The sequence below is a fragment of the Enterococcus sp. DIV0210g genome, from assembly GCF_050559705.1.
Classification (GTDB): Bacteria; Bacillota; Bacilli; order Lactobacillales; family Enterococcaceae; genus Enterococcus_B; species Enterococcus_B faecalis_A.
On record NZ_CP187903.1, the window covers coordinates 690,001 to 920,686 of the forward strand.

A 230,686-nucleotide genomic window follows, 5' to 3' on the forward strand; every position below is an offset into this window, starting at 1 on the left:
GCGGTGCATTTTCGAAAAAAGTTTCCAAGTCGACATTGTTATTTATTTGTTCATCAAGTCCTGACTGATCATATCCCGTCAACCAAAAAATAATTTCATCAACTTCTTCTTTGGTTCGATTTTTTCTTTCTGCTTTTTGGATATATAACGGGTAAACACTGGCAAAACTAGTAGTATAAATACGTGGTTTAGACATTTTTTATCCTTTCTTTATAAGAACACAAGTATTTTAAATGAAAAATGTTCAGCAAAATTATATTTTTCAATGGTTATCAAATAATTCAAAAACCCCGACAGTACCGTTTGGACGGAAATAAATATGGTATTTACCATAAGTCAGTCCGTTCTCGTATGTTTTCGCATAGACACGAATCGCATCTTCCAACGCATTTTTGGTAATTCCTAAAAATTCTGCACATTCCCAGACCGTATTGAAACGTTCTTTATAGCAAGCAACGATATCAGCAGGAGTAACGACCAGTGTTGCTCCCACGTCTCGTGCTTTTTGTTCTTGTTTTCTCTGCTCATTTGTATCTTGTTTGACGATGTCTCCAGCACTCGTCAAGTAATGGCCGATTTCTTCAGCGACTGTACTGATTAGCTCTTTTTTTGATTGAAAAGGATTCAAATAAACATGTCCATCTATATATAAACCTTTTTGACCAATTGGCATATTCGTGTCAAAGACATAATTGAGTTCTTGATAAGAGGACATCATTTGTTCTAATTTGTCCAAAAAACATCAGTCCTTCTTAGCGTGTTTTTGTTTGATAAAGTCGATATAATTCAGAATATCTTCCATCTGTTCTTCAGACACATCATCATCAATGTGAGCAGCGACAGTCATTTGTTTATCTGAAAGTGCAGATTCTTCTTTTCCTTCCCGCCCATGTAAATAATCTAAAGTAACACTGAAGTAATCAGCAATTTTATTTTGAAGTTCAATATCAGGCGTGCGTCTGCCTTGCTCATAAGAAGAATAAGTCGTTCTTGCTATTCCTAAGACTTTAGCTATATCATTCTGCGTCAATTTTTTCTTTTTTCGTAATTCAGTCAAGCGTATGCCAAACATACAAATCACCTCCACATGATACTTTATGACATAAGTATACTACGCAAAACGCGTCCATGGAAGCTATTTATCTTTAATGAGTCAATACGAGTATAAAAATATTGACTGTACACTAAATGACGTAGTAATATAAAAGTACGCGAAATGACATCATAAATAACGATTAAGTCTTTCTTAAACTAATTATTTCTGATCAAAGATCTTAAATTAATTTTTTTTGCAAATGAATGACGCATATTGACGTACAAGGAGTGAACTCATGTTTACAAGAAAAGAAGCTGAAGCGTTTGATAGATGGCTATTAAATCTAGCTGAAGAAAACAAACCAGCAGATCCAGAGAACGGTGTAAAAGTTACAGATTTCAAGGGAGATCTGATTTTTGATGAAGATTATGTCTTCGAAGTATTCTTTCAGCATCAAGAATTTGATCAAGAAAAGAAAAAAACATATGTCAAAAAAATTTCCAAGGTTTCAAATCAAGATAATTTAGCTGCTGCTTTAGATTATTGGAAGGCAGCAAATGTTAAAGAAATCAAACTTCTAGGGACAGGCAAACAATACTTTAAAGAGAGAGGCGGAAAAAATGGCTAGACCAATGAAAGAAGGATTAGACTATTTCCCTCTGGACGTGCATATTTTTGAAGATGAAAAAATAGAAGCGATTGCTGGTGAGTTTGGCATAAAAGGGGAACTTGCAGTTATCAAACTGTTATGTGCGATATATGAGAAGGGTTATTTTATACAATGGGATGAATTAACGAAAGCAAAATTGTTGAAAAGAATTCCAGGTGCAAATAAAAAATTATTAGAAGAAGTGGTCGAACGTTTAGTGACATGGGGGTTTTTTCATCAAGGTTTCTTTGATTCAGCTAAGGTATTGACCAGTTTGACTATCCAAGCCACTTATTTTGAAGCAACTAAGAGAAGAAAAGGTTCTAGAGCTGTAGATTATGTAATCCAAGATACTTACTCAATTTCTGAAAAAGAAATAAATGTAAACATTAATCCTCAAAGTAAAAGAAAAGAAAGTGAAGTAAAAAAAAGAAAAGATAATCCAATAGAACAAGAGCTAACGTCTATTTTTAATTATCTGGAAAAAAATGGCTTTGGAAATCCAAAGGGAAATCGTGTTGAAAAAAAAATCTTTTTCTGGATGGATGCGTTGGCACATGAGGGATTTACAGCACAGCAAGCCGCTAATTGGTTAATACATGGTGTGAATACCGCTATTGAGAATAACAGTCGGCGCTGGTCTTATATCGAAGGGATTCTTAACAATCGTTTTGATAAAAAGATTTTCACAGAAAAACAAATCAATGAAGAAAAAAGTAAACATAAACAAAGTCGATCTATTAAAAATACACAGAAGACCCGACATGAAAAATTGCCGGATTGGTTAGAGCATCCGCAGAATGAATTAGAACTCTCCTCAGAAGAAAAAGCAGAGGTATCTGCTCGTTTTAAACTCTACCAGCAAAAAATGAAAGTAGGAAAGACAAATGAAAAATAACGATATTATAAAGCAAATTGCTTATTTGACTCATCAACCGGAATGGGTCAATGATCCAAAACTGGTCAAAAAAGTACAATATCTTGGCAAAAAAATTATGGGCGAAAACCGTAAAGGCCGCACTAAGAAAATAATGCTGGTTTGATTGTTGCTAATGGGGCGGTGGTATCGTGATTTATAAAATGAATGAATCCATCATTGTTATTCAAGCAGAAGCTATCAATCCTATTCGGACTGGTGTTGTGTTTTGGTCCCATGATCGTGGAACGGCAAAGCTGCGATTTAAATTGCAGAAAGATGGAGTTAATCAAAACTTGCCAGAAGGGACAACTGTTCCTATTCGCCTAGTTTTTAAATCTTCTACAGCACAAGGCGGCTATGGTAAACATGACTATTTGGCCACAATCGAAGATCGCCTCAATGGGATTGTTTCTATTATATTAGAAGACAATATTTTGGGTTATCAGGGAAACGTGGAAGGAAGTATTTATATTGATTTTCCCAACGACCAATCGTTAGACACGGCTGGTCGTTTTTCTTTTAATATTAAACGAAGTCCAATCGATGACAGCACACCAGAATTGGAAGATTATTACTTCAACGGATTTAGTCAGACCATCAACAAAATCGAAAAAATGATTGCTGATGCCAAAACAGAAATCGATGAGAAAATTGTTGCTTCTAGCACCGAAATTGACGGAAAACTGAAAGACACCAACGATAAAATCACAAAAGCAAATCAAGATGTTGCGACAATAAATAGCAATATCGATAAAGCAAATGATCGCATCAACCAAACCAGCCAGCAAATCGGCGATCTCGGCAAGCTGAAAAAGATGTATGCCAACAGCATAGATTTTGGTGATTATGATTATTCGGGGAATCCCAACGTGTTACCAGTATATAGTCGAGCTAATGTTGCTAACTTAATGTCTTCGAGCGCTACAGTTACAGACGGAGGAACCTATTTAAAAATTGAAAAAACGCAAAATACGGAGGCCGCTTCTATAGGCTTTGGAATTGTTGGTTCTAAATACATCACACCTATGTTAAACGAACAGACACAATATACTTTGACGTTTAAGCTCAAGGCTGAAAGTGGATTTGTTGGTACTGGTAAAAACGTGACGCTTAGATACCGTTATCAAAACGAGCAAAATACGGTTGTGGTACCTGTTGGTGGTTCACTTCCGAATGATAACTTTTTAACTGATTGGACTGAATATAAGTTCACAGGTACGACAGCAAGCACAAGTAAAGGTGCAACACCCTATATTCATTTATGGTTAGAAGCTTCTGCGCAAGGTACGTTGTTAGTTGATTATCAAATTAAGATTGAGCGTGGTGCTAACTCTACACCGTTTCAGCCTAATCTACTAGAAGAACCATACTATTTGAGTAAAGTGCCATTGAGAGAAAATATTGCCAATAAATCTGTAGTGTTTCCTATTGTAACTTCTGATTACAAAATCTACGGCGCTTCACTCCAAGAAAATTGGCAAGCTGGTCAAAGTTATACGCTAACCATGAAAGCCGCTAAGCCTTCTACTCAAAGTTTCAATGTTTTTATGAACAGCGGCACTATGGGTGTAGGTCCAATGGTGCCAGTTGAAGGGAAGACAGATGTGTGGCAAAAGACTTTTACCATTTCTCAATCGAACATAGATGCTGGTGTAACAAACGTAATGGCTGTTTATCAAGTACCTAGCTCGACTGCAGGGGCATGCAAAATTGAATGGCTCAAACTGGAAAAAGGCGATACAGCGACACCAAACGTTAACATGTTCAAATACTTCGGTGAAGGATTGAAAGAAAGCAATAATCCATCCGATTACAGCTGGGATATTACACCGGAATATGCTGAAAAGACGATGGGGAATGCTGTGGACTTGACATACCCGCAATCCGTTGAAGGTTTGAAAAATTTCAAAGATGGTATTCAAGTGGGTGGTAAAAATGTGGCCACAATTGATGACTTAGATAAAGCAGCTACCACAACTATTTATAATGGCGATGGAGAAGTTTCCAATCTTCCGTACAATGGCACTACTTTTGGATTTGGGTCTCAAGTCAATACAAATGGAACATTGCCTGCTTTTACTGTAAATGGAAATCGGGAAGCTGTCTGTGAAATTGCTGGGACTTATAGTGTAACAGCCCAAATAAGAATGCAGTTTGGCGCTACACTTGATGGATATCTGTACATTGATTTAATGAAAAACGGAACAGTAATAAACGCTAATAGCGGCATGTTTTCTTTAGGTGGAACTGGATTACGTAATAGACATGCACATGCAGGACATAATGTAATTACAGTGGCCAAAGGGGATAAATTATCTTGGAAAACGAGTTCCAATTTAACTGGAAACTTTTCTTTTGCAGGATGTTTTTCTTTTGAAGCTACTCGATTAGGGGTCTAAAAATTTTTGATTATAAAAGGAGGAAAACAAATGAAAGATATTTGGGAATATGGTAGACCAGGCGGGAAGTACGCAGGTCAAGTTGTAGACGATATGGTTATGACTGTCCCATATACAGATGTACCGCCGCTTGAAGGGATTCGCTCGGATGGGAATCCTTTAACGATTGATGACCAGCTGTTTGATCCAAAAGAAAATCGATGGATCGTTTTAATGAACGTCTTGGACCACAATCAATTAAACAATCTTGAAGCCATGCACGAAGTTTTGAAACAAGAGAATACCGCTCTTAAATTGTTGCATGCGAAAACGATGCTTAACGAGATTGCTATCAAACAGGAAAATATAGCGCTGAAAGAGAAAGCTGACACACTAGCGCAAATCAATTCTAAAACAATGCTAGCAGCTGTTCAAAACAGTAAGGACATCGCAACGATCAACGAGCAATTAAATCCAGTTGAAGAGGGGGCAGAGTAGTATGTTTAGTTACGAAGATATTAAACAGATGTATGATTGGGGTTGTTTTACCGATGAACAAGTTGGAGAGTTTGTCCCGTTATGTATTACGGCAGAAGAAGCGGAACAAATCATTAATAAGGAAATCTAGCATGCTCAAACGAGTGTGCTTTTTTATTTGGAGGAAAATATGATTATTAACAATACTTTATTACTAGACGAATTTAGAAACCTTTTGACAAACGGGTATGTACAAATCTTTTTGTGGTTTGTTATCGGAGACATCATTACAGGAATCTGCAAAGGGATTTTTGTAAAAGATGCAAATAGCACGAAGGGATTAGGCGGAATCGTTAAGCATATGCTTGTCGTTTGTTTGGTGGTTATTGCTTATCCTTATTTGAAAATTCTAGGGTTAGAAACGATCGCTACTGGTTTTGTGTGGTTCTATCTGGCAGTCTATGGGATTTCTATCACGGAAAATCTAGGGCAGTTGGGTGTACCAGTGCCGAAATGGGTAAAAGAGCGGTTATCTAAACTACAAGATACAGCAGAAGAAGAACCTAAGAGAGGGAAAAATAATGGTTAAAATCATCAATAAATCTGTTTGCCGCGGTGTAGCCGGCAGACATTCAGGAAAAGTAAAGGGTGTGGTAATCCACAATACTTGGACCGATACAACAGCAGAACAAGAAATGAATCGCTTAGCAGGGATGTCTGATAAACAATTGGAAGCAGGTTTTGCCCATTACTATTGCGATGAGAATACAATTATCCGAACAGAAGACACGTTCAATCGTGCGTGGCACGTTGCCAATTCCGATGGCAATAATAGCTATTTAGGCTATGAGGTGCGCGGTAATCGAGAAACGCCGAAAGCTGCATTTTTACAAGCAGAGCAAAATGCTTTCTGGCAAGCAGCGATTGACTTGCGTTTTTATGGATTGCCAGTGAACCGTGATACAGTCAAATGTCATCATCAATTTTCAGCAACAGAATGTCCAAAACGTTCGCTAATGGAACATTGCGGCTACGATTCAACTTTAGCAGTTCCTGCAGCAATCACTACAAAAATGCAAGACTACTTCATTTCACAAATCAAAAAATACTATGATGAGCCAAGTTTGCTGCCAGATGAAGAGCCGTCTGCAGGTGATAAAACACAAGATCAAATCGTCATAGACAGCAAACCAACACATCAAGGGAACGCCTACGCTAAACTAGACAAATTCAATGTAGTTTCAAAAGGTACAGCTCGTGTCGCAGGCTGGCTTGTTCCAGATACCCCGCAAGGACCAATCGGAACCTATGCTTATGTGTTAGTAATGGAATACGGAACAAACAAGGAGCTGACACGTATCCAGTCACAAGGGATTTCTCGTCCAGATGTGAAAAAAGCCTATGGTTACCAAGGTGGTGATGCGTTAGGTTTTGATGTTACCTTTGATACAAACTGGCTGAAAGGTAAAAAAATCGACATCATTCTGCGCCGATGCAGTCAATCGAACGGAGAAGAGTCGATAAATGATGTACGTATTTCTGATATTTATTTAACACTGTAAAAACAAGGTCTTGCTAAAGCTGTAATGGTATCTTATCCAATCTTAAAATGGATTCCCATATGCATCCGTCAGTATAATAGCTCCTTGTGGCGATACCCGATAAAACCCTACAGTTCCAGATCCGCCTTGTTCCAAAATAGATTTGCTGTAAGCAGCGAATAAATAATCAGAACCAACCATTTTATAAAATTTCATGACAATATCTTCATTTTGTAATTCAGGTGTATTATTTATTAATAACTGCAACGCTTCTTCTTGGGTAGATACTTCAGGGATGTTAGACGATGCTATTGGAGTTGATGAAGCAGTTGTCTCAGCACCCGCTTGAGAGGTCTCAGTAGAAAGAGTAGATTCTTGAAGTTGTGAGCTTTGTGTACTAGACGATTCTTCTGCAACGGAGGAACTGGAAGTTTTGTTCGTTGTGGAAGAATCTTTTTCGCTAGTAGAAGTACTACTAGCAGCAATACTTGATGATGACATATTTGTTGAGAAGGAAGTTCCGCAAGCAGATAGTAAAAATAGGCTACCTAATACAGTGATAAAACCAACTTTTTTCATTTTATTAACTCCTTATAGTCTTAATTATTATTTATGATAAACCTTATATAGTAAGAATCAAAGTGATGAGTTATCTCTTGAGGATTTTAAATAATGACAAATAAAAAAACACGCCAATAAATGACGTGTTTCAACGAATTTTTCTTAAAGTAAGCCACCTGCCGGGCTTGAACCGGCGACCCCCACCTTACCATGGTGGTGCTCTACCAGCTGAGCTAAGGCGGCATGGCAGAAATGATCAATACAAGATATAGAATACCGAATCTAAAAGGTTTTGTCAATAATCCTTAGAGAAAAAGATGAACTCTCGGTGTTATCTAAAGAGAGAGAAGTATAGTTCTTAAAAAATGTGAAAATAGTTATTTTATAAATATTTAAATAGAAATAAATTCGTTATTTCTAATAAAGATAAATTTTAAATCAAAAAACGAAAATATCGACTGAATGAGGAAACGTTACCAATAAAAGAAATAATATGTCGTATCAAAAACTAATAATCTGTTATCTTTTGATGATAATATTCATAAAAAGACCGATTAAAAAAACTTTCAAAAAAAATAAAAAAAGTGTTGCGTTATTTCAAAGTTGTTGGTATTATATTCATGTACTTGATTCCGGCATAGCTCAGTTGGTAGTAGCGCATGACTGTTAATCATGATGTCGTAGGTTCGAGTCCTACTGCCGGAGTACTTTAAAACACAGCTGTTTGTCAGCTGTGTTTTTTTATTGTCCAGAAAAGCGAAATTGAATTGAGTGAAAGGCTTAAGATAAACGAAAGGTATTCTTTTGATTTAAGTGTTTTGTTTGTTGGTTTTTTCAGCAGCGGCTATACTTTTAATCAGGAGGTGTCGCTTTTGGTACAAAAGACAAGAGATGTGTATTTTGATAATGCAAAATTTCTTCTGATGGTTTTAGTGGTATTTGGCCATTTTCTGCAGCCGTTCATCAGCGATCAGCCGATTTATAAGGATCTTTACTATTTCATTTTTATTTTCCACATGCCGGCATTTATTTTGATTGCTGGATACTTTTCAAAAAACATCGGCAAACAAGGTAGTTTGAAGAAAATAGTGAAGAAGCTGATTCTTCCGTATTTGTTTTTTCAGTTTGTTTATTCTGTCTATTATTACTTGATTGGACTGCAATCGTCATTCAATTGGGATTTTTTAGTGCCGCAATGGTCCTTATGGTTTCTGATTAGTTTGTCGCTCTGGCAGCTTTCCCTTTATTTTTTCAGGAAAATAACGCCATTTTTGAGTATTTTTCTAAGTATTTCAATCAGTTTGTTGGCAGGATATCTGCCCTTTTTCGATCAATTGCTGACATTGCAGCGAACGTTGACTTTCCTGCCCTTTTTTATTGCTGGTTATTATCTTTCTTCTCAGCAGATCGATTGGTTTAAGCATTCTTCTTTCAAGTATTGGTCCGTTTTATTCCTGTCTGTTGTCTATCTGTTTCTTCACTACGATCAGATAATGAACAAATATTGGGTATTTGGTTCCCAGCCATATGAAGACTTCCTGATGGTCCCTGAATTTGGCGCAGCCATCCGCTGTCTTATTTTGTTTTTAAGTATCTTGGGCATCACTGGTTTTCTTGGTATTGTTCCAGATCGTGAAATGTTTTTCTCGAAGTGGGGGAAGAATACCATGGTCGTGTACTTGATGCAAGGCTTTTTTGTCAAAGGCGTGCGTGCGCTGGGTATTGATGAATTGAGTCTGTCTTTGTTAGGATTTGTGATATTATTTGCGGGTAGTTTGTTCTTGACGATCCTTTTAGCTAGCGAGCCGTTTCAGCGAGTAAAAACTTGGATGCGAGAAAGAGCTGAGGAGGCCAAACAACGCTTTACTGAACCAGATCGTTCGTAGTTTCAGTGATTGTAATTCGAAAATGTTAAGGGTAAAATAAGACGTATATTATGGATTTGGAAGGATGATTGGATGACAGCTATTACACCGGAAATGATCAAAAATTCTCGCAAGCAATTTCAAGCAAACCGCAAAAACCAAGCATTGCAAAGAGCAGTTGTGAAAAATGGGATCTCAGCTTCTGCAGAAGATACTGCAGGACAAGTAGAAAATACACCTATTTTCTCTATTGATTTAGCCACTGGCAAAGTTTCAAACCAAAAACAATCCGGCAGATGCTGGATGTTTGCTGCACTGAATACATTTCGCCACAAATTATTGAATAATTTTCATTTAAAAGAATTCGAATTATCTCAAAACCATACTTTTTTCTGGGACAAATACGAAAAAGCAAATTATTTCTATGAAAACATCCTTGCAACTGGCAAAGAGCCTTTAGAAAGCCGTAAAGTCGCCTTTTTATTAACAACACCGCAACAAGATGGCGGACAATGGGATATGATCGTTTCTTTATTCCAAAAATATGGTGTCGTACCGAAATCTGTGATGCCGGAAAGCGCAAATAGTTCAAATTCTCGCGACTTGAATAAATACTTGAATAAATTATTGCGAAAACATGCTGTTATTCTGCGTACGATGGTCGAAGAAGATGCAGGGACGGACGCGATCCAGTCGAAAAAAGAAGAACTTTTAGCAGAAGTTTACGATTTTCTTGCTATTTCATTAGGCACGCCGCCTCAAGTATTCGATTTTGAATACCGTGACGAAAACAACGACTACCATATCGACAGAGAATTGACACCGCAAATGTTTTACGATAAATATATCGGGGTAGATTTAGATGATTACGTAAGCATCATCAACGCCCCAACGAAAGACAAACCTTACAACAAATCATATACAGTAGAGATGCTAGGGAATGTTGTTGGCGGAAAAGAAGTCAAATACTTGAATGTAGATATGGAAACATTCAAAAAACTAACGATTGCTCAATTGGAACAGGGAGAATCTGTTTGGTTTGGTTGTGATGTTGGGCAATCATCTACACGAGACAGCGGTATTATGGCAACAAATATCTACAACATGAATGAATTATATGACGTCGATTTCACGATGACTAAAGCAGAACGTTTAGATTATGGCGAAAGCTTGATGACACACGCTATGGTTCTGACTGGTGTTGATCTGGTAGACGGAAAATCAACAAAATGGAAAGTTGAAAACAGCTGGGGAGAAAAAGTCGGCGATAAAGGATTTTTCGTGATGAGTAACGAGTGGATGGACGAGTACACATACCAAGTCGTCATCAGAAAAGATTTATTGACGAAAGAACAGCTTGATGCCTTTAATGCAGAACCAACTGTTTTAGCACCATGGGATCCGATGGGGGCTTTAGCTTAAAAAATATGTGATTTAAGAATCAGATAACTGTTTCTAATTTATTCATTTTATCAGTAAAAAAGATGTACGCTCAGTCGGCAGACGAGGTACATCTTTTTTTGTACTAAAGCTGGTTCCGCTTTTTTTCGCGAGGCTGTGCTATAATTTGTCTAGAAAAGGCTTTCGTTGTTGGAGGAGTGCAGCAAAGGAGTGGAGAAAATGGATATCCAAAGTGTACTAGAGGAAATCAAGTTAAATGGTAAAGTGATTCCAGTAGCTGGCGGGGACGTCAATCAAACCTACCGAATCGAAGAAGAACAGATGTCTTACTTTTTAAAAATCCATCCGCATATGCCAAAAGAATTTTTCGAAGCGGAAGTCAATGGACTGAAACGGCTGGCAGAGTATGTCCGTGTCCCTGAAACTTTTTTGTTGGGAGAAAATAAAGAAGGGGCTTATCTGCTGATGGAATGGATCGAACCTGGAAAAGGAGATCAAAGAGAACTTGCCCAAAAACTCGCAAGGATCCATCAAGTGACAGGACCGAATTTTGGTTTTTATGAAAATAATTATTTAGGTACGCTGAAACAAGAAAATACATTTGATGACAGCTGGTGGCCTTTTTTCTTTCGTAAACGAATCGAGCCGCAGATTGCGCTTGCAAAAGAAAAGAATCTTTGGACAGCTAAGCGGGAAACTGCCTATGTTATTTTCCAAGAGAAAGTTCTTTCTCGTTTTAAAGGGCAGATTGAGCCTTCGCTATTGCACGGAGACTTTTGGAGTGGTAATGTGTTCTTTGACCAACAAGGACAACCAGTCTTTATCGACCCAGCAGTTTCGTATGGAAGCCGAGAACAAGATATTGCGATGAGTCAATTATTTGGCGGTTTCAGACCAGAATTCTTAACAGCATATCAGGAGTTTTTTCCTTTAGAAGACGGTTGGGAACAACGGCTGCCAATCTACCAATTATATTATTTGCTCGCGCATCTGAATATGTTTGGCGAAAGCTACGGCAGACAGGTTGATCAAATATTAGCGATGGAATAAGAGGAGGCGTTTTTTTGGCGAAGAAATATACCAAAAAACACGAAGTTGCATATTATGAATGTGATATCAACAGAACAATGACTTTTCCGGCAATGCTTGGCGTGGTGATCAAGACTTCAGAAGATCAAAGCGACGAGTTGGGCCTCGGCAGTGCATTTGTGAACAGTTTTGGATTAACATGGGTCATTACAAATTATTCGATGGAAATAACCAGATTACCAAAAGTTGGTGAAACTATCACTATCACGACTCAAGCAATGGAATACAATAAATATTTTTGTTATAGAAATTTCTGGCTTCATGATGAAGAAGGAACAGAATTAGTGAAGATCGAGTCTGTCTTTGTTTTGATGGATTTCGTCAATCGGAAAATGAGCAGTGTAAATGAAGAAATCATTGCCCCATTCGAAAGTGAAAAAATCAGAAAAATCAAGCGCCAGCCTAAAATCGAAAACATCGAAGCTGGCGAAATGCTGCCTTATCGCGTACGTTTTTATGATATCGACAGCAATCAGCACGTAAATAATGCCATGTATTTCAACTGGATCATCGATGTGCTAGGTTATGAATTCTTGACTACTCATACGCCAAAGACGGTAAATATCCGTTTTGATAAAGAAGTAGAATATGGATTGCAGATCGAAAGCCATTATGAATGTCTGAAAGAAGAGGATACGGTCAAAACAAGACATGAAATCCGTCTGGAAGACCAATTATTTTGTGAAGCGAATATTATCTGGGAAGAAAAAGAAACAACAAGCAAATAAAAGAAAAGAAGACGGGCAGCTGAAAAGCCCGTCCTCTTTTTTAATTTTGGATGAAAGAAACCAATTCTTGACCAGAAAGGCCATGATTTAAGGCAATCAATAGTTTAAGCCGGGCTTTTTGACTATTGATGCTGTTGCAGAAAATAATACCCATATCGGCCAATTCTTTGCCGCCTCCAGCATAATCGTAGACAGGCTCTGCTAATCCATTAAAACAGCGGGAAACCAAGACGATTGGTACTTTTTGGCTCAAGAGCTTTTTCAGCGCACCAATTGTTTGAGGCGGCAGGTTGCCAGCACCCAATGCTTCAATGATCAGACCATCGACTTTTGTATGAGCAAATGCTTCCAGTAAATCACCATGCATGCCAGCGTAAGCTTTAACGATCGGAATAAGCCCGTCTGCGGAAGAAATGTCAAGATATTGAGTAGCCAATAATTCTTGCATAAATAAGATCCGAGATTTTGTCACCAAACCAATTGGACCTAATGTAGGTGTTCGGAAAGTGGCGACATTTGTCGTGTGGGTTTTCGTGACATAACGCGCAGCATGGATTTCGTCATTCATAACCACAAGCACGCCTTTTTGTTTGGCTTCCTCACAGCTCGCTACACGAATCGCGCTTTCAAAATTATAAAGCCCATCGCTGCCAAGTTCATTGCTGGAACGCATGGCACCAGTCAAAACAACAGGCAGTAAATAACCAATCGTCGTATCAAGGAAAAAGGCTGTTTCTTCTAATGTATCTGTTCCGTGAGTAATCACGACACCGCTGATATCTTCTTTAGCCGCTTTTTTGATCCGCTGTTTTAGTTCAAGCATGTGCGAAGGCATGATATGCGGGGAGGGGATGTTAAAGATATCTTCTACTAATAATTCAACATTTTCCGGTAAATGGATCGTAGCGTCTAACAAAGGATTTGCTACATCTGGACTCACTCCGCCAGTCAATGCGTCTTCTTTCATGGCGATTGTTCCGCCTGTGTGTAATACAAGGATTTTTTTCATTTCGCAGCCTTCCTTACTAATAATTTTGCATAGTCTTCATAGCATATTGTATACTATACAAATGAGAAAAAAAACCGGAGGCGGAAAATGATTCGGATTGGATTAACCTCTTTTAAAGAGCATGAAAAATTAACAGGTAAGAAGAGCAGTACGTTATTTGAATATGCTGGTTTCTTGCCTCTTGTAGAATTGGATACAGCTTATTATGGGATTCCGCGAAAAAGTTCAGTAGAAAATTGGCTAAAAGAAGTGCCCCACGATTTCCGATTTGTTATGAAAGCTTACCAAGGAATCAGCGGACAGGGAAAATGGCAAGATTATTATACTTCTCAAGAAGAAATGATCGAGCGTTTTTTAGATGCAATGGCGCCTTTGATCGAGTCTGGGAAACTCTTTTGTTTTTTGATCCAATTTCCTTCATCATTCAAATGTACAAAAGAGAATGTCAACTATTTACGGCAAGTACATCAGTGGTTTAAAGGATTACCTGTTGCGATAGAGTTAAGAGATTACTCTTGGTACAGCGAGAAGTATCTTGAAAGAACCAGAAGTTTTATGGAACGAGCAGCCTTTTCGCTCGCAGTTATCGACGAACCGCAAGTTTTGAACGCAACGATCCCTTTTGATCCTTATGTCACGAATCCAGACTTTACTTTACTTCGTTTTCATGGAAGAAATGCACAAGGCTGGCAGGCAAATGATCAAGATTGGCGAAAAAAACGGACACTCTACAGATATTCAGATGAAGAGCTGCGTCAATTAGCAAGTGAAATCAAAACGATTGAAAAAGAGACCAAAGAAGTGGGAATTATCTTCAATAATAATTCTGGCGGAGATGCGGCAGAAAACGCACTGGCTCTTCAAGAAATCTTAGGAGCTAAATTCCAAGGATTGAATCCTGCTCAAATCGACTTATTTTAGAAAGGCGTCGAAAAGATGATAAAAGCTGTTTTTTTTGATATAGACGGTACACTCGTAACAAATAGCTCAAAAGCAAGGGAATCGACCAAGACAGCTATTGCGCAAGCTCGTGAAAAAGGGATTCTTTGCGGCGTAGCAACAGGAAGAAGCCCTGTCCGAATCAAGCATCTGATTGACGAGCTTGAGTTGGATATGTTCGTTGTTTACAATGGACAATTAGTTTTTACACCAAATGAAACGATCACCGACGAGCCGTTTGAACCGGAAGTATTACAAGAAATCGTCGACTTTGCAGATGAAAATCACCGGCAAATCATTTTCGGCGGACGTGACCAGCTTGCTGGCTCAACGACGATGCTTTTAGGACAGTCTGTTTTTGTCAAAAAAATCGTCAGTTTGCTGCCAAAAAATTTTCCTGTTCGTTTGATGAAAAGAGTTCTGCAGCTTTACAGCCCGCATCGGCAGAGAAATCGGTATGAAAGTTTGCCGATCTTAAATGAGCCAGTATATCAATGTATTTTACTGAGTGCTGAATCAGAACAAGAGAAGTTGACACAATTATTACAGGATTGTACATTCCAACGTTCCAATTCTTATACCGTCGACCTCATTCCTAAAGGCGGTTCGAAATTAAAAGGAATCCAAACTTTTGCAAAAGCAAATCAGCTTGAGATGTCTGAAATCATGACATTTGGTGATCATTTAAATGACATTGAAATGTTGAAAGGAACCGGGATAGGCGTAGCCATGGGCAATGCGCAGCAAATCGTCAAAGATTCTGCTGATTTTGTCACAGATACCAATGAAAAAGACGGGATTTACGAAGCATTCAAGCACTTTGGGATAATTTGAAGCAAGGGGAAACAAAAATGACCGAAAAAAAGACACCTTTTGAACAAGCAGAAGAATTTCATCAAACATTTGACCCTCGGCGGCCAGCTGTTCCTACGCCGTTTACCGTGGATGAAGCAACATTTCGCGCAGCGTTTAAAATCGAAGAGTTAGTGGAATTGACAGCGGCAGCAACTGGCGGTGATTTAGATAAATTGCATGAAAAAGTCCAAATGCTGCATCAAGCACTGGATCAAGCAGAAGCAAAGATGAGCCAAAAACAAGGCTGGGGAGAAAATCCTCTGACAGAACAAGTGGATGCTTTAACTGATATCTTGTATTTTACTTATGGTTCGTTCTCGCTGATGGGGGTAGATCCTACCCGCATTTTTGATATCGTCCACCAAGCCAATATGGGAAAACTTTTTCCAGATGGTCAACCGCATTATGATCCTGTGACTAATAAAGTGTTGAAACCAGAAAATTGGGAAGCTGACCATGCACCAGAGCCAAAAATCCAAAAAGAACTCGAGCGGCAATACCGAGAAGCACAGCAAAACCAGCAGTGATTTTTTTCAAAAAAATTGTTATTTCTGCAAAGAGAAAAAATAAAAGATTTTATGGGAAGATAGTGAATGCGCAAAAAGAGTATGCTATAATCTATAATAGATGTCTTTTGCATAAAAGGACTTATTCGTAACGATAAGTAGTTAAAATGTGCGGAGCAGATCAAATATCTGTGTGCGAAAAGATGCATAGTGAAAACGGAGGAACCATAAATGGGAAGTAATGTTATCATCGGAATCGTCATTGCGATCATTATTGTAGCCATTGTTCTTTACTTAGTGGCCTATTTTATGAAAAAACAGAACCAAGATCGGTTAGATGCCTTGGAGAAACGCAAGGAAGAACTGTTTGACTTGCCAGTGATCGAGGAAGTTGATGATGTCAAAAAAATGCATCTGGTTGGACAAAGCCAAAATACTTTTCGTGAATGGAGTCAAAAGTGGAATGACATATCTACCTCTTCTTTTGCAGAGTTAGAAAGCCAAATCTTTGAAGTAGAGAATATGAATGAGACCTTTCGATTTCTAAAAGGCAAAAAAGCCGTCGTCGAAGCAGAAGCAATGATATCAGAGATGGAGAAAAAAGTCGCTGAGATCCGTGACGGCCTAAAAGAATTACGTGAAACAGAAGAACGTAATTCCCTTGAAGTCCAACAAGCATTGGACGTTTATGAGGAATTGAAAAAGAAAGTCAAAGAAGACGCGGACGAATATGGACCTGCACTTTCTGAATTGGAAAAACAGGTCAAAAACATCGAGATCGACTTCACCCAGTTTGTGACGCTGAATACTTCTGGCGACCCAGTAGAAGCCCGTGAAGTATTGGATAAAGCAGAGAAACATACGTACGAAGTCGAAACATTGATGAAAAAGATCCCACCGTTATTTAAAGACTTAGATTCAACTTTCCCTGAACAGCTGCAAGAAATCAAAGACGGCTATGCACAACTGCAAGAAGCACAATATGTATTTCCGGAAGAAAACTTTGCTGGAGAAATCGAACACGTCGAGAAAAGGATCGAGAACTCATTAGCTGATCTTGAAAAAACAGAAGTAGCTACAGTTGAGGTCTCAAACCGCGAAACAGCAGATTTGATCGACGGACTTTACGATACATTGGAACGCGAGATCGAAGCACAGAAATATGTGAAAGAAAATCAACCGCTGATTGAAGAATATATTTCTCACGCATCGAAGAATAATCGCCAATTGATGATCGAACTTGATCATACATCACAAAGCTATGCGCTGAATCACAATGAAATCGGACGAGTTCGCGGATTCCAAACAGAAGTGGATGAATTGGAACGCCAAAATGATCAAATGACACCGCAGCTTGAGCAGCATGAGATCCCTTATTCAGAAGCCCAAGTGTTCTACAAAAATGCCTTCAAGATCCTCGATGATATCGAAAGACAGCAAGTGGAGATCGATGACTCGCTGCACGAATTGCGAAAAGGCGAAAAAGAAGCGCAAGACAAAATCGATACGTTCGAATTCAAATTGCGTAATCTTAAACGTTTTGTTGAAAAACAACGTTTACCTGGTTTACCAAACGATTATTTGGAATTTTTCTTTGTTGTAACTGATCGTGTCGAAGAATTAAGCGCAGCCTTAAATAAAATCCGGATCGATATGGAAGAAATCAATCGCTTAGTTGGACTTTGCGAAGAGGATATCGAAATCTTGGATAAAAAGACACATGACCTAGTAGATGCTGCTGCACTAACAGAACAAATGATGCAATATGCAAACCGCTACCGTCATACCCACGAAGAAATCAAAGAATCAATTGAAAAAAGCTACCACTTGTTCAATAAAGAATACCGCTATCAAGAAGCACTTGATGAGATCGGCACAGCTTTAGAACGAGTAGAACCAGGCGCATTCAAACGAATCGAAGACTTCTATTTCAATAACCCAGATCTGATTTGATAGAATCAGCAAAAATGTTCCAAAAACCAAGCTTTACGATGCCAATCATCGATTGCTTGGTTTTTGGTTTTTTCAACGTAGAAAATCGATCCATAATCAGCTGTTTTTGTTTTCTTTGTAAAGAAAGAATGGTTGAAAGCTGATAAGACAACAGTTATAATAAACAAGAATTTCAAAAAAGAGGGGTTTTTATGATTTATTTTGACAATAGTGCGACAACCCCGATCTTCCCGCAAAGCTTGGATACGTACGTTAAAACCAGCCAGCGGATCATTGGGAATCCTTCCAGTCTTCACGACTTGGGGAATCAAGCAAACCGTTTGCTGCAGCAAGCAAGAAAGCAAATCGCGGAACAAATCGGGAAAGATCCAGAAGAAGTTTACTTTACTTCTGGCGGAACTGAAGGAAACAACTGGATTTTAAAAGGAACGATGATTGAGAAAAAAGAATATGGCAACCATATGATCATTTCCGGCATCGAACATCCATCGGTCAGCGAGACGGCCAAACAACTAGAAAGTTTGGGCATCGATGTCAGTGTAGCACCTGTCGATCAAAAAGGTTTCGTCAAAGTTGATGAGCTGGAAAAGTTGATCCGCAAAGAAACAGTCCTCATCTCTGTCATGGCCGTCAATAATGAAGTGGGCTCCATCCAGCCAATCAAAGCCATCAGCGAGTTGCTTGAGGCGTATCCAAAAGTCCATTTTCATGTCGATGCTGTCCAAGCAATCGGCAAAGTAGCACAACAAGAGTGGCTGACAGATCGTGTTGATTTTGCGACATTTTCTGCCCATAAATTCCACGGACCACGCGGAACTGGATTTATTTATTGGAAAAAAGGCCGTCGTTTAGCACCATTATTAACAGGCGGAGGTCAAGAAAAGAACCAGCGCAGCGGTACAGAAAACGTTCCAGGAATTGTTGCGATGGCGCGTTCTTTACGTTTGGCACTGGATCAAAAAGAAGCCAAGCCTAACCATACCAAACACTTGAAACAAGCATTGGTCAATGCTTTAAGCAGTTATGATAAGGTAACGATTTTTTCAGAAGGCGAAGAATATGCACCGCATATCTTATGTTTTTCCTTAAAAGGGATTCGCGGAGAAGTGCTGGTCCATGCATTGGAAGAAAAACAAATCTTTATCTCTACAACAAGTGCCTGCTCTTCTAGAAAACATCTTGCCAGCAGCACGCTTCATGTCATGCATGTTTCGAATGACTTGGCAACTTCAGCGGTTCGGATCAGTTTAGATGAAAGTAATACATCCGCAGAAGTAGAACAATTCATGATCATTTTCAAACAGCTTTATAAAAAGTTCTCTGCTATCAACTAAAGAAAGAGGTAATCCTGTGAATTACAGTGAAATCATGGTTCGTTACGGTGAGTTATCTACTAAAGGAAAAAACCGTAAATCATTTATCATGCAGCTTGCGCAAAATGTACGCCAAGCATTAAGCGATTTTCCAGAAATAAAAATCCATGCTGACCGTGACCGCATGCACTTGTTATTGAATGGTGCAGACAGTCAGCTTGTTTTTCCGAAATTATCAAAGATTTTTGGGATCCAAAATTTTTCTCCAAGTATCCGTGTTGAAAAAGACACTGAAGTACTAAAGAAAACTGTTCAAGATGTGATGAAAGAAATCTATACAGGAAAAGAAACCTTTAAAATCATTGCAAAACGAAGTGATCATCATTTTGAACTGAACAGTAATGAATTGAATCAAACATTAGGAAATGCTGTATTCGATATTTTTCCTGAGATCCAAGTCCAAATGCGCAACCCAGATATTCCATTGCGCGTAGAGATTCGCCAAGATGGTGCGTATATCTCTTATGAAACGATCAAAGGAGCTGGCGGCCTTCCAGTTGGTACAAGCGGTAAAGGTATGTTGATGTTATCTGGAGGAATCGATTCACCAGTTGCTGGTTATTTTGCCATGAAACGCGGTGTGGAAATCGAAGCAGTCCATTTTGCCAGCCCGCCTTATACAAGCGAACAAGCTTTGCAAAAAGCAAAAGATCTAACGGCAAAATTAGCACCTTATGTAGGAACGATCCAGTTTATCGAAGTACCGTTTACTGAAGTACAAGAAGAAATCAAGAAATCTGTTCCTCAAGGCTATTGGATGACCTTGACCCGCAGAATGATGCTGCGTTTAACAGATGAGATCCGAAAAATGCGTCATGGTTTGATTATTTTGAACGGCGAATCATTAGGCCAAGTCGCTTCTCAAACATTGCAAAGCATGGTAGCCATCAATGAAGTCACAAATACACCAATTGTCCGCCCAGTAGCAACAATGGATAAATTGGAAATCATCGAAGTAGCAGAAAAAATCGACACCTTTGAACTAGCGATCCAGCCATTTGAAGACTGCTGTACGATTTTCGCACCACCGCAGCCAAAAACAAGACCGCGTTTGGATAAAGTCCATCAATACGAAGAACGTTTGGATATCGAAGGAATGATCCAGCGAGCGCTTGAAGGACTGAAATTTAGTGAGATCCAAGCAGAAATGAAACAAGAAGCAGAAGAGTTTTCTGATTTGTTATAAAGAGGTTATTTTCTCAGTGTCCTGGTCCGAGCGTTAAGACTCTTTTCAACGGGGAAACAGCTTCTCATGTTTTTCCGTTGAAAAGCTTAACGCCTAGGAGCAACTGAGAAAATACCGTTTAAATAGAGGTCGTGAAAGAGCTGTTCAGCTCCAAGTAATAAGCTGCTAGCTTCTCATATTTTTCAGAGAAGCAGCTTATTACCGAAGAAGTTAGATCGCGAACACCGTTTGGATAGAGGTTGTGAGCAAAGCGTTATGACTTGAGTATTAAGACTCTTCTCAGCAAAATAGCTTCCTATATTTTGCTGAGAAGAAGCTTAATACCGAAAGTCAGCTTTGCGAGCACCGTTTAAGTAGAGGTCGTGAAAACGATGTTCTGCTTCAAGAAATAAGGAAAAAAAGACAGAAATGGCTTCTCACATTTTTGTCTTTTTTGATTTATTTCCGCAGAAGCAATCGTTTGAACACCGTTTGATTAGAGGTTGTGAAAAAAACGTTCAGCTCCAAGCAATAACGAAGAAAACCACAAAACAGCTTTACATGTTTTGTGGTTTTTTGAGTTATTGCCGAAGGAGTTGGTTCTTGAACACCGTTTAAAAGAGATTGTTTTCTCAGTGCTTTGATCCGAGCACCAAGTAGATACTGTTCGACATCGAATCACTTCGTTCTTCGTGTTTTACAGTATTAAGAATCTTTCCAAGAAAATACTGTAACGCCCAGATGCGTATACGCATCTGGGCGTTATTTCTATTTCTGAAATAGAAATTTTTTGTGAAAAAAGTGGAATAGAACCGTCTTTTATAAGTTAAGTATTTAAAATTTAAATGTGTAATAAAAGCAGCAGTCATCGTCTATCCAAAGATCCCTTGATAGGAAAGCGCAATCATGATACACTTATTATATATTGTGAAATTACAAACAAGGAGGTTGGATATGCAAGAATTACGAAGATACGACTTACTGCCAAAAGCAACAGCGAAAAGGCTACCGCTTTATTTGAGATACTTGAAGATGCTGGATGATTCAGGTGTCAGCCGAATAAAATCAAAAGAATTCAGTGATATCACGCAGGTCCCATCTGCAACTATCCGCAGAGATTTTTCTCATCTAGGCGAATTAGGCAGAAGCGGATACGGATACGATGTCCCATTTTTGATTGAAGTTTTTGATAGTATTTTAAATACTCAGGAAGAAAAACGGATTGCTTTGATTGGTTACGGCAATTTAGGAAAAGCATTGTGGCATAATAATTTTCGCCGAAATGCCAATTTGAATATCGTATGTATCTTTGACAACGATCCTGATTTAGTCAATAAAGAGATCGATGGACAAATGATTTATCCTATCGAGCGCTTCGCAGAGATTGCTGAAGAAAAAAATCTGTCTGTAGCTATTTCCACAGTTCCAAGCAAATATTCACAAAGAGCCATTGATGAAGTCGTAAAAAGCGATGTAACAGCTATCTTGAATTTTGCACCAGATCGTGTAGTAGTGCCAGAAGGTGTGAATGTGCAATACATAGATTTGACGACCGAATTACAAACGTTGATTTATTTTGATGAAAATTATTCTTCCGTCTTTTCATAAACAATCATATTTGAATTTAAATAAACTCAAGCAGAGAAAACTTTTTTTCCTGTTTGGGTTTTTTTAGTTCTTTAAAATAACGAAGTTATATTAGTTTTTAGATTGTTTTTATTTATTTTTTACCTTTATAATAATTTAATATATGTGCGCGTGATTTTATAAAATAACGTTTATTTTTATTGGGGTGTGGAAAATTGAAATTAGTTAATATTTAGAAAAGGAGGTACAGAAATGAACAATGAGGAATACAAAAGGCCTAAGGAAAAGATATTTGAAGTGATGGATAGCGTTCCAGATAAAAACAATAACTACTATAAGCAAGTAATGGAAACATTGAAAAAAAGAGAGGAATGGAAACGGTTAGATGGTGAAGAGCTAGCAGCGCGTAGAAAACAGAAAATGCTAACGATGGATGAAGTCGTCGAAGCTTGTCACTCTTTTCAACATATTACAGATAATGCTGATGTAGGCAAGGTATTGTTCAACTATCTGTCAGAGCCAATCACTAATAAAAAATTTTGGTTAAAAACAATTATACAAACTAAGAATGGGAAACATAGTGAGGACGTTATTGAGTGGGCAAAAGAAGAGCATGAAAAGTTAACAGTTGAAATACAATCCGGATGTCTGGATTTACAAGATAAGTTAACGTCCATGGAAACGAAAAACTATATTTTTTCAATGACATCGGATTTATTTCATAGTGGGACACACAGATCATTCAATTACAGAGAATTGACGAATGGCGAAGCTGCCGAAAAAGGTTACAGAAAAATAGCCATTGATAGTTTTTTTGGAACAAAGGAAGAAGAGCAAGGAATATTCGAATTATTTTATGATTATTTGAAGCATGTGTTTCCTGTCGCAGCAGAGCTCGTTCGGGTTGAAATGAACAATAAACAAATGCCGCATAGTACGCCCCATGAACGAAAAAAAGTATTAGACTTATTGAAAAATACTGAAAGAGAAAAAGAGCTTGTTGGATCAATCACAAAAAAACTTCAAAGTAATGAATTTCAACCTTCAGAAGACCAAGTGAATAGATGGATAAATCGTTATTTAAAGATGGATGCAGAAGAGATAGAAGCGGAGAAGAGAAAGATTGTATTAGCTATAGAAAAACTTATCTCTAAAAAAACAAAGGAGAAGGACACAGCACTAACTAATTTTCGTAAGGACTTAGTGCATACAGAACAAAATATAGAAGGTATTATGAGAACTGCTTTTCTAGCGGAAATAAATCATAATTTTTATAGAACAGACAAAGAAGAAAAATTTGCTGATTGTATTTATCGAAGTGAAGAGATCCGTCATTGGATGAAACAAAATCCTGCATTAAAAGAAGTTTTTTATGAATGTCAAAAACGAGTACCATTTAACGAATTTAGTACGTGGAATAATAGTAAAGAAAACGAGCAAGTGAAGCCGAATATAAGAGATTTATTTGATTGCGAAAGAAGTGAATGTAGACGCTGCGATAGAGTTGGATGAGATGTACGGATGTGGTATATGCATTATTAAAAGACTCAGCAGGTGTGTATATGAATCTGCAAACTGAGTATGTAGGGGATTTTAATGAGGCAGGAAACCAAAATCGAAAAAGAGCTCAAAAGGTAATGAACAGGTATGAAAGTTTAAAAGAATATAATACAAGGCAAGAAAAGAGAACAGACACTGTGCCGAAGACGAACCCAACAGTAGTTGCTTTTGACACGCTTAAAGGACAAGGGATGAAAGAAGCATCAGTAAATAATCAACAGAAAAAGAGAAATGAATCAATTGTTCAAGAGAAAAAGAAAGCATTTGAAAAATAACTAATGATAAAAAAACAATCTGCCAGTTTCTTTAACCGACCTTTTATTGACTTTGAAAAAAAAGCATTGTAGAATGAGACAAGACGTTGAACAAGAGGAGTAGCTAGCGAATGTTTCTAGAGAGAAAGCGGATAGGTGGAACGCTTTTAACGGCAGCTGGTGAAGGTAGCTTGGGAGTTTTTATCTTGAAGGCTTAATGTAGAGATAAACGAGTCGTGACCGTTAACTCACGCTTAAAGCGGCAGTAGTTCTCATTTTTCTACTGCAAATTAGGTGGTACCGCGTAATTTACGTCCTAAAATACGAAAGTATTTTAGGACTTTTTTTAGTTATAAAGGAGGAAAACAGATATGACGGAAGAAATGTCAACCAAATACAATCCGCAAGAAGTAGAAGCGGGCCGTTATCATGAATGGCTTGAAAAAGATCTCTTCAAACCAAGCGGCGATCAAGAAGCAAAACCTTATTCAATCGTAATCCCGCCGCCAAATGTTACAGGAAAACTGCATTTAGGACATGCATGGGATACAACACTGCAAGATATGATCATTCGCCAAAAAAGAATGCAAGGTTTCGATACGTTGTGGCTGCCTGGAATGGACCACGCGGGTATCGCAACACAAGCAAAAGTAGAAGAAAAACTTCGTCAACAAGGCATTTCACGTTATGATCTTGGCCGTGAAAAATTCATCGACCAAGTATGGGACTGGAAAGAAGAATACGCTGGACATATCCGCGAACAATGGTCAAAACTAGGATTATCTCTTGATTACAGTAGAGAACGTTTTACTTTAGATGACGGTTTATCCGAAGCAGTTCGCAAAGTATTTGTGACATTGTATGAAAAAGAATTAATCTATCGCGGCGAATATATCATCAACTGGGACCCTCAAGCACGTACTGCATTATCAGATATCGAAGTAATCCACAAAGATATCGAAGGTGCATTTTATCATATGAGCTATGAATTAGCTGATGGTTCAGGTGTCGTAGAAATCGCAACAACACGTCCTGAAACCATGTTGGGAGATACAGCTGTAGCCGTTCACCCAGACGACGAACGTTATCAAGCTTTGATTGGTAAAAAAGTGATCTTGCCTTTGATGGATAAAGAAATCCCAATCATCGCTGACACATATGTTGATATGGAATTTGGAACGGGTGTCGTAAAAATCACTCCTGCCCATGATCCAAATGACTTCGAGGTTGGTAATCGTCATGACTTGCCTCGCATCAATGTAATGAATGAAGACGGATCAATGAACGATCTTGCAGGAAAATATGCAGGAATGGATCGTTTTGAAGCCCGTAAAGCAATCGTTGCTGATTTGAAAGAAATCGGACGCTTGATCAAAATCGAAAAAATGACCCACAGCGTTGGCCATTCTGAACGTACAGGTGTTGTCGTAGAACCACGCCTTTCTACACAATGGTTCGTTAAAATGGAACCTTTAGCAAAACAAGCGATGGATAATCAAGACACACCAGATGCTGTAGAATTTTATCCTCCTCGTTTCAATCAAACATTCTTACGCTGGATGGATAACGTCCATGACTGGGTTATTTCTCGCCAATTATGGTGGGGACATCAGATTCCAGCATGGTATCACAAAGAAACTGGCAAAATGTACGTAGGTATGGAAGCGCCAGAAGACAGCGACAACTGGGTACAAGATCCAGATGTTTTGGATACTTGGTTCAGTTCTGCTTTGTGGCCATTTTCAACAATGGGCTGGCCTGATACAGATAGTGAAGATTTCAAACGCTACTTCCCAACAAGTACATTGGTAACAGGATATGACATCATTTTCTTCTGGGTTAGCCGAATGATTTTCCAAAGTTTGGAATTTACAGGGGAACGTCCTTTTGAAAACGTCTTGATCCATGGATTGATCCGTGATGAACAAGGAAGAAAAATGAGTAAATCTCTTGGAAACGGGATCGACCCGATGGAAGTAATCGATCAATATGGTGCTGACGCATTGCGCTGGTTCTTATCTACTGGATCTGCTCCTGGACAAGATGTTCGTTTCAGCTATGAAAAAATGGATGCCGCTTGGAACTTCATCAACAAAATCTGGAATGCTTCTCGTTTCGTTATGATGAATACAGAAGGCATGACGATCGAAGACATTGATTTGTCCGGTGAAAAAACAGTAGCAGACCGCTGGATCTTGACACGCTTGAACCAAACAGTCGAAAAAGTAACAGACTTATCTGAACACTTTGAATTTGGTGAAGCAGGACGTCAATTGTATAATTTCATTTGGGATGATTTCTGTGACTGGTATATCGAAATGAGTAAAGAAGTCTTGTATGGAAATGATGCTGTTTCGAAACAAACGACTCGCAGCATCCTGGTTTACACACTTGACCAAATCTTACGTTTACTGCACCCAATCATGCCATTTGTAACTGAAGAAATCTGGCAGCATATTCCGCATACTGGTACGTCACTAGTTGTAGCAGAATATCCAGTTGTTCATCCGGAATATAACGATGAAACAGCTTCTGAAGGTATGGAAGTCTTGAAAGAATTGATTCGTGCCGTACGTAATATCCGTTCAGAAGTAAATACACCAATCTCTAAACCAATCACATTGCTGATCAAAACAAATGATAAGAAAATCGATCAATTCTTGGTTGAGAACACAAGCTATATCGAACGTTTCTGTAATCCAGAAGAATTGACGATCTCAAGCAAAATCATTGCGCCAGATTTAGCAATGTCAGCAGTGTTAACAGGGGCAGAAATCTACTTGCCGCTTGCAGGATTGATCAATATTGAAGAAGAAATCAAACGTTTAGAAAAAGAATTAGCTAAATGGGACGGCGAAGTCAAACGCGTTGAAGGAAAATTAAGCAATGAACGATTCGTTTCAAACGCCCCAGAAGCAGTAGTTGAAGCAGAAAAAGCAAAACAAAAAGACTACTTAGAAAAACAAACAGCAGTCAAAGAACGTATCGAAAGTCTGCGTACGATTCTTTAAGAAGCAAGAACAAAGAGTATGAAGAGAAAACCCGTAAAACCAAAAATGTTTTGCGGGTTTTTCTTTTATTTGAAAGAATTTTTTCGGCTGTCGTCTGCCTTTTGTTATAATGGAAGAGAAATGGAGGGATTGCCGATGACGATTGAAGACGCTATTGCTTGGATCCACAGCCGTTTACCTTTTGGCTCACGCCCAGGCTTGGAACGAGTAGAGGCTTTATTAGAAAAAGTAGATCATCCAGAAAGAAAAGTAAAAACGATCCATATTGCCGGCACGAACGGAAAAGGTTCAACAGTGACATATCTGCGCTGTTTGCTGGAAGAAGCTGGTTTGACTGTAGGGACATTTACTTCTCCTTATATCGAAAGCTTCAATGAGCGGATCTCTATCAATGGAAAAGGAATACCAGATCAAGACTTAGTGGAACTGGTTGAAAAATATCAGCTTTTAGTAACTGAATTAGACACTATTGAAGCCGTGGCTGGTGTAACAGAATTTGAAACGTTGACAGCAATGGCATTTGATTATTTTTGGCAGAAAAAAGTAGATGTGGCCATTTTTGAAGTAGGATTAGGCGGTCTGTTGGACTCTACAAATGTTGCTGTACCAATGTTGACAGGAATCACAACGATTGGCTATGACCATATGGATATCCTTGGAAATACAATCGAGGAAATCGCTGCCCAAAAAGCTGGAATCATCAAACAAGGTGTTCCTGTTGTTTTAGGAAATATTGCCGAAAAAGCTCAAAAAGTTATTGAAAAGACAGCTGCTGAAAAGCAAGCCCCAACCTTTGTCTATGGGAAAGAATATGAAGCTGTCTATCAGCATCCAGCTGCTGAGTGGGGCGAAGTCTTTACTTTTATCGGAAAAAATGGGAAGCTTGCTTCTTTGACCACTGGAATGATTGGTCGACACCAAATTGAAAATGCCAGTGTGGCACTAGAACTATATGCACTTTATTGTGAAGAAGAAAATCTTCCTTTCAGAGAAAAAGAGATTCGCCGCGGTCTGAAAAAAGCATATTGGCCAGGACGAATGGAAAAAATGAGTGAGGAGCCTTTAGTTATTTTGGATGGTGCCCATAACACCCATGCGATGGAAAGACTGATCCAAAATATGACAACAGAGTTCAAAGATTATCATATCAATATCCTGTTTTCTGCCTTAAAGACCAAAGATGTCCATGAGATGCTGGAACAATTGAAAAAAATCCCGAATGCTCATATTTATTTGACGACTTTCGAATATCCGAAAGCAATCGATTTAAGCAGTATCGGGGAAGTTGAAGATGAGAAAGTATCGATTGTTTCACTTTGGCAGTTTGGCTTAGGCGATATTTTAGAGAAAATGACAAGTGAGGACTTGCTTTTGGTGACGGGATCTCTTTATTTCGTCTCAGAAGTACGGAATCTATTATTGGAATTAGGAGGCGAAAAAGATGAGATTTGATGCAGTGATTTTTGACATGGACGGGTTATTGTTTGATACAGAAATGGTTTACTACCAAGCAACACAAATCGTAGCAGACAAAATGGCATTTCCTTATGACAAAGAACTTTATCTGCGTTTCTTAGGCGTTTCAGACGAGGAAGTCTGTGCCAATTATCACCAGATTTTTGCACCTTTTGGGAAAGAGAATGTCCAACGTTTTATTGATGCTTCTTACCAGAAAACGGTAGAAATGTTTGCTTCGGGAAGTGTCCAATTAAAACCTGGTGTCGGTGAATTATTGGATTTTTTGGATGAACATCAGATTCCGCGCGTGGTTGCTTCTAGCAATAAACGAGAAGTGATCGACTTGCTGCTGGAAAAAAATCAGCTTCATCATCGTTTCCAAGATATTGTCTCTGTGGAAAATGTGAAGCGGGCAAAACCTGATCCAGAGATTTTTCTGTTGGCTCATCAAGCACTGGGTACACAGAAACAACGAACATTGGTGCTGGAAGACTCACATAACGGGATTTTGGCTGCTTTAGGTGCAGAGATCCCAGTGGTCATGGTACCTGATTTATTAAAACCCACAGATGAATTAAAAGAAAAAACACTTGCTGTGGTTCCTTCGCTGCACCACATTCCGCAAATCATCAAATAAAATGGCCTCCTCTCTGCGTATGTATTGATAAAGAGAGGGGGATTTTTTTATGGGAAATAAATTGATGGAGGAACTTCCCGCAAGTTCACTTCCTCGCGAGCGTATGCTGATCCATGGTGTAAAGGCATTGTCTGACCAAGAATTGTTAGCGATCTTGATACGAACAGGACAACATCCTTATCATGTGATGGAGGTGGCAGCGAATCTTCTGAAAGCATTTGGCGACTTGGTGATGCTCCGTCAGGCAACGTTGAATGAGTTAGAGAAGGTCAGAGGGATAGGGAAGGTCAAAGCAATTGAAATCAAAGCACTGATTGAATTAGGCCAAAGAATCCAAGACGCTCAGCCAGAAGAATGTCCGACGATTCGAGCAAGTTTTGAATTAGCACAGCAGCTGATTGCGGAAATGAAAGATCATAAACAGGAACATCTCGTCTGCATTTATCTGGATACGAAGAATAAAGTGCTGATCAAAAAAACGTTATTTGTTGGGTCGCTGAATCAGTCGATCGCACACCCGCGAGAGATTTTTCATTTTGCTGTCCGCTATTCAGCAGCGAGGATCATTTTGGCGCATAATCATCCCAGCGGAAACGTGATCCCATCACAGCAAGATCTGCTGTTTACCAAACGGGTGCTGCGATGCGGCGAATTGATGGGGATCGAGATCTTGGATCATTTGGTTATCGGACGAGAAGAGTATTTCAGCATGAGAGAAGAAGGAGTATTGGAAGAAGGTTGATTAGCTTTCTTGCAAAAAAATGGGAGCAAGTGTACAATTATAGTGTAATTTTGTTTGGGAATAGAAGTTGAAACATTTGTTGCACCTCTATCGTACACGAGCAATGTTACAATCAAATAAGTGCTTACGCACGAGGAGGTTTTTTACACATGGAACAAGGTACAGTAAAATGGTTTAACGCAGAAAAAGGATTTGGATTTATCTCTCGCGAAGATGGAACAGATGTATTCGTACATTTCTCAGCTATCCAAGGCGACGGATTCAAAACTTTAGAAGAAGGTCAAGCAGTGACTTTTGACGTGGAAGAATCAGACCGCGGACCACAAGCTACAAACGTTCAAAAAGCGTAATCAAACAATAAGAGATTGGGTAGCATCTGTTACCCAATCTCTTGTTTTTATATGTATGAAAGAAAGCTTGGATAATAGACAAAATCGGTGTGCAGCAGGCAGAAGAAGTTCTTCCAGCCATGTGCAGATTTGATTTTGTCTGTCCCAAGCTTTTTTTGTTTTTGCGAAGACGCAATTGATTAGGCACTTTCATCAAATAAACAATTATTGCTAATCAATGTTGCTTTTCCTAAGGTCGTGAACCAAAAAGTATCGAAATCGCTTGCAAGACTTGTGTCGGGATTCTCGGCTGCAGAAAGTTCTTCGAAATACGATGAAAATTGTTTTTTCAGCATTTGGTAGCATAATGATTCAGTCAAAAAGAAGTGCTGAAATGCTTTTGGATTTTTTTGGGCAAATAAAAAGATCCGTTTTTGAAGATCCGATAGATTCGAGATGCTCTGCTTGAACAAAAAGCGGTTCATGGTTTGGACGACATATTGGCAAACAGCTTCTTTGAAATCATCGATTGTTTCAAACTCGCGATAAATAGGCTGCGTCGAACAGTTGATCTTCGCGGCGATTTTCCGTGCTTTGAATTGACTGAACCCTTCAGTGACTACGACTTCATATGCACCTTTCAACAAGTCTTCTCGATGAAATTTTTGTGTGCGAACGATAAAAATCTCCCCCTTTAGTTGTATCATATTTAAAATAACACAAAACAAAGCGGTAAAATAGTCAATTTACGTAAAAAAAATCATTTTTTGTGCGCAAATTTTATTTTTACTGCGAAATTTTTATAAAATAAAAAATAGAACAACTGTTTTTTTAAAACAGTCGTTCTATTTGAGTTATGCTTCATCTGGTGTCATGATCATCGATAAGATCATTGGATGTCTTTCCGTACGTTCGAACAAGAATGGTTGAAGAGCGCTAGACATTGCTTCCTTCATTTTATGTTCAGAACAATCTGGCGCATTCAAAACTTCACGCAATGCATGGAAAAGAATGCGTTGTGCTTCATTGATCATTTCGCCGGATTCACGCATATAAACGAAGCCGCGAGACAAGATATCTGGTCCAGCAAGAACTTCTTTCTTTTTGATGTCGACAGTTGCAACTGCTAAGACCAAACCTTCTTCTGAAAGAACGTGGCGGTCACGTAAGACTACATTGCCGATATCACCAACACCGCTGCCGTCTACGTAAACGTCGCCAGCAGTAAAATGTCCGGCATTTCTAGCAGAATCAGCAGTTAAGGCAAGCATATCGCCGTTTTCTAAAATAAAGCAGTTTTCAGCTGGTACGCCTGTATCTTGTGCCAGAGAAGCATGGATTTTCAACATTCTGAATTCTCCATGGACTGGCATGAAATATTTTGGCTTCATCAAACGGAGCATCAATTTTTGTTCTTCTTGGCCGCCATGACCAGAAGTATGGATATTGTTGATTTTTCCGTGGATGACATCTGCACCGGCTTCTGATAAAAGATTGATCAAGTGGTTCACGCTTGTTGTATTCCCAGGAATAGGCGAACTTGAAAAGATCACTGTATCATCAGGCTGGATCTGGATTTGACGGTGGTTGCCGTTTGCGATCCGACTCAATGCTGCCATCGGTTCTCCTTGTGATCCTGTACATAAAATCATCGTTTCATTTGCAGGCAAACGATTGATTTCATGAGCGTCAACAAATGTGCCATCTGGAACTTTGATATAGCCGAGGCGTTGACCATTGACGATCGCATTTTCCATGCTTCGGCCAAAGACGGCGATTTTTCGTCCAGTTGCTACTGCGGCATCTGCTGCTTGCTGCAAACGGAAGATGTTTGAGGCAAAGCTGGCAAAGATGACACGGCCTTCTATTTTTTCAAAGATTTTTAGGATAGAAGTACCGATTGTTTTTTCTGATTTTGTAAATGTAGGAATCTCGGCATTCGTACTGTCTGATAATAGACATAACACGCCTTCTTCACCGATTCTCGCCATTTTATGAAGATTTGCTGGTTCGCCCACAGGTGTGAAATCAAATTTGAAATCTCCTGTAGCTACGATATTTCCAGAAGGTGTTTTGACAACGACACCTAAAGCATCTGGGATACTGTGAGTCGTTCTGAAAAAGCTGACAGAAGTTTTTCGGAAACGAATGATCGTATCTTCGTAGATTTCGTGAAGTTCTGCATCACGGAGCAAACCATGCTCATCTAATTTATTTGTGATCAGTGCTAAAGCAAGCGGCCCAGCATAAATAGGGATATTTGCTTGTTTCAGCAAGAATGGGATCCCGCCGATATGGTCTTCGTGACCATGGGTGATGACTAGAGCTTTTACTTTATGCAAGTTTTGAATGATATAGCTGTAGTCAGGAATTACATAGTCAATCCCAAGAAGTTCGTCTTCCGGAAATTTGATTCCGGCATCGATCAGGATGATCTCATCTTGGAATTGTACCCCATACGTATTTTTCCCGATTTCACCTAATCCACCAATTGCGAAGACGCCTGTCTCATTATTTTTGATGGAAAGTTTCATCTTAAAACTCCGCTAATTTGAATTCGGCATTTTCTTTTTCGTATTCTAGATGGCTTCCTTCTAGAAGTTGAACGAATTCGATATTGTATGGGGTATTTTCTTCAACACGTTGACGTGCGTCTACATCTGAATTAGCTTCGATGTAAAGAGAATGTGTTTCTTCACGTTTTGGGTTGCGTACTTTTGTATCTTGGTAATAAACTTTATAAATCATGCTGATTTCTCCTTTATCTGCTTAATATGCAGGAAATTAACTAGTTGATCATTTAGACATCACAAAACGAGGGGGCATGCCACCTGATAATCGGTATGCTTTGATAAGAATCAAGGATTCGCATCAAAGAGATAAGCCTCGTTTGCTTATCCGTCTGGTGTTTTTTTCAACCGTCCGTTGTGTGTATAAAGATATACAACAATTATTTTTTATTCTAGCACAGAATGGCTCATAAGTATAGAAATCAAGTAAAGGAGGCATGAAATTTCTTAAATAAAAAGGAAATAGAACTTTTTGTCAATAGCTATTCTAATCCCAAATTGGTTGTGCTATGATTTTTAGTAATGGGTAATTTTAGGGAAAAAAGGAGATGAAAAAATGAAATTAATGTGGCATTACACGATGAAATACAAAACATTACTGTTTTTCGATTTTATTTGTGTATTCGGGTTTATTTTGATCGAGATCGGGCTGCCGACGATTTTGGCGCGAATGATCGACTATGGTATTCGACACAATGATACCGATTATATCAGACAGCAGGGGATCTTGATGATTGTGATTACGGTGGTCGGGATCATTATGAATATTCTTTTGGGTTATTTTGGTTCACGGATCACGACAAATATTGTCGCAGATATCCGGGATGATCTTTTTGAAAAAGTCCAAAGTTATTCACATCAAGAATATGAAACGCTGGGTGTTTCTTCCTTGATTACACGGACGACTAATGATGCCTATCAGATCATGCTGTTTTTACAAAACATCTTACGGATCGGTTTTATGGCGCCAATGATGTTTATCGTTAGTTTATATATGGTTATGCGGACAAGCCCGTTTCTTAGTTTGTACGTATTAGGTGCATTGCCGGTTTTACTGTTATCAGTAGTAGCAATTGCAAAAATATCCGAACCTTTATCAACGAAACAGCAGAAAAATTTAGATAAGATCAATAGTATTTTACGCGAAAATTTGTCTGGATTGCGTGTCATCCGCGCATTCGTCAATGAAAAATTTGAAGAATCACGATTTAAAAAAGTCAATGAAAACTATGCGGAAAGCTCTAAAAGCTTATTCCGTTTGATGGCTATCGCGCAACCTGGGTTTTATTTCTTATTCAATATCGTGATGGTCTTGATCATTTGGAGCGGAACCGTCCAAATCGACCACGGAACATTACAAGTCGGAAACTTGATTGCTTTTATTGAATATATTTTCCATGCATTATTCTCATTCATGTTATTTGCGAGTGTGTTTATGATGTATCCTCGTGCAGCAGTATCAGCAGGACGTATCCAAGAAGCATTGGATGCACAACCTGCCATCAAAGAAGACGAGAATGGCGTGACAAAAACTGCAACAAAAGGGTATATCGAATTCAAAAATGTGACATTTGCTTATCCTGGACATGCCCAAGAACCAGTGATCCGCAATGTCAGTTTTACCGCTTCTCCAGGAGAAACAGTGGCTTTCATCGGTAGTACTGGTAGCGGGAAGTCTACACTGATCCAATTGATTCCGCGTTTTTATGATGTAAGCGACGGAGAGATTTTGATTGATGGTGTCGATGTACGAGATTATAAACTAAGCAGTTTGAGAAATAAAATCGGGTTTATTCCGCAGAAAGCGTTACTTTTCACAGGGACAATCGCTGAAAACTTGCGTTATGGTAAAGAAGATGCGACGCAGGAAGAATTAGAGCGTGCGGTTGAAATCGCGCAAGCAGCAGAATTCATTTCCCGTAAACCAGAAGGATTCAACGAGCCGCTTTCAGAAGGCGGATCGAACTTCTCTGGCGGACAAAAACAACGCTTGGCGATTGCCCGTGCAATCATCCGCCAACCAGAAATCTACATTTTTGATGACAGCTTCTCTGCACTTGATTATCAGACAGATGCCAAATTACGTGCACGTCTGAAAAAAGAAACGACAGAATCTACTGTCTTGATCGTTGCTCAACGTGTAGGAACAATCATGCATGCAGATAAAATCGTTGTTCTAAATGAAGGAGAAGTTATCGGCATGGGGACGCACAAAGAATTGTTAGCAAATTGTCCAATTTATTATGATATTGCCGCTTCTCAATTATCGAAGGAGGAATTAGCATGAAAAAAAGATTCTCTTCTTTCGCAAGATTAGCACATTATTTGAATCCTTATAAGCTTACCTTTTTCTTAGTCCTGTTATTCACTGTTCTGACAGTAATGTTCAATGCTGCTTGGCCGTATGTCACAGGTTTACCGACGACGGAAATCTCAAAAAATATCGCAAATGGCGAAGCAATCAACTTTTCTTATGTTATCAAATGTTTGATTTGGATTGCAGCAGTTGGTGCAGGCTATTGTGTTTCGCAGCTGCTGGCGGGTGTATTGATGACCAATGTGGTGCAAAATGCGATGAAAGACCTGCGAAGAGATATCGAAGAAAAAATCAATCGCTTGCCTGTTTCGTATTTTGATAAAAACCAGCAAGGAAATATCCTTTCACGGGTAACCAATGACGTTGATGCTGTCAGCGGTGCGCTGCAGCAAGCGTTTATCGGCATCGTCAATGCGATTTTAGGGATTACGATGGCTGTGGCTATGATGTTTTATATCCAGCCGATGATGGCACTGATTTCTTTGATCATGATTCCTGCGTCGATCTTGATTTCCAAAACAATCGTCAATCTTTCTCAAAAATATTTCCAAGGCATGCAAAATTCTTTGGGAGAACTGAATGGCTATGTTCAAGAAAATATGACCGGATTCAGCGTTTTGAAAGTCTATGGTCGTGAAAAAGAAACATTGGATGGTTTCAAAAAAGTCAATCACACATTGAAACATTATGGTTTTCGTGCAGCATTCATCTCCGGCTTGATGATGCCGTTAGTCCAGTTGACTGCTTATGCCACGTATATCGGAATGGCTGTCATGGGAAGTCTCTACGTGATTTCTGGTGCGATCGTTGTCGGGCAATTGCAAGCATTTATCCAATATATTTGGCAAGTTAGTCAGCCAATGGGAAATATCACCCAATTGTCTTCTGTTTTGCAAAGTGCTTCCGCAGCGACAAAACGTGTATTTGAGATTTTAGACGAGCCGGAAGAAAAAGAAAACTTAGTCGATGTTCCTTTGCCAGAAACCTTCTTAGGAAATGTCACGTTTGAAAATGTCGATTTTGCGTATGATCCAAAGAAACCATTGATCCAAGACTTGAATTTTAAAGTCAAAGCAGGTCAAACTGTAGCGATCGTTGGACCAACTGGGGCAGGGAAAACGACTCTGATCAACTTGCTGATGCGTTTTTACGATGTGACCAGCGGAGCGATAAAAATCGACGGCGTAGACACAAAAATGATGAATCGAAGCGATGTTCGTTCATTATTTGGGATGGTCTTGCAAGACGCTTGGCTTTACGAAGGAACGATTGCTGAAAATATCCGCTTTGGTAAATTGGATGCGACAGATTACGAAATCGTGGATGCTGCAAAAACAGCAAATGTCGATCACTTTATCCGAACGATGCCAAATGGCTATGAGATGATGATCAATTCTGAAGGCGACAATGTTTCCTTAGGTCAAAAACAGCTGTTGACGATTGCCCGTGCAATCATCTCTGATCCGAAAATCCTGATTTTAGATGAAGCAACGAGTTCTGTCGATACTCGTTTAGAAGCATTGATCCAAAAAGCTATGGATCGTGTCATGAAAGGCAGAACAAGTTTTGTGATCGCGCATCGATTGTCAACGATTCGCGATGCTGATTTGATCTTGGTGATGGACCAAGGACAAATCATTGAAAAAGGAACACATGAAAGTTTGCTGGCAAAAGGCGGTTTTTATGAAAAATTGTATAACAGCCAATTTGCAGAAGCAGCAGAATAAGCTGTTTTTTGGAGGGGAAAAAATGGACAAACTCTTTATTGCACCAAATGCCACAGTCGTTGGAGATGTGACTTTAGCAAAAGATGTAACGATTTGGTTCCAAGCAGTAGTAAGAGGTGACAGCAACTGGGTCTCGATCGGAAGCAGAACGAATATCCAAGATGGAACAGTGATCCATGTTGACCATGATGCACCTGTAACGATTGGCGAAAACGTAACAGTCGGCCATCAATGTATGATCCATGGTTGCAAGATCGAAAATGGCGCATTGATCGGCATGAGTTCTACGATTTTGAACCATGCAGTGATTGGTGAAAACAGTTTGATTGGTGCAGGATCGCTCGTGACGGAAGGAAAAGTGATTCCGCCAAACGTCTTAGCTTTTGGTCGTCCAGCCAAAGTCATCCGTCCCTTGACTGAAGAAGAAATCGAAAAAAATCGGCAAAATGCAACCCATTATGTTGAATTGGGCGAAAAATATCTAGCCGGTGAATTTCAACCTTATCCAAATGAAAACTAAAACAGAGCCGACGATCAAGAAAGATCGTCGGCTCTGTTGTTTTATAGCAGAGGATGCAGTTTTTAGTTCAATGAAGAACTGTTTTCCATTACTTCATCGATCAAACCATACGCTTTTGCTTGTTCAGCAGTCATGAAGTTGTCACGGTCTGTGTCTTTTTCGATGACTTCAAGCGGTTGGCCTGTACGTTCCGCTAAGATTTTATTCAAACGGTCGCGTGTTTGCAAGATGTGGCGTGCAGCGATTTCGATTTCAGTTGCTTGACCTTGTGCACCGCCAAGAGGTTGATGGATCATGATTTCAGCATTTGGCAAAGCAAAACGTTTGCCTTTTGCACCTGCAGTCAATAAGAAGCTTCCCATTGATGCAGCCATACCCATAACGATTGTTTGTACATCCGCTTTGACGAAGTTCATTGTATCGTAAATCGCCATACCAGCTGTTACAGATCCGCCAGGTGAATTGATGTAAAGATAAATATCTTTTTCAGAATCCTGTGCGTCTAAAAATAACAACTGTGCAATGATAGAATTTGCTAAATCATCTGTTACTTGACCGCTTAACATGATGATGCGGTCTTTCAATAAGCGTGAGTAAATATCATAGGCTCTTTCGCCGCGAGATGATTGTTCAATAACTGTAGGAATTAAGTTCATAGTAAATTTCCTCCTTAAATATCTTTCAGAAATAGTTTAACATAAAGTCAGTTCAATACCTAAAAAGAAGTATACATTTTTGGTCAGAAAAGGTCAAATAAAAAACTCTCGCAAAATGGTCGTGAATTTAGAGTTTATGTTATGATAAATGAGAAGAAAGTATAGAGGAGGAACCAATATTGATGGTCGGCATCATAGGACTTACTGGAGTTTTGGTCGGAGCATTGCTCGTATATATCGGCTTTATGATCCAAATGCGTTATTTTGAAAAAAAAGAACAACGGCGGCGCGAACTAGAACTAAAAGTCAAAGAAATCGAAACATTGAATCAATTGAACAAAAAAATCAATCAGATCTTGCAAAAACGTACAACATTGATGGAAGAGTACGTGAGTTTTGATGCGTTTGATGATTGTTACATCACAATCGATGATTTTGCGTATCTGCAATCATTCGCCACACAAAACAATTTTTATTTGCCAAACCATATCTTAGATGAATTATTCAAGGCAATCGCTCATCGAAAAGTGATCCTGTCACCAGATGAAACGATGAAAATCGGCGGCTATGCTTATAAAGGTGGTCGAGTGATCTTGGAGAACTTTACGGATAATCTGACGGAAATGACAAATGAGAAAAAAGCACAATTGAAAAAAATCACGAAACAGCCAGTCGGTTTTTTTACTAAAGATAGTGTCTGGTATTAAATGTACGTATACAGAAAACTCCGCAAAACATCACGATGGTTTTGCGGAGTTTTCACTATTAGGAAAGTTTAAGACCGCTGGATTTTTTTAGGTGGAAAAGCAAGCTGAAACGAGAAAAGCCAGCGTTCTTGCAAATGTTTTTTCAGCTTATGCTGTGGTACAATAAACAAGACTGGAGTGGGGAAAATGATACAAATCTACGCACACCGAGGAAGCAGCGGGACGCACCCGGAAAATACATTGCCCGCTTTTGCGGAAGCCGTAAGAGTTGGAGCGGATGCAGTGGAACTGGACGTCCATTTAAGCAAGGATCAGGAATTGATCGTCATGCATGATGAAGAAGTTGACCGAACGACTAACGGCAAAGGATTGATCCGCGAAAAAACATTAGCGGAAATCAAGCAGCTGAATGCTGGCAGCTGGTTTGACAAAAACTCTTCGGCAAGAGTACCGACACTGAAAGAAACATTTGATTTGTTCCTTCAGAAAAATTACCGCGGTATGGTTATGATCGAATTGAAAACCGATAAATTCCAGTATCCGCAAATCGAAGAAAAAGTAGCAGAATTAGCTGCCAGCAGAGATTGGCCTTTTCAGCACAGTTATTGCAGTTTTAACCAAGCATCTTTAGAGAAAATGGCTGAACTTGAACCAGGTATCCAGCTTGATCTTTTGATGCGCGACTCAAAGAAAAAACCAGCAATTGCTCAAGAACTTTCTTATATTGAAGGATTACATCCGCACTATCAATGGGTCTTAGATAATCCAGATGCAGCAAAAGATTTTTCTAAAGCCCTTCGCGTATGGACAGTGGATGATGAGGCGCTTCTCAAAGAAGTCTTAGGCTGGGCTATCAATGGAGTTATCACAGATTACCCCGAAAAAGCATTACGTATTCGGCAATCTATAAAAAGTAGGTAAATGATGAAAAAAGTATTAGTGATCGCAGGACCGACTGCTGTCGGGAAAACTGCATTAAGTATTGAGCTTGCGAAAAAATTCAATGGCGAAGTTATCAGCGGGGATTCTCTGCAAGTCTATAAAAAATTAGACATCGGTACAGCGAAAGTTACCAAGGAAGAAATGCAGGGAATCACTCATCATCTGATTGATATCGTTGAACCAGATGGCATGTATTCTGCGGCTGATTTTCAAAACATGGGGCGCCAGCTGATCGAAGAGATAACCGCACGAGGGCATTTGCCAATCGTCGCTGGAGGAACCGGATTATATATCCAATCCTTACTTTATGATTTTCGTTTAGGCGGCGAAGAAAATGAAGAAGAATCAGCGATGATCCGAGAAAAATATGAGCAGTTTGCCACGCAATACGGAAAAGAAGCGCTGTGGGAAAAATTAAACCAAACAGATCCTGCCGCAGCTGAAAAAATCCACTGGAACAACCAGCGGAAAGTCATTCGTGCATTGGAAGTCTTTGAACGCACGGGCGAAAGCATCACTGCGCCAAAAGAACAGCCAGCTAAGCTTTATGACTATTTGATGATTGGGCTGGATACAGAGAGGGAGCTGCTGTATCAAAGAATCAATCAGCGTGTGGACATGATGCTGGATAACGGGCTGGAAGCAGAAGCTGAATTTGTTTACTCGTTAAAAGAAGCCCAAGGTGCACAAGGAATCGGATATAAAGAATTCTTTCCTTATTTTGAAGGAAGAGAAACTTTACCTGAAGTGGTTGAGACTATCAAACAAAATTCTCGCCGCTACGCAAAAAGGCAGCTGACTTGGTTTCGAAATCGGATGTCTGTCCAATGGTTCGATTTGATCCAGCATCCAGAAGAACAAAAGCAGATCGAAGAATTAGTCCAACAATGGATGGAGGCAGAAAAATAATGGAGAAAAAAGAAAAAGCGGTCCTTGTCGGCGTAGAAACCGAAAATAATTATGCGAATTTTGAAGAATCAATGGAAGAATTGAAAAATTTGACGCAGACTGCCTCAGGTGAAGTCGTCTATACATTGACACAAAAACGTCCGCAAGTCGATCGTCAGACACTTGTTGGTAAAGGGAAATTAGCCGAATTAGCGCAGCAGGCAGAAGCAAATGAAGCGGATATCGTGATCTTCAACCATGAATTAAGTCCGCGTCAAAGTCAGCTGATTGGTGAAGCAATCGGTCTGCCTGTCATTGATAGAGTGCAGCTGATCCTGGATATTTTTGCTATGCGTGCTCGTTCGAAGGAAGGAAAACTGCAAGTAGAATTAGCCCAATTAAACTATTTGCTGCCGCGTTTAGCTGGACAAGGAAAATCGTTGTCTCGTCTTGGCGGAGGGATCGGTACAAGAGGGCCAGGGGAAACAAAGCTTGAAACAGACCGCCGGCACATCCGCAACAAAATCCTTGCAGTAAAAAAAGAATTGAAGACGATTGAAGCACATCGCGAACGAAGCCGCCAAAAAAGAAAATCAAGTGCGGTCTTTCAAGTCGGATTGATTGGTTATACCAATGCAGGGAAATCAACGATCTTGAATCTTTTGACACAGGCTGATACGTATTCAGAAAACCAGCTTTTTGCTACCTTAGATCCATTGACGAAAAAATGGCGTTTAGATGAAGGTTTTGAGATGACGATCACCGACACAGTAGGATTTATCCAGGATTTGCCGACGCAATTAGTGAATGCTTTTCATTCCACGCTGGAAGAAAGCCAAAATATGGATCTGCTTTTGCATGTGATCGATGCCAGTTCACCTGACCGCATCCAGCAGGAAAAAACTGTATTGGACCTGATGGCAGAATTATCGATGGAAAATATTCCAGTATTATCTGTTTATAATAAAGCAGATTTGATCGATCCAGCTTCCTTTACGCCGACTTTATTTCCAAATGTACTGATTTCTGCTAAAAGCAAGACAGGGAAAAAAGATTTGCTGCAGGCGGTAAAATATCAGCTGATGGAAATCATGACACCTTATACTTTAGAAGTTCCCAGCAGCGATGGCCAGAAGTTAAGCGAACTCAAAAGAAAAACACTTCTTTTGAGTCAAGAATTCGATGAAGAAAGAGAAAGTTATATCGTCAAAGGATTTGCCCAAGAAGAACGATTGAATAGTGCTGAAAAAGAAGAACATTAATCTGCAAAAAATAGTGTGATATTTAAATTTTGCTTGATCGAAGAGGTATCTTTTGATTCAAAACCAGCAGAATGTTAAGTTTAAATTGTTTAGAATTATTTTAAACAAATGACTTAGGAGGTTTTATCAATGGAAAAAATCAAAGTTGTGATCGTCGGTGCATCTCATGGAGGACACCAATCAATTTTAGAACTCTTGACACGATATGGCGAAAACGTAGATATCACACTGTTTGAAGCAGGAGATTATGTTTCCTTTATGTCATGCGGGATGGAGCTTTACCTAGAAGATAAAGTCACAGATGTAAATGATGTACGAAATTTCAGACCAGAAAACTTTCCGCAATCCAATGTTCATATTCTAAATAATCATGAAGTAAAAACAATCAATGCCGATAACAAAACAGTCACAGTTGCGAATACTTCGGATAATGAAACAAAAGAGTATTCTTACGATAAATTGATTTTAAGCTCTGGTGTAAAACCAAACAATCTGCCAGTACCTGGGACAGATTTGGAAAATGTCTACTTGATGCGCGGCTACAACTGGGCAACGAAAATCAAAGAAAAATTAAATGATCCAGCGATTAAAAAAATCGCTGTTATAGGCGCAGGCTACATTGGGATCGAAGCAGCAGAAGCCAGTCGAAATGCTGGAAAAGATGTTGTTTTGCTTGATGTGATCGATCGACCTCTAGGCACGTATCTAGATGCAGAAATGACTGATATCTTAGAAAAACATCTCAATGAAAAAGGCGTCGAAGTTTTAACAAATGTGAAAATCGAAGCTTTTACTGGTGAGGGAAAAGTAGAAGCAGTCAAAACAAGCGAAAAAGAAATCTCAGCAGATTTAGTGATCCAAGCTGCTGGTGTGAAGGCAAATACAGAATGGCTCAAAGGTATCGTCGACTTAGATGAACGCGGCTGGATCCAAACCAATGAATATTTGCAGACGAATCTTCCTGATGTTTACGCAGTAGGAGATGCAACACTAGCTTATTCTATTCCAGCACGCAAAAAAATGCCGATTGCTTTAGCAACTGTGGCACGTCGAGAAGCGCGTTATGTTGTGCAGCACTTATTTGAAGATGTACCAAATAAACCGTTTGGCGGAGTCGTCGGTTCTTCTGCGCTAAGTGTGTTTGATTACCATTTTGCTGCCAGCGGACTGAATAGTTTTACTGCAGAAAAAGCAGGTGTTGACGTCCGTGTTTCTTATTACGAAGATACATTGCGTCCAAAATATGTACCAGAAGAACAAGGCAATCCGAAAGTTTCCATCCAATTGTTCTCAGATCCAATGACTCATCAGCTGTTAGGCGGAGCAGTATTGTCTACGTATGATGTGACAGGGCAAGGAAATGTACTAGCTCTAGCGATCCAAAACAAACTGACGTTAGAACAGCTGGCAGAAGCGGACTTCTTTTTCCAACCAGGATTTGACCGTCAATGGAGCATGTTGAATTTGGCGGCGCAACAAGCATTAGGTGAAGAACCTTTTGTCGAATAAAAATAGATAAAGTACTAAAGACAGATTCCTTTCATTGGAGAGGTATCTGTTTTTTTTATAAATGAAGGAATTGAAATTTTTTCTAAAAAATATTTTTATTTTTAGCTGTAAAAAACATTGGTATACCGCTGTTTTTGATAAATAGAAGTTTATTTTATAAAAAAATCGTTATTCCATGTTAGAAAACCTGACATATGCGGTTGACAATCAAAATTAACATTGGTACACTTTAGCCAAGTCAAAGAGAGGAAAGGTGGTATCTGATGAGAGAAAAGGAATTACGACGCTCGATGTCAGTCTTTCCGATTGGTACAGTTATGAAATTGACAGACCTCTCGGCACGCCAAATTCGGTATTACGAAGAACAAGAACTTGTCCATCCCGAACGCAGCGAAGGCAATCGGCGGATGTATTCTCTGAATGATATAGACACATTACTCGAAATCAAAGATTATCTTTCGGATGGTTTGAATATGGCTGGAATCAAACATGTATACGAAATGGCTCGCGCAGAACAGCAAGAAGCGAAAAGTAAGAAGCCGCTGACAGACAACGACGTACGGCAGATTTTTCGCGATGAGATGCTTGCGCAGGGCGGATTGAACCAAACAGGGCATTATCAGTCACAGGGTCTTCAACGACAATATTTTGACTGAATAAACATAATACAAGAAAGAGGGATACCATGGTAAAGAAACAAATCACTGGCGATGAGATCAAACGAATTATCGAAGAGGAAAACGTACGCTTTTTGCGTCTGATGTTTACGGATATTCTAGGAACAATCAAAAACGTTGAAGTACCTGTCAGCCAGATCGACAAAGTATTAGACAACAAAATGATGTTTGACGGTTCTTCTATTGAAGGTTTTGTAAGAATCGAAGAAAGTGATATGTACTTGTATCCAGATCTTTCTACTTGGATGATTTTTCCATGGGAAAGCGACCATGGAAAAGTAGCGCGCTTGATTTGCGATATTTATAACCCAGACGGCACACCATTTGCCGGCGATCCGCGCGGGAACTTAAAACGAGCATTGAAAGATATGCGCGACTTAGGATTTACCTCTTTCAACTTAGGACCAGAGCCTGAATTTTTCTTATTTAAATTAGATGAAGACGGCGGGATCACAACGAATTTGAACGATAAAGGCGGCTACTTTGATTTTGCACCTACTGATTTGGGTGAAAACTGCCGCAGAGATATCGTTTTGGAATTAGAGAGCTTAGGTTTTGAAGTAGAAGCTTCTCACCATGAAGTAGCGCCAGGACAACACGAAATCGACTTTAAATATGCAGATGTCGTAGATGCTTGCGACAATATCCAAACTTTTAAATTAGTCGTAAAAACAATTGCACGCAAACATGGTCTGCACGCAACATTTATGCCAAAACCTTTATATGGAATCAATGGTTCTGGTATGCACTGCAACATGTCATTGTTCAACGAAGAAGGAAATGTCTTCTATGATAAAGACGGTGAATTGGAATTGAGCCAAACAGCCTATCATTTCTTAGGCGGATTGTTGAAACATGCAAGAGCCTATACTGCTGTATGTAATCCAACCGTCAACTCATACAAACGTCTAGTGCCTGGTTATGAAGCGCCAGTATATGTGGCTTGGAGCGGACACAACCGTTCACCGCTTGTCCGTGTACCGGAATCTCGCGGCATCTCTACACGTTTGGAATTGCGTTCAGTTGATCCGTCTGCAAATCCATATTTAGCAATGGCTGTTCTTTTACAAGCTGGGTTAGACGGCGTACGCAACAAATTGACACCACCACCAGCTGTCGACAGAAACATCTATGTGATGAATGAAGAAGAACGGGAAGAAGCGCAAATCAAAGATCTTCCATCAACGATCCACAATGCAATCAAAGAATTGCGCAAAGACGAAGTGATGATCGAAGCATTGGGCAACCATATCTTCTCAAACTTTGTCGAAGCAAAACGTTTGGAATGGGCAGCTTTCCGCCAAACAGTTTCTGAATGGGAAAGAGAACAGTACTTAGAATTATACTGATTTCTTAACAGGACCCTTCAAAGCAAAAGGCTGTTTTTCAAAATAAACCTCTCGACCGTGGTGCGTTGATGCTTGCGGTTGAGAGGTTTTTGTTATCCTTTCAAGAAACCGTTCTTGAAAATCAATAAAGAATTAGGGCTTGACTTTCAAAGATTTAACTTGTATTATACTGCTTGGGCACCCTTTTAGAAGGGTTAAAGTTTACAGGAATCTCAGCTCCCTATTCGTATGGATAGGGAGCTTTATTTTATTTTCTGAGACTTTTCCTGAAGATAAAACAAGAAGGAGTTTTTGAATTTATGACAAAATACATTTTTGTAACTGGCGGCGTAGTTTCATCGATTGGTAAAGGAATCGTAGCAGCTTCACTTGGCCGTTTGTTAAAAAATCGTGGCTTGAAAGTCACTATCCAAAAATTTGATCCATATATCAACGTGGACCCAGGAACAATGAGTCCATATCAACATGGAGAGGTTTTCGTAACAGATGACGGCGCGGAAACAGATTTGGATCTGGGACACTATGAGCGTTTCATCGACATCAATTTGAACAAATACTCCAATGTTACGACAGGAAAAATCTATTCGGAAGTTCTGCGTAAAGAACGTAAAGGCGAATATCTTGGAGCAACTGTCCAAGTTATCCCGCATATCACGAACGAAATCAAAGAAAAAATCATGCGCGCAGCAAAATTGACAGATTCAGATATCATCATTACTGAAGTCGGCGGAACTGTCGGCGATATCGAATCATTGCCGTTTTTAGAAGCATTGCGTCAAATGAAAGCAGATGTTGGTGCGGATAACGTAATGTATGTTCACACAACGTTGATCCCATACCTAAAAGCAGCAGGCGAAATGAAAACAAAACCAACACAACATAGTGTGAAAGAACTTCGCGGATTAGGTATCCAGCCAAACATCTTAGTCGTTCGTACAGAACAACCAGTTTCTCAAGGAACAAAAAATAAGTTGGCTCAATTCTGTGACGTGGAACCAGAAGCCGTAATCGAATCACCAGACGTAGACACATTGTACTCTATCCCATTATTGTTACAGTCACAAGGAATGGACCAAATCGTTTGTGATCACTTGAAATTAGATACACCTGCAGCAGATATGACTGAATGGCGCCAATTAGAAGAACGCGTCTTGAACTTGAAGAAAAAAGTTCGTATTGCTTTAGTCGGAAAATATGTAGAATTGCCTGACGCATATATTTCAGTTGTTGAAGCATTGAAACATTCAGGATTTGCTTATGACTCAGACATCGAGCTTGACTGGATCAAAGCACATGAATTAACAAAAGAAAACGTCGAAGAAAGACTAAAAGATGCAGACGGTATCTTGGTTCCTGGTGGTTTCGGCGATCGTGGTGTTGAAGGAAAAATCGAAGCAATCCGTTACGCTCGTGAAAATGATGTACCATTCTTAGGTATTTGTCTAGGTATGCAAATGGCTTGTGTCGAGTTTGCCCGCAATGTCGCTGGTTTAGAAGATGCAGCATCTGCTGAAACAAACCCTGATGCAGTAAACAACATCATCGATTTGATGGCAGACCAAGAAAATATTGAAAATCTAGGCGGAACATTACGTTTAGGTCTTTACCCATGCAAACTGAAAAAAGGAACAAAAACAGCTGCTGCCTATGATGGCGCAAATGTGGTCCAAGAACGTCACCGTCACCGTTATGAATTCAATAACAAATACCGTGAAATGTTTGAAGAAAAAGGATTAGTATTCTCTGGTGTATCCCCAGACAATCGTCTAGTAGAAATCGTAGAGATCCCAGAAAACAAATTCTTCGTGGGCTGCCAATTCCATCCAGAATTGATTTCACGTCCAAATCGTCCGCAAAAATTGATCAAAGCATTTGTTGGTGCTTCTTTAGAAAACAGAGAAGAAAAATAATTTATCTGAAGCCGCTTGGTGATCCAAGCGGTTTTTTTGCAATCTTTTCTGATTCAGCGTACCCTTTTTATATAAAGAAAGAGGAGGTCACAGAATGAGCAAAAAACAGAATCCATTGACAAAATATTATCATCAGGAATTTGAAAAGCAATTTCAAGAAGCTCCTGCTTTACAAAAGAACATGACACCTGTACCAGATTGCGGAGAAGAAAGTTATGTAGGTTCAGGAAAGCTTGAAGGAAGAAAAGCATTAGTGACTGGCGGAGATTCAGGGATCGGACGTGCTGCTGCGATTGCGTATGCTCGCGAAGGTGCAGATGTAGCAATCGTTTATCTGCCAGTCGAAGAAGAGGATGCGCAGGATGTAAAAAAATGGATCGAAGAAGCAGGGCAAAAAGCTGTTTTGATCCCGGGTGATTTGAAAGACGAATCATTTGCGCGGAAAGCTGTCCATGATGCAGCTTCTGCTTTAGGCGGATTGGATATTTTAGTTCTGAATGCAGGGATGCAGCAGTCTGTAGCAGACATCAAAGAATTATCGACAAAACAAATTCAAGATACCTTTACTACAAATATCATTTCTATGTATTGGACAGTCCAAGAAGCGTTGGATTATTTGGATGAAGGAAGCGCCATTGTGACTACCACATCGATCCAAAGTGCCGAACCAAGTGCGCATTTATTGGATTATGCAGCGACAAAAGCAGCAATCACAGGTTTCAGCAAGGGACTAGCTGCACAATTAGCGCCAAAAGGTATTCGGGTCAATACAGTCGCACCTGGACCAATTTGGACACCATTGCAAATCTCTGGCGGACAACCGCAAGAAAAAATCCCGCAATTTGGACAAGATGAATTGATCGAGCGTGCAGGGCAGCCAGTCGAGCTTGCAAATGTTTATGTCTTTTTGGCTTCTGATGATGGAAGTTATGTGACTGGACAGGTTTATGCCGTAACAGGCGGCAGCTTTTTTGCTTGATTTATTAGAATTTTAAAAGAGAAATCCTTAGTTAATCGCCAAAAACTTCCTGAAAATTTTCATTTTCAGCGATTTTAGTAGAAAACTACGTAAATGTTTGGTAAAATGTCTTTGTTGGTTAAGCAAAGACTTAACAAATTTAGTTTTACAAAACTTAGGAGGAATTTTATTATGCCAGTAGTATCAGGAGCTGAATTTTTAAAAGCTGCTCGTAAAGGCGGCTACGCTGTCGGCGGATTCAACACAAACAACTTGGAATGGACTCAAGCTATTCTTGAAGCTGCAGAAGCAAAACAAGCACCAGTACTTATCCAAACTTCAATGGGCGCGGCTAAATACATGGGCGGATACAAAGTATGTAAAGATATGATCACTGATTTAGTAGAAGCAATGAACATCACTGTTCCAGTTGCTATCCACTTAGACCATGGTGACTACGAAGCTGCTTTGGAATGTATCGAAGTTGGCTACACTTCAATCATGTTTGACGGATCACACCTACCATTCGAAGAAAACTTGAAATTAGCTAAAGACGTTGTTGAAAAAGCACACGCTAAAGGCATTTCAGTTGAATGTGAAGTTGGTTCAATCGGCGGAGAAGAAGACGGAATCATCGGTACAGGCGAATTAGCTGACGTTGAAGAATGTAAACAAATGGTTGCTACAGGTCTTGACTACCTAGCATGCGGAATCGGTAACATCCACGGCCAATACCCAGAAAACTGGACTGGTCTTGCATTTGACCACTTGCAAGCAATTGCTGACGCTGTAGGTAACGATGTTCCTCTAGTATTACACGGCGGTTCAGGTATTCCTCAAGAACAAATCGAAAAAGCAATCTCAATGGGTATCTCAAAAGTTAACGTTAACACTGAGTTCCAATTGTCATTTGCTGCAGCAACTCGTGAATACATCGAAGCTGGTAAAGACAAAGAAGGTAAAGGATTTGACCCTCGTAAATTGTTAGCACCAGGTAAAGCTGCAATCGTTAAAGATGCACAAGAACACATCGACTGGTTCGGTTCAGCTAACAAAGCTTAATTTGTTTCAGCTGTAACAAACAGTCCTCGAACACCGATCATTCGGTCGTGAGAGAAGAAGCGGGACAGAAATGTCCCGCTTTTTTTGTGTCCAAAAAGAAGGTATCCGAAATTTTTGTAGGAAAATCGTCAGAAAATCTTGAGAAAAAGATAAAGATAACTTGTATTTTAAGGATTAAAATAAACATAGATAATAAAATATAGGTGAATGATTTGAACTATACATAGCTGAAAACATTGCTAAACTGAATTTGTCGAGTCGTCGCTTCCAAACAGAAATTAAGAGTAGAGTCGACAAAGTGGCACTTACTGTTTCGCAGCGGTAAGTGTCTTTTTATGAAAACAAAAAAACGCAACGTATTCGCAGGTACGTTGTGCTCGGATAGCAAGATGCTACAATTCATTTCATTTATTATTATACAGTGCAGATTCCAAAAATCAAACATGCTAGAAGTAAACGGACCTTACTAGTATCCAATATCGATATGATATAATTTAGAAAATTTGTTAGTGGTGGTGAAAGGCGTTATGCCAGAGAAAATATTGTTGGTAGATGATGAACAGGAAATTGCAGATTTGATTGAAGTCTACCTGAAGAATGACGGATATGAAGTACAGAAGTTTTATCTTGGACAAGAAGCATTGGATTGCATAGAAAGAGAGTCATTCGACTTAGCCGTATTAGATGTGATGCTTCCGGATATCGATGGATTTAAAATCGTCCAAAAAATCAGAGAAAATCATTTTTTTCCTGTAATCATGTTGACAGCAAAAGTAGAAGACATAGATAAAATAACAGGCTTAACTTTAGGTGCAGATGATTATATCACGAAGCCCTTCAATCCCTTAGAAGTCGTTGCGCGTATCAAGACTCAGTTGAGACGTTTTCGAAAATACAATACGCAAGCGGAATCCTCCATAGCAGAAACAGTAAAAGAAGTCGATATCCATGGATTAGTCATCAATCAAACCTTGCATACTTGCACGCTTTACGGAGAAAACATTTCTTTAACACCATTGGAATTTTCGATCTTATGGTACTTGGCTGAACGAAAAGGCGAAGTTGTTCCAGCAGAACAGCTGTTTGAAGCCGTTTGGGGTGAAAAGTTTCTCGATAACAATAACACAGTTATGGCACATATCGGGCGTTTGCGTGAAAAACTGAAAGAACCAGCACGTAAACCAAAATTTATCAAAACTGTTTGGGGAGTGGGCTATAAAGTTGAATAAAACAGAAACTATCAAAAAGTCTTCACGATTAAAAAATCGCTTGTTGAAGCGTTTGGCGACACGTTTAAGTATTTTTTCGGCAGCGGCAATCCTTGTTTTAACGCTGCTTTTCTTTGTTAGCCGTTTTTTATTTGGCTTGTATACATGGCAATGGTCAAATGGATTTTATCAATTTGCAAAAAAACTTGAAAACAATTATATTTTGATTGTTTTGATCGTTTTATTAGCTGGCGGCTTGATTATTTTGTTAAGAACGTGGTTAAGAAGTGTGGACCAGTTGGATGAAGTCCTTGAAGCTTCAAGAAAACTTTACCATAATCAAACGGAACCAATCAAACTTTCTGAAGATCTGCAAGAATTTGAATGGGAACTGAACCAGATTCGTCAAGAAGTCGATTTGAGTCAGCGGCAAGCAAAGGAAGCGGAACAGCGGAAAAATGATTTGATTGTTTATTTAGCACATGACCTGAAGACACCGTTGACTTCAGTGATTGGTTATCTGACCCTTTTGCGAGATGAACAGGAAATTTCTGCGGAGCTGAGAAAACGCTATTTAGCGATTTCTTTGGATAAAGCAGAGCGATTGGAAGAACTGATCAATGAATTCTTTGAGATTGCTCGATTCAATCTTTCAAATATCGAATTGATGCCAGCAAAAATCCAGTTGAAGATGATGTTGGAACAGCTGAGTTATGAATTTTTACCTCTTTTAACTGCCAAAAATTTGACTTTGGAAAAAGAACTGGAAGAAGAAATTTCGGTTTATTTTGATGCAGACAAGATGCAGAGAGTTTTCGATAATCTGCTGCAAAATGCAGTCAATTACAGCGATGAAGGCGCAGTGATCAAACTTTCAGCAAAAACAGATCCTGAACAAAAACGAGTCAAAATCGCTTTTACAAACCAAGGACCAACGATTCCTCCAGAAAAATTATCGAGGATCTTTGAACAATTTTTCCGGCTGGATACGGCACGGCAGACAAACAGAGGCGGTGCTGGACTTGGGTTGGCAATTGCTAAACAAATCGTGGAGCTTCATGGGGGGCAATTGACTGCTGAAAGCGAAGCGGAAAAAACAACGTTCACAATCGATTTGCCGCTTTTGTAGGAAAATCGTAAGAAATTCTTGTTGAATAACAGAAAACTGTCTTTGTTTTCCTTGGTAAACTTACCAAGAAAAGCAAAGATTTTTTAGTTGGAGGACAAGAATAATGGGAAAAATGAATAAAGCAGCAGCAGGGATCCTTTCGATCATTCTAATTACAATTATTGGGATATTTTTGCGGATAACACCTGAAAAAGTCCAAGCAAATGAAGAGGAGCGCGGCTCATGGGAGTTGATATTAGTGAATGCTGATCATAAAATACCAGAAGACTATACGGCGGAACTGCAAGAACTATCAGATGAACAAGCAGTAGATAAGCATATTTATCCTGAATTGCAGCTGATGCTTGATGCAGCGAGATCTGAGGGGATTTATCCAAAAATCGTTTCAAGTTTCCGAACAACGGAAGAGCAAGAAAACATCATGCAGGAAAAAATCAGCAGTTTTCAAGAAAAAGGTTATTCTTATCAAAAAGCCAAAGAAGAAGCTGAAAAATGGGTTGCTGCACCAGGAACAAGTGAGCATGAATTAGGTTTAGCAGTAGATATCAATGCTGAACCAAGTGCTTCTACAGACAAAGAAGTGTACGGATGGTTAGCAGATAATGCTTATCGCTATGGATTTATTTTGCGGTATCCTTCGAATAAAGTGCAGATTACCGGTGTAGATTATGAACCGTGGCATTTTCGTTATGTCGGCAAGAAAGCCGCCAAAGAAATAACCGAAGCAGGGATAACTTTGGAAGAATATTTAGGCCAAAAAAAGTAAACATTTTATTGAAAAAAGATCTCAGATACTTCTGTTTAGTGACAGTCTGGGGTCTTTTTTGTGTCAACTATTTTGGGGGTACTCGTTTCTTTTATCTATCTATGATAAAATACTTTTTATAGTAAACCATAGAATTAAACAAGGTGGAAATTCATGAAAAAAATCATAATCAACGGAAATCGTCCGTTAACGGGTGAAGTGACGATTAGCGGTGCAAAAAACAGCGCAGTCGCATTGATCCCAGCAGCTATCTTAGCAGATTCTCCTGTCACTTTAGAAGGTGTACCAGATATTCAGGATGTTCATTCGCTGATTGAGATCTTGGAAATCATGGGCGCTAAAACCTCATTTCACGACAATATTTTAGAAATCGATCCGCGCGAAATCGTTTCTGTACCAATGCCAAGCGGAAAAATCAATAGTCTTAGAGCATCTTATTATTTCATGGGTACATTGTTAGGGAAATTTGGTGAAGCAGTCGTTGGCTTACCTGGCGGATGTTATTTAGGTCCTCGTCCAATCGATCTGCATATCAAAGGATTCGAAGCGTTAGGTGCTTCTGTCAACAATGAACATGGTGCGATGTATCTTCGAACAAATGAAGAAGGGCTAAAAGGCAACCGAATCTTCATGGATGTCGTTTCAGTCGGCGCGACAATCAACGTGATGCTGGCAGCAGTCAAAGCCAAAGGACAAACAATCATTGAAAATGCAGCGAGAGAACCAGAAATCATCGATGTTGCTACTTTATTGAACAATATGGGCGCAAAAGTTCGCGGAGCCGGAACAGATATTATTCGTATCGAAGGTGTAGAAGAATTACATGGCTGCCATCATTTCATGATTCCTGACCGAATCGAAGCCGGAACGTATTTGGCAATCGCCGCTGCAGCTGGACAAGGAGTAAAAGTCAAAAATGTTATTTTTGAACATCTAGACAGCTTTATTGCAAAATTGCAGGAAATTGGTGTCAAAATGGAAATCAGAGAAGACGAGATCGAAGTCTTTCCTTCAGAAGAATTGAATGCTGTGAATGTCATGACTTATCCTTATCCTGGTTTTGCAACGGATTTGCAGCAGCCGCTGACACCGCTTCTTTTAAAAACCAGAGGAACTGCTGAAATAACAGATACGATCTACTCTAAACGTGTGAACCATGTACCAGAACTTGCGCGAATGGGCGCAGATATCTCTGTGGAAGGAAACATGATCATTGTGAATGGCCCAAATCAATTACACGGTGCAGAAGTTGTTGCTTCTGATCTTCGTGCAGGTGCTTGTTTGGTTATTGCCGGCTTGATGGCAGAAGGAACAACGACTATTTATAATGTAGAATATATTCTTCGCGGATATGATCATATTATCGAGAAACTGACGGCATTAGGCGCATCGATCGAAATGGTAGAGGAAGTGGACGAATGAGCGATTATTTAACAATGGCAGAGCTGGAAAATAAGACGTTGAAAGAAATCTACAGCTATGCAAAAGATTTCAAGATTCCTTATTACAGCAAAATGAATAAAAAAGAACTTTCTTTATCTGTGATCCGTGCGCAAGCAGAGAAACAAGGCTTCTATTACATGGAAGGGATCTTAGACATTGTGGGACAAGACGGCTATGGCTTTTTGCGTCCGATCAACTATGGTCCAAGTGTGGAAGATATCTATATCTCTGCTTCACAAATCCGCCGTTTTAGTTTAAGAAATGGCGATAAAGTTGCTGGAAAAGCAAGACCGCCGAAAGAATCAGAACGTTATTACGGCTTGATGCATGTAGAAAGTGTCAATGGGAAAGATCCCGAAGAAGCGAAAGAACGACCACATTTTCCTGCATTAACACCTCTTTATCCTGAAAGACAATTGCGTTTAGAAACGACACCGGGACGATTGGCAACACGAATGATCGATATTTTTTCTCCAGTTGGTTTTGGCCAGCGCGGGTTGATTGTAGCTCCGCCAAAAGCTGGGAAGACAAGTATCTTGAAAGAGATCGCAAATGGGATCACAGATAATTATCCGGATGTTGAGCTGATTGTTTTGCTGATCGACGAACGTCCAGAAGAAGTAACCGACCTTGAACGTAGTGTCAAAGGAGACGTGGTTTCATCGACATTTGATTTACAGCCGCAAAACCATACGCGAGTTTCTGAACTCGTATTGGAACGCGCGATGCGTTTGGTAGAAGACAAAAGAGATGTCGTTATTTTGATGGACAGTATCACGCGTTTAGCCAGAGCGTATAACCTTGTCGTACCGCCAAGCGGACGTACATTGAGCGGCGGGATCGATCCGGCTGCGTTATATAAACCAAAGAAATTTTTTGGTGCAGCGAGAAATATCGAAGAAGGCGGCAGCTTGACGATTTTAGCAACAGCCTTAGTGGACACAGGCAGTCGAATGGATGATGTGATCTATGAAGAATTTAAAGGAACAGGAAACATGGAATTGCAGCTGTCCCGCGAATTGTCAGAAAGACGAATCTTCCCTGCTATCGATATCAAGAAATCTGGTACACGAAAAGAAGAATTGTTAGTAGAAAACAATCAATTAGAAGGTATCTGGAAACTGCGCAACACCATGGCTGGCGATGCATTGGAATATACGGAACAATTAACACGATTTTTACGTAAAACTAAAAATAATGAACAGTTCTTTGAAGAATTTCAAGATGTGACATTCAGCAAAAAAACTCCGTCAAGAAATCAAAAAAGATAATTGCATCCATCTTTAAAACATGATAAGATGTTACTGTTGTAAATCGACAAATCAACTCTGGTTCAGCAAATGGGTCAGGGCAAAGGAGCGAAAATCATGAAAGAAAATATCCATCCAGATTACCATCCAGTAGTATTCTTGGATTCAACAACAGGATTCAAATTTTTATCAGGTTCAACAAAAACTTCTCAAGAAACAGTTGAATGGGAAGACGGAAACACATATCCTGTTATCCGTGTCGAAGTAACTTCAGACTCACATCCATTCTACACTGGACGTCAAAAATTCACACAAGCAGACGGACGTGTGGACCGTTTCAACAAAAAATACGGTCTCAAAGACGAAAACGCTGCAGAATAATCAAATCATTGTTCGATCAATGTTTGGCAGACTATCTAATAAGGGTAGTCTGTTTTTTTGTTTTTAAATCCAATAAAAGAGAGCTGATAGATTAAATACCATCAGCTCTAGATAAAAAAGCGATCTTCACAATTGATTTTATCAGCTATGTTTTAACAAAAATAAAATCAAGTAAAGTTATTTTCAGATACCTATTCAATAAAACGGTCACTTTGCATTGTATTCTCTGCCACGATATTCCATTGCTCTTTTTTACATTTCATACATTGATGTTTCAATTGATAGCCTTTTTTACTCGTTTTTCGATAAGTAATAGGGCGCATCAAACCTAAACAATCATTTGAGCGATCGCCAGGGGAAACATCTACATGTAATGAAAATAAACAAAAGGGACAATGATTTCGATAAGAACCATTGGTCAATGGCAAGACTTCTTTAAAACAATTTGTACAAGTAAATCCACTATTTTCTTTTTTTCTCAACTTTGCTTTCCTCCAAAAATTGATTTTTTTGGAGAAAAGGGTTCCGTTAATTCTTTTGAACAGGCTTCTTTAAGTAGGGACAAATTCACCGCAGCATGCGATTACTTCTGCTTCCAGCTTCATAGAAATACTTCTAATCCGAACCTTTCATAGTTTTGTTTATTTATACTATGCACTGTGTTGCGGACTTACTCCACAACCCAGCAGTAAGTGTAGCTTAAAGTCACTGTCTTTATTGGCGTCGTCCCCTAGAAAGCGATGTCCAGAAAAGTAACAAAAATCATAATCACCTCTTTTCATTTCTATACCGAAAAAAATAGTTTTTATTCTCTAAGTGATCGTCTAAAATTTTTGACAATATACTGAGATACAAAAAGTTTATCATCTCTTGTCTAATAAAGGAGATGTTTTCGTAAACGTTATCAAAAATAGAGGATTTAAAATTGAAGATTATAGGTTCCTTGATACAGCTTTTAAATGTCTTTGTTTTTTAATTATATAAATTTCAAAAAATACTGTTTCTATTATAGTGTAAATGATATATTTATCTTAATGATAGTGATTTAAAAATTAAATAATATTGTTATTTTAAAATAGAAGGATCGTGTATCTGTCATAACATTATTTCCAAAAATTCACTCACTTAGGATGGTCCGTATGAAGAAAAGAAATAGTGCCCTTTTCGTTTTATTGATTTTAAGTACCAGTTTCTTGATCTTATTGATTGATATGTATCATACACGTCAAGAGAAATTGTCTCTTGAAAGTAATGATTTATATTCTGTAAATCATTTATTTGTAAAGGATACTTTTGCGAATATCGTTGAGGATATTTTTGAAGAAATAAAAGATCTAAACGTTTTCATTTCTTTAGAAAGTGAAAATAACGATGAAATCAGAGGCTACTTTTCTAAAGATTATTCTAGACAAAATTTTCCGATTAGCGAAGGAAGATTTTTCCAAGAAGAGGGAACGGATGAAGCGCTGATTGGAAGAGCTGTGGAAATCAATAAGATCAACGATAACGATTATTAAATATACAAAGATAAAAAGTATAAAGTAATCGGCTATCTGGGCTTGATTTCGCCAAGTTTTTTAGATCATACAGTTATTTTAAATGACACGAATCTTTTTCCTGATTCAAAACAATTTTTAGCAGTTGATGGCAAGGAAGTGCATAAGCAAAACACGTACGCTGAAGAAGATTTTTATCAAAAAAATGTGGGGCTCAACCGCAGGATAGGTAGCGATTTCTTTTCTCCGCTTCTCTATCTTTTAAGCTTGCTCGTTATTGTCTCAACGAGCATCATCGCTTCGTATGTAAGAATGATTGATTTAAGAAAAGAAAATCAGCTGAGATATATTTTGGGTGTTCCTTTCTATTCAAGATATTTTCGTCATGTTCGGCTGCTTTTACTTATCAGTGCTATTCCAATTGTTATATCAGCCATTTTTTCTAGAGGAGTTAGTTCAGTGTCAGGAATATTGGTGCTTCAACTATGTCTGTCTCTTACAATGCTTACATTATTTTTGATGAAAGAAGAAAAGGAGCTGCTGCATGGAATTACTCTATAATGTTAAAAAGAATGGACTAATCATATTAGTGAAATCTGTTATCTTGCTCCTTCTTTTGTTCTTGATCTATTTGTTATTTTCTTTTTCAAAAAATATAACTGCACAAATAGATAAAACAGCAGCAATCGGCGAAGGAAGAGAGTTATTTTCAATCGCGGATCAATTATCGAACCCAGAAGAATTTTTTGAATTTAGACAATCGAAAAATTCATTGGAAACTGTTCATTCATTCTATCAAAAATTAAATACAAACCAGCAGATCCATTATTTATCTGCCTTTCATCAGCCGTTGCAAATCGCGTCATTTAAAGGAAATGTGTCATTTGATTACCGCTATGGAGCAGACAGCGCTATTGAAGAATTAGGCCATTATGTTGATCCGCTTACGAACGAAGAAATATTTGATGCAAAAAGTTTTCAGGTCAATCAGCAATTTTTTGAATTTTACGCTATCGAGACTGAAAATGGAACATCATTTGATTGGAGTAATGTCAACTTTGATGAAAAAGTTCTGCCTATTTTTCTAGGTGCCGAATATAAACCGTACTATCGTGTAGGGGAAAAGTTGAAAGGTCGTTTTTATACAAGAGAATTTGAGTTTGAAGTAATAGATTTTTTGAAAGAAAATACGTCGGTCTTCTATAAAAATGAAATAAATAAATATTTAGATAGTTATATTTTGCTCGCTTATCCAGAAACATTGCCAACAATAACAGAACAAAATAAGGAATTTTACGGTATTCTGGCTTTTGCAATGTTTGGTGGTGATATTGTGTTAGATGAAGGTAAAGGATTTGATTTCTTGAACGCGCTTTTAGCGAGAACAGCAAAAGAAACTTCTTTTTATTCTTATACATTGTTAGGTATGTCTGCCTTTACGATGCAATATCAGAGGATGTATGAATTGATTAATTACAATTATTTATTGTTGTTGGTTATTTTTTTATGTATAGGATTGTTGACTATTCTGATTACTTTTTATTTGACTTACAAGATGTATGAACGCAGAAGACAAAGATATTATTTCTCTTATTTCAATGGAGAATGGGGCAGAAGAACCAAGTCTTTATTATTGTGGGATACTTTTTTAGGCAATAGTTTCGTGTTAGCTGTTTTTGCTGTCAGCTTTTTATTGATGCCAGTTAAAGATTATTCTACTTTTTTTATTATTTTTCTAGGCGGCATATGTTTAGGTACTCTTGATGCTGTTTTTTATTTTTCGTTCTATAACAAAGATATGAAAACAAACTTTAGAGCGTTGTATTGAAAGGGGAGATTATTTGATTGCCTTAAAAAAAATAACAAAGAAAATGCCTAAAACAGATTTTTTGTTGTTTGATCAATTGGATTTTGAAATGAAAGAGGCTGATTCGATAGCGTTAACAGGGCGAAGCGGTTCAGGAAAAAGCACTTTATTGAGGATTTTAGCGGGGATGGATACAGATTATGAAGGAATCTATACTTTTGAAAAACAAAAGGTGAGTAAAAAAACAAAAGAAAATATATGTTTCAGAAGAGAAAATATAGGTATCATTACTCAAAAATATCATTTGTTAGATGATCGAAATGTTCAAGCAAATCTTGCACTTGCATTCACTGGAAAGAAAGAAAAAGCAGCTCGAATCCAAGAAATATTAGAGGTAGTTGGGCTTTCTGGTTATATGTCTAAAAAAGTGTCCGAACTTTCTGGCGGTGAAGCTCAGCGTGTAGCCATCGCTCGAGCGCTAATCAAAAGACCCAAGATTTTGTTGGCGGATGAACCCACAGGCGCACTGGACTCGAAAACAGAACAAGAAGTGCTTCAGCTGTTTCTGCGTGTCAAACAACTGGGGACAAAACTGATTATTGTTACACATAGTCCGGCAGTTGCAAAAATCTGTAATCAGCAATATACATTGGAGAATGGGAAATTACGTTTTTAAAAGCAGCGCGTAGAGCCGCAATAACTAAATTTACCTAAAGAGTTTAAAAGAAAAGATAAAAAAACAAAAACAGCTGTTTCTAAGCTTCTTGCTAGTGTAAACTAAATGCTGTCATACTGGTGATTTAGAAATGCTAGTTCAGTAAATGCCAAAGGAGCTGCTTTATGAAAAACAACAAACGAACTGTTTTGTTTACTATCTATATTTTAGTTATTTTCTGGGTATTATTATTTAAATTTTCGGTTTCTGTCACAGAAATAACGGAAATGTACAATCCATTGCGCGCCCATATCAATTGGGTTCCATTTGGCGAATCGGCAATGATCAATGGGCAAGTTTCTTACGCGGAATGGCTTTTGAACTTTTTGATATTTGTTCCATTCGGTATCTTGCTGCAATTGGCACGCAAGAATATAGCCTTCAGCTTTTTACTGATGTTGGGGTTGAGTGTGCTGATTGAAAGTGCGCAATACATTTTCAGTTTAGGTGCCACAGATATAACAGATGTGATCACCAATGTTTCAGGAGGGGGCTTTGGGCTACTGCTTTGTGGTTTCTTTCGACTGATTCTATCTGAGAGAATAGCAGATAGATTTCTGATGGGCTGTCTCTATGCAGGAGTGTTCCTGATCATTCTTCTTGTTCTGTTCTTTTTGCTGCAGCATTATACCGCTATTCGTTTACCTATTCGATTAAAATTTACTTAAAAAAGGACAACGGCTTAAAAGCCGCTGTCCTTTTTTATTGAATGATCAAAAACTGCGACCACCGCCGCCAAATGTTCCGCCGCCACTGGAATGGGTAGTACTTCCGCCGCCACCGCCGCTTCCTGGCGGTGGACTTTTTGGAATACGTCGGGTTGTGACAAATGAATTAGTCAATCGGTCGGTTTTATCTGTCAGTTTCAGAGAAGCTTTTTCTCGAAATGGATAACTGTAGGTCTTGAATTTCAGCTGATATTTAGAAATCGTAATGAAATAAAAGGCAATACTTAGCCCAGCTGCTAAACCTAAAGCTATGATGATCTCGAAGACAGTCAATGTTTTATACCGAGTGATTTTACCGGTCTCTTCATCCACACGGTAATGGCCGCCGGGAACACCATCTTCAACATATTCTTGGGCTTTTGTCAGATAAGCTTTTGCTGCTTCAAAATAATTTTGGTTAGACATTTGGTCGTAGACATCATCCAAAATCGAATCGATTCGGCTGTCTGTCAAATAATCGATCATATTGCCAGAAGTTGAAATATAGATTTCCCGCTGATTCATATCCAAGAGCAAGACAGAGCCGTTTTGGTCATTGCCGATTTGCTGGCGGAGATAATCATCTGCAAAATCGCGAGGTTCTTCTGTATTCGTGGCAGTTGTCACAATAAATACATTTCCTTTGATTTTTTCATTCAAAGGAGCAGCTTGCTGTTCCAGCTCTTGGATTTGTTCAGCTGTAAAAAGTTGTGCTTGGTCATCCACCGTTGCTGCTTGTGCACTCGTCGGCAGAGAAAAAAGGATCAGCAGCAAGCCGAGAAGGGACCATTTCAATGTTTTGCTCATATGAAGTAGCCTCCAATCAAGAACAAGACAGCAAGGGCTGTGAAGATCCCTAAAGCTGTAAAGCCTAGTTTCTTTTTGCTGACAGGCAGGACGCCGCTTACTTTTCCAGTTTGGCCATTCATTGCATAGTAGTATACTTTTTTGCTTTTTTCGCTGCTGCGGTAAGTCACCAGCCAGACTGGGAGCAGGAGATAATGTTTTTCTTGTGAATCGATCGAGATCGACGTTTGGACATTGCTTAAATGATATCCAGAAGCTGTATCTTCTAATAACGTTTCGGAGTAATCTTTCAATTCATTTTCCAATTCGTTTTTCAGTGCTTCGTATTCGATGTCGCGTTTTTCAGCTTGAAAACCAGAGAGATATTGGCTTTTAAAGTCCACTGCTTTGTCTAGTTGGAAGGGTTGGACACCTTCGACCATTTTTTGCTGGACGTTTTTGGACAAAGCATTTTTTACCAACTCTTTGAAGGAGATTTCGCCATTTCTTCCTACGTCGAACTGTTTTGTTTCAGTATATTCGATATCTCCAACACGCCAAACACGTAAAATCGTTCCTCTGGCGGATAAAGAACCATTGACTTTTGCATCTGTTGCCCAATAAGGGAAATAAACACCGGTCAATTTTTCGATTTGTTCTTTATTGAAAAAAGCTTTCGGTACAAACCATTTTTTCTTGGTCCAAGCAAGAAACTTATTAACTGCTTCATCTTTCTCAATCATAAAAGGAAGCACTTTGTCAGGTAGAAACGCACCGCTCAAACGTCCAGAAAGCACAACTGGATTATGACAGTAATAGCAATAAGTCGCAGCTGTTGTTTGATCGGTGACGATTTCGGCGCCGCAGTTTGGACAGAGAAACAGATCCATCGTTTCTGAAGGGGCTTCTTCTGACAAGATTCCTGCTTCTTCAGCAGCTGCTTTTTCTTCAGCAGACATTTCTGACAGCTGTTCTTCTGCAGTAAATGTGAAAGCACCAGCATTGCCAGTATCTGGTTTTTCAGTTGCGCCGACAGTTCGAGCTTCTTCTTGTTTTTTTTCGTATTCACTGACTTCTTCTTCAGTAAAAATGCTTAGACAGTAATCGCAATGGAACTTTTGGTCTTTTGGATCGAAAGTCAGCGGACCGCCGCAATTGGGACATTTATGTGTAAGTACTTCCATCGACGAACGTCCTTTCTTTTTTAGTCAAGCGGGATTCCTTTGAATGGTTTGCCGCAATTCGGACAGAATTTTGGTATGCCGCCAGAAAGATCAATGACCTCACCGCATTCGCTGCATTTCATTTTTAAGGCTGGTTGGACATTTGGTGCTGGTTTTGTGGCACCGCAATTTGTGCAGAAGTTTCCTGTGTTTTCTGTTTGGCAGACAGGGCAAGTCCAAGTGTTTGTATCACCAGATGCTTCTTGCTGATTTTGTTTTTCTGCTTGTCTGCTTTGTTCTTGTTTGATCTGCTCTTGATTGCTTTGAGAAGATTGTGCTAAGTATGAGCCGTTTGCATTCATTCCCATTCCCATACCCATGAAACCAGTCATTGCGCCAGCTTCATTTTTTCCGGCAGCTTCCATTCCTCGAGCAACCGAACCTTGAACGTACCCTTCGCGAATACTTGGATCACCAAGCATGGCGCCTTCGTTACGCATGTTGATCAATTTGACAGAGTCGTCCGTGTAAGAAATACTTGCGACTGCGACAGAGACGATTTCCATTCCGCGAAGTTCTGTCCATGATTCGTCTAAAGCAGAAGCCATGTATTTGCTTAATTCTAAACTTTTCGATGGGACATAAGAGATTCGTTGACCATCTGCCGACATTTGGTTGATTGCTGCTTGAAGCGCAGTCAAGAATTCAGACAAGTACTGCTCATTGATATCTGCAAGTTCGACTTGGGTTTTGTTTTTTGGGATCGCATTGGTATAAAAAAGGATTGGATCTGTGATGCGAATCGAATAATTACCATGTGCACGCAAGAAAAGTTCTGCATTATAAAAACTGTCAAAATAATTCAGAGGTGCACTCGTACCAAATTTGATTCCTTTGATTTCTTGGAGATTGATATAAAAGACTTGTTGTTTCTGCGGAGTCACACCGCCAAACTTAAAGCGATCAAAAGTTTCAGCAATTGCTTCTTTCAATGAACCGTTGAACATAGAAGGGGCTAAGTTGTTTTGAACTGTATAGTAGCCTTCTTCTGCTGTATAATCGATGATTTTTCCGCCGTCAACGAGAAGCATCATCATATTTGGATAGACGTGAACGACTGATCCGTCTGTTAAAACGTCTTCTGTTCCTTTGCGGTTTGATCCGCGTTTGTCATCTTTTCGTACTTTGACACCTTTTGTCATGACTGTCGTGTCGCTCATATTATCTGGTTCGATGACTTCCAGCCACTGATCTGCTAGTCCTCCGCCAATCGTGCTTGAAGCTGCTTTAATAAGTCCCATTTGAAAATCCTCCTTTGAAAAAATAAAATCTTTGATTGGTCTTATTATATCATAGGTGAGGAGGTGGGAGCAGTATGTTCTGCTTCGGCGCCGACGAACAAAAATGTCACGTTTGCTTTTGTGTTTCCAGGTATTTTTAGTGTGTATAAAGAGAAGTTGAAGTCCAGAAAAACATCGATCGTTTAGTGGTTTTTTTTAGTGAAATCACGTATAATAAGTACTAGCGAATTTTTCAAATAAGGGGGAATCAACATGGCATATCAAGCACTTTACCGCGTTTGGCGATCACAGCGTTTTGATGATATCGTTGGACAAAAAGCGGTCACACAGACATTGAAAAATGCTATCGTTTCCCATAAAACTTCTCATGCGTATCTGTTTACCGGACCGCGTGGGACAGGAAAGACAAGTGCCGCCAAGATTTTTGCCAAAGCAATCAACTGTCCGAACAGTGTAGACGGCGAACCTTGCAATCACTGTGAAATGTGTTTATCGATTACTGCTGGGACACAAGAAGATGTGATTGAGATCGATGCAGCGAGCAACAATGGTGTCGAAGAGATCCGCTTTATTCGTGATCGGGCAAATTATGCACCGACGAAAGCTTCTTACAAAGTCTATATCATCGATGAAGTACATATGCTTTCAACTGGGGCATTCAATGCATTATTGAAGACCTTGGAAGAACCAAAAGAGCATGTGATTTTCATTTTAGCAACGACTGAACCGCACAAGATCCCAGCGACGATTATTTCTCGTACGCAGCGGTTTGATTTCAAACGAATCAGTGCAGCTGATATCGTGGAACATTTAGCTTATATTTTGAAAAAAACTGAAACATCTTATGAGGAGCCGGCACTGGGCGTGATTGCTCGAGCAGCAGAAGGCGGGATGCGTGACGCGTTGAGTATCATGGATCAGGCGATTTCTTTTAGTGACGGCACAGTTACTTTAAATGATGCCATGCAAGTGACAGGAAGTCTGACTTATGAGATGATGGACAGCTACTTGACCGCCTGCAAAGAAAAAGATGTGACCAAAGCATTGGAAACATTGGAGAACATCCTTTCTGCTGGAAAAGAAGCACGGCGATTTCTGGAAGATCTTTTGCAGTACTGCCGTGATTTGCTGATGTATCAGCAAGCACCGAAAATGGTCGAAGAAAAAACAAGCCAAATGACGGAAACATTCCGAACATTGGCGAAAGAGTTGTCACCACAGCAGCTTTTCTCAATGATCAAACTTTTGAGCGATACGCAAAACGAAATCCGCTTTACAAATAGTGCCACGATTTACTTAGAAGTAGCAACTGTCAAATTGGCACAAGCGTCCGCTGAAACAGCAGGTCCAGCAGAAGCGGCGGATCGGCAAATAGTAGACCAGCTGCAGAATCAGATTTCTGAGCTGAAAAAAGAATTGGATAATCTTAAAAACAATCAAGGGACACCTGCAGCAGCACAACCAGTACAGCCGACCGTTCAGAAAAAACAGCCAAGCGCTTACCGTGTGCCGACTGAACGTGTGTTTAATGTATTGCGTGAGGCAACCAAACAAGATCTGAATAATGTCAAAGATGTGTGGGATGATCTTTTGATGAGCTTATCTGTGACACAGCGTGCGATGCTCAAAGCAAGTGAACCCGTCGCTGCAGGTCCAACTGGTTTAGTGATTTCCTTTGATTATGAGATTGTTTGTCAACGAGCAGCAAACGATGAAGAATTGAAATTGGCCTTACACAATAATCTCAGCCGGATGATCCGAGATTATGCGCCGGATCCTGTGTGTATTACACAAGAGAGCTGGCCGGAGCTGAGAAAAAATTATTTGATCCAAAATAAAGAAAAACAAGCAGAGTCATTTGCACCAGAAACAACAGACGAATCGATCGAATTGCTGCCGCAAGAAGAGGAACAGGAAGAATTAGTAGTTTCTAAAGCAGCGGAGTTGTTTGGTTCAAATGTAACAGTGCTGGATGACTAAGAAGACATAAAGGAGAGAAAACGATATGATGCGCGGAATGGGCAATATGCAAGGTATGATGAAACAAATGCAGAAAATGCAAAAAGAAATGGTGAAAAACCAAGAAATCTTAAACAATACAGAATTCACTGGTGAAGCAACAAACAAACTAGTAACAGTGACGTTCACTGGTGACCGAAATATGAAAGATATCTCGATCAATGAAGGCGTCGTTGATCCAGAAGATACAGAAATGCTGCAAGATCTAGTGATCATGGCAGTCAATGATGCTTTAGCTAAAATCGAAAAAGAAACAGAAAAAACAATGGGAAAATATACTAAAGGATTAGGAATGTAATCTTTAGTAAAGGAGTAGTGACACATGCAATATCCAGAACCGATCGCCAAATTGATCGACAGTTACATGAAGCTTCCAGGGATCGGACAAAAAACGGCTACACGGTTAGCCTTTTACACGATCGATATGAAAGAAGAAGTCGTCAACGAATTCGCAAAGTCATTACTCAGTGTAAAACGTGATCTTCATTTTTGCAGCATCTGCGGCAATATCACTGAAGAAGACCCATGCGAGATTTGTCAAGATAAGACGAGAGATAGAAGTATCATCTTAGTCGTTGAAGAACCAAAAGACGTGATGGCAATGGAGAAGATGCGTGAGTATCGCGGTCTTTACCATGTGCTCCACGGGGTTTTGTCACCAATGGAAGGAACAGGACCAGAAGATATCAATATCGCACCTTTACTGCAACGGCTCCATGATGAAGAAGTCAAAGAAGTGATTATTGCGACAAATGCAACGACAGAAGGCGAAGCTACAGCAATGTATTTGTCTCGTTTGATCAAACCAGCCGGCATCAAAGTCACACGTCTGGCACACGGATTGTCTGTTGGTTCGGATATCGAATATGCAGATGAAGTCACATTGTTAAAAGCAGTGGAAGGACGCCGCGAACTATAAAACAGCCGAACGATGCAGACTTGAAAAACAACATTCAAGTCTGCAGCTTCTAACGTTTTGATTTAAATGAATTTTCCGATACAATAAATGTGTGAGGATAGATGGAGGCAAAAACGTGAATGGATTGTTTATCACCATTGAAGGACCAGACGGAGCTGGAAAAACCAGTATTTTGAATGAGTTGTATCCGTTATTGAAAAAAGCAGCGAAAACAGAAGTTATTAAAACAAGAGAGCCGGGTGGTATCCCTATTGCAGAAGAGATTCGTGCCGTGATCCTTGATCCAAAAAATGATCGAATGGATGAACGGACGGAAGCATTGCTTTACGCAGCTGCGAGAAGACAGCATCTTGTGGAAAAAGTATTGCCTGCTTTAGCAGAAGGACACATCGTTTTGTGTGACCGTTTCGTTGACAGCTCTTTAGCTTATCAAGGCGCAGGAAGAAGAATCGGAGTTGCCGAGATTGCTAAAATGAATGAGTTTGCAACTGAAGGAACAACACCGGATTTCACCTTGTACTTGGACGTAGATTCAGACACAGGTTTACGTCGAATCCAAGAAAACAGACAAAATCAAATCGATCGGTTAGATTCTGAAGGATTAGAATTCCATCAGCGTGTGCGTCATGCATATTTGAAACTGGCAGAAGAATATCCAGAACGTATCCATAAGATCGATGCTCGTCAAAGTTTTGAGACCGTACTGGAAAACAGCTATTTCGCCATTGTCGAACAATATCCGCAATTTTTTGAAAATCAGGAAGGTGACAGAATATGAAACTTATTTTAGCAATCATCCAAGACAAAGACAGCAATCGTTTGGCAAATGAATTTATTGACGCAAATATCCGTGCAACAAAACTATCCTCTACTGGCGGCTTTCTAAAAGCAGGAAACAGTACCTTTATCATTGGTATCGAAGACGAGCGTGTAGACGAAACACTCGAATTGATCAAAAAAACATGTGAATCACGTAAACAATTTGTTTCAACACCGGTAACCCTGGACATCTCGATGGATGGACAAGTACCTTATCCTGTGGAAGTAGAAGTAGGCGGAGCCACTGTTTTCGTACTGCCGGTTGAAGGATTCCATCACTATTGATAGGAGGAGCTATGGAGAACGAAGCATTTTCAAGCCTAGCTCAAAATCAGCCTTTAGTTTATCAGCAATTACAGAAAAGTTTTGAGCATGGGCGTCTCGCTCATGCTTATCTTTTTGAGGGCGAAAAAGGAACAGGCAAACATGAGATAGGTCTATGGTTAGCACAACATTTATTTTGTACACAAATGAAAGAAAACCAACCGTGCGGAATCTGCAATAATTGCCGTCGGATCCAGCAAAATGAACATCCTGACGTGGTTGTCGTCCAGCCAGAAGGTCAAACGATCAAAGTAGACCAGATTCGTTATCTGCAATCAGAATTCAGCCGCAGCGGCTATGAATCCAAAAAGAAAGTCTTTTTGATCAAAGATGCAGAAAAAATGAATATCGCAGCTGCGAACAGTTTGTTGAAATTTTTAGAAGAACCGCAAGGACAGTTCCTTGCTATTTTGGAAACAGATGCGTTGGGTCGTATCTTGCCGACGATCCAATCACGTTGTCAAGTACTTCATTTTCAAGAATTATCAAAACCTGCTCTCGTGAAAAGACTGCAAAAAGAGGAGATTTCATTAGAAAAAGCCCAACTTTTAGCTTTCTTAACAAACAGTTTCGGAAAAGCAGTTGAAATCTCTCAAGATGAATGGTTTAATGAGGCTAAGGACACGATTCGGCAATGGTTTTCTTATTTGATCGAATCAGATCCTCAAGCGTTCATCTATGTCCAAAAGAAGATGACAAAGGTTTTCAAAGAAAAAGAACAGCAATTTTCAGCACTTTCAATGTTGTTGTTTTATTTTCAAGAAGCCCAACGCAAAGCAGTCTCGCAGAATGAACGTGCGCGAATAAAATCGACGAACCAAACGATTGAACGCATTCTTTCAGCGGAACAGAAATTGAGAAGCAATGTCAGTTTCCAATCCGTTGCGGAACAGCTCGCTCTGCAAGTAGTTTTTAGTCTTTAAAGAATGGCAAGGGAGGATGGAAATGACTGAAGTAGTAGGCGTTCGCTATCGAGAAGCTGGGCATATCTATTATTTTGCACCAGACGGCTCTGAATATTTTTATAATGACAAGGTATTGGTCGAATCGCAGCAAACCTTACATATCGCAACGGTTGCCATCCCTAAACAAGAACTTGCTCCAGAAGATTTGCCGGCAGAGTTAAGCCCGATTTTGCATAAAGCAACAACGAAGGAATTGATCCAAGAACAAAAAAATCGAAACGATGCTATGAAAGCATTCGATATCGGCAAACAAAAAATCCGCGAACATGGATTAGAAATGAAATTAGTCAAAGTAGAATATACATTTGACCGCAGTAAAATGATTTTTTCGTTTACTGCAGACGGCAGGATCGATTTTCGCCAACTGGTCAAAGAACTTGCAGGTATTTTTCGCACGAGGATCGAATTGCGTCAAATCGGTGTGAGAGATGAAGCAAAACTTATCGGAGGAATAGGCCCTTGCGGCAGGCAGCTATGCTGTTCGACGTTTTTAGGAGATTTCATTCCTGTATCGATAAAAATGGCAAAAGACCAAGGATTAGCATTGAATCCCGCGAAAATTTCCGGGTTATGCGGACGGCTGATGTGCTGTTTGCAATATGAGAATGATGAATATGAATCGGCCAAAAAAGAACTCCCAGATTTTGGTCAGATGATCGAGACACCAGACGGCAGCGGAAAAGTGGTAGGTCTAAACCTGCTGAGCCGTCTTGTAAAAATTCGATTAATAGGGCGGGAAACCCCTGTCGAATATGAATGGGATGAACTAAAAGAACTCGTCCAAGCAGGTGATATCAATGGATAAACGATCATTATACGACGGCTTGAACCAATTAGAATCAGAGCTGCGGAATACGTTAACAGAATTAGTCGAAATGAAAAATGCATTGCATGAGATCGTGGAAAAAAATACGACTCTTGAAATGGAAAACCAGCGTCTGCGCGAACACATCAGAGAATTGAATCAAGTAGCGGAAGCACCTGCAGAACGGGTCAAACAAGAATTATCTAAATCAAGGATGAATTTAGAGAAAATCTATGAAGAAGGATTCCATGTTTGTTATGATCTCTACGGTTCCCGCAGAGAAAATGATGAGCCTTGTGCTTTTTGCTTAGAAGTAATCTATCGTGAGAGCGGACGCTAATAAAAAAGAGAAATTGTTCATTAAACAAAACGGATTTCTGTATAAATGAATTATGCAGGATATAAAAAGGCTGGAACAAGGCGAGAGTTTTGTCCAGCCTCTTTTTGATGGAGGAAGAAATGAAAAAACAAAAAAGCTTCAAGGGACAGTACGAGACCGGCACTCTTTACCTTGTTCCGACCCCAATTGGTAATTTAGAAGATATGAGCTTCCGCAGTGTCCAAACGCTGAAAGACGCGGACCTGATCGCCAGCGAAGATACACGAAACACACAAAAGCTGCTCAATCATTTTGAGATCCAGACACCGCAAAAAAGTTTGCATGAACATAACTACAAAGAACGGATTCCTCAATTGCTGGAATTTTTGCAAGATGGAAAATCGATCGCACAAGTCAGCGATGCAGGCATGCCTTCGATTAGTGACCCTGGCCATGAACTAGTGACAGCTTGTATTGAACAAGATATTCCTGTTGTTTCGCTGCCTGGACCAACTGCTGGAATGACCGCATTAGTCGCTTCGGGGCTTTCACCGCAGCCTTTTTTGTTTTATGGTTTCTTGCCAAGAAAGAAAAAAGAACAGCAGCTTGCTTTGACACAACTAAAAGAGCATGAAGAGACATTGATTTTCTATGAATCTCCTTATCGTTTGACAAGTACATTGGAAAATTTTCTAGCTGTGTTTGGAAATCGGCAAGTTGTTTTGTGTCGTGAATTGACGAAAATCCATGAAGAATATTTGCGCGGATCCGTTGAAGAACTACTAGCTTATTTAGAAGAAACGCCCGTAAAAGGGGAATGCTGTTTAATGGTTTCTGGAAATACAGAAGAAGAAGCCGTTGAAGTCACAGATAAAACATTGAAAGAGCAAGTAGAAGAACGCATTGCAGAAGGTATGAAAACCAATGCAGCAATCAAAGAAGTAGCTGTAAAAAATGGGATAAAAAAACAAGAAGTGTATCGTCAGTTCCACGAATTAGATGCAGAGTGATTTGGTAAAAGTCATCAGTTAAGAAGGTTGCGGCATAGGCCGCAACCTTTTTTTCTCCTTTGTTCATTGGCTTTTTCTTAAACTTAGAAAAACAAACGATTAATAATTGTAAAGGAACAAATGTTCTTATATAATGAACAGTGAGGTGGGGAAGATGGAACTGCGATTTCCGTTACGTAATGATACGTCAAGAAAAATCATCCATATCGATATGGATGCGTTTTTTGCTTCAGTTGAAGAAAGAGATGATCCTAGTTTAAAAGGATTTCCTTTAGTCATTGCTCGACATCCAAGTGATACAGGCGGACGGGGCGTAGTGACTACAGCAAATTACGCTGCACGAAAATACGGGATCCATTCGGCAATGAGTGCGCAAAAAGCATTTGAGCTGTGCCCTCAAGCAATCTTCAAACCAGGAGATTATGAAAAATACCGCGAGATTTCTCAAATCGTCCGCGAAATCTTTCATCGCTATACAGATGTAGTGGAGCCTGTCAGTATCGATGAAGCTTATCTGGATGTCACAGTCAATAAAATCAACTGCAAATCCGCGATCAAGATTGCACGAATGATCCAAGCTGATATCTGGGAAGCAGTCCAGCTGACATGCTCAGCTGGTGTAAGCTACAATAAATTTTTGGCGAAACTTGCTTCGGACTATCAAAAACCCCAAGGAATCACCGTTGTTACGCCCAACGATGCGCAAGTTTTTTTAAAGAGTCTGCCGATTGAAAAATTTCACGGAGTAGGAAAGAAAACTGTTCCTCGGATGCACGAATTAGGGATTTTTAATGGACAAGATCTCTATGAGCGAAGCGAAATGGAAATGATCCAGCTTTTTGGGAAAATGGGCTATTCTCTTTATCGAAAAGTTCGAGGCATCCATGATTCTCCAGTAACCGTCAGCAGAGAGCGGAAATCAGTCGGAAAAGAACACACGTATGGACAGCCATTACGGACCGAAGAAGAAGTACTGGCACAGTTGCGGCAATTAGCTGAAAAAGTCGAAAATTCATTGAAAAGAGTCCAAAAACACGGCAAAACTGTGGTATTGAAAGTTCGTTATACTGATTATTCGACAGTCACAAAACGCGTGACTTTGCCAGAATATGTCCATAAAAAAGAAGAGCTGTTTTATCAAGCAAGCTTGATCTGGGAAGAAGTCCTGGGCGTCGAAAAAGGGATTCGACTCCTAGGCATCACATTGACGAATCTTGATCCAATGACCTATGAGAATATCGTGCTGCCATTATGGGAACACTAAAAAACATCGCGCCAGCAAAAAAGACGCGGTGTTTTTCTGCAGAATTCGATTCTAAATCCAGACATCAAAAAGACCGACACTAAATAAGTGTCGGTCTTTTTGACATGGTTTCTGCAGATTTTATATTAATTCTTGTTTTTTGATGGTTTCATATTCTGTATCTGCATCTTTGCATTTTGACCAAATAACGGCTTTATTTTCAGCTAATGAACGGGGGACATCGATGATCCGCTGATTGCTGCTTCCGCGAAATTGAAGTTGCAAGTTCTTTTTTGTGATATCAAAACGTCCGTCAACTAAAATATCGATCAAGGATAACAGTTCTTTCTTATCCTCGGAATCAACCATCAATTCTTCAAAAGTATAACCGCTCCATGACCAGATATCTTTCGTGTGGCCAAATTCTTCGCGGATACGTTTTACCACACGCAAAGCAACATTTGTATTCAAAAATGGCTCGCCGCCTAATAATGTAAGTCCTTGGACATAATCGTGGCGAAGATCTTCAATGATCCGTTCTTCTAATTCAGGGGTGAACGGCTGTCCATACCGAAAATTTTGTGCCGCTTTGTTGAAACAACCTTCACAAGCAAACAAGCAGCCGCTGACATATAAACTATTTCGGACACCTTCGCCATCGACAAAGTTGAACGCTTTATAATCGGCAATGTAGTCTTGGCTATATTCTTCGGCAAGCCATTCTTTGGGTTTTGGATTCCTCATAAAAAAACTTCTTTCCTTGTTTGATAAAACGAAACAGCAGAGATCTATGTGTTCGCAACATTGCTTCTGCGGAATTAAGTCTGACAAATTAAAAATATGAAAAGCTATTTCCAATTGGTCATTCTTAATTCTTGAAGCAGATCATGCTGCTCACAACCTCTACCTAAACGGTGTTCACAAAGCTGACTTTCGGCAATAAGCTTTTGCAAAATAAAATGTGAAGAACCATTTCATTTTGCAAAAGAGTCTTATTGCTCAAGTCATACCGCTTTGCTCACAACCTCTTACATATGCTTCACTCGTGACGATATCTCTTTATGGCGGCCATGCACCATTGGTCTTGCTTGCGGATTTCCCAGATAGCCGCATGTTCGTTTCACAACATCACATGTTTTAGGATCGTGGTTTCCGCATTGCGGGCATTCAAAGCCGCGTTCTGTTGGAGTGAAGTCTCCTTCAAAGCCGCAAGCGTAGCAGTGATCGATTGGTGTATTTGTTCCAAGATAACCGACTTTATCATAAGCATAATCCCATACAGCTTCTAGTGCTTTTGGATTTTGCTGAAGGACAGGATACTCGCAATAATGGATGAATCCGCCAGAACAATATTGCGGATAATCTTTTTCAAAGTCTAGTTTTTCAAATGGTGTTGGATTTTTTCGTACATCATAATGGAAACTATTTGTATAATATTCTTTATCTGTAATATTTTCGATTACACCGAATTTTTCAGTATCCAAGCGGCAGAAGCGATCTGTTAAGCTTTCACTAGGTGTAGAATATACACTGAAATGGTAGCCGTATTCATTTCCCCACGCGTCTGCTTTTGCTTTCAATTCTCTTAAAATATCTAAAGTAAATTCTTTCGCTTCAGGATTCTTTTCCCATTCACCGCCGAAAAAGGCAGAAGCTGCTTCATATAGACCGATATAACCAAGTGAAACAGTTGCCCGTTTATTTTTGAATAATTCATCTACAGCATCTGTTCGAGACAAACGTTTGCCGAATGCACCATACATGTACAAAATCGGAGCATTGGCCGGGATTGCTTCTTTACAGCGATTTACACGATAAACTAAAGCATCTTTCATTGTTGCTAGACGTTCAGAAAGAAGGGTCCAGAATTTTTCTTGGTCTCCTTTTGCTTCAATGGCGATTCGAGGCAAGTTTAATGTCACAACACCTAAATTCATTCGTCCTACGTTGATTTCTTCATCATTTTCATCTTTCCATCCTTGAAGGAAAGAACGACAGCCCATCGGTACTTTGAAACTGCCAGTCAATTCTACGATCTTGTCATAGTTCAAGATATCTGGATACATCCGTTTTGTTGCACATTCTAAAGCTAACTGCTTGATGTCGTAATTTGGATCGGCAGAATCAAGATTGACACCGCTTTTTAGGGTGAAAATCAATTTAGGGAAGATTGCTGTGCGTTTTTCGCTGCCTAAACCATTGATTCGATTTTGCAAAATCGCTTTTTGGATCTCACGTTCAAACCAATTTGTGCCTAAACCAAAGCCAAGTGATGTGAAAGGTGTTTGGCCGTTTGACGTAAATAACGTATTGATCTCATATTCCAGACTTTGCATAGCGTCAAAGATATCTTTTCTGGTTTTTGTTTTTGCATATTCTTCTTGGCGTTCAGGATTTTCGATCCATTCTTTTGCATCCGCTAAGTGTTTTTGATAATTCAATTCTGCAAAAGGTGCTAATAATTCATCCGTACGGTCAGCAGAACAGCCGCCATACTGACTAGAAGCAACATTGGCGATGATCTGAGAGATTTGCGCTGTTGCTGTTTGGATCGATTTTGGGGACTCGACTTCGGCATTACCGATTTTGAAGCCGTTATTCAACATACCTTTGAAATCGATCAGACAACAGTTCGTCATTGGCGTATATGGATGGTAATCTAAATCGTGATAATGGATATCGCCTTTTTGATGCGCATTGGCTACATGAGGCGGCAGCATTTTCAACCCAATCGATTTTCCAACGATTCCGGCAGTCAAATCTCTTTGTGTATTGAAAACGTTGCTGTCTTTATTTGCATTTTCATTGACCACTGTTTGGTCTTTGTTGATCAGTTTTTCGATGGAGAAATTGATATCTGTTGCTTGGCTGCGCTGAAAATCTCGTCTGGTGCGGTAACGGATATATTCTTCAGCCAATTCGTATTCATTTTTTTCCAATAACATATGTTCGACGATATTTTGGATTTCATAGATTTTGATATCTTGTGAAAAACGTTCTTGGATCTCTTTTACGACAAGTCCGACAATCATTTGGATTTTTTCATACGCTAATGGGGACAATGTGCCATGGATCTTTTTCTCTGCTTTGACTAAAGCAGCCAAGATTTTCTGGTCATCAAAAGCGACAGATCGACCGTCACGTTTGATGATCTTTAAACCAGCAGCACTTGTTGCAACTGCATCTTCTGTTTGTGGATTTTCTGCATACTCTAACATTGTATTATCAACTCCTGAATCATTTCTTCTTGTCTATCATAAAACAAAACGAAAAATGGAGCAACTATATATAGTGTGTACTTTATGTATAATTGTCTGTATATACTATATATGGTGTATATTTTATTGTGAAAAATTGTGAAAACGTAATGCGGCAAGGCTTGATATGAGGTGCAGGAAATAAAAATGAATAAAAAATTTTTGGATAAAGTTTACTTGTATGGAAGGTGACAAAAACTAAAGGGAAAAATATAAAAGAATATGCTACTATTCAAGTAATGAGAAAAGGAGGGAAACGATTGGAAAAAATGATCGAAGTAACACACCTAAGCAAAATCTACGGGAACAAAACAAATCCTGTCAAAGTATTAGATAATCTATCGTTTTCTGTAGAAGAGGGAGAGTTCGTCGGGATCATGGGTCCAAGCGGTGCTGGGAAAACAACCTTGATGAATATTTTATCCACGATCAGTTTGCCGACTATGGGAAGCGTCCAGATCCAGGGGCGGGAAATAACGAAGATGAAAAACAGTGAACTAAGCAGCTTTCGCCGAAAAGAGCTGGGGTTCATTTTTCAAGAATTCAATTTGATTGATACTTTAGATGCAAAAGATAACATCTTGCTGCCGTTAGCAGTTGAAAAACTGCCCAAAAAAGAAATCGACGAACGTGTAGAGCACGTTGCAAAACTTTTAGGCATCGAGTCTTTTTTGGATCATTATCCAGAAGAATTATCGGTAGGACAGCGGCAAAGAATCGCTGCGGCACGGGCATTGGTCGTTCATCCCAAAGTTATTTTTGCTGATGAACCAACAGGATCGCTGGATTCGAAATCAGCCACTGGATTATTAAATTATTTGACGATGATGAACGAAAAAGAAGCAGCTACGATTCTGATGGTCACCCACGACCCTTACACAGCCAGCTATTGCAATCGTATTCTATTTATCAAAGACGGCGTTATATTTTCAGAAGTCGTTCGGCGCGGCTCAAGGAAGGAATTTTTTGAAAAAGTGATCGATATGCAGGCAGCAATCGGAGGAGGTGGCAAACTAAATGCTCTATAAACTGGCCGCTAAAAGTTTTTTCCGCCAGTCACGAGGATACTTGGTCTACTTTTTCTGTATGACACTATCCGTTATGATCTATTATTCTTTTAATGCGATGACGTATGATCAGTCTCTGATTCGATTATCTGCCCAAAGTTTGGCTATCGACAATGTTTTGGGATTTGGGAATTTTTTGATTACCAGTCTGCTGATTTTCTTTATGTTTAGCGCCAATCGTTTTTTCTTGAACAAACGAATCAAAGAATTTGGGATCTATCAATTATTCGGAGTCAAAAAAAGTCAAGTCGCAGTCATTTATTGTATGGGGATCGCAGCAATCAGTTTTGTTTCTACTTGTTTAGGCATCTTGCTTGGCATCATTTTTTCAAAGCTTTTTGCAATGATTTTAGTCAAGATGATGCATCTTCAAGTTTCCACACCATTTTTTGTGTCGATTCCTTCGATTTACGGAACAATCACTCTTTTTTTCATCATCATGGCGGTGGTAGCGCTGCATTCGCTTTGGAAAATTTGGCTGCTGCCGATATTTCCTTCTTTTGAAGCGATGAAAAAGCCGTATAACAAAATGCGAAGTACCAAAAATTGGCAGTATTTTTTAGGGATCAGCGGAGTAGTATTGATTCTTTATGGTTATATAAGCGCATTGAGATTTCGCGATGTATTGACACAAATATTCATGGAACAGCTAAATCCATCATTGATTTTTCTTTATCCGCTGATGATTTTCTTTTGTTGTGTGTTAGGCACATATCTCTTTTTCAGCTATACTGCAAAAATCATTTCCTACAAGGTCAGCAGACAAAAGAGCAGCTACAAAGGTCTGCGCTTCTTGATCACGGGCAATACACGGATCCATCTGCTAAAAGGGAGAAGAACCAACACATTGATCACGGTCATCCTTGGTATTTCTTTGGCGATGATCGGCGGAGTGGCTTCGTTATCCACTTTCATGGTGCAGCAGGGAGAGTTCTTTAATCCAACTTCGTATCAAATGAGTCCTTCTGCAGCCAAAAAAGCAGCAACGATTCTTGCAGAAAACAATGAAACGAAAAAAGAGCTGATCATGAATTACAAGATTACTGGAAGTATGACGAATCTTGATATGGCAAATACAAATACAAATGAATTTCGTCTTGTAAATCTGGTTTCAGAAAAGGAATACCAACGATTCCGTCAAAATGTACCATCTGCACCAAAAATCAAGCTGAAAGGATCAAACAAAACAATCTTATTGGACGAACTGCAAACGACGATACGGAATTTCACGAATTATGGGTCAAATATTTATTTGCCCAATGAAGTTACTTTACAAATCCAAGAATTTTTGCCGGATTATCTAGGAGAATCTAGTCTGCGTTATGCTAGTCCAACACTGATCGTTTCCAATGAGCTTTATCAATCGTTGGAAGGGGCAGAATATCAGGTTGTTTACTGGAACATGAGCGAAGAAGAGGAACAATCGCTGAGCCAAATGATGAATCGTCAAATACCTGTCAAATGGTCAGATCCAATGTATTATCAGTATCAAATCCAAGGCACCAAACTAAACGGTGTAATCTCAACTACTGAAATGACATCAGAAATGCGAGGGGAAGGAACTGGCGAAATTTCTCGTACAAACTTTACTTCACGTTATGATAACTTGCGGAGAATCCATTTTTCGGCAGGTGTCTATCTATATGTCGCTTTATTTGTGGGGATGATCGTTGTTGTGACGACAGGAAGTATCTTAATGGTTCGGCAATTAGCGGAAGCAGAGGAAGAGCAAGACACATATATTTTGTTGTCAAAACTAGGGATTGGCAGAAAAGAAATCAATCAAATGATTTTCAAACAGAATGCAGTGTTGTTTTTTCCTCCAATGATTTTGGGTATCCTTCATGCTGTTTTTGCCATCAATGTTTACACCCAATACATCAAAACAGCTGATTACTGGTTGGCATACCTTGTTTGTGGTTTACTCATCGTTATTTATATGCTGCTGTATTATGCAACAAGCAAAGTCTATTGCCGGATCGTAGAAAATTGACCAATAAAAACAGAAAGTATAATTTTTTCGATAAGTAATGGTATAATTTTTTCAAATGACAAAAAAGGAGCGAGATAGAAGTGGACAAAAAAGAAGAGCAGCTGCTGATCGATTTGACATCAGCAAAAGGTGTACCAGGTAACGAAGAAGAAGTTAGAGAAGTTTTCAAATCTTATGCCAAACCTTTCGCCGATGATATATTTTTTGACGGACTCGGCAGTGTGATTGCCAAACAAGGCGCAGGCGGACCAAAAGTCTTTATTTCCGGACACATGGATGAAGTAGGATTTATGGTCACGAAAATCACGGATAAAGGATTTTTAGAATTCCAAACATTAGGCGGCTGGTGGGGGCAAGTCATGCTGGCTCAGCAAGTCGAAATAAAAACACAAGAAGGAAAAGTGTTTCATGGCGTCATCGGCTCAAAACCACCTCATGTACTGACACAAGCAGTGCGAAACAAACCATACGACATCAAAGACATGTTCATCGATATTGGTGCTTCAAGCGAAAAAGAAGTGAAAGAGTGGGGTATCCGTCCTGGAGACATGGTTACGCCTTACATCGAATACAAACGAATGAATGGCGGGAAATTCCTGTTGGCTAAAGCTTGGGACAATCGCATCGGAACAGCTGTATCTCTGCGTGTTTTGGAAAATCTTTCAAAAGAAGACCATCCAAATGTTTTGTTTGCTGGTAGTGATGTGCAAGAAGAAGTTGGGTTAAGAGGCGCTCGTACAAGCACCCATCTTGTCAATCCTGATGTGGCTTTTGCTTTAGATACAGGGACTGCTGGCGATACACCAGGTATGACGCCAAAAGAAGCGGATTCTGTATTAGGAAAAGGACCACAAATCTTAATTTTTGACGCATCGATGATCCCGCATAAAAAATTGTTGAATTTTGTGATTGGTGTAGCAGAAGAAATGGAGATCCCGTTCCAATATACAGTTATTACCGGCGGCGGAACAGATGCAGGTCAAATGCACTTGACCCGTGACGGCGTACCGTCTGTTGCCATTACTGTCCCAGTTCGTTATCTGCATTCTCATACATCGATCATCCATGAAGACGATTATTTGAACACAGTAAAACTAGTAACGGAATTAGTGAAACGTCTAGATAGTAAAACAGTTGAGCAGATTCGGAGTTATTGAGTATGAAAAAACAACCTATTTCTTATTACAAAGAACGTGCCAGAGATGCGTTGCGAAAACAATGGGGAATCAATGCTGGTCTGGTTCTTCTGGCATATCTTATAACAACTGTGATCCAATCATCGGTTGACGGATTGCTGAACTTTCCAGAAGGCAGCAGAGGACAGCTGATTTCTGATTTCCTGCTAAGTAATCTGCTGCTGTTTGCTTTTTATTACGGACTGAATTATATCGCTTTATACGTGATTCGAGGCGGCCGTGCTAAACCGGGAATGCTGTTTGCGATTTTTGACAAAAAGTATTATTTACCGATGCTTCTTTTGAACCTGATAAGCACAGTGGCAACATGGCTAGTGAATTCGCTTGTCTTTCTGCCATTGATCTTTATGGGCGGTGTCTTTTCTTATGTACAGTTAGTCACAGGAAACAGCCCGCGTCTCTTTTTATCCAACGATTTTGTGATTGATTTCAATTTCATCATCATGATTTTTATCTTTTTGCTTGTTGCGTTGATGCTTTTGAATATCATCGGCGGATTATTCCAAATTGCTTCTTGGGTAAAATTGGATTATCCCGAACTTTCAGTTGGAAAAAGTATCAGCTATGCTTGGTTTTTATTAAAAGACCGCTTATGGAAATATATCTTGCTTCAACTTTCCTTTATCGGCTGGTACCTGATTAGTGTCTTGACTTTATTTATCGGGCTATTATGGGTAGTAAGTTATGTAAATGTTTCAATGGCAGCCTTTTATGACTATGCAAGAGAAGAAAAGGGCATGCCTGAGCGTTATTTGAATAGTCAAAAAGAAACACTTGTGTAAGGGGGGAAGTGAAATGAAATTGACTGTTTTAGGCTGTCTGGGTGCTTATCCGTACAAAGGCCAAGGAACAACGAGTTATTTGCTGCAGTCGGAAGGTTACAATCTTTTGATCGATGCAGGAAGTACGACGCTGGTTCGTTTAGAAGAGCAGCTTGATCCGCTTGAATTGGATGCAGTGATCCTTTCTCATTATCATCATGACCATATTGCAGATCTAGGAGTGCTGCAATATTACTGGCAGCTGTATCCAAAACAATCCGAACGAGCATTGCTTCAGATTTACGGGCATACAGATGATACGATTCATTTCAATGAATTGACGATGGAAGGTGTTTCAAAAGGGCATCCTTATACTGAAGGAGAAAAACTTCAATTAGGTCCTTTTTCAATTACTTTTATGAAAACGATCCATCCTGTCCCATGTTATGCTATGCGTTTTGAAGAAGAAAAAACTGGGAAAGTATTTGTCTTTACAGGAGATTCTGGTTACTTGGCCACTTTTGAACAGTTTGCGGAAAATGCAGATCTTTTCTTAGCAGATACTTATTTGTTTAAAGGAAACGAACAGCATCACGCACACTTTACATCAAAAGAATCTGGTGAAATCGCCCAAGCAGCTAAAGTGAAAAAACTTGTGTTGACACACTTGCCTCAATTTGGCGATTTAGAGCAACTGAAAAAAGAAGCAGAAGAAGCAGCGGGAAGCGAAGTAGATGTTGAACTTGCTGCTATCGGAAAAGTCTTCGATATCTAGGAGGAAAACAATGATTTTTGTACCGAATGAAATAAACGATCCAACTATAAATTTAGCTATCGAACATTATTTGCTGCATGAAATGCCTGTGGACGAGCCGATTTTATTGTTTTATATCAACGAACCTTCAATCATCATCGGCAGAAATCAGAATACGATCGAAGAAATCAATCGCGACTACGTAGAAGAGCACAATATTCATGTGGTACGCCGCTTAAGTGGTGGAGGAGCTGTTTATCACGATTTAGGAAACTTGAATTTCAGTTTTATTATGCCTGACGACGGCAATTCGTTCAGAGATTTCGCAAAAGTGACACAACCAATCATCCAAGCTTTGCATGATTTGGGTGTTCAAGGTGCAGAATTGAAAGGCAGAAATGATCTTGTCATCAATGATATGAAATTTTCCGGTAATGCTATGTATGCGACAAATGGCCGGATGTTTGCTCACGGAACAATCATGTTTGATTCAGATATCGACGAAGTAGTGAATGCACTACGCGTGAAAAAAGATAAGATCGAATCAAAAGGAATCAAATCGATCCGTTCACGAGTAACGAATATCAAACCATTCTTGCCAAAAGAAAATCAAGATATGACAACAGAAGAGTTTCGTCAAGATATCTTGTTGAAAATCTTTGGTGTTTCTTCCGTAGAAGATGTGAACGAATACCATTTGACGGAAAAAGATTGGGAAAAAATCAAGGAAATCTCAAATGAATATTACCGAAACTGGGATTGGAACTACGGAAAATCTCCAGCATTTGACATTTCTCGTCAAAAACGTTTTTCAATTGGTTCTGTAGAAATCCACCTGAATGTAGAAGAAGGAAAAATCACCGATGCAAAAATCTATGGCGACTTTTTCGGTTTAGGAGAAATCTCAGATGTCGAACAAGCATTAATCGGGCAAAAATATGAAAAGCAGTCATTGGAAAAAGTGATTGCAAACCTTGATCTTAAAAAGTATTTTGGTGCCATCGAGCCGGAAGAGCTATTGGAATTGATTTATTAGAAAGAGGTAGTGAGCCAAGCGCTATGGCCTGAGCAATAAGCTCTTTGATGAGAGAAAATGGTTTCTTCATTTTTTCTCATCAAAGCTTATTGTCGAAGGATAGCTTTTGAGCACCGTTTACTAGAGGTCGTGAAAGAACCGTTCAGCCTCAACCATGAAAGAACCCCGCAAAACGTATATGGTTTGCGGGGTTCTAATACTGTTATTTCAGTTTTAAACCTGTTGGTACTTCCATTTTAATCCTTGTCGTTATCCAAACGTAAAGTAATCCGTTCGATAATGTCACCTTTTTCTTGCGAGAAGTGGCCGGCATATTTATCAGCAACTTTTTTGATTACTTCTAAATCAAAACGTTCTTGTTCTTTTAATTCTTCTGTAATACCTCGATCAAATATATTGATATTATGATGAGTGTTATGTTCACAATGAATTACCACTTTGTTGTTTACTAAGCGAATGTTCAAGTTTATTTTTCGCTGCAACGGGTTTTCGACAGCACGTACTTCCCGGATTGAATGTTCTAAGACATGGATCAGCAATTTCGAAAGATCATCATCGCTGATATTCAATTTGCTTGGCAAATCTACATCGAAGGTAGTGTGGATACTCCGTTTTTCAGTGATTGCTTGATAGCGGGCTAACAGCAGATTTGTCAGCTGATGGCCGGAGAAAGAATCAATCAACTCAAAATTATGGGCATCATCTAACATTTTTTCTAAAAACTGATCAGCTTCTTCTTTTGCCGCATACTGGTTCAAGTGCTGCAAGTTTTCCAGATTTTGGACCAATTCTCCACGCAATTCACCGATTTCTTTCAAATGGCTTCGCAGCAAGTCATAATGTTCTTCTAACAGTTCTGTTTTCGTCTGTAAAAAATTGACTTGTTTTTGGTTTTTGCTGTACTTCTCAATATGTTCAAGGATATTGTAACCGCACATCACTACTAGGATGACCACAAAAAGAATCGTTGACCAATTGACGGAAGTCGTATGGATGCCAAGTGCATTTTGGATGTATAAGAAACAGTGCATGATAGCAATCAATACGATCCAAGGTGTACATATAACAAAGAAGCGATTGTTTTTATAGGACTCGCCGATACATGCCAGCGAAGTACACAAGGTGCTGAAGACACTTATCGCGTTTGCAAAAGGCATCACTTCCGGTAAATCAGCAGGAGTGAATAGAGCATAAGCTAGAACAGACAAAATCATCGTAACGTGTAAGAAAATCCAGATTCCATAACGTTTTCGATAATATTCCATCTTAGTAAAATAATAAGTAATCAGTAAAATCGGTGTTAATACTGAAAAAAGATGGGAAAGAATCGAATGGACGATCGGTTCAAATAAAACACTGCTTAAAATATCATCCGAGAGTGCTTCAAAACCGACTGAAAAAGCAAAAGTACTCAGAATGACCAAAGAGATATGGAACTTTTTTTCTTTATACATCATATAAATGCAATAAGAAAAGGTACCAATAGCAAGCAATACAGCTAAAATCATCGTTAAAATCTGCGGGATCGAACGGGAAAAAATAAAACTGACCATAGAATGGACGTTTCCTATGTAAATTTCAGGAGGAAGCCCTGCATAATTATTATAAGGGGAAGTTACTTCGATCTGCAGCGTCCGGTTTGCATAATCTTCCGGAAGATTGACGATTGCTAGAGATAAGCCAGGGTTTTTTTCGTTTTCTTGCGCCGATCGTTCATAAAGAACCTCTTGATCTAATAAGACCTTGATCCATTGATGATTTCCTTTGATGAGCAAATCTTTTTGATTCGATTTCTGATCCAATTCGATTTCCATCACAAAGGTTTCGTTCTTAGTTACCCTGGGGATTTTATCGACATATCGGCTGCTGTATTGAAATTCAGGTGCATTTTTTGAATAAAAAGTCCAAGAATCTTTGGTTTCCAAAACTTGTCCGCTTTGTGCAGGAAAGAACATGAAAAAAAAGAAATAAATGATCCCACATAAAAATAACAAAGATAATATTATGATAGAAGTCCACTTATACTTGTTCTCATCAAACTCTTTTTCTGTACATTTGTTATTTAAAAAGTTCATGCAAAGTGATTCTTTCTTAATACTATATACATAAGATTAACTGTTTTCTGATAAGGAGTCAAATATAAGGGGAACGAAGCAAGAAAGTGCAAAAGCTAGTCGAAATCAGCAAAAACCTGATTTTAACTAGCTTTTTAAATATTTTGTATGTTATTATATTATTGATTTCGATAAAAAAGAAAAAGAGGTGGAAACGATTGTCAAAATTCAAAAAAATAACTGTATTTGGGTCAATTTCTCTTGTCCTGATTCTAGGTATTGGATTATTTATCGTTTTGATTCCTCGATTGTTTGGCTTGACGCCGCATTTGATTGAAGACAGCGCCATGTATCCAACATATATGAACGGCAGTCTGGTGTATATCCATCCTATTGATACCCAAGAGATTTTAGTAGGAGATGTTGTATCCTATTATGAAAACCAAGGAGAACAGGTAAAAACAAGACGCATCATTGCGGTGGATAATGCGAACAAGCGCGTCTATACCAAAGCAGACACAGAGCAGCAGGGAGAAGAAGGATATGTGAATTGGCGGAATATCATTGGTCGGCCAGTTTTCCAAATCCCGTATGTTGGGTTATTTTTATCTCAAAGAGTCTTGTCATGGGCACGAGGGATATTTTTCGGGATCGCGTTATGTCTAACGGCATTTACCACATGGAATACCTTTGATAAACTTCGAAAAAAAGAAGAGAGCTCTGATTATTTCTTGGAGTAAGGTGGAGGAGTTACCTTTTTCTTGTGGATTTTTTTCGTTCTAAGTATAATAACTTTCGTAGGAGGAGAGTTATGCGTAATGAAATGATGCATCGTCCGGTGGTACAAAAGGAACTGTTGGACTTTATGCGAAATGAACAAAAAATGCTGTCAGGAGAATTAGGAGAACTAGAACAAAGAGCGCATGAGGCTGAAGTACCGATCATCCCTCATGAAACAGTTGTGTTCTTGCAATTTTTCTTAGGACAGATGCAACCAAAAAATATTTTGGAAATCGGTGCAGCAATCGGCTTTTCTTCCAGTTTGATGGCAAAGTGTATTGGCGAAGACGGACATGTGACAACGATTGATCGATTTGATGTCATGATCAGAAAAGCAAAAGAAAATTATGCGCGTTTAGGACTGACAGATCAAGTAACGTTATTAGAAGGTCAAGCAGCAGATATTTTACCGACATTGACAGGTCCTTATGATTTCATTTTTATGGATAGTGCAAAGTCTAAATATATCGAGTTCTTGCCAGAGTGTCTGCGTCTTTTGAGAAACGGCGGCGTATTGATGGTAGATGATATTTTTCAAGGCGGAACGATTCTTCAGCCAGACGAAGAAATCCCTCGAGGCAAACGTGCCATTCATCGTAAGCTGAATGAATTTTTAAGAGTGGTAATGAAGCATCCAGATCTTACTTCAAGTATTCTTCCTCTTGGGGATGGTGTGATTTTGATCACAAAAGAAAAAGAAATTGATCCAGATAGTTTGAATTAAGATTTCAACAGCAGCAAGAAACTGCAAAAAACAGAGAATAGTAACAGTTTCTTGCTGTTTTTTTTAGAATAACAATGCTTATACAGCGGATTCACACTCTTTTCTGTGCCGAAAACAAAACAACTCAAATAAAATAACTAAAACTTATTGACATTCATTTTTAGATTATTTATAATAACTGTGTTGCACTAATTAAGTCATAGTAGCTCAGCTGGATAGAGCATTCGCCTTCTAAGCGAACGGTCGGGGGTTCGAATCCCTCCTGTGACGCTAAAAAACCGTTAGAAACGTTTGTTTCTAGCGGTTTTTCTTTTTGCTTGTGCCAAATTTGTGCCAAATGAGTTTTATTTAGTTGTAAATGGAAGAAAGGACAGCAGATACTTTAGGTTTATTCTTTTGCTTCAGTTCATCCAATACGTGAGAATAAACTTCTTGTGTGATTGAGATATCTTTATGGCCTAAGTGTTCTGATACATATAATAAATCAATTCCTTCATAGAGTAACACGGAAGCATTTGTGTGTCTAAGCCCATGGAAGGTGATAGACGGCTCTATAGATAACTGCTTTTGAATCTTTTTTAGTGTTTTATTTACTGCATTCGAAGTAATCATCCCATTCAAAGGATTAAAGAAAACGAGATTATGTTGGTTTTTTATGCCTATTTGTTTCAATAATTCTAATTGTTTTTGTTTGTATTCTTTTAGAATGCCGACGGTATGATCGTCAATATCAATTCTTCTAACAGAAGATTCATTTTTCGTTGGTCCAAACCCTTGATTAAGTAACCAAGTTTTATTAATATCAATCGTTTGTCCTTCAAAGTCTATGTCATCCCACGTCAAACCTAATAATTCGGCGAATCTAGCGCCTGTGGCTCCTCCTACAAGAATTAAGTAGGGTGAAGTGTATCTCGCGTCTAAACGGCTCTCAGCGGCTTTCATAAGACGTTTGAAATCTTCGTAGTTTAAATACTTTTCTTCTTTTTTCTTTCCTTCTTTTTCTCCCTTGATCACTGGATTGCGTGTAAAATCAGTAAAAATAATTTTTTCATCTAAAGCATCAAGAATTGCAGCTCTTACATGAGTATGAAATCTTTTGGTTGTCGCTTTAGCATGAGTTTTAGAAAATTCATTTAACACTTCTTGGTATCTTTGCTTTGTCATACTTGCTAATGTGTCAAAAGGCATGTATTTTTTGATGTTCGATAGGTTATCTAAATATCTTCTGTACGTAACATCTGAAGTTGACGAAGCCCTTGATACGATCATCACTAAAACCGGCGCAACAGGAGACAAAGCAGACAGACTTTCTCAATCTTTCGAAAACGTTGGTTCAAATACTCATTTACCTTTACAAACTGTTGGGGAAGCTATTGGTGAGGTAAATACACAATTTGGATTCATGGATAAAAAACTGGAAGATTCAACCAATTATCTCCTACAGTACGCTGAAATCAATGATACAGATGTTTCGCAATCAGCAATATCAGCTCGACAAGCTATTGATGCTTATGGACTAGAATATGATGACTTGAATTCTGTCCTTGATGTAACAACGAAAACATCGCAGAATACTGGTCAATCAGTAGATGACTTGATGCAAAAAGCAATTGATGGCGCACCACAAATTAAACAATTGGGATTAAGTTTTGGCGAAGGAATCACTTTACTTGGTCAATTCGAACAATCTGGTGTTGATTCAAGTGCTGCTTTAAGTAGTTTATCGAAAGCAACAGTAGCTTATGCGAAAGACGGTAAATCTTTAAGTCAAGGTCTGGGAGAATTGCAAGATAAAGTGAAAAACGCAAGTTCTGAAACTGAGGCCATTAATGCAGCAGCCGAAGTGTTCGGTACCAAAGGCGGTCCTAGAATGGCTGATGCAATTCGTAGAGGTACTTTAAACTTAGAAGATTTAGCAAAGACAGCTGGCAAAAGTGGGGGTGCAGTCGGAGATACCTTCGACGCTACTCTTGATCCAATCGATCAAGCTGATCAAGCTATGAATAATGCGATTATAGCTATGGCTGACGTAGGAGATGCGGTTCAAGTAAGTCTTTTACCTTTTTTTGAAAAAGCAACTTCCCTGTTACAGCAATTCTCAACTTGGTGGGGTTCTTTGGATCAAGGAACAAAAAATTGGATTATAACAATAGCTGGTATTGCAGCTGCTGTTGGACCGGTGCTGGTCATTCTCGGTTCGCTAATGGGGTCAGTTACTAAAATTGTTGGCGGTGTGAAAAGTTTTATCGGTATATGGAAAATAATGTCTGGGTTTTTAGCTGCAAATCCCTTTGTTTTAGTAATAGCTGGTATTGCGGTGTTAATAGCTGGTTTTGTTTTGGCGTACAACAAGGTTAAGTGGTTTCGTGATGGCGTTAACGCATTCTTCCAAGGTGTTTCCGATGTAGCTGTCGAGATTTTTAATTTTCTTGGTGGTTATTTAGGCGGTGTTTTTGACGGGGTAATTGCCAATTTTAATAATTTTTATAAAGCTGGTAAACGAATTTTTACTGGTTTCCTTGATTTTATCACAGGAGTGTTTACTGGTAATTGGTCAAAAGCTTGGAACGGACTAGTCGATATTTTTGGAGGGATTTTTGATGGAATTGCCGCAGCTGGAAAAGCACCAATCAATGCAGTTATTGGTGCTATCAATGGATTTATTGGTGGATTAAATGGAATTAAAATCCCGAAATGGGTCCCTGGTGTTGGCGGAAAAACATTCTCCATTTCAAAATTACCGTATTTAGCTCAAGGCGGCCATTTAATTAACGGACAAGCGATTGTTGGAGAAGCTGGACCAGAGTTGTTAACTGCTAAAAATGGAAAGACTACAGTTACTCCATTATCTGACGAAGAAAAACGAAAAGGCGTTGGAGGAAAAGTTGCTAGAGGTAGTTTTGAGCAACATATTCATATTGACAAAGTTGATTCAAACAATCCCTCCGAACTTGATCGTTTGAATCGTAAAATAGCAAGAGCAGGCAAAGAAGCTGTCGATGCATTAGGAGGTGCAATTTAAAGGTGTATCTGACAGCGAGCAAGCATTGACTTATGAAAAACCGAAGGAGGAAAACAATAATGAGTAAAGAGTCAATGATTAAATGGATGCAGGATCGACTAGGTAAAGTTACGTATTCAATGACCCGTCGGCTTGGACCTAATTCTTACGATTGCAGTTCTGCAGTTTTTTTCTCAATGATTGCTGGAGGCTTCTTGCCTTCTGGATCAATGGGAAATACTGAAACTCTCTTCGGTATGGTGGGAACTAAACTGAAAAAAATTACTCGATCAGAAGTACAACGAGGTGATATTTTTATTTCAGGTACTCCAGGAGGGTCAAATGGATCAGCTGGTCATACAGGTATTTTTCTAAGTAACGGCTCATTTATCCATTGCTCTTATACGCATAATGGGATCGCAGTAGACACTAATGATGCGTACATGAGTACAAAACTGCAACATAATTTCTACCGTATTATCGATGGAGGAACTGCTAATACAGACAATAAACCACAGATGATCCAATTGGCTCTTGACGGTCAATTTGGAAATGCAACTGCTAGACGTCTGCAAGAATACTTTGATACTGCTGGCAAAGACGGTGTGATCAGTCATCAGTTCAAACAAACATTTAACCAAAATATTTACGCTGCTCAATTTGACAATACATTGACTGGATCGAATGTCATCAGAGCTTTACAAGGTTTCTTAGGTATTGCTCAAGACGGATTGTGCGGTCAAGGGACAATCAAAGCATTACAAAGACATTTAGGCACCACACAAGACGGTGTGATCAGTCCTGTATCTAACGCAGTAAAAGAATTACAGCGGAGATTAAATGCGAATAAATTATAAGTGGAATCCCTGTGCCAAATTATGTGCCAAATAATTTTTGAAATCGTTCAAATTGCTTGGTAGATCGGATTAGAAAAGCTTTATTTATCAATTAATTAGAATTAGTTAGAGCTATGATTAGTTCTCCTGTGACGTAAAAAAACCTCTGGAAATGTTGATTTCCAGAGGTTTTTTTGTTTTTGTGCTAAATTTTTCCCATTACTTAGTATGAATATAAATAATGGCTTTTTATTAAAAAGGTCGTCCCAAAGAGTCTGTTCCAGTTATTTCCAAATAAAGAAAAAATTAATCTGAAAAGGACGGGAAAACAGCTTAATTTTTATAATGCGGATGCTATACTTTTTATAAATAAAAAGCAGACTTGGGAATAGGAGAAGCAGAATGAAAAAAATCAGTTTTCTACAGTTGTTTTTATTTATTGTTTGTGTGATTTGTTTTATCACTAGTTTGATCAATTTGTCTGGTATTTTTTCTACGTTGTCGTTTTTGATATTTCCTGAAGAGGAAGTGGGTTCTTTGGTGTATGTCTATAGAAATCTATTCGTGAATATCCCGATGTTTGCAGTGGCAAGCAGTATCGGTCTTCTCGTTTTTAAAAAGGTGTTAGCGGAACCTGGCAATAACGAAACAGACTAAGCCATTCCAAATGGCTTAGTCTGAAAGATAGAACATAAATCAAGTAGCGGAGATCTTTTCATTTTGCAGTACTTCTCGGATGACTTCCCAATCTTTTTCGATAAGCGGCTGCAGCTTGCGGTTATAGAAAACTGCAGCTGGATGGAACAATGGTATGACGGAGTAAGTCTTTTCAGACCACTCGTAGCTGTTTTTTTCTTCATTTAGCTGCAGGATAGGTCCTTGATACAGTTCCCCGTGGGTTTTTGATACAGTATATGTTGGTCCAAGCAGTCGATGAAGTCCTATATTTCCCAAAGTTGCAATCAATGGAGGATCGATATGTGTGAATTCATAGTCTAAGATAGGTGCGTGTGCTAAGACTTCAGATTTTGTGGGGGTGCGGTTTGGATAGACGATTTCTCTTTGGCCTGTTCGCTTGTTTATACGCTCCGTTTTTTTATACGGACGGCTTCTTACCGCGCTAGTGATATAGACTTCTTCTCGCGTCAGCCCAGCAGAAGCTAAGCAGTTCATCAGCTCTTTTCCGGCTTGTCCGCTAAAAGGGATATGATTTGTCACCTCTGTTTTTCCAGGGGCTTCGCCGACGAGCATAAGTTTAGGGTTTAAAGGGCCTTGTCCTGGGACAAATCCTTCAACAGGCGCGTCGCCCGTTCTTTTTTCAACTTTTTCGATTAATTCTTGTGGATAGTTCACAGTAATGCCTCCTTTGTTCCTTATTATAAAGGAAAAAGCAAAAAATACGATTTTTATAGATTTATTGAAAGAAGCACTCGATTCTTTGTTGACTGGATGGTCTTATTTTGGTAAACTTATAACGTTGTAATTGTGGACTCCACAGCTACAACCGCTCAGAACAAGTACTAAGCACAGGAAACTGTCACTTGGGATGGCGAGTCTAAGTATAATAGAAGGAGGTGCTTTATAGCATGTACGCAATTATTAAAACTGGCGGTAAACAAATCAAAGTTGAAGTTGGTCAAGCAATCTACATTGAAAAACTAAATGTTGAAGCAGGTGAAAAAGTTGTCTTTGACGAAGTAATCTTAGTAGGTGGCGAATCTACGAAAGTAGGTGCTCCAACAATCTCTGGTGCAACTGTTGAAGGAACTGTTGAAAAACACGGCAAACAAAAGAAAGTCGTTACTTTCAAATACAAACCTAAAAAACATTCACACCGCAAACAAGGTCACCGTCAACCATACACAAAAGTAGTTATTGACGCTATCAACGCTTAATTGAGCTTGAGGAAGAAGGCCTGAATATAATGATCAAAGGAACATTTAAACGTAATGACGCTGGTCAAATCGTTTCATTTACTTTGACAGGGCATGCGGATGCCGGACCTTACGGAAGCGATATCGTTTGTGCAGGTGTATCTGCTTTAGCGATCAGCACTGTAAACGGGATTTCTGCATTAGCTGGTTTTGATCCAATCATCGATACCAACGAGGAAGAAGGCGGTTATTTATACGTCGAGATGCCTTCTGGGATGACACAGGAACAAAACAACATTGCCCAAATTCTATTGGAGAATCTGCTGTTAGGCGTTCAATCAATAGAAGTTGAACATTCAGAATATATCAAGATCGAGACCATTATTGAAAAATAGGAGGTGCAGACTATGTTACTAAATATGAATCTACAATTATTTGCCCACAAAAAGGGAGGCGGTTCTACATCTAACGGCCGTGACTCTGAATCAAAACGTTTAGGTGCTAAACGTGCTGATGGACAAACAGTTACAGGTGGATCAATTCTTTACCGTCAACGCGGAACAAAAATTTATCCAGGTGTAAACGTGGGTATCGGTGGTGACGACACTTTATTCGCTAAAGTGGACGGCGTGGTACGTTTCGAACGTAAAGGCCGCGACAAAAAGCAAGTGTCTGTTTACCCAGTCGCTCAAGAAGCTTAATCAAACGAAGCAGGAATCTTTTATTGCAAAAGGTTTCTGCTTTTTTATTTACTAAAAAAGCATGAAGTAAAAAATCAATTCATTTTTTCTTACACAAAAAATCCTTTTTTGATATAGCGATTTTAAAAAAACAGGTATAATCATTCTTATATAATAGAAGAAAAAAAAGTATCGAAAATTTGTAATAAAGGGTGAACTGCTATGTTTATGGATAAATTTTCTTTTGATAAGGATGCCGGCGTTGATTTGAGCGTTTATTTGCATGAAGAAAAGCCGGAATTTTCTCGTGTGACAAAACGGCCATTTGTTTTGGTGATTCCTGGAGGCGGTTACAGTTTTTGCAGTGAGCGCGAAGGAGAACCAATCGCTTTGCACTTTGCGGCGCATGGTTATCATGCGGGAGTTTTGCGCTATCACGTCGGCGAGCATCGTGATTTTCAGAAGGCGCTGGATGATGGAAAACAGGCATTGGCTAAGATTCGGGAATTAGCGGCAGAATGGGCGATCGATACCGATAAAATTGCGGTGATCGGTTTTTCTGCTGGAGGGCATCTGGCAGCGGCGATGTCTAATTTATTAGAAGAAAAACCAAGTTTGTGCGTTTTGGGTTATCCTGCTATTTTAAAATCTTTCAGCGATGTGATGCAGATAGATGCACCTTCTTTGGAAACCTGCGTCAGCCCTGAAACACCACCGACTTTCTTGTTTTCGACATTTGAAGATAACGTTGTTCCGATAGAGAACTCTTTACTTTACCTGCGGGCGCTTGAAGAAAATGATGTACCTTTTGAAACGATGATTTTTCAAAAAGGAAAACATGGTCTTTCTTTAGCAACGAAATATTATGGGGCAAAAGAAGAAATGATCGATCCTAGATTTGCCCGCTGGTTCAAAACCTGTGTGGAATGGATGGAAATCAATTGGGCAGAAATAAAACAAACAGATAAAAACTTGCCGCTTCAAGATAAACCGATCAAAGAACTTTGGCGCAATCTGAAGTGCAAAGAATTGATTTTAACTTATTTTCCGCATTGGGAAGATAGGAGCCGTTATAAATTGATCAAGAATTTGAGTTTTACAGAATTGATGCAACTCTTTCCAGCGAGATTCCAAGAAAAAGAACTACATCAATTGTACGGAAAACTAACAACGATCATTGGTGAAACAGCATAACACTTTGAGCAAGTAAGAAAATTCGTTTGATACGTACCAAATAGCTGAGAGAGGAGAACTACTCCTGTTTCAGCTATTTTTATATAGAAGAAATAAATTCACGAAGAATTACAGTAAATAGTTGACGAAATCGATTTAAATCCATAATATTATGTTTTGTAACCAGATAGTTGGTAAAACTATTAGTGTGGAGAAAGGAGCGAGAAATTTGACAAAACGAATTGATCGAATCTATGCGTATGTCAAGGAAAGAACCGCTCATTTAACGGAGAAAACAGCAAATGAAGGCGTCACGACCAAGGAAATCGCAGATGCTCTAGGAATCCAGCGTACCAATGGGAGTAAAGATCTCAATCAGCTGGTAAGAGAAGGCAAATTGGCTAAGACAGACAGCAGACCCGTTCGCTACATATATAACACGCAAATGTCGTCACATACGAAACCGTTAACAAAATATGTGCCCAGTTATAAAGAAGAACCGCGAAAAGAGAACGTGGAAGACATCATAAGGCTGGATACCAAAGATATCTTTTCGAAAATCATCGGAACCAATGGCAGTATGAAAAATTCCGTAGAACAAGCAAAAGCAGCAATTCTTTATCCGCCCAAAGGTTTGAATTGTTTAATTACGGGACCAACAGGATCAGGGAAAACGTATTTTGCCCATGCTATGTTCCATTTTGCGAAAGCCAACCAAGTGATTACGGATGAGAATGAACTGATCGTTTTCAACTGTGCGGATTATGCGAATAATCCAGAGTTATTGATGAGTCATCTTTTTGGACATACAAAAGGGGCGTTTACAGGAGCAACAGAAGAGAAAAAAGGAATTATCGATGAAGCAGATGGCGGAATGCTTTTCTTGGATGAGATCCATCGGCTGCCGCCAGAAGGACAAGAGATGGTCTTTTATTTTATGGATCATGGAACGTATAGTCGTTTGGGTGAAACCGCGAAAAACCATCATGCAAATGTACGGATCGTCGGTGCAACAACAGAAGATCCAGGTTCTTCGCTTTTAGAGACTTTTGTTCGAAGAATCCCGATCAATATCCAATTACCTTCTTTCGAAAAACGCCCAGCAAATGAAAAAGTCGATTTAGTCAAAATCATGTTCGCGCATGAAGCAAACCGTATCCAGCGAAAAATCACCGTAACAGAAGATGTTGTAAAAGCATTGATCGGAAGTGTGACGTACGGAAATATCGGACAGTTGAAATCAAACATCCAGCTGATTTGTGCGAGAGGGTTTTTAAATCACATCAACTCTTCTGAACTGTCGATCACAGTGGATGAGCTGACTGAAGGAATCAAAAGCGGATTGATCCACTTGGCGAGAAATCGCGGAGAAATGTCTGAGTTATCAAAGATTTTAGATCCTAAAATAATCGTTATGCCAAATGACATGATCATGAAAATCCAATCTGATGCCTATGAACTGCCGTATAATCTTTATGATATCATCGGGGATAAAGCAGCGTTATTGAAGTCTGATGGTCTTGACCAAGAAGCGATCAATCATTTTATTTCTACAGATATCAATGTCCATTTGCAGTCTTTTTATAAAGATCATGGATTTTCTTTTAATGCAGATAATAAACTTGCTGAATTTGTCGATCCGAAAATCATTGATTTGACGAACCAAATCTATACGATGGCAAAAGAGGCTCTTCCGTATGAATTTCAGCAAAATTTCATTTATGCGATGAGTTTGCATATCAGCTCCTTTTTGAAAAAAATCAATTTGGGCGAAGAACGCCATACAAACGATAATATTCGTGAAATGACTTTTGATTTTCCAGAAGAGTATCGCTTGGCAAAAGAGATCCGAAAGACCATTGAAAGTTATTTTAATGTCGTGATTCCTGAAAGTGAAGATTACTATCTTACTGTATTGCTTGTCTCACTAAGAGCAAATCAAGCAAGCGGCAGAATTGGAGTGGTTGTAGCTGCCCACGGAAATAGTACTGCCAGCAGCATGGTCCAAGTGGTGAAGCAGCTGCTGGAAGCAGATAATGTACGCGCAGTAGATATGCCATTAGATATGGACCCGAAAACAGCATTGGTCAGAATGGAACGAGCAGTAAAAGAGGTAGATGAAGGCAGCGGTGTGATTTTGCTGGTAGATATGGGTTCTCTGGCTTCTTTCAATAATCAGCTCCAGACTGAGACTGGCATCCCGATTCGAACGATCGATATGGTGACCACTTCACTTGTGTTGGAAACCGTTCGAAAAGTTTCTGTCTTAGGAACAGATTTGGATGTATTATATGATTCACTGAAAAACTTCCGCGGGTATGGCGAAGTTCCATCCAACCTCCATACAGAAGAGGAGTCCAAAAAAAGAGCGATTTTAGCTATTTGTGCTTCTGGCGAAGGGACAGCGCAGCGTATCAAAGAAATCATTGAACGTGCAGTCAGCAAAAAATATCCAGCGTTTGAAGTCATCACATTATCGATCGTAGAATTACAAAGCCGATTGCCGCAATTGCAAGAAGAGTATCAAATCATTGCAGCAACAGGAATCACTGATCCTAAAATTTCGGCGCCGTTCATTCCATTGGAGCGGTTCATTGACCAAGATGTCGAAGTGATTTTGGATCAGCTGCTGCTTGGTGCTGATTTAGAAGAAGCGGAAGAGATTTCGCTGGATGATGAAGAAGCCAAGAAAATTTGTCAGAAATATATAGAAGAAAACTTTACCTTTATTAATGGAAAGAAACTGATTGGTCCATTGTGGCGATTTTCGGAAAAAACAGCTGAAGCATTTGATCTTACTGAACTAGCATTTAAAATCAATCTAGTGACGCATACTGCCGGAATGGTCGAACGGATCATTCTAAAAGAAACACTTACTGCGGAAGAAGAAACACGAACAGAAACAGAAGAGGCGTATTATGAGCGTCTGAATGAACTATTGGATGAATTTGACGCCGAATTAAAAATCCAAACACCAGAAAATGAAGTGTATTATTTGAGCAAAATGATTCTTGATCAGCAGGCGAAAAAAATACACTAATAGAAAAAATACAAAAACCGATACACTGTTTTAGTGTATCGGTTTTTGTGTATCGAAGAAAAAGCTGTTGTACCGTATAGTGTATTGTTAAAAAGTTGGCACGCTTCTTGCTTATATATAAGTGTACTTAGGAGGTGGTCAAACTCGCGGAAATGATAGGGTTTTCTGCGATGGCAGTTTATTGAGAAGGGATTTGAGCATAATGGATATCCGATTGGCAAGAATCGATGATCGTTTAATCCATGGACAAGTGGCAACAGCTTGGTCAAAGTTAACAGGAGTCGAGCGGATCATCGTCATTAGTGATGAAGTCGCCAAAGACGATCTGCGTAAGTTTCTATTAAAAGAAGCTTCGCCGCCCGGGATCAAGTCGAATGTGATCACAGTTCAAAAAATGGTTCAAATCTGCCAGAACGAGTTGCTGCAAAATGTGAAAGTGATGCTTTTATTCACGAATCCGCAAGATGTGGAGACAATCGTTCGCTGCGGTGTCAAATTACAGACGGTAAATATCGGCGGTATGAGTTTTTCTGAAGGGAAGACAATGATCACAAATTTTGTTTCAGTAGATAAGAAAGATATTCAGTCTTTTCATTATCTGCATCAGCAAAACGTAGAGTTGGAAATCAGAAAAGTACCTGCGGACAGAAAAATCTTTTTGATGGAACTGCTAACAAGAGCAAAAAAGGTATAACGATTGCTGAAAATTTTCCCGCAGTCAATCAAGCATTTATTCTTAGTATTTAATAAAGCAAATAGGAGGTATAGATATGGTAGGGATCATCCTTGCAAGTCATGGACAGTTCGCTGAAGGAATCTTACAATCTGGTTCAATGATTTTCGGCGAACAAGAAAACGTCAAAGCAGTCATTTTGAAACCTAGTGAAGGTCCAGACGATTTAAGAGCAAAAATGGAAGAAGCAATTGCTTCTTTTGAAAACCAAGATGAAGTTTTATTCTTAGTTGATTTATGGGGCGGTACACCGTTTAACCAAGCAAATACTTTGTTTGAAAACCATAAAGACAAATGGGCGATCGTCAGCGGATTAAATCTTCCAATGCTGATCGAAGCTTACGCATCACGCTTCTCAATGAATTCTGCACAAGAAATTGCTGCACATATCATCGAAACAGCAAAAGAAGGCGTACGCATCAAACCTGAAGAATTAGAACCTGAAGAAGCACCAAAAGCAGCAGTTGCAGATGCACAACCAAAAGGCGCTTTGCCTGAAGGAACTGTAGTCGGCGATGGCAAAATCAAATTTGTATTGGCACGTGTGGACTCACGTCTGCTTCATGGACAAGTTGCAACAGCTTGGACAAAAGCAACACAGCCAAACCGTATCATCGTTGTTTCTGATGCTGTATCAAAAGATGATCTTCGTAAAAAATTGATCGAACAAGCTGCTCCTCCTGGGGTAAAAGCAAATGTTATCCCAATCAGCAAAATGATCGAAATAGCGAAAGACCCTCGTTTCGGAAACACAAAAGCTTTGCTTCTTTTCGAAAACCCAGAAGATGTGTTAAGAGCAGTCGAAGGTGGCGTAGACATCAAAGAATTGAATGTCGGCTCAATGGCTCACTCTGTTGGTAAAGTCGTAGTAAGTAAAGTATTGTCAATGGGACAAGAAGACGTTGAAGCTTATGAAAAATTAGAAGCTAAAGGCGTGAAATTCGATGTACGTAAAGTACCGAATGACTCTCGCGACAATATGAATGATATTCTTAAAAAAGCAAAAAGCGAATTAGCACAAGCTAAATAAAATAACTTAAATATAGGAGGCTTATCATGTCTGCAATTTCAATGATTTTAGTCGTACTTGTTGCCTTTCTAGCAGGGATGGAAGGAATCTTAGATGAATTTCAATTCCATCAACCGTTAGTAGCATGTACATTGATCGGTTTAGTAACAGGTAACTTAGAAGCTGGTATCGTTCTAGGCGGTACTCTTCAAATGATCGCTCTAGGTTGGGCAAATATCGGAGCTGCCGTAGCACCAGATGCTGCTTTAGCATCAGTTGCATCAGCAATTATTTTAGTTTTAGGTGACCAAGGTGTCAAAGGTGTTCCTTCTGCGATCGCGATTGCAGTTCCTCTTGCAGTAGCTGGATTGTTCTTAACAATGATCGTTCGTACAATCGCTGTTCCTATCGTTCACTTGATGGACGCTGCAGCTGAACAAGGAAATATCCGTACTGTTGAAATGTGGCACATCATTGCCGTATGTCTACAAGGTGTACGTATTGCTGTCCCAGCAGCTGCTTTACTATTCATCCCAGCTCATACAGTTCAATCATTCTTGGAATCAATGCCAGCATGGTTGACAGACGGTATGGCTATCGGTGGTGGTATGGTCGTTGCCGTTGGTTACGCATTGGTAATCAACATGATGGCTACTAAAGAAGTATGGCCATTCTTCGTTATCGGTTTTGTTGTCGCAGCGATCTCTCAATTAACATTGATCGCACTTGGAGCTTTAGGTGTTGCATTAGCGCTTATTTACTTGAACCTTTCTAAAATGGGTGGTTCTTCAAATGGCGGCGGAGGAAGCAGTTCTGGCGACCCTCTAGGCGATATCTTGAACGATTACTAATCTTGAAGGAGGAAAAGAAAATGGCAGAAGAAAAAATTCAATTATCTAAAAGAGATCGTTTAGCTGTAGCATGGCGCTCTACCTTCATTCAAGGTTCTTGGAACTACGAACGTATGCAAAACGGCGGCTGGGCTTTCTCAATGATTCCAGCAATCAAAAAATTATACAAAACAAAAGAAGAACGTTCAGCTGCGTTGAAACGTCACTTGGAGTTCTTTAATACTCACCCATATATCGCATCACCAATCCTAGGTGTTACTTTAGCGCTTGAAGAAGAACGCGCAAACGGTGCAGCTGTCGATGATGTAGCGATCCAAGGGGTTAAAGTTGGTATGATGGGACCTCTAGCCGGTGTTGGTGACCCAGTATTCTGGTTTACAGTTCGTCCTATGTTAGGTGCGCTTGGTGCATCATTGGCAATGGGTGGAAACATCTTAGGCCCAATCATCTTCTTCCTAGGTTGGAACATTATCCGTTGGGCATTCATGTGGTACACACAAGAATTTGGTTACAGAGCCGGTTCTAAAATCACAGAAGACCTTTCTGGCGGATTATTGCAAGACGTAACAAAAGGAGCATCTATTTTAGGGATGTTCGTACTGGCCGCACTGGTTCAGCGATGGGTATCCATCAAGTTCCTGCCGGTCGTATCTGAAGTAAAACTTGACAATGGCGCATATGTTGACTGGTCAAGCCTTCCTTCAGGCAGTGACGGAATCAGATCTGCGTTCGAACAAGTGAACTCTGGTCTAGCACTTTCTTCAACAAAAGTTACAACATTACAAGATAACTTGGATCAATTGATCCCTGGATTAGCTGCTTTATTGCTAACTCTATTATGTATGTGGCTTCTTAAGAAAAAAGTTTCTCCAATCGTTATCATCCTTGGCCTATTCGTAGTAGGTGTGGTTGGTCACGTAATCGGACTTTTATAAGATAAACAAGATTGTATCGAGAGGTTGGGGCAACCGTCATTCGGCTGTTGTTCCAAGCTCTTGATTTTTTTGTAAAAAACGATTTTAAGAAAAATGTTTCTGTCCGAATGTAGTATAATGGATAGGAAATCGAACGAAGAGGAGTGAAAGAGATGGTCGAATCACTGAATACAAAAGTAGATTTGGTAATAGATGCCACTGCTTTTACAGGATTGACAGATTATGGCAAGATCATGATCGGCAATCAAGGATTTGAATTCTACAACTCTCGCGACGCTCGCAAGTACATCCAGATTCCATGGGAAGAAGTTGATTATGTGATTGCTTCTGTGATGTTCAAAGGGAAATGGATTCCGCGTTATGCGATCCAAACGAAGAAAAATGGGACATTCACGTTTTCTTCAAAAGAACCGAAAAAAGTACTTCGCGCGATCCGCGTATACGTAGAACCTTCACGTATGACCCAATCATTGAGTTTTTTCGATGTGGTAAAACGAGGGATCTTATCGATTGGCAAAAAGAAAAAGTAACAGGTTATGAAGGGATTTTCTCCTTCTGGAAATAGACCAAACCATGAAGAAATCACGCGCTGATTCTTTATTGTTTGGTCTATTTTTTCTTTTACGATAAGATTTTATTGTAAAGGGGGTTATATTATGGGTTGGTTATGGACATTGATTGTAGGAGCAATTATTGGCGCTATTGCCGGAGCTATCACAAATAGAGGAAACTCAATGGGCTGCATCACAAATATTATTGCAGGGTTGATCGGATCAAGTATTGGACAAGCGTTGTTTGGTACATGGGGGCCGTCAGCAGCTGGTATGGCTATTATTCCATCTATTTTAGGAGCAGTGATCTTAGTTGCTGTCGTTTCATTCTTTTTCGGCCGAAAATAAAGAGCAAATCAATTGTACAAAAGATCGAGCATGCCAAAACAGAAAATGTTTTGGTGTTCGGTCTTTTTTTCGTCTTTATACATACGAGAAAAGAAGATAGTTTGTTATAATGGAAAAAAGAAGAGAAAAGAGGAATTGCTTTTATGATGGTACGTGTAGAAAAACTTCGCAAAAAAATGAGAGAAAACGATTTGGATTCATTTTTGGTCACTAGTCCCTATAATCTTCGCTACTTGACGAATTTTACAGGAACGACAGGTTTAGCAATCATTACGCTGGATAATGCTTATTTTGTTACAGATTTCCGCTATACAGAGCAAGCAGCCAAACAAGCACAAGGTTTCGAGATCATCCAAAACAGCGGTCCGATTTTTGAGACAGTGGCAGATTTAGTCAAAAAAGCACAGTTGCAAGAACTTGCATTTGAAGAAACACAAGTCTCTTTTTATGACTATACGATTTTAGAAGAAATCATCATGGCAGAATTGATTCCAGTTACTGGGATGATTGAAGAATTACGAGAAGTAAAAGATGAAGCAGAAATCGCGCTTGTTGAAAAAGCGTGCCACATCGCTGACGCTGCCTATGATCATATTTTGAAAATGGTTCGTCCAGGTATGACAGAGATCGAAGTAGCAAATCAACTGGATTTCTATATGCGTTCCCTTGGCGCTTCAGGTGTTTCGTTTGAAACGATCGTTGCCAGCGGTATCCGTTCTGCAATGCCTCATGGAGTAGCCAGCAGTAAAGTCATTGAACAAGGTGATTTGATCACGCTTGATTTTGGCTGTTATTATGAAGGATATGTTTCTGATATGACACGGACATTTGCAATCGGTGATCCAGGAGAGAAATTGAAAGAAATCTATCAAATCGTTCTAGACGCACAATTGGCAGTGATCGATGCAGCGAAACCAGGAATGATGGGCAGCCAATTAGATGCGGTAGCAAGAGATTACATTTCAAGCAAAGGATACGGCGAAGCGTTCGGTCATTCTACAGGACACGGGATTGGTTTAGAAATCCATGAAGGCCCTAATGTTTCTTCACGCGCCGAAAAACAATTTGTAGAAGGCAATATCATCACAGACGAACCAGGTATCTATTTGCCAGGGATCGGCGGAGTCCGGATCGAAGACGACTTGCTGATTACGGCAGAAGGTAATCGAATCTTGACGCAATCACCAAAAGAATTGATCATCTTATAATTCTCATAAGAAAAAATTTAGATTTGTTGAAGAAATCCACCAGCTTTTGATATAGAAAATCATGTGATTTAATGATAAACTAGAAACGGACTATCACTTAGTTGAAAGAATCAGAAGCTGGCATATTTTCAGCAAGACAAAAGGAGGCTGCGGATGATACCTGCAGAAGAATTGAAAAAAGGTGCAATGATCGAATTTGCTGGAGAAATCTGGCGTGTAACAGCTTTTTCCTATATCGAACCTTCTAAAGGCTCAGCATACGCAGAAACTCAGCTGAAAAATATCCGCACGGGCGAGAGCAAAGATGCCCATTTTCAAAAAGGTGAAAACATCACTGAAGCACAGATGGAAAAAGAGCTTGTACAGTATCTTTACAAAAATGACGACAACTATGTATTTATGCAATTGGATACGTATGAGCAGATCGAGATCCCCGCTGCACTGATCCAGGAAGAGATTCTTTATTTTCCTGAAAGCTCGGAGATCGTCCTTCTTAAAAACAATGAAGGATTCTTAGGATTGGAATTACCTTTGGAAGTTCCGCTGGCCGTGCTTTCGGTCGATGCTGACCCATCTGTTTCAGACGGCAGCAAATCAGCGGTACTGGAAACGGGATTAACAGTCAATGTTCCTTTTTTTATCAATCAAGGGGACAAAATAATGATCGATACATCTGATGGTTCATATGTATCTCGTGTTTAGGCAAAAGGAGGAAGTATAAATGGCAGATGAAAAAAGTCTGATTTTGAATGCAAACCAAGACTTGGGAGAAATCGTGATCGCACCAGAAGTGATCGAAGTGATCATCGGTATTGCCGCTTCAAAAGTTGAAGGTGTTTATGGCATGCGCGGTACTTTTGCCAGCAATGTTACAGAACTTTTAGGCAGAGCAGCACATGGCAAAGGGGTTTACTTGCGCAATGAAGATGAAGGATTGAAAGTCGATATCTACTGCTACTTGGAGTATGGTGTTTCTGTACCAAAAGTTGCGATGGAAATGCAAGACCGCGTGAATCAGCAAGTCTTGTTTATGACAGATGTCAATTTAGCTGAAGTAAATATCCATGTCGTTGCTGTTGTTCCTGAAAAATTGGAGCAGCCTGCGTTAGAAGAATTATTTGAGGACGAAGAGGAAGAAAATGAGTAAAGAATTGTCACGTCATGAAATACGGGAAATGGCTTTGCAAGCATTATTCCCATTAGATTTCAATACAGAGTTAACAAAAGAAGATGCGATTATCAACGCGATCGAATTAGACCATCGCGACATGCTCAATGAAGAGGGTTCAGAATTTGTCCCTGTTTATTTGGATACATTAGTTGGCGGAGTTTGTGCGAAAAAAGCGGAACTGGATCAAATCGTTGAAAAGCACTTGAAAAATAATTGGAGTATCCAGCGTATTTCTAAAATGGATTTGGTTATTTTACGTATCGCGATTTTTGAGATGCTTTATGTTACTGATGTTCCTGGAACAGTTGCTTTGAACGAAGCAATTGAATTAGCCAAAACATTTAGTGATGACCGCTCTCGGAAATTTGTCAACGGTGTGTTATCCAATGTGTTGAAAGAAACCGAAGCTGGGGCGTAAGTCCTAGCTTTTTTCTATAAGAAAAAGAATGAAGCAAAGAGTGGCAGTTTTAAAATCAAGCAATTTTTATTATAAAGTCTAGGAGTGGTGGCAAATGGGAACGCTGATCAATGGAAAAGAACTAGCCGAAAAAATGCAGTCAGAAATTGCAAAAGAAATCCAAGAATTAAAAAAAGAAAAGATCCATCCTGGGCTAGTTGTCCTTTTAGTAGGGAATAACCCTGCAAGTGAGATCTATGTTCGAAACAAAGAAAGAACCGCTGAAAAAATCGGTCTGCATTCAAAAGTAGAACGTTACCCAGAGTCCATCACCGAAGAAGAACTGTTGGCAGAAATCGAAAAATACAATCAAGATGATCAATTTCATGGTATCTTGGTCCAACTTCCGCTGCCCAAACAAATCGATGAAGAAAAAGTGTTATTAGCGATTCGTCCAGAAAAAGATGTCGACGGTTTTCATCCAATGAATCTTGGAAAACTGCTTGCTGGAAAACCAGACAAGATCCCTTGTACACCTTATGGCATCATGAAAATGTTTGAAGCATACGATATTGACCTAGAAGGAAAACGCGCTGTTGTGATCGGCCGAAGCAATATCGTCGGCAAACCAATGGCCTTATTACTGATGATGGCAAATGCAACCGTCACTATCGCGCACTCTAAAACGAAGAATCTAGCTGAATTGACAAAAGAAGCAGACATCGTCGTCGCAGCAATCGGCAGCAGAGAATTTGTAACAAAAGAATTTATCAAACCAGGTGCTGTAGTGATCGATGTAGGAATGAATCGAAACGGCGAAGGAAAATTAGCAGGCGATGTCAAATTTGACGAAGTAGAACCAATAGCAAGCTACATTACTCCTGTACCAAAAGGGGTAGGACCAATGACGATCACTATGCTGATGTATCAAACAGTCGAATCGGCGAAAGCATTGAAGTAGGTGGAAAGAATGGCTCAAGAATATTTGAGTGTTACAGCATTGACGAAATATTTAAAAAGAAAATTTGATGCAGACCCTTATTTGGAACGTGTTTATCTAACAGGCGAAATCTCTAATTTTCGTTTGCGGGCAAATGCACATCAGTATTTCAGTTTGAAAGATGATCACGCCAAACTATCAGCTATCATGTTTAAAGGCGCCTTCCAAAAATTGAGATTCCAGCCAAAAGAAGGAATGAAGGTCTTAGTTGTCGGCAGAATCTCTCTCTATGAAGCTGGCGGTTCGTACCAAATCTATGTCGAACACATGGAACCAGATGGCGTAGGTGCATTGTATCAAGCCTTAGAAGAATTAAAAGAAAAGTTGATGAAAGAAGGACTTTTCCAAGGACCCAAAAAACAATTGCCGAGATTTCCTAAAAAAATCGCTGTTTTGACGAGTCCAAGCGGCGCCGTGATCCGCGACATCATTACGACGGTCAAACGAAGATATCCGATTGCACAATTGGTTCTTTTTCCAACAGTCGTCCAAGGAAACCAAGCCGCAGATGACGTGGTGAAAAATATCAAGCGTGTCGAAGAAGCAGGCGATTTCGATACGATGATCATTGGCCGAGGCGGCGGGTCGATCGAAGATTTATGGCCCTTCAATGAGGAACGTGTCGCGCGCGCGATTTATCAGGCGCAAACACCAATCATTTCTTCTGTCGGACATGAAACAGATACGACGATTGCAGATCTTGTAGCGGATGTTCGTGCAGCGACACCGACAGCAGCTGCGGAACTGGCTGTACCTGTTTTATCAGAAGAACTTTTGCGGATCAAAGAGCGTCAAAGTCGTTTAGAGCAAGCTTTTTTGCGACAGATCCAACGCAAGCAGGAACGTTTTGCTCATTCAAAAAATTCCTTTGTTTTTCGGCAGCCGGAACGTTTATATGATGGACAAAATATCAAATTAGATCAATTGAGACAACGACTGATGCAAATTGCTCAACAGACTTATTATGCTAAAGAGCGCCAAGTTCTTCAGCTGAAACATGAACTAGAACAAAATGCACCGATCCACAGAGTAAAAGAAGCACGACAAGAAACAACTTATCTTGCGACCCGTCTGGAAGAAAAAATGCAGCAATATATGCAGCAAAAACAAGTTCGATTCCAAAATACCGTCCAGTCCTTAGATCTACTGAGTCCTTTGAAAATCATGAGTCGAGGTTACAGCTATACGACGGTGGAAAAACAGGTCATAAAAAGTATCAAAGAAGTGGCACTGGAGGATGAAGTGACGATCCATTACCAAGATGGGCAAGTCAAAGCGCGGATAAATGAAATACAAGGAGAGTAATCCATGGAAAATCCAACATTTGAAGAATCTCTACAAGAATTAGAAAAAATCGTTTTACAGCTTGAACAAGGCGATGTTCCATTAGAAGAAGCCTTGGATGCATTTAAAAGAGGTATGGAACTAAGCAAACAATGTCAAGATACTTTGGCAAAAGCAGAAAAAACACTGACAAAAATGATGACAGAAGCCAACGAAGAAGTGGTTTTTGATACGAATGAGGAGTCTTAAACATGCTGTCAGAATTTTCAACGAACCATTTACCGTTAGTTGAACAAGAAATGATCCGATTTTTGGAAGAACACACAAATCATCCAAAATTGAAGGAAAGCATCCTGTACTCTATCCAAGCAGGAGGCAAACGCATCCGTCCGCTTCTTTTGCTGGCTGCCGCTGCTTCTTTTGGCGAACCATTAACAGACGCAGCCTATCAAACAGCAGCTGCGTTGGAAATGATCCATACGTATTCTTTGATCCACGATGATCTGCCAGCAATGGATAATGATGATTTGCGCAGAGGAAAACCAACGAACCACAAAGTCTTTGGCGATGCCCAAGCAATCTTGGCAGGCGATGGTTTGCTGACTGCTGCTTTTCAACTTGTCACGATGGCACATCTTGAAAGTGATCAAAAATTACTCTTGCTGCAGCAGCTTGCTTTGGCTAGCGGGACAGAAGGCATGGTCGCTGGACAGTCTGCAGATATCGAGAGTGAACATAAACAGCTTACTTTGGAAGAATTGGCAGCAATCCATGAACGTAAAACTGGTCGTCTGATCGAATTTGCGCTTTTAGCTGGCGGGATTTTAGCAAATCAGCCAGAGGAAATCGTCCTTATTTTGCGTAACCTTGCAAGCCATCTAGGGTTAGCTTTCCAAATCAAAGATGATCTTTTGGATGTAATAAGTACGACCCATGAACAAGGAAAACGGACAGGTAAAGATGCAGCAATGGGAAAAAACACCTATCCTAAACTTTTGGGATTAGAAGAAGCTTTCACCGCATTAGAGCAAGAAATCGAAGCTGCAAATGGATTGATCGAAACACTTGAACAGAATGTATCTTCATTTGACGGAACGCTTTTAAAAGAAACGATCAAGTTATTCGAAATCAAGAAGTGAGGAACAACATGGAAAAAGAACGAGTAGACTTGCTGGCAGTCAAGCAAGGATTATACGAATCAAGAGAACAAGCAAAGCGGGCGATCATGGCAGGTCTGATCTACAATGAAAAAAATGAACGTTTTGATAAACCAGGAGAAAAAATCGATATCAATAATGAATTGCAAATCAAAGGAAAGAAACTTCCTTATGTTTCGCGAGGCGGTCTGAAACTAGAAAAAGCATTAAAAGTCTTCGATTTGTCCGTTGAAGGAACGACGTTATTGGATATCGGCGCTTCAACTGGCGGTTTTACGGATGCAGCTTTGCAAAATGGTGCGAAAATGAGCTATGCACTGGATGTAGGCTACAATCAGTTAGCTTGGAAATTAAGACAAGATCCGCGAGTCGAAGTCATGGAACGTGTCAACTTCCGTTATTCTGTGCCAGAAGATTTTCACTTGGGACAGCCTGAGACAGCAGTTATCGACGTCTCATTCATCTCATTGAAAAAAATCCTGCCGCCGCTGCACGCTATCTTAAAAGAAAACGGCGATGTCATCGCTTTGATCAAACCGCAATTTGAAGCTGGCAGAGCTTCTGTCGGCAAAAAAGGAATCGTCCGCGATCCTGCCGTCCATGAGCTTGTGCTGAAAGATGTTTTGGCATTTGCTGCTGATCAAGGATTCGATGTCCTGGAACTTAGTTTTTCACCGATTACTGGCGGCGAAGGAAACATTGAATTCCTTGCCCATTTGAGAAAAACCGCTGATCAGGGGAAAATCAGCGAAACGATCGATCCTCACAATGTTGTCGAACAAGCACATAACCAATTCAACTAGCTGCTATACAGCAAATAGTTCAATAATTCTTCACTGCAGCTGCAGAATGTATGGAGTAAAGGAGCGAAAGAAGTCTATGAGAAAAAAAGATCGTCATCGTCTGATCACTCGTCTGCTTAATGAGCGGGATATCAGAAAACAGGAAGAATTTGTAGAAATCCTGAAAAGCAAAGGAATCGCCGTAACACAAGCAACGATTTCCCGTGACATCAAGGAATTGAAATTGATCAAAGTCCCTGCGGCAGAAGGTGGTTATCGTTACAGCCTTCCAGCAGAGACAAATGAAGATGTCCATGTGAAGTTAGAAAAGTTACTAAAAGATGCATTTGTTTCAGTAGATCAAATGGAAAAATTCGTTATTTTGAAAACATTGCCGGGGAATGCTTATGCGGCAGCGAATTTGATCGACAAACGATACAAAAAAGAATTGTTTTCAACTATCAGTGATGATGACAATGTTCTGATGATCACTCGTACAGAAGAAGACGCCCGACTTCTAAAAAAAGATTTCCTATTATATCTTTAAGCTGAGGGGAGTACGCAATGTTACAAGAGATAAGTATTACGAATTTTGCGATCATTCCAGAACTGCGGCTGTCGTTTCATGAAGGGATGACAGCTTTGACTGGTGAAACCGGTGCGGGGAAATCGATCATTATCGACGCTCTTGGTTTATTAGCGGGCGGAAGAGGCTCAAGCGATTATATTCGCCAAGGTGCAGACAAGTGTATCATCGAGGGGTTATTTGAGCTTCCAGAACAAGCAGAATTCAAGGTGTTGATGGATGAGCTTGGATTGGAGACGGATGACAGCAATTTGATTGTTCGCCGAGATATGTCATTAGCCGGAAAAAATGTTTGCAGAGTCAATGGACATATCGTTACTTTAGCAAATCTGAGACGCATCGGCCGTTTTTTAGTAGATATCCAAGGACAAAACGAGCATCAAGAATTATTGCAGCCGGAATATCACTTGCATTTATTAGATGAATTTGGCGATGCAGCCTTTTTAAAAGAAAAAGAAGCTTATCGCGCAAGTTATGAAAAGTATCGGGAATTAGAAAGAAAAGTGCGCAAGATTCAAAACAGTGAAAAATCGTTCGTCCAGCGAATCGATATGCTTCATTTTCAGCAAGAAGAAATCGCGGCAGCAGAACTTCAGCCTGGAGAAGAAGAGCAGCTGATCGAAGAACGTGATAAACTAAGCAACTATCAAAAAATCGTCGACAGCTTGGCTTTTGGCTACGCCGCATTGAACAATGAAGATCAAAGCAGTGTGGACAATGTAGGAGCAGCGTTATCAGAACTTCAAGGAATTGCCCACTTGGATCAAGAGTATGAGCAAATCGTTGAAAACGTCCAAAGTGCGTATTATCTGCTGCAAGATGCGATAGGAGATATCAGCCGTCAAATCGATCATCTTGAACTAGATGAAAACCGCCTGGAAGAAGTGAACCAGCGTTTAGAACTGATTCGCCAATTGAAACGAAAATACGGAGATACGATCGAAGCGATTTTGGATTACTATGAAGAAATCACAAAAGAATTGGCCGCTTCTGATTTTTCAGAAACACAACTAGAAAACATGCAGAAAGAATTAGCCGCACAACAGCAAAAACTGGAAAAACAAGCGAAAGCACTGCATGCGAAGCGTGTAACGATTGCCCAGAAATTAGAGCGTGCGATTCTTCATGAGTTAAAAGGATTATATATGGAAAACACAGAATTCGAAGTTCGCTTTTTGAAAGAAGAGACACATCCATTCGATCAAAACGGTATCGACCAAGTAGAATTCTATATCACGACTAATCCTGGGGAACCATTGAAGCCATTGGTAAAAGTCGCTTCTGGCGGGGAGCTTTCCCGTGTATTGCTAGCGCTGAAAACGATTTTTTCTTCAACACAAGAATTGACGAGTATTATTTTTGATGAAGTGGATACAGGGGTCAGCGGACGTGTAGCCCAAGCAATCGCAGATAAAATCGTGCAAATCTCGCGGAATTCCCAAGTATTGTGTATCACACATCTGCCGCAAGTCGCTGCCGTGGCAGACTATCAATATTATATCGTGAAACAAATTGAAGAAGGTCGGACAAAAACAACGGTGACCGAATTGAAACCGTCAGATCGTACGCAAGAGATTGCTCGGATGTTAGCCGGAAGTGAAATCACACCGTTAACAATCGAACATGCAAAAGAATTGCTGAAACTAGCAAAAAAAGGAGCCGCAACTTAAAAGTTGCAGCTCCTTTTTTTATATTCAGTTTGCTTGAAGCTGAACAGCTTATTCACAACCTGATAGACGGTGTTCATGAAGCTGACTTTCGGCATTAAGCTTTTATTCCGCAAAACATGAAAAGCTGTTTTGCGGAATAAAAGAGTCTTAATGCTCAAGCCAGAACGCTTCATTCACAACCTTTACATCACACTCATTACAGCTGTCAACACGACTGATCCAATCGTCAAAATCAACATCGTCCATATTACGACTTTGGTAACTTTTGCAAAAGTACTTGTTTGTTTTTTTTCGCCCATAGACTAATCATCCTTAAGTATTTATTTAGCTTAAGTGTACAATGTTTTAATGGTTACTTCAAGGACAGAAGGATTACAAAAGATTTTTTTTTCGTAAAATATAGGCAGTGACGGCGCAAAGAACGATTGTCAAGACGCCTAATAGAAAGAACGCATCGTTTCGTTCCGCAATTGGCAGCTTTGTATTCATTCCGTACATCCCGCTGATGATCGTAGGTATCGTTAAGACGATCGTGACTGATGTTAAGATTTTCATAATATTGTTCAGATTATTCGAAACGATGGCGGAAAAAGTCTCATTCATCTGTTCTACCAATTTCAATTGGATACGAGAAATCGTTGAAGCTTGTTTTGTTTCAATGATCACATCTCTTAAATGATTTTTAAGCAAATCGTGTTCTTGAAAATGCGCATTGTCGGTCAGTTTTTTCAAAGCATGCAAGTTGGCTGAAGTTGCTGCGTCAAAGTAGACCAAACTTTTTTGGATATCCATCAACTGATAAAGCTGGCTGTTTTCAGTGGCTACTTGCAGCTGGCTTTCAAGACGGTCGCATCGTTCTTTCAATGTCACTAAGTATTCGTTATAGGAAATCGTGATATACCAAGTCAGTTGAAACAAAATATTTAATTGCGGCGAGATATCTGTTTGGATAAATGAATGATCAAAAACTTTTTTTAAAAATTGTGGTTCGTGATTTCCAATTGTGATAAGCTTCTTTTTGGGAGTCACAATAATAGAAAAAGGATAGATATCGATTTGGAAATAACCGCTGGGACTTTTTTTCGCGAATGGGTATTGGAGCAGAAGCAGTGCAGGTTTTTCAAATTTTGCTTGATTGAATTCTTCTACACGTGAATTTTCTGCATCATCTAAAACCGAAGTGATATAGTCTGCCGGCAGATCGAATTTTTCGATCAAATGTTCAATTTCTTCTTTGGTAGGATGTTCTACACAAAACCAGACTGTTTCCTCTGTTTCAGTTTCTGTTTTCTTTAATTTTTGATTCTCCAAATGCAAATATTTAATCATGAGTATTCTCCTATCCGTATGTAAGTAGTCTTTGATTCAAGTATAACGGATGGTGAGAAAGAATACTGGAATAATGATTACAGCAGTTCTTAAAATGTCAAGAAACACAACAAATTTAAACTAATTGAAACAGCTATGTAAAATACTTACAGTATACTTTTAGATAGCTAGGCAAGAAGGAGTTTTTTTATGGAATCTTTTACACCAATCGTTTTGTTTTGGTATATATTTCCTGCAATCGCAGTATTCGGCTGTCAATTTCTCGTTAAATTATTCGCGTTAGACCGCCGCTTTAAAATCAAGGCACCTGATTTATCTGTTCCATTTTTATGGGGCGGCATCCATGCGCTGTCGACGAACATGTCAGATGTTTCGATTTTGCCGTTTTTTATTATCACCGTGTTACTGTTAGGGATCTGTATTGCTGTTTTCCAAGCCTATTATTATGAAGAGATTCTATATCCCCGCTATTTTAAAATGACTTGGCGCCTCGTATTTTTATTGACAGCAGCTTTGTACTTCCTATTGATCATAATGAACATCATCCACTACCTATAAATAATCCAATTAAGTGTAATGATTCCATCTGATCGCTAAAAAAAGAGTAGAAATGTTATATATTTACAAGTGGCTGGAGCAATGAATCGAAGAGATCAATGTCCCAGCCGCTTTATTTTTAAAAAAAGAATTAAAAATAGTTATAAATAAAAAAGTTCTCTCCTTGATTTTCTAGAAAAGGTGGTAGAAAGTGGGGGATTGTGGTAGACTAATTTTAGTCAGTGGAGGAATGGGGGGACTTTCAATGTTCATGGGCGAATACCGTCACAATATTGATGCAAAAGGCCGCTTAATCGTGCCCTCAAAACTGCGTGAATCTCTCGGCGAAAAATTTGTTGTCACCCGCGGATTAGACGGCTGTCTTTTTGGCTATCCTATGAGCGAATGGCAAGAATTAGAAACAAAGCTGAATGAGATGCCCCTAGCGAAAAAAGATGCGAGAACATTTGTACGCTTCTTTTATTCAGCTGCCACTGAATGTGAACTTGATAAACAAGGGCGGATCAATATCCCCAGTACTTTAAGAAATCATGCTTCGCTTGCAAAAGAATGTGTCATCATCGGTGTGTCGAACCGGATCGAGATTTGGGACGAAGCACGTTGGCAGGCATTTTCTGAAGAAGCAGAAAGCAATTTTGATGAAATCGCAGAGAATATGATCGATTTTGGATTATGATAGTAGAAAGAGGTTTGGAAATGACCGAGAAATTTCAACATTACACAGTTATGCTAAAAGAAACTGTTGACGGGTTAGCAGTCAAACCGAATGGCGTTTACGTAGATTGTACGCTAGGCGGAGCCGGACACAGTGAATATTTATTGAGCCAGCTCGAGCCTGAGGGACATCTTTACGCATTTGATCAGGATCAAAAAGCGATCGATCATGCAAAAGTCCGTTTAGCGCCCTATGTTGAAAAAAAGATGGTCACTTTCATCAAAGCAAATTTTCGTGAACTGCGTGAACGGCTGGAAGAATTAGGCGTTTATGGTGTTGACGGCGTTTTGTATGATCTAGGCGTTTCTTCTCCCCAGCTTGATGAAGCAGAACGCGGATTCAGCTACCATCAAGATGCTCCATTGGATATGCGGATGGATCAGGAAGCAGACTTTTCAGCTTACCATGTGGTGAATGACTATTCTTACCATGAATTAGTCAAAATATTCTTCCGTTATGGTGAAGAAAAATTTTCTAAACAAGTGGCACGGGAAATCGAACGTGCTAGAGCAGAGAAACCGATCGAGACAACGGCTGAACTTGTTGAGATCATCAAAAAAGGAATCCCTGCTCCTGCAAGAAGAAAAGGCGGACACCCGGCAAAACGTATTTTCCAAGCGATCCGAATCGCCGTGAATGACGAATTGGGTGCCGAAGAAACTTCTTTAGAACAAGCAATCCAATTGCTGAAAGTAAATGGAAGAATCAGTGTGATCACTTTCCATTCTCTCGAAGACCGTATCGTAAAAACAATGTTCAAGGAATACAGCACAGTCGGCGATCTTCCGCCGGGGTTGCCAGTCGTACCGGAAGAATTTCAGCCGGAATTGAAAATCGTCAACCGCAAACCGCTGCTTCCATCTGAAGAAGAATTAGAAGAAAACAATCGATCACGCAGTGCAAAACTGCGTATAGCAGAAAAAATCAAAGTGAAAGAGGAGTAGAAGAATGGCAGAATTAAATAAACTACAAGAATATCCATATGACCTTCCAGAAATGGTTGAACAACCAGATTATTATCCACTGCCAGATTCTACCCCCGAGCGTGAGATAGAACTTCCGCAATCACCGGCAAAGCATCTGAGAAAAGTTTCAAATCTAGAAAAATTGTCGATTGCCGGCATGATTTTTGCTGTGATCGCGTTGTCTATTTTTACGATCATGCTGCGTACGAACATCAGCGGCTTGGAAAACGATATTACATCGATCCAATCAGAAACAACGATCAAAAAACAAGAAAAGAATAGTTTAGAGCAAGAGAAAAGTGAACTTTCTCGCACTGAACGTATTAAACAAATCGCAGAAGAAAAAGGATTGTCGATCAATGATGACAATTTAAGGAAAGTGAAGTAAATGAGTCTAAAAAACAAATTTCGGCGGTTTATGGGCAAGAAAAATCTAAATCCGATGAACAATCGCAAAAAAGTAGGTATCATTTTATTTGCTACGAGTATTGGATTGTTCTTTTTATTTGCCATCCGTCTTTCATACATCGTTATAGGAGGCCATGTTGCCGGCACTTCTTTAGCAGAAAAAACCCAACAGCTTTATCAGGGAAGTCAAGTCGTCAAAGCAAAGCGAGGTACGATTTATGATCGTAACGGTGTCGCGATTGCCGAAGATGCAACTTCTTATTCGATCAAAGCAATTCTTTCAAAAACGTTTACTTCTGGAGACAAGAAGTTTTACGCAGAAGAAAAGAATTTTGATAAAATCGCAACGATCCTTCATGACAATTTGTCAATCAGCAAAAAAGATGCCTTGAGTATTTTAAAAAATGGTGCAGACAAAGAATTATACCAAGTAGAATTCGGCAGTTTCGGGAAAAATATTTCTCAAGAAACGAAACAGACGATCGAAGATGAAATGAAAAAAGCAGATATGACTGGTCTTTATTTCGACGAGCATCCTGCCCGCATGTATCCAAATGGCACGTTCTCTTCTCACTTTATCGGCTATGCTGTAGCAAATAAAGAAGATAACGGATTGGAAGGCAAACTAGGGATCGAAGCAGCATACAATGATATTTTGAGCGGAACAGACGGAAAAATCATTTTCCAAAAAGACAATGCCCAAAATCCTCTGCCAGGTACAGTTGCCGAAGAAGAACCAGCAATCGATGGTCAAGATATCTATACAACATTAGATAGCAGATTACAAAGTTATTTAGAAACATTGATGGACCAAGTGGTAAAAGAATATGAACCAGAAGAATTGACAGCCACACTGATGGAAGCAAAAACAGGAGAAATCCTTGCAATGGGGCAGCGTCCAACCTTCAATCCGGAAACAATGGAAGGTTTGACTGGCGAAGATGCTGTCTGGCGTAATTTCTTGATCCAGGATACTTATGAACCAGGGTCTACAATGAAGGTCTTTACAACAGCTGCTGCTCTTGATGAAGGCAAATTCAATGAAAATGAAACATTTGTCTCTGGTAAAATCGAAGTTGCAGATGCAACGATCAACGATCATGACTTTGGCGAAAAAGGAGTCTTGACGATGCGTCAGGCACTTTCTTGGTCAAGTAACGTCGGAATGGTCATCTTGGAACAAAGACTAGGCGGAAAATGGTATCAATATCTGCAAAAACTAGGCTTTGGACAAAGTACCCATTCTGGTTTAGATGATGAAGTTTCAGGCTCACTGCCAACGGATAATATGGTTGACCGAGCAATGAGTGCTTATGGTCAAGCGGTCGGTGTAACAAACTTCCAAATGATGAAGGCATTCTCTTCTATCGCAAATAACGGAACGATGCTGCAACCGCGTTATATCAGTAAAATCGTTGATCCAAAAACAGGAAATGAACGTACGACGCAACCAGAAGTTGTTGGACAGCCGTTTACAAAAGAATTAACACAAAAAGTACGTGAATACATGCGCGACGTCGTAGAAAGTGAAAATTACGGAAGTGCCTATGGCGTATACAGTGTACCTGGTTACAACATTTCAGCAAAAACAGGGACCGCGCAGATTGCTTCTGAAAAAGGCGGCTACTTGCAAGGCGATACAGCATACCTTTACTCAATCGTTGAGATGGTCCCATCAGAAGATCCTGATTTTGTTTTGTATATCACGATGAAACATCCAAAAACATATGACCGAACAGCTTTAGCTAAAATCGCCAACCCATTGATGAACCGTGCGATGGACTTTAGAGAAAGCGAACAAGAAACAACAGAAGAAACACAAACAGAAAAAGTAAAAGTGGAAGATTACCGCAATTTAGATCCAAACGTTGCAGCAGCGGATGTACAAAGACGCGGCTTGCAGCCAATAGTGATCGGCGACGGCAAAAAAGTAACAAAACAATCCACTGAAAACGGCGACGAATTGATCACCGGCGAACGATTGATTCTTTTGACAAACGGCGACAAGCTGATGCCGGATGTTACTGGCTGGTCAAAAGCAGATATCATGAAACTAGGAAAAATCCTAGGAATCGAAATGACATTCGATGGTGACGGCTACTGTACCGAACAGAGCTTAGCGCCATTTGAAAAAATCACTGAAGATAAATTAAGCTTTACTTTAGAATAGAAAAGAAATAGGAGAGAATAAGCATGGAGTGGACACAAGCATTAATCCCCATTGTTAGTAGTTGTGCAATGACCGTAGCGGTAATGCCGCTATTTATCGGCTACTTTCAAATGAAAAAACAAGGTCAGGCGATTCGTGATGAAGGACCGAACTGGCACAAAGTAAAAGCCGGAACCCCTACGATGGGAGGCTTGGTGTTCCTTGTTGCAGCGATTCTTACAGGAATCTGGGTCGGTGCTTGGCTTAATCAGCTGACTCCAACGCTGTTCATCTTATTGTTCGTTCTTGCGCTTTATGGCGCAATTGGTTTTCTAGATGACTTTATAAAGATTTTCAAGAAACAAAATTTGGGTCTGAAATCTTTACAGAAATTGATCGGACAAATCGTAGGCGGATTGATTTTCTATTTTGTCTATCTTTCAGAAAACTATTCAAATACATTAAACTTCTTTGGTATCGAGATTCCATTAAGTTTGATTTACGGATTATTCGCTATTTTCTGGCTAGTTGGTTTTTCTAATGCCGTTAACTTGACAGATGGAATCGACGGCTTAGTTGCTGGTTTAGGAACAATCTCATTCGGTACTTACGGTATCATTGCTTGGCATCAAGGACAGATCGATGTTTTAGTTGTTTGTCTAAGTGTCTTAGGCGGGCTACTTGGTTTCTTTGCTTACAATCGCAAACCTGCCAAAATCTTTATGGGTGATGTCGGCTCATTAGCATTAGGGGGACTTTTGGCAGCAATCTCGATCATGTTGGATCAAGAGTGGACATTACTGCTGATTGGGTTGATCTATGTCATGGAGACTGCCAGCGTGATGCTGCAAGTTACTTCATTCAAATTGACTGGAAAAAGAATTTTCAAAATGTCGCCGATCCATCACCATTTTGAGATGAGCGGATGGTCTGAGTGGAAAATCGATATCGTATTTTGGCTGGTAAGTCTCGTGATGTCAATCATCACGTTGTGGATCGTTTGGTAGGAGATGACTGGATATGAAAAAAATTTCAACATACGAAAATAAAAAAGTACTCGTTCTAGGACTAGCAAAAAGCGGCTTCAGTGCAGCAAAATTACTGCATGAACTTGGGGCGCTCGTAACAGTAAATGACGGAAAACCCTTTGAAGAAAACGCAGAAGCACAAGATCTACTGACTTTAGGGATCAAAGTAGTGACAGGAAGCCATCCAATTGAATTATTGGATGAAGAATTTTCTTTAATGGTCAAAAATCCTGGTATTCCCTACAGCCATCCCCTTGTTGCCAAAGCAGAAGAGATGGGTATCCCAGTCATCACAGAAGTCGAATTGGCTTATGAAGTAGCGGAATGTCCAATCATCGGAATTACAGGTACGAACGGCAAAACAACGACCACGACGATGATCGGCTTGATAATGAATGCTGAAAAAGGAAGCGGAAAAGCTCGGTTAGCAGGAAATATTGGTTTTCCTGCTAGTACAGTAGCACAAGAAGCAAAACCAGAAGATAAAATCGTTATGGAACTTTCAAGCTTCCAGTTAATGGGAGTAACGGATTTCCATCCGAATGTTGCAGTGATCACGAATATCTATGAAGCTCATTTGGATTACCACGGTACACGTGACGAATATGTCAAAGCCAAATGGAATCTGCAAAAAAATATGACAGAAAATGACTTTTTGATTTTAAACTGGAATCAAGAAGAATTAAGAAATCTAGCCAAAAGAACCAAGGCACAAGTACTGCCTTTTTCAACAACTGAAAAGTTGGAAAAAGGGGCTTATTATGCGGATGGTGTTATCTACTATGACCAAGAAAAAATAATGGATGCTTCAGATTTAGGTGTTCCTGGTGCCCATAATATTGAAAATGCATTAGCAGCAATTTCTGTTGCTAAACTATATGATATCTCAAATGAAGCCATCCAACAGACACTGAGACTTTTCCACGGCGTAGCCCATCGTACACAATATGTCGATGAAGTAGCAGGAAGAAAATTCTACAATGACTCAAAAGCAACCAATATCTTAGCAACAGAGCGTGCACTCAGCGGGTTTGAACATGAATCACTGATTTTATTAGCCGGCGGATTAGATCGCGGTAACGGATTTGATGAACTTGTGCCGTCATTGAAAGGGATCAAAGCGATGATCGCTTTTGGCGAAACAGCAGACAAGTTAAAAGAAGCAGCTGAAAAAGCAGGTATACCAGTCATAAAAGAATCAGCAAATGCAGAAACAGCAGTTGCGGAAGCTTTTGAGGTAAGCGAGCCAGGAGATACGATCCTGCTTTCACCAGCGAATGCCAGCTGGGATCAATACCCTAATTTTGAGATACGCGGAACGAAATTCATGGAAGCTGTCGAAAAATTGAAAGAAAATGGAAGAAATGAGCGGAAGTAAATGAAAATTTTAGTCACAGGAGGCGGAACGGGTGGGCATATCTACCCGGCGCTGGCTTTTGTCAATTATGTAAAATCAAAACATCCCGACGCTGAGTTTATGTATATTGGAGCAAAAAGAGGTCTGGAGAACAAGATCCTCCCAGATACAGGGATTCCTTTCCATACACTGGAGATCCAAGGATTCAAAAGAAAATTGTCTTTGGATAATGTAAAAACTGTACAGCTGTTCCTAAAAAGCATTCGACAGGCAAAAAAGATCCTCAAAGATTTTCAGCCTGATATCGTGATTGGAACTGGCGGCTATGTGTCTGGCGCAGTTGTTTATGCTTCTGCTAAATTAGGTATTCCAACGATTATCCATGAACAAAACAGTGTCCCTGGGATAACAAATAAATTTTTAAGCAGGTATGTCGATAAAATTGCGCTTTCTTTCAAAGATGCCGGTTCTTTCTTCCCAGAAGAAAAAATCGAATTGGTGGGAAACCCCCGTGCACAAGAAGTAGCTTCGACGCCTCGTTCAGATGTCTTGACTCAATATGCGTTAGATCCAGAGAAAAAAACGGTGCTGATTTTTGGCGGCAGTCAAGGATCGTTGAATCTTAATCATGCGGTCGTTGATTTTCTAGAGGAAGCCAGCAAAAAAGAATACCAAATTTTATATGCTTCCGGAGAGCGTTATTTCAAAGATGTTGAAAATGCAGCAGCCAATCACTCGTCAGCCAATATCAGTATTCGTCCCTACATAAAAGATATGGAACAGGTAATGGCAAGCTGTGATCTGCTTGTTGGACGCGCTGGAGCAACCTCAATCGCTGAATTTACAGCGTTAGGTCTTCCAGCTATTTTGATTCCTAGTCCTTATGTGACAAACGATCATCAGACAAAGAATGCACAGAGCCTTGTACAAGCTGGTGCGGCGAAGATGATTACAGACAGCGAATTGAACGGTACCAAGCTGCTTGAAACGATTGATGAAATCATGTCAAATGAAGAGCAGCAGTCAAAAATGTCCGAAGCATCTAAAAATCAGGGAATCCCTGATGCTTCTGAACGACTATACCAATTAGTTCAAACTCTGATTAAAAAATAGAAAGCGGTGGTCTGAGTGAGTAAGAAAAAAGAACCAGAGAATTTACCAAGTTCATCTTCCAATGATGAACAGCTGACTCCTTGGCAAAAGGCCAACCGAATGTATTTGAATCGAAAATCAAAAAAGAAATCTGAAACAGAAAATGACGATCCGGATCAAACGATGAATGAATCGGAAGAGCCGGAAGAAACAGGAAAAACAGAAGAACAAGCAAAAGAAACAGCAGTCATACACACGGAACAGGAAGAGAACGAACAAGAATCAAGAGAAAACGGACCTTACAATGGTTCTTTCGTCAAACGATTGCCTAACTTGAAAAGTCAGCGCAATAAAGTGCTCATTCGCCGGTTGTCACTGATTATTTCGATTTTGCTGATCCCGCTGCTCTTTTTCATTTACTATGTTTCTCCTTACAGCAAGTTAGCTGCGGTCGATGTTTCAGGAAATACGGTCGTCTCCAGCCAAGAAGTCAAAGAGTCAGCAAACTTGACTTTAGGCAGAAATTTCTGGCCTCAATATTGGCACAAGCAAGAACACATAGACCGCTTGAAGGAAGAACAGCCTCGAATCAAAGACGCGTCTATCAAGATCAGTTCAATGAACCATTTCAAACTGACTGTATCTGAGTATAAAGAAGTTGCTTTAGTAGCAAAAAATAATGACTATTCTCCAGTATTGGAAAATGGGACTGTTTTAGACGAAAAAGTAGAAAATCCAACGAAAAACCTGCCGATCCTAGAAGGTTTCGACAGCGATAAGAAAATCAAACAGCTGATGGAGCAATACAACAAGCTGTCATCAGAATTGCAAAAAGCGATTTCTGAGATCAAGTACACGCCTACTTCAAGCAACAAAAATCTGCTTCTTTTATACATGAATGATGGGAATCAAGTAATCATCAATATTACAAATCTCCCAGATCAGATGAAATTTTATTCACAAGTTGCAAAAGAAATGGACGAAAAAGGAACGATCGACATGGAAGTCGGAATCTTTTCTTACCCTAACGAATCAACGGAAGAAACAGGTCAAACCGAACAAACCGAACAGACGACCCCCGCAACTGAGAACAATTTGGATGAAAATGAATAAAACAGTTGTAAAAAGTAAGAATCTACTTTCTAAAAACCAGTAATTTGTGTTAGAATTGGTAGCAGTGAATATATATATTAAAGTATATTTTAAAACGGACGTTAGTTGTTCGCTTGTATATGGAATAGTAAGTAGGAGGGAACCCCATTCATGGCAAAAACAGGAATGTATGTAGGCCTTGATATTGGAACGACATCTGTCAAAGTTGTCGTGGCTGAATATATCGACAGCCAAATGAATATTATTGGAGTAGGAAACGCAAAATCAGAGGGGATTAACCGAGGCATCGTCGTTGATATCGATAAAACAGTCCAAGCGATTCAACGAGCAGTACGACAAGCAGAAGAAAAAGCAGGCATCCAAATCAAAGCTGTAAGTGTAGGGCTTCCGGCGAACATGCTTGAAGTCGAAAACTGCCAAGGAATGATCGCGGTAAACGGAGAGTCAAAAGAAATCACTGATGAAGATGTCCGCAACGTCGCATCAGCTGCTTTAGTCCGTTCAATCCCTCCTGAACGCCAAATCGTGGCAATTCTGCCGCAAGATTTCACAGTTGACGGTTTTGAAGGAATCAAAGATCCGCGCGGAATGATCGGTGTACGTTTAGAAATGTTCGGTCTGTTATTTACTGGACCAAAAACTATCGTTCACAACATCCGTAAATGTGTGGAAAAAGCAGGATTAGCTGTAAATGAATTAGTGATTGCTCCGTTAGCTTTAACAGAGTCGATCCTTTCAGACGGCGAAAAAGATTTTGGAACGATCGTGATCGACATGGGTGGCGGACAAACAACCACTTCTGTTATGCACGACAAACAATTGAAATTTACAAACGTTGACCAAGAAGGCGGAGAGTTTGTCACAAAAGATATCTCTATCGTGTTGAACACATCCTTTAACAACGCAGAAGCACTTAAGATCAATTATGGTGATGCTTATCCAGAACGCACTTCAGAAAATGAAGAGTTTCCTGTAGATGTGATCGGACAATCAGATCCAGTAAAAGTAGACGAACGTTATTTGTCTGAAGTCATTTCAGCACGTATGGAACAAATTTTCCATAAATCAAAAGAAGCTTTAGATCAAATCGAAGCTTTGGAACTACCAGGTGGAATCGTTTTGACTGGCGGAGCTGCAAGCTTGCCAGGTGTCGTTGACTTGGCACAAGAGATATTTGGCGTAAACGTTAAATTGTATGTTCCTAACCATATGGGACTTAGAAATCCTGTATTTACCAACGTTATCAGCATCGTCGATTATTCTGCGAATCTGAATGAAGTATACCAGCTTGCAAAATCATCTATCACAGGAGAAAGTATCACACATTCTTCTGCCGTAGCTGAGCAAGAAACGGCACCTTCATATGACGAATATGAAGTCTCTGAAGAAACGGTTTACGAAGAACCGGCTGAACAAAAATCCGGTGAAAACGTAACAAGCAAAATCAAAGGTTTCTTTACAAATATTTTTGATTAAATCATCCTGGGAGGAATAAAATATGGAATTCTCTATTGATAATAACATCAATGACGGAGCAGTAATCAAAGTCATCGGTGTCGGCGGTGGCGGCGGAAACGCTGTGAACCGTATGATCGAAGAAAATGTAAAAGGTGTAGAATTCATCACCGCTAATACAGATGTACAAGCATTAAAAAATTCAAAAGCTGAAACTGTTATTCAATTAGGCCCTAAATATACACGTGGTCTAGGTGCCGGTTCACAGCCTGAAGTTGGCCAAAAAGCTGCGGAAGAAAGTGAACAAGCATTGCGTGAAGCCTTAGACGGAGCAGATATGATCTTTATCACTGCCGGTATGGGCGGCGGAACAGGTACAGGTGCTGCACCGATCGTTGCGGGTATCGCAAAAGAATTAGGCGCGTTAACAGTTGGTGTTGTTACACGTCCATTTACTTTTGAAGGACCAAAACGCGGCCGCTTTGCTGCGGAAGGTATCGCAAAATTAAAAGAAAACGTTGATACATTATTGATCATCTCAAATAACCGCTTACTAGAAGTTGTCGACAAAAAGACACCTATGCTGGAAGCATTCCGTGAAGCAGATAACGTTTTACGCCAAGGGGTACAAGGTATCTCTGATTTGATCACTGCACCTGGTTACGTCAACCTTGACTTTGCTGATGTGAAGACAGTGATGGAAAACCAAGGAACAGCATTGATGGGTATCGGTGTTGCCAGCGGTGAAGAACGTGTCATCGAAGCAACGAAAAAAGCTATTTCTTCTCCATTGCTTGAAACTTCGATCGATGGAGCAGAACAAGTATTGTTGAACATCACAGGCGGTTTGGACATGACTTTATTTGAAGCACAAGATGCATCAGATATCGTTGCAAATGCAGCTGCAGGCGATGTAAATATCATCCTAGGTACGTCAATCAACGAAGAATTGGGCGATGAAATCCGTGTAACGGTTATCGCAACAGGTATTGACACGTCAAAAAAGGAGCGCAAGTCTAGCCGTCCAGCTAGACAAAGCCAAATGCAATCATCTGTTCAAAAACCAGTCTTAGACTTGGATCAAGCAAAACCAGTTCCAGCTGAAGAAGAAAACAACTTCGGCGATTGGGACATCCGCCGCGAGCAGAACGTCCGCTCAAAAGTGGAAGATACAAACTTTGATACGATTGAAAAGAAAGAATTCGATACGTTCAATCGTGAAGAAACAAAATCGAACGATGATGACGAGTTAAGTACTCCGCCGTTTTTCCGTCGTAAACGATAAAGGAGAGGGAGAGCACATGATTGCTGACAACTTGCAGGAAATCGAGCAAGAAATTCAGGATTCGTGTGCTCTTGTTCATCGTGATCCAAAAGAAGTCAAATTAGTAGCTGTAACAAAATCCGTTGATTCGATAACTGCAGAACAAATCGTAAAAGCCGGTATTTTGGATTGTGCAGAAAACCGGGTAGATAAATTGTTGGAAAAAAAGCAAAACTTGGTTAAGTTTCCGAAAATAAAGTGGCATTTAATTGGTAATTTACAACGCAGAAAGGTAAAATTGATTATAAATGAAATTGATTATTTTCATGCGTTAGATAGTTTGAGATTAGCAGAGGAAATCCAAAAAAGAGCAGAGAAAGAAATTTCCTGTTTTGTAGAAGTAAACATTTCCGGAGAAGAATCGAAACACGGGATTTCACCTGAACAGATTTTTTCTTTTGTCGAAGCAGCAGCTCCATATACAAAAATAAAAATCATCGGGTTGATGACCATGGCTCCTAAAAATGCTTCTGCTGACGAGATCCACGAACTATTCGGCAACTTGCGTAATCTGCGTGATGCAGTTCAAAAAAAGGGCTATGAACATGCTCCTTGCAGCGAACTGAGTATGGGGATGAGTCAAGACTTTCCCATCGCGATCGAAGAAGGCGCTACGTTCATCCGTGTAGGGACGGCATTATTTAAATAAAACTAGGGGGGAATTACCAATGCCACTTTTGAATAAAGGAGCGATCGCTAATTTTTTTGGATTAGCAGATGAAGAAGAGTACGATTTTCACGACTATTCTGAAGCAACACAAAAAACGGCTGTCCAAGCGAAACCTGCGGCACAGCCACAAGTACAGACAAAGGTACAAACAAAGGCACAGCCAGTAAAAACGCAAGCAAAAGCACAGCCTACAAAACAGCCCGTCCAAGCAAAACCGCAGCAGCCTGCAGCGGCAGCTATGAGAACTAATGCTGTACGGGAAGAGTATGTGCAGCCAGCTGAAAAGAAAAAGGTGATCGAACTTCGCCAAGCGCCTTCTGTTCCTGTACAAAAAGAAGAAGTTTATTCAAAAAGAGCGATACAGTCTCAAACGAATGCAGCAAATAAAATCGTGATTTTAGAACCGCGCGCTTATTCTGAAGCAATGACTATCGCAAAAAAAGTGATTGCTGGAGAAGCAGTCTTAGTCAATTTCCATCTAGTCGAAGAAAAACAAGCACGCCGGATCGTTGATTTTCTTACAGGAACTGTCTATGCCTTAGATGGCGATATCAAACGTGTAGGGGATGAGATCTTCCTTTGCACACCAACTGGAGTCGAAATCGATAGTTCGACTGCACAATCGTTTGCAGATGCAAATATTTTTGATCTGTAAAGAGGAGGAAAAACAATTTTAATTTATCGTTTGCTTAATTTATTTAGTGACGCAGTTTACATTTACACTATTTTATTGATTCTTTATGCTTTGCTTTCTTGGTTTCCAGGAGGATATCAGTCAGCCTTTGGACGATTTTTAGCCAAAATATGTGAACCTTATCTTAGTTTATTCGACCGTTTGAATCTACGGTTTGGACCAGTCGACTTTACGATCCTGGCAGCAATTTTTATTTTAAATATGGCGAGCCAAGGATTGATCAGGATCATCCTTTCGATTTTATGATGAAAGAAGGTGGATTTCGTGGATAACAATATATATCAGCATTTTCGCGCAGAAGAGCGGACCTTCATCGATTCAGCAAGTGACTGGATCGAGCAAGTCCAAAGCCGTTATGCTCCTTATTTAACAGATTTTTTGGACCCGCGGCAAGCGTATATTTTAGAGACATTGATTCGTCAATCGAGTGATTTGTCCTTTTCATTTTACGGCGGATACGAACAAGCGGAGCGGAAACGCTGCTTGATTTATCCAGATTATTTTCAGCCGACAGATGAAGATTTTGATATTGCTTTGTACGAGATCCATTATCCTTCGAAATTCGCAAACCTCAGTCATGGGAAAATCTTGGGGACATTCACAGGAACAGGGGTCAAACGAGCTTACTTCGGCGATATCATCTCAGACGGCGAGCATTGGCAGATTTTTGTGGCAAAAGAAGTCAGCAGTTTTGTGACTGCACAAGTGACAAAAGTCGGAAATGTCTCCGTTCGTTTAGAACCTCGGAATTATACTGAACTTATCTTGCCGAAAGACGAATGGACAGAAGAAAGAGGAACGGTTTCTTCATTGCGTCTGGACACTGTGATTTCTGAGATATATAATATTTCTAGACAACGGTCAAAACAGCTCATCGAATCTGGGAAAGTCAAAGTCAATTGGACAGAAAACACACGTCCGGACTTTTTGCTTGAATTGTTAGACATCGTTTCCGTTAGAGGGTATGGAAGAATTCAAATCCAAGCATTCGAGGGTAAGACGAAAAAGGAAAAATATCGGTTGCTATTTGGTGTATTACGTAAATAAAACAAAAAGGTGGTTTACTCATGGCTTTAACTCCATTAGATATCCAGAACAAAACATTCCCGACAAAAATGCGCGGGTATAATCAAGACGAAGTAGATGATTTTTTAGATTTGATCGTACGCGATTATGAAGAAGTACTTCAAAGAAACCGCGAATTAGAAAAAGCTGTCAAACATTCGGAAGAAAAATTAGAATACTTCAATGAATTGAAAGATGCGTTGAACCAATCAATCATCGTTGCACAAGACACAGCTGACAAAGTGAAAACAAGTGCAAGCAAAGAATCCGAAGTAATCGTGACTTCTGCGCAAAACACAGCGGATGAATTAGTTGCGAATGCGGAAAGACGTGCACATCAATTGACTGTAGATGCAGAAGAAAAAGCAAGAGAAATCTTGACTGACGCTACATCTAAAGCAAAACAATTAGCTGTAGAAACAGAAGACTTGAAGAAACGTACGCGTGTCTTCCATCAACGTATCAGCTTAATGCTTGAATCACAATTGGAACAAGTCAAAAGCCCAGAATGGGATGAGATCCTTCAACCATTTTCAAGCTATGTGAACGACAGCCATCAAGTGATCAAAGAAGTTTTAGAAAAACAGCTTGACAATGAAAACGAAAGTGGAGTAAACTCAACTCCAGAAGAACCAGTATTTGATACAAATACAATTGATCTTTCAGTAATCCCTACTGAAGACGAGTAGAACAGAAAAGCATTTTGCATTCTTACAGCGAGCCGATGAGAGTGGAAGTTCGGCAAGACCCTGCAAAGTGAAAGATCCTCTACGACATCTGTTTCTGAACCTCTAGTAAGAAACAGCGGCTGATCACGTTATAGATCCTGAAGAAGTTGATTTGATCGACTAAAATTTGGGTGGTACCACGACACGTTCGTCCCTTGGGGCGCAACGTGTCGTTTTTTATTACCCCAAAATAAAGAAGGAGTGTGCTTCATTTATGAAAATGAAAGAAACATTGCAGCTGGGAAAAACAGCTTTTCCAATGCGCGGAAATTTGCCGAATCGTGAAGGTCAATGGCAAAAAGAATGGGACGAAGCAGAACTTTACAAACGTCGCCAAGAATTGAATGAAGGTAAACCAAGTTTTGTTTTACACGATGGACCTCCTTATGCTAACGGAAACATCCACGTAGGACATTCATTGAATAAAATCAGTAAAGATATCATCATCCGTTCAAAATCAATGTCAGGATTCCGTGCGCCTTACGTTCCTGGTTGGGATACACATGGGTTGCCAATCGAACAAGTATTGACAAACAAAGGAATCAAACGCAAAGAAATGACCATGGCTGAATACTTGGAAAAATGTCGTGAATACGCATTGTCACAAGTAGACAAACAAAGAGAAGATTTCAAACGCCTAGGTGTAATGGGTGACTGGGAAAATCCATATGTCACACTTGATCCATCTTATGAAGCAGCTGAAATCCGTGTGTTTGGTAAAATGGCAGAAAAAGGCTTTATCTACAAAGGGTTGAAGCCAATCTACTGGTCTCCTTCAAGCGAATCTTCTCTAGCGGAAGCAGAAATCGAATATAAAGACGTGAAGTCACCTTCGATCTATGTTGCATTCAACGTAAAAGACAGTAAAGGATTATTAACAGATGATACAGCTTTTGTTATCTGGACAACTACTCCTTGGACATTGCCTGCGAACCAAGGAATCGCAGTTAATCCAACATATACGTATGCAGTAGTTGAAGCAGACGGACGCAAATTCGTCGTAGCAAAAGACTTATTGGAAACAGTAAAAGAAGCAATCGGCTGGGAAAGCGCAGAAATCATCCAAGAAATCAGCGGCCAAGAAATGGAAAACATGACCGCACAACATCCATTCTATGATCGTGAATCACGAGTAATCTTAGGTGACCACGTGACATTGGAAGCTGGTACAGGACTTGTCCATACAGCACCAGGACACGGGGAAGATGACTACATCGCAGGTAAAAAATATGATTTAGAAGTATTGTCACCTGTTGATTCTAAAGGGATTTTCACAGATGAAGCACCTGGATTTGAAGGAATCTTTTATGATAAAGCAAATCCAATGATCACTGATTTGCTAGAAGAAAAAGGCGCTTTGCTGAAATTAGACTTCTTCACGCACAGCTACCCACATGACTGGCGTACGAAAAAACCAGTAATTTTCCGTGCGACACCACAATGGTTTGCATCAATCGATAAATTCCGTCAAGATATCTTAGACGAAATCGAAAAAGTCGACTGGATCATTCCATGGGGCAAAACACGTTTGTACAATATGATTCGCGACCGCGGCGACTGGGTAATTTCTCGTCAGCGCGCGTGGGGTGTGCCGCTGCCGATTTTCTATGCTGAAAATGGGGAAGCAATCATTACACCTGAAACAATCGAACATGTAGCAAACTTGTTTGCAGAACACGGTTCAATCATCTGGTTTGAACGTGAAGCAAAAGATTTATTACCTGAAGGATTTACACATCCTAGTTCACCAAATGGAGAATTCACAAAAGAAACAGATATCATGGACGTTTGGTTCGATTCTGGGTCTTCACATGAAGCTGTACTTCGTCAACGTCCAGAATTAACTTTCCCAGCAGACATGTATCTTGAAGGATCAGACCAATATCGCGGCTGGTTTAACTCAAGTATTACAACAAGTGTGGCGATCAATGGAGAAGCGCCATATAAATCGGTTCTTTCTCAAGGGTTTACTTTAGACGGGGAAGGCCGCAAAATGAGTAAATCTTTAGGTAATACGATTGCTCCTGATAAAGTAATCAAACAAATGGGTGCAGATATCTTGCGTTTGTGGGTCTCAAGTGTGGACTACGAAGCGGATGTACGTGTATCTATGGATATCTTGAACCAAGTGGCAGAAGTGTACCGTAAAATCAGAAATACAATGCGTTTCTTGATTGCCAATACTTCTGATTTTGAGCCTGAAAAACATGCTGTTCCTTATGAAGAATTGCGTTCAGTAGATAAATACATGATGGTTCGTTTGAATCAAGTCATCGAAGAAATCCGCAAAGAAGGGTATGAAAAATACAACTTCTTGCATATCTACCGCACAGTAATCAATTTCTTGACAGTGGATCTTTCTGCTTTCTACTTAGACTTTGCGAAAGACGTTGTCTATATCGAAGCAGAAGATGACTACCAACGCCGCTGCATGCAAACAGTCTTTTACCAAACAGCGGTTGCATTGACAAAATTATTGACACCAATCATCCCGCATACAGCAGAAGAAATCTGGTCATTCTTGAAAGAAGACGAAGAATACGTTCAATTGAGCGAATTCCCAGGATATGAAGAATACTCAAATCAAGAAGAATTGATGGATACTTGGGCTGCATTCATGGACTTCCGTGACAAAGTGCTGAAAGCTTTAGAAGAAGCACGTAATGCGAAATTGATCGGTAAGTCTTTAGAAGCAAAAGTAACGATCTATCCAAATGAACAAGTCAAACAAGTACTGACAGCTGTTGCCTCAGACATTCCGCAATTGCTGATCATCTCACCAGATTACTTTGAGATCTCTGAATCAGCTGAGGTACCAAGTGATGCACTGAAATTTGATGATGTAGCAATCTTAGTCGAAAAAGCAGATGGCGAAAGCTGTGATCGCTGCCGTCAAATCCGTAAAGATGTAGGTTCAGACGAAAATCTGCCTCATTTATGCGGAAGATGTGCACATATCGTAGAAGAACATTATCCTGAAGCAGTGGCAGAAGGATTCGAATAAGCATTAAAAGACACGGACGAATCATCCAATTCGTCCGTGTTTGTTGTTATGCACAGTTGTCTCAATAAAGAAGTGATCAAAAAAACCGGCAAACAATCGAATTGTTTGCCGGTTTTGTGTTGGATTATTTTTAGTCTAATTTTCCACGTTCGCGGTACCAGTTATCTGGTTGCCAGATCCATTCAAAACCATCTTTTTCCAATAGTTCGAATGCAGCTTTTGGCCCCATAGACCCTGATTTATAATTTGGGAATTCTGGTTGTGTTTGATCCCATACTTTACGGATCACATCCACGATATGCCAAGATTGCGCCACTTCTTCCCAATGAGAGAAGTTTGTTCCATCGCCGCGAAGCGCATCAAACAATAATTTTTCATAGGCTTCAGGGCTGTTTTCAACCATTTCAGCACTATTTCTGTATTCCAATTTGATTGGTTCTGTGTCAAAGCCTTGACCAATTTGCTTCCCGTTTAATGAAAGAGAGAATCCTTCAGTTGGTTGGATATAGATTGTCAAAACATTTGGCGGAAGAACAGCTTCTTCACACGTTTCATCTACCGAAGTTTTAAAAACATTAACAGGGACTTGTTTGAAGACGATATTGATACGCGTTCCTTTTTCTGTCAAACGTTTGCCTGTACGGATATAAAAAGGTACACCTGACCAGCGGAAATTATCGATAGTAAACTTACCGGCAACAAATGTTTCTGTTTCCGATTGTTCGTCTACTTTGTCTTCTTGACGGTATCCTTTGAATGTTTTGTCATCAAGTTGTCCTTCTGCATATTGGCCGCGGACGAAATTCTCAGCGACTTCCTCTTCGTTGTAGACTTTGATTGCTTGAAGAGCTTTGATTTTTTCTGTGCGGATCTCTTTTTCGGAGAAGGCAACTGGCGGTTCCATTGCAAGTAAAGCAACAACTTGCAGGATGTGGTTTTGGACCATATCTTTCAAGGCGCCGCTTTGATCATAGTAGCCGCCGCGATCTTCTACACCAAGGCTTTCAGCAAAAGTGATCTGAACATTGTCGATGTAGCGGTTGTTCCACTGAGATTCAAAGATATTGTTTGCAAAGCGGATCGCAGAGATATTTTGGATCATTTCTTTTCCAAGGTAGTGATCGATACGGAAGATGTCTTGCTCAGGAAATACTTCACGGATTTTTTGGTTCAATTCATAAGCTGAATGATAATCGGAGCCGAATGGTTTTTCGATGATCAGGCGGTTGTAGCCTTCTGTTGTCAAAATCTCTTGTGATTTCAAGTGAGCAACAATCGTACCGAAAAATTGAGGCGCCATCGCCAGATAGTAAACGCGGTTGCTGTTCAATTGGTATTTTTCATCTAATTCATCTGCTAATGTCTTTAATTCTTGGTAATGTTCTGAATCGTTTACATTATGGGATTGATAATAAAAATGGCTGGAGAATGCTTCGGCTTCTTTTTCAGAAGGGTTAAGAGAAGCAATCGTTTCTCGAACGACTTCCCGATAGTGCTCGTTTGTCCAAGGACGGCGAGCTGTTCCGATTACAGCAAAGTGTTCGCCAAGGTTTCCTTTTCGAAAAAGACGGAATAAAGAGGGGTATAGTTTTCGTTGGGCTAAATCGCCGGTACCGCCGAAAATCGTAAATAAGACATTATTTTCTTTAGACATATAGGTAGTCTCCTTTATTGTTGATCAACAAATATTGTACTTGCTGCTTTATAGCTGACAGAGATTTCTTTTGTATCGTTTTTGAGAGTGATCGGCCCTTCATAAGGCGCAATATCAGTGATTTCATAAACTTCACCAATATTCAGGTCGATCGTGACCAGATAATCAAGCAATTCTTTTTCATCCAAGACACGGGCGATTTGAACGCAAGTGCCTACAGCATAGGATTCAAGGGTCTGATGTTTTTTCTCATGAACGACTTGATTGCTGTCAGGGATCATTCCACCATGAGGACAATACTTCGGATGGTTCAAATAGTTTTCCAGGCGGGAGGCTAGATGATTAGAGGTCACGTGTTCAAGGACTTCAGCGTCGTCGTGGACTTCATTCCAACTATAGCCAAGATGTTCAACTAAGAAAACTTCCCATAACCGATGTTTGCGAATCAAGGAACTCGCGGATTGCAAGCCAGTTTGTGTTAACTGCACACCTTGATAAGGAGAATGTTCAACAAGTTCTTCTTTTACAAGTTTAGAGATCATTTCGCTGACAGAAGCAGGTGAGACAGCTAAACTTGTGACGATTTGCTTGTTGCTGACTTTATTGGTATCTCCACCGAGTTCTAAAATGATTTTTAAGTAGTCTTCTCGATTTGGTGTCATAATTGTTCATCCTTTCATGGTAAAAAACCATCATACACAGTTTAACAAAAAAAGCGGCGTTTTACTATTTATCTGAAACAAAATATAGGAATAAAAAAAGAACAGCCGCAATTGTTCAGCAGCTGTTTCTCAGGACATGCTAGGATAAGAAAAAATAACTGATCCTATTTCAAATCTATGACTGTTTTAATCGAAAATAGCGGTCTTCTGCTTCATCATATAAAACAGGATCTGGGTCAAAGGCCAGTGCAAGGTGAAATCCATATTGATCTCGAACGACCAGCTGTTCTGGTGACAATTCAATCAAAGCTGTTTCCATTTTCTTGTTGTCGATGATCAACGAAAAATCAGGAGTGACTGTCAGTTTATGCCGGGTATCATTTTTATCTGTAAATGCCCACGTACCGCAATAGACAGAAAAATCATCAGGGTGTTCATTTTTCAACTTTTTTTGTTGGGATTTTCGGATTGCCAAACTTCCTAAAGCGCCAGTGAGCAAGGATATACCTAAAAGATAAAAGCGTTTTTTCATCCAATCACTTCCTTTTCGTTTTATATACGGACGATGTGTCTTCTTCTTTATTTTAAAGGAAAAAAGTAAAGAAATCTCTAAGACCTACGACTGGTTTTTTTCCAAGAGTTTTTTATCGAACTGTGGTAAAATAACCAAGAAGCAGGTGAAAAAATTGATCTATCCTGAAGTGAAATCTGCGGTGTTCATGGAACGCCCCAACCGTTTTATTGCCTATTGCCGCTTAAAAGAAACGAATGAAGTAATTATTGCTCACGTCAAAAACACAGGCAGAGGCAAAGAAGTACTGATTCCTGGAGCCGAAGTGGCAGTTGCCTATGCGCCCGGGCCAAAAAGAAAAACAGATTATGACTTGATCGCAGTCAAAAAGCAAGGAAATTGGTTCAATATCGATAGTCAAATACCCAATAAACTTGCCTACGAAGGCATCCTGGATGGGAAAATCCAGCTGCCGAATATCGAAAAGATCCGTTCAATCAGACGTGAAGTCGTTTACGGAAACTCAAAATTCGATCTTTATCTTGAAGCTGAAACTGGGCTGAAAGCCTTTGTGGAAGTAAAAGGGATGACACTTGAAAATAGGGAAGTAGGGGCTTTTCCAGATGCTCCAACGTTACGAGGTCTCAAACATGTCAAAGAACTGACTGCAGCCAAAAAAACAGGTTATGAAGCGTATGTATTGTTTATCGTCCAATTTGAAACATTGCATACAGCGACGAACCACGAAGAAATGCAGCCGGCTTTGGCAGAAGCCATAGAAGAAGCGCAGGCACAAGGTGTTCACGTCCTCGCGTATAATTGCAGTGTCCAAGCAGATGAAATAACAGTGAAACAAAGGATTCCTTTTGTACTGGACTATCCTTTTGAAGATCCTATCATATTAGAAAGAAGGTAATCACATGATTCATTTAGGTATTATTGGAACAAATTGGATCACCCATCAATTCGTCCAAGCAGCTTTGTCTACAAAAAAATATACATTGGCAGCGGTTTATTCACGGAAGCTGGAACACGCGCAAGCTTTCGGAGAAAAATACGAAGGCGACATCGAATATGCGATTGATCTAGATACTTTTTTCAATATCCAGCATATGGATACGATTTATATCGCCTCACCAAACAGCCTGCATTTTGAGCAAGCGAAACAAGCGATTTTGGCAGGGAAAAATGTCATTGTCGAAAAACCCGCATTTTCTACTCCGGAAGAAATGGATGAAATCATTCATTTAGCCAATGAAAAACGTGTTTATTTCTTTGAAGCAGCTCGTAATGTCCATGAAAAAGGATTCAAAAAAGTTGCGGATTACCTGCCAGTCAAAGACCGGATCATCGGGGCAAATTTCAGTTACATGAAATATTCTTCCCGCTATGACCAAGTATTAGACGGACAAGAGCCGAATATCTTTTCTACTCATTTCTCAGGAGGCGCCTTGATGGATCTTGGGGTTTACCTTGTGTATGCAGCAGTAGCATGGTTCGGTACACCAGAAGAAGTCCATTATTTCCCAAGAAAAATCTCAACAGGTGTGGACGGATTAGGCATGGGTATCTTGCGCTATGATCTTTTTGATGTAACGATCCAGCCAGGGAAAATCGGGGATTCTTATTTACCTTCAGAAATTTACTTCGATGACGGCACGTTAGTCATGAATGGTGTCAATGCAATCGAAAACGCGGAGTTCCATAATCGGTCACATGAAGAAATCGAAACAATTGATATTGAAGTTTCTGAAAACCCTATGCGAGATGAAGCAGAAGACTTTGCAAATGTGATCATGCACCCGAAAGATCCAGCATGGGGCACACTTTACGAAGAATGGGTCGAATTAGCAAGAACAGTCAATAAAGTCATCTATAAATTACGTCAAAGCGGCGGCATCGAATTTGATGCAGACCGCAAGGAAGGAACAAAATGAACGAATGGTTAGAAAAATTTCCGCCAGCATGGCAGAAATTCTGGACGGACAATGGATTTGAAGAGCCGTCATTGATCCAAAAAGAAGTCTTTGAACAATTAAAGCAAAAAGAAAGCCTGGTGGGAATCTCTCCCACCGGGTCTGGTAAAACACTCGCTTACCTGCTGCCGCTTCTTTTGAATATCGAAAAAGGCGAAGCAAGCAAACTGCTGGTGTTGACTTCTTCACAAGAATTAGCTGTCCAAGTAGCAGATGTTGCTAGAAAATGGGCGAAAGAAGTGGATTTGAATGTCCAAGCAATCGTTGGGGGAGGGAACGTCAAACGCCAAGTCGAAGGATTGAAGAAAAAACCAGAGATTTTAGTGGGTACTCCTGGACGTGTCCTGGAATTGATGAAAAGCCGCAAACTAAAAGCCCATCAAATCCAAACGATCGTATTGGATGAAGCAGATCAGCTTTTTGACGGCAGCAGTGTGACACTGATCGAACAAATCCTGAAACAAGCGCCAGTGGACTATCAATTAGCTTTCTTTTCAGCAACAGCAGATCGTTCCATCGAAGAGATCCAAAAAGTGACAAATCAAGAATATCCAGTCATCGATGTAACAGAAAGTGATGATTCACGGAAACAGCTTAGACACTTTTATCTGCAAGTCCCAAGTCGGAAAAAAGAAGAATACCTGCGCAGACTGGCACAAGTGGAAGGATTCCAAAGTTTAGTTTTCTTCAATCAATTGAGCGAACTAGGCGCGGCAGAGGAAAAACTCAGCTATCGAGGCATATCAGTCGGCAGTTTGGCTTCTGACCAAAACAAATTAGTCAGACAAGCCGCATTGACAAATTTCAGAGAAGGCAAAATCACCGAACTTTTGACGACAGATGTTGCAGCAAGAGGGTTAGATATCGATTCATTACATTATGTAGTGAATGCTGAAGTTCCATTAAGTCCAGAAAGTTATCTTCATCGTTCAGGACGTACAGGACGGATGGGAAATGAAGGCTCAGTGATTACGTTTGTTCAAGATCATACATTCAAAGATCTTAAACGAATCGCCCGGGATGCAAAGATATCTCTAGAAGAAATCTTTATCTATGGCGGGGAACTGCTGACAGAACTTCCAGAAAAAGAACCTGTGAAAAATAGTCTTCCAACTCAGAAAAAACCATCAGTCAGCAAGCCGAAAGCACCGCAAAAAGCGATGAACGATGCGGAAAAAATAAAGCCAAAAAAACACAAAAAGAAACGGAAAAATGAAAAAAATAAAGGAGCAAGGCGCAAATAAGCGCCTTTTTGTGTTATTATAAATGAAAACGGCAACAAATAAATAATCACTTGAGGGGGACTTGGGGTGAATCCGAGAAAACAAGAAATCATCCGATTGCTGACTTTAAATCCAGAAGGTTTGACAGCTAGTGATGTAGCAGAACATTTAGAGATTGACCGAAGCAATGCCAGTCGTTATCTAAGTGATCTTTATAAAGAACGACAAATCACCAAAACCGCTGGCCGCCCAGTGGTTTATTCTATATCCAGCGAAGAAACCGGCGAAGTCCATGTCGATGCTTCGACAGAAATGTCTTTTGATAAACTAGTCGGTGCAAATGATTCATTAAAAGTAAGTATCCAGCAAGCCAAAGCAGCGATTTTATATCCGCCAAGAGGACTGCATACGATTATTTTTGGGGAAACAGGAACTGGGAAATCGATGTTTGCTGAATGTATGTATCAATTTGCAATCAGCTCAAATACTTTGCCTGAAAATGCTCCCTTTGTTTCCTTCAATTGTGCAGATTATGCGCAGAATCCGCAGTTATTGTTTGGTCACATTTTTGGTATCAAAAAAGGTGCATATACTGGTGCGGCAGAAGATAGTCAGGGGCTTATTTCAGAAGCAGATGGAGGTATCTTGTTTTTAGACGAGATTCATCGCCTGCCGCCAGAAGGTCAAGAAATGTTGTTTACTTTTATCGATAAAGGTGTTTATCGGCCATTAGGAGAAAGTGCAAAGGTCCACGAAGCTTCTGTTCAGATCATCGGCGCTACGACAGAGTCATCTGAAAGTTTTTTGACGACATTCAACAGACGAATACCGATGGCGATCACATTGCCTAATCTAGCTTCCCGTTCATTGGATGAGCGCTACGAAATCATCTCATTGTTTATCAAACAAGAATCAAACCGTCTTCGCCAGCGTATCGATATTGAAAGAGAAGCGATCCTTGCTTTTATGCTGTATGATGCGGAAGCAAATATCGGGCAAATCAAACGTGATTTGAAGCTTGTTTGTGCCAAATCTTTTTTACATTATCGAATGCACAATGAAGAAAGTTTAGTCATTCGCAAAAAAGATCTTTCGCTCCAAGTCCAAAAAGGGTTGCTGAAAATCAAAGAAATCCCCGAGCGCTTAGATCATTTTATTGGCAGCAAAAGCCAATATTTGACCTTTGAACCAGGATTTGCAGATGTCGTATGGTCGCAAGATCCGGAACGTGATATGCAAGTCTACAATACGATTGAAGAAAAGGTGACCAGTCTCTCACAAGATGAAACTGAGAATATCGATTTAGAAGCATTGATTTCAAGTGATGTAGAAGCCTACTTTGAAACTTATGTAGAAGAACTGGCACAAAACGAACGACACAAAGAACTGCTGCCAGAAGATATTTGGCGTCTGACAAATAAACTGTATGATATTGCAGAAGAGCGGCTGGAAAGAAAATACAACGAAAAAGCACGCTTTGCCTTTGCGCTGCACTTGCAAAGTACGATCGAACGGGTAAAGGGCGGACATATGATCGTTCATCCTGACCTGAATAACATCCGTAAGAACTTCAAAAAAGAATTTCAAGTGGCTATTGATCTTTCGGCAGTAATCGAAGAAGAGCAGCAAGTCGAGATTCCTTTTGATGAAATTGGTTTTTTAAGTATGTTCTTGTCCATCAATCTAGGGGAAAGAGAACGGATCAAAGAAAACAACGTAGAAGTCGTTGTATTGATGCATGGACGGCAAACAGCTACCAGTATGCTGGAATTAGCCCAAGAACTGCTGGGGACAACAAACGGTACGGCCTTCAATATGCCTCTGACATTAGACGTCCAAAAAATGTACCAAGATGTTATCCGCTTTATCAAAGAAAATAAAGAGCAATTGAACAATGGCGTATTGTTCTTAACAGATATGGGTTCATTGAACACATTCGGGCATTTGATTTTTGAAGAAACAGGCATTCGGACACAAGTTATTCCTATGGCAAGTTCCATGGTCGTGATTGAAGCAGTCAGATTAGCAAGTGCTGGGCGCAGTTTGGAAGATATCTATCAAGCAGTAAGAACCTCCTTTGAAACAATCGTGAAAGATCAGTTGAAATTGCATACGAAACCAGTAGAAGTACGCAAAAAAGCAGTAATCGTCACTTGTTTTACTGGTGAAGGGGTAGCCGCAAAACTTTATCAGCGGATCACACCAGTCATCAATGAGAAAAAAGTCGAGCTGATCCAAATGCAGTTTTTGGAACGGGAAGCATTCAAAAGACATATCGATGCTTTATTGGAAGAGTATGAAATAAAAGCTATTGCTGGTACTGTAGATGTCGATTATCAAAATATCCCTTTTTTCTCTGCGTATGATATCTTTGATGATGAAAAATTGAATATGTTGAAGCGGATAGCGGATGATGAGATCCCATTAGAAAAAATCGTTTATTCATTAAAAGACTCTTTAACAGCGATCCCATCCATCGAAGAACTGATCCATTCCTTGCAAAAAACGGTCCAGCAGATCCAAACAGATATTTCTGTCATCGTAGAACCAGGAGTTGATGCGGGAATCGTGATCCACCTAGCATTCATGATCGACGCGCTTTTGAAAAATGAAGGGAACAACAGGACCTTCAAAGACCTTGCTTCATTTTTGAAAAAGTACCGATTAGAGACGGATATCATCCAAACGAGTTTGATTCCTCTTGAAAGGCGCTACAAGATTAAAATACCAGAAGACGAAATCGCGTTTTTGACACAAATGTTTGTCGAAAATAAGATAAAAAATTAAAAAAATCACACAAATAAACAGTGTGCACATTAATTTAGTTAGTGTGCGCACTGTTTTTTACACAGAAACGTTATGAAAGCGCTATTTTATTGTTTGATAAATTGGCATGCTTCTTGCATTATAATTAAGTGTAAAACAAATGATAAGGAGTGGAGAAAATGGCGAAAAAAACAATCATGTTAGTATGTTCTGCCGGAATGAGTACAAGTTTATTGGTAACAAAAATGCAAAAGGCTGCTGAGGAAAAAGGAATCGACGCAGACATCTTTGCAGTATCTGCTTCAGATGCAGACAACAACTTAGAATCGAAAAATGTAGATGTTCTTCTTTTAGGTCCGCAAGTTCGATTCATGAAAGGTCAATTTGAACAAAAATTAGCACCAAAAGGGATTCCTTTAGATGTTATCAACATGCAAGACTACGGCATGATGAACGGTGCCAAAGTATTGGAACAAGCTGAAAAATTGATGGGCTGATCGGAGGAACAAACGTGGAGACACAACAAAACTTAGAAGCAATCATGGGCTTGATCATGTATGGCGGCAATGCAAAGAGCGATGCAATGGAAGCGATTGCGGCTGCGAAAAAAGGAGACTTCGAATTAGCAGATCAAAAAATTGCTGATGCAGAAGAGTCATTAGTGCAGGCACATCATTCTCAAACAGAGATGCTGACACAAGAAGCACAAGGAAACAATGTAAAGGTGACGTTATTGACGGTCCATAGTCAAGATCACTTGATGACATCGATCGCCTTTACAGATTTAGCAAAAGAAATCATTGATCTATACCGCAGAGTAGATACAAAATAACAAACTTCTTTTTTGAACGGAAGAAGAAACGTTGAACGGATAATTTGTAATTGATTTGTGACAGGAGCTATGTGAGTTTTTTCTATAAGCTGCAGAGTTTTTGTCGCAAATTTTTTAAAAAATGAACTTATAGGAGGAAAGAAAAATGAATGGTTTGTCAAATTGGATGGAGAAGCATATCCTTCCAGTCGCAGCAAAAATCGGTGCCCAGAAACACTTAGTTGCTTTACGTGATGCATTTATCGGGACACTGCCAGCAACGATGGCGGGGTCAGTAGCAGTAATGATCAATGCCATTATTCGTGATTTGCCTCAGCAGTTTATCAGTACGTATGCAGATAGTTTGGCTGGGGATCAAGGAATCTTTGCAGTGTTGAATGTTATTATCGGAATCAATGGGTTCGTGTGGAATGGTACATTAGCTATCGCTGGTTTGATTTTCGCGTTTTCTTGGGGATATAACCTTGCAAGAGCTTATGGTGTCAATGATTTAGCCGGCGGGATCGTTGGTTTAGCTACATTGATCCAAGGTATTGCCTTTGCGCCAAATCTATCTGCTAACTTGGGCGTAGATGTACCAGCAAATGTTGCAGATGCAATCAACAGCTCAGAGATTGGTGCAACGATTGCTAACGGTACTTTGTCAGTTGCACCTTGGGGATGGTTGAATTTGAACCATTTGAATGGGAACGCGTATTTCACAGTTATGATCATGAGTGCGATTTCTGTTATTATTTTCTGTAAATTGATGCTGGCAAACATCACGATCAAAATGCCGGATTCTGTACCGCCAGCTGTATCAAAAGCGTTCGCAGCGATTTTACCAGCAACAGTTGCTTTATATGTTATTGCTATTATCAATTATGTTGTTGGACGTTTCACAGATGGTCAATTGATTATTGATTTGGTCCAAAAATATATTGCAGAACCATTCTTGGGCTTGTCGCAAGGTCTTGGTGCTGTATTGATCGTTACTGTGTTTGTTCAAGTATTCTGGTTCTTCGGTATTCATGGTCCAAACGTTTTGGCGCCAGTATTGGAAGGTATCTGGGGACAGGCGCAATTGATCAATATCGACGTTTTCCAAAAAGGATACAACGGCAGAACTGGAACACCAGCTGTCTTGGATGCAATTGAAGACGGTAAAGCTTATATGTGGGTCCGCGGTTCATTTGATGCCTTTGCTTGGTTTGGCGGATCAGGTGGTACGATCGTTCTGTTGATCGCGATCTTGATTTTCTCTAAACGAGCAGATTACTTAACAGTAGCTAAGTTATCTATGGGACCTGGATTGTTCAATATCAATGAACCAGTAATGTTTGGTTTGCCAATCGTATTGAATGCGATTATGTTTATCCCATTCTTGATTGCTCCAGTAGTTGCGACAGCAATCGGCTGGCTAGCAACTTACTTCGGACTTGTGGCTCCCGTTTCACAACAAGTTACGTGGGTCGTTCCGCCATTCCTGCTTTCATTCTTAGCAACAGGAGCTGACTGGCGTGCGCCAATCGTTACACTGGTATGTATGATCGTAACGTTCTTTATCTGGGCGCCATTCGTTATTTCGGCGAATAAGATCGATCCGGCAACAGTGGAATAAAGAGGTTGTGAACTCAGCGGTCTGCTTTGAGCAGTAAGGAGGATTTTTCGAAAGTCGCTTCTCAGACTTTTGCAAAAATTTGACTTAGTGCCGAGAAGCAGCTGAGTGAACACCGTTTGAGTAGAGGTTGTAAAAAAGCTGTCCAGCCTCAAGCATTAAAGAAGAATCCGTTAAAATAGCTTTTCATATTTTGACGGATTTTGAGTTAATGCCGCAGAGGCTAGCTTTTGAACACCGTTTGGAAAGAGGTTGTGAAAAAACCGCTTAGCTCCGAGCGTTAAAGAGGAAATACGCAAAATAGCTTTTCATATTTTGCGTATTTTCGAGTTAATGCCGAAACACAGCTTTGTAAAGTATCACTTTACTTCAACAAGTAATAAAAATTTATTCCAAATGATACTTATGAATAACTTAACAGGAGGAACTTGGATATGATCAGTATTTCTAGTGCAATGCAGCAAGACAACATCAAAGAATTATTGGAAGGTAACGAGGAAGGCGATATCCGCTATACTTTCAAACAAAAACAAGGAATCAAGATGATTTTTGAAACAACTGGTGATCCAGAAGAAGCAGCAAAAAAAGCAAAAGAATTAATCAAGGCACAGCCTTGGGGAAGCGTACTGTATTTCCAAGCTGCTGCTGTTTAAGAATAGAAAAAAGATAGGATGATTGAAATGATTAAAAACGGCTTATTTTTAGCTAGTATCGGCTTTTTGATCGTATTATATAGTTTGAACCCCAACTCGATGGTGTACGATCTGTACAGCATGGTGACAGGTGTTTTTCTGATTGGATTAGGCGGATTTCTCTTTTTCAAAGGAAAGAAAAAAGAAGAAGCTGACGGGAGGAAGAAATAATGGAAATCACTAAAAAATTAAACATCCCTGCTCCTTTCTTTTACGATAAGATCATGGACTCGGTTTTGTATGATGTACGTAAAGCAACAGGGAAAAATCTGACACGCAAGCAGTTGAAAAACTTTGAATATATCAAGGAGTTTTCTAAAAACAGCCGGGCAAAAATCAAGATAGAAGAACTTATCGAAAATCAATCCTATAAATTTCGAACATCAACAACAAGAAATGAGTATGTTGTTCACTATCAAGTCCTGCCTTTAGATGACAAAACATGTGAAGTGCGTTATGAAGAAAAAATGGAGTCATTCGGGATCATCCAAAAACTGAACGACATGCTTTTAGGCACGATCTTGATGTATTTCAAACGACGCCAGTTTAAACGCATGCTGGGAATGATCGAAGAAACATATTAAAATAGTTTGCAAAAAGGAAAAACAATGGTACAAAGGAATTAGGCTGGAGAAACCAACCAGCCTTTTTGGTATTTCAAGGGGGAAAAGTCATGAGCGGAGTAAAAGAATTAGGCACTGAAGCAATCGAAGAAATGTTCCAACTGGCAACATACGCGTTCAATTTTGAGCGTACATCAGAACGGCGTGAGCGATTTAGCAGCATCACAGAACACACTTGGAACTACGGCTTTTTCAATGATGAAAATCAACTGACCAGCCAAGTGATGGCCACGCCATTTGAGGTCCAGTTTCATGGACAAGTCATTCCAATGGCTGGAATCGGCTATGTCGCTTCTTACCCTGAAGCGCGAGGGCAAGGCGGGATCAATCAGCTGATGGAAAAAATATTGCAGGATTGCAAAGAAAGAAAAGTTCTTTTATCCTACTTAGCACCATTTTCTTACCCGTTTTATCGACGCTACGGTTATGAGACAGTTTTTGAAAAAATCACCTATCGCTTATCAAGCAGAGATTGGCCCAATGTCAAAAAAACACCAGGAAAAATCGTTCGAACTTCTTTTGAAGAAGCAGAATCAGCCATGGACAATATCTATCATCAAATGAAAGAAAACCAAAAAGGCGGGTTGAAAAGAACGCCTTGGTGGTGGGAGTATAAATTCAATCAGAAAAAAGGCAATCATTTCGCTCTTTATTTCAATGAAAAGCAAGAAATCACTGGTTATCTGGTGTATCGGTTAGAAGGACCTGAATTTGTTATTTCAGAATGGGGATATCTGGAACATTTTGCTTTCAAAGCTTTGGCACGTTTCATCGGTTCTCATAGCGGAGCGTTTGAAACATTCAGCTTTTCGCAAGGATTTTCTGGTAGAAATCTTTCTTTTCTTTTAGAAAACCCATACGCAAAAATGGAGATCCGCCCCGATATGATGGCAAGAATCGTTGATATCGAGGGTTTTTTAAGAAAATATCCATTTAAAAAACAGCCTGAGAAATTTGCAATAGAAATCAAAGAAGATAATTATGCGCCATGGAATAATGGAATTTATGAAATAGCATCACTTGAAGAAGAAATAACAGTAAGAAAAACAGAACAAACAAACTTGCCGCTTCTTTCCGGGAGTATCCAGTCATTTACGCAATTATTGTTAGGCTACCAGTCACTTGGAACACTTGTTTTTCACGAAAAAATGACTTGTCCAGAAGAACTGATGACGCATCTGGAAGAAATCATCCAAGGGCAGCAGCCGATTTTGAATGATTATTTTTGATTGATTGCTGTAAAAAATAAAAACCAGCTGAACAGAAAAGCGTGATTTCTCTGTTCGGCTGGTTTTAGTTGATAAGCAATTACTTATTTTTAGCTGATTCACAGCTGCTATTCCATATATTGGAGAAGATTTCCTTCCTTTTGTGACAAGAAATATGTATGAAATAATCACTGATTATCTTAAAAATTGACTTTGATTGGTTCGTTTTGGGTCAGGATGCTGTCGATACTGTGTTGGATCAGTTTTTCGATTTGTTCATCAGTAGGGTGGATAATGCCAGAAGACATCAAAGCAGCGATACCGGTCGCAACGATCCAAGTCCCAGTGTGAAGTGATTGAAGTGCTTCATCAGATAAGTCTGCATAATCTGGATCAGCTTTTACAGCATTCATGAAGTAATCATAGGAAAAATCCTGCATTTCTTTCCCGCCGCCGTATTCTTCTAAATACAATGCGCGATATAAGCGTTTTTCATGATTAGCGAAACGAATGTAATTAAAAGCTAGGTCAATGACTTTTCGGCCAGTATGTACTTTAGGAAAGATTTCTTCTGATAAGTACGCATAAATTTTTTCAAATAAAGCATGTTTCAAATCATCCATGTTCTTGAACTCTAAATAAATAGGTTGTGTCGAGCATTTCATTTTGTTTGCGATGTTTCGTGCTGTGAAACGGGAAAATCCTTCTGTAGCTACTACTTCATAGGCTGCATCTAAAATCTGGTCTTTTGTGATAGTTTTTTTTCTTGCCATAATTTTCTAATCTCCTCAAACATTATTTATATCGCTTTCAAATTGTTTGCTTAATTTATTTTAACATGTTTTTTTTAATATGCAAAATTTGTTTTTTTATAATTTTTTATCCTGTTATTCAGCGAGTTTCAGAAGGGAAAAAGTTTTTTGTGAATATTTTTTGAAGGAAAGAAGATTTTTCAAATAGTGTTTGTTACTTAAACACTTAAATGTTATCATATTGTTGATATGCTTATCGATTAATGAGGAGGAATATAATTATGTTATTGAATTTTAATGAAAACTTGAAAAAGTATGCTCATTTGATTGCGAAGACTGGCGTCAATGTAGAGAAAGGACATACAGTCGTTCTGCAGATCAGTGTCGATCAAGCACCGTTAGCACGTCTGATCACTCAAGAAGCTTACCAACTAGGAGCAGATGAGGTCATCGTACAATGGACAGATGATGTCATCCAAAGAGAATTTTTATCAAATGCGCTTCAAGAACGTATTGAGAATGTCCCTGAATATAAGATCGATCAAACAAATGATTGGATCAAAAAAGGAGCAAGCCGGATCAGTGTTGTTTCTTCAGACCCAGATGCACTTGCAGGCGTAGACAGTACGCGTGTTGCAGACTATCAATCAGCAATGGGCAAAGCGTTAGCGAACTTGCGCCAAGCCACACAATCAAACAAAGTCAGCTGGACGGTAGTAGCTGCTGCTGGCAAACGCTGGGCAGAAAAAGTATTTCCAGACCTTCCAGAAGAAGAGCAAGTGGATGCGTTGTGGGACCAAATCTTCAAAACAACAAGAATCTATGAGGAAGATCCAGTAACTGCTTGGGAAAAACACGACAAAAAACTAGCAGAAAAAGCTGCTGAATTAAATAAAGAACAGTTTACAGCACTTCATTACACAGCGCCAAACACAGACATCGTTATCGGTCTTCCGAAAAATCATCTTTGGGAAGGTGCTGGCAGCTGGAATGCACGGGGCGAAAAATTCATGGCTAATATGCCGACAGAAGAAGTTTTCACAGCTCCGGACAGCCATCGAGTGGATGGATACATTGCAAGTACAAAACCTTTAAGTTATGCAGGTACGACGATCACAGGTATGAAATTTACATTCAAAGATGGAAAAGTCGTTGATTTCTCTGCTGAACAAGGAGAAGAAGTATTGGCAAAACTTCTTGATACAGATGAAGGAGCACGCAGATTGGGCGAAGTAGCACTTGTTCCAGATCCATCACCGATTTCTCAATCTGGTATTATTTTTTATAATACATTATTTGACGAAAATGCTTCGAATCATCTAGCTTTAGGTTCGGCGTACGCATTCAGTGTGGAAGGTGGAACAGAGATGAGCGAAGAAGAATTGGCTGAAGCAGGCTTGAACCGAAGCCATACCCACGTGGACTTCATGGTAGGCTCGGACAAAATGGATATCGATGGTATCCGCGAAGATGGTACGCGAGTTCCTATTTTCCGTAATGGGGATTGGGCGTAAAAGCGAGTAGAAAAAAGCACCGTTAGAAACATAGCATGTTTCTAACGGTGCTTTTGAATCGGAAAAGCTGCTTTGCATTTGGAAAGAGTCTTAATACTCAGGACAAAACGCTTTTTTCACAACCTCTTACGTTCCTGACTGGAATCGAACCAGCGACCTATCGCTTAGGAGGCGATCGCTCTATCCTACTGAGCTACAGGAACAAATGACAAGTTTCATTTTAACTTTTTTATATTTTACTTTCAAGTGCGAGTTGAAAAGCGATTTTTAAGCAAATAACTCGCTTAAGGTATTTCACGATGCTAAAATTGGTATATAAGGCAGAGGGAATATTGACTGTTTAAGGAGGTCATCATAATGAGTGATAAACCGAAAGAAAAAGTTTTTGCTGAGCGTTTTGATGAATCAAAACAAGATCGAGAAAAAATTTCCAAAGAAGCAATCAAAAAACACGAAGAGGAAAAGCCTCGTTTGAAGAAAAGCAAACGATTCAAATTCTCTAAAAAAGACGATTTGCTATAGAAAAAAATGAAAGGAGCTGGGATTCAAAATCCCAGCTCCTTTTTTGAGCAAACGATTCAGCCTAGCCTGCTTTTGAAACAAGCTCTTTGGCAAAAGCTTCTAAGTTTTCGATATCTTCTTCTTCTGCGTTTAAGTCTACTTTGACATTTTCAGCGCCTTTTACTGCTCCAGTTCGTGCAAACACAGCATCAAAGTCATCTACAGATTTACAGAAATCATCATAGAATGTGTCGCCTGATCCGCAAACACCATAGATTTTATTGGAAAGATCTACTTCTTGCAGATCTTCATAAAAATCAACGATCTCATCTGGAAGATCGCCATCACCATATGTATAAGTTGCGACAACGCAAATGTCCGCATCCTCAAATTCATCTGCATCTACTTGGGTACATTCATTGATTTCGACTTCGATATCCAGATTTTCGAAAGCTTCAGCTACGATATCTGCAATTTCTTCTGTATTGCCTGTCATACTAGCATATACGATTTTTGCTAAAGTCATTTTTATCCTCCTAAAAGAAACGTAGGTTACTTCAATCCTCGACAATTATACCAAATTATTCGAAAAAAAGAAAAACAATTTTGGAAGAGGTAAGTCCAGTTTGTCGAAATCATTGATGTTATGGTAAAATAGAAGGGATTTGTGAAAAGGAGACGAGAAAATGATTACATTAAAGTCAGCACGAGAAATCGATAAAATGGCTGAATCAGGCGCTTTGTTGGCAGACGTCCACAAGAACTTGCGCAGTTTTATCAAGCCTGGCATCACTAGCTGGGATATTGAAGTATTTGTTAGAGATTATATTGAAAGCCACGGCGGGATTGCCGCTCAAATCGGCTTTGAAGGTTATGAATATGCAACATGTATCAGCATCAACAATGAGATTTGTCATGGATTCCCACGCAGAAAAGCATTGAAAAGCGGTGACTTAGTAAAAGTCGACATGTGTATTGATTTAAAAGGCGCAATCTCAGATTCTTGCTGGGCTTATGTTGTCGGTGAATCTACACCTGAGATTGACCGTTTGATGGAAGTAACGCGTAATGCTTTATACAAAGGGATCGAACAAGCGCAAATCGGCAATCGCATCGGAGATATCGGCCATGCGATCCAAACCTATGTTGAAGGAGAAGGTTACGGTATCGTTCGCGACTTTATCGGACATGGTGTAGGGCCTACGATCCATGAAGAACCAGCAGTCCCACATTATGGCGAAGCAGGAAAAGGTCTTCGTTTGAAAGAAGGTATGGTCATTACTATCGAGCCAATGGTCAATACTGGAACATGGAAAATGAAAATGGACCCAAACGGCTGGACAGCTTATACACAAGATGGCGGACTTTCATGTCAATATGAGCATACATTAGCAATTACAAAAGAAGGACCAAGAATCTTGACATCGCAAGGTGAAGAAGGAACTTATTAAGAAGAGGTCGTGAACTCAGCGTTCTGCTTTGAGCAGTAAGGAAGATTTTTTAAAAGTCGCTTCTCAGACTTTTGAAAAAATTTGACTTGAGCAATAAGACTCTTTTGCAAAATGAAATGGTTCTTCCCATTTTATTTTGCAAAAGCTTATTGTCAAAAGTCAGCTTTGCGAATGTTTAACTGGATAATACCCAAGTCCAGCACGCTTTTGGATAAACAAAAGAGTTTTATGAAAGCTGTTACTTGCGGTGCGGATGGACAATAAGTGTGTACATAAGATTTTGCATAAACTTTTCAGCTTTGCGAGATAAAAAATGTAAGATATTTTCTATAGAAAAGGAGGCAGCAGATGAAAGCAGTTGATAAACTAAAAAAGAACAAAAATTTGATTCGATTCATCGAGACGACGCGAACACGTATTGCTGATTCTGAGATGGGGTCGACATCCGTTATTGTTGCTTATTATTTGTTATTATCGATTTTTCCGCTGCTGATTGCTGTAGGGAATATCTTACCTTTTTTACATTTAGACCCGGAAGCTGTCTTAACTTATGTCAGAGAAGTTATCCCAGAAACAGTTTATCAATTTTTAGGTCCAGCTATCCATGATCTGCTGACACAAGGATCGGGAAGTTTGCTTTCTTTATCGGCTCTTGCTGCATTGTGGTCAGCAAGCCGAAGTATTACTGCTCTGCAGATTGCGATGAATAAAGCATACGGGGTGGAGCAAAGAGGGAATTTTATAGCTGTGCGTCTGGTATCTGTGATAGTTATTGTATTGTTTCTTGTAGCCATTGTCGGCGTCACAGTCGTTTTAGGATTAGGCCAAACAATTTTAGAATGGTTAGATCCGATCTTCCATTTTTCAAGTGAATTGATCGATGTGTTCCAAACATTGAAATGGCCTGTGACTTTACTTGTACTGTTTGTCATTATGTATGTTATTTATTTGATTGTCCCAAATGTGAAGCTGAAATTGAAGACGATCATTCCGGGAACGATATTTGCAACAATCGGCTGGATGCTCCTTTCTCAAGTATTTAGTATCTATGCTAAATATTTTGCTGCAAATGTCGGCGGATATCAAATCATCGGAAGTTTTATCGTGCTGATGCTATGGTTGAATTTTGCAGCTACGATCATTATTTTAGGCGGGATCATCAATGCGGTCGTCCAAGAATACGTGACAGAAGAAAATGTTGAAGAACGTCGTGATTTTATCGGCAAGTGGATTGCTAAGGCAAAAAGTAAATTTTCTAATAAAAAAACATAAAAAGCAGAGTTCTTCTTGTAAACTATTTACAGTATTTTATAATGGAATAAGTGAACTCAAAGAATGAAGTAGGTGGATGTATGTTTGTTTCTTTTAGTATGGTAATAAAGTTTTTTTTGACGATATTGCTATCTTTACTATTAACACCGATATTTAAAATCATTTCGGTCCAGCTGGGCATGGTGGATAATCCAAATGAGCGAAGAATCAATAAAGTGCCGATGCCGAGTGCAGGCGGACTGCCGATTTTTTTCTCATTCGTTATATCTACATTATTTTTGTTTCAATCGATCATTCCTCGTTTTTATATTCTCCCAATCATTATCGCGGCTTCGATCATCATCATCACAGGCGTGTTAGATGACCGATTTGAATTGACGCCTAAACAGAAAAGTATAGGGATCTTGTTAGCAGCTCTTGTTGTTTATTTTATTGCAAATATCCATATTGATTCTGTTACTTTACCGTTTTTAGGCCATATCAAGCTGGGGTGGCTAAGCTTTCCTGTAACGATTTTTTGGATTTTCGGTATTACGAATGCTGTCAATTTGATTGACGGTCTGGATGGATTGGCAGCAGGGGTCTCATTGATTGGTTTAACAACGATTGGTATTATCGGTTATTTTTTTCTGCATGCATCTACCGTTTACATACCTATAGTTATTTTTTGTCTGGTCGCAAGTATTTTAGGTTTTTTCCCTTACAATTTTTATCCGGCGAAGATTTATTTGGGCGATACGGGCGCACTGTTTTTAGGTTTTATGCTAGCAGTGCTGTCTCTTCAAGGATTGAAAAACGTTACGTTCGTCTCTTCGATTTCTCTGCTGATTGTTTTAGGCGTACCAGTAACGGACACTTTTTTTGCTATTATTAGAAGAAAAGCCAACCGAGTCTCTTTTTCTACAGCAGATAAAAAACATCTTCATCATCGTCTGCTGAGTCTTGGTTTTACACATAAAGGGGCTGTACTTGCGATTTATGCGATGGCTCTGATGTTCTCTTTTACAGCGATGATCATGAATTATACAGGTGTGATCGGTACTATCGTGTTAGTGATTGCTATGCTGTTTGCAGTCATTCTTTTGTTTGAATTGATTGGATTGATCAGCGAAAAACATCAGGTGATTTTAAAAACGATGCGCTTTTTAGGGAATAAGGAATACCGTACGCAAGTCATGCAGAAATATTTTAAGAAATGGAAACAACACTAGATGGACAAAACACATACAGAAACACAACCGATCTTAGTAAGTATCGTCACAGCAAACAGCCAAAAAATTTTTCGTACACTGGATACTCTGATTGAGACAGTAGGCGAAAATCCAGCAATCGAATTAGTGATTTTTGACAATGATTCTGAAGAAGCTTACCGCGAAAAGCTAAAAGAATATTTGATCTATCCCTATATCACTATTTATTTCCATGATCAAAATCAAGGATTTGGTTTTGGACATAACCACACACTGCTGCATGCAGAAAATCGTTATGGCATTATTTTCAATCCGGATATTTTGGTAGAAGAGTCAACGATCATTGCATTGGTAGAGTTACTGAAAAATCATCCAGAATGCGCGATGTTGGCACCGCAGATTTTGAATGAAGATGGTACACCCCAATATTTGATCCGTCGTCGTCTTGATGTTTTTGACTATATCTTGCGCTTCATTCCTTTTGATTTTGTCAAAAAAATGTTTGAAAAAAGGCTGTCTGCTTTTGAATGCCGTGATTTGCCGACTGATAAAGACAGTTATGTTCGAATGATCTCCGGCAGTTTTATGGTTACGGATATCGAAAAATTCAAGAAAGTAAATGGTTTTGATGAGCGTTATTTCATGTATTTTGAAGACAATGATCTTTGTATGTCTTTTGAACAAGCTGGAGAAAAACTTCTTTATACACCTGCTCATTCCGTGATCCATCTTTATGGAAAAGGTGCACATCGTAATTTCAAACTCTTTCGTGTCTTTTTGTCTTCGATGAGGAAATTTTTCAATAAGTGGGGGTGGGTCTTTTTCTAATGAAAAGCAATATTTTGACGGTGATCGTTCTTTACAAACAAAAAATCTCTGACTCGCCTGCGTATACTTTATTGAAAGAAGCCGTCTTATTAGGGCAAACTACACTATTGGTCGTTGACAACAGCCCAAATCCGCAAGATGATCCGTTATTCAAAATAAACGGAATCAGCTACGTGCATGAGCCGACAAATCCAGGACTTGCATCTGCGTACAACCGAGGATTAAAAGCAGGGGCAGATTTGGAATGGTTAGTTGCTTTGGATCAGGATACAAAAATCGCTTCTGATTATTATGAAAAACTCTTAGAACTTCCCGCAGAAAAACACATTGCAGCTGCTGTCCCTAAGATTTTTGCCGGCAAGAGGCAGATTTCTCCTCTTTATGCTTCGGATTACATTGATCGTACAGCAAAGCCAGTCGAAAGAATCGGAGAAATAGCGGAACGGATCATGGCAGTAAATTCTGGAACAGCTTTTTCTATTCGATTTTTAAAAAAAATAGGCGGATTCAATCCGGCTTTTTCTTTGGACTTTTTGGATCACTGGGTATTTTGGCGCATTTATCAAGAAAAAGAAACGATTTATGTACTGCCTGTACGTTTTGAACATGAATTATCTGTTCTTGATTATAAAAAGATGTCCATTGAACGATACCGATCAATAACAGAAGCAGAAAATCTATTTTACCAAAAATATGATACAGAACATTTGAAACAGCATAAGAAACAGCTGATTTTACGGACGATCAAACATTTTTTGACCGTCCGTGACCGCAAAATATGGCGGCAGACGCTGCGGACATTTATCCAGTCAAGAAAGGTGTGAGAAGGTGCTTTCTGTTTGTATAGCAACATTCAACGGAGCAAAGTATATCCGCGAACAATTAGATAGTATTTTATGCCAGCTTTCACCTGAAGATGAGGTGATCATCTCGGATGATGGTTCCGCAGATCAAACACTGGATATTTTAGCAGAGTATCAGAAAAAAGATCCGCGCATCAAATTATTTGAAGGTCCGCGCCAAGGGGTTATCGCAAATTTCGGCTATGCTATTGCACAAGCAAACGGCGAATTGATCGTATTAGCTGACCAGGATGATATTTGGCTGGACACGAAGATAATAACGATCAAAAAGTACTTTTTTGAACATCCTGATATTCAGGTCGTCGTTACGGATCTGCGGATCGTAGACACTGACCTTGATGTTCTTTATCCTTCTTATTTTGAATATCGAAATGCAAAAGAAGGCTGGATACGAAATCTTATAAGAAGTAATTATATCGGAGCAGGAATGGCTTTTCGCTCGTCATTAAAAAGTGAGATATTGCCTTTGCCTAAAAAAATCCCGATGCATGATATGTGGATCGGACTTCTGGGCGGAAGAAAAACAGCGTTCATCCGGGAACCGCTGACGCTTTACCGAAGACATGAGTCAAATGCGACAGAGATTAAAACAAGCACAGGACTTGGACAAAAATTCCGCTGGCGCTGGCAGCTTGTTTCCGCATTGTTCCAGCGCAAAGTATTTAAACGCTAATAAAATTACGAGAAATTTCATGACAAATACAGTGAATGATGCGATAATGAAAAATGAAATTCACAATGGAAAAGGAGCGCTTTTATTCATGAAGGGAATTATTCTTGCAGGAGGCAGCGGTACACGCTTGTATCCTCTAACAAAGGCAACATCAAAACAATTAATGCCGATTTACGATAAACCAATGATCTATTATCCAATGTCTACATTAATGCTTGCTGGAATCAAAGATATCTTGATTATTTCAACGCCGCAAGATACACCTCGTTTCGAAGAGCTGTTCGGTAACGGACATGATTTAGGACTTAATATCGAATATGCTATCCAAGAAAGTCCAGACGGCTTGGCTCAAGCTTTCTTGATTGGTGAAGAGTTTATCGGTGACGACAGCGTCTGCTTGGTGCTAGGAGATAACATCTACTATGGCGGCGGATTATCAAAAATGTTACAACGTGCAGCAGCTAAAAAAGAAGGCGCAACAGTTTTCGGCTACCACGTCAATGATCCGCAACGTTTTGGTGTAGTAGAATTTGATGAAAATATGCAAGCTTTATCGATTGAAGAAAAACCAGAAGAACCAAAATCAAATTATGCAGTAACTGGTCTTTATTTCTATGATAATGATGTTATTTCGATTGCAAAAACAATCAAACCATCTGAACGCGGCGAATTAGAGATCACTGATGTCAATAAAGCTTACTTGGAAAAAGGAACACTTTCTGTAGAATTGATGGGCCGAGGCTTTGCATGGCTTGACACAGGCACACATGAATCACTTTTAGAAGCCTCAACCTTTATTGAAACAATCGAAAAACGTCAAAATCTGAAAGTTGCCTGCTTGGAAGAAATCGCTTATCGCATGGGCTATATCACAAAAGAGCAATTAGCAGAATTAGCACAGCCGCTTAAAAAGAACCAATATGGTCAATATTTATTGCGGTTAGCAGAAGAACAGGAGTAAGAAAGCATGAAAGTAATCGATACGAATCTGACAGATGTAAAAATCATTGAAATGGATGTCTTCGGCGATCATCGAGGATTTTTCACAGAAAGTTATTCGAAAGCAAAATTTGCTAAACATGGGTTGGATTTTGATTTTGTCCAAGACAACCATTCATTATCAGCAGAAGCTGGCGTTTTACGCGGACTTCATTTCCAAAAAGGCGAAGCAGCTCAAACAAAATTGATCCGCGTCGTTACAGGAGCTGTTTTGGATGTCATTGTCGATATCCGTAAAGGCAGCCCAACTTACGGCAAATGGGAAGGTTATATCCTTTCAGAACACAACCATCGCCAATTACTTGTTCCTAAAGGCTATGCACATGGTTTTGTCACATTGACGCCGAATGTCAACTTCCTTTATAAATGCGACAATTATTACAATGCAGAAGCTGATGGCGGAATTGCATTTGACGATCCGGAATTGGCAATCGATTGGCCAATCGATCCTTCAAAAGCGATCATGTCTGAAAAAGACCACAACCATCCTACGCTAAAAGCGTTTGAAGAAGAGAATCCATTTATTTATGGTGAAATTTAAAGTGAAAGGGCTAGATAGCGAATGAAAAATATCATTGTTACTGGAGGCGCGGGATTTATTGGTTCTAATTTCGTGCATTATGTTGTAAAAAACCATCCAGAGGTCCATGTCACTGTTTTAGATAAACTGACATACGCTGGAAACAAAGAAAATCTAGCTGGACTTCCCAGCGACCGTGTAGAATTAGTGGTTGGAGATATCGCAGATGCAGAATTAGTTGATCGTTTAGTGCAAGAAGCAGATGCGGTCGTCCACTATGCTGCTGAATCACATAACGACAATTCATTAAAAGATCCGTTTCCGTTTGTCCAAACAAACATTATCGGCACTTACACATTGATCGAAGCATGTCGGAAACATGGTGTGCGTTACCATCACGTTTCTACGGATGAAGTTTATGGCGATCTGCCTTTAAGAGAAGATTTGCCAGGACATGGCGATGGTCCAGGAGAAAAATTCACTGCGGAGACACCTTACAATCCGTCAAGCCCTTATTCTTCGACTAAAGCTGGTTCAGACTTGCTGGTAAAAGCATGGGTACGTTCGTTTGGATTGCAAGCAACGATCTCTAATTGTTCAAACAATTATGGTCCTTATCAGCACATAGAAAAATTCATTCCTCGTCAAATCACGAATGTTTTAAGCGGTATTCGTCCAAAATTATACGGCGATGGAAAAAATGTGCGGGATTGGATCCATACAAATGATCATTCTTCAGCTGTATGGTTGATTTTGACAAAAGGAAAAATCGGAGAAACCTATTTGATCGGTGCAGACGGAGAAGAAAACAACAAGACTGTGATGGAGCTGATCTTAGAACTTATGGGTCAACCAAAAGATGCTTACGACCACGTCACAGACCGCGCTGGACATGACTTGCGTTACGCAATCGACTCTGCCAAACTAAGAGAAGAACTTGGATGGACACCAGAATTTACGAATTTCCGTGAAGGACTGGCAGACACCATCAACTGGTATAAAGAAAATGAAGATTGGTGGAAAAAAGAAAAAGAAGCCGTGGAGCAAGCTTACGCGAAAAACGGCCAATAATCGATCCATCAATTAAAAAGATTGTTAAGGAGCTGTGACGTAAGTCCAATTCCAGCGATAACTCCGAATATTCGACAACTGTTGTAATGGTTATTTTGCGGCAAACGCCTGCTGGACAAAAGACGGTATTCGAACTGAGTGCTGGGAACTTATGGCACAGCTCCTTTTTAAACAGAAAGGAAGAGAAGCTATGATTTTATTAACCGGAGGAAATGGGCAGCTTGGAACAGAACTGTGTCATTTATTAGATGAAAAAGAAATCGAATATGTTTCGACAGATGCGCATCAATTAGATATCACAGATGCTGAAAAAACAATGGAATATATCACGACGTTAAAACCAGACTTCATCTTCCATTGTGCTGCTTACACAGCTGTAGATAAAGCAGAAGATGAAGGACGCGAATTAGATGAAAAAATCAATGTAGATGGTACAAGAAATGTTGCACTAGCTGCAAAAGAAGCTGGTTCAAAACTGATTTATATCAGTACAGACTATGTATTCGATGGAAAGAAAAAAGACAGTGAATACCAAGTGGATGATCAAACAAATCCATTAAACGAATACGGAAGAACAAAACTTTTAGGCGAACAAGCGGTTCAGGAGATCTTAGAAGATTACTATATCGTCCGTACATCATGGGTGTTTGGCGTTTATGGTCATAATTTTGTGTTCACGATGCAAAAACTTGCTGAGACGCGTGACCAATTGACCATCGTAAATGATCAATTTGGACGACCAACATGGACACGTACATTAGCGGAATTCATGGTATATCTAGTACAAGAGAAAGCACCATATGGCATCTACCATCTTTCAAACGACAACAGCTGCTCTTGGTATGAGTTTGCAAAAGAAATCTTGAAAGACAATACGAATGTGACAGTCTCACCAGTTACCTCAGAAGAATTTCCGCAAAAAGCAACGCGCCCGCAATACTCAGTAATGGATCTAAGCAAAGCGAAAAATCTAGGTTTCTCTATTCCAACTTGGCAAGAAGCGTTAGCACAAATGCTTGCGCAAGCTGAAGCGAATAAACAATGATTCTTTCAGAGTTGGGAAGGAATTAGGTAAATATATGGAGACACAGACAAGACGAGCTGCCCGTAATACCGGCAGCTCACAAAAATCTAGAAATGGATTTTTGAAAGTATTTGATGTTTTGCTTAGCTTACGCTATTTGATCGGACTTCTAGTCATCATCGTCGCCGTGACATTCAATTTGAACGGCAGCTCTATGGGTGTGTGGGATCAGTATGTTTCTCAACGAGCAGATGGAAAAGAAACCGATGTATTATTTGGTGAGAATCGGGAAGTACGTTCGGATGAATGGCTGGTCCAGACACCGTTTTATTTCTCACAAGTTGAAAGTGATTATCCAGTGATCAATGATACATATTCACTTTCAGGACAAAATATGATTATTGCTTACAATTCTCCGGTCAAAGATATCACAGTGATCGGCAAACCATTCAACTGGGGATTCTTTTTCCTTGGGCGCGACCGCGGCTATTCTTTTTACTGGGCAATGAAACTCGTCTGCTTGGTTCTGCTTAGCTTTGAACTGCTGATGATCATTACGCAAAGGCGGAAAGGCTTGTCATTTGTTGGGGCGTTCGCCGTAGCTTTTGCCCCGGCTGTGCAATGGTGGTTTATGCAGCACGTAGGAGATTTGATTTTCTTTACGGTCGGCTTAATGATCACTTTTTATTATTATTTTGCTCAGCATCAGAAGAAATGGCTGAGGATCTTGATGATGTTATTGACGGTCATCTTCGGGCTAGGATTTATTCTCGTCATTTATCCGGCCCATCAAGTGATGTTGGCCTATCTTTTGATCATCTATTTCGTTGGTCTTTTGATCCATTATAAAAAGACGATCGTTTGGGATTGGCTGGATGCGGTCTTGATTATTGGCGCGCTAGTGATTCTTGGAGGGATCTTGTGGCACTTCTGGTCGATTTCTAAAGATGCGCTGCTGGCGTCTCTAAACACAGTTTATCCTGGAAACCGAGTAAGTACCGGCGGGAAGTGGCGGCTTGGCGAATTCTTCTATTTCTTGACGAACTGGAAGATCCCGTTTGAAGATATCAATTTTTCCAATAATTCAGAAGTTGCTTTGTTCTATCATTTCTTCCCAACTGTGTTATTAGCAAGTCCTTTTGTCTTGTTTGGGAAAAAGAACAGTGAACAAAAACTGATTGGCCGAATCTTGATGATCTTCTGTTTGTTCTCGTTTTTCTGGATCGCAGTGGGCTTGCCAAAACCATTGGCACAATTAACTTTGTTATCTTATGTCCCACCGTTTCGTGCGTTGCTGACGTTTGGGTTTGCCGCACTCTTGCTGACGATTTGGTTCATTAGTTATATTTGGAAGGAAAACGTGATTCCAAACTGGTACAAAATCATTTTATTAGTCGTAAACGCTGGTCTTTTTTATTACAGTATCACAGACTCAAAAATGACACGTTACTTCTCTGATTTTGAAACGATCGGTGTCGCTCTGGCGGGAACGCTGATTTTGGCATTCGCACTATTCAAATGCAAAAAACTCTTTTATCTTTCTTTTGGCGCTCTTGTCATTGCTTCTGGATTTTTCGTCAATCCAATCGTAGAAGGAACAGGAGCTATCTTTGAAAAGACGCTTGCAAAAGAGATCCAAAAAATCGACCAAACTGATCCAGATCAAATGTGGCTGTCAGAAGATGAAATCTATAACTTCACACCAGCACTAGGGGTAAAATCATTCAATACCGTTCGCTTTTATCCTGATTTAGAGGCTTGGGAAAAAGTTGATCCAGATGGGAAGTATGAAAAATACTACAATCGTTATGCGCATACACGGGCATTTATTGCCAAAGAAGATACGAAATTCCATTTGGACCGTCCAGACAAGATTTCTGTAACGCTGAATTTTGAGGATGCCAAAAAACTAGGAATCAAATATGTGGTCAGCCAGCGTCCGTTGACTGATTACAACCAATTGTATGAAGCGCAATTCACGCAGTTGTATGGTCCAGACAAGGATGGATTTATGATATTCAGCGTAGACTATTCTTATATGCAGGATGAGCCTTCGCTTGGCCAATAAAGAAGACAACTCTTGGATATGACACAAAGTAAAAAAGATTCAGGAGAAAAGAGGAGTGGGAAAAATCGAAAGAGCAGTACAGAAAATAATCGACAAAATGAGCGTTATCTTCGTCCTCCTTTTCGTATTAGCTTTTTATTTTGTGTGGACGACAGGGTTAAGCGACCCAAATGCTTCATTTTTATATGAACACAGTACGCAATTTGCTGCGTATGCTGTGATTGTTTTATTTTTATTGAATATCTACAAAGCACGCGGCGCCGATTTTATCTATATCGGCGCGGCTGCAGCAATTTATTTTTTCTTTGCCTATTTTAGAGAGAGTCGATCGAGTTCCTTTTATGGGGATATGCTGATTCCATTGATCATCGGATTTGTTTTGACAATCAAATGGACGAACTTCACGAAATGGGATCGTGTATTTTATTTCTTGGTCTTTTATATTATTTTAGGAATAACAGTTTATCGGGTCTTTACAGAGATCCAAGTGCCAGACGGTCAAAGTATCTGGGCAGCAGATAATAAGTTATCAGATATTTGGATCAACACGAATACGATCGGCAGCTCGCTGATGACACTTGCTTTTCTGGTCACAGGTTTTGCCAGCTCTTTTGAAAGATGGTACATGCGGCTGTTGGCTGTGCCTGCAAATGTTGCTGCATTTCTAGCAATCTGGGTTTGTCAATCTCGCGGGGCGTTGGTTGCCATGATCGTCTTTTGGTTGTTAGATATTGTGCCGAAAGTGGTGATGCGTTTTATTCGAGCACCATTTATCGCCTATCTTTTGACCACTGTACTTGCCTTGCCGATTTCTTATATCGCTGCACAATCAGAAACAATCAACTTGTTTACGGGAAGAGAAGATATCTGGAAAGATTTTTATCAGACTCTTTCAGAAAAAACAAGTCAAGTCTGGGTAGGGATGAAACCATTCTTATACACGAAGAGACCAAATCAAATTTTAGGAAACCACAACAGCTATAATTCGATTGTAAATCTTTATGGAATCGTTGGATTGATCCTTGTTATTCTGCTGTTATTGTTCTTTGTAGGACGTTTAACACTGAAAGCTGATTTGAGCAATGGCCAAATGACATTTTTATGGGCATTTTTTGGTGTGATGACACAATCCTTTATGGAAGATACCCTGGTTTCTTTTGCTTGGCTGCCGATCATTTATCTATTGTTAGGAATGAGTGCGCATGGTTCTCAGAAGAAAAAAATACCAGAAGCACCACCTGCACCGATCGAAAACACCGATGAGCAAACCTATGATCCAGAATCAAGAGTTGCACGATATCACGGAAATTAATACAATTATTTAGCAGAATCCAAACGGGCTGATCGACAACTGTCATCAGTCCGTTTTTGCTTGTCTGAAAGGGAATGTCACATAGTTTCGCTTGTTATACAGGTTTTCTTCTGTTTCATTGCAATTAAGGTATATCTTTTGTAGAATAATAACGTTCGGATCATTTTAGTTAATAGAAAATTAAGAATTAGACAAAGAATCAATCAAATGCTGATAGTATGGTAAAATGGCAGTTGATTGTAAGAATTTGCTTGGAGGAATAAATACATGTTTAAAGACTTGTTTTCATTTATGAAAGATATTTACCAGAATAGAAAACTGCTGCTGCAATTTTCTTTGAATGATTTTAAATCTCGCTATGCGGGCTCTTTTTTAGGAATCTTCTGGGCATTCATCAATCCAGTGTTCACTGTATTGATCTATTGGCTGGTTTTTGGATTCGGATTAAGAGCAGCAATGACAGACGGAAAGTACCCTTTTATCGTTTATTTGATCACAGGGATGGTTCCGTGGTTCTTCTTTTCCGATACATTCACTTCTACGACTTTGGTATTCCGCGAATATACATATTTAGTCAAAAAAGTTGTGTTCAATATCCGTATCCTGCCTAGTACAAAAATCTTGTCTAACCTGTATACTCATTTATTCTTTATTTTGATCGGGCTAGTCGTTGCATTGGGCCATGGGATTTTTCCTTCATTGATGACACTGCAGGTGATTTATTATCTTTTCTGTATGTGTGCCTTTTTGACAGGACTGACTTGGCTGACAGCGTCTATCCAGCCTTTTCTGCCAGATATCATGCAATTGATCACGATCTTGTTGCAGTTGATCATGTGGACATTGCCGATTCTTTGGAGTCCGAGCCAATTCAACCCAGCGATCGTTCGAATTTTAAAATTAAATCCGCTGTACTACATCGTTCAAGGGTATCGTGAATCATTCTTGAGTCAAGCTTGGTTCTGGGAACATGGGATGTATACACTTTATTTCTGGGTCATCACACTTGCTTTATTTGTGATTGGTTCAGCAGTCTTCCGTAGATTGAAGCCGCATTTTTCAGATGTGCTGTAAGGAGAATAATGATGACAGAATATGCAATCGATTTAGAAAATATCACCAAATCATATAATATGTACGCAAAACCCAGCGATCGTTTTCGGGAAGCGTTGAATCCTTTTAAAAAATCCTACCACGATGTTTTTTATGCGTTAAAAGATGTGAACGTCAAAATCAAAAAAGGCGAAATGATCGGTTTCGTAGGAGAAAATGGTTCAGGAAAATCAACGATGCTGAAAATCATCACAGGGGTTTTGACACCGACAGATGGAACGATGGCAATCGATGGAAAAATCTCTGCCTTGTTAGAACTTGGCTCTGGGTTCAATCCGGAATATTCCGGCTATGAGAACATCTATTTGAATGGGATGGTCTTAGGATTCTCACGAGAAGAAATCGATGGAATGGTCGATGATATCATCGAATTCGCAGACATCGGTGAGCACATTTATCAACCAGTCAAAACGTATTCAAGCGGGATGTTTGTCCGTTTGGCATTTGCAGTAGCAATCAATGTCAATCCAGATATCTTGATCGTGGATGAAGCATTGGCAGTTGGCGATTTAGAGTTTCAGCTAAAATGTATGGAGAAATTTACTGAAATCAAAAATTCAGGAAAAACGATCCTATTTGTTTCACATGATATTAGTTCGATCCGACGTTTCTGTGATCGCTGTTACTGGATGAAAAATGGCGAGGTCGTAGAATTTGGTGACACGATGGAAGTAACGACCAACTATGAAAACTTCTTGAAGAAAAAATCAGTGAAATCAGTTGACCGAAACAAAACATCTGTCGTACGTCACGCGGCGCCTGATATCGTAGATGTGCTCAGCGCTGAGTTGCTGGATAAAAATAAACAGCCTGTCGATATGATCGAACAGGGCGAAAAACTTTATGTAAAAGTCACCTATGAAGTAAAAGACGATTCTATCAAAAATCCCGTATTAGGAATCGCGTTGCGGACGGTCGATAATTTTTATGTTTGCGGATTGAATACTTTACTAGACAACATCCAGATTCCATGGAAAAAAGGGATCAACGTCTTTTATCTGGAATATACAAAATTAGGACTTTTAGCAGGAGAATATTACTTTGATGTCGCAGTCTTTGAAGAAAATGCGACAGTGCCTCTCGTATATAAAACAAAATATATGACACTATTTGTAAATGGGTCTTACATCGGCGAAGGCATCGTGATTTTAGACCACGAGTGGGAAGAAGGAGAACACAGAGATGAAATATGATTTTGAGATGGATTTGGATGAGCAAAGCAGTGTCGGAAAAATTGCTGCACAGATAAAACCAGGAAGCAAAGTGTTAGAATTCGGACCAGGAAATGGACGGTTGACTAAACATTTGATTGGTGCAAAAAATTGTGAAGTCAGCATCGTAGAATTGGATAAAGAATTATTTGATTTCGTGAGTCAAATTGCACAAGACGGTTTTTACGGAGATATCGAGAGTTTCGAATGGGCTAATTATTTTGAAGGCAAGACATTTGATTATGTCTTGTTTGCAGATGTTTTGGAGCATTTGGTCGATCCAGGAAAAACGCTGGCGAAAGTTCGAGAATTTTTGAATGAAGAGGGCGAGATCCTGATTACTTTCCCTAATTTGGCGCACAATTCTGTATTGATCGATTTGTTCAATAATCAGTTGCCTTGGGCTTCTTACGGTTTGTTAGACGAAACACATAATTCTTTTTATACACATGAAGGTTTCCAAAAAGTATTTGAAAAAGCAGGATTGTTCATCAATATTGAAGATTACCTTCATTTGGCAGTAGAAGACACAGAATTGACGTCTGAATATCAAGATTTGCCGCCAGAAACACGGTATGCGTTCAAAATGCGTCCATTTGGCGAAGTTTATCAATACTTCTTTTCATTGAAAAAACATCCGACAGAGGCAAGTATAGCAGAGCCGAAAAATTCAACGTATGTCAAAACGATCGAAGCAGTGTACTATACAAATACCGAAGAAACTGTCCAATCAATCCCAATCAATGATTATACCGGGGAAAACGAAATACTTGTTTTGCCAATGCCTGCTGATTTGAACAAATTTGTGGTTCGTTTTGATCAACAGCCAAGTTTTATTGAATTTTCGGTTCAAGCAGCTGGCGAAAAATTACCATTTATCAATAGCAATGCGGTCATCAAAACAGCACAAGACTGCTATATTTTTGATGGATCAGAAACGCCGTACTTTGAAATCGATGAAGTAGCTGGAAAAGAATTAACGATCCATTGCCATTATCGTTTTACTGGTGAATTTTCTCAAACATTGAATGAATTGATGGAAACGATCAAACCAATGGCACATGCACAGCAGCAGCTGGAAGAAAAAATTGATCATTTGACAAAAGAAAAGCGGCATTTGCAAGAAAACATGAACGTACTTCAAGGAGAATTGGATACAACAGCTCAGCGTTATCATTCATTATTGGATCCTGAACGATGGTCAGTCAAAGAACGAGGTTTCCGCCGTATGAAAGAAACTTCTAAGAAAATCCAAGAAAAAGAACTCCTGCTGCATATCGACCAAAAAAATTGGGATCCTGAAACAAAGATTTTGACGATCAACGGCTGGGGCGCAGATAAAAGCACCCGCAGAGAACTAAGCTATTCACTCTCGGAAAATCAAGCGCCGTTTTTTGCTGCTGCTTCGATTTATCGGGAAGAAGTCAACGCAGCTGAAAACTTGCCGAAAGATGTTTCTGCAGGTTTCGAGCTGAGAATCTTGTGTGACCAGGAACAAACATTTATTGTGAAGGCAACTGCGCAAGATGGACGGTCTTGGCTCGTACAAATGTAGAAATACTAAACAAAAAATCACGAGGCTTTTTAAAGGAGAAAAAAACGTGACAAAAAAAGAAATAGCTGTGTTTATAGATCAGATAACTCGAGATCGTGCGACAGGTGATTTATTAGTCGTCGGCTGGGCCGTCGATGAAGTAACGAAAATGATCCCAACGATCAAAGTCGAAAAACCCAATGTCTTGATCGACGTGACTCACGTTGTTCGTTTGGATATCAATCATCTCTATGATTTAGATGTAAAAACCCAAAGCGGATTCAAAATCCGCATTTCAGGAAAAATGAGAGGAAAAGCTATCCTTGATTTCCAAACAAAAGATCATCAAAATGGGATCGCAGTGAAGCTTAGCGGTCATTATCCATATGAAGATGGTGTAGAAACCTCTTGGCAGAAGAAAAAACGTTTATTGAAAAAAGGGTTGAACTATACCCGGACATACGGCGTCAAAAAAGCATTGCGCAGAGTGAAAATGGAACTAAAACCTGGTTCTGTGGATTACTCAGAATGGATTCAAAAATATGAGAACATAGATTTGGCCGAGCAGAAAAAACAAGCAAAAACGTTGACGCATCAGCCGTTGTTTTCAATTTTGATGCCTGTATACAATGTAGAAACTAAATGGCTGGAAAAATGTATCGATTCTGTTTTAGCACAAACATATGAAAACTGGGAATTATGTATCAGCGATGATGCTTCAACTGACCCAGCGATCCGGAAAAGTTTAGAAAAATACCAGCAAAAAGATTCTCGGATCAAAGTTGTTTTTCGTGAAGAAAACGGACATATCAGTTTAGCAACAAATTCTGCATTAGAATTAGCATCTGGTGAATTTGTCGTGTTATTAGATAATGATGACGAACTTGCGCCATTTGCATTATTTGAAGTTGCAAGCGCCTTGAATGAAAAGCCTGAATTAGATTTGATCTACAGTGATGAAGATAAAATCGATGCAGACGACAATCGTTTTGATCCGCATTTTAAAGCAGACTGGTCACCAGATACATTGATGGGAAATAACTATATTTCACATCTAGGTATTTATCGCACAGAAATCGTACGAACACTGGGCGGTTTTCGTAAAGGCTATGAAGGATCACAGGACTATGATCTCGTTCTGCGATTTACTGAAGTTATCCCGGAAGAACATATTTATCATATTGATAAAATCTTGTACCACTGGCGAACGATTCCTGGCTCAACAGCGACAAGCGGTGAAGCCAAAAGCTACATTTATGATTCAGGTGTCAAAGCACTTACTGATACATTGGAACGCCGCGGGATAAAAGGAGAAGTGCGCCCAGGCCGCATCTCAGGTTTTTATGAAGTAACCTATGATGTACTTTCTGAAGAGCTTGTCAGTGTAATCATCCCTACAAAAAATGGTTATGAAGACTTGAAAATGTGTGTGGACTCAATCATTGAGAAAACGACTTACCCCAATTATGAGATCATCGTAGCGGACAATGGAAGTACTGATCCAAAAATGCAAGAATTATTTGACAGCTATCGTGAAAAATTGAAAGAACGTTTTATCGTCGAATTGATCGATATCCCGTTCAACTATTCTCGGATCAATAATTTAGCAGTAGAAAAAGCAAGCGGCAAATATTTGCTGTTCTTGAACAATGATACTGAAGTAATCGAGCCAGAATGGATGACTCACATGGTTTCTTATGCGCAATTCGATCGTATCGGCTGTGTGGGCGCAAAACTTTATTACCCTGATGACACGACGCAGCATGCGGGTGTATTGATTGGGATTGGCGGGGTGGCAGGACATGCACTGAACAATTATGATCGCAGCCATTGCGGATATTTCGGTCGTCTAGTGATCGATGTCAATTACATGGCGGTCACTGCTGCTTGCATGATGATCAAAGCTTCTGACTTCGAAGCGGTGGGCGGATTTGATGAAACGCTGGAAGTTGCGTTTAATGACGTTGACTTGTGTTTAAAAGTGTATGAATTAGGACGCTACAATGTTTATGCACATCAAGCAGAACTTTATCACTTTGAATCAAAATCACGCGGTTATGAAGACACACCTGAAAAACAACGCCGTTTTGCCGGTGAAATCAAAAAAATGCAAGACAGATGGCCAGCATACATTGCGCATGATCCATTTTATAATGACAATCTGACAAAAGAAGGAATTGGTGATTTTTCTCTACGTCCGGATTGAGACCATCTATAAACAAAAAAGTAAAAAATCAGAGAAGAAAGGAGATTTCTCTTTTCTTTTCTGATTTTTTATTTTTTTGTTTCAATAACAGGATTCTTTTAGAATGAATTTTTTAACAAGTGTTTTTATTTGAACGATTTTCATAGAATTGAAACTTTGAATTTCCTTTACATTTATGACAGAGACTAGGCTTTTATTGCTGGCTATGGTAAGATAATATAGGCATTATTCTGAAGTTAGGAGTGTATATATGAATAAAAATGGGGAGTGGAGTGCTGCTCGCAGGATATTTATTATCTTAATGGATGTTATTGTATATAATCTGTCCATTTATTTAAGTTTTTGGTTGAAATTCAATGGGGATATCCCAGCGCGTAACTTTGAAACATTCGAGCACTCAGCTATTTTTATCTCGATTATTTTTATTGCGCTAAATCTTTTACTGGGCGCTTATATTTTTTATAATCGAATAATCAGCGATATTATTTTTGTAACAGTGATCGGACAAGTACTCATGACGTTTGGGATCATGATCGTAACGTTTGCTGGCCGCTGGTTTGCTTTTCCGCGATTGGTTCTTTTGCTTGCGTTCGTGATTGGAACGATTCTATTAAGTATTTATCGGATCGTTATCTATAAGACTTATATGCAATTGAGCAGTGACAAACGATTAGTGATTGTGGGATTGGAAAAAGATGTAGCGCCAGCAATCCAAAATTTCAGTTCACTGAAAAACAACAAGCACAAAGTCGAAGCAGTGATCTTGGATAACTATTATGAACATACAAAACAAATGATCGATGAGGTAGATATCGTTTATCTGGCATCAGAGATCGAAGAAAAAGAAAAAATCGCTATTTATCAGCTTGTTACAAAAAAAGAGAAAAAACTATTCTTGAATACGACATTTGAAAACTTGACGATGATCAATCCGAATATCATGAACTTTGATGATGAAAGTATCATTGAAGCTTCAGGATTCCGTATCAAACCAGAAGATGAATTTTTCAAGCGTTTGTTTGATATCGTCGTTTCCTTGATTTTATTGATCATTGCTTCTCCATTTATGCTTTTGACCGCTATTTTAGTCAAAGCAACATCACCAGGACCAATCATTTACAAACAAGTACGGATCACGAAAAACCAGCGTGAGTTTTCAATCTATAAATTCCGTTCAATGAGTGCAACAGCTGAAGCAAAATCAGGACCTGTTTTAGCTAAAAGCAATGATGCGCGTGTTACACCAGTCGGTAAATTTATCCGTGCTGTCCGTTTCGATGAACTGCCTCAGATTTTCAATGTATTAAGAGGCGATATGTCGATCGTCGGTCCGCGTCCTGAACGTCCGTTTTTCGTTGATCAGTTCAATGAAGAAAACCCTTATTATTACTTGCGCCACAATGTAAGAGCAGGTATCACGGGGTATGCGCAAGTTTATGGGAAATACGTTTCCGATTACAACAGCAAATTACGTTTTGATTTGCTTTATATCAAAAAATATTCTTTCCTTTTAGACCTTAAGATCCTCTTGCAAACAATCAAGATCTTGTTTGATAAGATGTCTTCTCAAGGATTGGAAGAAGATGCCAATATCCATACATTAAAAGATATCGACTTCCCAGAAGAAAAGATTTATCAGTAGATTGGAGAAAGTTATGGATCATCCGATGTTTACTATTATTGTACCTATATATAACGCTGAAGAGAATGCGGAACGTTTGCTGACACGTTTGAGACAGCTGACATATGAGGACTACGAAGTCTTGCTTATCAATGATGGTTCAACGGATCGAAGCAAGGAGATTCTTGAAGAAGGAATCAAAGGCGATTCGCGATTCCAGCTGATAACTACTAAGAATCAAGGCCCAGGTCTCGCGAGAAATGAAGGGATCAAACGTGCTTCCGGAAAATATGTGCTGTTTTTTGATGCAGACGATTATCCAAAAAAAGATTGCTTGACCGATTATGCAAACATTTTGGAACAAAATCCTGAAACAGATTTGGTGATTAGTTCATTTGTTTTTCGGACAATGAGCGAAGGTAAACTTGTTTCTGAAAAAGAATACAAAGTTTCAGATTACCGCTATACTGAGAATGAGAAATTTTTGAGCGACATGTATGAATTGATGAACAAGCAGCTGATGTATGTTGTGTGGAACAAGTGCTATAAGCGAGAGATCCTAGAACAAAACGATGTCCAATTCAAAGGATACAGCAGCTGTGAAGATCGAATTTTCAACGTTTCTTATTACCAGTATTGCCAACAAGTGATCTTTAATCCTAAAATCGAATATGTGTATGAATTTGAAGGCGGGAAAGGAATCACGAACCAGTACAAAGAAAATAAATATGATACATTCAAAGAATTCTATGAAATGACTAATTTTATCACACAAGATCAGAACAAAGAAGGAATGGCTTCATTGCTCTTAAAAGGAACGACTTCTGTTATCCTTTCGATACTAGAAACGGAGAAGCTGAGCCGAAAAGAGAAAAAACAGGAGATTTTAACGATCCTGTCTGATCCAGCGATGCAAGAAGCAAAAAAAATCGCAAGAACAGATTCAAAAGCGAAAATGCTGATCAAACAATTGTATAACATGCCTAACCCAGTGATTCTTACTGTGCTGAAGGCGGGAAGTTTTGTTGAAGTGAAAATGCCAGGTGTGATGGCTGCATTGAAGCGAGGGTATTAGAACAAAGGTGCTGCGGACAAGTCAGCTGAAAAATAGTTTGCTAAGCGGTTTACGGCTGTTAAAAACTATTTTTTGGTAAAGATTTGCATCACAGCTCCTTTTTTCTTAATCCAAATCATTTGAATATCGTTTATGGATTTGAAAAAAGCATATAACTATGAGAAAATAAGCAAGATTAATAAAAAGATTGTTGAGGCGTGATTATGTATAGTACGGATACTAAATTAAAAAAAATCCAGCAAGTAAATCTCGAAATGGCACAATACTTTGTAGATTTTTGTAAAAGTCACGATTTGTTGTGCTATTTTTGCGGTGGCGGAGCAATTGGTGCTATCCGGCATCAAGGATTTATTCCATGGGATGATGATTTAGATTTTTTCATGCCAAGAGAAGATTATCAGCGCTTAGCAGAACTTTGGGGAACAGAACCACAGGCAGGAAAGTACGTACTGCTTCGCTCAGGGGAAAATTTCAATGATCGTAATTCTTTTACAACGATTCGTGATACTCAGACGACGTTTATCAAAACGTATCAAGAGGACCTGGATATCCCCCACGGCATTCAATTAGATGTTTTTCCTTTAGATACGGCACCTGATAAATCAAATGATCGTAAAAAACAAAAAATCTGGGCATTGATCCACGCGGTCTACCGCAGCCAGCAAATACCTAAAAACCATGGCAAACTAATGGAAACTGCTGGGAAATTTTTATTGAATATCGTATCAGATCGCACCAAGTATAAGATTTGGCGTTTTGCAGAAAAACAAATGACGAAATACAATGATCAGCCGACACAAAACCTCACAGAATTATGTGTAGGACCAAGATACATGGGAAATGTTTATCCTGCTGAAGATTTTGCAGAAGCAGTCTGGGTGCCTTTTGAAGACACTCAAATGCCGATACCTATCGGCTACGACGATTATTTGACACGTGTTTTTGGGGATTATATGGAATTACCTCCGCTAGAAGCGCAGGTTGCCCATCATGAAGCAGTATTTATAGATCCGGAACACCCATATGAACAATACAAAGGGAAATATTATTTAAATAAGGGAGCAGATAAATCATGATCACAGCTATTATTATCGCAGGCGGAGTAGGAAAAAGAATGGGACAAGATATCCCAAAGCAATTTATCAATGTTGACGGCAAGCCAATCATCATCTACACACTAGAATCTTTTCAGCAGCATCCTCAAATCGACAGAATCTTAGTTGTTTGCAAATCGGGATGGGAAGAAACGATGTGGGCTTATATCAAAGAGTTCAACATCAGCAAAGTACAATGGGTCATCAAAGGCGGTTCAAAAGGACAAGAATCAATCAATAACGGTGTACAGTTCCTAAAAGAATATTCTGAACCAGACGACACGATCATCATCCACGATGGTATCCGTCCTTTAGTAGATGAATTAGTTCTATCAGATGTTATCGTAAAATGTAAAGAATTCGGAAATGGTGTGACATCATTACCATATAACGAACAAATCTTCATCAAGAAAACTGAAACAACGACAGAACAGTATGTGGATCGCAATACATTACGTCGTGTTTCAACGCCGCAAGCTTATCAATATGGCAAATTGCTGGCTGCATATGACCGAGCAGTGAAAGAAGACATCGGCATGACAGATTCTTCTTACACAAATACAATGATGGTGGATTTAGGCGAAACATTGTATTTTGCAGCTGGATCAGATAAAAACATCAAATTGACCACAACAGATGATCTGGAACTATTCAAAGCATATCTAAAAATGAAAGACTAGGGGAGACAAAAATGACTTTAGTTGAACAGCCGCTATATCAAGCTGACTTGGCAAAAGTGATCGAACATACACCTGATCTGAAAACATTAGACGGCAAATCGATTCTGATGATCGGTGCTTCAGGAATGATTGGTTCTTTCCTGATCGATACACTAATGACAGCTAACCAAAAATTAGGAATGAACATCAAAGTATATGCGATGGGCCGAAACCGTTCGAAATTAGAAGAGAGATTTTCAAGTTATCTTGAAAATGACTTATTTGAAATCGTTCAAGGAGATGTCACAGAACCACTGCCGGCAGACCTTTATGCGGATTATATGATCCACGGTGCAAGCAATACCCATCCCAAAGCTTACGCAACAGATCCAATCGGTACGATCATGACGAACTTGATGGGAACAGAACAAGTGCTGAAACATGCAGCAGCTATGGAAGCAAAACGAGTGTTGTTTTTGTCTACAGTTGAGATCTATGGAGAAAACCGCGGTGACGTTGACAAATTTGACGAAGCCTATTCCGGATATATCGACTGCAATACACTAAGAGCAGGCTACCCAGAAGGAAAACGAGTCAGTGAATCTTTATGTCAAGCGTATTTATCAAAGTATGATCTTGATATCGTGATCCCAAGACTTTGCCGAACATTTGGCCCGACAATGCTTTTATCTGATACAAAAGCATCTTCGCAGTTTATTTTGAATGCAGCGAATCAAGAAGATATCGTGTTGAAAAGTGAAGGAAATCAATATTTTTCTTACATTTATGTAGGAGATGCTGTTTCGGCGATCCTTCACCTCCTTTTACATGGAGAAAAGGGCGAAGCATATAATATCGCTGATGAAGCATTTGATTTGCGTCTGAAAGATTTAGCTGGAAAATTAGCAGATATCAGCGGAAAACAAGTGATTTTTGAATTGCCGGACGAAATCGAACGTCAAGGGTTCTCAAAAGCGAATACAGCAATTTTAGACAATCAAAAAATCAAAGCAAACGGCTGGTCACCGCTATTTGAACTTGAAGAGTCGCTGATCCATACAGTCGAGTTAGTTAAAGGTGAGAAATAAAATGTGTGAAATTAGTATTATTATGACCGTTTTCAATGCAGAAAAATATTTGGAAAAAGCAATTTCTTCTGTTTTGGCACAAACATTTACAAATTTTGAGTTGATTCTTGTTGATGACGGATCAACCGATGCATCGGCAGAAATCTGTGACCGCTATAGCGAAAAAGATGGACGAATCAAAGTTATACACAAAGCAAATGGGGGCGTAAGCTCAGCAAGGAATACTGGATTAGAAAATGCAAAAGGCGAGTATATCGGGTTCGTGGATAGTGATGATTATATCGAATCCGATATGTATGAGTTCCTGTACAATAATCTTCAAAAAGAAGACGCTGATTTATCCATCTGCGGAATCTATGATGTTTATGAAGGCAAAGAACCGCAAGCCAAAGCGCCAGGGTATTATCTTTTGAACAGAAATGAAACAGTAAAAATGGTTTTAGAAGCGAAACTGATTTCTGTACATCCAGTAAATAAATTATACAAGCGTAAAGTATTTGACAACGTAAGATATCCAGAAGGCAAAATCACTGAAGATGGTGCTGTGATGTTTCATTTGTTGGAAAATGTAGAAACGGTGGTCGCTGATTTGGAGCCTAAATACTATTACTACCATCGATCAAACAGTATTACTACATCGCCTTTTGCAGAAAAAGACTTAGATACGATAGAAGCATGGAAGCAAAATGAAGAATACATTCAAAAAAGTTATCCAGAATACAAGGAAATTGCTCATACCCGAGTTTGCTGGGCTCATTTTATCGTTTTGGATAAAATTTTAATAAGCGGCACAGAAAAACAACATAAAGCAGTGACAAAACAAATCGTTCGTTTTTTACGTAAAAACTATCTTTTTATAGTACGTGACCCTTATTTCACTAGAAATCGAAAAATAGCAGCCACGGTACTTCGATTGAACGTATCTTTATATAAAAAATTGGCCATTTTAGAAGATGAAAAGTATAAAAGTAAAAATAGTTAGGTGAGTGTTAAAAAAATGAATTCTGCTAAGTTTCAAAAATATACAGAATACAGTAAAAATGGATTTATATTGGTGTTTGGGATTGCACTGATTATCAGGATCATCAATTACTATAGTTTGCTTCCTTCAAGACTAGATACATTGCTGTTTACTTTTATAACGGCTTGGGCTGCATTGATCACAGTAGTCGACATATTTACGAAGAATTTTACCATTAAAAAAACAGATTATTTTCTTATAGCGTTTCTTCTTGCAATATTATTGTCAACCTTTGTTAATGGACCATCAGGAATCGTAGATAACATCAAACTGCTGATTTGGCAATTCATTTATTTATTTGTTGTCTATCGTATTGGAAGAGAGACTCAATTTAAGCAGATTTTGCCGATTTTTGAAAAAATCTTGATCGCTAGTTGGAATATTTTAGTAATTATTTCACTTGGGATGTTTGCTGTAAAATACTCCAATGTAATGGCATTTGACAAGTTTTATAATGGATTCAGATCTGGATTTGTAGAGAACAGACTTTATGGTATTTTTTCAGATCCAAACTTTGCAAGTGCAACTTCTGTGGCAATCATTTTCTTAGCTGCCAAGCTTGTGCTTTCGAAGAAAAGTACATTAACAAGAGTTTATGGCGTGATTACGATCTTGCTTCAATTTATGTATGTGATTTTGTCTGGTTCCAGAACGGCAGAGATCGCATTGCTTATCTGTACGTATTTCGCAGTCTTCTTTCTTGTTTACAATCGCTTTGGCAAAAGTCTGGTTTCAAAATTGGCTTTAGCGGTGATTTGCAGTATCGTGTGCTCTGGTGTCGTATTAGGAATGGCTGAAGCTGGGAAGTATGCTGCTCCGAAAATTTCTGTAATCACAACAAAATACGCTCCACAATCTACTCGAGAACGAAATGAGAAAAAAGACCCAATTACTTTAGAGCGAAATGATGTTGTCAACAAAGATGATGTATCAAATAATCGGTTTGCATTATGGAAAAGTTCATTTGAGATTTTCCAAAGCAGCCCGCTTGTAGGAAGTTCTCCCCGAAACATGATTGAATATGCGCAAAAAAATCTTCCAGAGACCTTTATCGCAACAAAAAAACAAACATCACATAACTTTGTCTTTTATTTGTTAGCGACTACTGGTTTGTTAGGAACATTACCGCTTTTAGCTTTTCTTGCAATAAAAATCTGGAATACTTTGAAACATTTGTTTATGCGTTCCGTAGCCGACTATGATGTATATCTGTTAAATACAATGGCAGTTTTGGCAATTTTAGTATCCGCATTGTTCCTAACAGAGTTAGTATTGGTGAATAAAATCGGCAGCTTCATTTTTTGGCTGTATCTAGGTGGATTAACCGCATATGAACATACCAAAATAAAAGGTGAGTGAACGTAAAATGAAGAAATTGACGAATGAAGAAATCCAAAAAGTCAGTGTCGATATTTTAGTGTATATTGATAAATTATGTCGTGAAAACAATATTGAATATTCGATTTTCTATGGTAGTTTGATCGGTGTAGAACGCCACAAAGGATATATTCCGTGGGATGATGATTTGGATATCGTTTTGACAAGACCTAATTATGATTTATTGTTAGACTTGTTGAAGCAGCAAGATGAGTATCTTTTGCTAAGTCCTGAAACAACAGAAAAATATCGTTATGCTTTTGCTAAATTAGTAGATAAGAACACCAAAGCAGTCAGCAAACAGTATTATAATAGTGAAGACGAAAATCTAGGTGTTTACGTAGATATCTTTCCAATCGATGGTTTTCCAACTGATTTGGAAGAAAGAAAAAAATTCGGCGATTTATGTGAATTGTACAGAGCAAACATGGTGTTTTCATTGAACAGTTCTTACGCTGTATCAAGATCTTGGATCAAATCAAAAGTCAAACGAGTTTTATATTATCCAAGATACCGAAAACTGCTTCGACAAGGAGATTACGATTATTGGAAAAATAAATATGAGAACCTGGTAATCAAATATCCTTTTGAAGAAGCTGAATATTGCGGCTATATGGAATTCATCAATATTTATTGGGGCGTTTTTCCTACAGAATGGTTCAAACATTATGAAGATGTTGAATTTGAAGGCCATACATTTAGAGCAATCAAAGATAGAAAAGAGTTCTTGACTTTAAGATACGATGATTACATGCAATTTCCTCCAGAAGAAGAAAGGGTGACACATCATCCTTACGACTTTTATTTTAAAGATGAAGAATAAAGAGGTTTAAGTAAATGATGGGAAAATTAACAACTTCCGTAGTCATGGCTACGTATAATGGCGAAAAATATATCATTGAACAACTGGAATCATTAAAAGACCAGACACGCACATTGGATGAAGTGCTGATTTATGATGATCGTTCGACGGATAAAACAGCGATGATCATCCAAGAATTCATTAAAACAAACGATTTAAAAAATTGGAAGCTGGAAGTAAACCAAGTCAATCAAGGTTGGCGTAAAAATTTCATGGATCTGCTTGATGCTGCTTCAGGAGATGTCGTGTTTACTTGCGACCAAGATGATATCTGGTATTTAGATAAAATCGAGAAAATGACGGAATGTTTTGAAAGAAATCCTCATATTTCTGTACTAGTTTCTGATTACGATGAACGGATAGAATCTACCGGCAGTTCAGCAAAATTAAGAGCCATAAAAACAATCGCAGAAAAAGAAGACAAACGTGTAGTTTTTGAAAAAGAAAATGTTTTATTGAAACGACCAGGTTGTGTCTTTGCTATTCGCAACAGTTTTATCAGCAAAGTTGAAGAATATTATGACCAAGCGGAAAAATCGGCTCATGATATTGCTATGTGGGGAGCTGCGTTGATTTATGACCAGCTTTATTACCTGCCGCGTCCTACGATCCAATTTAGAAGACATGCGGAAAGTTCTTTTCAAAAAGAAGTGAGCTCATCCAAAAAGCAAACAGGAATCTATGGGGGAAGAATCAGCTCATTGAAACGCTTCAATGTTCGTTTAGATTCAGCGTTGAAATTTTTAGAAGCTCAATCAGCGATTCAAGACAGCGCAGCTAAAAAACGTATTTTTGAAAAAATGATGATAGAGAATGACGTTCGCATAGAAGTATTAGAAAGCGAAAAAATTTCCAGTATCTTAAGAAGAAGTTTAAGCTATAAAAAAACATTCCCTTACTTTGCGGACTTCTATCATATTTACAAATTAAAAAGAGCAAGAGGAAAAAGAAATTGAATGAGAAAGCAAAATCAGTTGTTAAAAATCTTTATTATACAGTAGCTGCCAATTTTGCTACGCTGGGAATATCTATTCTTCTTAATCTTTTTGTACCAAAACTTTTAGGCGTTACAGAATACGGCTATTGGCAGTTGTATGTGTTTTACTCCTCTTATGTCGGTTTCTTGCACTTTGGCTGGATCGACGGGATCTATTTGAAAATCGGCGGAGATGAGTACGATGAATTAGATAAAAAAGAATTGGGCTCGCAATTCTGGTATTTGATGATTTTTGAGCTGTTAGTATCATTTGGTGTGATTTTATGGTCTTGGCTGTTCATGCCGAAAGGAAACGAATCGTTAATCTTGTTATTAACAGCAATCGTGTCGATTGTGACGATTGCGAAAACTTTTATTTTATATATTTTCCAATCTACCAACCGAATCAAAGAATATGCGCAGCTTTCTAGAAATGACCGTTATTTGTATGTCATCTTTATTGCAATCTATTTTGCAACTGGCGGAAGAAACTTCTTCTGGCTAATCATCTTAGACATTCTTTCAAAATTGTTGATTACATTGTGGGGAGTCACTCGCATAAAAGATATGTTGAAATCCGGGATTATCGGACCAAAACTTTTGATGCCTAAGATTTTTGAGAATATCAATATCGGCAGCAAGCTCATGATCAGTAATATTGCCAGCATGATGATCATGGGAACGATTCGATTTTTTGTACAGCAACGCTGGTCCATCGAAGTCTTTGGTAAACTGTCTTTCACATTGAGTATCTCTAATATGTTTTTGACATTTATCAATGCGATCGGCATCGTGATGTTCCCGCTATTGAGACGCTCAAATCAAAGCAGATTGCCTGCATTGTTCAGTACATTAAGAGGTTTGTTTGTTCCTTTGACCTATGGGATTTTGTTATTCTATATTCCAGCAAAATTGATTTTAGGCGCATGGCTTCCTGAATATCGTGCTAGTTTGGAATTCATGGGGATTCTATTTCCAATCGTGATTTACGAAGGAAGAATGTCTATGCTGATCAATACGTACTTGAAAACATTACGCAAAGAGAAAACGATTTTGTTTGTGAATATTGCGACTTTAGCGGTCTCATTTGTTGCTTCATTGTTCGTTATATTTGTTATAGGTAATCTGGATTTAGCAGTCGGCTTGATTTTGCTAAGTTTAGGCTTCCGCTGTAACTTAGCTGAATTCTTCCTTTGCCGAGATATGGGTGTGCCGATTGGATATAAACAAATAATCGAAACACTTCTTACGATCATGTTTATCTTTAGTAATCTATGGTTTGGCGGAAGTTTTGTCAGCATGGGTGTCTATGCACTGCTTTATGTCATCTATCTAGTGCTTATCCACCGAAATTTTTTACAAAGCTTCAAAGAATTCCGTATCTTATTAAAGGGTAGTTAGTTGCAAAACGGAAAGTAAAGATCAATTCGTCAGCAAAAAACAAAAAGAAAATTAGTTTGAAACAAAGCAGGAAACAGTCAAGTTTCCTGCTTTTTTTATAGTGTTTCAAATATAAAAGTGCTAAACTAAAAAAGTAGTTGTAAATCAGACTGGAGTGAAAAGAGTGAAGAAGGTTTTAATTACTGGAGGGGCAGGATTTATCGGCTCTTCATTAGCCAATCGATTAAGCAAACAATATGAAGTCGTTGTTATCGACGATTTATCCATGGGAAAGAAAACAAATTTAGAATCATCTGAAAATATTACGTTCATGGAAGGTGATGTGACAGATGCTGGTTTGATGGAAGACGTATTGAAAGAAACGAATTTTGAATTGATATTCCATTTAGCTGCCATTGCAAGTGTAGCAGACTCAGTAGAACGTCCTTTAGAAACACACCGCGTGAATTTTGACAGCGTACTTTTGCTTTTGGAATTGATCCGGAAATACCAAAAAGACTTGAAACGTCTTGTTTTCAGTTCTTCAGCAGCTGTTTATGGCGATGAACCAACACTTCCAAAACAAGAAGAATCAGTTATTCGCCCATTAACACCTTATGCGGTCGATAAATTCGCAGCAGAACAATACGTATTAGATTATTGTCATTTGTATAACGTCCCAACAAGTGCTGTCCGTTTCTTCAATGTGTATGGACCAAATCAAAATCCAAACTCTCCATACAGCGGAGTAATATCGATTTTGGTCGACCGTTATAAAAAATTATTAGATGGTGAAGAAAGTTCATTTACGCTGTTTGGCGACGGCAGTCAGTCACGGGATTTCGTGTATATCGAAGACGTCTTGCAAGGATTGATGCTGGCGGCGGAAAAAGAAGAGGCGTTAGGAAAACAATTCAACATCGGTACAGGGAACGGAACGACATTGCTTGAACTGATTCAAGCAATCGATCAAATCTTAGACGTTGAACTTCCAATCGACAAACAGCCAGAACGTGCAGGGGATATCCGTGATTCATTGGCAGATATTTCTAAAATCCAATCATTAGGATATATGCCGCATTTTGATATTTTAAGCGGTATGAAGAGTTACCTGCAAACAGAATTGAAACTAAGTGTTTAAGAAGAAGTTTTCCGCAAAGAGTTAATCAAATAAAAAAGGCTGGCTGACATTTGTCCCAGTCTTTTTCGCGTATCTTTTGTCTGACTAAACTAAAAAAAGTTTGAAATTTTTTTGAACAATTGAAGAATCTCGAAAAATCAATTCACCTCTTACAGAATTTCATGTATAATGATGGAAGTTACGAACTTGAGAGTATGAGAGTAAGGAGGAGTTGTTTTGTCAGAAAACAAACAACGTCCAAGAACGAGAAGGAAACAGACCGATGAACAGAATGGTCTAAGCGATTCGATCGTCAAGCGAAAGACTATTCGTAAGAAAGAAGATAAAGTCGTACGAAAAATCATTTGGGTGATCGTGGTGACTTTACTTGTAGTAATTGGTGTTTTTGGGTTTACGATCTATCGATATGTCGACAGCGGCTTACAACCTCTGGACGCGTCAAAAGACAGTTTAGTCCAAGTTGAGATTCCAAGCGGTTCGTCAAATAAACAAATCGGAGAGATCTTAGAGAAAAACGATGTGATCAAAAGCGGGATCGTATTTAATTACTATACTAAATTCAAAAATTTCACCGGGTTTCAAGCCGGATATTATCAAATGGCACCAAATATGACATTAGATGAAATCAGCAAAATGCTGCAAGGCGGCGGTACAGCAGAGCCGACAGATGTAGCTGACGGCAAGATCACTATTCCAGAAGGATACAGTATCGATCAAATTGCTGTTCGTGTAGCGAAAGTTACCGGAAAAGACAAAGAAGAATTTCTTGATTTGATGAAAAATGAAGACTTCTTCAACGAGCTGAAAAATAAATATCCTGAACTGCTGGAAAGCGCTGGTCAAGCAAAAGATGTCAAATATCGTTTAGAAGGCTATCTTTTCCCAGCAACGTATAACTATTACAAAAATACTTCATTGAAAGATATCGTTGATCAGATGGTCGGCAAGACGAATTCGATCATGCAGCCTTATTTCCAAACGATCAAACAGCAAAACCACACTGTTCAAGAAGTGATGACGCTTGCTTCGTTAGTGGAAAAAGAAGGGGTCAAGGAAGAAGACCGAAAAAATATCGCACAAGTATTTTACAATCGTATTGCAACTGACATGCCGCTTCAATCAGATATCTCTGTGTTGTATGCGTTAGGCGAACACAAAGAATTTGTAAGTTATAAGGATACGGCAGTAGATTCACCATACAACTTGTATACGAATGCGGGATATGGGCCTGGACCATTCAACAGTCCGAGTGAAGACTCGATCAAAGCTGTTTTAGAGCCAACACAAAATGAATACTATTATTTTGTTGCAGACATCAAAACAGGAAGAGTTTATTTCGCGAAAACTTACGAAGAACATCTGGCATTAAGAGAGCAATATGTCAATAACTCTTAATAAATAGACAGAAACAAACAAGTGTATGTAAATTTATTTACATTTAAAGGAAAGAGTGGTAATCTTTCTTGGGCTATGAACAAAAGATTACTTACGGAACTTTATAGAAAAGAAGGAGACATTATATATGGTAGAAAAAGTTTATCCAATGACTTTAGAAGGTAAAGAAAAATTAGAGCAAGAACTTGAAGAATTAAAAACAGTCAAACGCGGCGAAATCATCGAACGTATCAAAATCGCACGCAGCTTCGGCGATTTATCAGAGAACTCTGAATACGAATCAGCAAAAGACGAACAAGCTTTTGTGGAAGGCCGTATCACGACTTTAGAAACAATGATCCGTTTTGCACAAATCATCGATAATGATGGTGTAGATGAAGATGAAGTATCAATCGGTAAAACAGTCACATTCATTGAACTTCCAGATGGAGAAGAAGAAGAATATACAATCGTCGGCAGTGCAGAAGCTGACCCATTTTCAGGAAAAATCTCAAATGATTCCCCAATCGCACAAGCGTTGATCGGGAAAAAAATCGATGATGAAGTAACCATTGCAACACCAGGCGGCGACATGCTTGTGAAAATCACAAAATTGGAACAAGCGTAAGCTGATTTTTATACTAAGAAAATGAGATAAGCCGGGATTTACGAATTTTGTTTGGAAAATTTCGTAGATTTCGGCTTCTTTATTTGTAAAAAACAGTCATTTACATCTCGGGACCGATAGCCAAAAGCCTGAGAAATAGGTATGATTAGAGAGAAAGTGATAAAGGAGGGCAACGAAATGAATAGTTCTTGGCGCTTTTTTTTAGTAGTCGAAGCGTTGCTGCTGTTATTTGCTGTTTGGCAGATCGTTAATAATATAGGACTTCTTATTTTAGTACTATTTGGTATTTTTAATATTTATCTCGCATTCCGAAAACAACCGCGAACCAGATTTCAAAATTTCCAGATGATCCTGGGAAGTTTAGTCATATTCATTAGTTTAGTCAATAGCCCTGCACTGTGGCTGATGGTGATTTTTGCTATTTTATTCATTGGCTTAAAAGGTGTGGAAATCTCGGGACTTGATTTGACGAAAAATGCTTTTTGGCGGAAAAAACAAATGATCATGGTACAAACAGAACAAGTAAAAAGCCATAATAGTGAACGAACAAAACAACAATTATTTGGAAATCAACGAATCGGCACCCAAGTATATGAATGGGACGATATAAATATTGCGGTTTTTTCAGGTGACACGATTATTGACTTAGGGAATACACTTTTGCCTAAAGACGACAATATCGTGATTGTCAGAAAAGGATTTGGACGTACAAGGCTCTTGGTACCTGTTGGCGTGGCGATCAGTTTAGAACACGCAACATTATTCGGGAATGTATTGTTTGAAGAAGAGCATCTTTCTCTTAAAAACGAATCTATCCGAATCTACAGTAATGATTACGATGAAAATCCTCGTCGATTAAAAATCATTACGAATATTCTTTTAGGTGACATCGAGGTGATACGTATATGATCGGAAAGATCTCCCGCCCGATGTTCTCATTATACGTATCGCTAAGTACCTTTTTAGTCATGCTTTTTGCGTTATTCACTTATTTTTATGCAAGTAAACAGACCCATCTTTGGGCAGAATTGCTGCATGCACGTTTGCTTTATGTGCCGCTGATTTTTCATCTATTTGCTATTTCTTTGGGGATGGGATTGATTGCTTTTTTATTAATGACTGTTATTCAGAAGTCAAGATATGGTAAAATCGAAGAAAAATTGCGCGCCTTGTCAATGGGAAATTATGAATCAAAAGTGATTGACAAACCCATTCCAAGCGCAGAAGATGATCTATATATCGAAGAAGTTGACCACGAAATCAATAAAATCAAAGAAAAAATGGTAGAGATGTCCAGTGAGCTCCAAATACTTAACAGCCGGCCGCAATACGTAGATGGACAAACAAAAGAAGAAATCTTAGAATTAGAACGGCATCGTTTGGCCAGAGAACTGCACGATTCTGTTTCTCAACAGTTATTTGCTGCGATGATGATGATGTCAGCTTTGACAGAGCAAGCAGAAAAAACGAATGCTCAAGAAAATTTCCAAAAGCAGCTTAAAATGGTGGCAGAGATCATCAATGCTTCCCAATCAGAGATGCGTGCGTTATTGCTGCACTTGAGACCGGTGAACTTGGAAGAAAAGAGTTTGAAACAAGGTATCGAGCAATTATTAAGAGAACTTCAAAACAAGATCCAAATTTCTCTGAAATGGGAAATCGAAGACATCAAATTATCAAATTCGATCGAGGATCATTTATTCCGAATCGTCCAAGAACTTCTTTCGAACACGCTGCGTCATGCTAAAGCAAATGAATTGGAAGTTTATCTCCAACGAATCGATAACAATCTTTTATTACGTGTCGTGGATGATGGGACTGGTTTCAATATGAATGAAAGCAAAACAGGAAGTTACGGGCTGAATAATATCAGAGAACGGGTGGCTGGTATTGGCGGCACAGTAAAAATCATTAGTTTTAAAGGACAGGGCACAAGCGTAGAAATCAAAGTCCCATTAATCAAGGAGGTTTAGCAGAAGATGATCAAAGTAATGCTGGTAGACGATCACGAAATGGTTCGTTTAGGCGTTTCTTCTTACTTGTCGATCCAAGATGACATTGAGGTAGTGGGAGAAGCAGAAAATGGCAGAGAAGGCTATGAAAAAGCAATGGAATTGCGGCCAGATGTCATTTTGATGGACTTAGTCATGGATGAGATGGACGGTATCGAGTCTACAAAGAAAATCTTAAAAGACTGGCCGGAAGCAAAAATCATCATCGTAACAAGTTTTATTGACGATGAAAAAGTATATCCTGCCATCGAAGCAGGGGCTGCTGGTTATTTGCTCAAAACATCAACTGCGCACGAGATCGCAGATGCTATTCGTGCAACACAACGAGGCGAACGAGTACTCGAACCAGAAGTGACAAGCAAGATGATGGAAAAAATGAGCCGCAGAAATGAACCGATCCTTCATGAAGAATTGACGAATCGAGAAAATGAGATCTTGATGCTGATTGCGGAAGGAAAGAGCAATCAGGAAATTGCGGATGAATTATTTATTACGTTGAAAACTGTAAAAACACATGTTTCGAATATTTTGGCTAAACTGGAAGTGGATGATCGTACCCAAGCAGCGATTTACGCTTTTAAACATGGACTAGTCAAATAAATCCCAAATAACTTATTTTAGAGTCAACTGCAGAATATATTTCTATTATAGAAGTATATTCTGCAGTTTTTTCGTTCAAAAAAACAAGATAGTTGTATTTTTTTGTCTAATCAACTTTTCATTATTCGCTTTTTATAGTTTAATATTAGATAGGGGATTAATTAAATGTTTTGGAGGAAACTATGATAAAAAAGTGGATAGGCTGTTTTTCAGCATTATTATTATTGACAGGAAGCATTACGCCTAGCGTACATGCTGTGACACAAACAACGACGAGTGGGAATCAAGTACAGAGTTCTGAAAACGTTTTGGAGAGTACTCAAAGCAGTTCACAAACTGAAACCGATTCATCAACCAGCGAAATAAATGAAAGCACTATTTCGTCAACGACAGATACAACGACTGAGATAAACAGTTCAGAAGCACAAGATGAGAATAGTGTGGAAATCAATGAAACCAATTTCCCAGATGAACATTTTCGTCAATGGCTCGCAGAAAATATCGATCAAGAGAAAGATGGTGTCTTATCTCATGAATTAACGGATACCAAAGAATTGATCATCAATGAGGAAGAGATCGAATCGCTTGAAGGAATCACATTTTTCAAAAACTTAGAAAAATTAGATGTCCAAAAAAATGCACTTAAAGAATTAGACGTTCATTCATTGGAACATTTATCTTATTTAGATGTTTCATATAATCAGCTGACAGATTTAGATTTATCGGAAAATGATCAGCTGACATTCTTTGCTGGCGGACATCAAACCATCGAGACAAAAGCGGTATTTTCGCAGGAAAAATGGCAGATCCAAGATGAGGCCTTACAACCTGATCCGGAAAAACTGTCAATCACTTCGCCAGAATGGCAATATGAAGAAGGGATGTTTACTTCTGAACAACAAGTGCCTCTGACTTATGAATACATACTTGATTTTTCTGAAAAGGCTGTTTTGGATGAAAAATCAGATCAAAATTTGTCGATTCAAGCAGAGATCCAATATGAAGAAAAGTCACCTGAAGCAATCACTCCAGATGAACAGTCGCTAACACTAGCACCTGGGGAAACAAAAGAATTAACTTACACAACTGTACCTGAAGAAAGTAAAATCAAAGAACCAGTTTGGGAAACAGAAGATCCAGCAATTGCCTCTGTAGATGAATCAGGCGTAGTGACAGCAGTCTCCCCTGGACAAACAATCATTACGTTGAAAGATGGCGAAAGCAAGCTAGGAACATTTGACATAACTGTGACGGAACCTGAAGAAACAGCAGCTTCTGAAACGACTGAAACATCGGAAACTTCAGAAAAAGCAGCGGAAGACAAGAAGCAAGAAAATTATACAGCGCGTGCAGCTGCGCAGCCGACGATCAGTTATGAGACGCATGTGAAAAATATCGGCTGGCAGCCTGCCCAAACAAATGGTGCAACAGCAGGTACGACTGGAAGAAATCTTTGGATGGAAGCAATCCGAATGAATGTTTCTGGTACAAACTTGACCGGAAATATCGAATACAGCAGCCATGTAAAAAATGTCGGCTGGCAAAATTATGTGAGAAATGGGGCTGTTTCTGGCACAACGGGAAGAGTACTCCAAATGGAAGCAATCAGAATAAGGTTAACTGGTCAGCTTGCATTAAACTATGATGTTTATTATCGTGTCCATACCGCTAACTTCGGCTGGTTAGGCTGGGCGAAAAATGGCGAGAATGCAGGAACAGCAGGATATGTTTACCAAATGGAAGCCATCGAAGTTCGATTAGTGGCGAAAAATCAAAACGGTCCGACAACAGGAAATGCCTTTTTGGAAAAGAACAGAAATAACCCAACTATTTCTTATGAAACACATGTAAAAAATATTGGCTGGCAGCCTGCGCAAACAAACGGTGCAACTGCTGGCACAACAGGAAGAAACTTGCAAGTTGAAGCATTTAGAATGAACGTTCTGAATACAACGATGACAGGCAACATCGAATACAGCGCACATGTCCAAAACATTGGCTGGCAAGGATTTGTAAGTAACGGAGCAATTGCTGGTACGACTGGACAAGTAAGACAAGTTGAAGCCATTCGAATCCGACTAACTGGCCAATTGAATCAATTTTATAACGTATTTTACCGTGTCCACACAGCGAATTTTGGCTGGCTTGGTTGGGCGAGAAACGGAGCAGATGCTGGTTCTGCCGGCTTTGTTTATCATGTTGAAGCCATCGAAGTTCAATTAGTACCAAAAGGTCAAAGTGCACCAGGAGGAGGAACTGCTTTTTATGACAGAAGTACTCTAGCGAATCCTAATGTAAATTACCAAGCACATGTTCGAAATATCGGTTGGCAAAATACACAAGCCAATGGAGGAACAGCAGGCACCACAGGACAATCAGGACGCGTCGAAGGCCTGCGCATCAATGTTAACGGTACACCAGTTCCGGGAGCAATCGAATATACAAGTCATGTCCAAAATATCGGCTGGCAAAGTTATGTCCGAAATAATGCATTATCAGGTACAACAGGGCGAGCGTTGAATGTGGAAGCGATTCGCATCCGCTTAACTGGTCAACTGAACCGCTTCTATGATGTCTATTATCGTGTCCATTCTGCTCGTTTCGGCTGGTTAGGCTGGGCAAGGAACGATCAGCGTGCAGGTACGTCAAGTTTGAACTTGCCAATGGAAGCAGTCCAAATCGTTATTGTTCGAAAAGGCGCGGCTGCTCCAGGTTCTACCGATACGCCTTACCGTACAAGTATTGATCACCTTTTCGTTATGGGACATGGTGTTGCAGATCCTGGTGCCACATATAACGGCGTCAATGAACGAGATTTCACAAGAAATGAACTTCTTCCATACTTAAGAAGATGGGCGGATCGTCTTTCTCAAAATCGAATCACTTTCTATGATACAAATGCAGATATGTTCCAAGATTCAAGAAGAATGCAAGGAGCATACACAATCAGTTCTACTTTTGCTTCTGTTACTGAGTTCCATTTGGATGCCGGAGCATTTGAGGTAAGTACTGGCGGTCACGTGATCGTTCACAGAGACAGTAATTTCAGAACAGCACAGAATTTCGCGATTGCGAATACGATCCGTGATCATGTCGGCTGGTGGGGCTCTGTGGCGCAAACAAACGGCTTAAGTGCTCGTGCAGATTTGCTGAATATGAATGTCTTGCATTCTAGAAATATCCCTTATCGTTTGGCAGAGCTTGGCTTCATCACAAACTCCAGAGATGTAGCGAATATCCGCCGAAATATCGATCAAATCGCCAAACGTATCGTTGAAGGAGCGACTGGCGAAAGCTTATAGATAAACCGAGTGATTTATTATAAAGAAAACAGCTATGGGTGAGAATGATTTACTTATCCATAACTGTTTTCTTTTTATTTTGAAAAAGATGTTCTTTCAAAAAAGTGATTTCAGTATCCATAACTTTTGTTTTCAAATGGGCTTTGTTATACTGATAATAAAAGCAGCTGCCTAAAAAGGAGAAAAAAAGTGAAACAAAATTTTGCGATTATTGGATTAGGCCGTTTTGGCGGAAGTATTTGCCGGACATTGATTGAATCGGGACAAGAGGTACTGGCAATCGACAGCAACGAAGACCGAGTGAACGAATATATGAATATTGCCACTCATGCAGTGGTGGCGAATGCACAGGATGAAATGACGCTTCGTTCCTTAGGTATTCGTAATTTTGACCATGTGATCATTGCGATTGGAGAAGACATCCAAGCAAGTATTTTGGTTACATTGATGGTCAAAGAAATGGGTGTGCCAAGTGTTTTGGCAAAAGCACAAAACGGCTATCATGCTCGGGTCTTGGAAAAAATCGGAGCAGATCGGGTCGTCCATCCAGAAAGAGATATGGGTATCCGTATTGCCCATAATCTTGTCTCAAAAAATATCTTGGATTATCTAGAACTTTCGGAAGACTATTCATTGGCTGAGATCCGAGTAGCAAATCCGAAATTTTTCAACAAGACTTTAGAAGAGCTGAATTTCAGACAACGTTATGATCTAACCGTGGTAGCAATTCGACGCCCGAATCAAAAAATCATCGTTTCACCAGCTGCTGACGAAGTAGTATTGGAAAATGATAATTTGGTCGTGATCGGTGAAACAGAAGATGTAGATATCCTTGATGATAAAATGAACCAATAGGAGTGGAAAAAATGGAATTGACAGTAACAGATAATGCACAAAAATGGTTCAAAGAAGAAGTAGCTCCGCCAGAAAATCTAGGTATTCGTTTTTTTGGTAAAGTCTACGGAAGCACAGAAGTTCACGAAGGTTTTTCGATCGGGATGACGGTGGAGAAGCCTGAACATCCTTTAATAGAACAAAAAATCAATGGGATCGAATTTTTTATCGATGAAGCAGATGAATGGTTTTTCAAGGGATTTCATCTAACCGTCGACTATGATCCTAAGTTAGATGAACCAGTTTACCATTTTGACGAAGTATAAAAAACACTGCGACACTTCTTTAAAGAGAGGTGCTGCAGCGTTTTTTTTCTTAATAGCCGGCGTTTAAGTCGACATTATTTCTTGTAATCATTTGGCGTGTCGTATACTCTTTGAGATTCTCTAAAAAGATCGCCATCAGTTTTTGTTGGAAATGAGCAGTCAATCCAGCAATATGCGGAGTGATGAGTACATTTTCCATGTCCCAAAGCGGATGATCTTCAGCTAACGGTTCTTCTTCGAATACATCTAGTGCAGCAAAGGCAAATTGTTGTTCAGATAACGCAGTGACCAAATCATCTGTTTTGACTGAAGCTCCGCGTCCTACGTTGATAAACAAAGCTTGTCTTGCAAAAAACTGAAACAATTCTTGATTGAAGAGATGATGAGTCTTTTCAGTCAGCGGCAAAATATTCACGACGATGTCCATATTAGGCAGAATATCTTTCAATTGTTCCAGTGGATAGGTTTTTTCAATGTTCTCTGCAGGATGTCCGGTGGTATTTACACCATAGACATTTATTCCTAATGACGCAGCTTTTTGCGCTAAACGTGTCCCGATATGTCCGGTCCCGATAATTAAGAGATTTTGATCTGTAATTGATTGGTAATGGATAGATTCAGGGTTCCAGCGATGATTTGCTTGTTCTCGGGAAGATTGGAAGAGCCCTCTGGAAATGCCAAAAATGATCCCAAGCACATGCTCTGCGATAGAATCTTGATGGATACCGCTGCCATTTGATAAAAGAATCTTTTTCTCAGCAAATTGTTTCAGCGGCAAGTAATCGACACCAGCAGAGATTGCTTGGACCCATTTTAAAGAAGGGGATTGAAGCAGCTGGTCTTGGTGTTCGCTATCCCATCCTAGAGAAATCTCGACATTTTCGAAATCTCCAGCTTGCAGTTCTGTTTTAAATTCATAATCAGGAGCAAGTGCAGCAATCTTTTCGACAAATGTCTCGCGGAAAGGACGTGTAGAATAAATAATTTTTTTTGCCATTTTTTGTAACCACCTTTCTAATGAAAAGTGTAACAAAGAAAAAACAAAAAACAAAAAGATATGAGTTGATAAAGTAGTTGCAGCAAGTGGTTTTTGTCCATAGTTAAACAACAAAAAAATGATCCAACAAATCTGATTGAAATAATAACCAAAAAAACAGCAAAACAATTTTATGTTTTGCTGTTTCACGGATTTCTTCATTAAGGCTCAAGTCAAAACGCTTTGTTTACGACCTCTATAAACGGTGTTCAAGAACCACCTCCTTCGGCACTAAGTCAGATTTTCACAAAAGTCTGAGATGCAACTTTTGAAAAATCTTCCTTACTGCTCGGAGCTGAGCGGTTCTTTCACAACCTCTATAAACGGTGCTCGCTCAGCTGTCCCTCGGTAATAAGCCAAAAAATGGCAAAATGTGAAAAGCCATTTCACCATTTTCTTTCTTATTACTCAGGCCATAACGCTGAGCTTACAACCTCTATAAACGGTGTTCACAAAGCTGACTTTCGGCATTAACTCAAAAATCCGCAAAACATGAGAAGCTGTTTCACGGATTTCTTTATTAATGCTCAAGTCAAAACGCTTTGTTCACAACCTCTACTTAAACGGTGTTCGCGAGCTAACTCCTTCGGCAATAAGCTGCTTCTCTGAAAAATATGAGAAGCTATTTCCCCGAGAAGCAGCTTATTGCTTGGAGCTGAACAGCTCGCTCACAACCTCTACTTACCTATAGGCACTTTTGGCCACTCTCTCGCCGCTTGGATAAAAATGAAGAGTCCCGCAAAAAGGATAAACATCGTTGTATCAAAAGTCGGCAGAAATACAAGCAATACCGTAGAGATCAAAACAGGCAAAGTAAAAGAATAGATCATCGTTTTCGCACATTCAAGAAAGGTTGCACGTGTCAAACGCAGACGAGCATAGATATACGCACTAAACGTTCCCATAATCAATAAAAACAGCAGATTAAGAAAACTTGGATAAATTGCGGCTAAAAACACAACGATTTTCACCCAGAAAGGGATTGCTGATTCGCCAAGCATATTGCGTAATTGCGTGCCGTCGAATCCTTGCAAGGTCTCGTTTGTATAAGAAACTTCCAACGTATTGTCGCCAAATAAGGAAGAAGTAAGGCCGGAATTTGGAAGAGCAATGACTAATTCATCTTTCAGTAAGCCAAAACTAATGAAATTTCCCATCAAATCAGTGGCAACATCTTTTGAAGTACGTTTTCCTTCGGGATCAAAAGTAAAGATGATCGAATTTGTCTGGTAAATGAATCCTTCCTTTTTTTCAGTATGGATCTTGCCGTCTTCAATCGTAAAATCAGGGATTTTTTCAGCAATCTGCTGACCGTCGGAATGGATACTGCGCAGCACTTGGGAAATTTGATAAGAAATCGGCAAAGCCATAATGATGCTTAAAGCCAAGAGGTAAATGATGGCTTTCCAAAATGGAACATCTCTTGAACTTTTTAGGTCTTTAAAACGGGTAAGAGAACTGATAATCAATTGTTTTGTTGTCATGGTAACTCCTTATCATTAATAGGTTCTTCACAGCAATTCTATCGGAGTAAGGCTAGAAATACAAGTATGACAGCAAAAAAGGTTTGGAGGAATGCAAACGATGGGGAATATTTTGAAAAAATGATATTCTATGAAGAGAAAGGAGGATGCAGCATGCAGCACAAACAACAATCAGCAAAAAAGATGTTAGGGGTCGTTCTCTTGAATGCAGTGATAACATTGACTGAATTAGTTGGCGGAGTGTTATCCGGCAGTTTGTCATTGGTTTCAGATGCTTTTCACAATTTGAGCGATACTTTAGCGATTTCACTTTCTTATTTTGCCAGAAAAATTGCGCAAAAAGAAGCAACAGAAGTAAAGACTTACGGCTATCGCCGATCAGAGATTCTTAGTGCATTTATTAATTCCATTGTTCTGATCGGACTTGCTGTCTTTTTAGGGATAGAAGCAGTGAAACGGTTTTTTACGCCAGAAAAAATAGATGGGAACTTGATGCTGATCGTAGCTGTAATCGGTCTTTTAGCAAATTTATTTTCGGTTCTTCTGCTGAAAAAAGAAGCGGATGAAAGTTTGAATGTAAAATCAAGTTATCTTCACCTTTTAAGTGACACGTTATCTTCGGTTAGTGTAATTATTGGTGCTATTTTGATCCGTTTTTTCCATGTTTATTGGATCGATCCTGTCATTACACTGCTGATCTCAGCGTATATTTTGATCGAAGCAGCTCAAATAGTCAAAAAAGCTGTAGATATTTTGATGCAAACTGCACCAGATGTCGATTATCAGCAATTATCTTCAGAGATAAAAGCAATCAAAGGAGTAAAAGATATCCATCATATCCATGCTTGGCAGTACGATGAAAAACAGATCATTTTTGACGCACATATCGATTTTGACGATCGGATGCTGAGTGAAATAGAACAGATTTATCCAGAAATCATTTATTTGCTTAAAGGAAAATACGCGTTTACTCACGTGACGATCCAGGCAGAAGTCCATGCAAAAGATCAAAAAAAATTATTTTTTACAAATGAAGATGAAACAAAGCAAAAAATAGAGTATGATGAATAGGAACGTTTTTTAAAGGCAGGGAAGCTTATGAAATTATATCGCCAATTTAGGCATTTGTTAGAAGAAAAAGGGTATTGGGAAGTCTTTATCTATCTTTTTTACGGCGGTTTGGCAACTGTCGTCAATATCGTGAGTTTTGCGATTGCTTTACGCATGTTCCATTTGAGTATGCCAGTCTCAAACACGATTTCATGGATTTGTTCCGTTTTGTTTGCTTTTGTGACGAACAAACTATGGGTCTTCCATTCCAAATCGCCTAGTTTTGGGCATTTGGCAGTAGAATTCGGCAAATTTATTTTCTATCGCCTTGTTTCTTATGGTTTGGATATGGGCTCGATGCTTTTGCTGATCAATGTTCTTCACAGTAACGATTTTGTAGCAAAAATCATTACACAGATCCTCGTTGTCATAGCGAATTATGTTTTCAGCAAGTTATTTATCTTTAAAGAAACAGAGATTTTAGCCGAAGAAGCAAAAGATAAGCGTGACGAGGCATAAGTTTTGAAGAATTTGCAACTCTTTGTTACTCTTTTACTGTAACGATCAATAGTTATATTCTGAGGAGGAATTTATAAATGGCTTATACATTACCAGAGTTACCTTACGCATACGATGCACTAGAACCTTATATCGATGAAGAAACAATGCACCTTCATCATGACAAACATCATAATACGTATGTAACAAACTTGAATGCAGCAATCGAAAAACATCCTGAACTAGGTGAAAAATCAGTGGAAGAATTGATTTCTGACATGGATGCTGTTCCTGAAGATATCCGTACAGCTGTCCGCAACAATGGCGGCGGTCATGCAAACCATACATTCTTCTGGGAAATCATGGCACCAAACGCTGGCGGCGAACCTACAGGAGCAATCAAAGAAGCGATCGAAGAAGCTTTTGGCGACTTTGAATCTTTCAAAAATGAATTTAAAACAGCTGCAACAGGCCGTTTTGGTTCTGGTTGGGCATGGCTTGTTTTAGATGGCGGAAAATTAGCTATCACTTCAACAGCGAACCAAGATTCACCATTGATGGAAGGCAAAACACCTATCTTAGGATTAGATGTTTGGGAACATGCATACTACTTGAAATACAAAAATGTGCGTCCTGATTACATCGCTGCTTTCTGGAACGTTGTGAACTGGGATGAAGTAAACAAACGTTTCGACGCTGCAAAATAACAGTAGATTTTTAGACCGATCAATAGATAAAAGCATGATTTTGCTTTTATCTGTTTCGGTCTATTTTTGTTTTTCATTTAAAAAAGCAGAGCAGGAAGGAATGGAAATGGTGAAAGTATACAAAGTACACGCTTCTGAAAACGATTACTTTTTAGTGGACACTACAAAAGATTTTCTGACAATGCCGCAATTAAAAGAACTAGCAAAACGATTATGCGATTGGCGGACTGGACTGCTTGACGGGGCTTGCGGGCTTATCGCAGTTTCTGAAGCAGCTCCGGGCAATGCGCTGGCAAAAATGCAAGTTTTTGATCATAAAGGACGAGAAAGAACGATGTGCGGCAATGGACTGCGGGCAGCAGCTCGTTATTTGAGTGAAAAAAATAACCAAGAACTTTTCCAAATCGAAACGATGTTTGCAAATCTCAAAGCAAAACGTGCAGGAGAATTTCACCAAAACGTGCCCGCTTTCCAAGTAGAGATCTCGCCTGTCAGTTTTGACCCAGAAGCATTTGCTGCCAGAAAGAAAGACCGGATCATCGATCAGATCCTTCCAGAATTGTCAGAAACTATCCGTTTTTCTGCGGTAGCAGCACCCAACCCGCACCTGATCGCTTTTGTCGACCATCAAACATTGATCAGTGAAGAATTTGAAAGGATTGCAGCATTGGTTGCACAGCCGAATCCTTTATTTTCGCAAAAAATGATTTTGAGTTTTGTCGAGATTTTAGCTGAAAATGAGTTATTTGTTCGTACTTATGAGGAGGGAATGGGCTACACTAGTACATGCGGTACGGCAATGTGTGCGAGTGCGTTATTGTACGATTTGTTATACCAAAGACGCTTTTATGAAGAAGTCACGGTAAGAAATGCTGGCGGGATAGTGAAAACAGTAGTGCATGAAAATACAGAAGGCAGTTATTGGATGGAATTGATTGGAAACGCTACGATAACACATTGGATGACAGGAGAAAATGAGGCATTTTTTGGTGATTTTTCTGGGCTCGAAATAGTTGAAACTGGGGAGCAAGCAGCGTATATCGACTTTTTAGAAGAAATGAGAAAATAAGCAGACATAGACTTGCGAGCGTTTTCTAAATTAGGTATAATACTCTTGCAAGGGTTCTTGCAAGAAATTTTTGGAGGCTATATACTTATGGAACACGGAACAGTTAAATGGTTCAACAATGAAAAAGGATTTGGGTTTATCACAGTAGATGGTGGAGATGACGTATTCGTTCACTTCTCAGCGATTCAAGGAGACGGCTTCAAGTCTTTAGAAGAAGGACAAGAAGTTGAATTCAAGATCGTAGAAGGCGCACGCGGACCTCAAGCTGCTGAAGTGACTAAATTATAATCAATTTGTTGAATAAAGACACAGACTTCAACAGAAGCCTGTGTCTTTTTTGCTTGTTTCTATGATGGATATTCAGGCTTTTAACAAAAGAAAAGCTATGGTATGATAGTTAAGAATTTTGAGAAAATTACATAGTATTCAGCAATTGTGAATAAAGTTACTTTTTTAAAGTTTTCTTATTTTTAAAAAGCAGGTTTGCTGATTAGCTGTCTATATGAGAAAATATTTAAGAATATGTTAGATAGAGGTGTGCTATGAAACGTTGGCAAAAGATCATATTAAGTATATTAGGGGTGATAGTGATCTTGATCGCGGGGCTTTCAGCGTACGGGATCAAGTTGATGAATGAAGCGAATCGTACAGTAAATAAAATTACTCAAAGTGCTGATCGTGTTCCTTCAGGTCGTGAATCAAGAGTCAGTATCGACGATCAGGAGCCTTTTTCTGTGTTGCTGCTAGGTTTGGATACTGGCGGTTTGGGAAGAACAGAACAAGGGCGTTCAGACACGATGATGGTCGTTACAGTGAATCCTAAGCAAAAGAAATCAACGATCATTAGTTTAGATAGAGATATTTATACGAATATCGTCGGTTATGGGACTGTAGATAAGCTGAATCACGCGTATGCTTTCGGCGGTGTAGATATGGCAATGGATTCCATCGAACAGCTTTTGGATATACCAATCGACCATTATGTGACGATCAATTTGGACGGTATGGAAGATTTGATCAATGCAGTTGGCGGGATCGAAGTCAACAATAAAATCGACTTTACACTTGATGGCGTGCATGTAGGTGTTGGAAAACAAACGCTGGATGGAGAAAAAGGGTTGGCTTATTCCAGAATGCGCCATGAAGATCCAGAAGGTGACATCGGGCGTCAGCGTCGCCAGCGGGAAGTTGTAACAAAGATCGTCAACAAAGTTCTAAGTTTGAATGGTGTAAGCAATTATAGACAAATCCTTAAAGCAGTTGAAAAAAATGTGACAACAGACTTGGATTGGGACGATATGCTGGACGTCGCCACAAATTATACTGCAGCCTTCAATAAGATCCAACAAGATCAGCTGCAAGGAGAAAGTACAACGATCAACGATATTTATTATCAGATCCTTGGACAAAATGAATTGCTGAAAATACAAAATAAATTGAAAAAGCAATTAGATATCGAGCCAAGCGATACATTACCGAACTTGAATAACGACAATGCCTACCTGATGTTCCGCGATGATTCAGAAGACGGCTCTGGTTCAGGTTCTGAAGCAACAGATACATCTGGTACAGGTCAAAACGACACTACTTACGGTTACTCCAGTGATACTGGCGGCTATGACCAAAGTACGGGATACAATCAAAGCACTTACCAGTATTCAGATCCTAATACGGTTCAAGATCCATATGGACAAAGCGGATATGTTCAAGACACCTCTGGACAAGTTTACAATCAAGACGGGACATATAACCAAAATAATCAATACAGTGACCCATACGATCCTTCTGTAAACAATAATCAGGATGGTACAGTCAATTATTAGCGGCTGAATAGTCAATCAAAGCAAAACTGCTGAAAACATTTGATGTTTTCAGCAGTTTTTTTGTTTCTCTCTTTTTATTTTCTTGTTAATTTTACAACTACTTCACAACGCGCTGTTTGTGGGAACATATCCACTGATTGAAGATAATCGATATGGAAAACTTTTGCCAAAGAGACAAGATCTCTTGCTAATGTAGAAACATTGCAGGAAATGTAAACCATTTTACGAGGCGGCTGCTGCAAAATCGTTTGGGTCAATTTGCTGTCTAATCCCGTACGAGGCGGGTCAACGATGACAGCATCCGGATCGAATCCTTCTTTTAGCCATTTCGGCAGCAATTCTTCGGCTGTCCCTACTTCATAATGTGTGTTGGTGTATCCAAGGCGTTGCGCATTATTTTGGGCATCGGTGATTGCTTGAGGAATAATGTCCATTCCTCTGACTTCTTTTGCTTTGTCTGCTAAACTTAAACCAATCGTTCCAACTCCGCAATAAGCATCAACGACTGTTTCATTTTCTTTTAACTCAAGTGCTTTGATTCCCTCAGCGTACAGGACTTTTGTTTGCCGAGGATTCAATTGGAAAAACGCACGCGGAGACAAATCAAAAGTGATATTTTCCAATCGTTCTTCAATGGCTTCTTTTCCCCAAAGAAAAATCGTTTCATCGCCCATTACGATGGATGTTTTTTGCGGCTGTACATTTTGCATGATGGAAACTACTTCGGGCAAACGCTGATTGATTTCACGGATCAGTGCGTTTTTTTGCGGGAATTTTGCTGTTTTAGTGATAAAGACTACTTGAAGTTCTTTCGTTTCAATTCCCATTCTGACCATGATCGTTCGGAAGATACCGCTGTTCGTTCGTTCATCATAAATCGGCAAGTCGTATTTGTTCAATAACTGGACGACCGTATTCATCACTTTCTGGGTTTCAGGTTCTTGAACGATACAATCGACGATCGGCACGAGCTGATGCGAATTCGGTTGATAAAGACCTGCTTCAGTTTTTTGTGTTTTCTTATTTTTTCTCAGCTGGAATTGCGCCTTGTTTCTATATCGCCAAGGATCATCCATTCCGATCGTTGGGAGCAGCTGATAATTTTTGTAGTTCGCGGGTTTGAATTTTTCCAACGCTTGCTGGAGCAAATCTCTTTTAAAATCCAATTGTGCGTTATAAGCTAAATGCTGAAGCTGGCAGCCGCCGCATTCTTCGTAGACAGGACATGGGGGAACTACACGATCTTTACTGGTTTTTTTGATGCGGACCAAGGATGCTTCCGCATATCGAGGGGTTGCTTTGGTGATTTTCACCATTACTTCTTCTTTGGGCAATGCGTAGGGCACAAAAACGATCAATCGTTTGAAATAACCGATTCCTTCGCCATTGATACCTAAACGTTTGATCTTTAAAGGGATCGTTTGTCCTGTTTTGACAACTGTTTCTGTCATAGGATTCTCCTTACTGTTTTATAGTGAGTACATTCTAACATAAAATACCTGATGACGGAAAATTTCTATGGTATGATAGAGAATATATGTTCGAGGAGGGACTTTTATGATAACGATTGTGAGAGTTGGAAAAGAAAAAGGACCTTTTTACCAAGTAGAATTATCGGATGGCCGTAAACTGAGAGTTTCTGAAGATCGTCTGGTCCATTATCGTCTACTAAAAGGAATGGAGCTTGAGCCTGAGACCATTGAAGAAATCGAAAAAAACAGCCAGTATGACTATGGTTTGCAGCAAGCGATGAATTATTTGAGTTATCAGCTGCGTTCGGAAAAAGAGATCCATACTTATCTTAGAGACAAAGAAATCGACAAAAATGACCGTGACAGAATCGTTCAGCGATTGAAAGAACTTGATTTGATCGACGACCGTATGTACGGCGAAAGCTATGTTCGTACACAAATGCGTCTAAGCGACAAAGGACCAAGAAAAATCGCACAGGCGCTGCAGCAAAAAGGAATTTCACCGGAAAAAGTAGAACAGGCTTTGCTTGAATACCCAGAAGAAGAACAATTGAATGCCGCTATCCATGCAGCAGAAAAAGCGGTCGGAAAATATCGCGGCCGCAGCCATCGTGAGACACTTCAAAAAACAAGACAAGCTTTGATGAACAAAGGATTTTCTTCAGAAATCATCCAGCAAGCGATCGATAGTTTGGAGTCAGAACCAGACGAAGAAGAAGAATACCAAGCGTTAGTGACACAAGGCGACAAACTTTGGCGCAAGCACCAACGACTAAATCTTTCAAAGAAAAAACAAAAAGTTAAGCAATCTTTATATCAAAAAGGATTTTCTTTGGAAGAGATCCAACGATTCATTGAAGAAAAGGAAGAACAAGATGAGTGAAGAAAAATATTGGGAAACATGGTCTGAAGAAGAAATCAAAAGTTTTCAGACGGAATTTGTAGACTGGTATGAAAAGGAAAAAAGAAACCTTCCTTGGCGCTATGACCGCGACCCCTATCGTATTTGGATCTCAGAAATCATGCTGCAGCAAACAAGAGTAGACACAGTGATCGATTATTTTTATCGTTTTATGGAATGGTTCCCAACGATCGAAGATTTGGCCAATGCGCCAGAAGAACGTTTGCTGAAAGCTTGGGAAGGTCTAGGGTATTATTCCAGAGTCCGAAATATCCAAAAAGCAGCCCAGCAGATCATGGAAGAATTCGATGGGAAAATGCCTGACACATTGGAAGAAATCAGCTCGCTGAAAGGCATTGGTCCTTATACGGCAGGGGCAATCTCCAGTATCGCATTTGAGTTGCCTGAACCTGCAATTGACGGAAATGTCATGCGTGTAGTCAGCCGGCTGTTTTGTATCGAAGCAGATATAGCAAAAGCATCAAGCCGCAAAGTTTTTGATGAAGCAATGCGTAAAATCATCGATCCGCAGCATCCAGGTGAATTCAACCAGGCAATGATGGATCTTGGGTCGTCGATCTGTACGCCGACATCACCGAGATGCGAAAGCTGTCCGATCCAAAAATACTGCTTAGCTTATGAAAAAGGTATCCAGACTTCTTTCCCAATTAAAACGAAAAAAACAAAGCCGAAAGATGTTTATTATGTCGCAGCAGCTGTGGAAAACCAAAACGGTGAATTCTATCTTGAACAGCGGACGAATCACAAACTGCTGGCAAACATGTGGACCTTTCCTTTATTCGAGTTAGACGAACAAGAATTCTTAGCATGGAAAAAACGCTGGGAAGAACAAGAAGAACCTACATTATTTGATTTTGACCAAGTCGCGGAAAGCGAAGAATTTCCTTTTCCTGCTGATTGGCCAGTCGTCTGGCAAAAGCGTCATCTGGGAGAAGTCACACACATTTTCAGCCATTTGAAATGGCATATCCTGCTGTTTTATGGGCGAAATGCAGGGGCTTTTCCAGTCAATGAAAATGGGCGCTGGATCAGTCCGGAAAAATTTGATTCGCTTGTTTTCCCAAAACCGCAAGTCAAGTTGGTCGATCAATTAGAGAAAAATCAAAACTATCGTAATCCTTTCTAGGCAAAGAAGCTTTTTATTGATATAATAATTACGATGTCGGTGTAATGAACAACACCCGAATACAAAGCAAAAAATTTGCTTAAGGAAGGGTCGCTATGGGAGTTCCAAAAGAAGGAGAGTTTGTAACGATCCAAAGTTACAAACACAACGGCAAATTGCATCGAACGTGGCGTGATACCATGATATTGAAAACAAGCGAACACTCGGTGATCGGTGTAAATGATCATACGTTAGTGACTGAATCTGACGGCAGAAGATGGGTGACTCGCGAACCAGCAATCGTTTATTTCCACGAGAAATACTGGTTTAATGTAATAGCAATGATTAGAGAAAAGGGGGTTTCCTATTATTGTAATCTAGCTTCACCTTTCCTACTAGATGATGAAGCCTTGAAGTATATCGATTATGATTTGGATATCAAGGTTTTCCCTGATGGTGAGAAGCGTTTATTGGATGTTGATGAGTACGAGATGCACAGCAAGCTGATGGATTATCCGAAAGATATCGATTTCATCCTAAAAGAAAATGTGAAGATTTTGGTTGACTGGATCAATAATGGAGAAGGGCCGTTCTCAGAAGGCTATATCGATATTTGGTACAACCGTTACAAGCAATTGTCGCGCAAATAATCAGAGGTAGAACTTAACTTTGAGAAAAACGTAAGCAAAGAGTAAAAATCTTGCTTCAACCGCCGGATAAGAGAGAGGTGTTTCCACCATCCTTCTTGTCCGGTTTTTTGTTGGTAAAAAAGAACTGACAGAATTTAAAAAACAACAAAAGATCCAGGGAACAGCTTTTCACGTTCCCTGGATCTTTTGTTTTTTTTTCTTAATGCTCAAAGCAGAGCGGTGAGTTTACAACCTCTATAAACGGTGTTCACTCAGCTGCTTCTCGGCATTAAGTCAAATTTTCGCAAAAGTCTGAGAAGCGACTTTCGAAAAATTTTTCTTAATGCTCAAAGCAGAGCGCTGAGTTCACAACCTCTATCCACGGTGTTCAAAAGCTAGCCTCTGCGGCATTAACTCAAAATCCGCTAAAACATGGAAAGCTGTTTTAACGGATTCTTCTTTAATGCTTGAGGCTGACCATATTTTTCACAACCTCTATAAACGGTGTTCGCAAACTAGCTTCTTCGGTGATAAGCTTTTTACTTGAAAATAGGAAAAGCTATTTCCCAGTAAAAAGAGTTTTATTGCTGTGAAACACGGAGAATGAAGTGATTCGCTGTTGAACAGTACCTAATTGGCACTTGAAGCTGTGCAGTTCGCTCACAACCTCTATAAACGGTGTTCACTCAGCTGCTTCTCGGCATTAAGTCAAATTTTCGCAAAAGTCTGAGAAGCGACTTTCGAAAAATTTTTCTTAATGCTCAAAGCAGAGCGCTGAGTTCACAACCTCTTCTCCATATTCAAATGCTCCATTCCCGCATCGATAAACACATCGCCATACGATTGATAGCCCATTTTTTCATAGAATGGCACTGCTGGCAGTTGGGCGCCGAGCAAGATTGTATTATACCCATGTTTTCTTGCAAAATTTTCGGCTTCTTCGACGATTTGTTTTCCGAGATTTTGTCGGCGATACTCTTTTAAAACAGCCATACGCTGCAATTTCATTTTTCCATTTTCTAATGGGAGCAGACGAACGGTCGCCATTGGTTCTTTATTATCGGAATAAAGAACGAAATGCACACTGTTTGCTTCGTCTTTATCGATTTCTCTTTCAGGAGGAACGCCTTGTTCAACCATGAAAACTTGATGTCTGATCCTAACAGCATCAAGGTAAATATCACTCATTGTATCTTTTGTTTGTACGATTCTCATTCGTTCAGCCACCTTTCAGGAAGTAGTATACTTGAAAGCGTAAAAAATGAAAAGCGGACACCATCTCAATCAATAAAAAAACGGAAAATTCTGTAATAAAAAGAGAAATTTCAGATAAGATACTATATACTGGTAAAAGAGAGGTGAGGATACTTTGTTTGAAAAATTACGACAATCTAAATTAATGTTTTGGTCGTTAGAATTATTGATTATTGCTACGTTGATTTTTGTTTCTTCAAAAATCAATTTTGTCTTTGAACCAATCGGGACTTTTTTCTCGACATTGTTTGCACCAGTATTGATCGCGGGTTTTCTTTATTACATATTGAATCCAATCGTGAACTTATTGATGAAGACAAAAATCAAACGAACACTGGCTGTCGTTATCGTGCTTCTTTTATTACTGGCAGCTATCGTATGGATCTTGCTTAGCGTGATCCCTAATCTGGTACAGCAGCTGTCTTCACTAGCTTCGAACATGCCGAAATTTGTTCGTGAAGTAGAAGCGTGGTTAAGAGAAATTTCACAATTACCAGTATTCAAGGATCTTGATGTAGGGAAATACATGGATCAATTAGATATTTCTTATGGGACGATCATCCAGCAGTTTTTAAGCGGAGTATCGACAAGTCTAGGATCGATTGTTGGTTCTATCGCGTCTGCTACAGTAGTGATCATCACAGCGCCGTTTATTCTTTTTTATATGCTGAAAGACGGCGAGAAGCTGGTACCGAATGTTCAACATCTTTTTCCTGAAAAAAGAAAAAATCAAATTGTTGAATTACTTGGCCAGTTGAATAAAACCTTGGCAAATTATATCAGCGGGCAAGCAATCGAATGTTTGTTTGTTGGAACGTTTACTTTCTTGGGTTATTGGATGATTGGTGTAGAGTATGCCTTTTTATTCGGTGTGATCGCAGGATTGACGAATTTGATCCCATACCTTGGTCCATATTTAGGGTTAGCGCCAGCGTTCCTTGTTACAGTATTCAATGAACCATTCAAAGCATTGTTATGTTGTGTGGTTGTCTTGATCGTACAACAACTTGACGGTAACATTATTTACCCAAATGTGATTGGAAAATCATTGCAGATCCATCCTTTGACGATCATCATCGTCTTGCTCGTGGCTGGAAATATCGCTGGTCTTCTAGGGATTTTCCTAGGTGTGCCGTTTTATGCGATCTGTAAAACGATCATCGTCTATATCGCAAAAAGTATCAGAGAAGACAAGAAAAACGAAAATGCGAAGAAAATTGCGACAACACAGTAATCAGTGCTATTTTTATTGCAAAGAAAAAGCCTTTGTGATACGATTTTAGAGACTAATCAATTGCTGAGAGGGCGGTTGTGAGGAAATGATAGAAGTGGGATCATCCAGATCAAACAAATCTGCCATTTTCTGCAGCCTCTTTTTCTACAAACAAATAAGGAGAGAATGCGATTATGAATGCTGACCCTGAGAGTCAGTCGCTGTTAGCGCAGATTTTATTACTGATTGTTTTAACGCTGATCAATGCTTTTTTAGCGGCTTCAGAGATTGCTGTCGTTTCAATCAATAAGAGCCGTGTCGAACAAAAAGCAGAAGAAGGAAATGTCAAATCTCAAAAGTTGTTGAAAGTTTTACAAGACCCAACGAACTTCTTGTCAACGATCCAAGTGGGTATCACTTTGGTCAATATCTTATCAGGGGCGTCTTTAGCTAATACGTTATCGACACGTTTAGCACCGCTTTTAGGTGGAGGACCTGCTGCTAAGAATATTGCAAATATCATTGTACTTGCGATTTTGACTTATGTTTCCATCGTTTTCGGCGAGTTGTATCCGAAACGAATCGCGCTGAACAAATCAGAAGAAGTGGCACAGGCTACTTCACGTTTTATCCAAATCATCGGTGTTGTCGCAAAACCTTTTGTCTGGCTGCTTTCAGCTTCGACAAGTTTGCTGGCAAGAATCACACCTATGACTTTCGATGACGAAGATTCAAAAATGACACGTGATGAAATGCGGTATATGCTTGAAACAGAAGGTGTTTTAGATAATGACGAATTAGAAATGCTGCAAGGAGTGTTTTCTTTAGACACAAAAGTAGCTAGAGAAGTCATGGTCCCTAGAACCGATGCCTTTATGATCGATATCAATGATACGATCGAAGAGAATATCAATGACGTATTATCAGAGAATTTTTCAAGAATTCCTGTTTATGATGAAGATAAAGATAAAGTCGTTGGGATCCTTCATACGAAGAATCTCTTAAAAGCAGCACACAAATTTGGGTTTGAACAATTGGATATGAAAAAAATCATCCAAGAACCATTATTTGTCCCTGAAACGATTTTTATCGATGACTTGTTATATGAATTAAAGAAAACACAAAATCAAATGGCGATTTTATTGGATGAATATGGCGGTGTCGTTGGTTTAGCTACATTAGAAGATTTACTGGAAGAAATCGTCGGTGAAATCGATGATGAATCCGATGAAGTAGAGAATCTGTATGAGAAAGTCGATGACCACGAATATATTATCCAAGGGCGTATGCTGATCGACGAGTTCAATGAATTATTTGAAACAGATCTTCATATGAGCGACGTTGATACAATGGCTGGTTACTTGATCACTGCATTGGGGATGATCCCTGATGAAGGAGAGACCATGTCATTCGACGTTGATAACATCACCTTGATCACGGAAGAAATGGAAGGTTCACGTGTCTTGAAAATACGTGTGAAATTCCATGATCCAGAAGAAACAGAGGTTCTTCCAGAAGAGGACCGCCGTTACTTTAGAAAAGAATTTGAAGAAGACGAGCCGCGCAGATAAAGAACTGCTTTGGTTTATATCTTCAAAAGTTGAAGGAAGGCCTTGTCCATTTGAAAGGCTCTTCCTTTTTTTCATGGGGAAAAGTATTAAAATATCCTGCTAAAAATGATATACTATCTGAGTTGAGCAAGAGAAAGCATAATATAAGTAAGTAGAAACGGAGTAAATAATGAATAATTCAAATTTGAAACAGCAAGTAGACAGCAGAAGAACATTTGCGATCATTTCCCATCCGGATGCGGGGAAAACAACGATCACAGAACAATTGCTTTTATTTGGGGGAGCGATACGTCAAGCCGGAACAGTTAAAGGAAAGAAAACAGGAAATTTTGCGAAATCTGACTGGATGGAGATCGAAAAGCAGCGTGGGATCTCTGTTACGAGTTCGGTGATGCAGTTTGATTATCAGGGAAAACGCGTCAACATTTTAGATACACCTGGACATGAAGATTTCTCAGAAGATACGTATCGAACATTGATGGCCGTAGACAGTGCAGTGATGGTCATCGACAGCGCGAAAGGGATCGAAGCACAAACAAAGAAACTCTTCAAAGTTGTTAAAAAACGCGGTATCCCGATTTTTACATTTATCAACAAATTAGATCGTGACGGTCGCGAACCTTTGGAGCTTTTAGAAGAATTGGAAGAACTTTTAGATATTGAATCTTACCCAATGAATTGGCCGATCGGTATGGGAAAAGGATTGGAAGGTCTTTATGACATCCACAATAATCGAGTGGAATTCTATCGTCCAGAAAACTATAACGATGATCGTTTTGCTGTGTTGGATGAAGAAGGCTTGCTGCCTGAAAACCATCCATTGACAGAAGACAGCGTGTATCAGCAAGTATTAGAAGAAGTAGAGCTGTTGAAAGAAGCTGGCGATGCTTTTGACGAAGAAAAGATTGCTCGTGGAGAACAAACACCAGTATTTTTTGGTTCAGCTTTAACAAACTTCGGCGTTCAAACATTCTTGGAGACCTTTGTTGATCTAGCGCCATCTCCATACGCACATAATACAAGAGAAGAAGAGACTGTGAGTCCTTACGAAGAAGAATTCTCTGGTTTTGTATTTAAGATCCAAGCAAATATGAATCCAGCGCACCGCGATAGAATTGCTTTTGTCCGTATTTGTTCCGGTACTTTTGAGCGCGGGATGGATGTGACTTTAGAACGTACTGGCAAAAAAATGAAATTGAGCAACGTGACACAATTTATGGCTGATGCCAGAGAAAATGTGGAACAAGCAGTAGCTGGCGATATCATTGGTGTGTATGATACAGGGAATTATCAGATCGGTGATACGATTTATGAAGGAAAGTTAAAAGTTGCTTATGAAGAACTGCCTTCATTTACCCCGGAGCTGTTCATGAAAGTCACTGCTAAAAATGTCATGAAACAAAAATCTTTCCATAAAGGAATCTATCAATTAGTGCAAGAAGGCGCGATCCAATTATACAAAACTTATTTAACAGAAGAGTATATTATCGGCGCTGTCGGTCAATTGCAGTTTGAAGTGTTCCAATATCGAATGATGAATGAATACAACGCAGAAGTCATTATGTCGCCAATGGGGAATAAGATCGCACGCTGGATCAATCCGGAAGACTTAGACGAAAGAATGAGTTCAAGCCGAAACATCTTAGCGCGTGACCGCTTTGATCAACCATTGTTCCTATTTGAAAATCAGTTTGCGGAACGCTGGTTTGCGGACAAGTATCCAGATGTTGAATTAAAAACACTTCTATAAAAATAAAACAATAAAGCAAGCAGCTGATCTGTAAATGATCAGCTGCTTTTTTGTGCGGACCAAATGAGAAAACCGCAAATTTTTATAAAAATAAAAAATTTTCCTGTTTTTCTGCGTATCTTATTAGTAAAAAGAAAAGGAGGCATTTTCAAATGACAAACGAAACAGAAGCGCAGAAAAAACAAAGAAAATTACAGAAAAAGACAGACATGCTCAAATTATGCCGACTATTAGATATCAAAGATTGGGAAAAGCAGCCGCAAATAGTCAAAGAAGTAAGAGAAATCGTTGACAGCACTCCTATACCAAAAAAGAAAGAAGCAAAAGAAGCGAAAAAAGGGAAGAAGCAATAGCACAAAAAACCGAGCAGCTTTTTAAAAGCTGCTCGGTCGGTATGATTCTTTTACAAATTATCAAGTTGAAGCTGATTGAACCTGCTTCGAACAAGGGATGTACGCAAAGCTGATCTTCTGCACTAAGTAAAAAACGTTTATTGCGACATTTCTTAAATGGCTAATCTTTCATCGGAGGCATGTTTTGGTACAGAGATCTCTACTAGACCTTCCAATTCGATGATTGAGATTTCGTCTTCTTTATATAAGTTGCTAGGGATTTTTTTTAAGAAATATTCTTTGACTTCAGCGACTTCATTTGGCTGGATGTTGCGTTTGTTATTGACGAGCAGAATCTCATTATGTGCAGGTGCTTCAGTGTAGATGACAGTAGTGTTTCCTGCGGTATAGACTTTTGCCAGATACGCATCTGTATTTTCCAGCTGGTTCAACACTAATCGCGAATGGCTATTCGTTACGTTCACTAGTTTCATAGTACCCACCTCTCTTGTTATTAAGGGTTGATTTATTTAATTATAAGGGGTTTTTAATCAAATAGAAAGGATTTTGCCTTGGAAAGGAGAGTGTAAAATAACAATAAAAAAACTATGCAGCAAACGTTTCTTCACGTTTGCCGCATAGTTAGCTGTTTTTTTATGGACAACTTGTTAGTTGGCCATAATAGAAATTTATTCAGCAGCTTCTGGATTTTCTTCTTTTGCTAATCGTTCAGGTTTTGAAGTAACGACGATTTTACCGTCTTTATCCAATTTTGCTTTTAGGTCATGGATCGTTGGATGGTCAAGATAAAACTCAGCAATACCGTCTTCGATTTGTTCTTGGATCGTTCGACGCAATGGACGAGCACCCATGGAAGGATCATAGCCTAAGTCTACTAATTTTTCTTTTACTGTTTCCGGAACATCGATGTGTAATTGTTGCGGAGCTAGCATATCATTGACTTCCTCAAGCATCAAGCTGACGATCTTCATCAAGTTTTCTTTTGATAATGCACTGAATTCGATGATGCCGTCAAAGCGGTTCAAGAATTCTGGTGTGAAATAGTTGTTCAATTGGTTAAGAACAGAACGTGTCACACCTTCGCGAGCAGCACCAAAGCCGACATTTGCTTCTACTTTGCCAGTACCAGCATTACTTGTCATGATGATGATCGTATCTTTGAAGCTGACTGTTCGACCTTGTGCATCTGTCAAACGACCGTCATCCAAGATTTGCAAGAACATATGCAAGACATCTGGATGTGCTTTTTCTACTTCATCCAGCAAGATCAAGCTATAAGGATTGCGACGGACTTGTTCTGTTAATTGTCCAGCTTCTTCGTAACCGACATAACCTGGAGGAGAACCAATCAATTTAGAGACACTGTGTTTTTCCATGTATTCAGACATGTCAAAACGGATCATTGAATCTTTTGAACCGAAAAGCTCATAAGCCAGTTGTTTTGCCAATTCTGTTTTTCCGACACCAGTTGGTCCAACAAATAAGAAGGAACCAATTGGACGGCTTTGTTTGTTCAAACCAACACGATTACGGCGGATTGCTTTTGCGACACGTTCGATCGCATTGTTTTGACCGATGACGTGTGCTTCTAAATCAGCAGCAAGATTTTTCAATTGTGTTTGTTCTTTTTGTTTCAATTCGCCGACAGGGATGCCTGTTCGTTGTTCAACGATTCGTTCCATGTCTTTTTCAGTGATGACAGGTGCTTGTTCATCGCTGACTTGGCGTTCTTTCATTTTTTGAAGTTTGTTGATTTGATCACGGTAATAAGCTGCTTTTTCAAAATCTTCTTCTTGAGAAGCTTGTTGTTTTTGTGCTTCTGCTTCTTGTAATTTTTTCTCAATCGTTTTAGGATCAACGATTTGGATCGTCAAGTTTTTCTTAGAACCTGTTTCGTCCAGCAAGTCGATGGCTTTATCAGGTAAGAAGCGGTCTTGGATATAGCGGTTAGATAATGTAGCCGCTGCCTTGATTGCTTCATCTGTGTATTTTACGTGATGGTAATCTTCGTAGCGTTTTTGCAATCCTTGTAAAATCGTGATGGTTTCTTCAACGGTTGGTTCGTCTACACGTACTGGCTGCATCCGACGTTCTAAAGCAGCGTCTTTTTCAATAATACGGTATTCGTTCAAAGTAGTAGCACCGACCATTTGTAATTCGCCGCGAGCTAATGCTGGTTTCAAAATATTGCCAGCATCCATATTTCCATCACCTGCAGAACCGGCACCAACGATTTCGTGGACTTCGTCGATAAATAAGATGACATTTTCTGATTCGCGGATTTCCTCGATCAATTTTTGCATTCTTTCTTCAAATTGACCGCGGATACCTGTTCCTTGAACAAGAGAAACGACGTCTAAACGAATGACTTCTTTGTCCATCAATTTTTGAGGAACATCTCCGTCAACGATTTTTTGAGCAAGACCTTCAACGACTGCTGTTTTACCAACACCAGGTTCACCGATCAATACAGGATTGTTTTTTGTTCGGCGATTCAAGATCTCAATGACGCGTTTGATTTCTTCGTCTCGTCCGACAACAGGATCGATATCTCCTTGTCGTGCTTGCTCCGTGATATTGATACCATATTCGCCTAAAAGGCCGCTTGGTGTTCCTTGTTGCGGTGGTTGTCCGCCATTAAAATTATTTCCGCCGCCAAATTGAGTAGGGGGCGTTTGATCATAATTGTTGCCTTGCTGCATTTGGCGTGACATAGATCGGAATAAATCATCTAAGCTGCCAAAACCAAAAGGATCATTTTGGGCCATATTGGTCAGACCTCCATTTTGTTGATTTTTAAGTTTTTGATAACAGCTCTGGCAGTAATCCAGCTGTTTTCTTTGTCCATTGACGTTTGCGTATAAATGGATAGTTGCTTCGTTTTTTCCGCAGTTCTGACAAAGCATGGATCTTCACGTCCTTTCAAAAAATGGGTTCATGATTATTTTACATCTCCTATTTAATGAGGTAAAAGAATAACCCTTAATTAACCTTATAATATTTTTAAACATAAAAAAGACAGCTGATCTTATTTGACCATTACTGACCTTTAAGGCTATTATACAAAATATACAGGAAGAATCAAGTGATTTGTTTCGCACTCTATGAGATTTACTCATGGAGTTTTTACCCGAATTTAAATGAAAACTGTTGTAACTAATAAAAAAAAATGGTAATCTTTACAGATGAAAGGGTTGAACTTGTTTAGTGCGTTTTAAACTACTAAAAAAGAAAACCCTCACATAAAAACAACACTCACTTAAAGGAGACCGATCAATATGGAAAAGAAAGAATTTAACGTAGTAGCAGAAACAGGGATCCACGCTCGTCCAGCTACATTACTAGTACAAACAGCTAGCAAATTTAACTCAGATATCAATCTAGAGTATAAAGGTAAATCAGTAAACTTGAAATCAATCATGGGCGTTATGTCTTTAGGTGTTGGTCAAGGTTCTGACGTAACAATCACAGCTGAAGGTGCTGACGAAGCAGACGCAATGGCAGCTATCGTAGAAACAATGAAGAAAGAAGGATTATCTGAATAATGGTTGAAATGCTAAAAGGGATTGCCGCAAGTGACGGTGTAGCCGTTGCGAAAGCTTACCTGCTAGTTCAACCGGATTTATCTTTCAGTAAAGCAACAGTAGAAGATACAGCAGCTGAAGAAGCACGTTTAGATGATGCTTTAGCTAAATCTACTGGAGAATTGCAGCAAATTCGCGAGAAAGCAGCGCAAAGCCTAGGTGAAGCAGAAGCGCAAGTATTTGACGCTCATTTGATGGTTCTTTCAGACCCAGAGATGATTGGTCAAATCAAGCAAAATATCCAAGATAACAAAGTAAATGCTGAATCAGCACTTAAAGAAGTAACAGATATGTATATCGGTATGTTCGAAGCTATGGAAGACAATGCTTACATGCAAGAACGTGCAGCAGATATCCGCGACGTTGCAAAACGCATCTTAGCACACTTATTAGGTGTAACTTTGCCAAATCCTTCAATGATCAACGAAGAAGTTGTCGTTGTTGCACATGATTTGACACCAAGTGATACAGCACAATTAGACCGCAAATATGTAAAGGCATTTATTACAGATATCGGCGGCCGTACTTCTCACTCTGCCATCATGGCACGTTCTCTAGAAATCCCTGCAATCGTAGGAACAAAAGAGATCACTGCTAAAGTCAAAGAAGGCGACATCTTAGCTGTTAACGGAATCGAAGGGGACGCGATCGTGAACCCTACTGATGAACAAAAAGCTGAGTTTGAAAAAGCTGGACAAGAATTTGCAGCCCAAAAAGCAGAATGGGAAAAATTAAAAAATGCTGAAACAGTTACTGCTGACGGCAAACATTTTGAATTAGCTGCAAACATTGGTACACCAAAAGACTTAACAGGTGTTCACAATAATGGTGGAGAAGCAATCGGTCTATACCGTACAGAATTCTTGTACATGGATGCACCAGACTTCCCAACAGAAGAAGACCAATATGAAGCTTATAAAGCTGTATTGGAAGGCATGGACGGCAAACCTGTTGTTGTTCGTACGATGGATATCGGCGGAGACAAAGAATTGCCTTACTTGCAATTACCACATGAAATGAATCCGTTCTTAGGTTACCGCGCATTGCGTATCAGCCTATCAGAACAAGGTGACGAAATGTTCCGTACGCAATTGCGTGCCTTGCTTCGTGCATCTGTTCACGGAAACTTGCGTATCATGTTCCCAATGGTAGCAACTTTGAAAGAATTCCGTTCTGCAAAAGCAATTTTTGAAGATGAAAAACAAAAATTGATCAGCGAAGGAACAGAAGTTTCAGATTCTATCCAAGTGGGTATCATGATCGAGATCCCAGCAGCAGCGATCATTGCTGACAAATTTGCTAAGGAAGTTGACTTCTTCTCAGTAGGAACAAACGACCTTATCCAATACACAATGGCTGCTGACCGTATGAACGAACGTGTATCTTACTTGTATCAACCATACAGTCCTTCAATCTTGCGTTTACTTAAAAACGTGATTGACGCAGCTCACGCTGAAGGTAAATGGGCTGGTATGTGCGGAGAAATGGCCGGCGACCAAACAGCTGTACCATTGCTAGTAGGTATGGGACTAGATGAGTTCTCAATGAGTGCAACATCTATCCTTAAAACACGCAGCTTGATGAAACGTTTAGACACAACTAAAATGGCTGAACTTGCAGATCGCGCAATCAATGAATGCGATACAATGGAAGAAGTCGTTGAACTTGTTAACGAATACGTGAAATAAGCAAGCTTATCGTTTAGCAAAAAATGGCTAACAACAGAAAACACCTCTTGCGATTCTTCGGAATCATAAGAGGTGTTTTTTTGTTTTAAAGAAATCTAAGAAAAAAAGGAAATGCGGAAAGCGACTTTCGAAAAATTATCCTTAATGCTCAAAGCAGAGCGCTGAGTTTACGACCTCTCATAAACGGTGTTCACAGCATTGCTTCTGCGGAATTAAGAGAAGGAAATTAAAAATATGGAAAGCTATTTCTAATTCCTTCTCTTAATTCTTGAAGCAGGACATGCTGCTCGCGACCTCTGCTTAAACGGTGTTCACGAACTAGCTTCTTCGGTGATAAGCTTTTTTACTGGAAAATATGAAAAGCTATTTCCCAATAAAAAAGAGTCTTACCGCTTGAAGCAGACCAGCTCGTTCACAACCTCTAATAAACGGTGTTCAAAAGCTAGCCTCTGCGGCATTAACTCAAAATCCGCGAAAACATGAAAAGCTGTTTCCGCGGATTCTTCTTTAATGCTTGAGGCTGAGCAGCTTTTTCACGACCTCTATATTAAAAATAGGGCTTAAGATTGAGTGACAGTTTCGAGGCTGTGTTATACTATAGAAACGAAGGGGGCTGCAAGGTGAAAGTATTATTATATTTCGAGAGTGAAAAAATACTTGCTAAGTCCGGCATTGGCCGCGCGTTGGATCATCAGAAACGCGCATTAACAGATGCAGGGATATCGTATACGCTAGACAATAATGAAGATTATGATATTTTACATATCAATACTTATGGAATCAATAGTCACAATATGGTGAACAAAGCAAGAAAAGCAGGCAAGAAAGTCGTCTACCATGCGCATTCGACAGAAGAGGACTTTAGAAATTCATTTATTGGATCAAACCAATTGTCGCCGCTGGTGAAAAAATATCTTGTTGGCTTATATGAAAAAGCAGATTATCTGATCACACCGACACCATATTCGAAAAAATTGTTAGAAAGCTATGGAATCAAATTACCAATCAAAGCTGTTTCTAACGGGATCGATTTGGAAAAATATCGGCCAAGTCAGGAAAAAGAACAAAAATTCAGAGAACATTTTAATTTGAGTCCAGAACAAAAAGTCGTGATTTGTGTCGGTTTATTCTTTGAACGAAAAGGAATCATTGATTTTGTCGAAATCGCAAAACAAATGCCAGAATATACATTTATCTGGTTTGGACATGTTCCAATGTATTCGATTCCGAAAAACATTCGGAAAATCGTTAAGGAAGATCATCCGGAAAATGTGATTTTCCCAGGATATATCAAAGGAGAAATCATTGAAGGCGCATATTCAGGCGCAGATCTGTTCTTTTTCCCATCCTATGAAGAAACAGAAGGGATCGTTGTCTTGGAAGCTTTAGCAAGCCGACAGAATGTTTTGGTCAGAGATATCCCTGTCTATGAGGGTTGGTTAAAAGACAAAGAAAACTGCTACATGGGACGTACAAATGAAGAATTCACACAATTAATAGAAGCAATTGTTGAGAAGCAAGTCCCGAGTCTGGTTGTAAAAGGGTATCAGACGGCACAAGAGCGAAGTATCGAACATATTGGAAAAGAGTTAAAAGAAGTATATGAAAAAGTATTAGACAGCGAAGAATTGCTGTATGCGAAAAAAGAATAAAGGGTAGTTTGGAGGCGAGAAAAATGAAAATCGGCTTTTTTACCGATACCTATTTTCCGCAAGTAAGTGGAGTGGCAACATCGATCAAAACATTAAAAGAAGAACTTGAGAAACATGGACATGAGGTGCATATTTTCACGACAACTGATCCTAACGCGGAAGAGTCAGAAAAAGATATCATTCGAATGCCGAGTGTACCATTTGTTTCTTTTAAAGATAGACGAATCGTGGTTCGCGGCATGTGGTATGCATACCTGGTCGCAAAAGAACTTGAATTAGATTTGATCCATACACATACAGAATTTGGCGCAGGTATCTTAGGGAAACTTGTAGGAAAAAAATTAAAAATACCAGTGATCCATACGTATCATACGATGTACGAAGATTACCTCCATTACATCGCTAAAGGAAAAGTATTGCGTCAATCACACGTAAAATATCTTTCACGGCTCTTTGCGAATCATACAACAGGCGTCGTTTGTCCAAGCGAGCGTGTGATCGATACGTTGAGAAGCTATGGTGTAATTGCGCCGTTGCGTGTTATTCCAACTGGGATCGATATCGAGAAATTCAAACGACCAGAAATCACAGTAGAAGAAACACAAGCTTTAAGAGAGAAATTGGGCATTGAAAAAGATCAGCTGATGATTTTGTCATTGAGCCGAATCTCTTATGAAAAAAATATCCAAGCAATCGCTAACGGCTTTCCAGAGGTTCTTAAGGCTTTTCCAAATGCAAGGCTGGTGATCGTCGGAAAAGGACCTTATTTAGAAGAACTCAAAGAATTGATCAATGATTTGGGAATCTCTTCATTTGTTCAATTTACAGGAGAAGTCGATAATGATGAAGTTGCTTTTTATTACAAAGCAGCCGACTATTTTGTCAGTGCCTCGACTTCTGAGACACAAGGATTGACTTACACAGAAGCCATGGCATCAGGGACTCCTTGCGTTGTTGAAGGCAATGCTTATTTGAATCGTTTGTTTGACCATCCAGCGCTTGGACGTACATTTAAATCGGATCAAGATTTTTCTTCTGCACTTATTGATTATATAAACAGCAATATTCCACGAGATCCAGATGTACTCAACGCGAAACTCTACGAAATCTCTTCTACGCATTTTGGTGAAGCGATGATCGAATTCTATCAAGATATGATCATTTATCACCAGGAAGAGCAGCGGCGCAAAGAAGAAGAAGCATCGATCGAACGAATCAAAACAAAATTGAACTCATTTAAGCGATAAAAAACTTTTTACTTAAAAAATCTTGATTCTAGCGTATACTAGAATCAAGGTTTTTTATTTTGAAAGGAGCAATACTATGAAAATCGGATTTATTGGTACTGGCGTGATGGGAAGCTCGATCGTTCGCCATTTATTAGGTGCAGAACATCAAGTAACTGTTTATAATCGTACAAAGAGCAAAGCAGACGCTTTAGTAGAAGAAGGCGCTGAATGGGCAGATACACCGCAGCAAGCAGCTGAAAACAGCGAAATCGTATTCACGATGGTTGGTTATCCAAGTGACGTGGAAGAAATCTACTATGGCAAAAACGGAATCTTTTCAGCGGATGTTGCAGGGAAAGTCATCGTGGATCTAACGACAAGTACGCCTTCTTTAGCAGAAAAAATCGCTGCAACTGCCAAAGAAAAAAATGCTGACGCCTTAGATGCACCTGTATCAGGCGGTGATCTAGGCGCAAAAAACGGGACGCTAACAATCATGGTCGGCGGAGAAAAAGCCGTTTATGAAAAAGTAGAATCGTTATTCCACGTTTTCGGAACGACAGTGACATTGCACGGTCCAGCCGGAAAAGGACAGCACACAAAAATGGCGAATCAAATCATGATTGCCGGAACAATGACTGGCATGACGGAAATGCTGGTTTATGCACAAAAAACAGGCTTAAATCTAGAAAAAGTCATTGCGACACTTTCAGGCGGCAGTGCAGCCAACTGGTCTTTAAGCAATTATGCGCCTCGCATTTTGAAAAGGGATTACTCTCCAGGTTTCTTTGTTAAACATTTTGTCAAAGATTTGAAAATCGCATTAGACGAAGCAGAAAAAATGGATGTAGAACTTCCAGCAACAAAACAAGCGAAAATCCTTTATGAACAATTGGAAGAAAGCGGTTTTGAAAACGACGGGACCCAAGCATTGATTAAGCTTTGGTGGCCAGATGGCAAAATACCAAAGAAAAATTCTTAAAAAACTCGTTTTTTTCGTAAAAAGCAATGCAAGTGAGCCATGCTTTTGATACAATATAACAGAAATAAGAAAAGGGGGACCTCCGAGATGACACATTCACAATTAGTCGCTATTATCAAACGACTGGAGGCTATGGTCGAATCAGCTGACAACGAGCTACAAGTTCGTCGCTTTGAAAAAGAAGGCGTAGAGAAATGTACTGTGACCTACGATAAAACAACTGAAACGTTTGAGCTTACAGAAGCAGATACACATCAACAATATGAATTTGACAACATTGACATCGTTGCAATGGAAATTTACGACTTGATCCAATAATCGTTTTGCAAACAAAAAAGAACAGCTTATCCGACGAGCGTTTACAACGCGATCGAGGCAAGCTGTTCTTTTTTTATTTTTTTCTGATAACTGATCAAAATCTGGACAGGATCGATTTCTGTTTTTGAAAGCTGTCTTTTTCTATATAAGACGGCTGAGCGCTTATTGACTTGAGAAAAATCTGCGGGCATCCCTTCCGGTAAAATCATGGTATCAGCTACTTGTCCGAACTGTATCAAGTAATGTTTTATTTGCGTTTCATCTGCAGCTAACGGCATAGAAAGGATGGTTTCCCGTAAACGGAGAAATTTTTTCTGTTCTTGGATATGAGCGATAAAATGTTCCACTAGCGCGATTTCTTCCTGGATCAATGCCGCTTTTTCAAAATTTAACTGTTCGATAAAATGGTTTTGTCTTGTTATTAAATAACGAACGATTTTTTTGTTTCTACCTTGAAACAACCCTTGGATCTCTTTTTTCTTTTGGTCGAAAGAATAGTTGCTAAGCTGCGGCAGCTGGGTACCCAATGCTAATAAGCTGATTTGCGAAAGCCAAGGCATTTGATAAGTTTCTTCAAGAATATGTAAAATCGCCGGTATTTTTTTATAAGAGCGAAACGGTCCATATGTTTGAGCAGTTGGATCATTTGAGATCGTGAAGCCTGTTTCAGCTATTTGGATGTAATTATAGTTATTGAAATAATTCATTTGTCGGTTATAAAAAGGTCGATAGTGCTGGATCAGCTGACATTCTAAAAGAAGCGCATCAAGTTCTGTATCTACGACGACAAAATCGAAATCTGCGATATGATGGATCATCCGCAGCACTTTTTTTGAATGTTGTTTATTCTGCCGAAAATAGCTGCTGACGCGATTCTTCAATCTTTTTGCTTTACCAACATAGATGACCGAACCATCCTCCGATTTCATGAGATAAATCCCAGGAAGCATAGGCAGATTCTTAACTTTTTCTTTAAGCATGGTTCCTCCTTAACGAACAAGATCACATAGACTATAACAAAAAGGTCAGAAGAGGACAAGCAAACTTGAACACCTTTAAAAAAGCTGAAACAACCCCAAATAAAAATCGCAAGGAAAAAGATGCAGATGTGCACCAAAAACTTTGATAATCAAAATATTTTGCAGAAATTTTATTTTTGGATATAATCTGAAAGTCCGTTGATTATCAAAGAATGTAAATGAATTTTCACTTAAAAAAATTTGAGAAACAAAAAAATTTGCGATTTTTTATTGCATTTTGAAAAAAGTTAAGATATAGTTTGAACATCAAAACATTTGATAATCAAACTAATTTAACGGATGGTGGAAAATGGAACCAGATTTAACAACAGTTAACGATTATCTCGTGAGTGTCTTTAATGACATTTTGATCATCGAAGAATCTGAATTGAAAAAATCGCAATTCAACGATTTATCGATTACAGAAATGCATACGATCGAAGCAATCGGCATGTATAAGAAGAAAACAACTTCAGAAGTCGCCAAAGAATTGTCGATCACTGTTGGGACTCTAACCACTGCCATCAATAAATTAGTTAAAAAAGACTATGTTGAGCGTATCCGAAGCGAAGATGACAGACGTGTCGTGAAATTAGCATTGACTAAAAAAGGTAAATTGCTTTATCGCGTGCACCAGCATTTTCACCGCGAGATGGTCAAGAACATTTTGGCCGGAATGGATAATGACAAACAACAAGCTTTACTGGATGCATTGAAAAACTTGCATGATTTTTTGCAAGAGTACAAGTGAGGAGCTTTGATGGAACAATTCGGAAGAATAACTGCAACAGCGAGTGCGTTACCTGAAAAAGTCGTGACCAATGATGATCTTGCCCAAATGATGGAAACATCGGATGAATGGATCTCGTCAAGAACAGGTATCAAAGAACGCCGCTGTGTAACAGATCAGGAAACCTCAGATCTTTGTTTTCTGGTTGCGCAAGACCTGTTAGAGAAAAGCAATACTGCTCCAGAAGATTTGGATTTCATCATCGTCGCAACAATGTCTCCTGACTATACGACTCCTTCTGTGGCTGTACAAATCCAAGGCCGTATCGGAGCAGTCCGTGCGATGGCTTTCGATATCAGTGCCGCGTGTTCAGGCTTTGTTTATGCCTTGAGCATCGCAGAGAAACTGATTCGCAGCGGTTCAAAAAAAGGACTCGTGATCGGCGGAGAGACTCTCTCAAAACTGATCGATTGGGAAGATCGCTCAACAGCAGTCCTATTTGGAGATGGCGCAGGCGGTGTTTTGCTGGAAGCAAATGAGAAACAAATGATCCAAGCAGAACATCTAGAGGCAGACGGCAAAAGAGCATGCTCTTTGACAGCAGGATATCAGCGAAACAACAGCCCGTTTTATACAGGAACGGGAGAGACTGGATCTTCTTATTATCTGAAAATGATAGGACGAGATATCTTTGATTTTGCAGTGAGAGATGTTGCTGAAAATATCAAAGAAACAATTAATGACACATCGGTAGATTATCTGCTCTTGCATCAAGCAAATCGGCGGATTATTGAAAAAATCGCGCGGAAAATAAAAATCCCGCAAGAAAAATTCTTAATGAATATGGATAAATATGGCAACACTTCAGCTGCAAGCATTCCAATCTTATTGGACGAAGCCGTGAATGACGGGAAAATCAAGCTTGGCAGCGGACAAAAAATCGTATTTACAGGATATGGCGGCGGTTTGACATGGGGAAGTATCCTCATAGAGCTGTAAACTGTTAAATAATAAAAATGAGAAAACAATATCGGAGGAATATATAGTATGGTATTCGAAAAAATTCAAGAAATTATTGCAGAAGAATTAGGTAAAGAAACAGAAGAAATCAAATTGACAACAGACATCCAAGAAGATCTAGAAGCAGACAGCTTGGACTTATTCCAAATCATCAACGAGATCGAAGACGAATTTGATGTGAAGATCGAAACAGAAGACGGCATCAAAACTGTTCAAGATCTAGTTACTTACGTTGAAAAACAAATTGCATAATTAATCGATAAGGTTGGGGGCTGGGACAATTCCTAAGAGAGTTGTCTTGGCCTTTTTGAATAATGAAACCGTAGTTATATGTCTAAACAATATTGGAGAATAGCATGAAAACAGCATTTTTATTTAGCGGGCAAGGTGCCCAATATCAAGGAATGGGCGAAGAACTTTACAATCAACACGCAATCGTGAAGCAAACATTTGACCAAGCTAGTGATGTTCTCGGTTATGATATGGCAGAACTTTGTTTCACTGAAAATGACCGATTGAACCAAACACAATACACACAGCCAGCTATTTTGACTGTCAGCACAGCTTTTTGGCGTCTATTAGAAGAAGCTGGAATAAAAGCAGATGCAGCAATGGGACTAAGCTTAGGAGAATACACAGCTTTAGTTGCAAGCGGTGCACTTGATTTTGAGACAGCTGTTTCCCTAGTTGCCAAACGCGGTGCATTGATGGCAGAAGCGGCACCAAACGGCAGCGGCAAAATGGTTGCAGTAATGAATACGCCAATCGAATGGATCGAAGAAAGCTGCAAAGAAGCATCAAAACATGGCATCGTTTCGCCTGCAAACTACAATACGCCTCAACAAATCGTGATCGGCGGAGAAGCAGAAGCAGTGGATGCAGCAGTTGAACTTTTGAAAGAAAAAGGCGCAAAACGCATGATCCCGTTAAATGTGAGCGGACCTTTCCATACAGCAATCTTAAAACCAGCTGCAGATAAGTTAGCTTCAGTTCTTGAACAAATCACATTCAGCGAACCAATGATACCAGTGATCAGCAATACGACGACAGAAGTCATGACAAAAACAGAGATTCCTGATTTGCTAAGAAGACAAGTGATGTCGCCCGTTCGCTTCTATGAAAGTATTGAACAGCTGAAACAACTTGGCATCACAAATGTCGTAGAAATCGGACCAGGAAAAGTCTTGAGCGGTTTTATGAAAAAAATCGATAAAGAAATCCCTGTTCATCGCGTTGAAAATCAACAAACACTTGAAGAAACAATTACATTCTTATCTGGGAGGTAAGTCATGGAAGTCAAAGGAAAAAATGTTTTCATCACAGGAAGTACACGAGGAATCGGAGCAGCGATTGCTGAAGCCTTTGCAAAAGCAGGCGCGAATATTGTTTTAAACGGACGCGGAGAAATCCCTCAAGAAAAAATCGATGCAATCACAGCATACGGAGTTTCCTGTGTTGGTGTTTCCGGTGATATCTCTGATTATGATAAAGCAGGAGAAATGATCAAGGAAGCAGAAGAAAAACTAGGCGCAATCAATATTTTGGTCAATAATGCCGGTATCACAAATGATAAATTAGTGATGCGTATGGATGCAGAAGACTTCAAACGCTGCTTAGATATCAATCTGACTGGAACATTCAATATGACACAACATGTATTGAAAAAAATGATGAAACTAAGAGAAGGCGCGATCATCAACTTAGCAAGTGTTTCTGGCTTGATCGGAAACGTTGGTCAAGCAAACTATGCAGCCAGCAAAGCAGGCGTTGTCGGCTTTACGAAATCTGTCGCTAGAGAAGCAGCCAGCAGAGGCATCACTTGCAATGCTATCGCTCCAGGATTCATCGAGACGGATATGACAGAAGTATTACCAGAGAAGATCAAAGAACAAGCCGTGAAGCAAATTCCTTTACAGCGCTTTGGTCATGTAGAAGACGTAGCAGAAACAGCAGTCTTTTTAGCAAAAAATCCTTACATAACTGGGCAAGTTGTCAATGTTGACGGCGGCATGGTTATGCACGGATAACAGAAAGGAAGGAAACAAATGAATCGAGTAGTAATTACAGGCTATGGCGTCGCTTCACCAATCGGAAATGACCCTGAAAGCTTTTTGGAAAGTTTAAAAGAAGGCACAAACGGGATCGCACCGATCACGAAATTTGACGCTGAAGAGACAGGAATCACTCTTGCAGGAGAAGTGAAAGATTTTCCTTTTGATAAATATTTTGTGAAAAAAGACAGCAAACGCATGGATATGTTTTCAATCTATGGTATCTATGCTGCGTTAGAAGCAATGAACCTAAGCGGATTAGATAAAGACAAACTTAATCAAGACCGTTTCGGCGTTATCATTGGTTCAGGTATTGGCGGATTGCCAACAATCGAAAACCAAGTGATCCGTATGCATGAAAAAGGACCAAAAAGAGTTTCACCAATGTTTGTTCCAATGGCGATTGCAAACATGGCCGCAGGAAATATCGCGCTTAGAGTGGGTGCAAAAGGTATTTGTACAGCGATAGTCACAGCTTGCGCAAGTGGTACGAATTCAATCGGTGAAGCTTTCCGCAATATCAAACATGGTTATTCTGATGTGATTCTTGCCGGAGGAACAGAAGCAACGATTTGTGAAATGGGCATTGCTGGTTTTGCGGCGTTGACTGCTTTGTCAACAGAATCAGATTCAAGTAAAGGTTCACGACCATTTGACGAAAATCGTAACGGTTTTGTTATGGGTGAAGGTGCGGGTGTCTTAGTTCTTGAATCTCTTGAACATGCCCAAGCACGCGGAGCAAAAATCTACGGTGAAGTTGTTGGTTACGGTTCAAACTGTGACGCTTACCACATGACAGCTCCAACACCAGACGGATCAGGCGCTTCAAAAGCAATGCAGCTTGCAATGCAAGAAGCTGGCATCCAACCAGAACAAGTCGGTTATGTGAATGCTCACGGTACAAGTACGCCAGCAAATGACGTAGCAGAAGCAAGAGCAATCAAAATCGCATTAGGCGACAGCTATAAAGACACATATGTAAGTAGTACAAAATCAATGACTGGACACTTGCTTGGCGCTGCCGGAGGAGTGGAAGCTTTGGCTACACTGCTTGCGTTGGAGCACCAATTTATTCCACCAAATATCAACGTAGAAAATCAAGACCCTGAGATCGACTTGAATGTGGTTGCTAATGAAAGCAAATCAGCAGAAATCACTTATGCGCTGAGCAATTCATTAGGCTTTGGAGGACACAACGCAGTCCTTTGCATGAAACGCTGGGAGGATTAAAAAGTGAATATCGGAGAAATCAAGGATTTGGTCAGCCAATTTGACCAATCAACATTGACAGAATTTGATTTGCGTGAAGGTCAGTTTGAACTTTACATGAACAAAAACAATACCAGCAGAGGCAATGCTCCCGCAGCAGCGCCTGCTGCTGTGCAAGAAACTGTTTCTGCTCCAGCTGAAACAGCACCGGCAGCACAAGCGCCAGAAGCAGCTGCGGCAGCTCAGACAAGTGCACCAGCTTTTGATGGCGTAGAAATCGTTTCACCAATCGTTGGAGTTGTTTATCTGCAACCTTCACCAGAAAAACCAGCTTTCAAAAAAGTTGGCGATCCAGTAGCAAAAGGTGAAGTCATCTGTATTATCGAAGCAATGAAATTGATGAACGAAATCACTAGCGATGTCGATGGCGAAATCGCTGAAATCTTAGTTGAAAATGAAGAAGTTGTTGAATTTGGTCAGCCGCTCTTCAGAATCCAGCCGAAATAGGAGTGAAAAACATGATGAATATTCAAGAAATCAAAGAAATCATCCCTCACCGTTATCCAATGTTATTGATTGACCGTGTGGAAGAGATGGTTGAAGGCGAAAAGATCATTGCGAAGAAAAATGTAACGATCAATGAACCGTTTTTCCAAGGTCATTTTCCAGAAGAACCAGTAATGCCAGGTGTTTTGATTGTTGAAGCAATGGCTCAAGCAGGAGCAGTCGCTTTATTGTCACTTGAACAATTCAAAGGAAAAACTGCTTACTTTGGCGGATTAGACAAAGCGAAGTTTCGTAAAAAAGTAACACCAGGAGATACATTGTATTTAGAAGTTGAGATCTTGAAAGTCAGATCTTCAGCTGGAATTGGGAAAGGCGTTGCAAAAGTAGACGGCAAAAAAGTTGCTGAAGCTGAACTAACCTTTATGATTGGATAGGTGAGATATGTTTTCTAAAGTTTTGATCGCAAATCGCGGAGAAATTGCCGTAAGGATCATTCGTGCATGCCGCGAATTAGGTATCCAAACGGTCGCGGTTTATTCAGAAGCAGATAAAGAAGCACTTCATACGCAGTTAGCGGACGAAGCCATTTGTATCGGACCAGCAAAAGCTTCAGATTCTTATTTGAATGTACAGCAAGTACTAAGCGCAGCGATCGTCACAAAAGCAGAAGCAATTCATCCAGGTTTCGGATTTCTTTCTGAAAACAGCCGATTTGCTTCTATGTGTGAAGAATGCAATATTGCGTTTATCGGCCCTAAAAGTGAGACCATTGATGCGATGGGAAATAAAATCAATGCCAGAGAATTGATGAAAAAAGCCAAAGTTCCTGTTATCCCAGGAAGCGACGGCATGATCTCATCTGTAGACGAAGCATTGGCAATCGCTGAAAAAATCGGATATCCTGTGATGCTGAAAGCAGCTGCAGGCGGCGGCGGAAAAGGGATTCGAAAAGTGATGAACAAAGAAGAACTTCCTCAGCATTTTTCATCTGCGCAGCAAGAAGCCGCAGCTGCATTCGGAAATGATGAGATGTATTTGGAAAAAATCATTTATCCAGCACGACACATCGAAGTGCAAATCCTTGGCGATAAAACAGGGAATGTCGTGCATTTAGGTGAAAGAGATTGTTCTTTACAAAGAAACAATCAAAAAGTTCTCGAAGAATCTCCATCTGTCGTGATTTCTGAGAAAAAAAGACATGATCTTGGTGCTGCTGCAGTTCGCGCAGCCAAAGCAGTAAATTATGAAAATGCTGGAACGATCGAATTCTTGATGGATGAAGAAGGTCATTTCTATTTCATGGAAATGAACACACGTATCCAAGTAGAACATCCAGTTACAGAAGCTGTGACTGGCATCGATTTAGTGAAAAAACAAATCGAGATCGCTGCTGGCGAACCAATGAATCTTGACCAAAAAGACATTACATTTAAAGGGCATGCAATCGAATGCCGGATCAATGCAGAAAATCCAGCATTCAATTTTGCACCATCTCCAGGCACAATCAAAAATCTCTTGCTTCCAGCAGGAGGAATGGGCCTTCGAGTGGACAGTGCTGTTTATTCAGGTTATATGATTCCTCCGTATTATGATTCAATGATTGCAAAAGTCATCGTTCATGGCGATTCTCGTTTTGATGCTCTGATGAAAATGCAGCGTGCATTAAGCGAGATCGTCACAGATGGCGTAGTGACAAATGCAGAATTCCAAATGGATCTGATTAGTCATCCAGCTGTCATTGCCGGGGACTACAGTACGGCCTTTTTACAAGAAGAATTTCTTCCAAACTGGGTACCAGAAACGGAGATAGGGGGAAGATAGATGGCTCTGTTTAAAAAGAAAAAATATATTCGGATCAATCCGAATCGTCATGAAAAACCGACAAGTTCGCCATCTGTTCCTGACAATCTATGGGCAAAATGTCCCAATTGCAAACAAATCATTTATACAAAAGATATCGGTAAAGAAAAAATCTGTCCCCATTGCGGATACAGTTTCCGTATCAGTGCATGGGAACGTTTGTCATTGATCATTGACGAAAAAAGTTTTGAAGAATGGGATACAGATTTGACGACAAAAGATCCGCTTGATTTCCCAGGTTATCCCGAAAAAGTTGCTGCGATGCAAGAGAAAAACGGGCTTCACGAAGCTGTTTTGACTGGTAAAGCAACGATCCAAGGTGAACCATTCGTCATTGGCGTCATGGATTCTAATTTTATTATGGGAAGTATGGGAACGATCGTTGGCGAAAAAATCTGCCGTTTATTCGAGCGAGCAATTGAACAAAAATTACCTGTCGTCTTGTTTACAGCTTCTGGCGGTGCACGTATGCAAGAAGGGATTTTCTCTTTGATGCAAATGGCAAAAATCTCTGCAGCGGTCAAACGCCACAGTAATGCAGGATTATTCTATTTGACGTGTCTGACAGATCCAACAACAGGCGGAGTTACTGCAAGTTTTGCGATGGAAGGCGATATTATTTTAGCTGAACCGCAAAGTTTGATTGGTTTTGCAGGACGCCGAGTGATCGAACAAACGATCAAACAAGAATTGCCGGAAGATTTCCAGAAAGCTGAATTCTTGCTTTCTCATGGCTTCGTTGATCAAATCGTTCCTCGTACAGAATTGAAACAAGTAATTTACGACTTGATCGTATTGCATACTCAGAAAGGTTGGATCGACCATGAATAAAACAGCTCATGAAGTTGTCCAGCTGGCAAGAGCAAAAGAACGATGGACAAGTTTAGAGTTTTTTGATGAGATTTTTGAAGGATTCCGCGAATTTCACGGAGACCGTTTGTTTGGAGATGACGAAGCAGTTGTCGGCGGTGTTGCTTCCTTAGCAGGAAAACCTGTCACAGTGATCGGTATCCAAAAAGGACGAGACCTTCAAGAAAATATCCAAAGAAACTTCGGCTCTCCGCATCCAGAAGGCTACCGTAAAGCATTGCGCTTGATGAAACAGGCAGAAAAGTTCAAACGTCCTGTCATCACTTTGATCAATACGGCGGGAGCTTATTGCGGCGTCGGTGCTGAAGAACGGGGGGAAGGCGAAGCAATTGCCAAAAACCTGTTAGAGATGTCCGACTTGAAAGTACCAATTATCGCGATCATCATCGGTGAAGGCGGGAGCGGCGGCGCTCTTGCGCTAGGCTTAGCAGATGAAGTGTGGATGTTGGAACAAACGATTTATGCAGTTCTTTCCCCAGAAGGATTTGCTTCTATCTTGTGGAAAGACGGCAGCCGCGCCGCAGAAGCCGCAGAATTGATGAAAATCACTGCGCCTGAATTGCTTGAATTAGGAATCATTGATAAGGTGATTCCTGAAACCTTCAACAATGAACCTCTGCCGCAACCAAAAATCGCTCAGATGATGAAAAAAGTACTGATCGAAAAATTGACGGAACTCTCTGCAAAAGAACTTCCAGAGTTATTAGAAGAACGGTATCAGCGTTTCCGTAAATATTAAGAAAAGCACACTCTGCCAAACAGTAAATTGCGAGGCAGAGTGTTTTTTTGCGCAAAGCTTTTTTCTGATCACTAGACAAAGAAAATAAAAGGATTAAATGAGAATGGTAGTTTTTTTTAAAGAAATGCGGTATAATCTTGGTTTGAGGAGTACATTATGTGCTCCTTCATTTTTTGAATGAGGAGACCATATGTTTTCAAAATACAAACCAACATGGATGGTCGAAGCCATCTATCAAATCACCCCTGCACAATTAAAAAATCTTGGAATCAAAGCTGTGTTGACTGATTTAGATAACACATTGATTGCATGGAATAATCCTGATGGTACCGAAGAACTGTTAGATTGGATCTTAGAAATGCGAAATGCTGGAATTCCGGTAGTCGTTGTATCGAACAACAACTCAAAACGTGTAGAACGTGCAATCAAAAAGTTTGATCTGATGTACGTAGCAAGAGCGATGAAACCTTTTGCTCATGGAATCAAACATGCACAGAAAAAATTGAATGTAAACAAAGATGAAATCGTAATGGTCGGTGACCAGATCATGACGGATATCCGCGGCGCGAACAGTGCTGGTATCCGAAGTATTTTAGTCAAGCCTATTGTTGAGACAGACAGTTGGAAAACACAGTTCAATCGTTTTTGTGAACGAAGAATCATGGCACATCTGCTGGTGAAATATCCAGATATGGGCTGGCGAGGTGGAATTGAATGAACGAAGAATTATATTGTATCGGCTGTGGCGCGCGTATCCAAACAGAAGACCCAAATGAACTGGGATATACGCCGAAAGCAGCATTAGAAAAAGGGATCGCTTCTGGCGAAATCTATTGCCAAAGATGTTTTCGTTTGCGCCATTACAACGAGATCCAAGATGTTTCTTTGACAGATGATGATTTTTTACGTCTTTTGAACAGCTTAGGAACCGAAGACGCATTAATCGTAAACGTAGTAGACATCTTTGATTTCAGTGGTTCACTGATTCCTGGACTGCACCGTTTCGTCGGTGATAATCCTGTTTTGCTGGTAGGGAATAAAGTAGACATCCTGCCGAAATCATTGAAGAAACCGAAATTGACACAATGGATGAAAGAACGTGCCCATGAAGCAGGTCTGCGTCCAGTCGATGTTTTACTGACAAGTGCGAAGAAACCTCATGAAATGTCTGAACTTCTTGAAAAGATCGAAGAGTATCGTGAAGGAAGAGATGTCTACGTTGTTGGTGTCACAAATGTTGGGAAATCGACATTGATCAATCAAATCATCAAAAACACAGCAGGCGTCAAAGACTTGATCACGACTTCCCAGTTCCCAGGAACGACACTTGACAAAATCGAGATTCCATTAGACGATGGACACTTTTTGATCGACACACCAGGGATCATCCATCACCATCAAATGGCGCACTATTTAGGGAACAAAGATTTACGGATCATTGCCCCAACCAAAGAAATCAAACCAAAAGTCTATCAGCTGAACCCAGAACAAACATTATTCTTAGGCGGCCTTGCACGATTTGATTTTATCAGCGGCAGCCGAAGCTCATTTATTGCTTATGTGTCGAATGATGTCGCGCTTCACCGTACGAAATTAGAAAAAGCGGATGACTTTTATAAAAAACACGTAGGCGGATTATTACAACCGCCGCGTCCTGACGAAGTCGAGGATTTCCCAGAGCTTGTCCGTTTTGAATTTTCGATCAAAGAAAAAACAGATATCGTTTTTGCCGGTTTAGGCTGGATCACCGTCACAGAACCATCAGTCGTGGCTGGCTGGGCTCCTAAAGGCGTAGATGTCATCAAACGAAAAGCATTGATTTGAGGAAGAAGGATAAATATGTTAAGAGGAAAACAAAAACGTTTTTTAAGAAGTAAAGCCCATCATTTGCAGCCCATTTTCCAAATCGGGAAAGGCGGGATCAATTCAGCAATGCTGGTACAGATCAATGAAGCTTTAGAAAAAAGAGAATTGATCAAAGTGACTTTACTGCAAAATACAGACGAAATCGCTGAAGAAGTTGCACAAGTCATCAAAGACGAAGTGCAATGCGAAATCGTACAGATCATTGGCAGAGTCCTTGTTTTGTACAAACCATCAAGCAAAGAAAAATACCAAAGAATCTCAAAAGAAGTAAACGCTGTTTAAGGAGAGTGAGCAAGATGTCTGCGCAAACTAGTACATTTGTCCGTTCACACGTTTTCCCGAAAGAAATGCCGCAATTCTTTGAAAAACGCAAACAAGTAGGGATACTTGGAGGAACATTTAACCCTGTACACATCGCCCATTTAGTTATGGCTGAACAGGCAGGACAGAATCTAGGACTCGATTGCGTATATCTGATGCCTTCTTATCAGCCGCCTCATGTGGATGAAAAAAAGACGATCGCCGCTGAGCATCGTTTGAATATGCTGGAATTAGCGATCGAAGACAACCCGTTTTTGACCATCGAAACAATCGAATTGGAACGCGGCGGGAAAAGTTATACTTACGATACGATGAAGGCTCTGACGCAAAAAAATCCTGACACTGATTATTACTTTATTATTGGCGGCGACATGGTCGAGTATTTGCCGAAATGGTATAAAATCGATGAATTAGCACAAATGGTCAATTTTGTCGGGATCAAACGTCCAGGTTATGAGATGGACACACCTTATCCTGTTATCTGGGTAGATGTTCCGATGCTGGAAATCAGCTCAACGAAAATCCGTGAAAAAATCAGCCAAGGCTGCTCTGTCCGTTATCTCGTTCCTGACAAAGTGATCGAATATATCGAAAAAGAGGGGTTGTATCAAAATGGATTATAACCAATCATACACAGCTTACTCCCGGGAGATGCTGCTTCAAAAAGTGCAGATGCGGATGAGCGAACAGCGATTCAAACATGTATTAGGTGTCGAAGAAGCTGCTGTTGCTTTAGCAGAAAAGTACGGTGCTTCGCCTGAAAAGGCAAGTATCGCTGCACTTACTCATGACTATGCAAAAGAACGTCCAGATGATGAATTCATTATGGTGATCAATCGTGATGGATATGATCCAGAACTATTGAACTACGGCAATGCGATTTGGCATGGTCTGGTCGGTGCGTCGTTTGTTGAACGTGAATTAGGCATCACGGATGAGGAGATTTTACAAGCAATCCGTGTCCATACAACCGGTGCTGCCGAAATGTCTGTCTTAGATAAAATCATTTATGTAGCAGATTATATTGAACCTGGAAGAACTTTTCCTGGGGTCAAAGATGCAAGAGAAATCGCAATGAGCAGTTTAGACGATGCGGTTGCTTTCGAAACAAAACATACATTGCTGCATCTTTTAGAAAATGAGCAGCAAATCTATCCAAAAACGATCGAGACATATAATTATTGGGTCGCCGGCAAGAGATAGATAAAAGGAGGAGCATTATCATAGATAGTAAAAAAATATTGGAAATCGCTGTAAAAGCAGCCGATTCAAAACGAGCAGAAGACATTTTAGCATTAGATGTACGCGAAGTGTCGCTTTTAGCAGATTATTTTGTGATTTGTTCAGCAAATAGTGAACGTCAATTAAATGCGATCACTGAAGAAATCATTGAAAAAGAAGAAGAAAACAAGGTAGAAGTAAACCGAATCGAAGGAAAAGAAGGCGGCAAATGGATCTTGATCGATCTTGGCGATGTAATCGTCCATGTATTCCATGCGTCTGAAAGAAGTTTCTACAACTTAGAAAAACTTTGGTCCGATGCACCACTTGTTGATCTTCACGAATGGATGGATTAGGATGTCTTACGAAACATTCGCTTTTGTCTATGATGAAGTCATGGACGAAGGATTGTACGAGAAATGGCTAGCTTTTTCCAAGAAGCATTTGTCTGAAGGTACAAAAAATATTTTAGAATTAGCTTGCGGAACCGGTGCTTTAGCTGTTTCTTTTGCAAAAGACGGGTACGATGTGACTGGTCTTGATCTATCAGAAGAAATGCTGATGATGGCAAGTCAACGAGCGTTTGAAGAAGAAGTATCGATCCAATTTGTTGAAGGAAATATGCTGGATCTGTCTGAAGTTGGCCAATACCAAGCAATTACTTCCTTCTCTGATTCATTGTGTTATATGAAAAATGAACAAGAAGTCCAGCAAGTATTTGACGAGGTCTACCAAGCATTGGAAGAAGATGGAACATTCATTTTCGATGTTCATTCCATGTACCAGATCAATGAAGTTTTTCCTGAATACAGCTATCATTACCAAACGGAAGAATTTGCATTTCTATGGGACAGCTACAAAGGAGAAGAACAAAACAGCATTGAACACTTTTTGACATTTTTTATCAAAGACCCTGAACAGCCGGAATTATTTATTCGTCGCGATGAACTGCATGCAGAACGAACATATACGATGGATAATTATTTGAGAATGCTGGAAAATAGCGGCTTTTCATCTGTTTCTGCGTATGGTGATTTTACCGAAGAAGAACCAAATGAAGAGACAAGACGCTGGTTTTTCGTTGCTCAAAAATAAACGGCAGACACATTTGTTCAACTTCAGCGGTTGCAGCAAATGTGTTTTGTTCCTATTTATCCAAAAAGTCTGGTTGGCGCTTGTCACAGGCTTTTTTACTTAGAAAAAAAGAGGAGGTGAAGGAGATGAAAAGCTGCGGGATCATCGTAGAATACAATCCTTTCCATAATGGCCATGCCTATCATGCAGAAATGGCACGAAAGAAAACAGGAGCAGAAGTAGTGATTGCTGTGATGAGCGGGAATTTTTTGCAACGGGGCGAGCCAGCTATTTTAGATAAATGGCAAAGAGCTGGTCAAGCGCTGCAAAACGGTGTTGACATCGTGGTGGAGCTGCCACCTGAATGGGCAGTGCAGCCGGCAGATTATTTTGCTCGGGGCGGAATCAAATTATTGGAAGCTTTAAACTGTGATGCGTTATGTTTTGGTACAGAAGGCAGCGAACAATTCGATTATGAAGCATTTGGCACTTGGGCGTTGGAAAATGATTCATTCATTCAGCAAGAATACCAAAAAATCGGGGAGACTGGACAAAGTTATCCTGAAAAAATGACTCAGATTTTCCAAGAAAATTGGTCAGGCGAAACCATCGATTTTTCTTCACCCAATCAAATATTGGCCTTGAGCTATGCAAAAGAAAATGCAAAAATCAAACAGCCGATGAAACTTTTTCCGCTTCACCGAAAAAATGCTGATTATCATGATCAGGAAATCCGACATGAACATATCGCAAGCGCCACGGCTATCAGAAAAGCCGTGAGCGAACAGCGGCCGTTCAAAGAGACTGTACCGCTTCAAACCTATGAAGATTTGCTTGCAAAGCCGCGCCAGACTTGGGAAGATTACTGGCCATTTCTGCGCTATCAGCTCCTTGCCTCCGAAAAAAATGAGTTAACAGACATTTATCAAATGAGTGAAGGAATCGAAACACGTTTGAAACAGGCTGCTGCGAGAGCAGAAAATTTTGAAGCATTTCTTGACCAAGTAAAAACAAAGCGATACACACGAACAAGGTTACAGAGGCTAGCTTGTTATGTCTTGTTGAATATTACTTCTCAAAATATCCAAGAACAGCAAGAAAAAACGTACCTGAACATCTTAGGTTTCACTAAAGCAGGCCAACGATTTTTGAAAGAAAAAAAAGAGGCGCCTATCTTGACTCGAATAGGCAAGAAAGAAGCCAACGAAGCAAATCTCCTGATCAAAAGCGATCAACTCTACGCAATGCCGAAAAAACAGATACCGGAACAAAATTTTGGCCGGATACCGCTTCGTTATCCAAAAGAAAACGAACAATGAGCTTCTGACAAAGATTCCAATAAAAAAAGCTTCACAGAAAGGCTATTCACAAGTATAATGGAACAGGACGTTTTTGCGTTGCGAAACAACTAAACAAAAGAAAGCGAAGTGAGAATATGGGTCGTAAATGGGCAAATATTGTAGCAAAGAAAACTGCAAAAGATGCAAACAACAGTCGAATTTATGCTAAATTCGGAATCGAAATTTATGCGGCAGCGAAATCAGGTGATCCTGACCCACATGCTAACCAAAAATTACGTTTCGTCATCGAACGCGCTAAAACCTATAATGTACCGAAACACATCATTGACCGAGCAATCGAGAAAGCAAAAGGTTCAGGAGATGAAACTTATTCTGAATTGCGTTATGAAGGATTTGGCCCAAATGGTTCAATGATCATCGTTGATACATTGACAAACAATGTAAACCGCACTGCAGCAGATGTACGTGCTGCATTTGGTAAAAACGGCGGGAACATGGGTGTTTCTGGTGCTGTTTCTTACATGTTTGATAATACTGCTATTTTTGGCTTTAAAGGCGATGACGCAGATGAGATCCTTGAGTACTTGATGGAAAAAGACATCGATGTTCGCGACGTACTTGAAGAAGACGATCAAATCATCGTTTATGGAGAAGTAAGTGATTTCCACAATATCCAAGAAGCTTTAAAAGAAAAAGGCATCACTGAATTTTCAATCGCTGAGATCCAAATGATTGCTCAAAATGAAGTAACATTGACAGGCGAAGATTTGGAAAAATTTGAAAAACTCATCGATACATTAGAAGACTTAGAAGATGTACAAAATGTTTTCCATAACGTAGAATTGGAAGACTAAATAGTCTGAGCAGTTATCGAAAATAAAAAGAAGCGAGATCATCGTGTGGATTTCGAAAGGTTTGATTCTTGATCAAACCTTTCGAGACGTATACGGGTCTCAGCTTCTTTTTTTTCGAAAAGAGGCTGTTCAAACAACAAAATTTCACTTTTTTCTCTGATTTGATTTCCCTTCTATTTTACACCTGTGGTATGATAGAAATAGAAAGTGCATTAGAAGTGGGGAA

General features: G+C 39.5%; 228 protein-coding genes, 4 tRNA genes, 1 pseudogene and 2 other annotated features (1 of these 235 cut by a window edge). Of the genes and pseudogenes, 199 read left to right on the forward strand and 34 right to left on the reverse strand.

What is annotated here, in order from left to right:
* From IGI64_RS03385 to IGI64_RS03395, 3 genes are all read right to left on the reverse strand, one after another.
* Positions 1 to 196, reverse strand: the 5' portion of a protein-coding gene (locus IGI64_RS03385) for a DUF2200 domain-containing protein (RefSeq protein ID WP_429939484.1). 155 nt of this gene lie to the left of the window's left edge; only the first 196 of its 351 coding nucleotides appear in the window; its start codon is at positions 194 to 196; its stop codon lies off the left edge, out of view.
* Positions 197 to 262: 66 nt separating this feature from the next.
* Entirely contained in the window at positions 263 to 715 is a 453-nt protein-coding gene (locus tag IGI64_RS03390) for an ImmA/IrrE family metallo-endopeptidase (protein ID WP_429940748.1), read from the reverse strand.
* Between the two features lie 27 nt (positions 716 to 742).
* Entirely contained in the window at positions 743 to 1,072 is a 330-nt protein-coding gene (locus IGI64_RS03395; RefSeq protein ID WP_016624270.1) for a helix-turn-helix domain-containing protein, read from the reverse strand.
* A 259-nt stretch (positions 1,073 to 1,331) separates the two neighbouring features.
* Between IGI64_RS03395 and IGI64_RS03400 the strand changes: the two genes are divergently transcribed.
* Genes IGI64_RS03400 through IGI64_RS03435 form a run of 8 tightly spaced genes read left to right on the forward strand, consistent with a single transcriptional unit; the run spans position 1,332 to position 7,021 of the window.
* A complete protein-coding gene (locus tag IGI64_RS03400; RefSeq protein ID WP_429939485.1) occupies positions 1,332 to 1,664 on the forward strand; it encodes a hypothetical protein in 333 nt (110 codons plus the stop codon).
* Positions 1,657 to 2,583, forward strand: coding sequence for a Lin1244/Lin1753 domain-containing protein (locus IGI64_RS03405; RefSeq protein WP_429939486.1), 927 nt, complete (start codon positions 1,657 to 1,659; stop codon positions 2,581 to 2,583). Before IGI64_RS03400 ends, IGI64_RS03405 begins: the two co-directional genes overlap by 8 nt.
* Positions 2,573 to 2,728: a hypothetical protein gene (locus tag IGI64_RS03410; protein WP_429939487.1), complete on the forward strand. Its 156-nt coding sequence runs from the start codon at positions 2,573 to 2,575 to the stop codon at positions 2,726 to 2,728. Before IGI64_RS03405 ends, IGI64_RS03410 begins: the two co-directional genes overlap by 11 nt.
* Before the next feature lie 25 nt (positions 2,729 to 2,753).
* Complete coding sequence (locus tag IGI64_RS03415) at positions 2,754 to 5,003, forward strand: BppU family phage baseplate upper protein (protein ID WP_429939488.1); 2,250 nt, start codon at positions 2,754 to 2,756, stop codon at positions 5,001 to 5,003.
* A 30-nt stretch (positions 5,004 to 5,033) separates the two neighbouring features.
* On the forward strand, positions 5,034 to 5,480 hold the full coding sequence (locus tag IGI64_RS03420) for a hypothetical protein (RefSeq protein WP_429939489.1): 447 nt from the start codon (positions 5,034 to 5,036) through the stop codon (positions 5,478 to 5,480).
* A gap of 1 nt (position 5,481) precedes the next feature.
* The gene (locus IGI64_RS03425) at positions 5,482 to 5,610 is read left to right on the forward strand and encodes an XkdX family protein (protein WP_429939490.1); all 129 of its coding nucleotides are present in this window, start codon (positions 5,482 to 5,484) and stop codon (positions 5,608 to 5,610) included.
* Positions 5,611 to 5,649: 39 nt separating this feature from the next.
* Complete coding sequence (locus IGI64_RS03430) at positions 5,650 to 6,048, forward strand: phage holin family protein (RefSeq protein ID WP_429939491.1); 399 nt, start codon at positions 5,650 to 5,652, stop codon at positions 6,046 to 6,048.
* Positions 6,041 to 7,021 carry a peptidoglycan recognition protein family protein gene (locus IGI64_RS03435; RefSeq protein ID WP_429939492.1) on the forward strand — a complete coding sequence of 327 codons (981 nt, stop codon included), beginning with the start codon at positions 6,041 to 6,043 and terminating at the stop codon, positions 7,019 to 7,021. The genes IGI64_RS03430 and IGI64_RS03435 overlap by 8 nt, the downstream gene beginning before the upstream one ends.
* A gap of 42 nt (positions 7,022 to 7,063) precedes the next feature.
* On the opposite strand, the gene IGI64_RS03440 is transcribed toward IGI64_RS03435, so the two are convergent.
* Both IGI64_RS03440 and IGI64_RS03445 read right to left on the reverse strand, forming a co-directional pair.
* Positions 7,064 to 7,579: a hypothetical protein gene (locus IGI64_RS03440; RefSeq protein ID WP_429939493.1), complete on the reverse strand. Its 516-nt coding sequence runs from the start codon at positions 7,577 to 7,579 to the stop codon at positions 7,064 to 7,066.
* A 152-nt stretch (positions 7,580 to 7,731) separates the two neighbouring features.
* Positions 7,732 to 7,804: transfer RNA gene (locus IGI64_RS03445), tRNA-Thr, on the reverse strand.
* A gap of 388 nt (positions 7,805 to 8,192) precedes the next feature.
* Here IGI64_RS03445 and IGI64_RS03450 point away from each other — a divergent pair.
* The 5 genes from IGI64_RS03450 (at position 8,193) to IGI64_RS03470 (ending at position 12,644) form a co-directional block, all read left to right on the forward strand.
* Positions 8,193 to 8,266: transfer RNA gene (locus tag IGI64_RS03450), tRNA-Asn, on the forward strand.
* A 167-nt stretch (positions 8,267 to 8,433) separates the two neighbouring features.
* Complete coding sequence (locus IGI64_RS03455) at positions 8,434 to 9,447, forward strand: acyltransferase family protein (protein WP_429939494.1); 1,014 nt, start codon at positions 8,434 to 8,436, stop codon at positions 9,445 to 9,447.
* Between the two features lie 72 nt (positions 9,448 to 9,519).
* Positions 9,520 to 10,848 carry an aminopeptidase C gene (locus IGI64_RS03460; protein WP_429939495.1) on the forward strand — a complete coding sequence of 443 codons (1,329 nt, stop codon included), beginning with the start codon at positions 9,520 to 9,522 and terminating at the stop codon, positions 10,846 to 10,848.
* A gap of 198 nt (positions 10,849 to 11,046) precedes the next feature.
* A complete protein-coding gene (locus tag IGI64_RS03465) occupies positions 11,047 to 11,877 on the forward strand; it encodes a fructosamine kinase family protein (protein ID WP_016624258.1) in 831 nt (276 codons plus the stop codon).
* Positions 11,878 to 11,891: 14 nt separating this feature from the next.
* Positions 11,892 to 12,644, forward strand: coding sequence for an acyl-ACP thioesterase domain-containing protein (locus tag IGI64_RS03470; RefSeq protein WP_429939496.1), 753 nt, complete (start codon positions 11,892 to 11,894; stop codon positions 12,642 to 12,644).
* Positions 12,645 to 12,684: 40 nt separating this feature from the next.
* Here IGI64_RS03470 and IGI64_RS03475 read toward each other — a convergent pair whose 3' ends face one another.
* Complete coding sequence (locus IGI64_RS03475) at positions 12,685 to 13,653, reverse strand: asparaginase (protein WP_016624256.1); 969 nt, start codon at positions 13,651 to 13,653, stop codon at positions 12,685 to 12,687.
* Between the two features lie 87 nt (positions 13,654 to 13,740).
* On the opposite strand from IGI64_RS03475, the gene IGI64_RS03480 reads away from it, so the two are divergent.
* The 14 genes from IGI64_RS03480 (at position 13,741) to IGI64_RS03545 (ending at position 30,043) form a co-directional block, all read left to right on the forward strand.
* The gene (locus IGI64_RS03480; RefSeq protein WP_016624255.1) at positions 13,741 to 14,574 is read left to right on the forward strand and encodes a DUF72 domain-containing protein; all 834 of its coding nucleotides are present in this window, start codon (positions 13,741 to 13,743) and stop codon (positions 14,572 to 14,574) included.
* A gap of 15 nt (positions 14,575 to 14,589) precedes the next feature.
* A complete protein-coding gene (locus IGI64_RS03485) occupies positions 14,590 to 15,426 on the forward strand; it encodes a Cof-type HAD-IIB family hydrolase (RefSeq protein WP_016624254.1) in 837 nt (278 codons plus the stop codon).
* A gap of 17 nt (positions 15,427 to 15,443) precedes the next feature.
* Complete coding sequence (locus IGI64_RS03490; protein WP_429939497.1) at positions 15,444 to 15,974, forward strand: HAD family hydrolase; 531 nt, start codon at positions 15,444 to 15,446, stop codon at positions 15,972 to 15,974.
* A gap of 210 nt (positions 15,975 to 16,184) precedes the next feature.
* Positions 16,185 to 17,906, forward strand: coding sequence for a septation ring formation regulator EzrA (locus tag IGI64_RS03495; protein ID WP_429939498.1), 1,722 nt, complete (start codon positions 16,185 to 16,187; stop codon positions 17,904 to 17,906).
* A 191-nt stretch (positions 17,907 to 18,097) separates the two neighbouring features.
* Positions 18,098 to 19,240: a cysteine desulfurase family protein gene (locus IGI64_RS03500; protein WP_429939499.1), complete on the forward strand. Its 1,143-nt coding sequence runs from the start codon at positions 18,098 to 18,100 to the stop codon at positions 19,238 to 19,240.
* Positions 19,241 to 19,256: 16 nt separating this feature from the next.
* Complete coding sequence (gene thiI, locus IGI64_RS03505; RefSeq protein WP_034862109.1) at positions 19,257 to 20,465, forward strand: tRNA uracil 4-sulfurtransferase ThiI; 1,209 nt, start codon at positions 19,257 to 19,259, stop codon at positions 20,463 to 20,465.
* 933 nt (positions 20,466 to 21,398) lie between these two features.
* Positions 21,399 to 22,052: a redox-sensing transcriptional repressor Rex gene (locus tag IGI64_RS03510; protein WP_034862107.1), complete on the forward strand. Its 654-nt coding sequence runs from the start codon at positions 21,399 to 21,401 to the stop codon at positions 22,050 to 22,052.
* Positions 22,053 to 22,283: 231 nt separating this feature from the next.
* Positions 22,284 to 23,543, forward strand: coding sequence for a hypothetical protein (locus IGI64_RS03515; RefSeq protein ID WP_429939500.1), 1,260 nt, complete (start codon positions 22,284 to 22,286; stop codon positions 23,541 to 23,543).
* Between the two features lie 50 nt (positions 23,544 to 23,593).
* Complete coding sequence (locus tag IGI64_RS03520) at positions 23,594 to 23,866, forward strand: hypothetical protein (protein WP_429939501.1); 273 nt, start codon at positions 23,594 to 23,596, stop codon at positions 23,864 to 23,866.
* 77 nt (positions 23,867 to 23,943) lie between these two features.
* Positions 23,944 to 24,167 (forward strand) — a binding site (T-box leader).
* Positions 24,168 to 24,216: 49 nt separating this feature from the next.
* A complete protein-coding gene (locus IGI64_RS03525; RefSeq protein ID WP_429939502.1) occupies positions 24,217 to 26,856 on the forward strand; it encodes a valine--tRNA ligase in 2,640 nt (879 codons plus the stop codon).
* Between the two features lie 135 nt (positions 26,857 to 26,991).
* On the forward strand, positions 26,992 to 28,308 hold the full coding sequence (locus tag IGI64_RS03530) for a bifunctional folylpolyglutamate synthase/dihydrofolate synthase (protein ID WP_429939503.1): 1,317 nt from the start codon (positions 26,992 to 26,994) through the stop codon (positions 28,306 to 28,308).
* Positions 28,298 to 28,951 (forward strand): HAD family hydrolase, encoded by a 654-nt coding sequence (locus IGI64_RS03535; RefSeq protein WP_016624241.1) that lies wholly within the window; start codon positions 28,298 to 28,300, stop codon positions 28,949 to 28,951. Before IGI64_RS03530 ends, IGI64_RS03535 begins: the two co-directional genes overlap by 11 nt.
* Before the next feature lie 49 nt (positions 28,952 to 29,000).
* Complete coding sequence (radC, locus tag IGI64_RS03540; RefSeq protein ID WP_429939504.1) at positions 29,001 to 29,693, forward strand: RadC family protein; 693 nt, start codon at positions 29,001 to 29,003, stop codon at positions 29,691 to 29,693.
* 149 nt (positions 29,694 to 29,842) lie between these two features.
* The gene (locus tag IGI64_RS03545; protein ID WP_016624239.1) at positions 29,843 to 30,043 is read left to right on the forward strand and encodes a cold-shock protein; all 201 of its coding nucleotides are present in this window, start codon (positions 29,843 to 29,845) and stop codon (positions 30,041 to 30,043) included.
* Between the two features lie 179 nt (positions 30,044 to 30,222).
* On the opposite strand, the gene IGI64_RS03550 is transcribed toward IGI64_RS03545, so the two are convergent.
* From IGI64_RS03550 to IGI64_RS03560, 3 genes are all read right to left on the reverse strand, one after another.
* On the reverse strand, positions 30,223 to 30,729 hold the full coding sequence (locus tag IGI64_RS03550) for a TetR/AcrR family transcriptional regulator (RefSeq protein WP_016624237.1): 507 nt from the start codon (positions 30,727 to 30,729) through the stop codon (positions 30,223 to 30,225).
* A gap of 147 nt (positions 30,730 to 30,876) precedes the next feature.
* Positions 30,877 to 32,556, reverse strand: coding sequence for a ribonuclease J1 (rnjA, locus tag IGI64_RS03555; protein ID WP_016624236.1), 1,680 nt, complete (start codon positions 32,554 to 32,556; stop codon positions 30,877 to 30,879).
* Between the two features lies 1 nt (position 32,557).
* Positions 32,558 to 32,770, reverse strand: coding sequence for a DNA-directed RNA polymerase subunit epsilon (locus IGI64_RS03560; RefSeq protein ID WP_016624235.1), 213 nt, complete (start codon positions 32,768 to 32,770; stop codon positions 32,558 to 32,560).
* A gap of 378 nt (positions 32,771 to 33,148) precedes the next feature.
* On the opposite strand from IGI64_RS03560, the gene IGI64_RS03565 reads away from it, so the two are divergent.
* The 3 genes from IGI64_RS03565 to IGI64_RS03575 are packed head-to-tail and all read left to right on the forward strand — an operon-like array spanning position 33,149 to position 37,156.
* On the forward strand, positions 33,149 to 34,879 hold the full coding sequence (locus IGI64_RS03565) for an ABC transporter ATP-binding protein (RefSeq protein WP_429939505.1): 1,731 nt from the start codon (positions 33,149 to 33,151) through the stop codon (positions 34,877 to 34,879).
* Entirely contained in the window at positions 34,876 to 36,636 is a 1,761-nt protein-coding gene (gene efrB, locus IGI64_RS03570; protein ID WP_016624233.1) for a multidrug efflux ABC transporter subunit EfrB, read from the forward strand. Before IGI64_RS03565 ends, efrB begins: the two co-directional genes overlap by 4 nt.
* Before the next feature lie 22 nt (positions 36,637 to 36,658).
* A complete protein-coding gene (locus tag IGI64_RS03575; protein ID WP_429939506.1) occupies positions 36,659 to 37,156 on the forward strand; it encodes a gamma carbonic anhydrase family protein in 498 nt (165 codons plus the stop codon).
* A gap of 62 nt (positions 37,157 to 37,218) precedes the next feature.
* Here the strand turns inward: IGI64_RS03575 and clpP are convergent, their stop codons facing one another.
* Complete coding sequence (gene clpP, locus IGI64_RS03580; protein ID WP_016624231.1) at positions 37,219 to 37,812, reverse strand: ATP-dependent Clp endopeptidase proteolytic subunit ClpP; 594 nt, start codon at positions 37,810 to 37,812, stop codon at positions 37,219 to 37,221.
* Positions 37,813 to 37,991: 179 nt separating this feature from the next.
* On the opposite strand from clpP, the gene IGI64_RS03585 reads away from it, so the two are divergent.
* From IGI64_RS03585 to IGI64_RS03660, 16 genes are all read left to right on the forward strand, one after another.
* Positions 37,992 to 38,519, forward strand: coding sequence for a hypothetical protein (locus IGI64_RS03585; protein WP_034862094.1), 528 nt, complete (start codon positions 37,992 to 37,994; stop codon positions 38,517 to 38,519).
* A gap of 186 nt (positions 38,520 to 38,705) precedes the next feature.
* Positions 38,706 to 39,440: a glycerophosphodiester phosphodiesterase family protein gene (locus IGI64_RS03590; RefSeq protein ID WP_016624228.1), complete on the forward strand. Its 735-nt coding sequence runs from the start codon at positions 38,706 to 38,708 to the stop codon at positions 39,438 to 39,440.
* A 3-nt stretch (positions 39,441 to 39,443) separates the two neighbouring features.
* Positions 39,444 to 40,370: a tRNA (adenosine(37)-N6)-dimethylallyltransferase MiaA gene (gene miaA, locus IGI64_RS03595; protein WP_429939507.1), complete on the forward strand. Its 927-nt coding sequence runs from the start codon at positions 39,444 to 39,446 to the stop codon at positions 40,368 to 40,370.
* The gene (gene hflX / locus IGI64_RS03600) at positions 40,370 to 41,611 is read left to right on the forward strand and encodes a GTPase HflX (RefSeq protein ID WP_429940749.1); all 1,242 of its coding nucleotides are present in this window, start codon (positions 40,370 to 40,372) and stop codon (positions 41,609 to 41,611) included. The genes miaA and hflX overlap by 1 nt, the downstream gene beginning before the upstream one ends.
* 129 nt (positions 41,612 to 41,740) lie before the next feature.
* A complete protein-coding gene (locus IGI64_RS03605) occupies positions 41,741 to 43,120 on the forward strand; it encodes an FAD-dependent oxidoreductase (protein ID WP_429939508.1) in 1,380 nt (459 codons plus the stop codon).
* Between the two features lie 263 nt (positions 43,121 to 43,383).
* Entirely contained in the window at positions 43,384 to 43,776 is a 393-nt protein-coding gene (locus tag IGI64_RS03610; protein ID WP_016624223.1) for a MerR family transcriptional regulator, read from the forward strand.
* Positions 43,777 to 43,805: 29 nt separating this feature from the next.
* The gene (gene glnA, locus IGI64_RS03615) at positions 43,806 to 45,146 is read left to right on the forward strand and encodes a type I glutamate--ammonia ligase (protein WP_016624222.1); all 1,341 of its coding nucleotides are present in this window, start codon (positions 43,806 to 43,808) and stop codon (positions 45,144 to 45,146) included.
* A gap of 299 nt (positions 45,147 to 45,445) precedes the next feature.
* On the forward strand, positions 45,446 to 47,056 hold the full coding sequence (locus tag IGI64_RS03620) for a CTP synthase (RefSeq protein ID WP_016624221.1): 1,611 nt from the start codon (positions 45,446 to 45,448) through the stop codon (positions 47,054 to 47,056).
* A gap of 94 nt (positions 47,057 to 47,150) precedes the next feature.
* Positions 47,151 to 48,035, forward strand: a complete 885-nt coding sequence (locus tag IGI64_RS03625) for an SDR family oxidoreductase (RefSeq protein WP_016624220.1) — start codon at positions 47,151 to 47,153, stop codon at positions 48,033 to 48,035.
* Positions 48,036 to 48,206: 171 nt separating this feature from the next.
* Positions 48,207 to 49,076, forward strand: a complete 870-nt coding sequence (locus IGI64_RS03630) for a class II fructose-bisphosphate aldolase (RefSeq protein WP_429939509.1) — start codon at positions 48,207 to 48,209, stop codon at positions 49,074 to 49,076.
* A 527-nt stretch (positions 49,077 to 49,603) separates the two neighbouring features.
* Positions 49,604 to 50,305 carry a VanR-ABDEGLN family response regulator transcription factor gene (gene vanR, locus IGI64_RS03635; RefSeq protein WP_429939510.1) on the forward strand — a complete coding sequence of 234 codons (702 nt, stop codon included), beginning with the start codon at positions 49,604 to 49,606 and terminating at the stop codon, positions 50,303 to 50,305.
* Entirely contained in the window at positions 50,298 to 51,413 is a 1,116-nt protein-coding gene (locus IGI64_RS03640) for a sensor histidine kinase (protein ID WP_429939511.1), read from the forward strand. The genes vanR and IGI64_RS03640 overlap by 8 nt, the downstream gene beginning before the upstream one ends.
* Before the next feature lie 103 nt (positions 51,414 to 51,516).
* On the forward strand, positions 51,517 to 52,179 hold the full coding sequence (locus IGI64_RS03645; RefSeq protein ID WP_429939512.1) for a M15 family metallopeptidase: 663 nt from the start codon (positions 51,517 to 51,519) through the stop codon (positions 52,177 to 52,179).
* A 153-nt stretch (positions 52,180 to 52,332) separates the two neighbouring features.
* Positions 52,333 to 53,601: a UDP-N-acetylglucosamine 1-carboxyvinyltransferase gene (locus IGI64_RS03650; protein ID WP_429939513.1), complete on the forward strand. Its 1,269-nt coding sequence runs from the start codon at positions 52,333 to 52,335 to the stop codon at positions 53,599 to 53,601.
* Positions 53,598 to 54,893, forward strand: coding sequence for a transcription termination factor Rho (gene rho, locus IGI64_RS03655; RefSeq protein ID WP_016624213.1), 1,296 nt, complete (start codon positions 53,598 to 53,600; stop codon positions 54,891 to 54,893). The genes IGI64_RS03650 and rho overlap by 4 nt, the downstream gene beginning before the upstream one ends.
* A 96-nt stretch (positions 54,894 to 54,989) precedes the next feature.
* On the forward strand, positions 54,990 to 55,253 hold the full coding sequence (locus IGI64_RS03660) for a type B 50S ribosomal protein L31 (RefSeq protein WP_010736059.1): 264 nt from the start codon (positions 54,990 to 54,992) through the stop codon (positions 55,251 to 55,253).
* 191 nt (positions 55,254 to 55,444) lie between these two features.
* Here the strand turns inward: IGI64_RS03660 and IGI64_RS03665 are convergent, their stop codons facing one another.
* The gene (locus IGI64_RS03665) at positions 55,445 to 55,735 is read right to left on the reverse strand and encodes an RNHCP domain-containing protein (RefSeq protein WP_429939514.1); all 291 of its coding nucleotides are present in this window, start codon (positions 55,733 to 55,735) and stop codon (positions 55,445 to 55,447) included.
* A 657-nt stretch (positions 55,736 to 56,392) separates the two neighbouring features.
* Between IGI64_RS03665 and IGI64_RS03670 the strand changes: the two genes are divergently transcribed.
* From IGI64_RS03670 to IGI64_RS03690, 5 genes are all read left to right on the forward strand, one after another.
* On the forward strand, positions 56,393 to 56,770 hold the full coding sequence (locus IGI64_RS03670) for a hypothetical protein (RefSeq protein WP_429939515.1): 378 nt from the start codon (positions 56,393 to 56,395) through the stop codon (positions 56,768 to 56,770).
* Positions 56,771 to 56,812: 42 nt separating this feature from the next.
* Entirely contained in the window at positions 56,813 to 57,310 is a 498-nt protein-coding gene (locus tag IGI64_RS03675; protein WP_429939516.1) for a hypothetical protein, read from the forward strand.
* Entirely contained in the window at positions 57,294 to 58,577 is a 1,284-nt protein-coding gene (locus IGI64_RS03680; protein ID WP_429939517.1) for a hypothetical protein, read from the forward strand. Before IGI64_RS03675 ends, IGI64_RS03680 begins: the two co-directional genes overlap by 17 nt.
* A 13-nt stretch (positions 58,578 to 58,590) precedes the next feature.
* Complete coding sequence (locus IGI64_RS03685; RefSeq protein ID WP_429939518.1) at positions 58,591 to 59,232, forward strand: ABC transporter ATP-binding protein; 642 nt, start codon at positions 58,591 to 58,593, stop codon at positions 59,230 to 59,232.
* Positions 59,233 to 59,396: 164 nt separating this feature from the next.
* Complete coding sequence (locus IGI64_RS03690) at positions 59,397 to 59,939, forward strand: VanZ family protein (RefSeq protein WP_429939519.1); 543 nt, start codon at positions 59,397 to 59,399, stop codon at positions 59,937 to 59,939.
* Positions 59,940 to 59,984: 45 nt separating this feature from the next.
* Here the strand turns inward: IGI64_RS03690 and IGI64_RS03695 are convergent, their stop codons facing one another.
* The 3 genes from IGI64_RS03695 to IGI64_RS03705 are packed head-to-tail and all read right to left on the reverse strand — an operon-like array spanning position 59,985 to position 63,228.
* Complete coding sequence (locus tag IGI64_RS03695) at positions 59,985 to 60,785, reverse strand: TPM domain-containing protein (protein ID WP_429939520.1); 801 nt, start codon at positions 60,783 to 60,785, stop codon at positions 59,985 to 59,987.
* Positions 60,782 to 61,948 (reverse strand): TFIIB-type zinc ribbon-containing protein, encoded by a 1,167-nt coding sequence (locus IGI64_RS03700; protein ID WP_429939521.1) that lies wholly within the window; start codon positions 61,946 to 61,948, stop codon positions 60,782 to 60,784. Before IGI64_RS03700 ends, IGI64_RS03695 begins: the two co-directional genes overlap by 4 nt.
* A 20-nt stretch (positions 61,949 to 61,968) precedes the next feature.
* Positions 61,969 to 63,228: an SPFH domain-containing protein gene (locus IGI64_RS03705; RefSeq protein WP_016624200.1), complete on the reverse strand. Its 1,260-nt coding sequence runs from the start codon at positions 63,226 to 63,228 to the stop codon at positions 61,969 to 61,971.
* 252 nt (positions 63,229 to 63,480) lie between these two features.
* Between IGI64_RS03705 and dnaX the strand changes: the two genes are divergently transcribed.
* The 10 genes from dnaX to dinB all read left to right on the forward strand — a co-directional run bounded on the left by dnaX (position 63,481) and on the right by dinB (position 71,672).
* Positions 63,481 to 65,208, forward strand: coding sequence for a DNA polymerase III subunit gamma/tau (dnaX, locus tag IGI64_RS03710; protein ID WP_429939522.1), 1,728 nt, complete (start codon positions 63,481 to 63,483; stop codon positions 65,206 to 65,208).
* Positions 65,209 to 65,233: 25 nt separating this feature from the next.
* Positions 65,234 to 65,545, forward strand: coding sequence for a YbaB/EbfC family nucleoid-associated protein (locus tag IGI64_RS03715; RefSeq protein WP_016624198.1), 312 nt, complete (start codon positions 65,234 to 65,236; stop codon positions 65,543 to 65,545).
* A 24-nt stretch (positions 65,546 to 65,569) separates the two neighbouring features.
* The gene (gene recR, locus IGI64_RS03720; RefSeq protein ID WP_016624197.1) at positions 65,570 to 66,166 is read left to right on the forward strand and encodes a recombination mediator RecR; all 597 of its coding nucleotides are present in this window, start codon (positions 65,570 to 65,572) and stop codon (positions 66,164 to 66,166) included.
* A 115-nt stretch (positions 66,167 to 66,281) separates the two neighbouring features.
* The gene (tmk, locus tag IGI64_RS03725; RefSeq protein ID WP_429939523.1) at positions 66,282 to 66,944 is read left to right on the forward strand and encodes a dTMP kinase; all 663 of its coding nucleotides are present in this window, start codon (positions 66,282 to 66,284) and stop codon (positions 66,942 to 66,944) included.
* Positions 66,941 to 67,270 (forward strand): cyclic-di-AMP receptor, encoded by a 330-nt coding sequence (locus IGI64_RS03730; RefSeq protein WP_016624195.1) that lies wholly within the window; start codon positions 66,941 to 66,943, stop codon positions 67,268 to 67,270. Before tmk ends, IGI64_RS03730 begins: the two co-directional genes overlap by 4 nt.
* A gap of 11 nt (positions 67,271 to 67,281) precedes the next feature.
* Positions 67,282 to 68,232, forward strand: coding sequence for a DNA polymerase III subunit delta' (gene holB / locus IGI64_RS03735; RefSeq protein WP_429939524.1), 951 nt, complete (start codon positions 67,282 to 67,284; stop codon positions 68,230 to 68,232).
* 22 nt (positions 68,233 to 68,254) lie between these two features.
* Positions 68,255 to 69,079, forward strand: coding sequence for a PSP1 domain-containing protein (locus IGI64_RS03740; RefSeq protein WP_429939525.1), 825 nt, complete (start codon positions 68,255 to 68,257; stop codon positions 69,077 to 69,079).
* Positions 69,072 to 69,419 (forward strand): DNA replication initiation control protein YabA, encoded by a 348-nt coding sequence (locus IGI64_RS03745; protein WP_016624192.1) that lies wholly within the window; start codon positions 69,072 to 69,074, stop codon positions 69,417 to 69,419. The genes IGI64_RS03740 and IGI64_RS03745 overlap by 8 nt, the downstream gene beginning before the upstream one ends.
* 119 nt (positions 69,420 to 69,538) lie before the next feature.
* The gene (rsmI, locus tag IGI64_RS03750; RefSeq protein ID WP_429939526.1) at positions 69,539 to 70,408 is read left to right on the forward strand and encodes a 16S rRNA (cytidine(1402)-2'-O)-methyltransferase; all 870 of its coding nucleotides are present in this window, start codon (positions 69,539 to 69,541) and stop codon (positions 70,406 to 70,408) included.
* A 154-nt stretch (positions 70,409 to 70,562) separates the two neighbouring features.
* Positions 70,563 to 71,672 carry a DNA polymerase IV gene (gene dinB, locus IGI64_RS03755; protein WP_429939527.1) on the forward strand — a complete coding sequence of 370 codons (1,110 nt, stop codon included), beginning with the start codon at positions 70,563 to 70,565 and terminating at the stop codon, positions 71,670 to 71,672.
* Between the two features lie 120 nt (positions 71,673 to 71,792).
* Here dinB and nrdG read toward each other — a convergent pair whose 3' ends face one another.
* Positions 71,793 to 72,395 carry an anaerobic ribonucleoside-triphosphate reductase activating protein gene (gene nrdG, locus IGI64_RS03760; RefSeq protein WP_429939528.1) on the reverse strand — a complete coding sequence of 201 codons (603 nt, stop codon included), beginning with the start codon at positions 72,393 to 72,395 and terminating at the stop codon, positions 71,793 to 71,795.
* Between the two features lie 284 nt (positions 72,396 to 72,679).
* Complete coding sequence (gene nrdD, locus IGI64_RS03765; protein WP_429939529.1) at positions 72,680 to 74,869, reverse strand: anaerobic ribonucleoside-triphosphate reductase; 2,190 nt, start codon at positions 74,867 to 74,869, stop codon at positions 72,680 to 72,682.
* 299 nt (positions 74,870 to 75,168) lie between these two features.
* Between nrdD and IGI64_RS03770 the strand changes: the two genes are divergently transcribed.
* The 6 genes from IGI64_RS03770 to IGI64_RS03795 all read left to right on the forward strand — a co-directional run bounded on the left by IGI64_RS03770 (position 75,169) and on the right by IGI64_RS03795 (position 81,715).
* Complete coding sequence (locus IGI64_RS03770; protein WP_034862057.1) at positions 75,169 to 75,936, forward strand: ABC transporter ATP-binding protein; 768 nt, start codon at positions 75,169 to 75,171, stop codon at positions 75,934 to 75,936.
* Positions 75,926 to 77,968: an ABC transporter permease gene (locus IGI64_RS03775; RefSeq protein ID WP_429939530.1), complete on the forward strand. Its 2,043-nt coding sequence runs from the start codon at positions 75,926 to 75,928 to the stop codon at positions 77,966 to 77,968. Before IGI64_RS03770 ends, IGI64_RS03775 begins: the two co-directional genes overlap by 11 nt.
* Positions 77,969 to 78,048: 80 nt before the next feature.
* Positions 78,049 to 79,125, forward strand: a complete 1,077-nt coding sequence (locus IGI64_RS03780) for a M42 family metallopeptidase (protein WP_016624185.1) — start codon at positions 78,049 to 78,051, stop codon at positions 79,123 to 79,125.
* Positions 79,126 to 79,127: 2 nt separating this feature from the next.
* Complete coding sequence (locus IGI64_RS03785; RefSeq protein WP_429939531.1) at positions 79,128 to 79,946, forward strand: DUF975 family protein; 819 nt, start codon at positions 79,128 to 79,130, stop codon at positions 79,944 to 79,946.
* Between the two features lie 13 nt (positions 79,947 to 79,959).
* Positions 79,960 to 80,700, forward strand: a complete 741-nt coding sequence (locus IGI64_RS03790) for an MBL fold metallo-hydrolase (protein WP_429939532.1) — start codon at positions 79,960 to 79,962, stop codon at positions 80,698 to 80,700.
* A 10-nt stretch (positions 80,701 to 80,710) separates the two neighbouring features.
* Complete coding sequence (locus IGI64_RS03795) at positions 80,711 to 81,715, forward strand: lipoate--protein ligase (RefSeq protein ID WP_016624182.1); 1,005 nt, start codon at positions 80,711 to 80,713, stop codon at positions 81,713 to 81,715.
* Between the two features lie 236 nt (positions 81,716 to 81,951).
* On the opposite strand, the gene IGI64_RS03800 is transcribed toward IGI64_RS03795, so the two are convergent.
* On the reverse strand, positions 81,952 to 83,790 hold the full coding sequence (locus IGI64_RS03800) for a hypothetical protein (protein ID WP_429939533.1): 1,839 nt from the start codon (positions 83,788 to 83,790) through the stop codon (positions 81,952 to 81,954).
* A 197-nt stretch (positions 83,791 to 83,987) separates the two neighbouring features.
* On the opposite strand from IGI64_RS03800, the gene IGI64_RS03805 reads away from it, so the two are divergent.
* The 3 genes from IGI64_RS03805 to IGI64_RS03815 all read left to right on the forward strand — a co-directional run bounded on the left by IGI64_RS03805 (position 83,988) and on the right by IGI64_RS03815 (position 85,543).
* On the forward strand, positions 83,988 to 84,509 hold the full coding sequence (locus IGI64_RS03805; RefSeq protein ID WP_034862053.1) for a signal peptidase I: 522 nt from the start codon (positions 83,988 to 83,990) through the stop codon (positions 84,507 to 84,509).
* Positions 84,510 to 84,580: 71 nt separating this feature from the next.
* Complete coding sequence (locus IGI64_RS03810) at positions 84,581 to 85,273, forward strand: O-methyltransferase (protein WP_429939534.1); 693 nt, start codon at positions 84,581 to 84,583, stop codon at positions 85,271 to 85,273.
* A 196-nt stretch (positions 85,274 to 85,469) separates the two neighbouring features.
* Positions 85,470 to 85,543: transfer RNA gene (locus IGI64_RS03815), tRNA-Arg, on the forward strand.
* 78 nt (positions 85,544 to 85,621) lie between these two features.
* On the opposite strand, the gene IGI64_RS03820 is transcribed toward IGI64_RS03815, so the two are convergent.
* Positions 85,622 to 86,413, reverse strand: coding sequence for a tyrosine-type recombinase/integrase (locus IGI64_RS03820; protein WP_429939535.1), 792 nt, complete (start codon positions 86,411 to 86,413; stop codon positions 85,622 to 85,624).
* A gap of 100 nt (positions 86,414 to 86,513) precedes the next feature.
* On the opposite strand from IGI64_RS03820, the pseudogene IGI64_RS03825 reads away from it, so the two are divergent.
* The 3 genes and pseudogenes from IGI64_RS03825 to IGI64_RS03835 all read left to right on the forward strand — a co-directional run.
* Positions 86,514 to 88,295: pseudogene (locus tag IGI64_RS03825) on the forward strand (phage tail tape measure protein); the annotation flags it as partial.
* Positions 88,296 to 88,351: 56 nt separating this feature from the next.
* Positions 88,352 to 89,131, forward strand: a complete 780-nt coding sequence (locus IGI64_RS03830) for a peptidoglycan amidohydrolase family protein (protein ID WP_429940750.1) — start codon at positions 88,352 to 88,354, stop codon at positions 89,129 to 89,131.
* A 381-nt stretch (positions 89,132 to 89,512) separates the two neighbouring features.
* Positions 89,513 to 89,767 carry a hypothetical protein gene (locus IGI64_RS03835; protein ID WP_429939536.1) on the forward strand — a complete coding sequence of 85 codons (255 nt, stop codon included), beginning with the start codon at positions 89,513 to 89,515 and terminating at the stop codon, positions 89,765 to 89,767.
* A gap of 39 nt (positions 89,768 to 89,806) precedes the next feature.
* Here the strand turns inward: IGI64_RS03835 and IGI64_RS03840 are convergent, their stop codons facing one another.
* The gene (locus tag IGI64_RS03840; RefSeq protein ID WP_429939537.1) at positions 89,807 to 90,463 is read right to left on the reverse strand and encodes a uracil-DNA glycosylase; all 657 of its coding nucleotides are present in this window, start codon (positions 90,461 to 90,463) and stop codon (positions 89,807 to 89,809) included.
* 139 nt (positions 90,464 to 90,602) lie between these two features.
* Positions 90,603 to 90,677, forward strand: a sequence feature (ribosomal protein L21 leader region).
* A 19-nt stretch (positions 90,678 to 90,696) separates the two neighbouring features.
* Between IGI64_RS03840 and rplU the strand changes: the two genes are divergently transcribed.
* The 22 genes from rplU to recN all read left to right on the forward strand — a co-directional run bounded on the left by rplU (position 90,697) and on the right by recN (position 109,559).
* On the forward strand, positions 90,697 to 91,005 hold the full coding sequence (gene rplU / locus IGI64_RS03845) for a 50S ribosomal protein L21 (RefSeq protein ID WP_016624173.1): 309 nt from the start codon (positions 90,697 to 90,699) through the stop codon (positions 91,003 to 91,005).
* Positions 91,006 to 91,034: 29 nt separating this feature from the next.
* Complete coding sequence (locus tag IGI64_RS03850) at positions 91,035 to 91,379, forward strand: ribosomal-processing cysteine protease Prp (protein ID WP_016624172.1); 345 nt, start codon at positions 91,035 to 91,037, stop codon at positions 91,377 to 91,379.
* 12 nt (positions 91,380 to 91,391) lie between these two features.
* The gene (gene rpmA / locus IGI64_RS03855) at positions 91,392 to 91,685 is read left to right on the forward strand and encodes a 50S ribosomal protein L27 (RefSeq protein ID WP_016624171.1); all 294 of its coding nucleotides are present in this window, start codon (positions 91,392 to 91,394) and stop codon (positions 91,683 to 91,685) included.
* Between the two features lie 201 nt (positions 91,686 to 91,886).
* Positions 91,887 to 92,858 (forward strand): alpha/beta hydrolase, encoded by a 972-nt coding sequence (locus IGI64_RS03860; protein WP_429939538.1) that lies wholly within the window; start codon positions 91,887 to 91,889, stop codon positions 92,856 to 92,858.
* Positions 92,859 to 93,066: 208 nt separating this feature from the next.
* Positions 93,067 to 95,877: a sigma-54-dependent transcriptional regulator gene (locus IGI64_RS03865; protein ID WP_429939539.1), complete on the forward strand. Its 2,811-nt coding sequence runs from the start codon at positions 93,067 to 93,069 to the stop codon at positions 95,875 to 95,877.
* Between the two features lie 202 nt (positions 95,878 to 96,079).
* Complete coding sequence (locus IGI64_RS03870) at positions 96,080 to 96,571, forward strand: mannose/fructose/sorbose PTS transporter subunit IIB (RefSeq protein WP_429939540.1); 492 nt, start codon at positions 96,080 to 96,082, stop codon at positions 96,569 to 96,571.
* Positions 96,572 to 96,647: 76 nt separating this feature from the next.
* Complete coding sequence (locus tag IGI64_RS03875; protein WP_016624167.1) at positions 96,648 to 97,640, forward strand: mannose/fructose/sorbose PTS transporter subunit IIA; 993 nt, start codon at positions 96,648 to 96,650, stop codon at positions 97,638 to 97,640.
* Positions 97,641 to 97,666: 26 nt separating this feature from the next.
* Complete coding sequence (locus IGI64_RS03880; protein WP_016624166.1) at positions 97,667 to 98,470, forward strand: PTS mannose/fructose/sorbose transporter subunit IIC; 804 nt, start codon at positions 97,667 to 97,669, stop codon at positions 98,468 to 98,470.
* 20 nt (positions 98,471 to 98,490) lie between these two features.
* Positions 98,491 to 99,405 (forward strand): PTS system mannose/fructose/sorbose family transporter subunit IID, encoded by a 915-nt coding sequence (locus tag IGI64_RS03885; protein ID WP_034862045.1) that lies wholly within the window; start codon positions 98,491 to 98,493, stop codon positions 99,403 to 99,405.
* A gap of 152 nt (positions 99,406 to 99,557) precedes the next feature.
* The gene (locus IGI64_RS03890; RefSeq protein ID WP_429939541.1) at positions 99,558 to 99,935 is read left to right on the forward strand and encodes a DUF956 family protein; all 378 of its coding nucleotides are present in this window, start codon (positions 99,558 to 99,560) and stop codon (positions 99,933 to 99,935) included.
* Between the two features lie 126 nt (positions 99,936 to 100,061).
* Positions 100,062 to 100,304, forward strand: coding sequence for a GlsB/YeaQ/YmgE family stress response membrane protein (locus IGI64_RS03895; protein ID WP_429939542.1), 243 nt, complete (start codon positions 100,062 to 100,064; stop codon positions 100,302 to 100,304).
* 143 nt (positions 100,305 to 100,447) lie between these two features.
* Positions 100,448 to 101,512: a M24 family metallopeptidase gene (locus IGI64_RS03900; RefSeq protein ID WP_429939543.1), complete on the forward strand. Its 1,065-nt coding sequence runs from the start codon at positions 100,448 to 100,450 to the stop codon at positions 101,510 to 101,512.
* Positions 101,513 to 101,665: 153 nt separating this feature from the next.
* Positions 101,666 to 102,214, forward strand: coding sequence for an elongation factor P (locus tag IGI64_RS03905; RefSeq protein WP_429939544.1), 549 nt, complete (start codon positions 101,666 to 101,668; stop codon positions 102,212 to 102,214).
* Positions 102,215 to 102,233: 19 nt separating this feature from the next.
* Positions 102,234 to 102,659, forward strand: coding sequence for an Asp23/Gls24 family envelope stress response protein (locus tag IGI64_RS03910; protein WP_016624160.1), 426 nt, complete (start codon positions 102,234 to 102,236; stop codon positions 102,657 to 102,659).
* Positions 102,652 to 103,101, forward strand: a complete 450-nt coding sequence (nusB, locus tag IGI64_RS03915) for a transcription antitermination factor NusB (protein ID WP_016624159.1) — start codon at positions 102,652 to 102,654, stop codon at positions 103,099 to 103,101. Before IGI64_RS03910 ends, nusB begins: the two co-directional genes overlap by 8 nt.
* A 94-nt stretch (positions 103,102 to 103,195) precedes the next feature.
* The gene (locus IGI64_RS03920) at positions 103,196 to 104,041 is read left to right on the forward strand and encodes a bifunctional methylenetetrahydrofolate dehydrogenase/methenyltetrahydrofolate cyclohydrolase (protein ID WP_429939545.1); all 846 of its coding nucleotides are present in this window, start codon (positions 103,196 to 103,198) and stop codon (positions 104,039 to 104,041) included.
* 9 nt (positions 104,042 to 104,050) lie between these two features.
* Positions 104,051 to 105,385 (forward strand): exodeoxyribonuclease VII large subunit, encoded by a 1,335-nt coding sequence (gene xseA, locus IGI64_RS03925; RefSeq protein WP_429939546.1) that lies wholly within the window; start codon positions 104,051 to 104,053, stop codon positions 105,383 to 105,385.
* 3 nt (positions 105,386 to 105,388) lie between these two features.
* On the forward strand, positions 105,389 to 105,613 hold the full coding sequence (locus IGI64_RS03930; protein WP_016624156.1) for an exodeoxyribonuclease VII small subunit: 225 nt from the start codon (positions 105,389 to 105,391) through the stop codon (positions 105,611 to 105,613).
* 2 nt (positions 105,614 to 105,615) lie between these two features.
* Positions 105,616 to 106,503, forward strand: coding sequence for a polyprenyl synthetase family protein (locus tag IGI64_RS03935; RefSeq protein ID WP_429939547.1), 888 nt, complete (start codon positions 105,616 to 105,618; stop codon positions 106,501 to 106,503).
* An 8-nt stretch (positions 106,504 to 106,511) separates the two neighbouring features.
* Positions 106,512 to 107,324, forward strand: coding sequence for a TlyA family RNA methyltransferase (locus tag IGI64_RS03940; RefSeq protein ID WP_016624154.1), 813 nt, complete (start codon positions 106,512 to 106,514; stop codon positions 107,322 to 107,324).
* A gap of 76 nt (positions 107,325 to 107,400) precedes the next feature.
* Positions 107,401 to 107,850, forward strand: coding sequence for an arginine repressor (gene argR / locus IGI64_RS03945; RefSeq protein ID WP_034862039.1), 450 nt, complete (start codon positions 107,401 to 107,403; stop codon positions 107,848 to 107,850).
* Between the two features lie 17 nt (positions 107,851 to 107,867).
* Positions 107,868 to 109,559 (forward strand): DNA repair protein RecN, encoded by a 1,692-nt coding sequence (gene recN, locus IGI64_RS03950; protein ID WP_429939548.1) that lies wholly within the window; start codon positions 107,868 to 107,870, stop codon positions 109,557 to 109,559.
* Positions 109,560 to 109,741: 182 nt separating this feature from the next.
* On the opposite strand, the gene IGI64_RS03955 is transcribed toward recN, so the two are convergent.
* A complete protein-coding gene (locus IGI64_RS03955; protein WP_080120480.1) occupies positions 109,742 to 109,858 on the reverse strand; it encodes a DUF4044 domain-containing protein in 117 nt (38 codons plus the stop codon).
* 73 nt (positions 109,859 to 109,931) lie between these two features.
* Complete coding sequence (locus tag IGI64_RS03960; RefSeq protein ID WP_016624150.1) at positions 109,932 to 110,888, reverse strand: magnesium transporter CorA family protein; 957 nt, start codon at positions 110,886 to 110,888, stop codon at positions 109,932 to 109,934.
* Between the two features lie 189 nt (positions 110,889 to 111,077).
* Here IGI64_RS03960 and IGI64_RS03965 point away from each other — a divergent pair, with 189 nt between their 5' ends.
* The 17 genes from IGI64_RS03965 (at position 111,078) to ileS (ending at position 129,213) form a co-directional block, all read left to right on the forward strand.
* A complete protein-coding gene (locus IGI64_RS03965; protein WP_016624149.1) occupies positions 111,078 to 111,446 on the forward strand; it encodes a DUF3397 domain-containing protein in 369 nt (122 codons plus the stop codon).
* 244 nt (positions 111,447 to 111,690) lie between these two features.
* Complete coding sequence (gene mraZ, locus IGI64_RS03970; RefSeq protein WP_429940751.1) at positions 111,691 to 112,122, forward strand: division/cell wall cluster transcriptional repressor MraZ; 432 nt, start codon at positions 111,691 to 111,693, stop codon at positions 112,120 to 112,122.
* A 20-nt stretch (positions 112,123 to 112,142) separates the two neighbouring features.
* On the forward strand, positions 112,143 to 113,105 hold the full coding sequence (rsmH, locus tag IGI64_RS03975; protein ID WP_429939549.1) for a 16S rRNA (cytosine(1402)-N(4))-methyltransferase RsmH: 963 nt from the start codon (positions 112,143 to 112,145) through the stop codon (positions 113,103 to 113,105).
* 4 nt (positions 113,106 to 113,109) lie between these two features.
* Positions 113,110 to 113,514, forward strand: a complete 405-nt coding sequence (gene ftsL, locus IGI64_RS03980) for a cell division protein FtsL (RefSeq protein ID WP_016624146.1) — start codon at positions 113,110 to 113,112, stop codon at positions 113,512 to 113,514.
* Entirely contained in the window at positions 113,515 to 115,704 is a 2,190-nt protein-coding gene (locus IGI64_RS03985) for a penicillin-binding transpeptidase domain-containing protein (RefSeq protein ID WP_429939550.1), read from the forward strand.
* A gap of 23 nt (positions 115,705 to 115,727) precedes the next feature.
* On the forward strand, positions 115,728 to 116,690 hold the full coding sequence (gene mraY / locus IGI64_RS03990) for a phospho-N-acetylmuramoyl-pentapeptide-transferase (protein ID WP_016624144.1): 963 nt from the start codon (positions 115,728 to 115,730) through the stop codon (positions 116,688 to 116,690).
* Positions 116,691 to 116,703: 13 nt separating this feature from the next.
* On the forward strand, positions 116,704 to 118,089 hold the full coding sequence (gene murD, locus IGI64_RS03995) for a UDP-N-acetylmuramoyl-L-alanine--D-glutamate ligase (RefSeq protein WP_429939551.1): 1,386 nt from the start codon (positions 116,704 to 116,706) through the stop codon (positions 118,087 to 118,089).
* Positions 118,090 to 119,181, forward strand: a complete 1,092-nt coding sequence (gene murG / locus IGI64_RS04000; RefSeq protein ID WP_429939552.1) for an undecaprenyldiphospho-muramoylpentapeptide beta-N-acetylglucosaminyltransferase — start codon at positions 118,090 to 118,092, stop codon at positions 119,179 to 119,181.
* Between the two features lie 15 nt (positions 119,182 to 119,196).
* Positions 119,197 to 120,273: a cell division protein FtsQ/DivIB gene (locus IGI64_RS04005; RefSeq protein WP_429939553.1), complete on the forward strand. Its 1,077-nt coding sequence runs from the start codon at positions 119,197 to 119,199 to the stop codon at positions 120,271 to 120,273.
* A 150-nt stretch (positions 120,274 to 120,423) separates the two neighbouring features.
* Positions 120,424 to 121,749: a cell division protein FtsA gene (gene ftsA, locus IGI64_RS04010; RefSeq protein ID WP_016624140.1), complete on the forward strand. Its 1,326-nt coding sequence runs from the start codon at positions 120,424 to 120,426 to the stop codon at positions 121,747 to 121,749.
* 22 nt (positions 121,750 to 121,771) lie between these two features.
* Complete coding sequence (ftsZ, locus tag IGI64_RS04015; RefSeq protein WP_016624139.1) at positions 121,772 to 123,013, forward strand: cell division protein FtsZ; 1,242 nt, start codon at positions 121,772 to 121,774, stop codon at positions 123,011 to 123,013.
* Between the two features lie 16 nt (positions 123,014 to 123,029).
* Positions 123,030 to 123,701: a YggS family pyridoxal phosphate-dependent enzyme gene (locus IGI64_RS04020; protein WP_016624138.1), complete on the forward strand. Its 672-nt coding sequence runs from the start codon at positions 123,030 to 123,032 to the stop codon at positions 123,699 to 123,701.
* A 19-nt stretch (positions 123,702 to 123,720) separates the two neighbouring features.
* The gene (locus tag IGI64_RS04025; protein ID WP_429939554.1) at positions 123,721 to 124,377 is read left to right on the forward strand and encodes a cell division protein SepF; all 657 of its coding nucleotides are present in this window, start codon (positions 123,721 to 123,723) and stop codon (positions 124,375 to 124,377) included.
* Between the two features lie 15 nt (positions 124,378 to 124,392).
* On the forward strand, positions 124,393 to 124,662 hold the full coding sequence (locus IGI64_RS04030) for a YggT family protein (protein ID WP_429940752.1): 270 nt from the start codon (positions 124,393 to 124,395) through the stop codon (positions 124,660 to 124,662).
* 18 nt (positions 124,663 to 124,680) lie between these two features.
* The gene (locus tag IGI64_RS04035) at positions 124,681 to 125,463 is read left to right on the forward strand and encodes an RNA-binding protein (RefSeq protein ID WP_034862031.1); all 783 of its coding nucleotides are present in this window, start codon (positions 124,681 to 124,683) and stop codon (positions 125,461 to 125,463) included.
* 20 nt (positions 125,464 to 125,483) lie between these two features.
* Positions 125,484 to 126,170: a DivIVA domain-containing protein gene (locus tag IGI64_RS04040; protein WP_016624134.1), complete on the forward strand. Its 687-nt coding sequence runs from the start codon at positions 125,484 to 125,486 to the stop codon at positions 126,168 to 126,170.
* A gap of 253 nt (positions 126,171 to 126,423) precedes the next feature.
* On the forward strand, positions 126,424 to 129,213 hold the full coding sequence (gene ileS, locus IGI64_RS04045; protein ID WP_429939555.1) for an isoleucine--tRNA ligase: 2,790 nt from the start codon (positions 126,424 to 126,426) through the stop codon (positions 129,211 to 129,213).
* A 130-nt stretch (positions 129,214 to 129,343) separates the two neighbouring features.
* On the opposite strand, the gene zwf is transcribed toward ileS, so the two are convergent.
* From zwf to IGI64_RS04060, 3 genes are all read right to left on the reverse strand, one after another.
* Positions 129,344 to 130,867, reverse strand: coding sequence for a glucose-6-phosphate dehydrogenase (gene zwf, locus IGI64_RS04050; protein WP_016624132.1), 1,524 nt, complete (start codon positions 130,865 to 130,867; stop codon positions 129,344 to 129,346).
* Between the two features lie 14 nt (positions 130,868 to 130,881).
* Positions 130,882 to 131,529 (reverse strand): metal-dependent transcriptional regulator, encoded by a 648-nt coding sequence (locus IGI64_RS04055; protein ID WP_016624131.1) that lies wholly within the window; start codon positions 131,527 to 131,529, stop codon positions 130,882 to 130,884.
* Between the two features lie 175 nt (positions 131,530 to 131,704).
* Entirely contained in the window at positions 131,705 to 132,061 is a 357-nt protein-coding gene (locus tag IGI64_RS04060) for a DUF4828 domain-containing protein (RefSeq protein WP_016624130.1), read from the reverse strand.
* A gap of 154 nt (positions 132,062 to 132,215) precedes the next feature.
* Here IGI64_RS04060 and sfsA point away from each other — a divergent pair, with 154 nt between their 5' ends.
* The 11 genes from sfsA (at position 132,216) to IGI64_RS04115 (ending at position 142,978) form a co-directional block, all read left to right on the forward strand.
* Positions 132,216 to 132,956, forward strand: coding sequence for a DNA/RNA nuclease SfsA (gene sfsA / locus IGI64_RS04065; protein ID WP_429940753.1), 741 nt, complete (start codon positions 132,216 to 132,218; stop codon positions 132,954 to 132,956).
* A gap of 4 nt (positions 132,957 to 132,960) precedes the next feature.
* Entirely contained in the window at positions 132,961 to 133,977 is a 1,017-nt protein-coding gene (locus tag IGI64_RS04070) for a Gfo/Idh/MocA family protein (RefSeq protein WP_429939556.1), read from the forward strand.
* Positions 133,974 to 135,260, forward strand: coding sequence for a DEAD/DEAH box helicase (locus IGI64_RS04075; protein ID WP_429939557.1), 1,287 nt, complete (start codon positions 133,974 to 133,976; stop codon positions 135,258 to 135,260). The genes IGI64_RS04070 and IGI64_RS04075 overlap by 4 nt, the downstream gene beginning before the upstream one ends.
* A gap of 66 nt (positions 135,261 to 135,326) precedes the next feature.
* Positions 135,327 to 138,026, forward strand: a complete 2,700-nt coding sequence (locus tag IGI64_RS04080; RefSeq protein WP_016624126.1) for a sigma 54-interacting transcriptional regulator — start codon at positions 135,327 to 135,329, stop codon at positions 138,024 to 138,026.
* A 158-nt stretch (positions 138,027 to 138,184) separates the two neighbouring features.
* Positions 138,185 to 138,502, forward strand: coding sequence for a PTS sugar transporter subunit IIB (locus tag IGI64_RS04085; RefSeq protein ID WP_016624125.1), 318 nt, complete (start codon positions 138,185 to 138,187; stop codon positions 138,500 to 138,502).
* Between the two features lie 14 nt (positions 138,503 to 138,516).
* Positions 138,517 to 138,837: a PTS lactose/cellobiose transporter subunit IIA gene (locus IGI64_RS04090; RefSeq protein ID WP_016624124.1), complete on the forward strand. Its 321-nt coding sequence runs from the start codon at positions 138,517 to 138,519 to the stop codon at positions 138,835 to 138,837.
* 145 nt (positions 138,838 to 138,982) lie between these two features.
* Positions 138,983 to 140,437 carry a PTS sugar transporter subunit IIC gene (locus IGI64_RS04095; protein ID WP_016624123.1) on the forward strand — a complete coding sequence of 485 codons (1,455 nt, stop codon included), beginning with the start codon at positions 138,983 to 138,985 and terminating at the stop codon, positions 140,435 to 140,437.
* Between the two features lie 431 nt (positions 140,438 to 140,868).
* Positions 140,869 to 141,087, forward strand: a complete 219-nt coding sequence (locus IGI64_RS04100) for a hypothetical protein (protein ID WP_016624121.1) — start codon at positions 140,869 to 140,871, stop codon at positions 141,085 to 141,087.
* Between the two features lie 27 nt (positions 141,088 to 141,114).
* Complete coding sequence (locus IGI64_RS04105; protein ID WP_034862025.1) at positions 141,115 to 141,297, forward strand: DUF3188 domain-containing protein; 183 nt, start codon at positions 141,115 to 141,117, stop codon at positions 141,295 to 141,297.
* Positions 141,297 to 141,710: a DUF3284 domain-containing protein gene (locus IGI64_RS04110; RefSeq protein ID WP_429939558.1), complete on the forward strand. Its 414-nt coding sequence runs from the start codon at positions 141,297 to 141,299 to the stop codon at positions 141,708 to 141,710. The genes IGI64_RS04105 and IGI64_RS04110 overlap by 1 nt, the downstream gene beginning before the upstream one ends.
* 89 nt (positions 141,711 to 141,799) lie before the next feature.
* Entirely contained in the window at positions 141,800 to 142,978 is a 1,179-nt protein-coding gene (locus IGI64_RS04115) for a GNAT family N-acetyltransferase (RefSeq protein WP_429939559.1), read from the forward strand.
* Positions 142,979 to 143,157: 179 nt separating this feature from the next.
* Here IGI64_RS04115 and IGI64_RS04120 read toward each other — a convergent pair whose 3' ends face one another.
* A complete protein-coding gene (locus IGI64_RS04120) occupies positions 143,158 to 143,730 on the reverse strand; it encodes a TetR/AcrR family transcriptional regulator (protein ID WP_016624117.1) in 573 nt (190 codons plus the stop codon).
* Between the two features lie 260 nt (positions 143,731 to 143,990).
* On the opposite strand from IGI64_RS04120, the gene IGI64_RS04125 reads away from it, so the two are divergent.
* Positions 143,991 to 145,223, forward strand: a complete 1,233-nt coding sequence (locus IGI64_RS04125; protein WP_429939560.1) for an aminopeptidase — start codon at positions 143,991 to 143,993, stop codon at positions 145,221 to 145,223.
* A 129-nt stretch (positions 145,224 to 145,352) separates the two neighbouring features.
* Here IGI64_RS04125 and IGI64_RS04130 read toward each other — a convergent pair.
* Positions 145,353 to 145,426, reverse strand: a tRNA-Arg gene (locus IGI64_RS04130).
* 154 nt (positions 145,427 to 145,580) lie between these two features.
* Here IGI64_RS04130 and IGI64_RS04135 point away from each other — a divergent pair.
* On the forward strand, positions 145,581 to 145,745 hold the full coding sequence (locus IGI64_RS04135) for a hypothetical protein (protein WP_016624115.1): 165 nt from the start codon (positions 145,581 to 145,583) through the stop codon (positions 145,743 to 145,745).
* A gap of 61 nt (positions 145,746 to 145,806) precedes the next feature.
* Here IGI64_RS04135 and IGI64_RS04140 read toward each other — a convergent pair whose 3' ends face one another.
* On the reverse strand, positions 145,807 to 146,250 hold the full coding sequence (locus tag IGI64_RS04140; protein WP_429939561.1) for a flavodoxin: 444 nt from the start codon (positions 146,248 to 146,250) through the stop codon (positions 145,807 to 145,809).
* Between the two features lie 160 nt (positions 146,251 to 146,410).
* On the opposite strand from IGI64_RS04140, the gene map reads away from it, so the two are divergent.
* From map to IGI64_RS04315, 35 genes are all read left to right on the forward strand, one after another.
* Entirely contained in the window at positions 146,411 to 147,175 is a 765-nt protein-coding gene (gene map, locus IGI64_RS04145; protein WP_016624113.1) for a type I methionyl aminopeptidase, read from the forward strand.
* Positions 147,176 to 147,523: 348 nt separating this feature from the next.
* Complete coding sequence (locus IGI64_RS04150) at positions 147,524 to 148,447, forward strand: YihY/virulence factor BrkB family protein (RefSeq protein ID WP_429939562.1); 924 nt, start codon at positions 147,524 to 147,526, stop codon at positions 148,445 to 148,447.
* Positions 148,448 to 148,527: 80 nt separating this feature from the next.
* Positions 148,528 to 149,658, forward strand: coding sequence for an MraY family glycosyltransferase (locus IGI64_RS04155; RefSeq protein ID WP_429939563.1), 1,131 nt, complete (start codon positions 148,528 to 148,530; stop codon positions 149,656 to 149,658).
* Positions 149,659 to 150,465 carry a glycosyltransferase gene (locus IGI64_RS04160; protein WP_016624110.1) on the forward strand — a complete coding sequence of 269 codons (807 nt, stop codon included), beginning with the start codon at positions 149,659 to 149,661 and terminating at the stop codon, positions 150,463 to 150,465.
* A complete protein-coding gene (locus IGI64_RS04165) occupies positions 150,465 to 151,289 on the forward strand; it encodes a glycosyltransferase (RefSeq protein WP_429939564.1) in 825 nt (274 codons plus the stop codon). Before IGI64_RS04160 ends, IGI64_RS04165 begins: the two co-directional genes overlap by 1 nt.
* 4 nt (positions 151,290 to 151,293) lie before the next feature.
* Positions 151,294 to 152,001 (forward strand): glycosyltransferase family 2 protein, encoded by a 708-nt coding sequence (locus tag IGI64_RS04170; protein WP_016624108.1) that lies wholly within the window; start codon positions 151,294 to 151,296, stop codon positions 151,999 to 152,001.
* A gap of 88 nt (positions 152,002 to 152,089) precedes the next feature.
* Complete coding sequence (gene rfbA, locus IGI64_RS04175) at positions 152,090 to 152,962, forward strand: glucose-1-phosphate thymidylyltransferase RfbA (RefSeq protein WP_429939565.1); 873 nt, start codon at positions 152,090 to 152,092, stop codon at positions 152,960 to 152,962.
* A 6-nt stretch (positions 152,963 to 152,968) separates the two neighbouring features.
* Positions 152,969 to 153,541, forward strand: a complete 573-nt coding sequence (rfbC, locus tag IGI64_RS04180; RefSeq protein ID WP_429939566.1) for a dTDP-4-dehydrorhamnose 3,5-epimerase — start codon at positions 152,969 to 152,971, stop codon at positions 153,539 to 153,541.
* Between the two features lie 21 nt (positions 153,542 to 153,562).
* The gene (rfbB, locus tag IGI64_RS04185) at positions 153,563 to 154,591 is read left to right on the forward strand and encodes a dTDP-glucose 4,6-dehydratase (protein ID WP_016624105.1); all 1,029 of its coding nucleotides are present in this window, start codon (positions 153,563 to 153,565) and stop codon (positions 154,589 to 154,591) included.
* A gap of 190 nt (positions 154,592 to 154,781) precedes the next feature.
* On the forward strand, positions 154,782 to 155,636 hold the full coding sequence (gene rfbD / locus IGI64_RS04190; protein WP_034862018.1) for a dTDP-4-dehydrorhamnose reductase: 855 nt from the start codon (positions 154,782 to 154,784) through the stop codon (positions 155,634 to 155,636).
* Between the two features lie 34 nt (positions 155,637 to 155,670).
* The gene (locus tag IGI64_RS04195) at positions 155,671 to 157,683 is read left to right on the forward strand and encodes a DUF7657 domain-containing protein (RefSeq protein ID WP_429939567.1); all 2,013 of its coding nucleotides are present in this window, start codon (positions 155,671 to 155,673) and stop codon (positions 157,681 to 157,683) included.
* Positions 157,684 to 157,738: 55 nt separating this feature from the next.
* On the forward strand, positions 157,739 to 158,995 hold the full coding sequence (locus IGI64_RS04200; RefSeq protein WP_429939568.1) for an EpaQ family protein: 1,257 nt from the start codon (positions 157,739 to 157,741) through the stop codon (positions 158,993 to 158,995).
* A gap of 267 nt (positions 158,996 to 159,262) precedes the next feature.
* Complete coding sequence (locus IGI64_RS04205; protein WP_016624101.1) at positions 159,263 to 160,069, forward strand: ABC transporter permease; 807 nt, start codon at positions 159,263 to 159,265, stop codon at positions 160,067 to 160,069.
* Positions 160,070 to 160,080: 11 nt separating this feature from the next.
* Positions 160,081 to 161,301, forward strand: a complete 1,221-nt coding sequence (locus IGI64_RS04210) for an ABC transporter ATP-binding protein (RefSeq protein ID WP_034862013.1) — start codon at positions 160,081 to 160,083, stop codon at positions 161,299 to 161,301.
* Positions 161,291 to 162,874, forward strand: a complete 1,584-nt coding sequence (locus tag IGI64_RS04215) for a class I SAM-dependent methyltransferase (RefSeq protein ID WP_429939569.1) — start codon at positions 161,291 to 161,293, stop codon at positions 162,872 to 162,874. Before IGI64_RS04210 ends, IGI64_RS04215 begins: the two co-directional genes overlap by 11 nt.
* A 46-nt stretch (positions 162,875 to 162,920) precedes the next feature.
* A complete protein-coding gene (locus IGI64_RS04220; protein ID WP_429939570.1) occupies positions 162,921 to 165,059 on the forward strand; it encodes a glycosyltransferase family 2 protein in 2,139 nt (712 codons plus the stop codon).
* A gap of 250 nt (positions 165,060 to 165,309) precedes the next feature.
* A complete protein-coding gene (locus IGI64_RS04225; RefSeq protein WP_016624096.1) occupies positions 165,310 to 166,701 on the forward strand; it encodes a sugar transferase in 1,392 nt (463 codons plus the stop codon).
* Positions 166,702 to 166,714: 13 nt separating this feature from the next.
* Positions 166,715 to 167,755: a glycosyltransferase family 2 protein gene (locus tag IGI64_RS04230; protein ID WP_429939571.1), complete on the forward strand. Its 1,041-nt coding sequence runs from the start codon at positions 166,715 to 166,717 to the stop codon at positions 167,753 to 167,755.
* 203 nt (positions 167,756 to 167,958) lie between these two features.
* Positions 167,959 to 168,831 (forward strand): LicD family protein, encoded by an 873-nt coding sequence (locus IGI64_RS04235; RefSeq protein WP_429939572.1) that lies wholly within the window; start codon positions 167,959 to 167,961, stop codon positions 168,829 to 168,831.
* A complete protein-coding gene (locus IGI64_RS04240; RefSeq protein ID WP_016624093.1) occupies positions 168,828 to 169,529 on the forward strand; it encodes an IspD/TarI family cytidylyltransferase in 702 nt (233 codons plus the stop codon). Before IGI64_RS04235 ends, IGI64_RS04240 begins: the two co-directional genes overlap by 4 nt.
* Before the next feature lie 11 nt (positions 169,530 to 169,540).
* Entirely contained in the window at positions 169,541 to 170,596 is a 1,056-nt protein-coding gene (locus tag IGI64_RS04245) for an NAD-dependent epimerase/dehydratase family protein (RefSeq protein ID WP_429939573.1), read from the forward strand.
* Between the two features lies 1 nt (position 170,597).
* Positions 170,598 to 171,578 carry a glycosyltransferase family 2 protein gene (locus IGI64_RS04250; protein WP_429939574.1) on the forward strand — a complete coding sequence of 327 codons (981 nt, stop codon included), beginning with the start codon at positions 170,598 to 170,600 and terminating at the stop codon, positions 171,576 to 171,578.
* Positions 171,579 to 171,593: 15 nt separating this feature from the next.
* Positions 171,594 to 172,976, forward strand: a complete 1,383-nt coding sequence (locus IGI64_RS04255) for an O-antigen ligase family protein (RefSeq protein ID WP_429939575.1) — start codon at positions 171,594 to 171,596, stop codon at positions 172,974 to 172,976.
* A 7-nt stretch (positions 172,977 to 172,983) separates the two neighbouring features.
* Positions 172,984 to 173,817: a LicD family protein gene (locus IGI64_RS04260; RefSeq protein ID WP_429939576.1), complete on the forward strand. Its 834-nt coding sequence runs from the start codon at positions 172,984 to 172,986 to the stop codon at positions 173,815 to 173,817.
* Positions 173,818 to 173,831: 14 nt separating this feature from the next.
* Positions 173,832 to 174,812: a glycosyltransferase gene (locus tag IGI64_RS04265; RefSeq protein ID WP_429939577.1), complete on the forward strand. Its 981-nt coding sequence runs from the start codon at positions 173,832 to 173,834 to the stop codon at positions 174,810 to 174,812.
* Positions 174,809 to 176,233, forward strand: a complete 1,425-nt coding sequence (locus IGI64_RS04270) for a lipopolysaccharide biosynthesis protein (RefSeq protein ID WP_429939578.1) — start codon at positions 174,809 to 174,811, stop codon at positions 176,231 to 176,233. The genes IGI64_RS04265 and IGI64_RS04270 overlap by 4 nt, the downstream gene beginning before the upstream one ends.
* A gap of 163 nt (positions 176,234 to 176,396) precedes the next feature.
* Positions 176,397 to 177,353, forward strand: coding sequence for an NAD-dependent epimerase/dehydratase family protein (locus IGI64_RS04275; protein WP_429939579.1), 957 nt, complete (start codon positions 176,397 to 176,399; stop codon positions 177,351 to 177,353).
* 216 nt (positions 177,354 to 177,569) lie between these two features.
* A complete protein-coding gene (gene mltG, locus IGI64_RS04280) occupies positions 177,570 to 178,748 on the forward strand; it encodes an endolytic transglycosylase MltG (RefSeq protein WP_016624085.1) in 1,179 nt (392 codons plus the stop codon).
* 127 nt (positions 178,749 to 178,875) lie between these two features.
* Positions 178,876 to 179,355, forward strand: a complete 480-nt coding sequence (gene greA, locus IGI64_RS04285) for a transcription elongation factor GreA (protein WP_016624084.1) — start codon at positions 178,876 to 178,878, stop codon at positions 179,353 to 179,355.
* 177 nt (positions 179,356 to 179,532) lie between these two features.
* Positions 179,533 to 180,264 (forward strand): cell wall-active antibiotics response protein LiaF, encoded by a 732-nt coding sequence (liaF, locus tag IGI64_RS04290; RefSeq protein ID WP_429939580.1) that lies wholly within the window; start codon positions 179,533 to 179,535, stop codon positions 180,262 to 180,264.
* Positions 180,261 to 181,328: a two-component system sensor histidine kinase LiaS gene (gene liaS / locus IGI64_RS04295; protein WP_016624082.1), complete on the forward strand. Its 1,068-nt coding sequence runs from the start codon at positions 180,261 to 180,263 to the stop codon at positions 181,326 to 181,328. Before liaF ends, liaS begins: the two co-directional genes overlap by 4 nt.
* A gap of 6 nt (positions 181,329 to 181,334) precedes the next feature.
* Positions 181,335 to 181,967, forward strand: coding sequence for a response regulator transcription factor (locus IGI64_RS04300; protein ID WP_016624081.1), 633 nt, complete (start codon positions 181,335 to 181,337; stop codon positions 181,965 to 181,967).
* 182 nt (positions 181,968 to 182,149) lie between these two features.
* Positions 182,150 to 185,269, forward strand: a complete 3,120-nt coding sequence (locus IGI64_RS04305; protein WP_429969559.1) for an N-acetylmuramoyl-L-alanine amidase — start codon at positions 182,150 to 182,152, stop codon at positions 185,267 to 185,269.
* A gap of 189 nt (positions 185,270 to 185,458) precedes the next feature.
* A complete protein-coding gene (locus IGI64_RS04310; protein WP_016624078.1) occupies positions 185,459 to 186,124 on the forward strand; it encodes a potassium channel family protein in 666 nt (221 codons plus the stop codon).
* Between the two features lie 11 nt (positions 186,125 to 186,135).
* A complete protein-coding gene (locus IGI64_RS04315) occupies positions 186,136 to 186,429 on the forward strand; it encodes a HesB/YadR/YfhF family protein (RefSeq protein ID WP_429939582.1) in 294 nt (97 codons plus the stop codon).
* A gap of 49 nt (positions 186,430 to 186,478) precedes the next feature.
* Here IGI64_RS04315 and IGI64_RS04320 read toward each other — a convergent pair whose 3' ends face one another.
* Both IGI64_RS04320 and IGI64_RS04325 read right to left on the reverse strand, forming a co-directional pair.
* Positions 186,479 to 187,426, reverse strand: coding sequence for a phosphoglycerate dehydrogenase (locus IGI64_RS04320; protein WP_429939583.1), 948 nt, complete (start codon positions 187,424 to 187,426; stop codon positions 186,479 to 186,481).
* Positions 187,427 to 188,142: 716 nt separating this feature from the next.
* A complete protein-coding gene (locus IGI64_RS04325) occupies positions 188,143 to 188,949 on the reverse strand; it encodes a DUF1189 domain-containing protein (protein ID WP_016624075.1) in 807 nt (268 codons plus the stop codon).
* A gap of 153 nt (positions 188,950 to 189,102) precedes the next feature.
* Here IGI64_RS04325 and IGI64_RS04330 point away from each other — a divergent pair, with 153 nt between their 5' ends.
* From IGI64_RS04330 to IGI64_RS04355, 6 genes are all read left to right on the forward strand, one after another.
* Complete coding sequence (locus IGI64_RS04330; protein WP_429939584.1) at positions 189,103 to 190,020, forward strand: cation diffusion facilitator family transporter; 918 nt, start codon at positions 189,103 to 189,105, stop codon at positions 190,018 to 190,020.
* Positions 190,021 to 190,047: 27 nt separating this feature from the next.
* On the forward strand, positions 190,048 to 190,518 hold the full coding sequence (locus IGI64_RS04335; RefSeq protein WP_016624073.1) for a GtrA family protein: 471 nt from the start codon (positions 190,048 to 190,050) through the stop codon (positions 190,516 to 190,518).
* Between the two features lie 77 nt (positions 190,519 to 190,595).
* Entirely contained in the window at positions 190,596 to 191,204 is a 609-nt protein-coding gene (locus tag IGI64_RS04340) for a superoxide dismutase (protein WP_016624072.1), read from the forward strand.
* 106 nt (positions 191,205 to 191,310) lie between these two features.
* Positions 191,311 to 192,273, forward strand: a complete 963-nt coding sequence (gene dapF, locus IGI64_RS04345) for a diaminopimelate epimerase (protein WP_429939585.1) — start codon at positions 191,311 to 191,313, stop codon at positions 192,271 to 192,273.
* 87 nt (positions 192,274 to 192,360) lie between these two features.
* Positions 192,361 to 192,561 carry a cold-shock protein gene (locus tag IGI64_RS04350; RefSeq protein ID WP_429939586.1) on the forward strand — a complete coding sequence of 67 codons (201 nt, stop codon included), beginning with the start codon at positions 192,361 to 192,363 and terminating at the stop codon, positions 192,559 to 192,561.
* 254 nt (positions 192,562 to 192,815) lie between these two features.
* Positions 192,816 to 194,096, forward strand: a complete 1,281-nt coding sequence (locus IGI64_RS04355; protein ID WP_429939587.1) for an LCP family protein — start codon at positions 192,816 to 192,818, stop codon at positions 194,094 to 194,096.
* Between the two features lie 74 nt (positions 194,097 to 194,170).
* On the opposite strand, the gene rlmD is transcribed toward IGI64_RS04355, so the two are convergent.
* Positions 194,171 to 195,547, reverse strand: coding sequence for a 23S rRNA (uracil(1939)-C(5))-methyltransferase RlmD (gene rlmD, locus IGI64_RS04360; protein WP_016624068.1), 1,377 nt, complete (start codon positions 195,545 to 195,547; stop codon positions 194,171 to 194,173).
* A 106-nt stretch (positions 195,548 to 195,653) separates the two neighbouring features.
* On the opposite strand from rlmD, the gene recX reads away from it, so the two are divergent.
* The 3 genes from recX (at position 195,654) to ntdP (ending at position 198,245) form a co-directional block, all read left to right on the forward strand.
* Positions 195,654 to 196,451, forward strand: coding sequence for a recombination regulator RecX (gene recX / locus IGI64_RS04365; protein WP_429939588.1), 798 nt, complete (start codon positions 195,654 to 195,656; stop codon positions 196,449 to 196,451).
* On the forward strand, positions 196,444 to 197,616 hold the full coding sequence (gene mutY / locus IGI64_RS04370; RefSeq protein WP_429939589.1) for an A/G-specific adenine glycosylase: 1,173 nt from the start codon (positions 196,444 to 196,446) through the stop codon (positions 197,614 to 197,616). Before recX ends, mutY begins: the two co-directional genes overlap by 8 nt.
* A 95-nt stretch (positions 197,617 to 197,711) precedes the next feature.
* Complete coding sequence (gene ntdP / locus IGI64_RS04375; RefSeq protein WP_016624065.1) at positions 197,712 to 198,245, forward strand: nucleoside tri-diphosphate phosphatase; 534 nt, start codon at positions 197,712 to 197,714, stop codon at positions 198,243 to 198,245.
* Positions 198,246 to 199,004: 759 nt separating this feature from the next.
* Here ntdP and IGI64_RS04380 read toward each other — a convergent pair.
* Entirely contained in the window at positions 199,005 to 199,439 is a 435-nt protein-coding gene (locus IGI64_RS04380) for a GNAT family N-acetyltransferase (protein ID WP_034861979.1), read from the reverse strand.
* 154 nt (positions 199,440 to 199,593) lie between these two features.
* On the opposite strand from IGI64_RS04380, the gene IGI64_RS04385 reads away from it, so the two are divergent.
* The 4 genes from IGI64_RS04385 to IGI64_RS04400 all read left to right on the forward strand — a co-directional run bounded on the left by IGI64_RS04385 (position 199,594) and on the right by IGI64_RS04400 (position 204,365).
* Complete coding sequence (locus IGI64_RS04385; RefSeq protein ID WP_034861978.1) at positions 199,594 to 200,712, forward strand: AI-2E family transporter; 1,119 nt, start codon at positions 199,594 to 199,596, stop codon at positions 200,710 to 200,712.
* A gap of 173 nt (positions 200,713 to 200,885) precedes the next feature.
* Positions 200,886 to 202,262: a hemolysin family protein gene (locus IGI64_RS04390; protein WP_016624062.1), complete on the forward strand. Its 1,377-nt coding sequence runs from the start codon at positions 200,886 to 200,888 to the stop codon at positions 202,260 to 202,262.
* 169 nt (positions 202,263 to 202,431) lie between these two features.
* The gene (locus IGI64_RS04395; protein ID WP_429939590.1) at positions 202,432 to 204,012 is read left to right on the forward strand and encodes a peptide chain release factor 3; all 1,581 of its coding nucleotides are present in this window, start codon (positions 202,432 to 202,434) and stop codon (positions 204,010 to 204,012) included.
* A gap of 152 nt (positions 204,013 to 204,164) precedes the next feature.
* On the forward strand, positions 204,165 to 204,365 hold the full coding sequence (locus IGI64_RS04400; RefSeq protein ID WP_429939591.1) for a hypothetical protein: 201 nt from the start codon (positions 204,165 to 204,167) through the stop codon (positions 204,363 to 204,365).
* Between the two features lie 152 nt (positions 204,366 to 204,517).
* Here IGI64_RS04400 and IGI64_RS04405 read toward each other — a convergent pair whose 3' ends face one another.
* Both IGI64_RS04405 and IGI64_RS04410 read right to left on the reverse strand, forming a co-directional pair.
* Entirely contained in the window at positions 204,518 to 204,838 is a 321-nt protein-coding gene (locus tag IGI64_RS04405; protein ID WP_016624059.1) for a DUF1827 family protein, read from the reverse strand.
* A 195-nt stretch (positions 204,839 to 205,033) separates the two neighbouring features.
* A complete protein-coding gene (locus IGI64_RS04410) occupies positions 205,034 to 207,271 on the reverse strand; it encodes an ATP-dependent Clp protease ATP-binding subunit (protein WP_016624058.1) in 2,238 nt (745 codons plus the stop codon).
* Between the two features lie 372 nt (positions 207,272 to 207,643).
* Between IGI64_RS04410 and IGI64_RS04415 the strand changes: the two genes are divergently transcribed.
* The 6 genes from IGI64_RS04415 (at position 207,644) to IGI64_RS04440 (ending at position 213,818) form a co-directional block, all read left to right on the forward strand.
* Positions 207,644 to 207,910, forward strand: a complete 267-nt coding sequence (locus IGI64_RS04415) for a phosphocarrier protein HPr (RefSeq protein ID WP_016624057.1) — start codon at positions 207,644 to 207,646, stop codon at positions 207,908 to 207,910.
* Complete coding sequence (gene ptsP / locus IGI64_RS04420; RefSeq protein ID WP_016624056.1) at positions 207,910 to 209,637, forward strand: phosphoenolpyruvate--protein phosphotransferase; 1,728 nt, start codon at positions 207,910 to 207,912, stop codon at positions 209,635 to 209,637. The genes IGI64_RS04415 and ptsP overlap by 1 nt, the downstream gene beginning before the upstream one ends.
* 620 nt (positions 209,638 to 210,257) lie before the next feature.
* Positions 210,258 to 211,289: a glycosyltransferase family 4 protein gene (locus IGI64_RS04425; protein WP_429939592.1), complete on the forward strand. Its 1,032-nt coding sequence runs from the start codon at positions 210,258 to 210,260 to the stop codon at positions 211,287 to 211,289.
* Between the two features lie 23 nt (positions 211,290 to 211,312).
* Entirely contained in the window at positions 211,313 to 212,536 is a 1,224-nt protein-coding gene (locus IGI64_RS04430) for a glycosyltransferase family 4 protein (RefSeq protein WP_429939593.1), read from the forward strand.
* Positions 212,537 to 212,612: 76 nt separating this feature from the next.
* On the forward strand, positions 212,613 to 213,500 hold the full coding sequence (locus tag IGI64_RS04435; RefSeq protein ID WP_429939594.1) for an NAD(P)-dependent oxidoreductase: 888 nt from the start codon (positions 212,613 to 212,615) through the stop codon (positions 213,498 to 213,500).
* Between the two features lie 87 nt (positions 213,501 to 213,587).
* Complete coding sequence (locus IGI64_RS04440; RefSeq protein ID WP_034861971.1) at positions 213,588 to 213,818, forward strand: YkuJ family protein; 231 nt, start codon at positions 213,588 to 213,590, stop codon at positions 213,816 to 213,818.
* 41 nt (positions 213,819 to 213,859) lie between these two features.
* On the opposite strand, the gene IGI64_RS04445 is transcribed toward IGI64_RS04440, so the two are convergent.
* Positions 213,860 to 214,798, reverse strand: coding sequence for a GIY-YIG nuclease family protein (locus IGI64_RS04445; RefSeq protein ID WP_429939595.1), 939 nt, complete (start codon positions 214,796 to 214,798; stop codon positions 213,860 to 213,862).
* A 349-nt stretch (positions 214,799 to 215,147) separates the two neighbouring features.
* Between IGI64_RS04445 and fabT the strand changes: the two genes are divergently transcribed.
* The 20 genes from fabT (at position 215,148) to IGI64_RS04545 (ending at position 230,460) form a co-directional block, all read left to right on the forward strand.
* Positions 215,148 to 215,588, forward strand: coding sequence for a fatty acid biosynthesis transcriptional regulator FabT (fabT, locus tag IGI64_RS04450; protein ID WP_016624049.1), 441 nt, complete (start codon positions 215,148 to 215,150; stop codon positions 215,586 to 215,588).
* Between the two features lie 9 nt (positions 215,589 to 215,597).
* Positions 215,598 to 216,566 (forward strand): beta-ketoacyl-ACP synthase III, encoded by a 969-nt coding sequence (locus tag IGI64_RS04455; RefSeq protein ID WP_016624048.1) that lies wholly within the window; start codon positions 215,598 to 215,600, stop codon positions 216,564 to 216,566.
* Between the two features lie 48 nt (positions 216,567 to 216,614).
* Positions 216,615 to 216,839 carry an acyl carrier protein gene (locus tag IGI64_RS04460; RefSeq protein WP_016624047.1) on the forward strand — a complete coding sequence of 75 codons (225 nt, stop codon included), beginning with the start codon at positions 216,615 to 216,617 and terminating at the stop codon, positions 216,837 to 216,839.
* 104 nt (positions 216,840 to 216,943) lie between these two features.
* Entirely contained in the window at positions 216,944 to 217,873 is a 930-nt protein-coding gene (gene fabD, locus IGI64_RS04465) for an ACP S-malonyltransferase (protein ID WP_429939596.1), read from the forward strand.
* Between the two features lie 3 nt (positions 217,874 to 217,876).
* The gene (gene fabG / locus IGI64_RS04470; protein ID WP_429939597.1) at positions 217,877 to 218,614 is read left to right on the forward strand and encodes a 3-oxoacyl-[acyl-carrier-protein] reductase; all 738 of its coding nucleotides are present in this window, start codon (positions 217,877 to 217,879) and stop codon (positions 218,612 to 218,614) included.
* Between the two features lie 18 nt (positions 218,615 to 218,632).
* The gene (gene fabF, locus IGI64_RS04475; protein ID WP_430596475.1) at positions 218,633 to 219,868 is read left to right on the forward strand and encodes a beta-ketoacyl-ACP synthase II; all 1,236 of its coding nucleotides are present in this window, start codon (positions 218,633 to 218,635) and stop codon (positions 219,866 to 219,868) included.
* A 3-nt stretch (positions 219,869 to 219,871) separates the two neighbouring features.
* The gene (gene accB, locus IGI64_RS04480; RefSeq protein WP_429939598.1) at positions 219,872 to 220,354 is read left to right on the forward strand and encodes an acetyl-CoA carboxylase biotin carboxyl carrier protein; all 483 of its coding nucleotides are present in this window, start codon (positions 219,872 to 219,874) and stop codon (positions 220,352 to 220,354) included.
* Between the two features lie 14 nt (positions 220,355 to 220,368).
* Positions 220,369 to 220,788 carry a 3-hydroxyacyl-ACP dehydratase FabZ gene (gene fabZ / locus IGI64_RS04485; RefSeq protein WP_034862124.1) on the forward strand — a complete coding sequence of 140 codons (420 nt, stop codon included), beginning with the start codon at positions 220,369 to 220,371 and terminating at the stop codon, positions 220,786 to 220,788.
* A gap of 7 nt (positions 220,789 to 220,795) precedes the next feature.
* A complete protein-coding gene (locus IGI64_RS04490; protein WP_429939599.1) occupies positions 220,796 to 222,175 on the forward strand; it encodes an acetyl-CoA carboxylase biotin carboxylase subunit in 1,380 nt (459 codons plus the stop codon).
* Positions 222,176 to 223,045, forward strand: a complete 870-nt coding sequence (accD, locus tag IGI64_RS04495; RefSeq protein ID WP_429939600.1) for an acetyl-CoA carboxylase, carboxyltransferase subunit beta — start codon at positions 222,176 to 222,178, stop codon at positions 223,043 to 223,045.
* Complete coding sequence (locus IGI64_RS04500) at positions 223,038 to 223,823, forward strand: acetyl-CoA carboxylase carboxyl transferase subunit alpha (protein WP_429939601.1); 786 nt, start codon at positions 223,038 to 223,040, stop codon at positions 223,821 to 223,823. The genes accD and IGI64_RS04500 overlap by 8 nt, the downstream gene beginning before the upstream one ends.
* Before the next feature lie 190 nt (positions 223,824 to 224,013).
* The gene (locus tag IGI64_RS04505) at positions 224,014 to 224,541 is read left to right on the forward strand and encodes a YqeG family HAD IIIA-type phosphatase (RefSeq protein WP_429939602.1); all 528 of its coding nucleotides are present in this window, start codon (positions 224,014 to 224,016) and stop codon (positions 224,539 to 224,541) included.
* Positions 224,538 to 225,647 carry a ribosome biogenesis GTPase YqeH gene (gene yqeH, locus IGI64_RS04510; RefSeq protein WP_429939603.1) on the forward strand — a complete coding sequence of 370 codons (1,110 nt, stop codon included), beginning with the start codon at positions 224,538 to 224,540 and terminating at the stop codon, positions 225,645 to 225,647. Before IGI64_RS04505 ends, yqeH begins: the two co-directional genes overlap by 4 nt.
* Positions 225,648 to 225,662: 15 nt before the next feature.
* Positions 225,663 to 225,971: a ribosome assembly RNA-binding protein YhbY gene (gene yhbY / locus IGI64_RS04515; RefSeq protein WP_016624035.1), complete on the forward strand. Its 309-nt coding sequence runs from the start codon at positions 225,663 to 225,665 to the stop codon at positions 225,969 to 225,971.
* A gap of 14 nt (positions 225,972 to 225,985) precedes the next feature.
* Positions 225,986 to 226,633 carry a nicotinate-nucleotide adenylyltransferase gene (locus IGI64_RS04520; protein ID WP_429939604.1) on the forward strand — a complete coding sequence of 216 codons (648 nt, stop codon included), beginning with the start codon at positions 225,986 to 225,988 and terminating at the stop codon, positions 226,631 to 226,633.
* Entirely contained in the window at positions 226,617 to 227,213 is a 597-nt protein-coding gene (gene yqeK / locus IGI64_RS04525; protein ID WP_229233717.1) for a bis(5'-nucleosyl)-tetraphosphatase (symmetrical) YqeK, read from the forward strand. The genes IGI64_RS04520 and yqeK overlap by 17 nt, the downstream gene beginning before the upstream one ends.
* Positions 227,214 to 227,248: 35 nt before the next feature.
* A complete protein-coding gene (gene rsfS / locus IGI64_RS04530) occupies positions 227,249 to 227,587 on the forward strand; it encodes a ribosome silencing factor (RefSeq protein WP_034862121.1) in 339 nt (112 codons plus the stop codon).
* Position 227,588: 1 nt separating this feature from the next.
* Positions 227,589 to 228,326: a class I SAM-dependent DNA methyltransferase gene (locus IGI64_RS04535; protein ID WP_429939605.1), complete on the forward strand. Its 738-nt coding sequence runs from the start codon at positions 227,589 to 227,591 to the stop codon at positions 228,324 to 228,326.
* 125 nt (positions 228,327 to 228,451) lie between these two features.
* A complete protein-coding gene (locus tag IGI64_RS04540; RefSeq protein ID WP_429939606.1) occupies positions 228,452 to 229,624 on the forward strand; it encodes a nucleotidyltransferase in 1,173 nt (390 codons plus the stop codon).
* A 116-nt stretch (positions 229,625 to 229,740) separates the two neighbouring features.
* Entirely contained in the window at positions 229,741 to 230,460 is a 720-nt protein-coding gene (locus IGI64_RS04545) for a YebC/PmpR family DNA-binding transcriptional regulator (RefSeq protein WP_016624029.1), read from the forward strand.
* Positions 230,461 to 230,686: the final 226 nt, after the last annotated feature.

Bases quoted from the DNA above. Each gene is read 5' to 3' on its own strand.
- IGI64_RS03390 (WP_429940748.1), bottom strand. From the start codon at position 715: ATGTCCTCTTATCAAGAACTCAATTATGTCTTTGACACGAATATGCCA.
- IGI64_RS03395 (WP_016624270.1), bottom strand. From the start codon at position 1,072: ATGTTTGGCATACGCTTGACTGAATTACGAAAAAAGAAAAAATTGACG.
- IGI64_RS03400 (WP_429939485.1), top strand. From the start codon at position 1,332: ATGTTTACAAGAAAAGAAGCTGAAGCGTTTGATAGATGGCTATTAAAT.
- IGI64_RS03405 (WP_429939486.1), top strand. From the start codon at position 1,657: ATGGCTAGACCAATGAAAGAAGGATTAGACTATTTCCCTCTGGACGTG.
- IGI64_RS03410 (WP_429939487.1), top strand. From the start codon at position 2,573: ATGAAAAATAACGATATTATAAAGCAAATTGCTTATTTGACTCATCAA.
- IGI64_RS03420 (WP_429939489.1), top strand. From the start codon at position 5,034: ATGAAAGATATTTGGGAATATGGTAGACCAGGCGGGAAGTACGCAGGT.
- IGI64_RS03425 (WP_429939490.1), top strand. From the start codon at position 5,482: ATGTTTAGTTACGAAGATATTAAACAGATGTATGATTGGGGTTGTTTT.
- IGI64_RS03430 (WP_429939491.1), top strand. From the start codon at position 5,650: ATGATTATTAACAATACTTTATTACTAGACGAATTTAGAAACCTTTTG.
- IGI64_RS03435 (WP_429939492.1), top strand. From the start codon at position 6,041: ATGGTTAAAATCATCAATAAATCTGTTTGCCGCGGTGTAGCCGGCAGA.
- IGI64_RS03440 (WP_429939493.1), bottom strand. From the start codon at position 7,579: ATGAAAAAAGTTGGTTTTATCACTGTATTAGGTAGCCTATTTTTACTA.
- IGI64_RS03460 (WP_429939495.1), top strand. From the start codon at position 9,520: ATGACAGCTATTACACCGGAAATGATCAAAAATTCTCGCAAGCAATTT.
- IGI64_RS03465 (WP_016624258.1), top strand. From the start codon at position 11,047: ATGGATATCCAAAGTGTACTAGAGGAAATCAAGTTAAATGGTAAAGTG.
- IGI64_RS03475 (WP_016624256.1), bottom strand. From the start codon at position 13,653: ATGAAAAAAATCCTTGTATTACACACAGGCGGAACAATCGCCATGAAA.
- IGI64_RS03480 (WP_016624255.1), top strand. From the start codon at position 13,741: ATGATTCGGATTGGATTAACCTCTTTTAAAGAGCATGAAAAATTAACA.
- IGI64_RS03485 (WP_016624254.1), top strand. From the start codon at position 14,590: ATGATAAAAGCTGTTTTTTTTGATATAGACGGTACACTCGTAACAAAT.
- IGI64_RS03490 (WP_429939497.1), top strand. From the start codon at position 15,444: ATGACCGAAAAAAAGACACCTTTTGAACAAGCAGAAGAATTTCATCAA.
- IGI64_RS03495 (WP_429939498.1), top strand. From the start codon at position 16,185: ATGGGAAGTAATGTTATCATCGGAATCGTCATTGCGATCATTATTGTA.
- IGI64_RS03500 (WP_429939499.1), top strand. From the start codon at position 18,098: ATGATTTATTTTGACAATAGTGCGACAACCCCGATCTTCCCGCAAAGC.
- IGI64_RS03510 (WP_034862107.1), top strand. From the start codon at position 21,399: ATGCAAGAATTACGAAGATACGACTTACTGCCAAAAGCAACAGCGAAA.
- IGI64_RS03515 (WP_429939500.1), top strand. From the start codon at position 22,284: ATGAACAATGAGGAATACAAAAGGCCTAAGGAAAAGATATTTGAAGTG.
- IGI64_RS03520 (WP_429939501.1), top strand. From the start codon at position 23,594: ATGAATCTGCAAACTGAGTATGTAGGGGATTTTAATGAGGCAGGAAAC.
- IGI64_RS03525 (WP_429939502.1), top strand. From the start codon at position 24,217: ATGACGGAAGAAATGTCAACCAAATACAATCCGCAAGAAGTAGAAGCG.
- IGI64_RS03530 (WP_429939503.1), top strand. From the start codon at position 26,992: ATGACGATTGAAGACGCTATTGCTTGGATCCACAGCCGTTTACCTTTT.
- IGI64_RS03535 (WP_016624241.1), top strand. From the start codon at position 28,298: ATGAGATTTGATGCAGTGATTTTTGACATGGACGGGTTATTGTTTGAT.
- radC (WP_429939504.1), top strand. From the start codon at position 29,001: ATGGGAAATAAATTGATGGAGGAACTTCCCGCAAGTTCACTTCCTCGC.
- IGI64_RS03545 (WP_016624239.1), top strand. From the start codon at position 29,843: ATGGAACAAGGTACAGTAAAATGGTTTAACGCAGAAAAAGGATTTGGA.
- IGI64_RS03550 (WP_016624237.1), bottom strand. From the start codon at position 30,729: ATGATACAACTAAAGGGGGAGATTTTTATCGTTCGCACACAAAAATTT.
- rnjA (WP_016624236.1), bottom strand. From the start codon at position 32,556: ATGAAACTTTCCATCAAAAATAATGAGACAGGCGTCTTCGCAATTGGT.
- IGI64_RS03560 (WP_016624235.1), bottom strand. From the start codon at position 32,770: ATGATTTATAAAGTTTATTACCAAGATACAAAAGTACGCAACCCAAAA.
- IGI64_RS03565 (WP_429939505.1), top strand. From the start codon at position 33,149: ATGAAATTAATGTGGCATTACACGATGAAATACAAAACATTACTGTTT.
- efrB (WP_016624233.1), top strand. From the start codon at position 34,876: ATGAAAAAAAGATTCTCTTCTTTCGCAAGATTAGCACATTATTTGAAT.
- IGI64_RS03575 (WP_429939506.1), top strand. From the start codon at position 36,659: ATGGACAAACTCTTTATTGCACCAAATGCCACAGTCGTTGGAGATGTG.
- clpP (WP_016624231.1), bottom strand. From the start codon at position 37,812: ATGAACTTAATTCCTACAGTTATTGAACAATCATCTCGCGGCGAAAGA.
- IGI64_RS03590 (WP_016624228.1), top strand. From the start codon at position 38,706: ATGATACAAATCTACGCACACCGAGGAAGCAGCGGGACGCACCCGGAA.
- miaA (WP_429939507.1), top strand. From the start codon at position 39,444: ATGAAAAAAGTATTAGTGATCGCAGGACCGACTGCTGTCGGGAAAACT.
- hflX (WP_429940749.1), top strand. From the start codon at position 40,370: ATGGAGAAAAAAGAAAAAGCGGTCCTTGTCGGCGTAGAAACCGAAAAT.
- IGI64_RS03605 (WP_429939508.1), top strand. From the start codon at position 41,741: ATGGAAAAAATCAAAGTTGTGATCGTCGGTGCATCTCATGGAGGACAC.
- IGI64_RS03610 (WP_016624223.1), top strand. From the start codon at position 43,384: ATGAGAGAAAAGGAATTACGACGCTCGATGTCAGTCTTTCCGATTGGT.
- glnA (WP_016624222.1), top strand. From the start codon at position 43,806: ATGGTAAAGAAACAAATCACTGGCGATGAGATCAAACGAATTATCGAA.
- IGI64_RS03620 (WP_016624221.1), top strand. From the start codon at position 45,446: ATGACAAAATACATTTTTGTAACTGGCGGCGTAGTTTCATCGATTGGT.
- IGI64_RS03625 (WP_016624220.1), top strand. From the start codon at position 47,151: ATGAGCAAAAAACAGAATCCATTGACAAAATATTATCATCAGGAATTT.
- IGI64_RS03630 (WP_429939509.1), top strand. From the start codon at position 48,207: ATGCCAGTAGTATCAGGAGCTGAATTTTTAAAAGCTGCTCGTAAAGGC.
- vanR (WP_429939510.1), top strand. From the start codon at position 49,604: ATGCCAGAGAAAATATTGTTGGTAGATGATGAACAGGAAATTGCAGAT.
- IGI64_RS03645 (WP_429939512.1), top strand. From the start codon at position 51,517: ATGGGAAAAATGAATAAAGCAGCAGCAGGGATCCTTTCGATCATTCTA.
- IGI64_RS03650 (WP_429939513.1), top strand. From the start codon at position 52,333: ATGAAAAAAATCATAATCAACGGAAATCGTCCGTTAACGGGTGAAGTG.
- rho (WP_016624213.1), top strand. From the start codon at position 53,598: ATGAGCGATTATTTAACAATGGCAGAGCTGGAAAATAAGACGTTGAAA.
- IGI64_RS03660 (WP_010736059.1), top strand. From the start codon at position 54,990: ATGAAAGAAAATATCCATCCAGATTACCATCCAGTAGTATTCTTGGAT.
- IGI64_RS03670 (WP_429939515.1), top strand. From the start codon at position 56,393: ATGAAGAAAAGAAATAGTGCCCTTTTCGTTTTATTGATTTTAAGTACC.
- IGI64_RS03680 (WP_429939517.1), top strand. From the start codon at position 57,294: ATGGAATTACTCTATAATGTTAAAAAGAATGGACTAATCATATTAGTG.
- IGI64_RS03690 (WP_429939519.1), top strand. From the start codon at position 59,397: ATGAAAAACAACAAACGAACTGTTTTGTTTACTATCTATATTTTAGTT.
- IGI64_RS03695 (WP_429939520.1), bottom strand. From the start codon at position 60,785: ATGAGCAAAACATTGAAATGGTCCCTTCTCGGCTTGCTGCTGATCCTT.
- IGI64_RS03700 (WP_429939521.1), bottom strand. From the start codon at position 61,948: ATGGAAGTACTTACACATAAATGTCCCAATTGCGGCGGTCCGCTGACT.
- IGI64_RS03705 (WP_016624200.1), bottom strand. From the start codon at position 63,228: ATGGGACTTATTAAAGCAGCTTCAAGCACGATTGGCGGAGGACTAGCA.
- dnaX (WP_429939522.1), top strand. From the start codon at position 63,481: ATGGCATATCAAGCACTTTACCGCGTTTGGCGATCACAGCGTTTTGAT.
- IGI64_RS03715 (WP_016624198.1), top strand. From the start codon at position 65,234: ATGATGCGCGGAATGGGCAATATGCAAGGTATGATGAAACAAATGCAG.
- recR (WP_016624197.1), top strand. From the start codon at position 65,570: ATGCAATATCCAGAACCGATCGCCAAATTGATCGACAGTTACATGAAG.
- IGI64_RS03730 (WP_016624195.1), top strand. From the start codon at position 66,941: ATGAAACTTATTTTAGCAATCATCCAAGACAAAGACAGCAATCGTTTG.
- holB (WP_429939524.1), top strand. From the start codon at position 67,282: ATGGAGAACGAAGCATTTTCAAGCCTAGCTCAAAATCAGCCTTTAGTT.
- IGI64_RS03740 (WP_429939525.1), top strand. From the start codon at position 68,255: ATGACTGAAGTAGTAGGCGTTCGCTATCGAGAAGCTGGGCATATCTAT.
- IGI64_RS03745 (WP_016624192.1), top strand. From the start codon at position 69,072: ATGGATAAACGATCATTATACGACGGCTTGAACCAATTAGAATCAGAG.
- rsmI (WP_429939526.1), top strand. From the start codon at position 69,539: ATGAAAAAACAAAAAAGCTTCAAGGGACAGTACGAGACCGGCACTCTT.
- dinB (WP_429939527.1), top strand. From the start codon at position 70,563: ATGGAACTGCGATTTCCGTTACGTAATGATACGTCAAGAAAAATCATC.
- nrdG (WP_429939528.1), bottom strand. From the start codon at position 72,395: ATGAGGAATCCAAAACCCAAAGAATGGCTTGCCGAAGAATATAGCCAA.
- nrdD (WP_429939529.1), bottom strand. From the start codon at position 74,869: ATGTTAGAGTATGCAGAAAATCCACAAACAGAAGATGCAGTTGCAACA.
- IGI64_RS03775 (WP_429939530.1), top strand. From the start codon at position 75,926: ATGCTCTATAAACTGGCCGCTAAAAGTTTTTTCCGCCAGTCACGAGGA.
- IGI64_RS03785 (WP_429939531.1), top strand. From the start codon at position 79,128: ATGAAAAAACAACCTATTTCTTATTACAAAGAACGTGCCAGAGATGCG.
- IGI64_RS03790 (WP_429939532.1), top strand. From the start codon at position 79,960: ATGAAATTGACTGTTTTAGGCTGTCTGGGTGCTTATCCGTACAAAGGC.
- IGI64_RS03795 (WP_016624182.1), top strand. From the start codon at position 80,711: ATGATTTTTGTACCGAATGAAATAAACGATCCAACTATAAATTTAGCT.
- IGI64_RS03800 (WP_429939533.1), bottom strand. From the start codon at position 83,790: ATGAACTTTTTAAATAACAAATGTACAGAAAAAGAGTTTGATGAGAAC.
- IGI64_RS03810 (WP_429939534.1), top strand. From the start codon at position 84,581: ATGCGTAATGAAATGATGCATCGTCCGGTGGTACAAAAGGAACTGTTG.
- IGI64_RS03835 (WP_429939536.1), top strand. From the start codon at position 89,513: ATGAAAAAAATCAGTTTTCTACAGTTGTTTTTATTTATTGTTTGTGTG.
- rplU (WP_016624173.1), top strand. From the start codon at position 90,697: ATGTACGCAATTATTAAAACTGGCGGTAAACAAATCAAAGTTGAAGTT.
- IGI64_RS03850 (WP_016624172.1), top strand. From the start codon at position 91,035: ATGATCAAAGGAACATTTAAACGTAATGACGCTGGTCAAATCGTTTCA.
- rpmA (WP_016624171.1), top strand. From the start codon at position 91,392: ATGTTACTAAATATGAATCTACAATTATTTGCCCACAAAAAGGGAGGC.
- IGI64_RS03860 (WP_429939538.1), top strand. From the start codon at position 91,887: ATGTTTATGGATAAATTTTCTTTTGATAAGGATGCCGGCGTTGATTTG.
- IGI64_RS03870 (WP_429939540.1), top strand. From the start codon at position 96,080: ATGGATATCCGATTGGCAAGAATCGATGATCGTTTAATCCATGGACAA.
- IGI64_RS03875 (WP_016624167.1), top strand. From the start codon at position 96,648: ATGGTAGGGATCATCCTTGCAAGTCATGGACAGTTCGCTGAAGGAATC.
- IGI64_RS03880 (WP_016624166.1), top strand. From the start codon at position 97,667: ATGTCTGCAATTTCAATGATTTTAGTCGTACTTGTTGCCTTTCTAGCA.
- IGI64_RS03885 (WP_034862045.1), top strand. From the start codon at position 98,491: ATGGCAGAAGAAAAAATTCAATTATCTAAAAGAGATCGTTTAGCTGTA.
- IGI64_RS03890 (WP_429939541.1), top strand. From the start codon at position 99,558: ATGGTCGAATCACTGAATACAAAAGTAGATTTGGTAATAGATGCCACT.
- IGI64_RS03895 (WP_429939542.1), top strand. From the start codon at position 100,062: ATGGGTTGGTTATGGACATTGATTGTAGGAGCAATTATTGGCGCTATT.
- IGI64_RS03900 (WP_429939543.1), top strand. From the start codon at position 100,448: ATGATGGTACGTGTAGAAAAACTTCGCAAAAAAATGAGAGAAAACGAT.
- IGI64_RS03905 (WP_429939544.1), top strand. From the start codon at position 101,666: ATGATACCTGCAGAAGAATTGAAAAAAGGTGCAATGATCGAATTTGCT.
- IGI64_RS03910 (WP_016624160.1), top strand. From the start codon at position 102,234: ATGGCAGATGAAAAAAGTCTGATTTTGAATGCAAACCAAGACTTGGGA.
- nusB (WP_016624159.1), top strand. From the start codon at position 102,652: ATGAGTAAAGAATTGTCACGTCATGAAATACGGGAAATGGCTTTGCAA.
- IGI64_RS03920 (WP_429939545.1), top strand. From the start codon at position 103,196: ATGGGAACGCTGATCAATGGAAAAGAACTAGCCGAAAAAATGCAGTCA.
- xseA (WP_429939546.1), top strand. From the start codon at position 104,051: ATGGCTCAAGAATATTTGAGTGTTACAGCATTGACGAAATATTTAAAA.
- IGI64_RS03930 (WP_016624156.1), top strand. From the start codon at position 105,389: ATGGAAAATCCAACATTTGAAGAATCTCTACAAGAATTAGAAAAAATC.
- IGI64_RS03935 (WP_429939547.1), top strand. From the start codon at position 105,616: ATGCTGTCAGAATTTTCAACGAACCATTTACCGTTAGTTGAACAAGAA.
- IGI64_RS03940 (WP_016624154.1), top strand. From the start codon at position 106,512: ATGGAAAAAGAACGAGTAGACTTGCTGGCAGTCAAGCAAGGATTATAC.
- argR (WP_034862039.1), top strand. From the start codon at position 107,401: ATGAGAAAAAAAGATCGTCATCGTCTGATCACTCGTCTGCTTAATGAG.
- recN (WP_429939548.1), top strand. From the start codon at position 107,868: ATGTTACAAGAGATAAGTATTACGAATTTTGCGATCATTCCAGAACTG.
- IGI64_RS03955 (WP_080120480.1), bottom strand. From the start codon at position 109,858: ATGGGCGAAAAAAAACAAACAAGTACTTTTGCAAAAGTTACCAAAGTC.
- IGI64_RS03960 (WP_016624150.1), bottom strand. From the start codon at position 110,888: ATGATTAAATATTTGCATTTGGAGAATCAAAAATTAAAGAAAACAGAA.
- IGI64_RS03965 (WP_016624149.1), top strand. From the start codon at position 111,078: ATGGAATCTTTTACACCAATCGTTTTGTTTTGGTATATATTTCCTGCA.
- mraZ (WP_429940751.1), top strand. From the start codon at position 111,691: ATGTTCATGGGCGAATACCGTCACAATATTGATGCAAAAGGCCGCTTA.
- rsmH (WP_429939549.1), top strand. From the start codon at position 112,143: ATGACCGAGAAATTTCAACATTACACAGTTATGCTAAAAGAAACTGTT.
- ftsL (WP_016624146.1), top strand. From the start codon at position 113,110: ATGGCAGAATTAAATAAACTACAAGAATATCCATATGACCTTCCAGAA.
- IGI64_RS03985 (WP_429939550.1), top strand. From the start codon at position 113,515: ATGAGTCTAAAAAACAAATTTCGGCGGTTTATGGGCAAGAAAAATCTA.
- mraY (WP_016624144.1), top strand. From the start codon at position 115,728: ATGGAGTGGACACAAGCATTAATCCCCATTGTTAGTAGTTGTGCAATG.
- murD (WP_429939551.1), top strand. From the start codon at position 116,704: ATGAAAAAAATTTCAACATACGAAAATAAAAAAGTACTCGTTCTAGGA.
- murG (WP_429939552.1), top strand. From the start codon at position 118,090: ATGAAAATTTTAGTCACAGGAGGCGGAACGGGTGGGCATATCTACCCG.
- ftsA (WP_016624140.1), top strand. From the start codon at position 120,424: ATGGCAAAAACAGGAATGTATGTAGGCCTTGATATTGGAACGACATCT.
- ftsZ (WP_016624139.1), top strand. From the start codon at position 121,772: ATGGAATTCTCTATTGATAATAACATCAATGACGGAGCAGTAATCAAA.
- IGI64_RS04020 (WP_016624138.1), top strand. From the start codon at position 123,030: ATGATTGCTGACAACTTGCAGGAAATCGAGCAAGAAATTCAGGATTCG.
- IGI64_RS04025 (WP_429939554.1), top strand. From the start codon at position 123,721: ATGCCACTTTTGAATAAAGGAGCGATCGCTAATTTTTTTGGATTAGCA.
- IGI64_RS04040 (WP_016624134.1), top strand. From the start codon at position 125,484: ATGGCTTTAACTCCATTAGATATCCAGAACAAAACATTCCCGACAAAA.
- ileS (WP_429939555.1), top strand. From the start codon at position 126,424: ATGAAAATGAAAGAAACATTGCAGCTGGGAAAAACAGCTTTTCCAATG.
- zwf (WP_016624132.1), bottom strand. From the start codon at position 130,867: ATGTCTAAAGAAAATAATGTCTTATTTACGATTTTCGGCGGTACCGGC.
- IGI64_RS04055 (WP_016624131.1), bottom strand. From the start codon at position 131,529: ATGACACCAAATCGAGAAGACTACTTAAAAATCATTTTAGAACTCGGT.
- IGI64_RS04060 (WP_016624130.1), bottom strand. From the start codon at position 132,061: ATGAAAAAACGCTTTTATCTTTTAGGTATATCCTTGCTCACTGGCGCT.
- IGI64_RS04070 (WP_429939556.1), top strand. From the start codon at position 132,961: ATGATTCATTTAGGTATTATTGGAACAAATTGGATCACCCATCAATTC.
- IGI64_RS04075 (WP_429939557.1), top strand. From the start codon at position 133,974: ATGAACGAATGGTTAGAAAAATTTCCGCCAGCATGGCAGAAATTCTGG.
- IGI64_RS04085 (WP_016624125.1), top strand. From the start codon at position 138,185: ATGGCGAAAAAAACAATCATGTTAGTATGTTCTGCCGGAATGAGTACA.
- IGI64_RS04095 (WP_016624123.1), top strand. From the start codon at position 138,983: ATGAATGGTTTGTCAAATTGGATGGAGAAGCATATCCTTCCAGTCGCA.
- IGI64_RS04100 (WP_016624121.1), top strand. From the start codon at position 140,869: ATGATCAGTATTTCTAGTGCAATGCAGCAAGACAACATCAAAGAATTA.
- IGI64_RS04105 (WP_034862025.1), top strand. From the start codon at position 141,115: ATGATTAAAAACGGCTTATTTTTAGCTAGTATCGGCTTTTTGATCGTA.
- IGI64_RS04110 (WP_429939558.1), top strand. From the start codon at position 141,297: ATGGAAATCACTAAAAAATTAAACATCCCTGCTCCTTTCTTTTACGAT.
- IGI64_RS04115 (WP_429939559.1), top strand. From the start codon at position 141,800: ATGAGCGGAGTAAAAGAATTAGGCACTGAAGCAATCGAAGAAATGTTC.
- IGI64_RS04120 (WP_016624117.1), bottom strand. From the start codon at position 143,730: ATGGCAAGAAAAAAAACTATCACAAAAGACCAGATTTTAGATGCAGCC.
- IGI64_RS04125 (WP_429939560.1), top strand. From the start codon at position 143,991: ATGTTATTGAATTTTAATGAAAACTTGAAAAAGTATGCTCATTTGATT.
- IGI64_RS04135 (WP_016624115.1), top strand. From the start codon at position 145,581: ATGAGTGATAAACCGAAAGAAAAAGTTTTTGCTGAGCGTTTTGATGAA.
- IGI64_RS04140 (WP_429939561.1), bottom strand. From the start codon at position 146,250: ATGACTTTAGCAAAAATCGTATATGCTAGTATGACAGGCAATACAGAA.
- map (WP_016624113.1), top strand. From the start codon at position 146,411: ATGATTACATTAAAGTCAGCACGAGAAATCGATAAAATGGCTGAATCA.
- IGI64_RS04150 (WP_429939562.1), top strand. From the start codon at position 147,524: ATGAAAGCAGTTGATAAACTAAAAAAGAACAAAAATTTGATTCGATTC.
- IGI64_RS04155 (WP_429939563.1), top strand. From the start codon at position 148,528: ATGTTTGTTTCTTTTAGTATGGTAATAAAGTTTTTTTTGACGATATTG.
- IGI64_RS04160 (WP_016624110.1), top strand. From the start codon at position 149,659: ATGGACAAAACACATACAGAAACACAACCGATCTTAGTAAGTATCGTC.
- IGI64_RS04165 (WP_429939564.1), top strand. From the start codon at position 150,465: ATGAAAAGCAATATTTTGACGGTGATCGTTCTTTACAAACAAAAAATC.
- rfbA (WP_429939565.1), top strand. From the start codon at position 152,090: ATGAAGGGAATTATTCTTGCAGGAGGCAGCGGTACACGCTTGTATCCT.
- rfbC (WP_429939566.1), top strand. From the start codon at position 152,969: ATGAAAGTAATCGATACGAATCTGACAGATGTAAAAATCATTGAAATG.
- rfbB (WP_016624105.1), top strand. From the start codon at position 153,563: ATGAAAAATATCATTGTTACTGGAGGCGCGGGATTTATTGGTTCTAAT.
- rfbD (WP_034862018.1), top strand. From the start codon at position 154,782: ATGATTTTATTAACCGGAGGAAATGGGCAGCTTGGAACAGAACTGTGT.
- IGI64_RS04195 (WP_429939567.1), top strand. From the start codon at position 155,671: ATGGAGACACAGACAAGACGAGCTGCCCGTAATACCGGCAGCTCACAA.
- IGI64_RS04205 (WP_016624101.1), top strand. From the start codon at position 159,263: ATGTTTAAAGACTTGTTTTCATTTATGAAAGATATTTACCAGAATAGA.
- IGI64_RS04210 (WP_034862013.1), top strand. From the start codon at position 160,081: ATGACAGAATATGCAATCGATTTAGAAAATATCACCAAATCATATAAT.
- IGI64_RS04215 (WP_429939569.1), top strand. From the start codon at position 161,291: ATGAAATATGATTTTGAGATGGATTTGGATGAGCAAAGCAGTGTCGGA.
- IGI64_RS04225 (WP_016624096.1), top strand. From the start codon at position 165,310: ATGAATAAAAATGGGGAGTGGAGTGCTGCTCGCAGGATATTTATTATC.
- IGI64_RS04230 (WP_429939571.1), top strand. From the start codon at position 166,715: ATGGATCATCCGATGTTTACTATTATTGTACCTATATATAACGCTGAA.
- IGI64_RS04235 (WP_429939572.1), top strand. From the start codon at position 167,959: ATGTATAGTACGGATACTAAATTAAAAAAAATCCAGCAAGTAAATCTC.
- IGI64_RS04240 (WP_016624093.1), top strand. From the start codon at position 168,828: ATGATCACAGCTATTATTATCGCAGGCGGAGTAGGAAAAAGAATGGGA.
- IGI64_RS04245 (WP_429939573.1), top strand. From the start codon at position 169,541: ATGACTTTAGTTGAACAGCCGCTATATCAAGCTGACTTGGCAAAAGTG.
- IGI64_RS04250 (WP_429939574.1), top strand. From the start codon at position 170,598: ATGTGTGAAATTAGTATTATTATGACCGTTTTCAATGCAGAAAAATAT.
- IGI64_RS04255 (WP_429939575.1), top strand. From the start codon at position 171,594: ATGAATTCTGCTAAGTTTCAAAAATATACAGAATACAGTAAAAATGGA.
- IGI64_RS04260 (WP_429939576.1), top strand. From the start codon at position 172,984: ATGAAGAAATTGACGAATGAAGAAATCCAAAAAGTCAGTGTCGATATT.
- IGI64_RS04265 (WP_429939577.1), top strand. From the start codon at position 173,832: ATGATGGGAAAATTAACAACTTCCGTAGTCATGGCTACGTATAATGGC.
- greA (WP_016624084.1), top strand. From the start codon at position 178,876: ATGGTAGAAAAAGTTTATCCAATGACTTTAGAAGGTAAAGAAAAATTA.
- liaF (WP_429939580.1), top strand. From the start codon at position 179,533: ATGAATAGTTCTTGGCGCTTTTTTTTAGTAGTCGAAGCGTTGCTGCTG.
- liaS (WP_016624082.1), top strand. From the start codon at position 180,261: ATGATCGGAAAGATCTCCCGCCCGATGTTCTCATTATACGTATCGCTA.
- IGI64_RS04300 (WP_016624081.1), top strand. From the start codon at position 181,335: ATGATCAAAGTAATGCTGGTAGACGATCACGAAATGGTTCGTTTAGGC.
- IGI64_RS04305 (WP_429969559.1), top strand. From the start codon at position 182,150: ATGATAAAAAAGTGGATAGGCTGTTTTTCAGCATTATTATTATTGACA.
- IGI64_RS04315 (WP_429939582.1), top strand. From the start codon at position 186,136: ATGGAATTGACAGTAACAGATAATGCACAAAAATGGTTCAAAGAAGAA.
- IGI64_RS04320 (WP_429939583.1), bottom strand. From the start codon at position 187,426: ATGGCAAAAAAAATTATTTATTCTACACGTCCTTTCCGCGAGACATTT.
- IGI64_RS04325 (WP_016624075.1), bottom strand. From the start codon at position 188,949: ATGACAACAAAACAATTGATTATCAGTTCTCTTACCCGTTTTAAAGAC.
- IGI64_RS04330 (WP_429939584.1), top strand. From the start codon at position 189,103: ATGCAGCACAAACAACAATCAGCAAAAAAGATGTTAGGGGTCGTTCTC.
- IGI64_RS04335 (WP_016624073.1), top strand. From the start codon at position 190,048: ATGAAATTATATCGCCAATTTAGGCATTTGTTAGAAGAAAAAGGGTAT.
- IGI64_RS04340 (WP_016624072.1), top strand. From the start codon at position 190,596: ATGGCTTATACATTACCAGAGTTACCTTACGCATACGATGCACTAGAA.
- dapF (WP_429939585.1), top strand. From the start codon at position 191,311: ATGGTGAAAGTATACAAAGTACACGCTTCTGAAAACGATTACTTTTTA.
- IGI64_RS04350 (WP_429939586.1), top strand. From the start codon at position 192,361: ATGGAACACGGAACAGTTAAATGGTTCAACAATGAAAAAGGATTTGGG.
- IGI64_RS04355 (WP_429939587.1), top strand. From the start codon at position 192,816: ATGAAACGTTGGCAAAAGATCATATTAAGTATATTAGGGGTGATAGTG.
- rlmD (WP_016624068.1), bottom strand. From the start codon at position 195,547: ATGACAGAAACAGTTGTCAAAACAGGACAAACGATCCCTTTAAAGATC.
- recX (WP_429939588.1), top strand. From the start codon at position 195,654: ATGATAACGATTGTGAGAGTTGGAAAAGAAAAAGGACCTTTTTACCAA.
- mutY (WP_429939589.1), top strand. From the start codon at position 196,444: ATGAGTGAAGAAAAATATTGGGAAACATGGTCTGAAGAAGAAATCAAA.
- ntdP (WP_016624065.1), top strand. From the start codon at position 197,712: ATGGGAGTTCCAAAAGAAGGAGAGTTTGTAACGATCCAAAGTTACAAA.
- IGI64_RS04380 (WP_034861979.1), bottom strand. From the start codon at position 199,439: ATGAGAATCGTACAAACAAAAGATACAATGAGTGATATTTACCTTGAT.
- IGI64_RS04390 (WP_016624062.1), top strand. From the start codon at position 200,886: ATGAATGCTGACCCTGAGAGTCAGTCGCTGTTAGCGCAGATTTTATTA.
- IGI64_RS04395 (WP_429939590.1), top strand. From the start codon at position 202,432: ATGAATAATTCAAATTTGAAACAGCAAGTAGACAGCAGAAGAACATTT.
- IGI64_RS04400 (WP_429939591.1), top strand. From the start codon at position 204,165: ATGACAAACGAAACAGAAGCGCAGAAAAAACAAAGAAAATTACAGAAA.
- IGI64_RS04405 (WP_016624059.1), bottom strand. From the start codon at position 204,838: ATGAAACTAGTGAACGTAACGAATAGCCATTCGCGATTAGTGTTGAAC.
- IGI64_RS04410 (WP_016624058.1), bottom strand. From the start codon at position 207,271: ATGCTTTGTCAGAACTGCGGAAAAAACGAAGCAACTATCCATTTATAC.
- IGI64_RS04415 (WP_016624057.1), top strand. From the start codon at position 207,644: ATGGAAAAGAAAGAATTTAACGTAGTAGCAGAAACAGGGATCCACGCT.
- ptsP (WP_016624056.1), top strand. From the start codon at position 207,910: ATGGTTGAAATGCTAAAAGGGATTGCCGCAAGTGACGGTGTAGCCGTT.
- IGI64_RS04430 (WP_429939593.1), top strand. From the start codon at position 211,313: ATGAAAATCGGCTTTTTTACCGATACCTATTTTCCGCAAGTAAGTGGA.
- IGI64_RS04435 (WP_429939594.1), top strand. From the start codon at position 212,613: ATGAAAATCGGATTTATTGGTACTGGCGTGATGGGAAGCTCGATCGTT.
- IGI64_RS04440 (WP_034861971.1), top strand. From the start codon at position 213,588: ATGACACATTCACAATTAGTCGCTATTATCAAACGACTGGAGGCTATG.
- IGI64_RS04445 (WP_429939595.1), bottom strand. From the start codon at position 214,798: ATGCTTAAAGAAAAAGTTAAGAATCTGCCTATGCTTCCTGGGATTTAT.
- fabT (WP_016624049.1), top strand. From the start codon at position 215,148: ATGGAACCAGATTTAACAACAGTTAACGATTATCTCGTGAGTGTCTTT.
- IGI64_RS04455 (WP_016624048.1), top strand. From the start codon at position 215,598: ATGGAACAATTCGGAAGAATAACTGCAACAGCGAGTGCGTTACCTGAA.
- IGI64_RS04460 (WP_016624047.1), top strand. From the start codon at position 216,615: ATGGTATTCGAAAAAATTCAAGAAATTATTGCAGAAGAATTAGGTAAA.
- fabD (WP_429939596.1), top strand. From the start codon at position 216,944: ATGAAAACAGCATTTTTATTTAGCGGGCAAGGTGCCCAATATCAAGGA.
- fabG (WP_429939597.1), top strand. From the start codon at position 217,877: ATGGAAGTCAAAGGAAAAAATGTTTTCATCACAGGAAGTACACGAGGA.
- fabF (WP_430596475.1), top strand. From the start codon at position 218,633: ATGAATCGAGTAGTAATTACAGGCTATGGCGTCGCTTCACCAATCGGA.
- fabZ (WP_034862124.1), top strand. From the start codon at position 220,369: ATGAATATTCAAGAAATCAAAGAAATCATCCCTCACCGTTATCCAATG.
- IGI64_RS04490 (WP_429939599.1), top strand. From the start codon at position 220,796: ATGTTTTCTAAAGTTTTGATCGCAAATCGCGGAGAAATTGCCGTAAGG.
- accD (WP_429939600.1), top strand. From the start codon at position 222,176: ATGGCTCTGTTTAAAAAGAAAAAATATATTCGGATCAATCCGAATCGT.
- IGI64_RS04500 (WP_429939601.1), top strand. From the start codon at position 223,038: ATGAATAAAACAGCTCATGAAGTTGTCCAGCTGGCAAGAGCAAAAGAA.
- IGI64_RS04505 (WP_429939602.1), top strand. From the start codon at position 224,014: ATGTTTTCAAAATACAAACCAACATGGATGGTCGAAGCCATCTATCAA.
- yqeH (WP_429939603.1), top strand. From the start codon at position 224,538: ATGAACGAAGAATTATATTGTATCGGCTGTGGCGCGCGTATCCAAACA.
- yhbY (WP_016624035.1), top strand. From the start codon at position 225,663: ATGTTAAGAGGAAAACAAAAACGTTTTTTAAGAAGTAAAGCCCATCAT.
- IGI64_RS04520 (WP_429939604.1), top strand. From the start codon at position 225,986: ATGTCTGCGCAAACTAGTACATTTGTCCGTTCACACGTTTTCCCGAAA.
- IGI64_RS04535 (WP_429939605.1), top strand. From the start codon at position 227,589: ATGTCTTACGAAACATTCGCTTTTGTCTATGATGAAGTCATGGACGAA.
- IGI64_RS04540 (WP_429939606.1), top strand. From the start codon at position 228,452: ATGAAAAGCTGCGGGATCATCGTAGAATACAATCCTTTCCATAATGGC.
- IGI64_RS04545 (WP_016624029.1), top strand. From the start codon at position 229,741: ATGGGTCGTAAATGGGCAAATATTGTAGCAAAGAAAACTGCAAAAGAT.